Source organism: Devosia ureilytica, assembly GCF_024273195.1.
Classification (GTDB): Bacteria; Pseudomonadota; Alphaproteobacteria; order Rhizobiales; family Devosiaceae; genus Devosia; species Devosia ureilytica.
Genome location: NZ_JAMZCU010000002.1, coordinates 565,640 through 767,479, shown reverse-complemented (window position 1 = coordinate 767,479; position 201,840 = coordinate 565,640). Strand labels below are relative to the sequence as shown.

At 62.3% G+C, this 201,840-nt stretch carries 196 protein-coding genes, 2 tRNA genes, 4 pseudogenes and 1 riboswitch; of the genes and pseudogenes, 96 read left to right on the top strand and 106 right to left on the bottom strand.

The annotated features are described in order from the left end of the window. Nucleotides 1-441: 441 nt before the first annotated feature. Complete coding sequence (locus NIM87_RS07810; RefSeq protein ID WP_254674067.1) at nt 442-1,020, top strand: VUT family protein; 579 nt, start codon at nt 442-444, stop codon at nt 1,018-1,020. Next, complete coding sequence (gene queF, locus NIM87_RS07805) at nt 1,017-1,478, top strand: preQ(1) synthase (protein WP_254674066.1); 462 nt, start codon at nt 1,017-1,019, stop codon at nt 1,476-1,478. The genes NIM87_RS07810 and queF overlap by 4 nt, the downstream gene beginning before the upstream one ends. Before the next feature lie 106 nt (nt 1,479-1,584). Here queF and NIM87_RS07800 read toward each other — a convergent pair whose 3' ends face one another. Further along, nucleotides 1,585-1,863, bottom strand: a complete 279-nt coding sequence (locus tag NIM87_RS07800; protein ID WP_254674065.1) for a hypothetical protein — start codon at nt 1,861-1,863, stop codon at nt 1,585-1,587. Between the two features lie 192 nt (nt 1,864-2,055). Beyond that, a riboswitch (FMN riboswitch) is annotated at nt 2,056-2,205 on the top strand. A 41-nt stretch (nt 2,206-2,246) separates the two neighbouring features. Between NIM87_RS07800 and ribD the strand changes: the two genes are divergently transcribed. The 15 genes from ribD to NIM87_RS07725 all read left to right on the top strand — a co-directional run bounded on the left by ribD (nt 2,247) and on the right by NIM87_RS07725 (nt 18,374). Next, entirely contained in the window at nt 2,247-3,344 is a 1,098-nt protein-coding gene (ribD, locus tag NIM87_RS07795) for a bifunctional diaminohydroxyphosphoribosylaminopyrimidine deaminase/5-amino-6-(5-phosphoribosylamino)uracil reductase RibD (RefSeq protein ID WP_254674064.1), read from the top strand. Continuing rightward, nucleotides 3,325-3,933 carry a riboflavin synthase gene (locus tag NIM87_RS07790; RefSeq protein WP_254674063.1) on the top strand — a complete coding sequence of 203 codons (609 nt, stop codon included), beginning with the start codon at nt 3,325-3,327 and terminating at the stop codon, nt 3,931-3,933. The genes ribD and NIM87_RS07790 overlap by 20 nt, the downstream gene beginning before the upstream one ends. Then, complete coding sequence (ribB, locus tag NIM87_RS07785; RefSeq protein ID WP_254674062.1) at nt 3,909-5,129, top strand: 3,4-dihydroxy-2-butanone-4-phosphate synthase; 1,221 nt, start codon at nt 3,909-3,911, stop codon at nt 5,127-5,129. The genes NIM87_RS07790 and ribB overlap by 25 nt, the downstream gene beginning before the upstream one ends. After that, a complete protein-coding gene (gene ribH, locus NIM87_RS07780; RefSeq protein WP_254674061.1) occupies nt 5,122-5,571 on the top strand; it encodes a 6,7-dimethyl-8-ribityllumazine synthase in 450 nt (149 codons plus the stop codon). Before ribB ends, ribH begins: the two co-directional genes overlap by 8 nt. Before the next feature lie 166 nt (nt 5,572-5,737). Further along, nucleotides 5,738-5,947, top strand: coding sequence for a hypothetical protein (locus tag NIM87_RS07775; protein WP_254674060.1), 210 nt, complete (start codon nt 5,738-5,740; stop codon nt 5,945-5,947). Between the two features lie 520 nt (nt 5,948-6,467). Then, nucleotides 6,468-8,582, top strand: coding sequence for a putative bifunctional diguanylate cyclase/phosphodiesterase (locus NIM87_RS07770; protein WP_254674059.1), 2,115 nt, complete (start codon nt 6,468-6,470; stop codon nt 8,580-8,582). Nucleotides 8,583-9,601: 1,019 nt separating this feature from the next. After that, a complete protein-coding gene (gene rfbA / locus NIM87_RS07765) occupies nt 9,602-10,489 on the top strand; it encodes a glucose-1-phosphate thymidylyltransferase RfbA (protein WP_254674058.1) in 888 nt (295 codons plus the stop codon). After that, nucleotides 10,476-11,039 (top strand): dTDP-4-dehydrorhamnose 3,5-epimerase, encoded by a 564-nt coding sequence (rfbC, locus tag NIM87_RS07760; protein WP_254674057.1) that lies wholly within the window; start codon nt 10,476-10,478, stop codon nt 11,037-11,039. The genes rfbA and rfbC overlap by 14 nt, the downstream gene beginning before the upstream one ends. 15 nt (nt 11,040-11,054) lie before the next feature. Beyond that, the gene (rfbB, locus tag NIM87_RS07755; RefSeq protein WP_254674056.1) at nt 11,055-12,122 is read left to right on the top strand and encodes a dTDP-glucose 4,6-dehydratase; all 1,068 of its coding nucleotides are present in this window, start codon (nt 11,055-11,057) and stop codon (nt 12,120-12,122) included. Beyond that, complete coding sequence (gene rfbD / locus NIM87_RS07750) at nt 12,119-13,003, top strand: dTDP-4-dehydrorhamnose reductase (protein ID WP_254674055.1); 885 nt, start codon at nt 12,119-12,121, stop codon at nt 13,001-13,003. The genes rfbB and rfbD overlap by 4 nt, the downstream gene beginning before the upstream one ends. Nucleotides 13,004-13,016: 13 nt before the next feature. Continuing rightward, on the top strand, nt 13,017-14,000 hold the full coding sequence (locus NIM87_RS07745; protein ID WP_254674054.1) for a hypothetical protein: 984 nt from the start codon (nt 13,017-13,019) through the stop codon (nt 13,998-14,000). Next, entirely contained in the window at nt 14,001-15,368 is a 1,368-nt protein-coding gene (locus NIM87_RS07740; protein ID WP_254674053.1) for a rhamnosyltransferase WsaF family glycosyltransferase, read from the top strand. It abuts the gene before it with no gap. Then, nucleotides 15,365-16,429, top strand: coding sequence for a GSCFA domain-containing protein (locus NIM87_RS07735; RefSeq protein ID WP_254674052.1), 1,065 nt, complete (start codon nt 15,365-15,367; stop codon nt 16,427-16,429). The genes NIM87_RS07740 and NIM87_RS07735 overlap by 4 nt, the downstream gene beginning before the upstream one ends. A gap of 26 nt (nt 16,430-16,455) precedes the next feature. Continuing rightward, the gene (locus tag NIM87_RS07730) at nt 16,456-17,133 is read left to right on the top strand and encodes a sulfotransferase family 2 domain-containing protein (protein WP_254674051.1); all 678 of its coding nucleotides are present in this window, start codon (nt 16,456-16,458) and stop codon (nt 17,131-17,133) included. A 17-nt stretch (nt 17,134-17,150) separates the two neighbouring features. Beyond that, nucleotides 17,151-18,374 carry a class I SAM-dependent methyltransferase gene (locus NIM87_RS07725; RefSeq protein WP_254674050.1) on the top strand — a complete coding sequence of 408 codons (1,224 nt, stop codon included), beginning with the start codon at nt 17,151-17,153 and terminating at the stop codon, nt 18,372-18,374. 46 nt (nt 18,375-18,420) lie between these two features. Here the strand turns inward: NIM87_RS07725 and NIM87_RS07720 are convergent, their stop codons facing one another. From NIM87_RS07720 to NIM87_RS07650, 15 genes and pseudogenes are all read right to left on the bottom strand, one after another. Beyond that, complete coding sequence (locus tag NIM87_RS07720; RefSeq protein WP_254674049.1) at nt 18,421-19,287, bottom strand: TylF/MycF/NovP-related O-methyltransferase; 867 nt, start codon at nt 19,285-19,287, stop codon at nt 18,421-18,423. Then, nucleotides 19,274-19,861 carry an ABC transporter ATP-binding protein gene (locus NIM87_RS07715; RefSeq protein ID WP_254674048.1) on the bottom strand — a complete coding sequence of 196 codons (588 nt, stop codon included), beginning with the start codon at nt 19,859-19,861 and terminating at the stop codon, nt 19,274-19,276. The genes NIM87_RS07720 and NIM87_RS07715 overlap by 14 nt, the downstream gene beginning before the upstream one ends. 147 nt (nt 19,862-20,008) lie before the next feature. Beyond that, on the bottom strand, nt 20,009-20,797 hold the full coding sequence (locus NIM87_RS07710) for an ABC transporter permease (protein ID WP_254674047.1): 789 nt from the start codon (nt 20,795-20,797) through the stop codon (nt 20,009-20,011). A gap of 95 nt (nt 20,798-20,892) precedes the next feature. After that, nucleotides 20,893-21,822 (bottom strand): glycosyltransferase family 2 protein, encoded by a 930-nt coding sequence (locus tag NIM87_RS07705; RefSeq protein ID WP_254674046.1) that lies wholly within the window; start codon nt 21,820-21,822, stop codon nt 20,893-20,895. A 715-nt stretch (nt 21,823-22,537) separates the two neighbouring features. Continuing rightward, nucleotides 22,538-24,595: an AAA family ATPase gene (locus NIM87_RS07700; RefSeq protein ID WP_254674045.1), complete on the bottom strand. Its 2,058-nt coding sequence runs from the start codon at nt 24,593-24,595 to the stop codon at nt 22,538-22,540. Then, nucleotides 24,592-25,122 carry a hypothetical protein gene (locus tag NIM87_RS07695; protein ID WP_254674044.1) on the bottom strand — a complete coding sequence of 177 codons (531 nt, stop codon included), beginning with the start codon at nt 25,120-25,122 and terminating at the stop codon, nt 24,592-24,594. Before NIM87_RS07695 ends, NIM87_RS07700 begins: the two co-directional genes overlap by 4 nt. Beyond that, a complete protein-coding gene (locus NIM87_RS07690) occupies nt 25,122-26,384 on the bottom strand; it encodes an SIR2 family protein (protein WP_254674043.1) in 1,263 nt (420 codons plus the stop codon). Before NIM87_RS07690 ends, NIM87_RS07695 begins: the two co-directional genes overlap by 1 nt. Before the next feature lie 401 nt (nt 26,385-26,785). Then, the gene (locus NIM87_RS07685; protein ID WP_254674042.1) at nt 26,786-27,109 is read right to left on the bottom strand and encodes a DUF736 domain-containing protein; all 324 of its coding nucleotides are present in this window, start codon (nt 27,107-27,109) and stop codon (nt 26,786-26,788) included. A gap of 833 nt (nt 27,110-27,942) precedes the next feature. Further along, the gene (locus NIM87_RS07680; RefSeq protein ID WP_254674041.1) at nt 27,943-28,875 is read right to left on the bottom strand and encodes a DUF2493 domain-containing protein; all 933 of its coding nucleotides are present in this window, start codon (nt 28,873-28,875) and stop codon (nt 27,943-27,945) included. A 338-nt stretch (nt 28,876-29,213) separates the two neighbouring features. Further along, nucleotides 29,214-30,248, bottom strand: a complete 1,035-nt coding sequence (locus tag NIM87_RS07675; RefSeq protein WP_254674040.1) for a DUF7146 domain-containing protein — start codon at nt 30,246-30,248, stop codon at nt 29,214-29,216. Further along, nucleotides 30,245-30,424 carry a hypothetical protein gene (locus tag NIM87_RS07670; protein ID WP_254674039.1) on the bottom strand — a complete coding sequence of 60 codons (180 nt, stop codon included), beginning with the start codon at nt 30,422-30,424 and terminating at the stop codon, nt 30,245-30,247. Before NIM87_RS07670 ends, NIM87_RS07675 begins: the two co-directional genes overlap by 4 nt. After that, entirely contained in the window at nt 30,421-30,837 is a 417-nt protein-coding gene (locus tag NIM87_RS07665) for a hypothetical protein (RefSeq protein ID WP_254674038.1), read from the bottom strand. Before NIM87_RS07665 ends, NIM87_RS07670 begins: the two co-directional genes overlap by 4 nt. Nucleotides 30,838-30,924: 87 nt before the next feature. Beyond that, a complete protein-coding gene (locus NIM87_RS07660; RefSeq protein ID WP_254674037.1) occupies nt 30,925-33,003 on the bottom strand; it encodes a ParB N-terminal domain-containing protein in 2,079 nt (692 codons plus the stop codon). A 118-nt stretch (nt 33,004-33,121) separates the two neighbouring features. After that, nucleotides 33,122-34,243 (bottom strand): annotated as a pseudogene (locus tag NIM87_RS07655) (DUF932 domain-containing protein); the annotation flags it as partial. A 42-nt stretch (nt 34,244-34,285) separates the two neighbouring features. Further along, nucleotides 34,286-35,526, bottom strand: a protein-coding gene (locus NIM87_RS07650; RefSeq protein ID WP_408640047.1) for an IS3 family transposase whose coding sequence is annotated in 2 segments (ribosomal slippage) — nt 34,286-35,166 and nt 35,166-35,526 — 1,242 coding nt in all. Because the reading frame shifts where the segments join, the coding sequence is not laid out codon by codon here. 326 nt (nt 35,527-35,852) lie between these two features. Between NIM87_RS07650 and NIM87_RS07645 the strand changes: the two genes are divergently transcribed. From NIM87_RS07645 to NIM87_RS18810, 9 genes and pseudogenes are all read left to right on the top strand, one after another. After that, nucleotides 35,853-36,650, top strand: a complete 798-nt coding sequence (locus tag NIM87_RS07645) for a hypothetical protein (protein ID WP_254674035.1) — start codon at nt 35,853-35,855, stop codon at nt 36,648-36,650. A 97-nt stretch (nt 36,651-36,747) separates the two neighbouring features. Beyond that, the gene (locus NIM87_RS07640) at nt 36,748-37,287 is read left to right on the top strand and encodes a hypothetical protein (protein ID WP_254674034.1); all 540 of its coding nucleotides are present in this window, start codon (nt 36,748-36,750) and stop codon (nt 37,285-37,287) included. Nucleotides 37,288-37,490: 203 nt separating this feature from the next. Further along, nucleotides 37,491-37,994, top strand: a complete 504-nt coding sequence (locus tag NIM87_RS07635) for a hypothetical protein (protein ID WP_254674033.1) — start codon at nt 37,491-37,493, stop codon at nt 37,992-37,994. Then, nucleotides 37,984-39,531 (top strand): hypothetical protein, encoded by a 1,548-nt coding sequence (locus NIM87_RS07630; protein ID WP_254674032.1) that lies wholly within the window; start codon nt 37,984-37,986, stop codon nt 39,529-39,531. Before NIM87_RS07635 ends, NIM87_RS07630 begins: the two co-directional genes overlap by 11 nt. A 129-nt stretch (nt 39,532-39,660) precedes the next feature. Continuing rightward, nucleotides 39,661-40,512 (top strand): hypothetical protein, encoded by an 852-nt coding sequence (locus NIM87_RS07625; RefSeq protein WP_254674031.1) that lies wholly within the window; start codon nt 39,661-39,663, stop codon nt 40,510-40,512. Next, the gene (locus NIM87_RS07620) at nt 40,505-41,092 is read left to right on the top strand and encodes a hypothetical protein (protein WP_254674030.1); all 588 of its coding nucleotides are present in this window, start codon (nt 40,505-40,507) and stop codon (nt 41,090-41,092) included. The genes NIM87_RS07625 and NIM87_RS07620 overlap by 8 nt, the downstream gene beginning before the upstream one ends. Nucleotides 41,093-41,094: 2 nt before the next feature. Beyond that, complete coding sequence (locus tag NIM87_RS07615) at nt 41,095-42,771, top strand: type IV secretory system conjugative DNA transfer family protein (protein ID WP_254674029.1); 1,677 nt, start codon at nt 41,095-41,097, stop codon at nt 42,769-42,771. 105 nt (nt 42,772-42,876) lie between these two features. Continuing rightward, complete coding sequence (mobF, locus tag NIM87_RS07610) at nt 42,877-45,462, top strand: MobF family relaxase (RefSeq protein WP_254674028.1); 2,586 nt, start codon at nt 42,877-42,879, stop codon at nt 45,460-45,462. Nucleotides 45,463-45,767: 305 nt separating this feature from the next. Continuing rightward, nucleotides 45,768-46,904, top strand: a pseudogene (locus tag NIM87_RS18810) (recombinase family protein); the annotation flags it as partial. A gap of 504 nt (nt 46,905-47,408) precedes the next feature. On the opposite strand, the gene NIM87_RS07595 reads toward NIM87_RS18810, so the two are convergent. After that, nucleotides 47,409-47,485 (bottom strand) — tRNA-Arg (locus tag NIM87_RS07595). Nucleotides 47,486-47,683: 198 nt separating this feature from the next. On the opposite strand from NIM87_RS07595, the gene NIM87_RS07590 reads away from it, so the two are divergent. Genes NIM87_RS07590 through NIM87_RS07580 form a run of 3 tightly spaced genes read left to right on the top strand, consistent with a single transcriptional unit; the run spans nt 47,684 to nt 49,192 of the window. Next, nucleotides 47,684-48,271: a TetR/AcrR family transcriptional regulator gene (locus NIM87_RS07590; RefSeq protein WP_254674025.1), complete on the top strand. Its 588-nt coding sequence runs from the start codon at nt 47,684-47,686 to the stop codon at nt 48,269-48,271. A gap of 12 nt (nt 48,272-48,283) precedes the next feature. After that, on the top strand, nt 48,284-48,571 hold the full coding sequence (locus NIM87_RS07585; protein WP_254674024.1) for a YciI family protein: 288 nt from the start codon (nt 48,284-48,286) through the stop codon (nt 48,569-48,571). A gap of 18 nt (nt 48,572-48,589) precedes the next feature. Next, entirely contained in the window at nt 48,590-49,192 is a 603-nt protein-coding gene (locus tag NIM87_RS07580; RefSeq protein WP_254674023.1) for a DNA-3-methyladenine glycosylase I, read from the top strand. A 235-nt stretch (nt 49,193-49,427) separates the two neighbouring features. Here NIM87_RS07580 and NIM87_RS07575 read toward each other — a convergent pair whose 3' ends face one another. Beyond that, nucleotides 49,428-49,715 carry a GIY-YIG nuclease family protein gene (locus NIM87_RS07575; RefSeq protein WP_254674022.1) on the bottom strand — a complete coding sequence of 96 codons (288 nt, stop codon included), beginning with the start codon at nt 49,713-49,715 and terminating at the stop codon, nt 49,428-49,430. Nucleotides 49,716-50,217: 502 nt separating this feature from the next. Between NIM87_RS07575 and NIM87_RS07570 the strand changes: the two genes are divergently transcribed. Further along, nucleotides 50,218-50,886: a hypothetical protein gene (locus tag NIM87_RS07570; RefSeq protein WP_254674021.1), complete on the top strand. Its 669-nt coding sequence runs from the start codon at nt 50,218-50,220 to the stop codon at nt 50,884-50,886. Nucleotides 50,887-52,065: 1,179 nt separating this feature from the next. Here NIM87_RS07570 and NIM87_RS07565 read toward each other — a convergent pair. After that, complete coding sequence (locus NIM87_RS07565; RefSeq protein ID WP_254674020.1) at nt 52,066-52,503, bottom strand: FKBP-type peptidyl-prolyl cis-trans isomerase; 438 nt, start codon at nt 52,501-52,503, stop codon at nt 52,066-52,068. 412 nt (nt 52,504-52,915) lie between these two features. Between NIM87_RS07565 and NIM87_RS07560 the strand changes: the two are divergent. Further along, nucleotides 52,916-53,401: pseudogene (locus tag NIM87_RS07560) on the top strand (transglycosylase SLT domain-containing protein); the annotation flags it as partial. Nucleotides 53,402-53,405: 4 nt separating this feature from the next. On the opposite strand, the gene NIM87_RS07555 reads toward NIM87_RS07560, so the two are convergent. Continuing rightward, a complete protein-coding gene (locus tag NIM87_RS07555) occupies nt 53,406-53,789 on the bottom strand; it encodes a response regulator (RefSeq protein ID WP_254674019.1) in 384 nt (127 codons plus the stop codon). Between the two features lie 214 nt (nt 53,790-54,003). Between NIM87_RS07555 and polA the strand changes: the two genes are divergently transcribed. The 3 genes from polA to NIM87_RS07545 all read left to right on the top strand — a co-directional run bounded on the left by polA (nt 54,004) and on the right by NIM87_RS07545 (nt 58,219). Next, a complete protein-coding gene (polA, locus tag NIM87_RS07550) occupies nt 54,004-56,925 on the top strand; it encodes a DNA polymerase I (RefSeq protein ID WP_254674018.1) in 2,922 nt (973 codons plus the stop codon). Further along, nucleotides 56,926-57,444, top strand: a complete 519-nt coding sequence (locus tag NIM87_RS18805; protein WP_415061114.1) for a Panacea domain-containing protein — start codon at nt 56,926-56,928, stop codon at nt 57,442-57,444. A 64-nt stretch (nt 57,445-57,508) separates the two neighbouring features. Next, nucleotides 57,509-58,219, top strand: coding sequence for a hypothetical protein (locus NIM87_RS07545; RefSeq protein ID WP_254674017.1), 711 nt, complete (start codon nt 57,509-57,511; stop codon nt 58,217-58,219). A gap of 518 nt (nt 58,220-58,737) precedes the next feature. Here the strand turns inward: NIM87_RS07545 and NIM87_RS07540 are convergent. Next, nucleotides 58,738-59,094: an endonuclease domain-containing protein gene (locus NIM87_RS07540; RefSeq protein WP_254674016.1), complete on the bottom strand. Its 357-nt coding sequence runs from the start codon at nt 59,092-59,094 to the stop codon at nt 58,738-58,740. Between the two features lie 149 nt (nt 59,095-59,243). Continuing rightward, a complete protein-coding gene (locus NIM87_RS07535; protein WP_254674015.1) occupies nt 59,244-59,600 on the bottom strand; it encodes an endonuclease domain-containing protein in 357 nt (118 codons plus the stop codon). 438 nt (nt 59,601-60,038) lie between these two features. Between NIM87_RS07535 and NIM87_RS07530 the strand changes: the two genes are divergently transcribed. Beyond that, nucleotides 60,039-60,440, top strand: coding sequence for an OsmC family protein (locus NIM87_RS07530; protein WP_254674014.1), 402 nt, complete (start codon nt 60,039-60,041; stop codon nt 60,438-60,440). Between the two features lie 81 nt (nt 60,441-60,521). Then, nucleotides 60,522-60,968, top strand: coding sequence for a DUF1810 domain-containing protein (locus tag NIM87_RS07525; RefSeq protein ID WP_254674013.1), 447 nt, complete (start codon nt 60,522-60,524; stop codon nt 60,966-60,968). Nucleotides 60,969-60,975: 7 nt separating this feature from the next. Here the strand turns inward: NIM87_RS07525 and tsaE are convergent, their stop codons facing one another. The 9 genes from tsaE to NIM87_RS07480 all read right to left on the bottom strand — a co-directional run bounded on the left by tsaE (nt 60,976) and on the right by NIM87_RS07480 (nt 70,344). Next, a complete protein-coding gene (gene tsaE, locus NIM87_RS07520; RefSeq protein WP_269467925.1) occupies nt 60,976-61,401 on the bottom strand; it encodes a tRNA (adenosine(37)-N6)-threonylcarbamoyltransferase complex ATPase subunit type 1 TsaE in 426 nt (141 codons plus the stop codon). A 170-nt stretch (nt 61,402-61,571) separates the two neighbouring features. After that, nucleotides 61,572-63,956 carry a sensor histidine kinase gene (locus tag NIM87_RS07515; RefSeq protein WP_254674012.1) on the bottom strand — a complete coding sequence of 795 codons (2,385 nt, stop codon included), beginning with the start codon at nt 63,954-63,956 and terminating at the stop codon, nt 61,572-61,574. 397 nt (nt 63,957-64,353) lie between these two features. Next, a complete protein-coding gene (gene ahcY, locus NIM87_RS07510) occupies nt 64,354-65,757 on the bottom strand; it encodes an adenosylhomocysteinase (RefSeq protein ID WP_254674011.1) in 1,404 nt (467 codons plus the stop codon). Between the two features lie 129 nt (nt 65,758-65,886). Next, nucleotides 65,887-66,399 (bottom strand): DUF2937 family protein, encoded by a 513-nt coding sequence (locus NIM87_RS07505; RefSeq protein ID WP_254674010.1) that lies wholly within the window; start codon nt 66,397-66,399, stop codon nt 65,887-65,889. A gap of 110 nt (nt 66,400-66,509) precedes the next feature. Beyond that, complete coding sequence (locus tag NIM87_RS07500; RefSeq protein ID WP_254674009.1) at nt 66,510-66,809, bottom strand: HPr family phosphocarrier protein; 300 nt, start codon at nt 66,807-66,809, stop codon at nt 66,510-66,512. A gap of 3 nt (nt 66,810-66,812) precedes the next feature. Further along, on the bottom strand, nt 66,813-67,211 hold the full coding sequence (locus tag NIM87_RS07495) for a PTS sugar transporter subunit IIA (protein ID WP_254674008.1): 399 nt from the start codon (nt 67,209-67,211) through the stop codon (nt 66,813-66,815). A 142-nt stretch (nt 67,212-67,353) separates the two neighbouring features. Further along, on the bottom strand, nt 67,354-67,821 hold the full coding sequence (locus tag NIM87_RS07490) for an HPr kinase/phosphorylase (RefSeq protein WP_254674007.1): 468 nt from the start codon (nt 67,819-67,821) through the stop codon (nt 67,354-67,356). Between the two features lie 10 nt (nt 67,822-67,831). Continuing rightward, nucleotides 67,832-69,514, bottom strand: coding sequence for a stimulus-sensing domain-containing protein (locus tag NIM87_RS07485; RefSeq protein ID WP_462804859.1), 1,683 nt, complete (start codon nt 69,512-69,514; stop codon nt 67,832-67,834). A 113-nt stretch (nt 69,515-69,627) separates the two neighbouring features. After that, nucleotides 69,628-70,344: a response regulator transcription factor gene (locus NIM87_RS07480; RefSeq protein ID WP_254674005.1), complete on the bottom strand. Its 717-nt coding sequence runs from the start codon at nt 70,342-70,344 to the stop codon at nt 69,628-69,630. Between the two features lie 258 nt (nt 70,345-70,602). On the opposite strand from NIM87_RS07480, the gene pckA reads away from it, so the two are divergent. Beyond that, nucleotides 70,603-72,195, top strand: coding sequence for a phosphoenolpyruvate carboxykinase (ATP) (pckA, locus tag NIM87_RS07475; RefSeq protein WP_254674004.1), 1,593 nt, complete (start codon nt 70,603-70,605; stop codon nt 72,193-72,195). Between the two features lie 638 nt (nt 72,196-72,833). On the opposite strand, the gene NIM87_RS07470 is transcribed toward pckA, so the two are convergent. Both NIM87_RS07470 and NIM87_RS07465 read right to left on the bottom strand, forming a co-directional pair. Then, nucleotides 72,834-73,727 (bottom strand): cell wall hydrolase, encoded by an 894-nt coding sequence (locus NIM87_RS07470; protein ID WP_254674003.1) that lies wholly within the window; start codon nt 73,725-73,727, stop codon nt 72,834-72,836. Nucleotides 73,728-74,009: 282 nt separating this feature from the next. After that, nucleotides 74,010-74,702 carry an HAD family hydrolase gene (locus NIM87_RS07465; RefSeq protein WP_254674002.1) on the bottom strand — a complete coding sequence of 231 codons (693 nt, stop codon included), beginning with the start codon at nt 74,700-74,702 and terminating at the stop codon, nt 74,010-74,012. Nucleotides 74,703-74,806: 104 nt separating this feature from the next. Between NIM87_RS07465 and NIM87_RS07460 the strand changes: the two genes are divergently transcribed. Both NIM87_RS07460 and NIM87_RS07455 read left to right on the top strand, forming a co-directional pair. Next, nucleotides 74,807-76,216, top strand: a complete 1,410-nt coding sequence (locus NIM87_RS07460; RefSeq protein ID WP_254674001.1) for a protein adenylyltransferase SelO — start codon at nt 74,807-74,809, stop codon at nt 76,214-76,216. Between the two features lie 16 nt (nt 76,217-76,232). Next, nucleotides 76,233-76,787, top strand: a complete 555-nt coding sequence (locus NIM87_RS07455) for a gamma carbonic anhydrase family protein (RefSeq protein ID WP_254674000.1) — start codon at nt 76,233-76,235, stop codon at nt 76,785-76,787. Between the two features lie 156 nt (nt 76,788-76,943). Here the strand turns inward: NIM87_RS07455 and NIM87_RS07450 are convergent, their stop codons facing one another. Next, nucleotides 76,944-78,356 (bottom strand): helix-turn-helix domain-containing protein, encoded by a 1,413-nt coding sequence (locus NIM87_RS07450; RefSeq protein ID WP_254673999.1) that lies wholly within the window; start codon nt 78,354-78,356, stop codon nt 76,944-76,946. 124 nt (nt 78,357-78,480) lie between these two features. Between NIM87_RS07450 and NIM87_RS07445 the strand changes: the two genes are divergently transcribed. From NIM87_RS07445 to NIM87_RS07425, 5 genes are all read left to right on the top strand, one after another. After that, nucleotides 78,481-80,013, top strand: a complete 1,533-nt coding sequence (locus NIM87_RS07445; protein ID WP_254673998.1) for an acyl-CoA carboxylase subunit beta — start codon at nt 78,481-78,483, stop codon at nt 80,011-80,013. Nucleotides 80,014-80,023: 10 nt separating this feature from the next. Next, entirely contained in the window at nt 80,024-82,006 is a 1,983-nt protein-coding gene (locus NIM87_RS07440; RefSeq protein ID WP_254673997.1) for an acetyl-CoA carboxylase biotin carboxylase subunit, read from the top strand. Nucleotides 82,007-82,303: 297 nt separating this feature from the next. Continuing rightward, nucleotides 82,304-84,418: a methylmalonyl-CoA mutase gene (scpA, locus tag NIM87_RS07435; RefSeq protein ID WP_254673996.1), complete on the top strand. Its 2,115-nt coding sequence runs from the start codon at nt 82,304-82,306 to the stop codon at nt 84,416-84,418. 145 nt (nt 84,419-84,563) lie between these two features. Beyond that, nucleotides 84,564-84,974 (top strand): methylmalonyl-CoA epimerase, encoded by a 411-nt coding sequence (gene mce / locus NIM87_RS07430; protein ID WP_254673995.1) that lies wholly within the window; start codon nt 84,564-84,566, stop codon nt 84,972-84,974. A gap of 117 nt (nt 84,975-85,091) precedes the next feature. Further along, the gene (locus tag NIM87_RS07425; RefSeq protein WP_254673994.1) at nt 85,092-87,752 is read left to right on the top strand and encodes a bifunctional diguanylate cyclase/phosphodiesterase; all 2,661 of its coding nucleotides are present in this window, start codon (nt 85,092-85,094) and stop codon (nt 87,750-87,752) included. A gap of 134 nt (nt 87,753-87,886) precedes the next feature. Here the strand turns inward: NIM87_RS07425 and NIM87_RS07420 are convergent, their stop codons facing one another. Next, on the bottom strand, nt 87,887-88,612 hold the full coding sequence (locus NIM87_RS07420) for an SIMPL domain-containing protein (RefSeq protein WP_254673993.1): 726 nt from the start codon (nt 88,610-88,612) through the stop codon (nt 87,887-87,889). 83 nt (nt 88,613-88,695) lie between these two features. Between NIM87_RS07420 and NIM87_RS07415 the strand changes: the two genes are divergently transcribed. Further along, complete coding sequence (locus NIM87_RS07415) at nt 88,696-89,730, top strand: Gfo/Idh/MocA family protein (RefSeq protein WP_254673992.1); 1,035 nt, start codon at nt 88,696-88,698, stop codon at nt 89,728-89,730. Nucleotides 89,731-90,018: 288 nt separating this feature from the next. Here NIM87_RS07415 and NIM87_RS07410 read toward each other — a convergent pair whose 3' ends face one another. The 5 genes from NIM87_RS07410 to NIM87_RS07390 all read right to left on the bottom strand — a co-directional run bounded on the left by NIM87_RS07410 (nt 90,019) and on the right by NIM87_RS07390 (nt 95,369). After that, entirely contained in the window at nt 90,019-90,846 is an 828-nt protein-coding gene (locus tag NIM87_RS07410; RefSeq protein WP_254673991.1) for an ABC transporter ATP-binding protein, read from the bottom strand. Then, nucleotides 90,843-91,691 carry an ABC transporter ATP-binding protein gene (locus NIM87_RS07405; protein WP_254673990.1) on the bottom strand — a complete coding sequence of 283 codons (849 nt, stop codon included), beginning with the start codon at nt 91,689-91,691 and terminating at the stop codon, nt 90,843-90,845. Before NIM87_RS07405 ends, NIM87_RS07410 begins: the two co-directional genes overlap by 4 nt. Nucleotides 91,692-91,694: 3 nt before the next feature. Further along, nucleotides 91,695-92,609, bottom strand: coding sequence for an ABC transporter permease subunit (locus NIM87_RS07400; RefSeq protein WP_254673989.1), 915 nt, complete (start codon nt 92,607-92,609; stop codon nt 91,695-91,697). A gap of 8 nt (nt 92,610-92,617) precedes the next feature. Beyond that, a complete protein-coding gene (locus NIM87_RS07395; protein ID WP_254673988.1) occupies nt 92,618-93,625 on the bottom strand; it encodes an ABC transporter permease subunit in 1,008 nt (335 codons plus the stop codon). 148 nt (nt 93,626-93,773) lie between these two features. Then, nucleotides 93,774-95,369 (bottom strand): ABC transporter substrate-binding protein, encoded by a 1,596-nt coding sequence (locus NIM87_RS07390; RefSeq protein ID WP_254673987.1) that lies wholly within the window; start codon nt 95,367-95,369, stop codon nt 93,774-93,776. 225 nt (nt 95,370-95,594) lie between these two features. On the opposite strand from NIM87_RS07390, the gene NIM87_RS07385 reads away from it, so the two are divergent. Both NIM87_RS07385 and NIM87_RS07380 read left to right on the top strand, forming a co-directional pair. After that, the gene (locus NIM87_RS07385; protein ID WP_254673986.1) at nt 95,595-95,987 is read left to right on the top strand and encodes a VOC family protein; all 393 of its coding nucleotides are present in this window, start codon (nt 95,595-95,597) and stop codon (nt 95,985-95,987) included. Nucleotides 95,988-96,042: 55 nt separating this feature from the next. After that, nucleotides 96,043-96,981, top strand: coding sequence for an aldo/keto reductase (locus NIM87_RS07380; protein WP_254673985.1), 939 nt, complete (start codon nt 96,043-96,045; stop codon nt 96,979-96,981). Nucleotides 96,982-96,987: 6 nt separating this feature from the next. Here the strand turns inward: NIM87_RS07380 and NIM87_RS07375 are convergent, their stop codons facing one another. After that, complete coding sequence (locus NIM87_RS07375) at nt 96,988-98,016, bottom strand: LacI family transcriptional regulator (RefSeq protein ID WP_254673984.1); 1,029 nt, start codon at nt 98,014-98,016, stop codon at nt 96,988-96,990. A gap of 140 nt (nt 98,017-98,156) precedes the next feature. Here NIM87_RS07375 and NIM87_RS07370 point away from each other — a divergent pair. From NIM87_RS07370 to NIM87_RS07365, 3 genes and pseudogenes are all read left to right on the top strand, one after another. Next, nucleotides 98,157-100,913, top strand: a pseudogene (locus NIM87_RS07370) (alpha-mannosidase); the annotation flags it as partial. 150 nt (nt 100,914-101,063) lie between these two features. Continuing rightward, entirely contained in the window at nt 101,064-101,351 is a 288-nt protein-coding gene (locus NIM87_RS18800) for a glycosyl hydrolase-related protein (RefSeq protein ID WP_408640054.1), read from the top strand. Between the two features lie 70 nt (nt 101,352-101,421). After that, complete coding sequence (locus tag NIM87_RS07365; protein WP_254673982.1) at nt 101,422-102,609, top strand: ROK family transcriptional regulator; 1,188 nt, start codon at nt 101,422-101,424, stop codon at nt 102,607-102,609. Between the two features lie 12 nt (nt 102,610-102,621). Here NIM87_RS07365 and NIM87_RS07360 read toward each other — a convergent pair whose 3' ends face one another. Beyond that, nucleotides 102,622-102,918: an HU family DNA-binding protein gene (locus tag NIM87_RS07360; protein ID WP_254673981.1), complete on the bottom strand. Its 297-nt coding sequence runs from the start codon at nt 102,916-102,918 to the stop codon at nt 102,622-102,624. A gap of 194 nt (nt 102,919-103,112) precedes the next feature. Here NIM87_RS07360 and rirA point away from each other — a divergent pair, with 194 nt between their 5' ends. Both rirA and NIM87_RS07350 read left to right on the top strand, forming a co-directional pair. Then, the gene (gene rirA / locus NIM87_RS07355; protein ID WP_254673980.1) at nt 103,113-103,568 is read left to right on the top strand and encodes an iron-responsive transcriptional regulator RirA; all 456 of its coding nucleotides are present in this window, start codon (nt 103,113-103,115) and stop codon (nt 103,566-103,568) included. A gap of 256 nt (nt 103,569-103,824) precedes the next feature. After that, complete coding sequence (locus NIM87_RS07350) at nt 103,825-105,648, top strand: ABC-F family ATP-binding cassette domain-containing protein (RefSeq protein ID WP_254673979.1); 1,824 nt, start codon at nt 103,825-103,827, stop codon at nt 105,646-105,648. A 10-nt stretch (nt 105,649-105,658) separates the two neighbouring features. Here NIM87_RS07350 and NIM87_RS07345 read toward each other — a convergent pair whose 3' ends face one another. Both NIM87_RS07345 and NIM87_RS07340 read right to left on the bottom strand, forming a co-directional pair. Further along, the gene (locus tag NIM87_RS07345) at nt 105,659-106,705 is read right to left on the bottom strand and encodes a LacI family transcriptional regulator (protein WP_254673978.1); all 1,047 of its coding nucleotides are present in this window, start codon (nt 106,703-106,705) and stop codon (nt 105,659-105,661) included. A 117-nt stretch (nt 106,706-106,822) separates the two neighbouring features. After that, nucleotides 106,823-107,047, bottom strand: a complete 225-nt coding sequence (locus NIM87_RS07340; protein ID WP_254673977.1) for a hypothetical protein — start codon at nt 107,045-107,047, stop codon at nt 106,823-106,825. A 166-nt stretch (nt 107,048-107,213) separates the two neighbouring features. On the opposite strand from NIM87_RS07340, the gene NIM87_RS07335 reads away from it, so the two are divergent. After that, complete coding sequence (locus tag NIM87_RS07335; RefSeq protein WP_254673976.1) at nt 107,214-107,429, top strand: hypothetical protein; 216 nt, start codon at nt 107,214-107,216, stop codon at nt 107,427-107,429. 51 nt (nt 107,430-107,480) lie between these two features. On the opposite strand, the gene NIM87_RS07330 is transcribed toward NIM87_RS07335, so the two are convergent. Genes NIM87_RS07330 through NIM87_RS07310 form a run of 5 tightly spaced genes read right to left on the bottom strand, consistent with a single transcriptional unit; the run spans nt 107,481 to nt 110,277 of the window. Further along, a complete protein-coding gene (locus NIM87_RS07330) occupies nt 107,481-107,687 on the bottom strand; it encodes a hypothetical protein (protein WP_254673975.1) in 207 nt (68 codons plus the stop codon). After that, nucleotides 107,674-107,823 carry a hypothetical protein gene (locus NIM87_RS07325; RefSeq protein WP_254673974.1) on the bottom strand — a complete coding sequence of 50 codons (150 nt, stop codon included), beginning with the start codon at nt 107,821-107,823 and terminating at the stop codon, nt 107,674-107,676. The genes NIM87_RS07330 and NIM87_RS07325 overlap by 14 nt, the downstream gene beginning before the upstream one ends. Nucleotides 107,824-107,882: 59 nt before the next feature. Beyond that, on the bottom strand, nt 107,883-108,449 hold the full coding sequence (gene phnN / locus NIM87_RS07320) for a phosphonate metabolism protein/1,5-bisphosphokinase (PRPP-forming) PhnN (RefSeq protein ID WP_254673973.1): 567 nt from the start codon (nt 108,447-108,449) through the stop codon (nt 107,883-107,885). Continuing rightward, nucleotides 108,446-109,585 (bottom strand): alpha-D-ribose 1-methylphosphonate 5-triphosphate diphosphatase, encoded by a 1,140-nt coding sequence (locus NIM87_RS07315; protein WP_254674091.1) that lies wholly within the window; start codon nt 109,583-109,585, stop codon nt 108,446-108,448. Before NIM87_RS07315 ends, phnN begins: the two co-directional genes overlap by 4 nt. Further along, complete coding sequence (locus tag NIM87_RS07310) at nt 109,585-110,277, bottom strand: DUF1045 domain-containing protein (protein WP_254673972.1); 693 nt, start codon at nt 110,275-110,277, stop codon at nt 109,585-109,587. Before NIM87_RS07310 ends, NIM87_RS07315 begins: the two co-directional genes overlap by 1 nt. 123 nt (nt 110,278-110,400) lie before the next feature. On the opposite strand from NIM87_RS07310, the gene NIM87_RS07305 reads away from it, so the two are divergent. The 3 genes from NIM87_RS07305 (at nt 110,401) to NIM87_RS07295 (ending at nt 113,162) form a co-directional block, all read left to right on the top strand. Further along, on the top strand, nt 110,401-111,654 hold the full coding sequence (locus NIM87_RS07305; RefSeq protein WP_254673971.1) for a glycerate kinase type-2 family protein: 1,254 nt from the start codon (nt 110,401-110,403) through the stop codon (nt 111,652-111,654). 60 nt (nt 111,655-111,714) lie between these two features. Next, nucleotides 111,715-112,077, top strand: a complete 363-nt coding sequence (locus tag NIM87_RS07300; protein ID WP_254673970.1) for a VOC family protein — start codon at nt 111,715-111,717, stop codon at nt 112,075-112,077. Nucleotides 112,078-112,223: 146 nt separating this feature from the next. Then, the gene (locus NIM87_RS07295) at nt 112,224-113,162 is read left to right on the top strand and encodes a Gfo/Idh/MocA family protein (RefSeq protein ID WP_254673969.1); all 939 of its coding nucleotides are present in this window, start codon (nt 112,224-112,226) and stop codon (nt 113,160-113,162) included. 4 nt (nt 113,163-113,166) lie between these two features. On the opposite strand, the gene NIM87_RS07290 is transcribed toward NIM87_RS07295, so the two are convergent. Then, nucleotides 113,167-113,919 carry a DUF1365 domain-containing protein gene (locus tag NIM87_RS07290; protein ID WP_254673968.1) on the bottom strand — a complete coding sequence of 251 codons (753 nt, stop codon included), beginning with the start codon at nt 113,917-113,919 and terminating at the stop codon, nt 113,167-113,169. Further along, complete coding sequence (locus NIM87_RS07285; RefSeq protein WP_254673967.1) at nt 113,916-115,265, bottom strand: NAD(P)/FAD-dependent oxidoreductase; 1,350 nt, start codon at nt 115,263-115,265, stop codon at nt 113,916-113,918. Before NIM87_RS07285 ends, NIM87_RS07290 begins: the two co-directional genes overlap by 4 nt. Before the next feature lie 250 nt (nt 115,266-115,515). On the opposite strand from NIM87_RS07285, the gene NIM87_RS07280 reads away from it, so the two are divergent. From NIM87_RS07280 to NIM87_RS07270, 3 genes are read left to right on the top strand one after another with little or no spacing between them, the layout of a single operon-like run. Next, nucleotides 115,516-116,091 carry a sigma-70 family RNA polymerase sigma factor gene (locus NIM87_RS07280; protein ID WP_254673966.1) on the top strand — a complete coding sequence of 192 codons (576 nt, stop codon included), beginning with the start codon at nt 115,516-115,518 and terminating at the stop codon, nt 116,089-116,091. After that, entirely contained in the window at nt 116,088-116,735 is a 648-nt protein-coding gene (locus NIM87_RS07275) for a ChrR family anti-sigma-E factor (RefSeq protein WP_254673965.1), read from the top strand. The genes NIM87_RS07280 and NIM87_RS07275 overlap by 4 nt, the downstream gene beginning before the upstream one ends. Before the next feature lie 10 nt (nt 116,736-116,745). Then, entirely contained in the window at nt 116,746-117,165 is a 420-nt protein-coding gene (locus NIM87_RS07270) for a DUF2177 family protein (RefSeq protein WP_254673964.1), read from the top strand. A 1-nt stretch (nt 117,166) separates the two neighbouring features. Here NIM87_RS07270 and NIM87_RS07265 read toward each other — a convergent pair whose 3' ends face one another. Beyond that, nucleotides 117,167-117,898 (bottom strand): SDR family NAD(P)-dependent oxidoreductase, encoded by a 732-nt coding sequence (locus tag NIM87_RS07265; protein WP_254673963.1) that lies wholly within the window; start codon nt 117,896-117,898, stop codon nt 117,167-117,169. Between the two features lie 366 nt (nt 117,899-118,264). On the opposite strand from NIM87_RS07265, the gene NIM87_RS07260 reads away from it, so the two are divergent. Both NIM87_RS07260 and NIM87_RS07255 read left to right on the top strand, forming a co-directional pair. Further along, on the top strand, nt 118,265-119,176 hold the full coding sequence (locus NIM87_RS07260; protein WP_254673962.1) for an HNH endonuclease: 912 nt from the start codon (nt 118,265-118,267) through the stop codon (nt 119,174-119,176). Nucleotides 119,177-119,626: 450 nt separating this feature from the next. Continuing rightward, nucleotides 119,627-120,052, top strand: coding sequence for an OsmC family peroxiredoxin (locus NIM87_RS07255; RefSeq protein WP_254673961.1), 426 nt, complete (start codon nt 119,627-119,629; stop codon nt 120,050-120,052). Between the two features lie 80 nt (nt 120,053-120,132). Here NIM87_RS07255 and lepA read toward each other — a convergent pair whose 3' ends face one another. Beyond that, nucleotides 120,133-121,938, bottom strand: coding sequence for a translation elongation factor 4 (gene lepA / locus NIM87_RS07250; RefSeq protein ID WP_254673960.1), 1,806 nt, complete (start codon nt 121,936-121,938; stop codon nt 120,133-120,135). Nucleotides 121,939-122,041: 103 nt separating this feature from the next. Here lepA and NIM87_RS07245 point away from each other — a divergent pair, with 103 nt between their 5' ends. Further along, nucleotides 122,042-122,917: an extensin-like domain-containing protein gene (locus NIM87_RS07245; RefSeq protein ID WP_254673959.1), complete on the top strand. Its 876-nt coding sequence runs from the start codon at nt 122,042-122,044 to the stop codon at nt 122,915-122,917. Here the strand turns inward: NIM87_RS07245 and NIM87_RS07240 are convergent, their stop codons facing one another. Further along, nucleotides 122,918-123,055 carry a hypothetical protein gene (locus NIM87_RS07240; RefSeq protein ID WP_254673958.1) on the bottom strand — a complete coding sequence of 46 codons (138 nt, stop codon included), beginning with the start codon at nt 123,053-123,055 and terminating at the stop codon, nt 122,918-122,920. A 105-nt stretch (nt 123,056-123,160) separates the two neighbouring features. Between NIM87_RS07240 and NIM87_RS07235 the strand changes: the two genes are divergently transcribed. The 4 genes from NIM87_RS07235 to NIM87_RS07220 all read left to right on the top strand — a co-directional run bounded on the left by NIM87_RS07235 (nt 123,161) and on the right by NIM87_RS07220 (nt 126,701). Further along, nucleotides 123,161-124,090, top strand: coding sequence for a LysR substrate-binding domain-containing protein (locus tag NIM87_RS07235; protein WP_254673957.1), 930 nt, complete (start codon nt 123,161-123,163; stop codon nt 124,088-124,090). Between the two features lie 158 nt (nt 124,091-124,248). Continuing rightward, nucleotides 124,249-125,502 carry an NAD(P)/FAD-dependent oxidoreductase gene (locus NIM87_RS07230; RefSeq protein ID WP_254673956.1) on the top strand — a complete coding sequence of 418 codons (1,254 nt, stop codon included), beginning with the start codon at nt 124,249-124,251 and terminating at the stop codon, nt 125,500-125,502. A gap of 106 nt (nt 125,503-125,608) precedes the next feature. Next, a complete protein-coding gene (locus NIM87_RS07225; RefSeq protein WP_254673955.1) occupies nt 125,609-125,986 on the top strand; it encodes an MbcA/ParS/Xre antitoxin family protein in 378 nt (125 codons plus the stop codon). Further along, nucleotides 125,946-126,701, top strand: a complete 756-nt coding sequence (locus NIM87_RS07220) for an RES family NAD+ phosphorylase (protein WP_254673954.1) — start codon at nt 125,946-125,948, stop codon at nt 126,699-126,701. Before NIM87_RS07225 ends, NIM87_RS07220 begins: the two co-directional genes overlap by 41 nt. On the opposite strand, the gene NIM87_RS07215 is transcribed toward NIM87_RS07220, so the two are convergent. From NIM87_RS07215 to NIM87_RS07205, 3 genes are all read right to left on the bottom strand, one after another. Then, complete coding sequence (locus NIM87_RS07215; protein ID WP_254673953.1) at nt 126,691-127,281, bottom strand: SCO family protein; 591 nt, start codon at nt 127,279-127,281, stop codon at nt 126,691-126,693. The two genes, NIM87_RS07220 and NIM87_RS07215, sit on opposite strands and share 11 nt — an antisense overlap. A 4-nt stretch (nt 127,282-127,285) precedes the next feature. Then, a complete protein-coding gene (locus NIM87_RS07210; protein ID WP_254673952.1) occupies nt 127,286-127,759 on the bottom strand; it encodes a copper chaperone PCu(A)C in 474 nt (157 codons plus the stop codon). A gap of 64 nt (nt 127,760-127,823) precedes the next feature. Next, nucleotides 127,824-128,213, bottom strand: coding sequence for a hypothetical protein (locus NIM87_RS07205; protein ID WP_254673951.1), 390 nt, complete (start codon nt 128,211-128,213; stop codon nt 127,824-127,826). Between the two features lie 162 nt (nt 128,214-128,375). On the opposite strand from NIM87_RS07205, the gene mbfA reads away from it, so the two are divergent. Beyond that, nucleotides 128,376-129,356 carry an iron exporter MbfA gene (gene mbfA / locus NIM87_RS07200; protein WP_254673950.1) on the top strand — a complete coding sequence of 327 codons (981 nt, stop codon included), beginning with the start codon at nt 128,376-128,378 and terminating at the stop codon, nt 129,354-129,356. On the opposite strand, the gene NIM87_RS07195 is transcribed toward mbfA, so the two are convergent. Then, complete coding sequence (locus NIM87_RS07195) at nt 129,353-130,294, bottom strand: LysR family transcriptional regulator (protein ID WP_254673949.1); 942 nt, start codon at nt 130,292-130,294, stop codon at nt 129,353-129,355. The genes mbfA and NIM87_RS07195 overlap by 4 nt on opposite strands. A 121-nt stretch (nt 130,295-130,415) precedes the next feature. Here NIM87_RS07195 and NIM87_RS07190 point away from each other — a divergent pair, with 121 nt between their 5' ends. Further along, entirely contained in the window at nt 130,416-130,697 is a 282-nt protein-coding gene (locus tag NIM87_RS07190) for a type II toxin-antitoxin system RelE/ParE family toxin (RefSeq protein WP_254673948.1), read from the top strand. Further along, entirely contained in the window at nt 130,672-130,986 is a 315-nt protein-coding gene (locus NIM87_RS07185; RefSeq protein ID WP_254673947.1) for a HigA family addiction module antitoxin, read from the top strand. Before NIM87_RS07190 ends, NIM87_RS07185 begins: the two co-directional genes overlap by 26 nt. Here NIM87_RS07185 and trhO read toward each other — a convergent pair. Continuing rightward, nucleotides 130,983-132,020, bottom strand: a complete 1,038-nt coding sequence (gene trhO / locus NIM87_RS07180) for an oxygen-dependent tRNA uridine(34) hydroxylase TrhO (protein WP_254673946.1) — start codon at nt 132,018-132,020, stop codon at nt 130,983-130,985. The two genes, NIM87_RS07185 and trhO, sit on opposite strands and share 4 nt — an antisense overlap. Nucleotides 132,021-132,091: 71 nt before the next feature. Between trhO and NIM87_RS07175 the strand changes: the two genes are divergently transcribed. After that, nucleotides 132,092-133,129: an aldo/keto reductase gene (locus tag NIM87_RS07175; RefSeq protein ID WP_254673945.1), complete on the top strand. Its 1,038-nt coding sequence runs from the start codon at nt 132,092-132,094 to the stop codon at nt 133,127-133,129. 135 nt (nt 133,130-133,264) lie between these two features. Here NIM87_RS07175 and NIM87_RS07170 read toward each other — a convergent pair whose 3' ends face one another. Further along, a complete protein-coding gene (locus NIM87_RS07170; protein WP_254673944.1) occupies nt 133,265-134,155 on the bottom strand; it encodes an NAD(P)/FAD-dependent oxidoreductase in 891 nt (296 codons plus the stop codon). 77 nt (nt 134,156-134,232) lie between these two features. Continuing rightward, nucleotides 134,233-134,667 (bottom strand): RrF2 family transcriptional regulator, encoded by a 435-nt coding sequence (locus tag NIM87_RS07165; protein WP_254673943.1) that lies wholly within the window; start codon nt 134,665-134,667, stop codon nt 134,233-134,235. A 203-nt stretch (nt 134,668-134,870) separates the two neighbouring features. Between NIM87_RS07165 and NIM87_RS07160 the strand changes: the two genes are divergently transcribed. Further along, a complete protein-coding gene (locus tag NIM87_RS07160) occupies nt 134,871-135,476 on the top strand; it encodes a hypothetical protein (protein WP_254673942.1) in 606 nt (201 codons plus the stop codon). 171 nt (nt 135,477-135,647) lie between these two features. On the opposite strand, the gene NIM87_RS07155 is transcribed toward NIM87_RS07160, so the two are convergent. The 3 genes from NIM87_RS07155 to NIM87_RS07145 all read right to left on the bottom strand — a co-directional run bounded on the left by NIM87_RS07155 (nt 135,648) and on the right by NIM87_RS07145 (nt 139,012). Continuing rightward, entirely contained in the window at nt 135,648-136,775 is a 1,128-nt protein-coding gene (locus NIM87_RS07155; RefSeq protein ID WP_254673941.1) for a Gfo/Idh/MocA family protein, read from the bottom strand. Between the two features lie 171 nt (nt 136,776-136,946). Further along, nucleotides 136,947-138,587, bottom strand: a complete 1,641-nt coding sequence (locus tag NIM87_RS07150; protein WP_254673940.1) for a TadG family pilus assembly protein — start codon at nt 138,585-138,587, stop codon at nt 136,947-136,949. Beyond that, nucleotides 138,584-139,012, bottom strand: coding sequence for a TadE family protein (locus tag NIM87_RS07145; protein ID WP_254673939.1), 429 nt, complete (start codon nt 139,010-139,012; stop codon nt 138,584-138,586). Before NIM87_RS07145 ends, NIM87_RS07150 begins: the two co-directional genes overlap by 4 nt. Before the next feature lie 145 nt (nt 139,013-139,157). On the opposite strand from NIM87_RS07145, the gene NIM87_RS07140 reads away from it, so the two are divergent. Then, nucleotides 139,158-139,979: a siderophore ferric iron reductase gene (locus NIM87_RS07140; protein WP_254673938.1), complete on the top strand. Its 822-nt coding sequence runs from the start codon at nt 139,158-139,160 to the stop codon at nt 139,977-139,979. Here NIM87_RS07140 and NIM87_RS07135 read toward each other — a convergent pair. Then, entirely contained in the window at nt 139,976-140,521 is a 546-nt protein-coding gene (locus NIM87_RS07135) for an SH3 domain-containing protein (protein ID WP_254673937.1), read from the bottom strand. The two genes, NIM87_RS07140 and NIM87_RS07135, sit on opposite strands and share 4 nt — an antisense overlap. A 113-nt stretch (nt 140,522-140,634) precedes the next feature. On the opposite strand from NIM87_RS07135, the gene NIM87_RS07130 reads away from it, so the two are divergent. The 4 genes from NIM87_RS07130 (at nt 140,635) to truB (ending at nt 143,851) form a co-directional block, all read left to right on the top strand. After that, entirely contained in the window at nt 140,635-141,654 is a 1,020-nt protein-coding gene (locus NIM87_RS07130; protein ID WP_254673936.1) for a 2-hydroxyacid dehydrogenase, read from the top strand. A gap of 179 nt (nt 141,655-141,833) precedes the next feature. After that, nucleotides 141,834-142,499 carry a hypothetical protein gene (locus NIM87_RS07125; RefSeq protein WP_254673935.1) on the top strand — a complete coding sequence of 222 codons (666 nt, stop codon included), beginning with the start codon at nt 141,834-141,836 and terminating at the stop codon, nt 142,497-142,499. Nucleotides 142,500-142,532: 33 nt separating this feature from the next. After that, nucleotides 142,533-142,940 carry a 30S ribosome-binding factor RbfA gene (gene rbfA / locus NIM87_RS07120; protein WP_254674090.1) on the top strand — a complete coding sequence of 136 codons (408 nt, stop codon included), beginning with the start codon at nt 142,533-142,535 and terminating at the stop codon, nt 142,938-142,940. Next, nucleotides 142,937-143,851 (top strand): tRNA pseudouridine(55) synthase TruB, encoded by a 915-nt coding sequence (gene truB, locus NIM87_RS07115; protein WP_408640055.1) that lies wholly within the window; start codon nt 142,937-142,939, stop codon nt 143,849-143,851. Before rbfA ends, truB begins: the two co-directional genes overlap by 4 nt. Here truB and NIM87_RS07110 read toward each other — a convergent pair. The 7 genes from NIM87_RS07110 to NIM87_RS07080 all read right to left on the bottom strand — a co-directional run bounded on the left by NIM87_RS07110 (nt 143,841) and on the right by NIM87_RS07080 (nt 150,397). Continuing rightward, nucleotides 143,841-144,974, bottom strand: a complete 1,134-nt coding sequence (locus tag NIM87_RS07110) for an MFS transporter (protein ID WP_254673933.1) — start codon at nt 144,972-144,974, stop codon at nt 143,841-143,843. The genes truB and NIM87_RS07110 overlap by 11 nt on opposite strands. Before the next feature lie 10 nt (nt 144,975-144,984). Then, a complete protein-coding gene (locus NIM87_RS07105) occupies nt 144,985-145,926 on the bottom strand; it encodes an SMP-30/gluconolactonase/LRE family protein (RefSeq protein WP_254674089.1) in 942 nt (313 codons plus the stop codon). 2 nt (nt 145,927-145,928) lie between these two features. Then, entirely contained in the window at nt 145,929-146,411 is a 483-nt protein-coding gene (locus NIM87_RS07100) for an MmcB family DNA repair protein (RefSeq protein WP_254673932.1), read from the bottom strand. Beyond that, nucleotides 146,404-147,594 carry an MFS transporter gene (locus NIM87_RS07095; protein ID WP_254673931.1) on the bottom strand — a complete coding sequence of 397 codons (1,191 nt, stop codon included), beginning with the start codon at nt 147,592-147,594 and terminating at the stop codon, nt 146,404-146,406. Before NIM87_RS07095 ends, NIM87_RS07100 begins: the two co-directional genes overlap by 8 nt. Beyond that, the gene (locus NIM87_RS07090) at nt 147,591-148,763 is read right to left on the bottom strand and encodes an MFS transporter (RefSeq protein WP_254673930.1); all 1,173 of its coding nucleotides are present in this window, start codon (nt 148,761-148,763) and stop codon (nt 147,591-147,593) included. Before NIM87_RS07090 ends, NIM87_RS07095 begins: the two co-directional genes overlap by 4 nt. 113 nt (nt 148,764-148,876) lie before the next feature. Further along, complete coding sequence (locus tag NIM87_RS07085) at nt 148,877-149,434, bottom strand: response regulator (protein ID WP_254673929.1); 558 nt, start codon at nt 149,432-149,434, stop codon at nt 148,877-148,879. 90 nt (nt 149,435-149,524) lie between these two features. Then, nucleotides 149,525-150,397: a LysR family transcriptional regulator gene (locus NIM87_RS07080; protein ID WP_254673928.1), complete on the bottom strand. Its 873-nt coding sequence runs from the start codon at nt 150,395-150,397 to the stop codon at nt 149,525-149,527. A gap of 181 nt (nt 150,398-150,578) precedes the next feature. On the opposite strand from NIM87_RS07080, the gene NIM87_RS07075 reads away from it, so the two are divergent. After that, complete coding sequence (locus NIM87_RS07075; protein ID WP_254673927.1) at nt 150,579-150,731, top strand: DUF1127 domain-containing protein; 153 nt, start codon at nt 150,579-150,581, stop codon at nt 150,729-150,731. A 175-nt stretch (nt 150,732-150,906) separates the two neighbouring features. Here the strand turns inward: NIM87_RS07075 and NIM87_RS07070 are convergent, their stop codons facing one another. The 11 genes from NIM87_RS07070 to NIM87_RS07015 form a co-directional block, all read right to left on the bottom strand. Then, on the bottom strand, nt 150,907-151,260 hold the full coding sequence (locus NIM87_RS07070) for a septal ring lytic transglycosylase RlpA family protein (RefSeq protein WP_254673926.1): 354 nt from the start codon (nt 151,258-151,260) through the stop codon (nt 150,907-150,909). Between the two features lie 455 nt (nt 151,261-151,715). Continuing rightward, nucleotides 151,716-152,351 (bottom strand): peroxiredoxin, encoded by a 636-nt coding sequence (locus tag NIM87_RS07065; RefSeq protein ID WP_254673925.1) that lies wholly within the window; start codon nt 152,349-152,351, stop codon nt 151,716-151,718. A 179-nt stretch (nt 152,352-152,530) separates the two neighbouring features. Then, nucleotides 152,531-152,734 (bottom strand): hypothetical protein, encoded by a 204-nt coding sequence (locus NIM87_RS07060; RefSeq protein ID WP_254673924.1) that lies wholly within the window; start codon nt 152,732-152,734, stop codon nt 152,531-152,533. 124 nt (nt 152,735-152,858) lie between these two features. Next, nucleotides 152,859-153,380 carry a CreA family protein gene (locus NIM87_RS07055; RefSeq protein ID WP_254673923.1) on the bottom strand — a complete coding sequence of 174 codons (522 nt, stop codon included), beginning with the start codon at nt 153,378-153,380 and terminating at the stop codon, nt 152,859-152,861. A gap of 107 nt (nt 153,381-153,487) precedes the next feature. Continuing rightward, nucleotides 153,488-154,306, bottom strand: a complete 819-nt coding sequence (locus tag NIM87_RS07050) for an amino acid ABC transporter permease (protein ID WP_254673922.1) — start codon at nt 154,304-154,306, stop codon at nt 153,488-153,490. 170 nt (nt 154,307-154,476) lie between these two features. Next, entirely contained in the window at nt 154,477-155,265 is a 789-nt protein-coding gene (locus NIM87_RS07045; protein WP_254673921.1) for a substrate-binding periplasmic protein, read from the bottom strand. A gap of 72 nt (nt 155,266-155,337) precedes the next feature. After that, entirely contained in the window at nt 155,338-155,703 is a 366-nt protein-coding gene (locus NIM87_RS18795; protein ID WP_408640048.1) for a YegP family protein, read from the bottom strand. 65 nt (nt 155,704-155,768) lie between these two features. Beyond that, nucleotides 155,769-156,062: an Rdx family protein gene (locus NIM87_RS07030; protein WP_254673920.1), complete on the bottom strand. Its 294-nt coding sequence runs from the start codon at nt 156,060-156,062 to the stop codon at nt 155,769-155,771. Then, nucleotides 156,059-156,517, bottom strand: a complete 459-nt coding sequence (locus tag NIM87_RS07025) for a Crp/Fnr family transcriptional regulator (RefSeq protein WP_254673919.1) — start codon at nt 156,515-156,517, stop codon at nt 156,059-156,061. The genes NIM87_RS07030 and NIM87_RS07025 overlap by 4 nt, the downstream gene beginning before the upstream one ends. Before the next feature lie 130 nt (nt 156,518-156,647). Next, complete coding sequence (locus tag NIM87_RS07020) at nt 156,648-157,277, bottom strand: DUF1236 domain-containing protein (protein ID WP_254673918.1); 630 nt, start codon at nt 157,275-157,277, stop codon at nt 156,648-156,650. A 156-nt stretch (nt 157,278-157,433) separates the two neighbouring features. Next, nucleotides 157,434-157,916, bottom strand: coding sequence for a glutathione peroxidase (locus NIM87_RS07015; protein ID WP_254673917.1), 483 nt, complete (start codon nt 157,914-157,916; stop codon nt 157,434-157,436). A 174-nt stretch (nt 157,917-158,090) separates the two neighbouring features. Here NIM87_RS07015 and NIM87_RS07010 point away from each other — a divergent pair, with 174 nt between their 5' ends. Further along, complete coding sequence (locus NIM87_RS07010; RefSeq protein WP_254673916.1) at nt 158,091-158,678, top strand: TetR/AcrR family transcriptional regulator; 588 nt, start codon at nt 158,091-158,093, stop codon at nt 158,676-158,678. A 143-nt stretch (nt 158,679-158,821) separates the two neighbouring features. Here the strand turns inward: NIM87_RS07010 and NIM87_RS07005 are convergent, their stop codons facing one another. The 11 genes from NIM87_RS07005 to aptA all read right to left on the bottom strand — a co-directional run bounded on the left by NIM87_RS07005 (nt 158,822) and on the right by aptA (nt 170,943). Next, a complete protein-coding gene (locus NIM87_RS07005; RefSeq protein WP_254673915.1) occupies nt 158,822-159,721 on the bottom strand; it encodes a TerB family tellurite resistance protein in 900 nt (299 codons plus the stop codon). A 238-nt stretch (nt 159,722-159,959) separates the two neighbouring features. After that, nucleotides 159,960-160,940, bottom strand: coding sequence for an ABC transporter substrate-binding protein (locus NIM87_RS07000; RefSeq protein ID WP_254673914.1), 981 nt, complete (start codon nt 160,938-160,940; stop codon nt 159,960-159,962). A gap of 20 nt (nt 160,941-160,960) precedes the next feature. Beyond that, a complete protein-coding gene (locus NIM87_RS06995) occupies nt 160,961-162,070 on the bottom strand; it encodes an ABC transporter permease (RefSeq protein WP_408640056.1) in 1,110 nt (369 codons plus the stop codon). Continuing rightward, entirely contained in the window at nt 162,070-162,936 is an 867-nt protein-coding gene (locus tag NIM87_RS06990) for an ABC transporter permease (RefSeq protein ID WP_254673912.1), read from the bottom strand. Before NIM87_RS06990 ends, NIM87_RS06995 begins: the two co-directional genes overlap by 1 nt. A 172-nt stretch (nt 162,937-163,108) precedes the next feature. After that, nucleotides 163,109-163,897, bottom strand: coding sequence for an ABC transporter ATP-binding protein (locus tag NIM87_RS06985; protein WP_254673911.1), 789 nt, complete (start codon nt 163,895-163,897; stop codon nt 163,109-163,111). A 175-nt stretch (nt 163,898-164,072) separates the two neighbouring features. Then, the gene (gene hydA / locus NIM87_RS06980; RefSeq protein ID WP_254673910.1) at nt 164,073-165,524 is read right to left on the bottom strand and encodes a dihydropyrimidinase; all 1,452 of its coding nucleotides are present in this window, start codon (nt 165,522-165,524) and stop codon (nt 164,073-164,075) included. Continuing rightward, entirely contained in the window at nt 165,521-166,036 is a 516-nt protein-coding gene (locus tag NIM87_RS06975; RefSeq protein WP_254673909.1) for an endonuclease domain-containing protein, read from the bottom strand. The genes hydA and NIM87_RS06975 overlap by 4 nt, the downstream gene beginning before the upstream one ends. 151 nt (nt 166,037-166,187) lie before the next feature. Beyond that, complete coding sequence (locus NIM87_RS06970; protein ID WP_254673908.1) at nt 166,188-167,438, bottom strand: Zn-dependent hydrolase; 1,251 nt, start codon at nt 167,436-167,438, stop codon at nt 166,188-166,190. Nucleotides 167,439-167,442: 4 nt separating this feature from the next. Continuing rightward, entirely contained in the window at nt 167,443-168,045 is a 603-nt protein-coding gene (locus tag NIM87_RS06965) for an endonuclease domain-containing protein (RefSeq protein WP_269467948.1), read from the bottom strand. A 6-nt stretch (nt 168,046-168,051) separates the two neighbouring features. Next, nucleotides 168,052-169,548, bottom strand: a complete 1,497-nt coding sequence (locus tag NIM87_RS06960) for a CoA-acylating methylmalonate-semialdehyde dehydrogenase (RefSeq protein ID WP_254673906.1) — start codon at nt 169,546-169,548, stop codon at nt 168,052-168,054. Between the two features lie 66 nt (nt 169,549-169,614). Further along, a complete protein-coding gene (gene aptA / locus NIM87_RS06955) occupies nt 169,615-170,943 on the bottom strand; it encodes an omega-aminotransferase AptA (protein ID WP_462804857.1) in 1,329 nt (442 codons plus the stop codon). 125 nt (nt 170,944-171,068) lie between these two features. On the opposite strand from aptA, the gene NIM87_RS06950 reads away from it, so the two are divergent. Further along, on the top strand, nt 171,069-171,806 hold the full coding sequence (locus NIM87_RS06950) for a TetR family transcriptional regulator C-terminal domain-containing protein (RefSeq protein WP_254673905.1): 738 nt from the start codon (nt 171,069-171,071) through the stop codon (nt 171,804-171,806). A 42-nt stretch (nt 171,807-171,848) separates the two neighbouring features. On the opposite strand, the gene NIM87_RS18720 is transcribed toward NIM87_RS06950, so the two are convergent. Beyond that, nucleotides 171,849-172,922 (bottom strand): GGDEF domain-containing protein, encoded by a 1,074-nt coding sequence (locus NIM87_RS18720; RefSeq protein WP_254673904.1) that lies wholly within the window; start codon nt 172,920-172,922, stop codon nt 171,849-171,851. Nucleotides 172,923-172,976: 54 nt separating this feature from the next. After that, nucleotides 172,977-173,378 carry a VOC family protein gene (locus NIM87_RS06940; RefSeq protein ID WP_254673903.1) on the bottom strand — a complete coding sequence of 134 codons (402 nt, stop codon included), beginning with the start codon at nt 173,376-173,378 and terminating at the stop codon, nt 172,977-172,979. A 124-nt stretch (nt 173,379-173,502) separates the two neighbouring features. On the opposite strand from NIM87_RS06940, the gene NIM87_RS06935 reads away from it, so the two are divergent. Continuing rightward, nucleotides 173,503-175,293 carry a hypothetical protein gene (locus tag NIM87_RS06935; protein WP_254673902.1) on the top strand — a complete coding sequence of 597 codons (1,791 nt, stop codon included), beginning with the start codon at nt 173,503-173,505 and terminating at the stop codon, nt 175,291-175,293. A gap of 74 nt (nt 175,294-175,367) precedes the next feature. Here the strand turns inward: NIM87_RS06935 and msrA are convergent, their stop codons facing one another. Beyond that, nucleotides 175,368-176,024, bottom strand: a complete 657-nt coding sequence (gene msrA / locus NIM87_RS06930) for a peptide-methionine (S)-S-oxide reductase MsrA (protein WP_254673901.1) — start codon at nt 176,022-176,024, stop codon at nt 175,368-175,370. A gap of 98 nt (nt 176,025-176,122) precedes the next feature. Next, a complete protein-coding gene (locus NIM87_RS06925; protein ID WP_254673900.1) occupies nt 176,123-176,446 on the bottom strand; it encodes a hypothetical protein in 324 nt (107 codons plus the stop codon). Nucleotides 176,447-176,711: 265 nt separating this feature from the next. On the opposite strand from NIM87_RS06925, the gene NIM87_RS06920 reads away from it, so the two are divergent. After that, a tRNA-Ser gene (locus NIM87_RS06920) sits at nt 176,712-176,801 on the top strand. 109 nt (nt 176,802-176,910) lie between these two features. Here NIM87_RS06920 and NIM87_RS06915 read toward each other — a convergent pair. The 5 genes from NIM87_RS06915 to NIM87_RS06895 form a co-directional block, all read right to left on the bottom strand. Next, complete coding sequence (locus tag NIM87_RS06915) at nt 176,911-177,744, bottom strand: ABC transporter ATP-binding protein (protein WP_254673899.1); 834 nt, start codon at nt 177,742-177,744, stop codon at nt 176,911-176,913. Continuing rightward, complete coding sequence (locus NIM87_RS06910) at nt 177,741-178,757, bottom strand: ABC transporter ATP-binding protein (RefSeq protein ID WP_254673898.1); 1,017 nt, start codon at nt 178,755-178,757, stop codon at nt 177,741-177,743. The genes NIM87_RS06915 and NIM87_RS06910 overlap by 4 nt, the downstream gene beginning before the upstream one ends. A 2-nt stretch (nt 178,758-178,759) precedes the next feature. After that, nucleotides 178,760-179,617 (bottom strand): ABC transporter permease, encoded by an 858-nt coding sequence (locus NIM87_RS06905; protein ID WP_254673897.1) that lies wholly within the window; start codon nt 179,615-179,617, stop codon nt 178,760-178,762. Nucleotides 179,618-179,620: 3 nt separating this feature from the next. Beyond that, on the bottom strand, nt 179,621-180,625 hold the full coding sequence (locus NIM87_RS06900; protein ID WP_254673896.1) for an ABC transporter permease: 1,005 nt from the start codon (nt 180,623-180,625) through the stop codon (nt 179,621-179,623). Nucleotides 180,626-180,688: 63 nt separating this feature from the next. Continuing rightward, entirely contained in the window at nt 180,689-182,578 is a 1,890-nt protein-coding gene (locus NIM87_RS06895) for an ABC transporter substrate-binding protein (protein WP_254673895.1), read from the bottom strand. A gap of 324 nt (nt 182,579-182,902) precedes the next feature. Between NIM87_RS06895 and NIM87_RS06890 the strand changes: the two genes are divergently transcribed. Then, entirely contained in the window at nt 182,903-184,504 is a 1,602-nt protein-coding gene (locus NIM87_RS06890; protein WP_254673894.1) for a GH39 family glycosyl hydrolase, read from the top strand. A 111-nt stretch (nt 184,505-184,615) separates the two neighbouring features. Here NIM87_RS06890 and NIM87_RS06885 read toward each other — a convergent pair whose 3' ends face one another. Then, nucleotides 184,616-185,272 carry a GntR family transcriptional regulator gene (locus tag NIM87_RS06885; RefSeq protein ID WP_254673893.1) on the bottom strand — a complete coding sequence of 219 codons (657 nt, stop codon included), beginning with the start codon at nt 185,270-185,272 and terminating at the stop codon, nt 184,616-184,618. A 39-nt stretch (nt 185,273-185,311) separates the two neighbouring features. Then, nucleotides 185,312-186,301, bottom strand: coding sequence for a Gfo/Idh/MocA family protein (locus NIM87_RS06880; RefSeq protein ID WP_332017512.1), 990 nt, complete (start codon nt 186,299-186,301; stop codon nt 185,312-185,314). Between the two features lie 217 nt (nt 186,302-186,518). On the opposite strand from NIM87_RS06880, the gene NIM87_RS06875 reads away from it, so the two are divergent. Genes NIM87_RS06875 through NIM87_RS06860 form a run of 4 tightly spaced genes read left to right on the top strand, consistent with a single transcriptional unit; the run spans nt 186,519 to nt 190,798 of the window. After that, complete coding sequence (locus NIM87_RS06875) at nt 186,519-188,216, top strand: dihydroxy-acid dehydratase (RefSeq protein WP_254673891.1); 1,698 nt, start codon at nt 186,519-186,521, stop codon at nt 188,214-188,216. Then, entirely contained in the window at nt 188,209-189,069 is an 861-nt protein-coding gene (locus NIM87_RS06870) for an amidohydrolase family protein (RefSeq protein WP_254673890.1), read from the top strand. The genes NIM87_RS06875 and NIM87_RS06870 overlap by 8 nt, the downstream gene beginning before the upstream one ends. 20 nt (nt 189,070-189,089) lie before the next feature. Continuing rightward, nucleotides 189,090-190,016, top strand: coding sequence for a dihydrodipicolinate synthase family protein (locus tag NIM87_RS06865; RefSeq protein WP_254673889.1), 927 nt, complete (start codon nt 189,090-189,092; stop codon nt 190,014-190,016). Continuing rightward, complete coding sequence (locus tag NIM87_RS06860; protein WP_254673888.1) at nt 190,013-190,798, top strand: SDR family oxidoreductase; 786 nt, start codon at nt 190,013-190,015, stop codon at nt 190,796-190,798. The genes NIM87_RS06865 and NIM87_RS06860 overlap by 4 nt, the downstream gene beginning before the upstream one ends. Nucleotides 190,799-191,066: 268 nt before the next feature. Here the strand turns inward: NIM87_RS06860 and NIM87_RS06855 are convergent, their stop codons facing one another. Then, complete coding sequence (locus NIM87_RS06855; RefSeq protein ID WP_254673887.1) at nt 191,067-191,966, bottom strand: LysR family transcriptional regulator; 900 nt, start codon at nt 191,964-191,966, stop codon at nt 191,067-191,069. Nucleotides 191,967-192,133: 167 nt separating this feature from the next. On the opposite strand from NIM87_RS06855, the gene NIM87_RS06850 reads away from it, so the two are divergent. The 10 genes from NIM87_RS06850 to NIM87_RS06805 all read left to right on the top strand — a co-directional run bounded on the left by NIM87_RS06850 (nt 192,134) and on the right by NIM87_RS06805 (nt 201,543). Continuing rightward, nucleotides 192,134-193,324, top strand: a complete 1,191-nt coding sequence (locus tag NIM87_RS06850; RefSeq protein ID WP_254673886.1) for an NAD(P)/FAD-dependent oxidoreductase — start codon at nt 192,134-192,136, stop codon at nt 193,322-193,324. Further along, a complete protein-coding gene (locus tag NIM87_RS06845; RefSeq protein WP_254673885.1) occupies nt 193,321-193,581 on the top strand; it encodes a 2Fe-2S iron-sulfur cluster-binding protein in 261 nt (86 codons plus the stop codon). Before NIM87_RS06850 ends, NIM87_RS06845 begins: the two co-directional genes overlap by 4 nt. Next, nucleotides 193,578-194,891 (top strand): FAD-dependent oxidoreductase, encoded by a 1,314-nt coding sequence (locus NIM87_RS06840; RefSeq protein WP_254673884.1) that lies wholly within the window; start codon nt 193,578-193,580, stop codon nt 194,889-194,891. Before NIM87_RS06845 ends, NIM87_RS06840 begins: the two co-directional genes overlap by 4 nt. Nucleotides 194,892-194,896: 5 nt before the next feature. After that, nucleotides 194,897-196,294 carry an aldehyde dehydrogenase family protein gene (locus tag NIM87_RS06835; RefSeq protein ID WP_254673883.1) on the top strand — a complete coding sequence of 466 codons (1,398 nt, stop codon included), beginning with the start codon at nt 194,897-194,899 and terminating at the stop codon, nt 196,292-196,294. A gap of 9 nt (nt 196,295-196,303) precedes the next feature. Further along, nucleotides 196,304-197,038: a 4-hydroxy-tetrahydrodipicolinate reductase gene (locus NIM87_RS06830; RefSeq protein ID WP_254673882.1), complete on the top strand. Its 735-nt coding sequence runs from the start codon at nt 196,304-196,306 to the stop codon at nt 197,036-197,038. Between the two features lie 24 nt (nt 197,039-197,062). Then, nucleotides 197,063-197,962, top strand: coding sequence for a 4-hydroxy-tetrahydrodipicolinate synthase (gene dapA, locus NIM87_RS06825; protein ID WP_254673881.1), 900 nt, complete (start codon nt 197,063-197,065; stop codon nt 197,960-197,962). Nucleotides 197,963-198,109: 147 nt separating this feature from the next. Next, nucleotides 198,110-198,940, top strand: coding sequence for a transporter substrate-binding domain-containing protein (locus NIM87_RS06820; protein ID WP_254673880.1), 831 nt, complete (start codon nt 198,110-198,112; stop codon nt 198,938-198,940). Nucleotides 198,941-198,994: 54 nt separating this feature from the next. Next, nucleotides 198,995-199,660, top strand: coding sequence for an amino acid ABC transporter permease (locus NIM87_RS06815; protein ID WP_254673879.1), 666 nt, complete (start codon nt 198,995-198,997; stop codon nt 199,658-199,660). Nucleotides 199,661-199,692: 32 nt separating this feature from the next. Then, nucleotides 199,693-200,460: an amino acid ABC transporter ATP-binding protein gene (locus NIM87_RS06810; RefSeq protein WP_254673878.1), complete on the top strand. Its 768-nt coding sequence runs from the start codon at nt 199,693-199,695 to the stop codon at nt 200,458-200,460. A 12-nt stretch (nt 200,461-200,472) separates the two neighbouring features. After that, on the top strand, nt 200,473-201,543 hold the full coding sequence (locus tag NIM87_RS06805; protein ID WP_254673877.1) for a saccharopine dehydrogenase family protein: 1,071 nt from the start codon (nt 200,473-200,475) through the stop codon (nt 201,541-201,543). The last annotated feature ends 297 nt before the right edge of the window (nt 201,544-201,840 follow it).

Below are 201,840 nucleotides of genomic sequence, written 5' to 3'. Positions count from 1 at the left end.
TCATCCAGATTGTCGCCAGCGTCTCATCCAGATTGCCGCGCTATAACCGCGCTCGCCCCTGTAACTTTGCGTGTGGATACCCGTGTACCTCTCACACTCGCCACTAGGATTAGCTGAAGACTCTAAATTTTTGGCTAGTTTCACGTTCGATATGAGCGTGGATGTCTGCACAGAACGAGGGTGCTCACGAACGACGCAACGACAAGGAGGGTCGCGGCAATTCCGGCAGTGACAATGCTGGTGGAAAAGGCGGCGGGCGCCCCTAAGTCCAATCAGATGTCGGACCTGCGACTGTTCCGACGCTCCGCCACGACGTCTTCAGGGAGGTCACCGAACTCCGGCGCCAGTTGGTTTGCCGGGGCTCGCCCCTTGCGAAGCACGGACTATTCCCGCAATGAAAGCTCCGCTCAGGTCTGTGTTGCCTGAAAGCAGGAGAAAACCATGTCAAATACGCCTGACCTTCGTTGGAAGGTCGAGGGCATAGCCCTTATTGCCGCCTTCACCCTGACAGTACCACTGGCCAACTGGATGATTGGCAATGTTGGAACCGTCTGCGTTCCGGATGGCCCTTGTCTTGTGCCAGTGGCGCCCGGCCTCCTGGCGCCCAGCGGTGTGCTGGTGGCCGGCCTTGCATTTGTCCTCCGGGATTTTGTGCAACAGCGTCTTGGTGCAATCTGGGCCATTGCCGCCATCGTCGCTGGTGCAGCCATCTCAGCCACGATCGCGCCGCCCGCCCTGGTGATTGCGTCGGCTGCAGCATTTCTGGTGTCCGAACTGGCAGACATGGCGGTATTCACGCCCTTGCGGCGTCGCGGCTTGCTTCTCGCCGTGTTCGCCTCGAGTATCGTCGGGCTCTTTGTGGATACGTTGATCTTTCTGCAACTGGCATTTGGCAGCACAGACTTGATGTGGGGTCAGGTTGTAGGCAAAAGCTGGATGGTGGTACTGGCATTGCCACTGGTTCATCTGTTGCAGACACGCCGCACGTCAACGGCTCCCATTGAGGGAGCACAGGCATGAGCGAGCAGCATCTTGGCCTGAGCCAGCTTGGGCGCGATGTTCCGGCACCCACTGACCCCACGACGGCCGTTTTGGAACGCGTGCCCAATCTCCACGAGGATACCGATTACCTGACCCGCTTCACCGCGCCTGAGTTCACGTCAATTTGCCCGGTCACAGGTCAACCCGATTTTGCCCACCTGGTCATCGATTACGTTCCGAACAGGTGGCTGGTAGAGTCGAAATCCCTCAAGCTCTATTTGACGGCCTTCCGCAACCACGGGGCCTTTCATGAGGATTGCACAGTCGGGATCGGGCGTCGTTTGGTGGGTCTGCTCGAGCCTCGCTGGCTCAGAATTGCCGGCTACTGGTACCCGAGAGGCGGCATGCCGATTGACGTCTTCTGGCAGACCAACACTCCGCCAAGCCATCTCTGGCTACCAGACACTGGCGTCCCCAGCTATCGCGGCCGTGGCTAGGTTCAGTCTGTTCGTGCGCCAACCCATGCGAGCGTGCAACTGAACTCAATTTTGACTCGCAGGGCAGTCTCGCAACTTGAGGCTGCCCTGCGGGGATTTGGCAATATTACCAGACCCCACCGTCGTACACCGGCTCCTCGACCGGTTCGTCGATGGGCTCCGACACGGATCCGCCGCCGGCATTGCCCACCTTGCGATCATTTCCCTGGTTTCCGTCAAAGCCAGAAATGCCGCTGTCATTGGTGTGGCTTTGGCCCGGGCCGGCCATGTCAATCAAATCCACAGGAGCAGGCACATCGCCTGAACCGATGGCCAAAGCTGGACCAGCGACCGCAAACGCAGCGACCACCGACAGCGCTGAAGACAGAAGAAGAGACTTTTTCATGAATACCCTCATCGGATTTCGGCTCATCAGGGCCGGTCGCCCAGTGTCTGGTCAGACTCAAGTACGGTTCCTATTCGAACTGAATCGCTATTGAGATGAATTGCATGCACATGCCCGGGATAAGGCACGTTGATGTGCCTTCTTGCTCTGTTGCCGCCCTTGCTCTAAGTCAGATTGAAGCAGGTTACCTGCAAGTGTTCTCAGGGCGGGGTGGAATTCCCCACCGGCGGTAATTGTGTTTTTCGGCACATCAGCCCGCGAGCGCCCATCCTTCGGGATGGGGTCAGCAGACCCGGTGTAATTCCGGGGCCGACGGTATAGTCCGGATGGAAGAGAACCGATGATCGTCGACGCGCGCTTTCCGTTCACCGGACAGCGCGTGCTTGTCGTCATTTGCCCTGGAACGCGTCTTTGGTGACGACGGGACGGGCATGAACGAAAGCGCAGTTTACCCCAATCCAGATCTTCCGCCGCAGCCGATCCTGCGCGCCTTTGCGCGTGCGCTGGATTTGGCGCGGGCCCATGAGGGCGCCACGGCGCCCAATCCGCCGGTCGGTTGCGTTCTGCTGGATGCAAGGGGATTGGAGCTGGCCGCCGGCGCCCATCGGCGGGCGGGTCTACCCCATGCCGAAGCGGAAGCCATAGCGCTGGCACGCGCGACCGGCCTTGCGGACAAGATCGACAGCGTCGTGGTGACGCTCGAACCCTGCAACCACCACGGCCGCACACCACCCTGCGCGGAGGCCATCCTGACCACGGGCGCACGCCAGGTCTGGATTGCATGCCGTGACCCCAATCCCCGGGTCACGGGCGGCGGCGCCGAACGCCTGCGCGCAGCGGGGCTCGGTGTGCACATCTTGTCCGATCTGCACCACCCCGAGGCCGCTGTGCTGCTTGGAGAAGCCAACCGGCTGCTCGCGCCATTCGCAAAGCGCAGCCAAACAGGCTTGCCCTTCATCACCATTAAGCAGGCCATTTCCGCGTCGGGAAGCATGGTACCGGCTGCCGGGCGCAAAACCTTTACCAGCACTTCCTCGCTGGAACTGGCCCATCGTCTGCGGCGTCGGGCCGATGCCATCCTGACAGGCTCGGGGACGGTTCTTGCGGACAACCCTCTCTTTACCGTGCGGCGCGTACCAGACCACCCGGAAAAGCAACGCATGCTGGTCATCCTTGACCGGCGCCGGCGGGTCATTGAGACCTATCTGGATGCTGCCCGACAGCGCGGCTTTACCCTGCACCTGGCCGATGACGTGCACCACGCCTTGGAAGCGATCGGCGCGGCGGGCGGAATGGAAGTGCTGGTCGAAGCCGGTCCGACCCTGACCGCGCATCTGCTCACAACCGGCCTCTGGGACGAGCATGTTCTGATCGAGCAGGCCGCCAATCCCGACGGGACCGACCGGGTGACCGTTCGCCACAACCTGACTTCCCAAGCTTATTCACACGGAAAGGAAAAAGATGTTTTCGGGCATCATTGAAAAACGCGCACGCGTCTCTCTGGCCGCGCCCAATGGCGGCTCGCTGGAAATCGAACTCGAAAGCGGCTGGCCGAACCTGTCGCTGGGCGAGAGCATTGCCGTCAACGGCGTGTGCCTCACCGTCACCCAATTCGATGGCGCCGGCCGCGCCCGTTTCTTCATCAGCCCCGAAACGCTGGCGCGCACCAATCTGGGTGGCCTGGCCGTCGGCCAATACGCCAATCTGGAGCGCGCGGTAACGCTCGACACGCGGCTTTCCGGACATCTGGTGCAGGGTCATGTCGACGGACTGGCGCGGCTGGTGGAGCGCGTCGAGACCGATGGCGCCTACAAGCACGTCTTTGTGCTGCCCGACGCCCTTGGACGCTATTGCGTCGAAAAAGGCTCCATCGCCCTCAATGGCATCAGCCTCACCATCAATGGCCTCGACCAGCGGGACGGGGGCGTTGCGGTGCTGGTGACCATCATCCCCCACACCTGGGAGCACACCAATCTCAATACCCTCGCCATTGGCGACGATCTTAATGTCGAGGTCGACGTCATGGCCAAATATGTGGAGCGGCTATGTCTGCCCTATCTCAAGCCCTGACCCAATTGCGCAATGGCGGCATGGTGATCCTGGTCGATGACGAAGATCGTGAGAATGAGGGCGATCTCGTCATTGCCGCCGAATTTGCGACCCCGGAAGCGGTCAACTTCATGGCCCGCCATGGACGCGGCTTGATCTGCCTGGCGCTCACCGGCGAACAGGTGGACAGGCTTGGCCTGCCCCCGATGGTGGCCAATAACCGGGCCCGGCGTTCGACCGCCTTTACTGTGTCCATCGAGGCTGTCGAAGGGATCACCACCGGCATATCGGCGCATGATCGGGCCAGGACAATTCGGGTTGCGGCCAACCCCGATGTGAGGACAAGCGATATCGCCTCGCCGGGTCACGTCTTTCCCCTCAGGGCAGCCGAGAACGGTGTGCTGGCGCGCGATGGCCATACTGAGGGCGCTATCGACCTGATGCGGCTGGCCGGGTTGCAGCCCGCCGGCGTGATCTGCGAGGTCATGCGCGACGATGGACAGATGGCGCGGCGGACAGATCTCGATATCTTTGCCCGGGAACACAAGCTGCCCATTCTGACCATAAGGGACATCATCGCCCATCGTCTCGCTAACGAGACTCTGGTGGACGAGGTGGCGCGATCCGAGCTGCCCACCAAACACTCCCCCGTCCCGTTGGAGGTTCGAGCCTTCCGCAGCCGGTTGGACGGGACCGAGCACCTGGCGCTGATCCGCAATCCGCTGGGGCGCACGCCGCTGGTACGCCTGCACTCAGAATGCCTCACCGGCGATGCACTGGGTTCGCTCAGATGCGATTGCGGACCACAACTGCAGGAGGCTCTGTGCCAGATCGCCACTGGTGATGGCGGCGCCCTGATCTATCTGCGCGGGCAGGAGGGCCGCGGCATCGGCCTTGCCAACAAGATCCGTGCCTATGCCCTGCAGGACCAGGGCCACGACACGGTGGAAGCCAATACGGCCCTGGGCTTTGCGCCCGATGCCCGCGACTACGGTATTGCCAGCCAGATCCTGCGCGCGCTCGGCATCGAGCGCCTACGGCTGTTATCAAACAATCCGGACAAGGCCCTTTCACTCGAGCAGTTCGGCATCGATGTCGCCGAGCGCGTGCCGCTCGAAATCCCAGCCAATCCCTACAACTGGCGCTATCTCGCGACCAAGCGGGACAAGTTCGGCCACACCTTCACCCATCAGGAACATGAGAACCAGAATGTCTGAAACCACACCTCGCCTTGCCCTTGTCGTCAGCCAGTTCAATCCCGAGGTTACCCACGGCCTGCGCGATGGTGCACTGGCCTATCTGGCGGAAAACGGCGTTTCGATAGCGCCAGACCACATCTATTCGGCGCCTGGCGCCTTCGAAATTCCGCTCATCGCCAAGCGCCTGGCACAATCCGGCTTCGATGGCGTGATCTGCCTGGGCTGCGTCATCAAGGGTGATACGGCTCATTTCGAATATATCAGCGAGGCGGCCGCCCACGGATTGATGCAGGCTGGCCTGGAAACCGGCAAGCCTATTACTTTTGGCATTTTGACCACCTATACCGATGAACAGGCGATCCTGCGCAGCCGCAAGGACGAGCACAACAAGGGCCGCGAAGCTGCTGCTGCCTGTTTGGAAGCACTGCGCACTTTAAGGACCTGCCCGGCTTCAGCTTGAGACTTCAATAACAAGTTCTGCGGTACTACGCTTATGGCTCGGTTTCCTTGGGCGCGCGTTGACGGTGCGTGTTTTTAGGCCACCAGCCGGTTAGATCTGGAGATGCAGCGTGCGAGGACAAAAGGAACGGCGGCTTGCGACCAGATACCGCCAGCGGATGCCGGCCATGCTTGTCCTTGACGACGACCTTACGCGCTTCCCAGTGGTTGTGATCAACAGATCAGGTTCGGGTTTAACCATTGAGTTGGCCGAACCTGTAGATCTGCCAGCAACCTTCAGAATTCTGGTCCAGCAGGCAATTGAGCCCTGTGATCTGGCTTGGCAGAACGGGAAATTGGCGGGCGTGCGTCTTGGCAGCCCGACTGAAATTACCTGAGCCAATTGGTAACAGTGCTGGACGCGCGCGGTGCAGGGCATGGCAGATGCCCCACCGTTCGACTCTTCACCCAACGACGATACGGCACGCTACCTCAGAGCCCAATGCTTACCCCTGATGGCGACGATGGGTCGACCCGGAGCGGCGACGCTGGTCGGGGCCGCTCAGGATTGAAGAGTGGCCATCAGATGTGAAGCGCCAGTTCTCGTTACGGTGTCGACGACGTTTCAGTGTTCCGTGAACTGATCGCACGGGCGGCTGTGCGTCGAGGAGAAGTAAGCCGGAGAGGACCTTGGGCTCAGTTCACAGATAATACCAGCTCACCCGAAGTGGGCAGAGATATTCATAACTTGGGCACGTCACCTCGAAGGTGATGTTTCGGCCGCCGATCATCTCTTCAATAGAGTCGAGTGTGTAAGGCGGCGCCTCATGGAAGGACCAGCCCCTCCGACCGCCACATAGCGTTTCCTTAATCTTCGGCGGTGTTTACTGCCTCGATGAACGCTGGGAGGGTGGCAGAATGTCATCGAGGAGTTCGGCGACCTTCAACGTAAGCACCATCTGGCATGTCGTCCTGCCTGTTGTCCTTCTAATCGTCGGAACTGTCGGCGGCCTAATGCTTTACTTGCCTGGGGCACTCAGATCCGCTGCCCTTGAGTCGACCCTGCAAAGCAATGTGGAAGTAGCCGACCAGATCAAGATCATACGTGGATATTACACCACCCGCGTGGTCGCTAAGGCCCTAGTGACCGGAGCGATGCAGCCATCCATCGATCATGAAGCTGAAGCGACGGGCATACCTTTGCCGGCCACGTTCGTGAAGGATATTTCCGACCTCCTTTCTGAGCGAGACCTGCAGCTCGCCTTGATTAGCCCATATCCGTGGCCCCATCGCTCAGAGCGCCGGATGGACAATTTCCAAGAGGTGGCATGGAAGGCCTTCCAAACCGACCCTGATGCCGTTTTCGCGCGTGAGGAAATCATCAACGGACAGCGCGTAATGCGCGTCGCCGTAGCGGACCGAATGACCGCGCCAGCCTGCGTGTCGTGCCACAACAATCATCCAGATTCCGTCCGCCGAGACTGGCAATTGAACGATGTGCGCGCAGTGATGGAAGTTTCCAAGGTGGTTGAGCCATATCTCGCCGGCGCCGAACTCAGGAGTCGCTACATCATTTCAGCGGTTGCGACCGTTGCAGCGCTGCTCATCGCCGTTTTATTGGGAATTGGCCTTCTCGTCTCCCGCCGCACCAAAGAGAAAAACGACGCGGTGCGGCACCTTCAATACCTGGCCCATCACGACGCCATGACGGGCCTTCTCAGCCGAAGCAGCTTCTCGGAACTGGTTTCCCAGGAGATGGGCGGACGTACAGCGGTGGCAATTCATTTCGTCGATCTAGACCGCTTCAAGGACATTAACGACTGTATGGGTCACGATACTGGTGACGAACTGATTAAACAGACTGCGGAGCGGCTCAAAGAGCTCTGCGGAGAGCATCACCTTTTGACGCGTTTCGGTGGCGACGAATTCGTGATCGCGCAAACAAACGTAGCCGCCCCGCAAGACGCTTTGGTGTTCGGGCAGGCTATCGTAAAGGGCCTGGCGCAACCTTTCACGCTGTCGGGCCACACGATCAATATCTCCGCCAGTGTGGGAACCGGCATCGCTGATCGCCAGGTGACCGTTGACGAACTTGTGAAGCGGGCCGATATCGCTCTATACCGCGCAAAAACGGTGGGTAGAAACTGCAATGTTCTGTTCACACCGGATATGCAGCAAGTGCTCACCCGACGGCGGCGCCTCGAAACTCGCATTTGGGAGGCTCTGCACGCCCAGGAGTTCATACTGTTCTTTCAGCCGATCCTCAGTGCCAGGACCAAGCAGCTGGAGGGTTTCGAGGCCCTGATCCGGCTCCCTGATGGCTTTGGTGAGATGATCTCGCCTGGCGAGTTCATACCAATTGCTGAAGAAATCGGGGCAATCAGCCGCATCGGAGACTGGGTAATTCGATCGGCCTGTCGCTTTGCCGCGACCTGGCCGGAGCATCTTACGGTCTCCGTTAATCTGTCAGCCGCTCAATTCGGCCGAAATTTTGAGGCGGATCAAGGGCTGGTCGATGTCGTCTTGCAGGCACTGAAGGACAGTGGTTTGGATCCGCACCGCCTTGAGCTGGAAATCACGGAAAGCCTTGTTATGGAGCGGACCGACGTCGTCCTCTCAGAGTTGAAAGCATTGCGGGACCTTGGTGTAAGTATCGCAATGGACGACTTCGGAACCGGCTACTCAAACTTAAGTTCTCTCTGGCAGTTGCCCTTTACCAAGCTAAAGATCGACCAGTCATTCGCCAAAAGCTGGCGAGAGAACGCAGCGACGGTCCACCCAATACTGGATACGATCGCATCACTCAGCCGTTCACTTGGTGTGAATTTGACTGCTGAAGGCGTAGAGACACAGGAGGAAGACGATTTATTTACAGGCCTAGGCTGTGATCAGCTGCAAGGCTACTTATTTGGCCGTCCACTTCCCCCGGCGGATATGGCTGCATTTCTAATCAGTCATCGGACGCCCAGTCTCGAGGCAACGACGTTCGAAGACTGGTCTAGTGGAAGCACGGGTGCGACCAAGACAGCCTAACTGTATAGACAGCCGAATTGCAAAATCCGTCGACGTTGGATCAACGATCGAGGATGCCAGCCCCCAGCGTTGCCCGGCCCAGCCGCTAGCGACGGTCCTATCCGTGCCGTGACCTGAGCGAGCCTCAACGCCAGTAGGCGCATTGGCACAGCGCGGGCGTCGATAGTTTGGCGATGCCACCGTGACCAGCCGCTACACCCATGTCGCCGATATCGCGCTCATATGGCCCCGATTGCATCACCCCTTACACCCAGCAAGGAGGGCCTTGACCGCTGCCCTTGTGGGCAGCGGTCGAACGCCCCTTCGACCTCCGAACCTTTGCTTCGCAAGAAAATCAGTGTCTTACGCAGTAGGGCGGCGGCGGCAACGGCGCGGAAACATCGACTGAAGCAGCGGAAAGCCGAGGCGCACTGCTTACGCAGAGCTCCCTTCGACGCACCTCAAGTCGGCTCGCCCCTTCTTCAACTCATTGTAATACAAGGATAAATTTGGCGCGCCGGTCAGAACAGAACTGCGAACACCTACACCATTGAAATACAGAGATGAATCGCGGCACCTGTTGCCGATTAGAACCCTGTTCGGACCCAAGCTCGCCACCTTCATGGCTGCGTCGGAGTCCGTTCGAATCGGAACAAGAGGCAGAGCGGAGGGTCGTGGCCGGCGCGAACATTCGGCTGGTCGCCCCTGAGAACGCGCTCATCAGATGGTATGCCTCGCGGCGAGGATCACCATTGATTGCCGCGTCGAATAGTTCAGATAGCAAGCGGCCCAACGATGGCCTTGAAGCGGTCAATCGCGCATAGCGTCGGTACTGAGCTGACGGGCGTTTGCTGATTGTCGCCAGGATTTTGACCCGGATTGTCATCGAGACGTTTTCTCAGTGAAAACTCCTGCCCCTAACGGGTCAGATCTCGGTGACAATCAACAGGGCGTTGCCAAAAAATCGGCATCTATGCTTGATTGCGGTTGGCGATTGCGGCTAAGAGCGTCAGCATGGCTAGCACTCAAAATTTCATCGTATGAAGGGCATAATCCTGGCCGGAGGAAGCGGTACCCGCCTGTATCCGCTGACTTTGGCCGTCTCCAAGCAAATCCTTCCCGTATACGACAAGCCCATGGTCTACTATCCCCTTGGTGCTTTGATGCTCGCGGGCATCCGCGAAGTCCTGATCATCTCAACACCTCGCGATCTACCCCAATTTCGTGAGTTGCTGGGTGACGGCAGCAATTTTGGCATATCGCTCTCGTACGCTGAACAATGCCAGCCCAATGGATTGGCTGAAGCATTCATCATCGGACGGAACTTCGTCGGCAACGACCCGGCCGCGCTCATTCTCGGCGACAATATCTTTTACGGCACAGGGCTGGCGAGGCTTTGCCGCGAGGCAATCGAGCGCAAGACGGGTGCGACTGTCTTCGCGTACCACGTGAAGGACCCGAGCCGGTATGGTGTTGTCAGCTTCAACAGCACTACCGGACATGCGGACACGATCGAGGAAAAGCCGCCAAATCCGAAATCGAACTGGGCAATCACGGGCCTCTATTTCTACGACAACGATGTGCTCGATATTGCTGCGTCGATAAAGCCGTCGTTGAGAGGCGAGCTCGAAATCACCGACGTCAATCGTGCGTATCTTGAGCGAGGAGATCTGCATGTCTGCCGGCTGGGCCGGGGATTCGCCTGGCTGGATACCGGAACACACGACAGCTTGCATGACGCCTCATCATTCGTACGCACAATAGAATCGCGCCAGGGAATGAAGATCATGTGTCTGGAGGAGATTGCGCTTGAGCTCGGCTATCTAACGGCCGACCAGGTACTCAACAGGGCTGGTCAGCTAGGCAAGACCGAGTATGCCAGCTACCTACGCCGCCGAATAAAGGAATTAGCGGATGCTGGACCTTAAGCCCACCAGCCTGGAAGGTGTCGTAGAAATCGTTCCACGAAAGTTCGACGACGAGCGTGGCTTCTTTTCTGAGACCTATAGCGCCCAGGCGCTAGCTGAACACGGAGTGGACCTCGTCTTCCGGCAAGATAACCACTCCTATTCTGAAGTTTCCGGTGTGCTCAGGGGACTGCATTATCAGCTTCAGCCGCGAGCACAGGCCAAGCTGGTGCGCGTCGTGCGAGGCCGCATCTTTGATGTTGCCGTCGACATCCGGAGGGGCTCGCCAACATTAGGCAAATGGGTTGGGTTGGAGATTTCCGCCGAAAAGTGGAACCAGCTACTGGTGCCGGTGGGCTTCGCCCATGGTTTCGTCACACTCGAGCCAGCGACAGAAGTGGTCTATAAGGTGACCGACTACTACTCACCTGAACATGACCGCTCTATCCGCTTCGATGACCCGCAAATCGGTATCGCGTGGCCTTTCACTGCCGACATGGTGCAGCTTTCGCCAAAGGACCGGGACGCACTGCCGCTTGCGGCCGCTGACCTATTTGACTTTGACACTTAACAGATTGAAAAAAGCATGCGGATAATGGTGACCGGCGGTGCTGGATTCATAGGATCGGCTGTTTGTCGCCACCTGGTGGCAAACGGGGCAGAGCGGGTCGTCAACGTCGATAAGCTCACTTACGCTGGCAATCTTGGGTCGCTGCGGGACATCGCCGACAGCCCCAACTACGTCTTCCACCACGTTGACATCTGCGACGGTGGCCTGATCAACTTCATGCAGGCTGAGCGGATCGATGCTGTTATGCATCTCGCTGCCGAAACCCATGTTGATCGATCGATTGACGGTCCCGAAGCGTTCGTCGAGACCAATGTCGTGGGAACTTTTCGCCTGCTCAACGCGGCGCTCGAGTACTGGCGCGGACTGCCGCCAGGCCGGCGGCGGAGCTTCCGCTTCCATCATATCTCGACCGATGAGGTGTTCGGCGACCTTCCATTCGAGAGCGGCGTCTTTACCGAAGATACGCCGTATGCGCCCTCCTCGCCCTACTCCGCCTCAAAAGCTGCCTCGGATCATTTTGTACGCGCCTGGCACGAAACCTACGGCTTGCCGGTGGTCCTCTCCAACTGCTCCAACAACTACGGGCCCTATCACTTCCCGGAGAAGCTCATTCCGCTCACTATCCTCAACGCGCTCGCAGAAAAGCCCCTGCTTGTCTATGGCAACGGCGCGAACATCCGCGACTGGCTCTACGTCGAAGACCATGCCCGTGCCCTAGCTCTAGTGGTTAGCAAGGGCCGCGTAGGAGAGAGCTACAACATCGGAGGACGGGTCGAGCGCACCAACCTAGCAGTAGTCGAGGCGATCTGCGCGCAGCTCGATGTAAGGCGCCCGCGCGCAAAGGGAACAAGCTTTCGCGAGCTAATAACCTTCGTGACCGACAGGCCTGGGCACGACAGACGCTATGCCATCGATGCTTCCAAGATCGAGCGCGAACTCGGCTGGACACCCCGGGAAACTTTTGAGACCGGTCTTGCCAAGACGATCGACTGGTATCTTGAGAACGATTGGTGGTGGAAGCCAGTTCGGGAGCAGCGCTATGCCGGCGAGCGCCTCGGCAACTCAAAGGCCATCGTTGCATGAGAATCGCGGTGACCGGCCACGAAGGCCAAGTAGCCCGCAGCCTTGCCGAACGCGCATCGACGCGCGACAGAGTCGTTGTCATCACTGTTGGTCGTCCTTTGCTCGACCTGACAAGACCCGAGACGATCATGCCCGCACTCGCGTCGGTACAACCCGATATCGTCGTCTCCGCCGCGGCTTTTACAGCGGTCGACCAATCGGAGGACGAACCGGATATCGCCTATGCAATCAACGAGGGGGGCGCCAGGGCCGTGGCTGAAGCGGCCGCAAACCTTGGCATTCCGGTTATTCACCTTTCCACGGACTATGTTTTCGACGGCAGAAGCGAACGCCCCTATACGGAGGACGACTTGCCCGCGCCACAAAGCGTTTATGGCGCCTCCAAGCTGGCAGGGGAGAACGCAGTGGCAGAGGCCAACCCACGTCATCTGATCCTGCGCACCGCCTGGGTTTACAGTCCCTTCGGCCAGAATTTCGTAAAGACAATGCTGCGCCTTGCCTCTGAACGCGGAGAGATCTCTGTAGTGGCGGACCAATGCGGCAATCCGACCTCTGCACTCGACATCGCAGACGCAATCCTGCATGTGGCCAATGCTCTTGGCCGCGAAAGACCAGAACCATGGGGTATCTACAACGTAGCAGGAGCGGGCGTGACCAATTGGGCAGATCTTGCTCGCCATGTTCTTAGCGCCAGTCGTGAACATGGCGGGCCCTATGCACAAGTGCTAGATATTGCCACAAGCCAATACCCCACCAAGGCTCGCCGACCGGCCAGTTCTCGACTCGCAACAGACAAAATTACAAGCAGCTTCGGGTGGTCGGCACCCGAATGGCGGGCGAGCGTGCGTGCCGTTGTGCACCGGCTGGTCGTTCGGCCATAGTGAGATTTTTCGGATGACTCAATCCCGCACCATTCTGCACATCGGGCCGCCCAAGACGGGAACGACGACATTCCAAGAGCTCGTCTTTCCGGCCCTGAAATCGGTGTGCTTCATGGGCAAACCTTGGTGGAATCCGACCGTCCCTTATGAAAAGTGCGTGGCGCTACACCGCGCGATCGATAGTGTTACCAAGGCCGCCCATTCCTATGACCAAGGAGCGGCGAAGGTGGCCGTCGACGACTGGCTGGCCCACGCGCCTGCCGCCCAACCGCTCCCCGACGGCAGCCTACTGCCGCGTTTCCTCTCGGAGGAACGCCTGAGCTTTACCGATGTCGTCAGCATGGATGAGATTGCTAGACGACTTGCGGCCCTGTTTCCGAGGGCAGAGATCGTTTACACGCGACGAGATCGCGTTGCTGGCCTACGCAGCTTTCATCGGTGGCTTTACGCACACGCCTGGATCAATACCAGCTTTTCCGACTGGCTCGTGGAAGGGATAATGTTGAACGAGTCTGATCTGGCCGGCGTGGCATTGAGGAGCTATGATTGGAAACTCATCGAGACCAGCTTTGGTGCGCATTTCCCGTCGGTGCGGTGGGGCGAGTTCAGCGACATGTTCCGCTCACCGCAAGCTTTTTTGCGCACCACCATCGGGGTCGAATCTGAAGAGTTCAGCCGGTTCGAATTGCTGGTGAGCCGGCGGCTCAATGAGTCCCCCGGCCGCGCCGTTTCCGAATTGCATCGCGCGGTGAAGAAAGCCATCCGTCTGTGGAACCAGCTGCCATTGGCCAAGATCGATGAAAAACGCGAATATCTGGGCGACACACCGCTTTGGCGGGCGCTGGAGACTCCGCTGCGACCTTTGCGTTGGGGAGAATCCAAGCTTGCGGCCACGGATGCTGACAGGGAGCGGATCGCCGCGTATTACGCAGCGCGAGACGCATCTGGTGACCCGCGTCATAGCCCCAAACTGGGACGAGCAGCAAAAGGAAACTGAGTGAGCGGCTCCAGGATAACAATTTCCCACAAGATCGCCGCAGGCCTGCTGCTGGTGCACCGGACACCAAGCATCCGTAGCAAGTTGAGCGTACTCGGCCAACTAACAAGGGTGGCCCTGCATCCAAAATTGGGCCGCCCCGATGGGGCTCCATCTGTATCGGCCGACGCCTGGGCCGAATACCACTTGCTGTCCTTTGTAAACCGCGACATCAATGTCCGCTTGCAGCCGGACCAGCCCCCACGAATTTGGTTCGTTGTTCCGGACCTGAATGCCAGCGTCATTTTCGGCGGGTATATCGCCCTTTTTCAATTTATCAACTTCGTCCAGTCGCTCGGCTACGAGACCGCGATCCTGGTCCTGGGTCCAATTGGCGACAAGAGCGAGCTTCTCAAAAGTTTCGAGGACCGGGCGCTGATCCACAAGGTCATCACGCAGTCGCACCTGGAGCGGGTCGGCATAAGTCGGACCATTCGACTTAACCCTGACGACATGGTGGTCTCCTATAACTGGACCACTTCGCTCGTAGCAGCCAGGATGGTGCGTTTCCTCGACGATAAGGGCTATTACTACTTCGTTCAAGAAGACGAGCGTATCTTCTATGCCAACGATAGTCGACGCTTTCTTGCCGAAAGCGTCTTTCATCAGCAACCACGACCGCGGCTGATCTGCAATTCAAGCAAGCTTCTGCAACACCTCCAGTCAGAGGGGCTGGTTTATCCCGATAGTGAGGTCGCCGTCTTCGAACAGGGACTTCCAGCGGCCGTGCTGCCTGACCGAGCCACGTTGTCCAGCCGCTCGCCCCGCCGCTTTGTGTTCTACGGCCGACCGGAAGAGCACGCTAAGCGGAACCTCATGACCATTGCCCTGATGGCCCTTGCCCGCGCAAAGCGATGCGGTGCCTTCGACGCCGAGCCTTGGGAGTTTTTCATGATCGGCTCGCCCAAGATGGGCGAAAGCTTCGAACTGGATGGACTGCGTATTACCTGTTTGCCCAATAAGGACTACGAGTCCTATCGCCAAACCCTGGCAACGTTTGACCTAGGTATGAGCCTGATGTATGCACCTCACCCCTCGGTGCCGCCTTTCGAGATGGTGCGTTCGGGAGTGGTGACGGTGGTAAACATCGCCCCCGGCCGCCCGGCGGAATGGTACCGCTCCCTTACTTCGAACTTCGAACCGGGGGAGCCCACGGTGGACGGCCTGGCGGGGGCAATCGGCAGGGCCGCCAAGAGGGTGGGCGACGTCGATGCAAGGCTCTCTGCGGCCCGTACCTATCATCCAGAGAGTTGGCACGTCAGTTTCGCCCATGTACCCGGCATGCTTTCACATCGGCTTTTCCGTGCCAAAGCGGAGTTAGCGACATGAGTGTTCCAGAAGATCTTGCCCCGGTTTATGCTTTGGAAATGCCCCCTCAGGATCCCCGGCCCCATATCACGCCCTATGAGGTCATCAGCCACAACTATCGCGACAACCGATACAAGCGATGGCTAGATACCGGCGACGATGCCAATGCTGCTCAACGGCGTTACAGCAATGACTTTTTCTTCGTCAACAGCACGCCAAAATTCAGGCTCAGCCGCAGCCACAAGTTCTTCGCAATCGGCTCGTGCTTCGCCCGCAACATAGAGCGCGAACTGGCCGCGCAGGGCATAGCCTGCCTGACCGCGGGTACGAACATTCCGGCCGAATTCTATAGTGGGGATCGCGATGCACGAGCCGCGATGAACAAGTTCAATATTCCCTCCATGATCGATGAGCTAGAGCGCACCTTCAATCCGGCGCATCGGGAGCCCGGCCGCTATATCGGCGTTGGCGAGAACGAGTATTTTGACCCCGCGACTTCCGGGATAAAGCTCTTGCCACTAGAACAGCATGCCATCGTGCGAGACAGCATCCGGGAGACAACCAGCCGAATGGCCGAGGCCGATGTGGTCATTATCACCTTAGGCCTGGTAGAGGCATGGTTCGACCGGCCATCGGGACTGTTCCTGAACACATCGCCTCATCCGCGCGCCATGCAGCAGGAGGCCCGCCGCGTCAAAGCGGAGGGTCCCAATGGGCAACCAAGTCGCTTTGTACACATGCGTCCCAATTTCGCGTTCCTCCGAGACAAGATGCATCGGCTGATCCAGTTGGTCTCGACCTATGCTCCCAAGGCGAAAGTCGTACTGTCAGTGTCGCCGGTGCCGTTGCAGGCCACCATGACCGCCGACGATGTCGTGATGTCATCGTCGCTATCGAAGAGCCAGCTACGTGTTGTGGCAGAGGACGCACGGGACAGCTTCAACCACGTCGATTATTTTCCTTCCTACGAGATGGTCATGAATTCGCCGCGCGCCGAAACGTGGGAAGACGACGAGATTCATGTGAAGCCCTCGCTTGTCTCACAGGTAACAAGCGCTTTCGTCAAAGGGTGGATCGACTAATGCCACCCCCGCAAATCAGGAGTGATATGCTTTCCCTTGTTTCGATCCACGTTCCCAAGACCGCTGGAACCAACTTCATTGAGACGCTCAAGATCGTCTACGGTGACCGAATTTACATGGATTATGGCACCGAGCGCGACCTAACTGCGGCCCGGACCTGCGCCCCCTGGATTGCCGCGAATCCGGCCAGCTTTTGCGAGAAATACGACGTCATTCATGGGCACTATCATTATCCCAAATATGCCGACATCTTCGGCGATGCTCCCGTCCTGGCGACGCTGCGCCACCCGGTGTCCCGGGTCATATCTCAGTATCGTCACATTGCGCTGCACGGGGACGACAGCGTAGAGCGGCACCGCGCAATCATGGCGGGCGAAATGGACGTAGTGGCGTTTTCGCGGTTTCACTTCATAGGCAACGCACAGTCGGTCTACCTTGACGGTATCGGCATTGACGGGCTTTCCCATGCAATCATTCAGGAGCACTTTCGGACGACGGTGGAACGGTTCTGCGCGGCAATCGATTTCGATCCACAACATCCGCGCGTGCAGGAATTGGTCACCAAACCAATCAACTCGCGCGAAAATGCGGTGTGGAGCGGAAGCGCGATCCCGGTCGACCCTGCGATGCTCCCCGAGATCGAAATGAACTGCGCTGCAGACCTAGCCGTTTATGACCGTGCGCTGGAGCGCTTCGTCGCCTGACCATGAAAGAAGCGTCCATGTTTCTGCCTCCCCCCGAGGTCCTCGATTTTTTCCCGGATTACCGCACCACTCAGATTGCGTGGCAGGGACTGGCTCCTGTTGCAGCATGGGCCATCTGGTCGCTCAAACCGGGGCGTGTGGTGGAATTGGGTTCCTACCGTGGGGACAGCTTCTTTGCCTTTCTCGATGCCGCCTCCCAAGTGCCGGAACTACGTGAAATAGTGGCTGTTGACAGCTGGACTGGCGACAAACACACCGGCCCCTTTACCGGGCAAGTCTATGCGCAGTTCCATGACGAGCTAGAGCGTCGTGGCGATCATCGCGTCCGCTCCATCCGCGCATTGTTCTCCGACGCCGCCACCCAATTCGAAGAAGGCTCGATCGATATGTTGCATATCGATGGCGCCCATGAGTATGACGCTGTCAAGCTCGACTTCGAACAATGGCTCCCCAAGATGAGCCCAAACGGGGTCGTCCTTTTCCACGACACGATGGTAACCGATCCCGACTTCGGAGTCTGGCAAGTTTGGGCTGAAATCGAGGCTGCCTATCCGAATCGCACCTTCAATTTCGAGCACTCGAACGGACTGGGCGTCCTGTTCCTGGGGGATGACACCACAGGCGACTTCCGCCAGTTGGCACTGTTGCCCCCTAGAGAAGCCGCCATTCTACGCGATACCATGCGTCTCACCGGTGAAGCGATCGTGAACACGACGCGGTATGAGTACTTGCTTATCACGCGCAATGGCGGCGCGGTCGATGTGGGTCATATCTATAGCCGCGGCCATGATCGCACGAGAATAGAGAGATTACGCTCTATTGAAGCGACACGCCTGGAGACCCACGCCCTCAATGCGTGGATTGAACAGTGGTTCAACGTGCACAAGGGCGACCTCACCGCCGCACTAGTTGAACCTTCAATGTTGACGCAGACCAAGTTGTTGAGGGAAGAGTTCGAGGGTCAACTCCAACACCATGTCGCTAGGCTTGAGCAGCTTCTGGCGGAGCAGGGCAATGCCATACGACTGTCACTCGAGCCTTTGGTAATCCAGGCGCTTACCACACCGGGCGGCTCGCTGGGACCTGCCTTAGCATCATTTCTGGCCGAAATGTCGCGCGAGAAGAACGATGCCCAAGATGACTCTATTATGTCGCTTGGAAGCAAGGCGGATGCCCAGGATCAGGCGATCGACACCATCCTAAACTATATTCGCCGCAATGACCCACGCTTCACCAGCTAACGAATTTTTTGATGTAGCGCGCGGAAGCGCGTGCTCAAAAGCGTAGCTAGACGCGCCACCAAGCTCCCGCGAAATCAATCTGGTGCAGTTCCTGTGTCACGCCGTGAAGGTGGCGGTACTCTTCGACTGCCTTGGCGCACTGCTCGTAGACGAAGTAATCGTCGATTATGACAATCCCACCCGGAACCACGCGATCATAGAGGTTATCAAGCACTACCTTCGTTGAATGATAATAGTCGCCATCTAGGCGTAGGACCGCTATTTGCTTTGGGCCGTTTGTGCGCAATTGTGGCATGCTATCGGCGAACCACCCCTCTATGAAGTGAACGCTATCATCGAGCAGATCGAGCCGCGAGAAATGCGACTGCACTTGGTCCAAAGGGGCGGCAAGGATCGGGTTCTCATTGAGAGGTAGCGATGAGTCCGGTCCTTCTTTCATCTCAGGCAGGCCCTGGAAAGAATCGCAAACATAGAGATCCCGCAATTCGCCGTAGGCGGTCATTACTGCCTTCATCATCATGCAAGCGCCGCCGCGCCATACTCCCGTTTCGATCAGCGCTCCGGGGATATTTTCGGCAATCACCGTCTCAACTGCCCAGCGAACGTTGTCGAGCCGGTCAGGGCCAATCATGGAGAAGGGAAAGCCGAGAGTTTTTATCCACCAGTTTGGCCGGGCGAACGGGTCCTTGAGCGCCTCACTGATCTCGGGAGATTGGTTTCTAATGTCGACGAGCGCGCTGATAAGGGCACGTCTGTCTCGAAGAGGTGCCGAGCTGGTGAGAGCGTCAAGCAAGTACTTTATCCTGGCCCCATTTTCGGGGTTGATCTGGTTCAAAATGACCTTCGCCATCAGGTCCAGAAAAAGCTTTCGCGTATCGCCGGTCGCACGCGACCGATCCTCATGATTGTCCAATGTAAAACTCCGGGTCCCGTTGCGAGAATGCTTTGACCCTACCGCCCTCAAGCTCCAGCCTACTGGTGCATACCCTCGATAGTAACGTCTCATTGTGACTCGCCAGCACGATTATTCCCGCTCGCTCCGCCAGTTCCGACATCCGTCGGCGGGCCCTTTCCTGAAAGCCGGGGTCACCCGCGCCGATCCATTCGTCCATCAGAAGAATCTCCGGCTTCATGCTGGTGGCGATGGAGAACGCCAAACGTGCTGCCATGCCTTGGCTATAGCTTTTGAAGGGCACGTCGATAAAGTCTCCAAGCTCGCTGAAGGCAATGATCTCCTCCATGCGCGCTTCGATCTCCTCCGGGCTCCAGCCGTTTATCAGCCCACGCAATTCAATATTACGCCGTCCGGTTGCCTCGCGACGAAATCCCAAGTTAATGTTGAAAAGGGCGTCGATCCGCCCATCGGTCACTACTTTGCCACCGGTGGGCGCAAGTATCCCGTAGAGTACTTTGAGCAGTGTGGTTTTGCCTGCCCCATTAGTGCCGACCAATCCCAGCCGGTCGCCGGACTTAAGCTCGAAGCTCACGTCTTCCAAGGCTCGGACAAGGCGCCTACCCGCTCTTTCCTCGATCCGGCCGCCGGGTCCGACCAAGTGGGGGGCCCGGCGCGCCAGAGTCGGCCGTTCGCGTAAAGTGTAGGTTAGGGAGAGATTTTCCGCTCGGATGAATACCATCTAGAGTACGAACACCAATTGTCGCCGACAACGGCCGAGGGTAAAAAGGGCGATTGCCCAGATGAGGCAGCCGGAGGCGAGGCAAAAAAGGAACGGGTATGCCGCCATGTCTCCGGTGAGGATTGGTGCGCGCACAATCTCAAGGAAATAGGTAAATGGGTTCCAGTAGTAGAGAAAGTGACGCAGACCTCCGGAGCCTTCATAGGACCAGAATACCGGGGTAAGGAACATGCCAATGCGCATCAGGTTGGAAACTACGAACTGGCTGTCGGGAAAATACGCTCCCAAAAAGGCAATGACGATAATGACAGCCGGCGTCACCACAAGCAGAAGCACGATCCCTGCAAGTGACCACATCCAGCCTGCGGAAAACGCCACGCCGCTCAGCGCCAAAATGGCGATGCATCCGGCAAGTGCATAGGCGGCCCGGATGACCGACTGCATGGCAAGGCGCATCACATAGACTGTTAGTGGCAACGTCGTGCCCTTGATGAAGCTCTCTTCGCGCGCAAACAGCGTAATGCTCTGGTTAATCGTTTCCATGATGTAGAGCCACACGAGCAGCCCGGTCGCCACATAGGCCGGGTAATTTTGGGCTCCGCTATCGCCGCGCTGAAAAACGAAAATGAAGGTGCCCGCGAAAGCGAGATAGCTGATGAGAAGCCAGAGCGGGCCAAGCCTTGTGCGCCGATGCTGGTCGCCGATATCTTCTTGCGCCAGTGCCATCCAGATGCGGCGCATTCGCAAGCCGGAGCCTACGTCATCAAATGCGCCCTTCAACGATTCCAAAATTGTTTTCCTTCGCTAGATGAGCCGCCAGTAGCACATCGGTTGGATATCTAAACGCCCCCGATGGAACTCTGGCGCCACATCACCCGATCATGTCACAATTTGTTCAGGGCGCTCGCAAGGTATAGACCCAGTTGGTCAAGCGACTTCTGCCTATACACACCAGAGCGGACGAGAGACGAAATTCGTTTGGTGAGCTGCCCGGTCCTAGCTTCGGAGAAGAGCCGCGCTGCTTCGCGCGCGTCCTTCGTAAGCATGTCCTCGCACGCCGCCAACCCAACTAGATTGCGATCGTTCCAACGCGCAAACCGTCCCTCCAGGAGCGATCGCAAACGCTGTACTCGCGCGCGCCAGGTTCCATTCTCTCCAATGACATTTTCCGAGTGCTGCCGATACCCTATTTTGGGTTCGCCGGAAAAGTGTACTCTCCCCCCCACCCCAGTGATCATCATGTAACACCACCAATCATGGCTAACGAAGCCTGTCCGGGCGCACGCTTGCTGCATGACGTCGCGTGCGGCCCTGTTCATCACCATGGTATTGCCACCGCCAATGCTCTGTACAATCGCATTGCGGAAGTCCGGCTTTTTGCGGAAGAGCGGCGAAAGCCGCAAGAACGATCCTTCTGCCGTGATGATTCGCGTACGCGAACAATAGAGAGCTGGGGTGCCTTCGGGCTGGTTGGAAAGCCAATCCACAGCAACCGCTAACTTTTCTTCGTCCCACACATCATCTTGGTCGCAGAATGCAAAAAATTCCGCCGCTATCTCTGGGTTCACAATTAGTGACCGGAAATTCTCGGCAAAGCCGCGGCGTGGGCCGTCGGAGAGGTGGACCGTTCCCTTGCGCCAGTCTCTCGCAGTCCTCTCAATAATTTTTCGCGTAGAGTCGTTCGACCCATCATCCGAAAACCAAAGGTCAATCATCGGGTAACTTTGATTGTACAGGCTTGCGATCTGCTGCGATAGAAACGCCTCGCCATTATACGTTGCTATTAGTACAGCGGTTCGGCGGCAAGTTACCATGTTTTACTTCAACCTATTGCCATTGTGGCCTTCTGCGCGGTCCAGCTCCGGCTCAGGCCGGTCTGTTTTACTGCGGACGAAGTGGGCGCTGGCTCAGAACGGATAATGGCTCAACTAGCCTACGGATACCAGCGTCATATAGCGGGCACGTTGGACGACCGTCATCGTTCCTTCGAGCGGTCTTGCCCTTTCCAATCGGACGATGCCCAATTCGTTTATCAAAGTGCCCTTGACCTCGGTCCTGCGCCTCCCTGGCTGCCTGCTCAACGTGGCGTGATTGCTCCTTGGGGCGGTGATGTGGACGACATCGTGCTCGACTTCGTCCATTATTGTGGTGAGTTTGGAGCACCAGGGGCCTATCTGTCGGCGACAGAGCGAGGCACTCGTCGCTTCGGCACGCATCTGGATCAATCGCGAACATCCCATGCTGCGAACCGATACCGCCCGTTGGCCTGATCATTGAACCTAGGCAGGCCAACCCACCTTCCCTTGGCGTCACAGTGCCAATGGGACTGTGGGCGCGCTGGCCAGGCCTTGGTTGGGCACTTTGGTGCACAGGTGTGCGTTCTTCAATCTGCTTCGAAATGCGTCTGGTTGCGTCGTAGCGCGTCACGCAAAAGTGGAGGCAAAGAGGGATTCGAGGCTAAGAAATCGATGAATTATCCAGATCTATCGTGGAGAGCGTCAACTACGTTGTAGTCCGGATCGGTTGAGCTCACTCCCCGACAACGTGGGGAGCGCTGCGCAGCACGCCGACCGGCATGGGTGGGACATCCGCAGCCGTAAGGACGCTCGTCGCGCCCTGGTGCCCAAGATCGATGTCGTATCTGCGGCCGGGCTCGGCAGTCGTGCTCACCAGGCGCCGGCAAAGTAGGTCGGCAAGCGCCGGGTCTTCGACCGCGCATATAATCTGGCGGCGATCGAGACGAAGCGCCGCCAGTACTTCGACGAGATGAAGCGCGCGGAAATCGTCGATATGCTGGACCGGATCATCGAGAAGGAGTGAGCGCCAAGGCGTCCAGGCGCGGGCTAAGTGAACCGACAATAGGAACGCCAGTCCCGCCGCACGTCGCTGGCCGGAGCTGAACACGAATTGCGGGTTCAGCCCGTCGCCGACCTTCAGGCTCAGGAAGCGTTTCACATCGCCGCGGATGCTGTAATCGATGGTCCTCCAATCCGCATGCGGTCTCAGACGTTGATAGAGTTCATTGAGCAAGGGGCTGATCTGAGCCAGCCTTTCATCGATGATCTCGGCGCTGACGCGCTTCACCGCCCGGTCGATCTTGCGGGCGCTGGTTGCGGCGGCCTGTGACTGGCCGACGACATCGGCGAGCTTTTCGATGTCCTCACGCAGAACTTCGATGGTTTTCTCGATCGACGCCATGCGCGAGACCGACTGGGACGCCTCCAGAACGATCAGGGCGCGCTCGAGGTTGATCAATCGGTCGCGCTCGGCCGTTACATGGTTTTCGAGCCCGTCCGGGTCAGAAAGGAAGCGCGGATCTATCCCCCACCGGTCGAAAAACGCGGCATGGGTCTGTTCAGCCTCTCGCAAGGCGTCCTCTTCGGCTTGATGGCCAGAAACCTCACGCTCGACCATGGTGAAGGCGGATGACGCTTGTCGCGCCTGTTCACTGGCCGCAGCCATTCTGCGGCGGGCGTCCTGAACCCCGGAGGCGAGGCTCGAAATCCGCCGACGCGCTGCTTCCAGGCCTGCGGCGAACTCCGCAGAGGTTCGTTGGGCCGCGCAGAGCGGGCAACGGTCCTCATGAACGCCAAGGCGCTCGCCGTGCTCGACCAGAATGGCAAGCGAGGCTGCGACCGCATCCGCGTCCTCTTCTCGGGCGAGCAGCATCTCGGCGGCGGCAACGTCCGCCAAAGCGACGCCTTGCGCCTCCCTTGTCGTTTCAAGCCCGGCCTTCGCCGTTTCCCGCGCTGTTACCGCATTGGGCGCCTGAAAAGCCTGCTGACGGGCGAGCAGAACCCGACCGGCCTCCGCCGCTTCAGCGCTGCGGGCGGTTCGCGTCCGCCCGTCTGCAAGCGCGCCGCGAGCGGCTTCAAGGCGGAGCACCATGTCGGTGGGCGCATTCGGCACGGCGGCGCCCACGATCTCCAACGCGGCAGAGACATCGCCTGAGCGGCTAAGCGAGGCTTGGATTTCCGACTGCTGGGTCAGACGCTCGCCCAACGTGGCGCGCGCATTCTCATAGGCGGCTTCATTGCGGGCGTGAGAGGCATCGGCGGCGGTGACGACATCCCTGGCCTTCGCAGCCGCCTCTGAGCCTTCGAGGGCGCCGAGGGCCGAGCGAACGAGATCGAAGCGTTCGGTCTCGGACAGATCGAGACTGAGGGCAGCGATCCATTCGTCGCGAATGATGGAGGTTCGGGTCAGCTGTCGCAGCGCATCCTCTGGCACAGGTCCGCTGCACAAGGCCGCCTGGATTTCTTCCGGCGACACATCGGCACCGCTCTCGCGGGTCCGGGTGATCTTGAATGGCTTGCCCTCGCCGCTAACGAAGGCAGCGGTGACATAGTGAGCTTCCGGTTCGCCGGCGCCGCGCCACCACAGATAATCGGCGAGGCTTTCCTTGGCGGCCTTCTCGACGGCGTACTTTTCGATCAGTCCGGTGATGGCGAACTCGACGGCGTCGCACAGGGTGCTCTTGCCGACGCCATTGCGGCCGGTGATGACGGTGAAGCCGCCGCCGAAATCGATCCTAGCCTTGTCTCGGAAACCACGGAAGCCGCAGACCTCTACATAATCGAGCTTCATGATCTGGCTCCCAAAATGCGAGCGACCTCCACAGCCGGCGTTTCGTTGAGAAAGGCGGCTACGGCGTCGGCGGGAACGTCCTTTAAGCGGCTGCGGAGGCGGTCTTCGAAGTTGGTCGCACCGAGGAGCGGCTGCGCGCGGAGCCCTATTAAGGGCAGCAACGCCCTTTCGACGTCCTCCGCCGTTGTCACGGCCGTGCGGGCGATTTTTCGGGTGAGTGTGAAGTCTTCCTCTATCCGCTCGATGGCGCGGGCCAGCGAAGGTGCACGCTCGGCAGTGAGTAGCACCGAATAGACATTCCAGGCCTTCATGCCGGCTCCTCGCAAGGACGCGGCGTGGCGTGCAAGGCTAGTCTTTTGGCTGGCCTGCCAACCGGCCATGAGCGCCTCCGCGTTTACGAAGACGTGGACGAAGCCCATGAGGGCGGCGCTCTCGAAACAGGTCACGGGGCCACTCGGCCCTGACCAGGACCAGGTTTCATATTGTGCATTGCGAAGCACGATTTCGGCTTGGGTCGCGATATCCATCAGATGTTCAGCTCCGCGCGTGCGCCGTTGACGTCAAACCAGTCTCCGGCGGCGGCCGGACGTATGAGATCGCCGGTCCGCCCACCCCGGATGACATTGCTGGGAAGACCGAGATCAGTTGCGCCCACGGCGACCACGATTTCGGAGGTGACGGCCACGGGTGGCTCGATGAATTTCGTTCTAAGCGAACCGAGGATCGCCTCGGCGCCATTAATGACCCGGATGCTGCGACCGTTCAGTTCGTACCCTTCGGGTAGCTGGGTGGCGCCAGCCTGGCGCAACAAGAGATGAAAATATCCAAGCGCCTCCACATTGCCGGGGCGAAGGCGTGTGGCCGGCTGTACAGCAGGGATGCCTTCGGCATCCCGGCGCAGCCCGTAAAGGGTCTCGCTGTCGAAATTGGCGATCTGGAGCCAGTCCGGGTGGCATTGAACGCCCGTCGTCTGTTCGAATACGGCCCGGCCCGCGGCCAGAACCTGGCGTAGATAATTCAAGGAGAACGTCCTGCGCAGTTCATCGAGCACGTCCGCGCCGGATTCGCGAACATGCTCGAAATGAACGTTGGCGGCATGGGCGACCTGCCAGAGCTGGGGCGCCTTTTCTTCGAGGGTGTCCGTCGGCGAGAGATCGACGACTGTGACGGAGAGCGGCTGCACGTCCGCAAGGGCGCCGCCGATCACAGCGTTGAGATATTCCCAGTCTGACCAGAAGCCGACGACCAGCAGGTCCTTCTGTCGCAGGTTCGCTGCCATCCAGGTTTTGCTGCGTTCGATGCGGGCCGAGATAACGGGATCTTGGAGTTGGGAGGGGGCCCACACGGTCGACACGGGATCTCGCTGTGCGCATCCATGAAATTTCAAGAGGGGGGCTTGGCGCGCTGCATCGACATTGGCCTCATCGCCATCGAGGGAGCCTCTGAAGGCAGCGCCGTAATCCCAGGCCCGGCGTTCGATGAGGATGTCGTAGTTGCTAGATATGCCCGCGACGGCAGCGCGTGTGATCAGAAAATCGGCGATTGCGGCGTGACCGGGATTGTACGGTCGCGCAAAGGCCGGCCATGGCACCAAATGCTCGATGAAGACGGACTGGAGCGTATTGGTTGCCACGAAGTGTTCGGCCAGCGCCTCGAGATTGTCACGCAGCGCGATATCGCAGGCGGGATCGACCTCGAGCTGGTATTTGTCAAAACATCGTTCTGCTACGGTGCGAGCCGATGGTAGGCTGCTGGGCGGCGCCATCGACAGGCCCGCGCCGCAGACCACCAGAAGCCGGCCGGCATTCATCGATGCGAGAAGTCGCGTTAGGATCTCCGGACTCAACTGCATTCCCCCCGACTACATAATGCTATTACCACCGGATCCGAACCTGCCGGCGGAATTTCTCTCGGTCACCGCAAGCAATAATTACGGTCACCGAGAATGTCCGTTCTCGATTACTATTGGTCAAGAGCGGGTAGGCCCTGTTGGGCTAGACTAAGCCGAAAAGCTTGGCGATGGCGGATGGCTGCCTGTAGGAGTTCGCGATTAGATCCTAAGCGAGCCGCTTGGTTAGCACAGACCACCACACCTTTGATGCCCTTCACTTTCCATGTCGCCATGCTTGTCGCTACGCGCTTGTCCTCGAAAGAGGAGCCCGCCCAGTTGCGGGCGGGCTCTCTAATTCCTTATTCGCTGCGGCGGGCGGGGCGAGACCAGATGAGGCTGTGGGTGTCACCGTCCTCATCCTCGAAGAGGTTGGCATAGATGGGATTGGAGAAGCTGGGATCGTCGACCTTGAGGCTCAGATAGTTCCTGCCTTCGTTGGACGTCTTGGACCAGGCGGCTCCGATTTCTGCGCGACCGACGAAGACGCGGTGGCTGGGTGCATTTTCGCCAATGGCCCGAGTGTCGGGGGCGATGCGGACATTTTTAGCCTGAACCGAAAGGGTGAGGATTTCGCCGGTGAATTCGTTGTTGGCGGTGGATTTGAAGGTGCCGATGGTTGCCATGATAATCTCCTTGATTTTCCTACGAGCCCGCCCCTTGCGGCCTCGATGGCGATCGAAGGGCCGAAGACGATCGACGGCGCACCCGCAGGGGAAACGGGAGAGGAGAGCTTTCTTGTCTTTCCGCGAGGAATGCCGGCCTGCGCCGGCAGGGGAAGAAAGCTTGACGACGCCGTTGCGCCATAGGCGATCGAAGCGCAGCTGATCTTCGGCCAGATCAGCCCATCGAAGAGGCCGGATGGGAGCGGACTTGTCTTGGGGAAAGCTCAAGGAGGCTATGTCAGCCACCCTGCGCCATGGAACCGGCTTCACGGATTAGCGGCGTGGATCACCTTCGGTCAGGTTTTGAACGCCTTTGATTCGACATTGGCACCGGAGAACATCCCCATAGACTTCGCTCTATGGCGATCCAGGTCGCTGTTTGGTACCGGATTCCAAAAGACGAAAGAGGGTATTGCGCAGTCATGTTACGCTGGCCGGGGTTCCTCATCGCGCGCGCCAAGTCCGGTATGGGGCAGGTTACCTGCCGCCGTTGATGACAGTTCAGTTGGCCCATGGAAATTTCACAGAGCGTCCTGGTCTCTGGCGGGGGCCCTTTCCACCGACCACAAGATGCGCCGCGATAGTTGGCATGGAGATAGACCAAGTCGTAAGGGGGCCAGACGAATTCGGGATGATGCTGGTCAGTCCGGTCGTGGTGGGTGCCGGTACATTCAGGGACGCTTGCAGCCGTACGCCGAGCTATGAGCTCCTGGCTTGCGAGAAGCCAGGGCAGCGGTGGCATGCTCATTTGCTAGGCTATCCCCGCCCTGTGGGCGGCGCTCCTAGGGTGGCGCTTACGCGCCACCCCGCTTGCGGCAATCGAAGAGTTTGATGCCAAATTTTCTGGCCTTGTCAGCCAGGTTGTCCTGGATGCCGGTGCCCGGAAAGACGATGACGCCGATCGGCAGGATGTCGAGCATGGCGTCGTTGCGCTTGAAGGGCGCGGATTTTCCGTGCCGGGTCCAATCGGGGGCAAAGCCAATCTGCTGGACCTTTCGCGTGTCGGCCCATTTGCCGGCGATGAATTCGGCTCCCTTTGGCGATTTGCCATGAATGAGGACCATGTCGGGATGCTTGGCATGAACCTTGTCGAGCACGTCCCAGACGAACTGGTAGTCGTTGAAATCCATGCCACCGGTAAGCGCTACCTTGGGGCCAGCAGGCAACAGGAGCTCGGTTTCGGCCCGGTGGCGAGCAGCCAGAAAATCGCGGCTGTCGATCAGGCTGGCGGTCATGGTTTTGCGGTTCAGCATCGAGCCTGCGCGCGGTCGCCAGGCCGAGCCGGTCTGGTGTTCGTAGCGTTCGGCGGCCTGGTCACGCATCAGTTCGAGGGCATCGCGGCGTGCGGACAGGAATTGTCCCGTGGTGACAAGGTTTTCCAGTTCGACCGATTTGACCTCGCTGCCATCCTGCTCTTGCTGCAGCCGGCGCTGGTTCTGCTCATTGTCATCGAGTTGCCGCTCCAGCCGGGCAGCAGCCCGATGGAAGGTGCTGACACTCGACCATAGCAATTCGCCGAGATCGGCATCGAGCGCAGTGTCGGCAAGACTGGACGCGAGAGCATCGAAGATATCGGTGACAACGCCGGCGAGAACATTGTCTTCGGGGATTGCTCGAGGATCAGCCTCGTCGGCGGAAGGGCGCCAGCCATAAAGCTGCAACTGGCTGACAATATGATCGGTCGAAGAGGAATGATGGTGCGGTTCGATCGCGTCGTGTTCTCGCATGATGTTGCTCCCGTCGGTTCGACCGCGACCCTCGCGGCCTTGATGGCGACGAAGCCCATGACCGGGACGGAATGGCACCCCAAGCGCAGCGCGTGGCCGGAGCGACAGCGCAGGATGGCAGAGGCCAACTATTTTGTTCGCGCTGGAACGGCGTCGCTATCGATCGACATTGTTCGCGAAAAATCGCGCGCCGCCGGAAAATAGTTGGTCGTCGCCATTGCCGGGCCGACCCGGCCATGGGCCGATCGCCCTCTGCAAGGCCGGGTCCGCGGCTCTTGTCGACGGGCCAAGGGAATGTGGTGCCGATGAAAATGGAATCGCTCGCCTTCCTTGCCGTCTTATGCTGCCCCATGAAGGTAGCGAATGCGGTCGCGCCGGATGACCTGTTCCCCGACCAGTTCCCGAACAGCCTGAATGCCGAAGTGCCGCAGGTCATCGTTGAAGTCGGCCAGGCCGGGCGACAGGACGATGGGTTCGATCCCGGCCCGATGCGCGCGGTCAGCGAGATGGTGGCACACATTGGCGCCGGCCCGGTCATTGTCGCGAATGATATAGAGCCGCCGAAGGGATAACGGGAACAGGATGGCGGCGAGGTGAGCGGCCGACAAAGCTGCCGCCATGGGCATGTCAGGCAAGACGCATCTGAGGGATAGGACGGTTTCGATGCCCTCGCCTGCAGCCATGACGGTGCCGGCCGTGCCAAAACGGACAGCGTGACCCAGAAGATCGCCCATTGCCCGGCGCGGGGTGACGATGGGCGCCTTGTCACCGCCGTCATTGGAAAGCCAGGTTCGATGCGCTCCAGTTTGCCTTCCATGAAGATCGGTGACGGCTGCGATCATGGCCGGCAGGGTTTGCCGCGATCCGCCGTCTTCGGGACGGTAATAGCAATGTGGATGGAAACGCAGGGCACTGGCACCATGCAGCACGGTGACGGCGCGTTGACGAAGGTAGGTTTCTGCCAGTGTGCCGAAAATGGGCCGCGCCATGTTGAACAGGCGCCGAGACGCTTCGGGTGATCCAGTAGGGATTGGGTCAATCTCTATATCTGGTGATGGTACCGCCTCGCTTTCAGTCAAATTGAGAAATCGCCGTGCTTCACGACCAACATCCCTAAAGTCGGCGAGACCCGTCGATTCCCGGATAACATCTAGCAAGTCGCCGTGCTCGCCGGTGGCCGCGTCGGCCCATTTGCCAGCGGCGCCTTTCCCGATCTGCGGACCAAACAGTCGCACAAACATCGAGCGTCCCGGCGTGTTGCGGGCATCACCGACGATCCAGTATTTGCCGGAGCGGCGACCGCTGGACAGATAGTACCGACAGACCGCCTCGGCCCGCAGGCCAAGGCGAGTGGCAAGGTCAGCCGCCTTCATGGCGGACCATCACTGCCGCTGGCCGGCAAAAAGCCGTCCGGATCGCCAAGTCCGAGCGGCTGATACTGCGCGCAGGAATTGCCTTCGGTTAGATGGCCAGAAGGCGTGATGGCAATGTCGGCGGCCGCACGCAGCAGGGTCCGAAAATCGCTACGGTTATGATCGGGAATGCTCATAACGTCCGGCCTGCCTTAGCCAATTGACGGGCCAACCAGCCATGGGTGTCATTCCAGGCCAAGGTATCGCCGGTGGTGAGGTCAAGAACGAGAGCGCCGCCGCCGAAACTGTGCATCATGGGTTTCGAGCAGACATGGGCCCATTCGAAACCCCAAGGCCCGGTGAGCCCAAATTCCTGCGCACAGCGCCGGACAAAGCGGATCACCACCCCGGTATCGCCGGAGGGCGAGGCAGAAATCCGCAGGCGGCATTCGCTGGCCTGTTCGTCCACATTGAGATCAAAGCCATCCCGGAACGCGGCCCCATTGTCCGAGTGCTCCTGCGTTTCCTCATAAATTTGCCGGGCGCGAAGCAGGTTTTCTGGTGTGCGCACATCGAGTTCGGTTGCAAAGAGTGTCAAGTTGTCGGCCATCTGGCCCTCCAAAATGCGAAAACCCGGCACGACGGCCGGGCGGGAAAAGAGGAGCGGGACGGCCGAGGCCGCCCCGCGGATGGATGGTTACTCGGCAGCAACTGGATGGACCGTGCGGCCATCATTCTCGACCGGTTCATCGAGGTCGCTATCGTCCGCGGCCTCCAGCTGGCCGGCACTGTCGCCGGCACTCTGCAGCACCGGATCCGCGGCCCCGCTGTCACCCGCAGGGCGGAGCACGTCAGGCAGCCAGTCGGATCCGGCGAGCAAGGTTTCGGCTTCGATCGCCATGTCACCTTTCTTGAGATGAGCTATGCGGTCGGCGGCGCGCTGGCCCTTGGCCTCTGCAACCGCCTGCAGAATCCGGCCCTTGGTTACCCGGCCGAGATAGTTCGCCGCGGTCGGTGCCCAGAGTTTGGTCATGTCGAGCTCTACCGCCTGGGACAGGCAGTCGGCATGAGCAAACACGCCGGACCGGCGGTTCCAGGTTTCGTGCACGGCATTGACGGAGAGACTTACAACGTGGGCGAACAGTTCGGAGCGGCTGTCGGCGTCCCACTCGCCCAGGGCATCCCAAAGGTCCCCGGCATCTTCAGGCAGCGTCTTGCTCCAACCGTCATGCCGAGCGCGAATGACCTCGGCGGCGGCACTGTCCTGCAACCCGGAACCTGCGCCACCGAAGTTATTGCTGCGCAGAAGATCGAGACAGGTCTCGGGGGCGTGGTGGTAGAACGCCTTCAGCACCAAGGCGTGGAGTGTTGCGAGCAAGGCAACATCGGGGCATGCGCCGAGAGCATAGCGCAGGCCAAGCGTGCGATGGGCCGTCAGCTCCGTGAGCAGTTTGTCAGAGATCGGCGCCAGGCTATTGTCGTCCTCGGCGTCCGTGGATTCGATGGTCCCAGGCGCGGCAGCGGCAGAGGCCGCCTCGTTGCCCTGCCCAATCTCACCGCCGGTATCACCCTCACGGTCTGCTACGCGTTCGTCCTCGGGCCGAACATAGCCGCTTTCGATGCACAGGCGGCCGTCGCCGGTGATGCTGATGAAGGCGCCCGCCCGGGCAATCTCCTCGGGATCATACTGCGTCGGACGATCCTCGAAAGCGGCAAGCGTCGTTTCGAGTTCGGCGAAGCGCTCGTCCACCAGGTCAGGAAGGTCGTCGCCGCTGTCCTGATACTCTTCAACGAGACGGTCGTATTCGACCTGGAGCGCAGCCCGGGCAGCTTCTTCTTGAGCAGTCAGCGGCACCGTTTCGCCATGGATGCGACGGAGGCCATAGGTGTGGCCGTAGGGAAAGTCGGTGGCCACCTGCACCCATTTCCAGCCTTCCGTGGCAATAGGCTCAGCGCATTGCTGGAGCTTTTCGACAACCAGCCGGTCGAGAAGGGAAGCGTCCTGCAGCCAGCCCCCGTCGTCGGATTCGAAAAGGTCCCGCAGCACTGTTCCACCGGCTTCGATATAGGCACCGACACCAACGAACAGTGCCCGCTTGTCCGAGGCCCGCACGGCACCTTCGGTCAGCATGCGCCGGATCGAATATGGCGTCTTGTCGTAAGATGACTTCACACGCTCGAAGACCTCCTCCTGCCTCCCATGATCACCGGTGACCGTGAAGGCCATGAGCTGGTCGAGGGACACGGCGTCCTCGGCATAAGCGTTGAGCAGGACCGGCGAGACGGCGGCGAGCTTGAGCCGCTGCTTGACCACATTGAGTGAAACAAAGAACGCGGCGGCGATTTCTTCCGCGCTCTGGCCTTTCTCCCGCAGCGTCAGAAAGGCACGAAATTGGTCGAGCGGATGCAGCGCCTCGCGGTGCACATTTTCAGCCAGGGAATCTTCTTCGGCGATGCCACCCTCACGAACCAGGCAAGGGATCAGCGCATCCTTGGCCAGGCGCCTTTGCTTGACCAGCCGTTCGAGCGCCCGGAAGCGGCGGCCACCGGCCGGGACTTCATACATACCGGTTTCGGCACCGGTCTCGTCCATGACGGGCCGGACGCTCAGGCCCTGCAGCAGGCCGCGCCGGGCAATATCTTCGGCCAGTTCCTCAATGGAAACACCGGCCTTGTTCTTGCGGACATTGGCCTGGCTCAACACGAGCTTGTCGAGAGGAATGTCCCGCGAGGTGCTGAGAGCGATCGGGGGCTTTTTCTTGGGGGTCGTGGACATGGATCATACTCCGTAACGGGCCGCCGGGAGCCTCTCTCCCGACCTGTCGACCCGTCACGACAAAGGGCGCCGCCCTCTAGCTCTGAGGACGGCGCCGCAATCTCGGGATTCGGGATGTTCACACCCGATCGAGCAGTTTCTTGGCCTTGCCTTCGAGATCGAGCCGGACATCCTGATGCGGCTTGTCTCGGGCCATGCGGGTAATGCCCTGGACGAAATCGAAAATGGATTCGGGCTTGCGGCCTTCTCTGACGAAGACCGTCTCGATGACCTTTGCCGTCTCGGCTCTGGAAAAGCCGCGCGCGCGCAGGAACTCGCTGCGGTCCTCGTCCGTGCGGGCCACGATCTGCTGCCGCGCCGCCTTGATGCCATTGACGAAGGCCAGGGGCGAGGAATTGGCGAAGCGCGTCAGCGCCGGGGCGGCTTCGTGGGCAAAACGGGAAGCGGCATATTTGGAATGACGGATGGTGATCTCCTGAAAATCCTCCACGCCCCACAAATTGCGGTTCTGGCAGACCGCCCGCAGGTAAAAGCTGGCCATGCCCAAGGTTTTGGCGCCGACCTCAGAGTTCCAGCAATAGAAGCCGCGGAAGAACAGGTCCGGCTCACCATTGGGCAGCCGCCCGGCCTCGATGGGGTTGCGGTCATCGACCAGGAACAGGAAGACATCACGATCGGAGGCATAAAGCGTGGTCGTATCCTTGGCGATATCCACATCGGGATTGTAGATGCCGCTCGACCAATCCAGCACGCCGGGCACCTTCCATCTGGTGTCACCGGTGCCGTTACCTGCAATCTTCTGCACCGCTTCCACCAGCTCGTGGTCATAGATGCGGCCATAATCGGGCCCGGTCACGGCCCGTAGTTCGACCCGGCCATCCTTAGTTTCGAGCGTTTTGATTTGTTCGGCACGATGACTGCTGAGGCCATACTGCAGATTGATCGCGGCTAGCGGTGCTGGCAATTGCCGCAGATAGGCGGCGGGCGCGCCGACCAAGCTGGATAACTGTCCAAAACTCCAGTGCGTCGGCGCCGCAGGACTATCCGTGCCCGGCAGCATCAACGCCATGTGTTCAGGATTGCCGCTGCGGGCCTCAACCCGGATCGCCGCACTGTCAACCGTGCGCGTCCGGCTTCGCTCGGCCCGTCCCCGAACGGAGGCATAGAGTTCGGACAAGGACAGATAGCGCTGGTCGTCGGGCCGGTTGAACCATTCCGAGCTCACTCGCCCGATCCGCTCCCTGGAGTGGACCCCGTTTCACCGGACAGTCGGCGGTTGGGTTTAGGCACTGAGGCGCAGGAACTCGCGTGGTGAGCGATACTTGAGCCCGGAGTGCGGGTGGACCTCACAGTAATCGTCGATCCATTCGGGCAGCAAGGCCAGGATGGTCTCGGCGTCTGGGAGGATAACAGTTGAGGCGTAGTCTCTTTTCAGGGTTTTGACGAAGGCCTCAGACATGCCGTTGCTCTGCGGGCTTCGAACCGGGGTGAAGAGCAGGTCGATGCCCAATGCCGCTGCCACCTGTGCGGTCTGTCTGGCGATATAGGCACTGCCATTGTCCGAGAGCCATTCCAGCCGGTGTGGGACCTTGAGGGCCTGGAAGCGGCGCTCGACGGCAGCGATCATCAGATCACAGACCATCTCGCCGGAGATGCCGGCATTGGCCACGGCTGACCAAGCGATAATTTCCCGGTCACAGGCGTCGATGACGAAGACGATGCGCACCACCTCGTCATTGCGGGCGTGGATTTCGAGATGATCTGAACACCAGCGGATGTTGGAGCGCAGGGCAACGACAACACCGTCGTGGGTCCGCGCGGGCCGCAGGGCAGTATGCTTTTGAAGGGTGAGCCCGTTCTGCTGCATGACCCTGAGGACACGCTTGGTGTTGACGGTGGGCTTGCCCTCCTTGCGCCGCTGCCTGTTGAGCAATGCCGTCACGCGGCGATAGCCATAGGTGGGCCGCTGGTCGATGATCGGACGCAGTTCGGCAAGAAGAGCCACATCATCGGCCTTCCGATAAGGTCCGCGTAGCCTGGATGGCTTGCTGGCGCGCTCGATCAGGTTGGACCTGGAGACGCCCAGAGTGCGGGCAATGACGCTCATTGGGTATCGTCCTCGGGATTGCTCCACGACAGCAAGGGCGAGGTCCGTTTTTTTGGGCGCGAGAGATCCAGGGCCTCCCTCAAGATCTCGGCTTCCATGGTCTTCTTGCCCAGCATGCGCTCGAGGTCACGCACGCGCTTTTCCAGATCGCGGACCTGGGAAGCGCCAACGACATCTTCATCTGCCTGAACGGCTGCGTGGCCGCCCTCAAGCATGCGGCGCTTCCAGGCGAAGAGCTGGGAGGGGGAAATGCCGGCGCGTCGTGCCACGTAGGAAACGCTCATGCCCGGCTGCATGGCTTCCTCCACCAACCGAACCTTCTCGGCAACTGACCAGCGCCGGCGGCGCTGCACGGAGGTGATGACTTCGACCCGTCGAAACGGCTCGTCAGAACTCTTGGACATAGTCGTACTCATAGGCGCATGCCTATGCCTTATCGGCTATGCCGCCTGTCCGGTCAAAATGGGGTGCGCTCCACTCCCCCCGGCTGACATCGACACGATAGCCGACATGTTTACGAGGAACCGCATCCAGAACTTCCACACTGCTCATTGTGTTTCTCCAAGCGGGCCGGCGGAGAACTCTCTCTCGCCCTCAGCCCGTCATTCCCTGGAGGCCGCCCTCTCCCTCCACAGACCCAAAAGCGATCCAAAAGGGAGGAAGGACCTCGCCGAGGCGGGGTATCGCCGCCCATCGAGCCATGTTAGATTAATTCAGATATCTACGGTTTTCGAGATCGATCATGGAATCGGACATATCCACGCTTGCCGGACGGGTCGCCGCACGCATGGCCGAGTTGGGTCTATCCCAAGCAGACATCGCCCGGCGCGGGCGCTTCAACGCCACGTTTGTGTCAGATCTCTTGCGGGGCAAGAAACTCACGTTGCACGCGGGCAATTATGGTCGCCTGGCAAGGGCTCTACTAACGACGCAGGCCTACCTGCAGACAGGAACCCAGCCGTCCGAGGCCGAAATTGATCGGATCAAGACAGAGGTTGGATGGCAACCAGAATACGCTCCCGCCGAGCCGGAACTCAGTCCGGACGCCGCCGCTGACCTTGACGCCATTGCCAGGCATCTTGCGGACCAGGCGGCGTCGCGTGCGGAGATCAAAAAAGCCGAGGAACTGGGCAGGTTTCCTGTATATCGATCGGGCGGTCGCTTTGATGGCGGCAGCATTGTCGAGAGCTTCCCCCTCTACCACCTCACCCTGCCGATCAAGGTGCAGTCGAACGGGCTTTATGCCGTCGCCATCTCCGACACGACCATGTCCCCGCGCTACGAACCGGGTGAGCTGGCCTACGCCCACAAGAGCGCCATAGCTCGCCCCAAGGACTATGTGTCGATCCTGGTCAAAGGGCGCATGAATTATCGCGACACGATCATCGCCTATATCCGCCAATTGGTGCATGAAAGCGCCGATGAGGTTATCGTCCGGCAGATTTCTCCCAGCATCGAAACCCGCTATGCCCGCGACAGCATCGAGGGAATCCATCGCGTCGTGTTCGCCGGCGAGCCTATCGAAGGGATCGGCCTTTAGCTTCTGTTTACCGTGTTAGATCAATTCAGATGTAGAAGATTTTGTTTCGGCCTATGAACCGGTCAATGCCAATGGGTGGCATCGACAAGGAGGCGAGATGGTCAATTTCAGTTTTTGCCGCGAGAACATTCTCGCGAAGTACGCGCCGCTTCTGGACGCGCCGATCCAGGAAGACGATCCCCGCTATGGGGACTACATGATCGTCATGGGCACCGAGTTCCGCGCAGAGGCTTATGCCAGCCAGGAAGCGCGCGATGCCAGGCTCGGCCCGGCAAGCGAGCACATCGAGTACGTTGCGGTCAGTGCCGAAGAGGTCGCTGCCGTCGAGTATCCTTTGTGCCGGATGGCCATCGGCCCGGCACTGAATGACGCCGGCTTCGCACGCGTCGCTTCCGCCGTGCTTGGAGCCGTCATCGATTTCGACGGCGCCGAAGATGCCAGCAGCCTCCACATGGACGTCGTCATCGCCCGCACCGCATACCTGGTGCGCTCCGATGGCCTGTCCGGTTTGCCCACGGTGTGTTGGCGGCCTCTTTTCAAGCCCTTTGACCCTCAGGATGACCAGAAGCTGGAACGCGAAACCGCTTCCTGGCTGCGGGGCTTTGTTGCTGGTCATTTCGCTCCGATGGCGCGATAGCAACAGGCGAGCCGACCCTGGTCTAGCTGGCAATCACGGGCAGTCGGGCAATTCCTGCCCGGCTACCCGGGGGCTCCGAGACCCGGCCGGCCAACCTCCCTAACCGACCGGCCTGCAACACGCTTTTCCGGCCAATCCTGCCACGCCCAAGGGCCTCTGGCCCATCTAGGCTTCACGCTTCAGGCAGTCGACGACTTCAGATCATGGACCAAGATACCGAACTCAAGAACGGCGCCGCAGCATTTGCCCGGACCCTGATGGGGCCGGCGGGGCGAATTTCGTTCGACATCGCCGTTGGCCAGCACCTCGGCTGGTTTTCAACGGCGCTGGCGCGCGGATTGTCCTGGCTCCAGATCATCGAGCTCCTGCGGCGCGCGGGTGTCACCCGTGACGATGGGCGGCCGCTGGCACGGGGGCATCTGAGCGCCGTCTATTCGCGGCAGCGACGCAAGGTTCACCAGCACCTCACGGGCAAAGCGGTCGAGCGACCGCCGGCTATTGGCGCTCGACCGCCAAAACCTCCGTGGCAACCGCCCTCGTCGCCCGCCCGCCCCAGGCCTGCCTCTTCGACACAGAAGGTGCAGCGCGACCCTGAACAGGCGTCGGGTACCCGCCCGACGGAGCAGACCTCAACACCAACCAATTCTGCGATCCGGTCATTCATGAACCGCGCAGCAAAACAAAGGAATGGAAACAATGAACGCTGAAATGCTCTGGCACCTCATCGTCAACTGCGCGCCTGCGGCCGGGCGGCTGGTGGTCATCACCGACATCGTGGCGCGTCTCGCCACGCGCTTCGAAGCGACAGGTCATTTGCCTGACCTGCTCCCGGTCAACCTTGCCCGTGGCGGCGCCAGCGGCCCGGAACTGATGGTGCATGCTGTCGGCGAGATTGGGGGCAAGCTGATGGTGCTGGCCGATCTGCTGGCGGACCCGAAATTGGCGGGCCAGTTCCATGTTGCGGCCAGCAATGTCGTCGATGTGCAGCCCGATGATATCGCAAGTGGTCGCATCGCTCCCCCCAAGGCCGGGTTGCTCCTCAGTTATGACGGCATGCCGGTTCTGGTAATCGGGGGTGAGGCTGAACGCCTGGTGCTGAAGATGGAAAACTTTGATCGGGCACTGATCGGATTGACCGCCGAATTGCCGGGATTGTGGGAGCGGGTCCGGCGCGCCGAAGGCAAGGTAGCCGAAAAGACCCAGGCGGCGGAAGCGAAAGGGCGCGGTCGCACGAGTGAGGGTCAGCGCCGCCATGAGGGCGCTCGGCAGCGTGCAAAGTTGCAGGAACGGCAGGAGCGCAACGGCCCGATCGGCCAGCTTGGGCTTACCCTCCCGGCCGCGACCTTTCTCCCAACCCCGATGGTTGGTGGTGTGGGTCCAGTGTCTGGAGATGACCTCCTGCTCGTTCCCATTCAGGGGCGTAAAGAGACGCCAGGCGCCTACCCGCCACGCAAGATCGTCGACCGGCTTCGCGCGGGTCTCGCTGTACAGGCCATCCTGGCCGATTGCGGCCTGCGTGCATTGCTGGGAGATCGGACCCGCGCCCGGGACGAACTGCAGAAGGCTTTGCCGCGCACGGGCGCACATCTGCGCGACATCGGGACTGGGCACCTTGTCGTCTGGACCGAATTCGACAATGTCGAACAGGTCGAACACTGGGCCAAAGCCAAATATGCCGGCCACCCCAAGATCCGCAATCTCAATGCTATTCCTCTGGATGGTGAACCGGCGCCGGTAAAAATCCTCTCGCGCGCCCTCGCCCATGCCGAACGGATCGTGGTGGCGTACGATCGCGCCGAGCGCGAACCGCCGGAACTGGCCGCTATCATCATTCGTGAAGCCTATGCCGAAAGTCCGCACACCAATCTGGGCCTTGATGATCTGTTCCAGATCGCCATGCTTGGCAACATCAACCCGCTCACCTTGTGGCCACGGTCCCATGATGATCATGCCCTGGCATTCGAAGCCGCCAGGATCGCGGGCCGCGTGCAGGCCGGGGCCAGGGTGATGGTGCCGCCGCACATCCAGGATGTTTTCCGCGAAGTGCTCACGGACGGGCCAAGTCCGGACAACCCGGGCGGTGACGCCAGTATCGTGGTGGCGCTCAGGCGTTTGGCTCAGGCGATGGCCGACCTGATCGGGCCGGACAAGTTGCTGCGCGCACTCTCGGACGCTGCCGGCACCGACCAGCACCTGGTCGTTGCGCGCAAAACCCGTAAGGTCTCGGTGATTTCGAACGACTAAGGAGCGGCTGAAGGCCCACCGAGCACCTTCAACATTTTGATATGCAAGCTCTTTTCCGCCTCAATCGTTCCAGACCGATGAGGCGGAAAATCGGAAAGACTGAAGGCTCCACCAACCCCGGAGCCGACCATGACTACCCCTTCTTCCCTTCTTTCGACGAGTGCGCTGACGCCTCCGATCGGCATCGTGCTCGATGCCGATGACGGCGGTGTCGGCAAGACCCATACCGCCGTCCAGTTCATCACCGCCTTCCGCCTCGCCGGCTATCCGCTCGACTTGTTCCAGCTCGACAGCAAGCGCACCCTGGCGGAAAAGTCGGGCGAGAGCGTCACCAGCCTGCTGGTTCCCGACCGGCATGACGTCAATGCCGACGCGGTAACCGGGGCCGATGTCCTGGCACCGTGGTATCGCGCCGCAACGGCCATGCCCGAGACCGGCCGCTCGTGCCTTCTTGAAGTCGGTGGCGCCCTGTCGCCGGTCTATCATGAGGCGATTACCGATTTCGATCTTGAGGAAGATATCGACCTCCTGAGTCTGGGCATCGTGACCGTCATCGTCACCAAGGCGGGTGGCGACGCCGCCTCGCAGCTGGTGCGCGTCGTGCGCCGCACCGAGCGCAACCTGCCGGGCAGCCCCATTATCGTCGCCCGCAACGAAATGGTCGGCTCGCCGATCACTGCCGCGGCCGAGCTCGACAAGGGCTTGCGCAAGCAGGTGCTCGACGTCTTTGATCGCTATCCCTCGATCCGCCTCCCGCGCCTCAACCCCCGCACCATGGTGCTCTATGAGCGCCTGCCCGTCCTGCCTTCGACGGTCGTCGGCTGGCATGCGGACAATTACGCCGAGGCCCTGCGCCAGACCGGCAAGCCGCGCGACGAGGCCAAGCGCTTTGTGCGCGACGTGGCGGCCTGGACCGGAACGATCCAGGAGGAGCTGACCCGCGTGATGCCCTTCCTCGCCGGGGAGAGCGTCGATGCCTGATCTGGAAAAGTTCAAGACCTCGGTGGCGGCAATCGCCCGGGACGCGAAAGAGGAGACGGGCGCATTCATCGCCCGTCTCAAGTCGCTCAGTGCCGAGGAGTTTCTGCGCCTGTCACGCCACGATGTCGAACGGCTGAGCCTGGCCCAATATATCGACGTCGCGCGGGCCATCGCGCCCGACATCCTGCCGATCGCCGCAATGCAGGCGGCTGATCCTGAGCCAGACAAACCTTCGTTCAACTGGACGCCCCGCCGGCTCTACGCCATTGCCATCAGCGCCAGTATCGCACTGGGTCTTGCCGGGTTCCTGGCGGCACCGATTGTGACCGAAGCGGTGTTCGACGCGCCGCTCGTCCGCTCCCAGACCGTGCTGGACTGGCCGGCCTGCCGCCGGCTCACGGCAGAGGTCGATGGCTGTGTCTATCGCCCCACCCAGGACCTGTCCTGGGACTATGTCGCCGCCATGCTCGAAATGGATCGCAACATCCTTCACCGCAACAATGCGCATCTGCCCCAAAACATGGTGCCCCGGGCCAGCCAGCTGGTTGTCTGGCGCTATCAGGGCCACCTGGAGAATTGATGATGAACACGCTTGAACTTGCCGAATACGAAGTGGTCCCCCTGACCCCGGCCATCTTCCGCGCCACCACGATGGCGCTGTTGACCGGTTTCATCCTCGCCCTTGCGTTCATCTGCCTGCCTCTCTCCGGCTGGCAGGCCGACCAGCCGGTCACCGTGACCGCGCCCATGCTGGTCGATGCCCTGATGCGCCTCATCTCCTGGCGTGGTCAGGGCTGGCTCGACTACGACATTGCCGACCAGGTTCTGTTTCGCCTTTGCGGGATTGGTATCGGCATGGGCCTTGCCGGCTTGGCCGGGTTTGCCATCGCGCACGCAGCAACACCGGCAGTGGATACCCGCCAGCACTATAGTGGGCGGCGCCTCATCTTCGGCAAGGCGGCAGCAAGCGGCGCCAATGCCGAGATCCTGGCCAAGGCCGGCAGGCGAAAACAATGGATGCCTGAGCTCGCGCCCGGCGTCGCCTGGCCGCGGGGCTGGCAGGTCCTCAACCTGCTGATCCTGGGCGCGATCGGCTCGGGCAAAACGCGCATCCTGCTCAAGTTGCTCGAAGGACTGCTCATGCAGGCCAAGCAGAAGAGCCGCGATTTTGGCCTGCTCGTCTACGACGCCACCGGCGAAATCCTGGCCGGATTGCCCGTCGGCAATGAAGACATTGCCGTCATTTCCAGCACCGGCCGCTCGCGCTATGGCTGGGCCATGAGCCGGGACATCCGCACCATCGATGACTGCGAATCCGCTGGTGCCCAGCGTGCCCTCGCGACAAAGGAGAGTGGCATGTGGCAGGATGGCGCGGCCACGCTCGATGCCGGCGTCATGGTTGAGTGCATGCGTAGCCATGAACACTGGTCCGCGCCGGAACTTTATGCCATGTCGCTGTCCGATCCGCTCTGGCTCAAGCAGCAGTGGGAATTGCACTATCCTCCCGCGGCAGGGCTCATCGAGGTCGATGCTGCGGGCGAATTGTCCAAGACGACGGTGTCGCTGCTGATCACCTGGCGCATCAACGTCCTGCGCACCCTTCGCCCTTTGGCCGAAGCGTGGAAAGACCTGCCAGCAAAGCGCCAGTTCTCCTTTGCCGAATGGTTGCACGGCACCGGCAGCCAGCCCCGCATCGTTGTCCTGCCCCGCAACGGGAGGCATCCCCGCATCTCGGCAGGCTGGATTTCCATGGCGATCGACGCCATCGCCGGTCACGTCGGCGATCCTGACCTGCTGGTCAGCCAGACGAGGCTGCGCACAATTGCGCTTGAGGAGGCTCCAACCCTGGGCATGCTGCCGCGCTGGCCGGAAATCCTCGATACTGGCAGGAACAAAGGCCTCTCGACCATTGCAGTGGCCCAGGACCTGACCCAGTTCCGCTCCGCGTATGGCGAGGTTTCTCGCTCGATCCTGCAACGGTTCCGCCTGAAAATCATCTGTGAGCAGACCCCCGGTCCGGATGCCAGGGAAATTGCCCAGCAATGGATTGGTACTCGTCAGGTCCGGGACTGGAAATCCGCCAGGATTGTTGACGGCAAGACCCAGTCTCCGGACCCGCAGGAGGTTCCCGTTATCCCCGAAGAGCATCTCTCTGATCGTCTTGGGGTTAGCGGCGGCGCCGTCCATGCCGTTCTTGTTGGTCTGAAACAGATTTACCGGCTGGAATGGCCCATCACCGTCTGGGAGCGCCGTCGCTGATACAGACAACCATTTGAAATCACTGAGATTTCCTCGTTCAATCCTTCCTCCAAAAGGCAAGAAAATCAGGGATATCTAAAGGGCCTCCATTGGGGGCCCTTTTTCTTGGTCGCTACATTCGCCGTTATCAAATCGTCGTCCTACTACACCCGTCAAGCCGCGGCAGCCGCACTTGACTACTACGCTGCTGACGACAGCGCGGGGATATGGCTCCGCGGGCACGACGCCTTGGGCATCGCCGCCGGCCAGATCGTCCGGGCCGAAGACTTCGACCGCATCTGCTCGGGGCTCGATGCCACCGGGAAGCCGCTGACCAAAGCCGCGGGCGGCCCCCGCATGCTGGGCATAGACGTGACCCTATCCGCCCCCAAGGGGTTTTCCGTCAAATTCGCATGCTCCCGTGGGCCTCTGCGCCAGCTCTTCGCGGATATCGAGCGGGACGCGCTCGAAGACGTGCTCCGGCTGGTGGAGCAGGAAATTCCCCTGGCCCGACGTGGTCACAATGGCAGCCGTCGTGAACAGGCCAGATTCGTTGCCGCCGCTTTCACGCATTCCGAAGCGCGCCCGGAACGCCATGCGGATGGCGTCGTCTTCGCCGATCCACAACGCCATCATCATCTCTGCCTACCCAATATTGCCGAACGCGAGGACGGCACTTGGGGTGGCGTCGATTCGGTTGCACTGCGCAGCTGGAAGAAGGCACTGGGCGCGGTCTTCAGGCTGCGGCTCGCCAGTGGGCTGCAGGCGCACGGCTTCACCATTGAGCACGCCGATGACGAATGGAAGTGGTCGATTGCCGGTGTGCCAGAGACCGTCACCAAATACTTCAGCGCTCGCCGCGCGACGCTGGAAGAAGAGCTGGCCGAGGCAGGACTGACCTCCGGTCAGGCGCCGGCTCTCGCCGCTGCGATCAACGCCACGGACCGCCGCACCAAACAGGACCTGAGTCTGAACCAGCTCACCGAACAGTGGCACGCGGCGGTTCGGGGTCTCGGCTTCGATCCCGAACAGATCGCCCTTGCAGGACGGCAGGTTGAGCAAGAGCCCCAGGATTTCAATGGAGCACGGAAAGAGCGCCTCGCCACTGTCCCGGAAAAACTGACCGAATACCAAGCGACCTTCTCGCGCCGCCAATTGATCGAAGTCAGCGCTAACACCCTCGTCGGCACCGGCGCGACGCTCGATGACGTCATTGCCGGTGCCGATGACCTTGTCGCCCGGAACAGCGTTCTTGAACGCGCCGAAACACGCGACGGGCCCGTTTACTCCACACCCCAGATGCTGGCGGCTGAGCGCGCCTTGGTGAACATGGTACGGCGCAATGCACAGGCCCGCGTGGTCGGTCCCGACCGGAGCGCCAGGGACGAAATGCTCGCCATTTCCGGCCTGAATGCCGAGCAACAGGATGTGGTGCGCGCCGCCACCAGCGGCGCCAGGTTTGTCCTCCTCCAGGGCGGTGCCGGGACGGGGAAATCCACGACCCTGAAAACCGTCGCCAAGACCTGGCAGACTGCAGGTTATCAGGTGAAGGGCGCCGCCGTGGCCTGGCGCCCCGCTAACATCCTCGGCGCCGATCTCGGCGTTGAATCCCGCGCCATCGACGCCTGGTGCAAATCCATCGCCATGGGCAATCAGCCCTTCGGGGAAAAAACCTGCCTGATTGTCGAAGAGGCCGGCCTGCAGGCCACATTGCAGACGCTCCAGTTGCTCGAAGCGGTGGACCGAACGGGCGGCGTGGTGGTGATGGTTGGCGATGAGGATCAGCTCGTCCCCGTCGGCGCCGGCCATGCCATGCGGCTCATCCGGGAGACCATCGGCGCCACCCGTATCCAAACGGTCGTCCGCCAGCGCGAAGCCTGGGCTCGCCAGGCGCCGAAAGACTTTGCTCGTGGCAGGGCTCAGAAGGCGCTCGATGCTTTTTCCGAGCATGGCCAGATCGCATTTCAGGATAGCCCTCGTGCGACAGTTGAGGCCGCGGCTGATCGCTGGAATGAAACCACGAGGACCGCCCCGGCCAAGAATGTGCTGGTGACGGCCAAGACCAATGCCGAAGTGCGGGCCTTGTCGGCCGCGATCCGCAATCGACTGCGGGAGCGCAACGCGCTGACCGGGGCCGACTTCCAGATTGAGGCCGCAGATGCCTCCGGCAACCGCCACATACTGCGTCTCGCCATAGGCGATCGGGTGCGGTTTCTGCGCCGCCACGACGGGCTCGGTGTCGTCAATGGCACCGAGGCCCGGATCGTCACCATCGCACAGGACAAGGCCGGCATCATCCGGATCGAGGCCGAACGGGACGGGCAGCGGATCAGCTTTGCACCCAGCGACGTCGCCGATACCAAGGGCCGGGCCCGGCTCGCGCACGCCTATGCTGCGACGCTGTTCCAGGCGCAGGGTCTGACCGTCGACCACACCCTGGTCCTGCTATCCGCTCGTTTCGACCGGCATGATGCCTATGTCGCTTCCAGCCGGGCACGGGAAAGCACCGAATTCTTCATCGATGCGCGGACCCTTGATCGCGAACGCGAGCAGGAGGCTCCGCTCGGCGCCGGTGAAGATCGGGACGAGGCGAGGATGACCTATCTGGCCAGCCGCCTGGCCCGCCATAGCATCAAGACCAACGCCCTCGATTACAATCCCGAAAAAGAGCCGACGCGGGCTCGGTCAAAAGGGCTTGACCATGAGCTCTAGCCGCCCGTCCGCGCCCAGACGCGCAACAAGGCCACCCCGCAAGGTGCGGCCGCCGCGCCGCCCGCCGCGCGCACCGCGGGAATGGGAGCTGATCGATCAGTTGCCCTCTACCCTGCCGATCACGCAGGCCGAGATCGAAGTGCTCGACAAAATGCTGGGCGCCCAGATTGACGCTATCCTCAAGGGGTAGGCACATGGCGCTGGCGGAGATATTTTTCTTTGTTTTCCATATGCTTAGCTTGCATGAACGAGCGTATGATGCGACGCTGCCGGTAGAATTCCAGACGATCGGGAGAGGGTAAGACATGGCGTTCGGAAGCAAAGCCAATAGCGTTGCACTCAAGACTGGGACCGCCCCCTTGCGGGCAGCGCTCTACCTGCGCGTCTCGACGGGCCGGCAAGCCAAGCATGACGTGAGTTTGCCTTCACAGCGCAAGCTCAACACAGACTTCTGCGAGCGTGGCCGCTGGGCCGTCGTCGATGAATATGTCGAACCGGGGCTGACCGCCACCGACGACCGGCGCCCCGCGTTTCAGGCCATGATCGACCGTGCCTGCGACCCGGACCATCCCTATGACGTGATCGTGGTCCATGCGTTTTCTCGGTTCTATCGGGACGGCGCGGCTATGGAACTGGTCATCCGGAAATTGCGCAAGCACGGCGTCGAAGTCGCGTCAGTCACCCAACCTAGCAGCGATGACCCCTCAGGCGCCATGATCCGCCAGATCATCGGCATCTTCGATGAATATACCTCCAAGGAAAATGGGCGGCAGGTTACGCGCGCCATGACCGAGAATGCCCGCCAGGGGTTCTGGAACGGCGCCGCTCCGCCATTGGGCTACACCATCGTCGAAGCCGAACGCCGCGGCCAGAAGATCAAGAAAAAACTCGCTGTCGACCCGGTCGAAGCTGAAACCGTACGGCTGATTTTCCGGCTGTACCTGGAGGGCGACCCGGCCGCGGCCAAGCCGCCCATGGGTATCAAGGAGGTGGTAAAATGGCTCAACAGCCACGGCTATCGCACCAAGAAAGGCGGAACCTTCGGTGTCGGACCGGTCCATCACATCCTCACCAACAAAGCCTATGTCGGGCGCTGGCACTATCATTCGCGCAATTCCAAGTCCGGTGGGAAACACCCGGCAGGCGAAGTCGTCGAAGTGCCGGTGCCGGCCATCATTGAGGATTCCGTGTTCGCGGCAGTCGAGGCCAAGCTCGCTGCCAACAATCCTCGCGTCAGTCCGGTCCGCGCCGTTAGCGGCCCGATCCTGCTCACCACGATCGCCACGTGCTCCCATTGCGGCGGCGGCATGACCCAGCGCACCGGCACTTCGGCCACCGGGCGCGTCTACGCCTACTACACCTGCGCCACCCGCGCCCAGAAGGGACCCACGGCCTGCAAGGGCAATACGATCCCCATGGCCTATCTAGATAACATGGTCCTCAAGGCGCTTAATGAGAAGCTGTTCGCGCCGGAGCGGCTGGCTGGACTGCTCACCGCCATGGCGGCCAAGCGCACGGAGCGTGCTGAAGCTCATAGTGCCCGGCTTGTGGCGCTGCAGGTTGAGGCCGACGCTGCCAAAGAGCGGCTGCAACGTCTCTATACGCTGGTCGAGGACGGCCTTGCCGAAGTGGATGACCTGCTGCGCGAACGCATCACCATACTGAAGGCCGATCGTGAGAAGGCGCAGGCCGCCCGGGATCGGGCGCGCCGGGAGGTCGGCGGCGAAGCAGCCCTCGACTCCGAGAAGATCGCCGCCTTTTCCAAGCTCATGCGAGGGGTTTTGGAGAATGCCGACAACCCTACGCGCAAGGCCTATCTGCGCTCCCTGTTGACCGTGGAAGTCGGCCCAGAAAAAGTGCGCATCATGGGCAATCGCGAAACACTGTTTGCCGCGGCCAATGCCACCGACTCGTCAGGAGAATTAGTTCAGTTTTCTGGACTGAAATGGCGCACCCGACACGATTCGAACGTGTGGCCTCTGCCTTCGGAGGGCAGCGCTCTATCCAGCTGAGCTACGGGTGCGGACCAGAATCGAGCGGCGTTTGCTCGATCGAACGGGGCGCAAACTAATCGATGGGCGGCGATTGCGCAACCGGTCAAATGACCTGGACCCAGGCCGGGAGCGCCGTGATGAACGGATGCTGAATGAGAAGATTGACGAATTAGGCCGCCCGTCCTAATTATTTGGCCGATTGACCTAATTGGCGGCAGGACCAAGCCATGCGCGGCCCCGAAACACGGACGGAAATCATCGGCGCGGCGGACCGGCTGTTTTACGAGCGCGGCTTCGAGCACACTTCCTTTGCCGACATCGCCGAGGCGGTGACCATCGCGCGCGGCAATTTCTACTACCACTTCAAGAGCAAGGACGAGATCCTGTCGGCGGTGATCGCCCGGCGGGTGGCCCATACCACGGCCCTGCTCGAGCGATGGGCGCGCGACAACCCGACGCCGCGCGGGCGGCTTTCGGCCTTTGTGGGCATGCTCGAAGTCAATGGCGACGCGATCATGCGCTATGGCTGCCCGGTCGGAACGCTGACGATCGAACTGAGCAAGCTGTTGCACGGATCGCGCGACCAGGTGGTGGGGCTGTTCGATCTGTTTCGAGACTGGCTGGCTGAACAGTTTCGCGCCCTGGGGCGCGATGCGGATGCCCAGGCGCTGGCGCTGCACCTGCTGATGCGCAGCCAGGGGGTGGCCACGCTCTATACCGCCTATCGCGACCGCGATTTCGTCATCCGCGAAATGGCGATGATGGAAAGCTGGATCGACGAGGTGGCCGGGACGCAACCTGCTGCCACGATCTGACGGGGGAATGACATGTTTGTTGTATTGCTGAAACCATCTGGCCAGCCGGGGCGCGCCGGAGACTTGCTGGCCGGCCACAAGGCCTGGCTGGAAAAGGGGCTGGCCGATGGCGTGTTTGCCCTGTGGGGCAGTCTCAAGCCGGAGGGCGGCGGCGCGATCATGGCGCATGGGCTCGACCGGGCCGCGCTGGAGAAGCGCGTGGCCGCAGACCCATTTGTCAGTGGCGGGGTGGTGAGGGCAGAAATTGTCGAGATTGCTCCGGCCCGCGCCGAGTCCCGGCTGGAGTTTTTACTGGATTGAGCCTTTGGGGGAAATTGCATGAGCCTTTTTGAAGGACCGGACGGATTGGCCCGCTGCCGCTGGTGCGGCGGGGCGCCCGAATTCGTGCCCTATCATGATCACGAATGGGGCTTTCCGGTCAGCGATGACACGCGCCTGTTTGAAAAGCTGTGCCTTGAAGGGTTCCAGTCGGGCCTGAGCTGGCGCACCATTCTGAACAAGCGCGAGGCATTCCGCGCCGGCTTTGCCGGTTTTGATATTGCCAAGGTCGCCGCCTTTACCGACGCCGATGTCGAGAGGCTGCTGGCCGACGCGTCCATTGTGCGCCATCGCGGCAAGATCACTGCCGCCATCAACAATGCCGCCCGCGCCCAGGAATTGATCGCAGAGGCCGGGTCCATCGCCGCCTTTGTATGGCGCTATGAGGCCAAGACCCCTGCCCCGCCGCAAAGCCAGACGACCTCGCCCGAATCCGAGGCGCTGTCCAAGGCACTCAAAAAGCGCGGCTGGCGCTTTGTCGGCCCGACCACGGTGTTCGCCTTCATGCAGGCCATGGGGCTGGTCAACGACCATGCCGAGGGGTGTGTGAGCCGGGCCAAAGCAGCCGAGATGCGCAAGGGGTTCGTGGTGCCGGGGCGGTAGACGAGACCGGCGTGTGGCCCGCTATCGACCCCATTTCAGACACTCACGCCGTTCATCCCTGATCGTGAAACCGTCCGCTTCACCACCCACCGCACGTCACCCTCGGCCTTGAGCCGAGGGCTCTTCACTGNGCTATCGACCCCATTTCAGACACTCACGCCGTTCATCCCTGATCGTGAAACCGTCCGCTTCACCACCCACCGCACGTCACCCTCGGCCTTGAGCCGAGGGCTCTTCACTGGCTGATTTCGTCCCAGAGATCGCGCCATTCCGGGTTATGCTGCTCGATCAGGTCGTGCTTCCAGCGGCTGTACCAGCGCTTGAGCGAGGTTTCGCGCTGAATGGCCATGCCGATCTCACCAAATTGTTCAAAATAAACAAGCCGCTTGATGTCGCGCGCCCTGGTGTAGCCCGACACCAGCCCTTCTCGATGTTCATAAACGCGACGAACCAGGTCGTTGGTCACACCGATATAGGTGCGCCCCCGACGCATATTGGCGAGGATGTAAACGAAGCCGCCCATTCCGGCATCTTCAAGTATAGAGCCCTCGGGTCAAGCCCGAGGGTGACGACCGGTGGGTGGGCGGTACTGGTGGACCTGTCTGGACGGCAGATCCCGACCCCGTTGCGGTCGTTCAGGCCATTGCAGCGCATAGCTCCAACCCGCCATAATCTCGGATCGCCCATTTGCCCACCGGCCGTCACCCTCGGCCTTGAGCCGAGGGCTCTTTACTTGACGATTTCATTCCAGAGCTTGAGACGGTGAAAGTGTCGAGCGTTGGTCGTAGCCTAGACCCGGCCAAGCTTCCGGCAACCAGAAGTATAGAGCCCTCGGCTCAAGGCCGAGGGTGACGACCGGTGGGTGTTGATAGACAATGCCCTTCCGAGCGTTGAGCATGGCGGAATCCGACCCCATCGCGGTCGTTCAAGACGTTGTGCTGTCGTTCTGGAAAGCGGACGTAGAAAGCAGTAGCGAGGACTCTTGACCGCTCGCCTTAGAGGTCGGTCCACGCTAGAATCGAGACATGGCAAAAACGTCGATCAGATTCAGCGTCACCAATGGTTTTGGCCATCGCGCAGCGACATGGAACCTGCGGGCACAGAAATCCAAATGGGGCCAAGAAATTTACCTAACGTGCCGCGAACTCAAAGGCACCATACACACCAGCTTTCACGCGACCGGTGAATGGCACACGACGTATTCGCAGGCAGCTTTTGAGGACTTGCTTGGAGATCGTCCTGCAAACAAGGCGCGGCACAAGATCGAGAAATGGCAGAGACCAAATGAGGTTAAGCCAGGCATTACCCTCGCCTACAAGGTCCTGACACCTTGGTCAGCGACCACGACGCCGATAACTGAAGACATGTCCCCGATCATCCAGATTCCCAACGTGCCTCAAGGGTACGCCAATGAGACGATGGTGCTCATCGTCCGCTCTGGAATGTCACTGGAAATCGTCAACGCAACATTGCTTGGCCAGACTGAGCTACTCACCGGCGAGCGGCTACTTATCGTCAATCACGCGATCGCCATGCCTACAATCAAGAATCCAGGCCCAGCGCAGGTCCAGTTCTTTCGAGGAAAGTCGAGGTCAGATTTAGCGAGTGAGCACCTGCGCGCGCTAGTTTTCCTCGATGACCAAAATGGCAACCGGATGATACTCGACAGTCCGGTAGCTGGACTAAAGAACTAGCTGAGATGATATCTTTAATCCAATAAATGAAATCGCAGCAAAATTACTTTGTGCAAGTGAAATGCCTCAATTGCTACCGGGTGGCGAAGGGAGCTCCTTACGAGTTGTGGTTCTGTTGTGCTGAAGCTAGCCGGCAACCTTGTCCGATTTTCAGCGTTCCCGACCAAAACCCGCCAGTCCGCAAACCACCCCAAAGTTGCCAGCTATTGCTCCAAGACGAAACGCTGTCGTCTTCCGTCATCGCTTAGCCGGCCGTCTTACTGGGGGCAGGCTGAGGCAGTCGCCGGTGGGACTTGCGGGGGCGGTGGGTGGGACAGTGGCTTTGTCGGCTACAAGGAAAAGGTGGTGGACCTGATCGGGCGGGTGGCGCGGGTGAGCGTTGAAACCATGGCCAGCACCGCGGCCATGAAGGGTGCCAGGAGGGATGATGGGGATACCCCCACCTAACCTCCCCCTGATAGGGGGAGGGATGATCGAGTTTATCGCAGCGACGGTGACAGGCGACATGTCTTCTCCTCCCCCTATCAGGGGGAGGTCGGGTGGGGGTATCCAAACGGGAGGATACCTGCCGGGGCGGGGATCGGTGTTGCAACCATCACCATTTGTCACCCCGGCCCCCGGGTCGCATTGCGCCCGCGGGTCAACTCCGGCCGGGCCGAGCCTGAGATATTACTGCTTGCGGTGGACGTTCCATCGGCGCGGGATGGGCCCCGGGTCAGGCCCGGCGCCATTCGACCATAGGTCTCATGGCCTGCTCCTCTCAAATCGCTGCACTGGAGCGATTTGCCCTTTGGGATGGTTCGCAGGGTGACAGCCGGCGGGGCCTATCGGCGAGGGGTTGAACCAGGACTCCGCGCGCATCGGCCCCCGCCCAGCCAAGCCAGGGCTTGCGGCCAAGCTGCGCAGCCCTCGCAAAGGGGGAGGGCGAAGGGGCGGCCACCCGCCATTCGCGCGTAGCGCTGATGGCCTGCTCCGGCTTGAAAGGCTCCACTGGAGCCTTTTGCCATTATGTAGCTAAGCCATTCGAGCGCAGCTCTCATGGCCTTCTCACCTCAAACTGCGCCACTGGCGCAATTTGCCCTTCGGGACGAACGGCCACCCGCCATTCGCGCGTAGCGCTCATGGCCTGCTCCGGCTTGAAAGGCTCCACTGGAGCCTTTCATCTGCGATGCAGAACGCCTACGCAGCCTTGACCACTTCGACCAGTTCGACGTCGAACACCAGGTCCTTGCCGGCCAGGGGGTGATTGGCGTCGACGGTGATGCTTTGCGCGTCGACACCGACAACGGTGATGGGCAGCAGGCCGCCATCGGCGGTGCGGGCCTGGAGCTGGGTGCCGACCTTGAGGTCAATGCCTTCGGGCACCTTGTTGCGATCCAGCTGCTGGATGGCATCGTCGCGGCGCGGGCCATAGGCGGCGGCGGCGGGAATGGTGACAGTGCTCCTGGCGCCCGCTTCCATACCATCGACATGCTGTTCGAGGCCCTTGATCACCTGGCCTTCGCCCAGCTTGAACTCGAGCGGCGCACGGCCCTCGGAGCTGTCGAACTGGGTGCCATCGGTGAGGCGGCCGGAATAGTGGATGCGCACAATGTCGCCGGTTGCGGCAGTGGTCATGTGACGAGCCTTTCGGAATTGTCTTGGCCCGGAACAATGCGGGGCCTTGAGGGTCAGTCGCGCAAGGGGCCGCTCGGCCACAGGGGGGCAGAACGGCTCGGGGGCGGCAGAGCGATTGCCGCAAGATGCGCACGACGGCGAAGGCACAAGTTTAGGGCATGAGGCCCAGATGTAAACCTTTGGCGCCCAAAGGCCCGGCTGTGCTCGGTTTTGGGCGCGGCGGGGGGCGATAACACTTGCGGCGGCGTCGCATTTCCGCCATCAAGCCGCCGCGTTTGCCGCGTAGCGGGCAGGTGAGGGACATTCGCGCTTGAAAGGTTGCTGCATGACGGCCCAGCCGCTTCCCATCGCTGGCACAATTGCCCTGGCCCTGGTTCTGGCCGGGTGTTCCATGGCCGGCATCAAGCCGCTGCCGGGCAATAAATCGGCCAGCGCCGCCATTGCCAGCTTTGCCCCGGTAGCGGCCACGCCCGCGGGATATGTGCCCAAGGCGGCAGCAGTGCCGTCTGCGCCGAGTGCCATGCTGCTGGGCTATGCCGGTAGCGAACGCGGCGCGCTCGATGGGCTGATTTCGCATTATGCCACCCAATATAGCGTGCCCGAGCATCTGGTGCGGCGGGTGATCGTGCGCGAGAGCGGCTATAATCCGGCGGCGCGCAACGGTCCCTATTATGGGTTGATGCAGATCAGCCACGCCACCGCGCGCGGCATGGGTTATCGCGGGGAGGCCGGTGGGCTGCTCGATGCGGAGACCAACCTGCGCTATGCGGTGCGATACCTGGCCGGCGCCTATGTGACGGCAGGCGGCAATGATGATCGCGCCGTGCAGTTTTATGCCCGCGGCTATTATTACGACGCCAAGCGCCTGGGCCTGCTCGACAAGAGCGGCCTGCGCTAGGGCTCTAGACGGCCGGCTGGGCCAGGAGTTCGGCCAGGCGACCGCTCAGCTCGGCCTCGTGATAGGGCTTTTCCAGCATGGGATAGTGGAGCGCGGCCTCTTCGGGGAGGTCGGCATAGCCGGTGGTGAGCAGCACCGGCAGGCCGGGGCGGAGCTTGCGCGCGGCTTCGGCCAATTGCAGGCCGGTCATGCCGGGCATGGCATAATCGGTGATGATGGCCACGATTTCGGGGCGCTGCTGCACCAGGTCCAGCGCCTCGCGGCCTGAAAAGGCCTCGAGCGCGGTGTGGCCGAGGTCGGTCAGCACATCGACGGTGTTCAGCGTGATCAAGGCATCGTCATCCACCACCAATATGGTGGCGCCGCCGCCCCGTTTCGGGCTTGTCATCAGGTGGTGTCCTTTCGGATGCCGCTGGCGGCACAGGTAAATGGCGCCCGGATCCAATCCGTTCAATCTCCCCCCGTAACCTCGGAAAGTGGCAAAGCTGGGTCCATCGGCAAAATTTTGCTGAAGGCTGCTGACACAGCCAGGCAAAAGTGGGTGCCATCATGGCGTTCGAGGCGATAGACTTGCCGCCAACGGACACCAAGGGAATCGCCAAATGCATCTGCTGCTCGTCGACGGCTCGGGCTATATTTTCCGTGCCTTCCACGCCCTGCCGCCTTTGAGCCGCAAGTCCGACGGACTGCCGGTGGGCTGCGTGCAGGGGTTCTGCAACATGCTCTACAAGCTCACCCAGGACATGGACGGCGATGACGCGCCCACGCATATGGCCGTCATTTTCGACGCCAAGGGCAAGACGTTTCGCGACGACCTCTACCCGCAATACAAGGCACAGCGGCCGCCGGCGCCTGAGGAACTGGTGCCGCAGTTTCCGCTGACGCGCTCGGCGACGCGGGCCTTTTCCATCCCCTCGATCGAAATGGAGGGATGGGAGGCCGACGACATCATGGCGACCTATGCCTGCATGGCGCGCGACGCCGGCATGAAGGTCACCATCGCCTCGTCCGACAAGGATTTGATGCAACTGGTGGAGCCCGATGGATCGATCCGCCTGCTCGATACCATCCCCCGCCCCGGGCAACCGCCGCTGCGCTGGATCGGGCCGGACGAGGTGTTCACAAAATTCGGGGTGACGCCGGACAAGGTGATCGACGTGCAGGCGCTGTGCGGCGATAGCGTCGACAATGTCCCCGGCGTACCGGGGATTGGCGTCAAGACGGCGGCGGAGCTGATCAACACTTATGGCACGCTCGAAAACCTCCTCGAACACGCCAGCGAGATCAAGCAGAACGCACGGCGCGAAAAGCTGATCGCCAATGCCGAACTGGCGCGGATTTCCAAGACGCTGGTGACGCTTGAACAGAAGGTGCCGGTCGAGATTGACCTCGATGGCCTCGTGCGCCAGCCAATGAGCCCTTCGGCACTGTTTCCGTTTTTGAAGGCGATGGAATTTGCCACCATCACCAAGCGCATGGCCACATTGCTCGAGGCCAATCCCGACGACTTTGAGCCCGATGCGGAATTGGCGGCCAACAAGGACAATCCGGTGGCCGGCGCGCCGGTGAAATCCACGACGCTCTCGGTGGCCAAGGCAAAGCTTGCCGCCGGCGTTGTGCCCGGCTCGGGCCCGGCGCGCCACGCCGCCGAGGAGCATGCGCGGATCAAGGCCATTCCGGTCAATTACGAGGCCTATGAGACCATCACCACGCCCGACCGGCTGGAGGCCTGGATCGGCAAAATCCTCGACAAGGGCCATGTCGCGGTCGACACCGAAACCACCGGGCTCGACCCGCAGCAGGCGGACCTGGTCGGCGTGTGCCTTGCCACCGAAATCGGGGAGGGCTGCTATATTCCCGTGGGGCATGCCAAGCCCGGCGATCTCCTCGGCGGTGGCGGGCTGGTCGAGGGACAATTGCCCATCGGCTTCGTGCTCGAGGCGCTCAAACGCGTGTTGCAGGACAAATCGATCCTCAAGATCGGCCAGAACGTCAAATATGACATGGAGGTGCTGGAACGCTACGGCATCACCATGGGGCCGATCGACGACACCATGCTGATTTCCTATGCGCTCGATGGCCCGCGCTATAATGGCATGGACGTGCTGGCCGATCATTGGCTCGGTCACAAGACCATCACCTATGCCGAGCTGGCCGGCACCGGCAAGGCGCAGAAGAGCTTTGACCAGATCGACATCCCTGCGGCCGCCCGCTATGCCGCCGAGGACGCGGATATCACGCTCAGGCTCTGGCATGTGCTGAAACCCCGCCTTGCGGCCGAAAACATGACGGCGCTCTACGAAACCATCGAGCGGCCGCTGGCGCCGGTGCTGGCGCGCATGGAAGCGCGTGGCATTACCGTTGACCGGCAGATCCTGGCGCGGCTTTCGGGGGATTTCGCCCAGCGCGCGGCGGCCTTCGAGGCCGAAGCCCATGAACTGGCCGGGCAGAGTTTCAACCTCGGCTCGCCCAAGCAATTGGGCGAAATCCTCTTTGACAAGATGGGGCTTGAGGGCGGCACCAAGACCAAAACCGGCGCCTGGGCCACCGGCGCCGATGTGCTCGAAGACCTGGCGCTCAAGGGCGTGCCGCTGGCGCGCACCATTGTCGACTGGCGCCAGCTGACCAAATTGAAGGGCACCTATACCGATGCCCTGCCCACCTATATCAACCCACGCACCGGCCGGGTCCATACCTCCTATCAGCAGGCTTCCGTTCTCACCGGACGTCTCTCGTCCAACGAGCCGAACCTGCAAAACATCCCGGTCCGCACCGAAGACGGTCGCAAGATCCGCACCGCCTTTGTCGCCCCGCCGGGCAAGGTTCTTATCTCCGCCGACTATTCGCAGATCGAGCTGCGAGTGCTCGCCCATATCGCCAATATCCAGGCGCTCAAGGACGCTTTCGAGGAGGGGCTGGACATTCACGCCATGACGGCGTCCGAAATGTTCAATGTGCCGGTGGAAGGCATGCCGAGCGACGTACGCCGCCGCGCCAAGGCGATCAATTTCGGCATCATCTACGGCATTTCCGCCTTTGGCCTCGCCAACCAGCTGGGCATCGAGCGCTCGGTGGCGGGCGAATACATCAAGACCTATTTCGAGCGCTTCCCGGGCATCAAGGACTATATGGACGCCCAAAAAGTGCGGGTGAAAGCCGATGGGCATGTGATGACCATCTTTGGCCGCAAGATCCAGTTCCCCAATGCAAATTCAGGCAATCCGAGCGAACGCGCCTTTGTCGAACGCGCCTCGATCAATGCGCCTATCCAAGGGAGCGCCGCCGACATCATCCGCCGCGCCATGATCCGCATGGAAGGCGAATTGAAAAAAGCGGGCGTCGAAGCCGACATGCTGCTGCAGGTGCATGACGAGCTGATCTTTGAGGTGCCCGAAGGGACCGAAGATCATGCCATTCCGGTGATCAAGCGGGTGATGGAAAGCGCGGCGGAACCGGCGGTGCGGCTGACCGTGCCGATCCAGGTGGACGCGCATGCGGCCAAGAACTGGGATGAGGCGCATTAAGTGGAAAGTGGACCATACGACGCCCGAGCGGTAGCCAACTTTGTGTTGGACCAAGCCAGCTTGGCGCGACTTGATATCTATTCCACGTCCTTGCTTAAGATACTGTATTTTGCGCATGGGTGGCATCTCGCTAAGTTCTCAGTGCCTTTGATTGCGCAGCCCTTCGAGGCTTGGGAATTTGGACCGGTGGTTAGGGTCGTTTACGACCAAATCCGAGAGTATAGCGGTAGCCCCATCAAATGTCGGCTTGTGTCATTCAATGCCGTGACGATGAAGAAAGAAGTAGCGCAAGTCGACGTGCAGGAAGATAGCTCGGCCTTGATAAGGGCAGTAACCGGGGCCTACGGCGTCCTTCATCCGTATCGGCTATCAGACTTGACCCACGCTGTAGACTCACCATGGACATCAGTTTGGGACGCTGCCAATGCAGGCAAAGCACCCGGCGCAAAGCTTTCTGACTGTGCAATACGCGATTACTTCTTGCGACAAAATGAAGCAGATGTGCTAGGTATCTCATAGAGTCGCTGGGAGGGACGTCTTCGGACGTAGCGGACGTAACCTAAAGGGATACACTGGAGACCGCATGACCCCGCTGAAACCTCCCATGCTCATCGACGCATTCCGCCTTTGCGCCTCAAGTATCGACGACACCGTAAAGAACATAATAGACCACTATTCAACTGCTGGTGGTGGTTGGAACCATCAACGTTGCTTGCGCTCGATAATGCACGCCTACAACGGAGCGACGGACATTGCCGCGCTAGTGGCCGGCTGCAAGGGTAAAGGTACCGACGCGGAGAGGGATAACGCAAAAATAGTCGAAGCTGTCCTGCCCAAAGTGGTTGGGCGTAAGACTCAATGCTTTCCATACCCGCGGAAGGCATTTGCACTAACGCCAAATCTCCAGTGCGCTATGGGTCCTTCGTTCTTCATCGTCGAGAACGGCGTAATTAAGCTTGTTTACGTTCATGCACGTAACGAAAAGCGAGCTTCACTGGCAAATTTGGCCGGACTCGCTCACGTTATGAAAACCGATGTTCTTGACCAAGACTTCTTCGGCCAGAAATCTGATGTTGAGATACATTTTGTTGACAAGAAGGGCGCATCACGCACCGATGAAGTTTTTGATCTGAAACGCCTCGGCGGCTTCTTGATTGAAGAGCCAGGCACTACGCTAAAGAGGTTTGCCACGGCGTTGGTCGACGTGATGGAAAATGATCGCGTGGCACCGGCGGAGCGCAAGCGCAAAGACAAACGGCCAGCAGACGATGGGCAGGAAGCCTTGAAGTTCTGAATTCGCCCCTCCCCCTCAATATGGGGAGGGGAAGAGGTGTTTAGCCCGAGGTTTGAGCGAACGCGATGCGCCCCTCCCCCTATCAGGGGGAGGCTGGGTGGGGGTATCCGCTAAGACTCTGCCCCAGGTTCGCCCAATACCCCCGAAAGCACCATGAACACCCCTTCCGGATTGCCCATAACCTCGCCATTGGTGAAGCGCAGCACGCGGTGGCCGCGTTGGGCGAGGTAGGTGCGGTACCGTTAGTCCTCAGGACGAGCCCGGCCTTCGCCGGGGTGACAGCTGGTGGTGGGGATGGGGTTTGCATTTTGCGAAGGTGGGATACCCCCACCCGGCCTCCTCGCCTCGAATGGCTCCACCGGAGCCATTCGCCCTTTGGGACGGGTCGGAGCCCTGAAAGGGGGAGGGGAAGGGGGGACGTTGCAGCTTTTGGGGCTTTCGCGGGGGGCGAACCAAACCTCGATGGGCTCCTCCCCCTATCAGGGGGAGGTTGGGTGGGGGTATCCGGCAAAAACCCTTTAGCGCTCGGCGCCGGGTTCGCCCAGCACGCCCATCAGGACTGTGTAGACGCCCTCGCCGCCCTGCGTGACTTCGCTATTGGTGAAGCGCAGGACGCGGTGACCGCGTTCGGCGAGATAGGCCGTTCGACTTTCGTCATGCGCCAGGCCCGCCTCAGAATAGTGGGTATCGCCATCGATCTCGACGATGAGATTGCGCGCCTTGCAGACGAAGTCGACCACATAGGGCCCGATGGGCGCCTGCCGCCGCCAGTGCAGACCGGCCTCGCGCCACGGCCGCACAAGGCCCCAGAAGCGGCGCTCGGGGAGAGTCTGTTCGCGGCGGAGTTTTCGCGCGAATGTGACGGGGTCGTCCATGCGAGATTTCTCGATGCGTTTTGTCGCTGAAAGAGGATACCCCCACCCGGCCTCCCCCTGATAGGGGGAGGGGAAGAGGGATCGCACTTGTTTCGACAAACTCGATGGGTCCCTCCCCCTATCAGGGGGAGGCTGGGTGGGGGTATCCGCTAAGACTCACTTCCCGGCTCTCCCAGCAATTCCATCAGCACCGTGAAGACGCCATCGCCGCGCTGCATGACATCAGCGTTCGTGAAGCGCACCACCCGATAGCCGCGCTCCTTCAGAAATGCCGTCCGTCGTTCGTCATGGGCGATGCCAGCATCGGAATAATGCGTGTCGCCATCGATCTCGACCACGAGCTTCTGGCTCTTGCAGACAAAATCCACCACATAGGGACCGACAGGCGCCTGCCGCCGCCAGTGCAGACCGGCCTCGCGCCAGGGCCCCACAAGGCCCCAGAAGCGGCGCTCGGGGAGGGTCTGTTCGCGGCGGAGTTGGCGGGCGAAGGAGATGGGATCGTCCATGGAGCCTCCATTCTCTTAGTCTAGTGCCATGGCGTAGAAGACCACCCCCACCCGGCCTCCCCCTGAAGCAGGGGACTGCTCATGTAGGGCGCTTGAATTCGCGCGAGACCATCGGCCCGATATCACCCTCCCCCTTGAGGGGAGGGTAGTGAAGCTGGCTGCGGAGCAGCCTAGCGCAACTAGGGTGGGGGTGTCGGAAGGCGTTGCAAATGTCGGCGTTTGCTGGAGGCGCTGACACCCCCACCCGAGCGCCGCCAAGGTCCTGACGGACCTAAGCTCTGCTTGCCCTCCCCTCAAGGGGGAGGGGTAGGTTTGGGGTGTTTCGCGCATTTTCGGGCCCATACGGGTGTCCGGCATCGTGCCACCCAAGCTTTGCGCTCGATCAAGCCCAATCCTCCGGCATGGGCTAGAGTGGGCCGCGCGACAGGGAGCAGGCCAATGCTGAACTATGCCATTACCGCCCGACGGATCGATGCACATGGTAGCGTCAGCGGGGCGCGGGAGGCGGTGGTGCAGCTCGATACATCGCTCGGTGGGCGCGAGGATGCGCTTAACCCGGTGGAGCTGCTGCTTTCGGCGCTGGCTGCCTGCATGATCAAGGGGGTGGAGCGGGCTGCGCCGTTGCTCGGCTTTGATTTTTCGGGGGTGGAGGTGCGCATCCAGGCGCAGCGGCAGGATAGCCCGCCCCAGGTTATTGCCATCAGCTATGAGCTGATTGTGGACAGTCCCGAAACCGACCGGCGGCTGGAACTGCTGCACACCAATGTGCGCAAATATGGCACGATTTCCAACACGCTGGCGGCATCCATGCCCCTAAGCGGCTTGGTGCGGCGGGCCTGAGGGGACTGCGGGCCAGCGCGCCATTTTGGCTGATCGGACTTTGGGAGTAGACTGGGTCCAACTGCAGGACGGGAGGACGCGATGACCGAGACACACGGCGCCATGATCGCCAAGTTCCTTGCGGCGCAGGATCAGGTCTATCCGGCGGCGCTGCATGAATTGCGGGCGGGGCGCAAAGAGAGCCATTGGATGTGGTTCATTTTTCCGCAGCTGGCCGGGCTGGGGCAGAGCGAGATGGCCCGACATTATGCGCTTTCAGGCCTTGATGAGGCGCGGGCCTATGCGGCGCATCCGATCCTTTGGGCGCGGCTGGTCGAATGCACCGAGGCGGTGTTGCTGCATGCGCCCGACAGCGTGGCACCCCGGCCGCTGAATGCTATTTTCGGGTCCCCGGACGACAAGAAGTTCATTTCATCGATGACGCTGTTTTCGCGCGCCCTGCCCGAGGACAAGCTGTTTCGCGCCGCGTTGAGCGCGTTTCATGATGGGCATGAGGATACGCGCACGGTGGGGCTGCTGGCGGGGTGAGTGCGCTCTAGCGACGCTCCAGTCGCGCCGTGCGCCCCTCCCCGCCGGGCGGAATGTCGAGGTGCAACAGCACGGTGACGGCATCTGCCACCTGGGGCGCGCGTTCGGCCCATTCGACGAGGACAATTGCATCCGGATCATCGAGCAGACCCAGCTCGTCCGCCTCGGTGGCGTGGGCCAGGCGATAGAGATCGGCATGCAGCACCGGGCCGATGGGCGTGTCATAGGGCTGGATGATGGCAAAGGTCGGCGAAGGGACTTCGAGCGCCGGATCGCCGGCCAGCGCGCGCACAATGGCACGGGCCAGCGCGGTCTTGCCGGCGCCGAGATCGCCTTCAAGGCTGACGATGTCGCCGGGCTTGAGCGTCGCGGCCAGCGCGGCGCCGAAGCGGGCGGTGGCATCATCATCGGGGAGAAAGGTTTGGGTCAGCAAGATGATCGGCTCCTGCGCCTCCCTCCCCCTTGTGGGGAGGGATTGAGGGTGGGGGTAGGGCCAAGCGCGGCGCTCTGGGGTTCACCCCACCCAGCTACGCTATGGCCAAGTGGCCGAGCTGCGCTACCCTCCCCCTCAAGGGGAGGGAGGCAGAACAGCGGATCATCTATTTATTCCGCCACACCGGCCAGGGCGCTGTCGAGCGGCAGATTGACGATAATGCGGCTGCCCTTGGGGTCGCGCTTTTCGGCGGAAATGGTGCCGCCGTGCATGTTGACGAAGGTGCGCACGATGGAAAGGCCCAAGCCCGCGCCGCGCTGGCGGCCGCCGGCGGCGGGTGTATCGAAGCGCGTGAGGATCGCCGATTTCATTTCGTCGGTAATGCCGGGGCCCTCGTCCTCGATGACGAAGATCATGCGGTCGCCGCGATGGCTGGCCGAAAGGCGGATTTCGCCGCCGGGGGGCGAGAAGCGCGCGGCATTGGAGAGGAGATTGTAGAGCACCTGCACGATGCGGGTGCCGTCGCCGATAAAGCCGGGCAGGTCCGGCTCGATATCGACCACCAGATGGGGCGCCTCGCCCGAGACTTCGGGGAAGGTGGCGGTGATGCCGGCGCGGGCCTTGTCGACAAGGGCGGCGACATCGAGCTGCTCGGGGTTGAGCTCGGCAATGCCGGCATCGACCGAAGCAAGATCGAGAATATTGTCGATGAGCACGCCCAGGGTCACCGAGGAGGCGCGGATATAGTCGATATATTCGCGCTGGCGCTCATTGAGGCTGCCGCTTTCCATGCCCGAAAGCAGGTCGGCAAAGCCGATGATATTGGTAAGCGGGGAGCGTAGCTCGTAGGAGACGTTTTCAACGAACGCGTCCTTGAGGCGGTCGGCCGCGACCAGGGCGTCGTTGCGTTCCTTGAGGACCTTGGAATAGCCGGCGCTTTCGGTGACATCGAGGAAGGTCATCATGGTCTGCCCGTCGGGCAGGCGGGTGATGGCATAATCGATCAGGCGCCCGTCGGAGCGGTTGATGCGGCCGGTGCGATCGGTGCGGGTGGGGTTGAGATCGATGATGGTGCGCTTGAGATCGCGCCAGATGGTCACGCCATCCTCGGGGATGGCACGGCCAGAGGCTTCGGCCAGCTGATCGATATGAGGATTGGTGCCCAACTCGTTCATCGGCAGCTTCCAGAGCTTGGAGAGCTGCGGATTGGAGAGGGTCAGGCGGCCATTGGTGCCAAACACGGCCACGGCCTCGTTCAGTGCCATGATGGTTTCGCGCAGCACATTGGTGAAGGACCGGTTGGTGCTTTCGAGCTCCAGCCGCTCGGTCAGGTCCTCGAACACATAGATCACGCCGCCATTGGTGCCGGCGGGGGCGGAAATGACCTTGATGGTGCGCCCGTCAGGCAGATGCCAGGGGTCGGCCTCGTGCGGCTCCTTGCGGGAATAGCTCTCGAGATGCTTGGCGCGCCAGGTGTGGTAGTCGACCTGATTGGGCAGCATGCCATCGGTGCGCAGTTTGTCGAGAATGGCGCGCTCATCCAGGCCGGGGGTGAGGAATTTGCGATCCAGATGCCAGAGGCTGGCATAGGCGGCGTTGAACTGGGTCAGCTCGCGCTTGGCGTTGAAAATGGCAATCGGGGTGCCCAGCGCATCGATGATGCCGCCGATATGGGCCAGGCCGTTTTCGGCGGGCACGGCGGGGCGGGCCAATTCGGCCAGCGGGCGCAGATAGCCGGCGCGGCCACCGGGCACGGGAAACTCGACCAGATCGAACTGGCCCTGGGGGCCGAAATCGAGCGGCAGACTGACGGGCGCCAAATCGGCGCGACCGGACTTGAGATGGGTTGCCAAGCCAGCGGCGTCGATCAGCTCGGCCGGCTGGGTGGGCGTGCAGGGTTTGCCGCGCGCCTTGGCCAGCGCGAGGTAGGCGGGATTGGCATAAACCAGCCGGTCCTCGTCATCGCGCAGATAGGCGGGTTTTGATAGCAGGCTGAGGACAGCGCGCGCGCCTTCGCGGTCTCCGGCTGTGTGAGCCTCGGCCGAGATCATCGCCGCGTTCTCGTCGGGCTGGCTATAGGCGGGCCGCAGGCGCAGGGCCACGGCGCCCCCCATGACCCAGCCATTGGCGCGAACAAGGCGGCCATCGAGCGTGTCCAGGCTTGCGGCAAAGGCGTGGCCGTGCATGCGCAGATCTTCGACCAGCGTGGTCAGCCGGTTGGTTTCAGCGGCGCCGAGCCAGGTGTGGAAATTGAGCACGCTTTGCGGCTGGCGGCCCGGCGGCAGCACGGCGGCGGCCTGGCCCAGAATGCGCGGCCCGCCCTGGCCTTGCCAGAGCACTGTCAATTCGCGACTGCCACCGATGAGGTTTTCATATTCGTCCACAAGGGCGCGCAGATCGGCAATCTGTTCGGCGGCGCGACGACGGGCGGCGCGGCTATCGGTGAGAAGGGTGCGGACGAGGGCCATGGACAGCAGGGCGAAACCGCCCGCACCAATGGCCACGGCGAAAGGCGCGATACCGCCCAGATTTGCGGGAACAAAACCCTGAGCCAAGGCGGGAACAGCCGTGCACAGGGTCAAGGGAGCGGCGCAAAGCGCTGCGAATCCCAATTGTTTCCGGAAGTGATCCGGCGTCATACGAGCCCTCTTTCGCTTTGATTGCGATGCCAACCCGGCCAAACGACCGGTACGCCCCAAACTCAAACAGGCTGCTGACGCAGAACCGAATGCGGCTCCAGCTGCCCCCAATGTTCAGGCCGCGTGTCCCCCACAGCCCGAATCACTCCACCATACCGGGCAGGCGAATCGCGAAAAAGAGTCTTGATGGCTGTGCGTTGCGGGCAAAGGGCAAGGAAAGCACTTGACCCCAGAACGAAACAGAAACCTTTCCAAAAGGTAAAAGCCCGGGACAATGCCCGGGCTTTTTCATGCGCATAACGATGGAGCAGGCTTAGTAGCGATATTCAGCGGACTTGAACGGGCCCTCGACGGTAACGCCGATGTAGTCGGCCTGGACCTTGGTCAGCTTGGTGAGCGTGGCGCCCAGCTTGGCCAGGTGCAGTTCGGCGACCTTTTCATCGAGATGCTTGGGCAGCACGTGCACCTTCTTTTCCAGCTTCTCGCCATTGGTCCAGAGTTCGATCTGGGCCAGGGTCTGGTTGGCAAACGATGCGGACATGACAAAGCTGGGGTGGCCGGTGGCATTGCCAAGGTTGACCAGGCGCCCCTCGGACAGAAGAATCAGGCGCGTGCCATCGGGCTTTTCGACCATGTCGACCTGCGGCTTGATATTGGTCCACTTGAAGTTGCGCAGACCCAGCACGTCGATCTCATTGTCGAAATGGCCGATATTGCAGACGATGGCCATGTCCTTGAGCTTACGCATGTCATCGACCATCAGCACGTCGCGGTTGCCGGTGGCGGTGACCACGATATCGGCGCGGTGGGCGGCATCGGCGAGGGTGACCACCTCGAAGCCTTCCATGGCGGCCTGCAGCGCGCAGATCGGGTCGACTTCGGTGACCAGAACGCGGGCGCCCGCGCCGCGCAGCGATTCAGCCGAGCCCTTGCCCACATCGCCATAGCCGCAAACGATAGCGACCTTGCCGGCCAGCATCACATCGGTGCCGCGGCGAATGGCGTCGACCAGCGATTCACGGGTGCCGTATTTGTTGTCGAACTTGGATTTGGTGACCGAGTCATTGACGTTGATGGCCGGGAACGGCAGCTCGCCCTTGGCATGGAGCTGATAGAGCCGCATCACGCCCGTGGTGGTTTCTTCGGAGACGCCGCGGATGGCGTCCTTGATCCTGGAGAAGAAGCCCGGCGACGTGGCAAGGCGCTTCTTGATGGTGGCAAAGAAGATCTCTTCTTCCTCATTGCCGGGCTTATCGAGAATGGAAGCGTCCTTTTCGGCCTTGGCGCCGTTGAGGATGTACATGGTGGCATCGCCGCCATCATCGAGGATCATATTGGGGGTGAGGCCATTGCCCCAATCCATCATGCGGTCGGTGAAGGCCCAATATTCTTCAAGCGTCTCGCCCTTGTGGGCAAAGACCGGAATGCCGGCGGCGGCAATGGCGGCGGCGGCATGGTCCTGGGTCGAGAAAATGTTGCACGACACCCAACGCACTTCGGCGCCCAGCGCCACCAGCGTTTCGATGAGCACGGCAGTCTGGATGGTCATGTGTAGCGAGCCGGCGATGCGTGCGCCCTTGAGGGGCTGGCTGGCGGCATATTCCTGGCGGATGGCCATCAGGCCCGGCATTTCGATTTCGGCGATAGTGATTTCCTTGCGGCCATAGTCGGCCAGGGAAATGTCCTTGACCGCATAGTCGGTCGGGCTCGTGGTCATGATGGTGCTCCGGCAGGAATTTTGTGTTGCCCCTCCTATAAGCGAGCCGATGTTACCGATCAATGACGGATATAAAGATTTGTTTATGTCCCTGGGATGAGGCAATCGAGCATGTGGCGGCTGCAGCGCCTATGCCCGGGTGATCCTCACCCGATTTCGCCGCCGGAAGGGCATGGCGAGGAAGCGCACCAGGCCCGAAAGCACCAGATAGCCGAGGATAAAGCCGCCACCGGCGTAGAGAATGCCTTCCATGGTGACGGGCACGGCGGGCTGGTAATTCTCAAGGGTGCGACGGCCGATGTCGGTGTCGAGATAGGCCGGGAGCGATCGCAGGCGCTCAACCGGTCCGGCGCTCTCGATCTCGGCCAGGGTTTGGCTCAAGAGGTCGTAGCGCTGGAATGTGGCCGACATGGAGGTGCCGCGCCCGGCAAGGAAATCGTCATTGGAGGCATTATAGCGCGCCAGCGCCGCCTGCCGGTCGAGCCCGCCTTCAAGCGCCGCCCGGTCAAACTCCTCGGTGATGACCCGCAACTCATCCACGGCGCCACCCAGGCGCTGGGTGTATTGCTGGGCATATTCGGGGAATTGGCTGAGGATGACGGCAAGGGCAAGTCCGCCGGTTCCGGCTATCAAGCGTCGCAACGTAGCCTCCCTCAACGTTTTAGCTTCGTGGCTCAGTCGGAACGACCCATGAATGCGGCGGTTCCAAAGTCACCCCGCCCTACCTGCGCTGCCAGGGGCGAGATCGGTGCTCAGGCTCCGGCCCCGTCCACATCCTCATCAAAACCGTTGTTGACCAGTTCGACAATGGCTTCGAGGGCTTCGCGGGCCTGTTTGCCGGTGGACTGGACGAGAATGGTCGAGCCGGGACCGGCGCCAAGCATCATCAGGCCCATGATGGAATTGCCGGCAACCGAGGTGCCGTCCTTGATGACCGAAATAGTGGCGTCAAAGCATTCGGCGGTCCGCACAAAGCGCGCCGAAGCGCGGGCGTGCAGGCCCTTGGTATTTACAATGGTCAATTGCTGGGCGAGCGCCCTGCCGGCATCCATGCGTCAGCTGCCCAGGATCGAATTGGCGACGGTTATATATTTCCTGCCCGCTTCCTGGGCGATGGACACGGCTTCTTCCATGGTCATGTCGCTGCGGACGCGGCCGAGCTTGACCAGCATGGGCAGGTTGACCCCGGCGATAACCTCGACCTTACGGTTCTGCATGACCGAAATGGCAAGGTTGGACGGCGTGCCGCCAAACATGTCGGTAAGAATGATGACGCCATCGCCACTATCGGCGCGGTCAAGCGCCTTGAGGATGTCGTCGCGCCGGCTTTCGGCGTTGTCTTCGGGACCAATGGCGATGGTTTCCACATATTCCTGTGGACCGACCACATGCTCCATCGCCAGCTTGAACTCATCGGCCAGCGCGCCGTGGGTCACCAGAACCAATCCAATCATGCACTTTCCCCAAACGGCCGCCGCAGCCAATTGATCCGATCGCGACGGCTCTTGAGCCCCCCAAATGCTGCTCCGCCTGGTGCCGGGCCGCAAACGCGGTGCAGTCTTGTCTCCATCCCATATCGTTGCAAGGGATAATTTGTCACGTCTGTGGATGTTGATTGGCTTGCGCGACGGCTTCGGCCACCAGCAGCATTTGATGACCAAGGCTGATGACGCCCGATTGCGGCACCGGGGCGCGTGGCAAGACGTGGTCGAGCAGTTCGGTTTGCAGCTCTTCTTCTTCGATCATGCGGGTGAGGTCGGGGACCAGATCGATAATCAAATGCAATTGCGCCCGCTGCTGGTGCGGCCGGTTCACGATGCCCCGCCCACGCAATTCGATGAGACCCGCCAATTGCGGCGGCGCCAGCATGATCAGCGCGCCCTTTTCCTCGACGATATCGACGCGGTCGTCAGCGACAAGGAAGGCAGCCTGCCCGCGCCCTTCCCAGCGATCCAGCAAGGCCATGGACAGCACCGACTTGCCGGCGCCTGAGGGACCGCGCAACAGCACCCCCGTCTCTCCCAGGACCAGGCCCGTCCCATGCACATTCACTGGCTTGCTCATGCAGACGAGTCTATTTGCGTGCCCGCGGCAGCACAATTGTAAAAATGGCGCCGCTGCGATCAGTCCGGTTCTGGGCGCGGATCCGGCCCTTATGGGCATCCACGATCTGCTTTGAGATCGACAGGCCCAGGCCCGAATGATTGCCAAAGCTCTCGGTATCGGGGCGGTCGGTATAGAAGCGCTGGAAGATGCGGCTGACGTCGCCGGTGATTCCGGGCCCCTCATCACTGACGGTAACGGTGATGGACTCGCCTTCGGTGGACACCGCGACGGTCACGGTGCCGCCCTTAGGGGAAAACGAGACGGCATTATCGACCAGATTGGCAAAGACCTGGGCAAGCCGGCTTTCGTGGCCATTGACCAGAGTGGAGCCGCGGCCGGCGCGCTTGCCCATGGTGACATTGACCCCACTGCCGGCGGCAATGTCCTTCTGGATGGCGACCATGGCCTCGGCAAGCTTTTCGACATCGACACGCTCGGCACTTTCGCGGGCCAGTTCGGCATCGAGCCGGCTGGCGCTGGAAATATCGGTGATCAGGCGGTCGAGGCGTTTGACGTCGTGCTGGATGATGTCGTTGAGGCGCTGCCGATCCTCGGGCTTTTTGGCGAGCGGCAGGGTTTCGACAGCCGAGCGCAATGAGGTCAGCGGGTTCTTGAGCTCATGGGCAACATCGGCGGCAAAGCGCTCGATGGCCTCGATACGGTTATAAAGCGCGTCGGTCATGCGGCGCAGCGCGTCGGAGAGATGGCCGATTTCGTCCGGGCGGTCGGTGAGATCGGGGATTTCGGCGCGGGCATCGCCGGCCGTCTGGACGCGCTCGGCGGCGGCGGAAAGGCGGCGCATCGGACCGGCAATGGTGCCTGCCAAGAGCAGCGAGAGCACGATCTGTACGCCGGCCGCGATCATGGCGATGCGCAGGATGGACCAGCGCTCCTGCGCCACCACCGAATCGATGTCACCCGGCTCGGTGGAGAGCAGGATGGCTCCGACAATGGCGCGCAGGCGCTGCACCGGAACAGCGACCGAGACGACGAGCTGGTTCTGCGCATCAACGCGCACGAAATCGGCGGGGGCACCCTGCAGGGCGGAGGCGACCTCGGGGTAACGGGTGCCTTCGTCGGCCTGGTATTCCTGATAGGTCGGGTAATTGCCGCCCGGCGACCAGGAAATCAGCGCGTTCCACCAATCATAAAGGAAGAAATGGCTGATCTGGGAGGTGTCGATGGTCTTTCGCAGCACTTCGCCGCGGGCATAGATGTTTTCGCTATCGAGAATGAGCAGCCCCTGCCCATCATAGATGCGGGCGCGGGTGCGGGTGGGGGTAATGAGATTGCGCAGCAGCGGCGCCACCCGCTCGGGGCTGATGGGAAACTCCAGCGTCGGGTCGAAATAGGAAAGAGGCGAGATATTGCCGGCCTGCGCATCGAGCAGGCGGTCGGGGTCGATGGAGATGATGTCACTATCGACCGTGGCCGAGGCGGCGATGGCCGCGGAAATGATTTCGCCCTGCACGCGCAGCGATTGCACGCGCGCCTCGATCAGCCCGGCGCGCCACTGGTTGAGATAGAGAATGCCCACCACCAGCACCAGAAGGCCGATCATGTTGAGCACGACGATGCGGCGGGTGAGGCTGGAGAAAATGGTGAAATCGACAAAGCGCCGGATGGCGTCGATCACCTTGAGCACCGGCATCAGCAACAGACGCCAGCCCCGCCGGCCGGAAGGCTGTGCGCCCTCGTCAGAAGCGGAGCCCTTGCGGGGCCCCGTTTCAGCAGCGTGCGGGTCGAGCGTGGCCACTTGGGTCCTTACTGCTCCTTGAAGCGGTAGCCGACGCCATAAAGCGTCTCGATCATTTCGAAGTCATCATCAGTGACCTTGAACTTCTTGCGAAGGCGCTTGATGTGGCTGTCGATGGTGCGATCGTCGACATAGACCTGATCATCATAGGCGGCGTCCATCAGGGCATTGCGCGATTTGACGACGCCGGGGCGCAAGGCCAGCGCCTGCAGGATCAGGAACTCGGTGACCGTAAGGGTGACGCGCTGGCCCTTCCAGGTGCAGGTGTGTCGCTCCTCGTCCATCACCAGGGCACCACGCTCGATCAGGGCCTTGCTGGGCGTGGGCTCGCCGCCGCCAGCGCCGGTGGCCGAGGGATCTCGCGGAGCCGAGCGGCGCAGGATGGCCTTGACCCGTTCAACCAGCAGACGCTGGCTGAAGGGCTTGGTGATGAAATCGTCGGCGCCCATCTTGAGGCCGAACAGTTCATCGATTTCCTCGTCCTTGGAGGTGAGGAAAATCACCGGCACATCCGACTTCTGCCGCAGGCGGCGGAGCAATTCCATACCATCCATGCGCGGCATCTTGATGTCGAGAATGGCCAGGTCACACTTGTCGGTGGTCAATCCTTCAAGACCGGAAGCGCCATCGGTATAGGTGGCAACCTGATATCCTTCCGCTTCCAGGGTGAGGGAAACGGAGGTGAGAATATTGCGGTCGTCATCCACCAGGGCGATCTTTGGCATGGGCTGCCTTTCTTCTCGTGACGCTAGCTCTGTTCTGGCGCGGCGAAGATTTCGACACGCTGTTGAGGACTTTGCAGGCGACAATTACGTACTAAATAAGGCGTGCGCCTCGGTTACGCCAGTGTCGGCGCGTATTTCATGCCGATGAGACTTCCGTCGTACGACCGATTTCGGGATGGCTGATGCCAGCCCCGCGCCCGTATTTTGAACGCCATAAGGCCGCTCTTTGCAAAGGCGGCAAGTGTGGAGAGTTGAAACATGCCGGCGTTCGATCACCAGGGCCTCAGGGCAAAAATTGCGGGTGCAGCCGTCTCGCTCAGCGACAACGCCATTGCGCCCGCACTGGTTGCTGCGGCAATTGGTCAGGGTGGCGCGACGCTGACGGCCCACGGGGCCCTCTCGGTGGAAACCGGTGCCTTTACCGGCCGCTCGCCCAAGGACAAGTTCATCGTGCGCGATGGCCTGACCGCCGATCGGGTCTGGTGGGACAATTCCGGGGCGATGGCACCGGCACAGTTCGATGTGCTCCTTAACGACATCGAGCGGCATCTGGCCGGACAGGCGCTGTTCCGCCAGGACCTGCTGGCTGGCGCGGACCCGGACAACCAATATGACGTGACGGTGCTGACGCCGAGCGCCTGGCACGCCCTGTTCATTCGCAACCTGTTGATCCGCCGCGACGATGGCATTGCGATTTCCGACCGGGCCATGCCGGTGACCATTGTGCATGCGCCGTTGTTCCAGGCCGATCCGGCCCGCCATGGCTGCCGCAGCGAGACGGTTATTGCGCTCGACATGAGCCGCAACCTGGTGGTGATCGCGGGCACGCGCTACGCCGGGGAAATCAAGAAGTCAGTGTTCTCGCTGTTCAATTTCCACGCGCCCGACCAGGACGTGTTGCCGATGCACTGCTCGGCCAATCTGGGCCCCGAGGGCGAGGCGGCGCTGTTTTTCGGGCTTTCGGGCACCGGCAAGACCACGCTGAGCAATGACCCCAACCGCCCGCTGATTGGCGACGATGAACATGGCTGGAGCGCCAAGGGGGTCTTCAACCTCGAGGGCGGATGTTACGCCAAGACGGTCAACCTGAGCGCCAAGGCGGAGCCGGAAATCCATGCGGCCACAAGGCGCTTCGGCACGGTGCTGGAAAACGTTGTGCTCGACGCCGGCAATGTGCCGATGTTCGAGGATGTGTCGCTGACCGAAAACACGCGCGCCGCCTATCCCATCCATGTCCTGCCCTCGATTGCCAAGGGCAGCGTTGGCGGCACGCCAAAAACCGTGGTGTTCCTGACCGCCGATGCCTTTGGCGTCTTGCCGCCGCTGGCGCGGCTGTCGCCGGACCAGGCGGTCTATCACTTCCTTTCGGGCTATACGGCCAAGGTTGCCGGGACCGAACGCGGCGTGACCGAGCCGCAGGCGACATTCTCGGCCTGTTTCGGCGCGCCGTTCATGCCGCTGCACCCGACCGTTTATGGAGCGATGCTGGCCCAACGGCTTGAACAGAGCGGCGCTCAGGCCTGGCTGCTCAATACCGGCTGGATCGGTGGCGCCTATGGCACCGGCAAGCGCATCGATATTGCCTCGACCCGGCGCCTCTTGAGCGCGGCGCTGGATGGCGAACTCGACGGCGTCGACATGCGCTTTGATCCGCTGTTCGGCTTTGAGGTGCCGATGAGCGTGCCGGGCGTCGATGAACGGTTGCTTGATCCGCGCCAATGCTGGGCCGATGGCGACGCCTATGACGTCCAGGCGACAAAGCTTGTGGCGTTGTTCCGCAAGAACTTCGAGAAGTTCGGCCCTGAGGCCAATGCGGACGCCGGCCCGAAATTGCAGATGGCGGCGGAGTAGGCTGGCCGCCGAGACAATGGGGGTTCTGTGGGTGGCACGCCACCCCACCCTCGTTCCCTCCCCCTCAAGGGGAGGGAGGCGAAGATGGCGGCTACCGCGATGATCCCAGCCTGCTTGGGCGGGGAGACTGCAAGAAAAACCAAGGGCGCCCGTGGCGCCCTTTTTCATACCGACCAGTTCGGCGCTTCACTATTCGAGCATAGCTCTCATGGCCTGCTCGCCTAAAATCGGTCCACCGGACCGATTTCCCTCCGGGACGGCCTGCCATTCGAGCGTCGCTCTCATGGCCTGCTCGCCTAAAAGCGGTCCACCGGACCGATTTCCCTCCGGGACGGCCTGCCATTCGAGCGGAGCTCTCATGGCCTGCTCGCCGAAAATCGGTCCACCGGACCGATTTCCCTACGGGACGGCCTGCCATTCGAGCGTAGCTCTCATGGCCTGCTCGCCTAAAATCGGTCCACCGGACCGATTTCCCTCCGGGACGGCCTGCCATTCGAGCGTAGCTCTCATGGCCTGCTCGCCGAAAATCGGTCCACCGGACCGATTTCCCTCCGGGACGGCCTGCCATTCGAGCGTAGCTCTCATGGCCTGCTCGCCTAAAATCGGTCCACCGGACCGATTTCCCTACGGGACGGCTCTCAGTTAGGGGAATAGAAGATGTGGCTGTCGACGGTGGCGACGCGGCTGAAGGTGTTGGACCAGGACGGGCGCACGGACGTGGTGTGGTAGTAGAGCGCGGAGCCGGGGAGCACGCCGATTTCCTCGCCCTGCGCATACTCGGCATAGACCCGCTTGGCCAGGTTCTGCGAGGCGGCCCAGGCGCGGCGTTCACCCGGGGTGTCGTCGCGACCATCGCAGGCGAAGGTGAACTGGCAGCGATATTTGCCCTTGTCGGCATTCTGATAGATCACGCCGCAGAGTGAACCGGGGAACCTGGAGGAGCGGGCGCGGTTGACGATGATATTGGCCACGGCCATCTGGCCCATGGCGCTTTCGCCGCGCGCCTCGTGGTAAATGGCCTGGGCCAGGCACTCGCGTTCGCCATTGGCGACTTCGACGCGCCGGGCGGTCGGCTGGTAGCCGCTTTCGACATAAGCGGACAAAAGATCGCTGGTGACGGACGGTTCAAGGCGCGGGGCTGGCTGGGTGAAGCTGGCAATGGCCGAGAGCGCAGTATTGTTGGTGCCGATGCTGCCCCGACCGATATAGCCCATCAACAGGTCGCTGGTGAGCTCGGGCTGGGGGCCTGCCGGGGTGACCTCAACCGAGCGCAATTGCTGCTGGCGCTTGACGTAATTGGCAAGGAGCGCGGGGGTCAGCACCTGCTGGCCCGGAACGGGCGGCGCGGCCATTGGCCCGAGAGCCGGCTGCAGGCGCAGGGCATTGAGTTCGGCGGGTACAGGCACGGGCAGGATCAGATTGGTTTCGGCGTGAACCGGCGTCAGCGTCACAAACAGCACGAGTGCCGCAGCAGCCAACGCCAACACGGGCGAAATGGCGCGCGCTATGATCTGCTGCCAGCCAGTTTTCAACGCCTGGTCCTTACCCCTGGGCCCATCCGGTGCTTCCGGTGGGCCTTCTGAACCAGAGACTCCTTGTTGAAGGATGTCTCCGCACTTCCCGGATGGCACACTAGCCAAGGCGGCGCCGGGATGGAAGTCGAAATTTACCGCTGGTTAACCATAGCAATTAGCGACTTAAAGCAGAGTTAACGGACCCGAAGACCCAGGAAAACCCTAGAAATTTCCTTGGTTTGGATGTGCTGAACCGCGCCTTACCCCATTGGATAAAGCTTTAACGACTTGCCGGAATGGTTAATCGTGATCGAAGGCGGCGGCCTGGACATGGGCCAGGCTATCCATGATGAACACGCCCAGGGCGTGAATATCGTCACTGGGACCGACCAGATCGGGGACCATGATGGTCTGCATGCCGGCGGCATGGGCGGCACGCACGCCAGTGTGGCTATCCTCAAGCGCCAGGCACAGGACCGGGTCGACACCCAGGCGCCTGGCAGCGGTCAGATAGGGCTCGGGATGGGGCTTGGGATTGACCACGTCATCTCGGGTGACCACGGTATCGAACAGCTCCAGCAGGCCCGCTGCGCCCAGATGATGCTCGGCATGGGGATTGCGCGAAGAGGTGGCCACGCCAGTCGGGATGCCGCGGGCCCGCAATTCGGTGATGAATTCGCGCGCGCCCGATTTGACCGGCACGCCGGCATGGCTGCGCTCGCGCATGATGACCCGGCAGCGCTCATCGAACAGGCTATAGGGAAACGCCACGCCATAGGCTTCGATCAGCAATTGGCTGGTGCGCTCATGGCTGGAGCCGACCATGGAGCGATGCACGTCATGGGTCATTTCAAAGCCCAGCTCGGTGCAGACATCGAAGACGATGTCGCGGAACACCGATTCGGTGTCGAGTAGGGTGCCATCCATATCGAAGATGGCGGCTTCAAAAGGCGCCAGACGAATGGCGGCAGCACTTGCGGATTGGGAGCTCATCTGCCTCTCTATATGCCCATTTGGCCGCCATCGCCAGACAAGGCAGCGCAGAGCGGGTTTGCACCAGCGACGAACGAAAATGCTTCTGTTAGCGTTGCGCCGTGATGAGCCAGTTCCAACCCGCCAAGACCCACGAGACGCTGGGCGATGATTTTTTCGACCGCGTCGCGCCCGCTGATTTTCCCACAATCGTGTTGCGCCACCGCGACCAGCGCTGGGCCGAACGGCTGGGGCTGGGCGGATTGAGCGAGGCCGAATGGCTCGACCATTTCGGACGGTTCGTCCCCCTGCCCGGCTCGTTCAGCCAACCGCTGGCGCTGCGCTATCACGGCCATCAGTTTCGTTCGTACAATCCGCAACTGGGCGACGGGCGCGGGTTTTTGTTCGGCCAGTGCAGAGATCCGGTGGACGGGCGCCTGCTCGATTTCGGCACCAAGGGATCGGGGAAAACGCCCTGGTCGCGCGGCGGCGACGGGCGGCTGACGCTCAAGGGCGGGGTGCGCGAGGTGCTGGCGACCGAAATGCTCGAAGCGCTCGGCGTCTACACCTCCAAGAGCTTTTCACTGGTTGAAACCGGGGAGCAGCTTTATCGCGGCGATGAGCCCTCGCCCACCCGCTCGGCGGTGCTGACGCGGCTGAGCCACAGCCACATCCGCATCGGCACGTTCCAGCGCCTGGCCTATCTCGAAGACGAGGCGAACCTGGCCAGGCTCGTGGATTACAGCATTGCCCACTACTACCCCGAACTGGCGGCGGCCGAGGACAGGGCGGCGGCCCTCCTGGAAGCCGTGGTGAAGACCGTGGCACGGCTGGGGGCGCAATGGATTGCCGCAGGCTTCGTGCATGGCGTGCTCAACACCGACAATATCAACATCACCGGGGAGAGCTTCGACTATGGTCCATGGCGGTTCGTGCCGGTGTATGACCCCGATTTCACCGCCGCCTATTTTGACGAAACCGGGCTTTATGCCTTTGGCCGCCAGCCCGATACGTTGGCCTGGAACCTGACGCGGCTGGCCGAGTGCCTGCTGCCCCTGTCTTCCATCGACACGCTGGAGCCGGCGCTGAACACGGTCTGGCCGGTGTTTCGGGAAGAGCTGCCGCGGCAAATCCTGCGGCGGCTGGGCCTGAAGCCGGGCGACGTGGAGCGCGATGGCGCCTTTGTCACGGCGCTGTTCGGATTTCTCGGGGCCAGCAAGGCGCCCTATGAGCAGTTCTTTTTTGACTGGCGCGGCGGCGGCATGAGCAGCGGGCGCGCGGCAAAAAGCCCGGCGGCGGACCATTATGCCAGCGAAGTGTTCCGGCCCGTGGCGGACCTGATGGAAGGGTATGGGCCAAGCGAGGACGTCAATCTCGATCATGCCTATTTTTCACGGGAGCGACCGCGCACCATGCTGATCGAGGATATGGAGGCCATCTGGGCGCCAATTGCCGAGAATGATGACTGGGGGCTGTTCGAAAGGACCCTTTCGGAAATCGCCCAGATGCGCGATGCCTATGGAATAAAGCCGTAACGGTCAGGAGGACAGAATGCCCGTTTATACTCTCGATGGCGTTGCGCCCCGGATCGATGAGAACGTTGGCTGGATCGCGCCGACGGCGGTGCTGGTGGGCGATGTGGTGGTGGGGCCCGAAGTGGGCATCTGGTTCGGCGTGGTGGCGCGGGGCGATATCGAAACCATTTCCATCGGCGCGCGGACCAATGTGCAGGAAAACTGCGTGCTGCACACCGACAGGGGATTTCCGCTCAACATCGGGGCCAATGTGACGGTGGGGCATTCGGCAATCGTGCATGGCTGCACCATCGGCGATAATACGCTGATCGGCATGGGCGCGACGGTGCTCAACGGGGCGGTGATCGGGAAGAACTGCCTGATCGGCGCCAATGCGCTGGTGACCGAGGGCAAGGTGATCCCGGACAATAGCCTGGTGATGGGCGCCCCAGCCAAGGTGGTGCGCGAGATCGACGCCGAGGGCGTGGCGGGGCTGGCGGCGTCGGCGGATCGCTATGTGAACAATGCCAAGCGGTTTGCAGCGGGGATGAAGCCGGTGGGTGGGCATGAACCGGAGTTTGATCCGGCGTGAGGGATCACCCCACCCTAGCTGCGCCAGGACGCGCTGCGTCCGGCTTCGCTACCCTCCCCATCTAGGGGAGGGAGGGATGAACACTGGCGTCTCGGCCCTGCGCCTCCCTCCCCTCGATGGGGAGGGATTGAGGGTGGGGTGACTGGACTATCCGCTTCACCCGATCTCGTAGGGCACCACGCTCCGCCGATCCGCCGGCACGGAAATGCCGACCGCCAGCGGCGGAACGGCGCGTTGGGGGCAGTTGCGGCGTTCGCAGATGCGGCAGGAGATGCCGATGGGCTCGAAGGGTGCGCCCGCTATGTCGAGATCGTCGGCATAGACCAAGCGCCCGGCATGGCTGATTTCGCAGCCCAGCGCATAGGCATAACGCCGCGTGGTGCCGCGATAGCCGCCCATGCGCTTTTCGCCGGACCAGGCGAGGCAGAGATATTGCTTGCCGTCGGGCGTTTCGGCCAATTGCCGGATGATCTGGCCATGGGCCTCGAAGGCCCGATGCACGTTCCACAAGGGACAGGCGCCGCCGAAGCGGGCAAATTGCAGCGCGGTGGCCGAATGGCGCTTGGTGATCGTGCCGGCCGCATCGACCCGGGCAAAGAAAAACGGCACGCCCTTTTCGCGTGGGCGCTGCATGGTGGACAGCCGGTGCGCGACCTGTTCGAGGCTGGCGCCGAAGACGCGGGCCAGTTCTTCGATATCGAAGCGATAGGCGTCGGCGGCCTTGAGAAAAGCGGCATAGGGCATGTGCAGCGCCCCGGCGAAATAATTGGCCAGGCCCATGCGGGCAATGGCGCGCGCTTCGGGTGAATTAAAGCTCGCGCCATCGAGCAAGGTTTCAAGCAAGGTCGATTGCTCGAGCCCGCAAAGCACCGTGCCGATCTGGAAGAACTGGCTCGACGGATCAAGATGGGCATTGACCCAGAGGCTGCGATTGGGACGGTCGAACTCGACCAGACGGTCGCCGCTGGCGGGCGGGCTGAGGACGACGCGAACAGCGTGGGTCTCGGCGCAATAGTCGATCAGCCGCCGCAGCCGGTCGGGGCCGAATTCGCCCAGCTCGGTTGCCAGGGTTTCGGCGGCGCGGTCGAGCGGGTCGATGTAATTGTCGGCATAATGGAAGAAGTCGCGCACTTCTTCATAGGCCGTGGTCACGCCGCTCTGGGGATCGCGCGAGAGGGCCGCATCCATGCCGGCCAGCTTTTCATTGGTCTTGCGATAGGCCTCGTAGAGCGCCAGCACCGCGCGGGCCATGTCGGGCGCATTGGCGGCGACCGATTTCAACTCCTGCAGGTTGGGCACCGCCTCGCCAAAGACCGGATCGGCCAGGGCCTCGCGCAGGTCGACGACCAGCCGGTCGCTGGCATCGGTGGCAAGGCTTGCCAGATCAAGATTGAAACGATCGGCCAGCGCCAGCATGACCGAGGCGGTCAACGGTCGCTGGTTGGATTCGATCTGGTTGACATAGGACGCGGAGATGTCGAGCCGCGCCGCCAGCTCGGCCTGGGTCAAGCGGTGCTGCGCCCGCAGGGCCCGCAAGCGGGCGCCGGCAAAGACCTTTCTGGGGGCCAATCTTCACAACTCCACAAAATCACATGAGTACGTTTGTGTGATTGTAGCAGGATTGCCTTTTCCTGTCTTGGGGTGTGGTGGCCAAGGGGCTAAGGTCGGCACAGCGACATCCGGGAGGCCGCCGATGCAGGACATACTTTCCGCCCTTGAAGGCAAGCGGGCCGAAGCGCGACTGGGGGGCGGGCAAAGGCGCATCGACACCCAGCATTCCAAGGGCAAGCTGACGGCGCGCGAACGGCTCGACGTGTTGCTCGATCCCGGCTCGTTTGAAGAATACGACATGTTCGTTACCCACCGGGCGGTGGATTTCGGCATGGAAAAGCAGATCTATCCCGGCGATGGCGTGGTGACCGGCTGGGGGACCATCGAGGGGCGGCTCACCTATGTGTTTTCCCAGGACTTTACCGTCTTTGGCGGCTCGCTGAGCGAAACTCACGCGAAAAAGATCTGCAAGATCATGGACCTGGCCATGCAGAATGGCGCGCCGGTGATCGGGCTCAATGACAGTGGCGGGGCGCGTATCCAGGAGGGCGTGGCTTCGCTGGGCGGTTATGCCGATGTGTTCTGGCGCAATGTGCAGGCCTCGGGCGCCATTCCGCAGATTTCAGTGATCATGGGCCCCTGCGCCGGCGGCGCGGTCTATTCCCCTGCCATGACCGACTTCATCTACATGGTCGAGGACACGAGCTATATGTTCGTGACCGGGCCCGATGTGGTGAAAACCGTCACCAACGAGAGCGTCACCCAGGAAGAGCTGGGCGGGGCTTCGACGCATACGAAAATCTCGTCGGTGGCCGACGCGGCCTTTGCCAATGACATCGAAACGCTGCTCGAAGTGCGGCGCTTGTTTGCCTATCTGCCGCTTGCCGCCGGGCAGAAGCCACCGCGCCTTTCGACCCACGACCCGGCGGACCGGCGCGACGACAAGCTCGACACCATTATCCCGGCCAGCGCCAATACGCCCTATGACATGCGCGAGGTGATCACCACCGTCGCGGACGAGGGGGATTTTCTCGAAATCCAGAAGAATCACGCGGGCAATATTTTGTGCGGCTTCATCCGGCTCGATGGCAATACGGTGGGCGTCGTCGCCAACCAGCCGCTGGTGCTGGCGGGGTGTCTCGATATCAACGCCTCAAAGAAAGCCGCGCGCTTCATCCGCTTCTGCGACAGTTTCGAAATTCCGATCCTGACCTTTGTCGACGTGCCTGGCTTCCTGCCCGGCGTGGCGCAGGAATATGGCGGCATCATCAAGCATGGCGCCAAGCTGCTGTTCGCCTATTCGGAGGCCTCGGTGCCGCTGGTGACGGTGATCACGCGCAAAGCCTATGGCGGGGCCTATGACGTGATGGCGAGCAAGCACATCAAGGCGGATGTGAACTATGCCTGGCCCTCAGCCGAAATCGCGGTGATGGGCGCCAAGGGGGCGACGGAAATCCTCTATCGCTCGGAGCTGGGCGACAAGGACAAGATCGCCCAGCGCACGGCGGACTATGAAGCGCGCTTCGCCAATCCGTTCGTGGCGGCAGAGCGCGGGTTTATCGACGACGTGATCATGCCGCATGGAACGCGGCGCCGGGTGATCCGGGCTTTTTCGAGCCTCAAGCACAAGAGCGTGCAGGGGCCGAAGAAGAAGCACGACAATATTCCGTTGTGAGGGGGACACAATGACAATCACCAAACTCCTCATTGCCAATCGGGGCGAGATTGCCTGCCGGGTGATCAAGACGGCCAAGAAAATGGGCATTGCCACGGTGGCGGTTTATTCCGACGCCGACCGCGAAGCGCTGCATGTGCGGATGGCCGATGAGGCGGTGCATATTGGCGCTTCGCCGGCCAAGGAGAGCTATCTCCAGATCGACAAGATCATTGCGGCCTGCAAGGCGACGGGCGCTCAGGCGGTGCATCCGGGCTATGGCTTCCTCTCGGAAAACCCGAAATTTGCCGAGGCGCTGGAGGCGGCCGGGATCATCTTTGTCGGGCCGCCGGTAAAAGCCATTGAGGCGATGGGCGACAAGATCACGTCCAAGAAGATCGCGGCCGAGGCGGGTGTGTCGACCGTTCCGGGGCATATGGGGCTGATCGAGGACGCCGAGCATGCGGTGACCATCGCCAAATCCATCGGCTATCCGGTGATGATCAAGGCGAGTGCCGGCGGCGGCGGCAAGGGCATGCGGATTGCATGGACGGATGCCGAGGCACGCGAGGGCTTTGAGCGGAGCAAGTCCGAGGCGGCATCGAGCTTTGGCGATGACCGGATCTTCATCGAAAAATTCGTCACCGAGCCGCGGCATATCGAAATCCAGCTGATCGCGGACGCGCATGGCCATGCGCTCTATCTCAACGAGCGCGAATGCTCGATCCAGCGGCGCAACCAGAAGGTGATCGAGGAGGCGCCCTCGCCGTTCCTCGATGAGGCGACGCGCAAGGCCATGGGCGAGCAGTCGGTGGCACTGGCCAGGGCCGTTGGCTACCAGAGCGCCGGGACGGTGGAATTCATCGTCGACAAGGATCGCAAGTTCTACTTTCTCGAGATGAACACGCGGCTGCAGGTCGAGCATCCGGTGACCGAGCTGATCACCGGGCTGGACCTGGTCGAGCTGATGCTGCGGGTGGCAAACGGCGAAAAGCTGCCGCTGGGCCAGGATCAGGTGAAGCGGAACGGTTGGGCTATCGAAAGCCGGCTCTATGCCGAGGACCCGTATCGCAATTTCCTGCCTTCGACCGGACGGTTGACGCGCTATCGGCCACCGGCGGAAAGCGCCAGTGACACGCTGGTGGTGCGCAATGATACGGGCGTGTTCGAGGGCGGGGAGATTTCCACGTTCTACGATCCGATGATCGCCAAGCTCTGCACCTGGGCGCCGACGCGCATTGCGGCGATTGATGCGATGGCGGTGGCGCTCGACACGTTCGAGGTGGAGGGCGTGGGCAATAATTTGCCGTTCCTCTCGACCGTGATGGAGCAGAGCCGCTTCCGCGAGGGGCGGTTGACCACCGGCTATATTGCCGAGGAATTCCCCGAAGGCTTTGCCGGGGCAGAGCTGAGCGAAACGCATCATGCCGATGTGGTGGCCGCCGCAGCGCTGCTGATGGCCCGGCGCGAGCAGCGGCGGCTCGGTGCCGAGGCGGAAAGCCAGTGGCATGTGCAGGTGGGTGATAAGGCCGAAACCGTGACGCTGCATCAGCACGGCCTTGAAACCCTGGTGGACATGGGCTGGCGCAGCCAGGCGGCGCATTTGCACTGGCAGCCGGGCGAAACGCTGGCGCGGCTCGATTGGTCGGGCGGCGGCCATGTGGTGCTCAAGGTCGAGACCAGGACATCGGGCTTCCGCATCCGCTATCGCGGCGCGGACCTGAAGGTGCTCGTCCTCAGGCCGCATGTGGCGCACTATCTCAAGCATATGCCGGTCAAGGTGCCGCCGGACATGAGCCGGTTCCTGCTCTGCCCGATGCCGGGACAGGTGGTGCGAATCGATGTCAGCGAGGGCGACGTGGTCGAGGACGGGCAGACCCTGGCCATCGTCGAAGCCATGAAGATGGAAAATGTGCTGAAAGCCGAAAAGCGGGCGCGGGTGAGCAAGGTGCATGTGGTGCCCGGCGCGGTGCTGGCGGTGGATCAGGTCATGCTCGAATTCGAGGCGGTGTGATGGCTCGCAGGGAAGCCTTGGCTCTTTCGCCTCCCTCCCCCTTGAGGGGAGGGACTGAGGGCGGGGGTCTCGGCGGCTTGGGCGAACACCAACTGGCCAATCCTGGACGAAACAACGACACCCCCACCTCAGCTACGCCAGGACGCCTTGCGTCCGGCTGCGCCCGCCATTCGAGCAAAGCTCTCATGGCCTTCTCGCCTCAATTCTCTCCACTGGAGAGAATTGCCCTTCGGGACGGGTCGAAGCCCACAAGGGGGCGGGAGGCGCAAAACGCGAGGCCGGCAGAAGGAGCAGCCCATGTCTGACAACCACGAAAAATGGGCCGCTCTCGCCCAGAAGGAATTGCGCGACACGCCGCTCTCTTCGCTCGACCGAGACTATGGGGGGATTGGCGTCAAGCCGGTCTATTTCGGCGCGGGATCGGAAGTGCCCGGCATGGAGCCGTTCACCCGCGGCGTGCGGGCGACCATGTATACCAACCGGCCCTGGACCATCCGGCAATATGCCGGGTTTTCGACGGCGCGGGAGAGCAACGCCTTCTATCGGCAGGCGCTGGAAAAGGGGCAGAAGGGGCTTTCTGTCGCTTTCGACCTCGCCACCCATCGCGGCTATGACAGCGACCATCCGCGTGTCGTGGGCGATGTGGGCAAGGCCGGCGTTGCCATCGACACGGTCGAGGACATGAAGGTGCTGTTCGACGGCATTCCGCTCGACCAGATGAGCGTCTCCATGACCATGAATGGCGCGGTCATCCCGGTGCTGGCCATGTTCATTGTCGCGGCCGAGGAACAGGGGGTCCGGCAGGATCAGCTCGAAGGGACCATCCAGAACGACATCCTCAAGGAGTTCATGGTCCGCAATACCTATATCTATCCGCCCGAGCCATCGATGCGGATCGTGGGCGATATCATCGCCCACACGGCCGAGCACATGCCGCGCTTCAATTCGATTTCGATCTCCGGCTACCACATGCATGAGGCGGGAGCGACGGCAGTGCAGGAGCTGGCGTTCACGCTGGCCGATGGCATGGAATATGTGCGCGCGGCCCAGGCCAAGGGGCTCGATATCGATGCGTTTGCCGGGCGCCTGAGCTTCTTTTTCGGCATTGGCATGAACTTCTTCCTTGAGGTCGCCAAGCTGCGGGCTGCGCGGCAATTGTGGAGCGAGATCATGAGTGATCTGGGCGCCAAGGACCCGCGTTCCAAAATGCTGCGCACCCATTGCCAGACCTCGGGCGTGTCGCTGACCGAGCAGGACCCGCACAATAATATCGTGCGCACCACCATCGAGGCGCTGGCGGCGACGCTGGGCGGCACGCAGAGCCTGCATACCAATTCGTTCGATGAGGCTATCGCCCTGCCGACCGAGTTTTCGAGCCGGATCGCGCGCAATACCCAGCTGATCCTCCAGCATGAAAGCCGGATCACCGATGTGGTCGATCCGCTGGGCGGGTCCTATTACATCGAGGCGCTGACGGCCGATCTGGTGAAGGGCGCCAAGGCGCTGATTGCGGAGGCGGAAGCCCAGGGCGGGATGACCGCTGCGGTGCAATCGGGCGGGCCGAAGCTGGCCATCGAGGAGGCCGCAGCCTTGCGGCAGGCGCGGGTGGACCGGGGCGAGGATGTGATCGTCGGGGTGAACCGCTACCGGGTCGATACCGAGGAAAAGATCGAGCTGCGCACTATCGACAATGCCAAGGTACGGTCCGAGCAGATCGCCCAGCTTGAGCGCATTCGTGCGAACCGCGACGAGGCCAGATGCCAATCCATGCTGGCGGGGCTGCGCGAATATGCGGCCAAGGATGAGGGCAATCTGCTGGCGGCGGCCGTGGAAGCGGCGCGCGCCCGGGCCACCCTGGGTGAAATTTCGGCGGCGCTGGAAGATGTCTTTGGCCGGCATCGCGCCGTGACCAAGGTGATTTCGGGCGTCTATGCGGGGGGCTATGGCGAAGACCCGCAGCTCAAATCCGTCGCCGACCGGGTGCAGGGCTTCAAGGCCGCACGCGGGCGCGCGCCGTCGATCTTTATCGCCAAGATGGGCCAGGATGGGCATGACCGGGGCGCCAAGATCATTGCCTCGGCCTTTGCCGATCTCGGTTTCTCCGTCCATATGGGGGACCTTTTTGAAACCGCGCCGGAAGTTGCGGCCCATGCCGATGACCTCAAGGTGGATGCGGTGGGCGTGTCCTCGCTGGCGGCCGGACACAGAACGCTGGTGCCCGAGCTGATCGCGGCGCTCAAGGATCGGGGGCTGGGGGAAGTGACCGTCGTGGTCGGCGGGGTCATCCCCGAACCGGATTATGACTTCCTCTATGACGCGGGCGTCGCCGCGATTTTCGGACCCGGGACCAATGTGCTGGATGCCGCGTTCTCGGTGCTCAATGAGATCGAGGGGAGGCTGAGCAATCGATGATGATGGAAGCCCCCTCATCCGGCGCTGCGCGCCACCGTCTCCCCGACAGGGAGACGAATAGTCCGGTGGTCACCTCTTATTCCTCTCCCCCTGGGGGAGAGGGTGGATCGCGCGCCAGCGCGAGACGGGTGAGGGGGGGCCTCGCATGATCGGGCGCCTCAATCATATCGCCATTGCGGTGCCGGACCTGGCCGTGGCGGTGGCAACCTATCGCGATCAACTCGGCGCCCAGGTGGGGGCGCCGCAGGCGCTGCCCGAGCATGGGGTGACGGTGGTGTTTATCGACACGGGCAATACCAAGGTGGAATTGCTTGAGCCGCTGGGCGCAGGCTCGCCCATTGCAGGGTTTCTCGAAAAGAACCCGGCGGGCGGCATGCATCACATCTGTTTCGAGGTGCCCGACATTGCCGCGGCCGTGTCGCGGCTGGTGTCGGGTGGCGCAAGGGTGCTGGGCGACGGACAGCCGCGGACAGGCGCGCATGGCAACCCGGTGGTTTTCCTCCACCCCAAGGACTTTTCCGGCACGCTGATCGAGCTCGAACAGGTCCGCGGCTAGCCTCATTGTCACAACGTTTACCAAAAGCCGACATTGCCAATACGGTAAGGCACTCATCAACCCTGGGCCCCTAGTATCGCTCCGACACAGAAAGTGTCAGGGCGCTCAGGCGAGAGAATGAACCAGGGACGGGCAGCAAAACAGAGCGGAGACTGGCGGCGCATCATGGCGGTGCCGGTGCTCCTGGCACTGGTCGCTCTATTGGTGGCAGCGGTGCTGCTCGACCGGCAGAACCTGCAAATCGCCGAGAACCGCCTGCGCGCCGATACGCTCAACCAGATTTCCGTGATCCGCGCCAAGCTCGAAGGGCATGTTTCGAGCAATATCCAGCTGATCAAGGGCCTGGTCTCGGTGATTTCGACCGAACCGGACATGGACCAGACCCGCTTCGACACGCTGGCGGCCAACCTGTTTGAGGAGGAAAGCCAGTTGCGCTCGATCGCTGCGGCGCCCGATCTCATCATCTCCATGACCTATCCGCTGGCCGGCAATGAGGCCGCCATCGGCCTCAACTACCGCGAGATGCCCTCGCAATGGCCCGCGGTCAAGGCCATGCTCGAAAGCGGGCAACTCACCATTGCCGGGCCGGTCGATCTGGTGCAGGGCGGCCGCGGCTTTATCGGCCGTTTCCCCGTCCATGTCGGACAGGGCGCAGAGCGCCGGTTCTGGGGCCTGGTGTCGGCGGTGGTCGATGTCGACAAGCTCTATGCCGATAGTGGCCTGTTCGACCCCAATCTGGCGTTTGATATCTCGATAACCGGCAATGATGGGTCGGGCGGGACCGGGCAGCGGTTTTACGGGCCGGACCTGAGCCAGGCCCAACCCGTTGTCGCCGATGTGGTGCTGCCTTCGGGCCGCTGGCAGATCGCGGCCGTGCCCAAGACCGGATGGAATGCCGATCCCTTCTCCACCTGGTCCCTGCGCGGCATGATTTTCGCAGCCGGGGCGCTGATCCTTTTTCCGGCCTTTCTCACCGTTCGCATGGTGCGCGAGCGCCACGACCATATCCGTGAGCTGGGACAGCGCGAAGTCGAACTGGCGCGGCTCAGCCGCCGTTTGAACCTTGCCCTCGACGCCTCCAAGGTCGGCGTGTGGGAGCTGGACATGGCGACCAATCTTGAGACCTGGGACGACCGCAATAACGAGATTTACGGCTTGCCCACCGATGGTGGGCCGCGCAACCACAACCATTGGTACGATGCCGTGCACCCCGAGGACCGCCAGGCGGCGGAGACCACGTTCCGCACCATGATCGCCTCGGGCTATTACGAAACCGAATATCGCGTGCTGCTGCCCGACGGCCAGCTGCGCTATGTCCGCTCGGTGGGTTCGCTCTATAGCGAGCCCGGACAGTCGGACAAGGTGGTTGGCGTCAACTGGGATGTGACCGGGGACGTCGAACTCAACGAGGACCTGCGCCGGGCCAAACGGCAGGCGGAAGCCCGCAATAATGAGCTGGAAGCGGCGCGCATCAGCATCGAGCACAATGCCCTGCACGACAGCCTGACCGGTCTGCCCAATCGGCGGTATCTGGACGAGGTGCTCAAGCGCCACGCAGCCGATGGCTATCATGGCAGCGGCTCGATTGCGCTGCTGCATATCGATCTCGACCGCTTCAAGCAGATCAACGACACATTGGGCCACGCGGCCGGCGATGCCATGCTGATCCACGCCAGCAAGGTGTTGCGCGCCAATTGCCGGGAAACCGACTTTGTCGCGCGTATCGGCGGCGATGAATTCGTCATCCTGTCCAGCGCCGGCTCGAACAACACAAGGCTGACGCTGATTGCCGACCGGATCGTGCGCGAGATGGGCCGGCCGGCGGTGCATGAGGGGCATGAATGCCGCTTTGGCGTCAGCATCGGGGTTGCGGTGTCGCGATCCTCCGACATCGACGTCAAGCAACTGCTGGTCAATGCCGACATCGCGCTTTATCGGGCCAAGGCTCGCGGGCGCAATCGGCACGAGTTTTTTACCGAGGCCCTGCAGGCCGAAGTCATCCACACCAAGCACGTGGCCGACGAAATCCTCAAGGGACTCGATACCAACGCGTTCTTTGCCCATTACCAGCCGCAGTTCGATGCCCATACGCTGGAGCTGGTCGGGGTCGAGGCCCTGGCCCGCTGGCAGCATCCCAAGGACGGGCTGAAGATGCCCGACAGCTTCATGGCCGTGGCCGAGGAGCTCAATGTGGTCGCCCAGATCGACCGCCTGGTGCTCGACCAGGCGCTGACCGACCTGGCGCGCTGGGACCAGATGGGGCTCAATGTGCCGCGCGCCTCGGTCAATGTCTCGCTGCGGCGCCTGCATGACGAAGGGCTGATCGAAAGCCTCAAGAGCCTGCCATTGACGCCGGGACGCCTGTCGTTCGAGCTGGTGGAAAGCATTTATCTCGACGAGAGCGACGGCATTGTCGCCTGGAATATCGACCAGGTGAAGGAACTGGGGATCGATGTCGAAATCGACGATTTCGGCACCGGCTATGCCTCCATCGTCTCGCTGCAAAAGCTGCATCCGCGCCGGCTCAAGATCGACCGCCAGCTGGTGATGCCCATCCTTGAAGAGCCGGCGCAGCGCCAGCTCGTGGCTTCAATTGTTGATATCGGCAAGTCCATGGATATCGAAATCGTCGCCGAGGGCGTCGAATCCATGGATCATGCGATTATCCTGCGCGATCTTGGATGCGATATCCTGCAGGGCTATGCCTTTGCCCGCCCCATGGCGCGCGACGCCCTGGAGAGCTTCCTGCGCGAAAACAGCTGGGCCCAGACCGGTTAGGCCGTTCCACACTCAGGCCGACACCCCCACCCCGGCTCTGCTTTGGCCTATCGGCCTGGCGTCGCAACCCTCCCCACAAGGGGGAGGGAGGCAAAAGAGCTGCGCGCTCAGCTAAACGTGAAATGATCCAGGCGTCAGTCAACCAGGAAATAGGTGATCGTGGTCACGACGCGAACCTTCTTGTCGATCTGCTTTTCGGGCCGGTCATTGGGGATTTCGACCGCCGGCAGGATTTCAAAGACACCCTGGTTGGCGGTCTGGATATCGCCCACCTGCGCCCCGGACTCGGTGGCGAATTGTTCGGCGGTTTCCTTGGCGCGCTGGGTGGCCTCGGTCAGCATTTCGCTCTTGAGATCATTGATGCCGGTAAAGACAAAACTCGCCCCGGCGCTATAGGCATCGGATGAGAATACTACGCCCTGGCGCAGCAGGTCGGCCACAGAGCGGCTGGCTTCGGCCAGATCCTGCACCCGATCGGTCGTGACCAGCATGTCCTCGGTGAGGACAAAGCGGTATTCGTCGTTCATCGAGCCGGCGCTGTAGCCGGCGGCGCGATCTTCCACGAGCACGTTCTGCACCTGGATTTCATCCTGGGCAAAGCCGCGCTCATCGAGAAATCCGCGCACGGCGGCTTCGGAGGTTTCAAGGCTGGCGCGCGCCGCTTCGAGCGTCGGGCCGGTGGCGACAAAGCGGATGGGCCAGAAGCCCAGATTGGCTTCGACCGAGCGCTCGCTAAGGCCCTTGACCGTCACCACCCGCAGCGGCTGGCGGCTTTCCACCAATGAGGTGCCGACAAACCAGCCGGCCAAGGCTATTCCGGCGGCAACGCAAAGCGCGGCAACAATCCCGACCAGTTTCATGCTAGGTCCCTCTCCCATGTCCCCAATGGACTGATGAGCGCCGGAAACGTGGCGCGATAAAGGCATTAGAAGGAGGCGGCTGAATGGCGCATGAACAGGCACGATTTGGACTGGGTGTGGTGGGCGCGGGCATGGCGGCCAAGCCCCATGCACTGGCGCTGAACGCCCTCAAGGACCGGGTCGATGTGCGTGGTGTCTGGCGCCGCAACCGCGACGAGCTGAACCAGTTCTGCACCGAATATGGCTTCCCGGCGGCGGAGAGCTATCAAGCGCTGCTGGCCGACCCGGCGGTCGATGCCATCCTGGTGCTGACGCCGCCCAATGCGCGCGAGGAGATTGTCGCGGCGGCGGCACAGGCAGGCAAGCATGTGCTGATGGAAAAGCCGGTGGAGCGCTCGACCGCAGCCGCCGAGCGGATTGTCGCGGCCTGCGAGGGGGCGGGGGTGACGCTGGGGATCATCTTCCAGCACCGGTTCCGGGCGGCCTCGAAAGCGCTGGCCGGAAAGGTCGCCAGTGGCGAATTGGGCGCTTTGCAGGCCGTGCATCTGGTGGTGCCGTGGTGGCGCCCGCAGGCGGGCTATTATGACAAGCCGGGGCGCGGCAGCTTTGCCCAGGACGGCGGCGGGGTGCTGATCACCCAGGCCATCCACTCGCTCGATTTGATGCTGAGCCTCACCGGCCCGGTCAAGGCGGTGACGGCGCTGGCGGCGACGACGGGCCTGCACAGAATGGAGACCGAGGATTTTGTCGCGGGGGGCATGGACTTTGCCAATGGCGCGGTGGGCGGTCTGATGGCCACCACCGCCAATTTCCCCGGCGGGGCGGAAAGCCTGACGCTCAATTTTGCCAAGGCCAGCGCCACGCTGACCGGGGGTAACCTGACGCTCAATTGGTTCGACGGGCGCAGCGAGACCATTGGCGAGGCCAGCAATTCGGGTGGCGGTGCCGACCCCATGGCCTTCCCCTTCGACTGGCACATGGCCCAGATCGCCGAATTTGCAGACGCGGTCACGGCTGGTCGTCAGCCCGTATCGACCGGCAAGACGGCGCTGGCCGTGCATCGGCTGATCGACGCGCTGATCCGCTCGGGCAAGGAGGGCCGGCGCGTCGAGGTTTAGACCGTTTCACGTTTAGCTGAACGCCTGCCCTTTTTCCTCCCTCCCCCTTGTGGGGAGGGTAGCGACGCTAGGCCGACAGGCCATAGCAGAGCTGGGGTGGGGGTGACGCGACCTCCAAAGACGCCGAGCCAGAGGACATGCCGACACCCCCACCCTCGGTCCTTCTCTCCTCAAACCTCTCCACCGGAGAGGTTTGCCCTTCGGGACGGGTCGAAGCCCACAAGGGGGAGGGAGGCGATGGAACCGCGTCCGCCTGAGTGTGAAATGATCTGGAGGGCCAGAAGGGCTCTAGGCGGCGGCCTTCTTTGCTGCGATGCGCGCGCGGATGCTGTTGACATCGGCGCGCGGCGTCGCGGCGAAGAGGGTCTTGGTATAGTCGTGCTGCGGATCGGCAAAAACCGCATCGCGGGTGCCATGTTCGACCACATCCCCGAAATACATCACCATCACCTCGTCGGCGATGTAGCGCACCACCGACAGGTCGTGGCTGATGAAGACATAGGTGAGGCCGAACTCGTCCTGCAGATCCTTGAGCAGGTTGAGGATCTGGGCCTGCACCGAAAGGTCGAGCGCCGAGACCGGCTCGTCGAGGACAAGAAAGCTGGGGTTGAGCATCAGGGCGCGAGCGATGGCGATGCGCTGGCGCTGGCCGCCCGAGAACATGTGCGGATAGCGATTGAAGTGCTCGGGCCCGAGGCCGACCTTGATCAGCATCTGCATGGCCCTGTGCCGACGCTCGTCATTGGACATGTCGGTATTGAGCAGCAGTGGCTCGGCCAGCACTTCGCCAATCTTCTGGCGCGGGTTGAGCGAGCCATAGGGGTTCTGGAAAACGATCTGCACCTTCTGGCGCATCTGCTTGGTGACATGGGCGGCACTGGCCGGCAGGCCATCGATGAGGATTTCCCCCGATGTCGGCTGATCGATCAGGGTGATCATCCGGGCCAGGGTTGACTTGCCGCAACCGCTTTCGCCCACCACGGCCAGGGTCTTGCCCTTTTCGAGCGTGAAATTGACGCCCTTGACGGCATGGAGCACCTTGGCCGGACGGAACAGGCCGCCCGAGGTGACATAGTCGCGCTTGAGATTGCGCACTTCGAGAACGGGCGTGCTCATCGGCCGGCTCCCACTTCATCGGCAAAATTGAAATCGGAGACTGTGGGCAAGCGGTCGCCCACGGCATTGTCGGGCAGCGCCGAGAGCAGGGCGCGGGTATATTTGGAGCTGGGGTTTTCAAAGAGGGTGAGCACGTCGGCTTCCTCCATCTTGTGACCCTTGTATTGCACGATCACCCGGTCGGCGGTTTCGGCAACAACGCCCATATCATGGGTGATCATGATCAGGCCCATGCCGGTATCGGCCTGGAGCTTGACCAGCAGATCAAGGATCTGCTTCTGGATGGTGACATCGAGCGCAGTGGTCGGTTCGTCGGCGATCAGCAGCTTGGGACTGCACGCCAGGGCCATGGCGATCATGACGCGCTGGCACTGGCCGCCCGACATCTGGTGCGGGAAGGCGCCGAGGCGCTCGGCGCCATCCTTGATGCCAACCAGCTGCAAGAGCTCAATGGCCCGGTCGCGCGCCGCCCGCCCCCTCAGGCCCATGTGGCGGCTGAGCACTTCCTCGATCTGGAAGCCGACCGTGAAGCAGGGATTAAGGCTCGCCACCGGCTCCTGGAAGATCATGGCAATGTCCTTGCCGATGATCTTGCGTTTTTCGGCCGGGGCCATGTTGAGCAGGTCGCGCCCTTCAAACTCCATCTTGTCGGCGGTGACGGTGGCGGTCGGGGGCAGCAGGCCCATCACGGCCAGCATGGCCACCGACTTGCCCGAGCCACTTTCGCCCACAATGGCCAGCACTTCGCGCGCTTCCACCGACACATCAATGCCGTCAACGGCCTTGAACAGACCCGCCGAGGTATCGAAGGAAACGGTGAGGTTCTTGATTTCAAGCAGGGGCATGGATCAGCTCCTCTTGAGCTTGGGATCGAGCGCGTCACGCAGCCCGTCGCCAACCAGGTTGATCGCCAGAACGGTGATCAGAATGGCCAGGCCCGGGAAGGTCACGACCCACCAGGCGCGCAGGATGAACTGGCGTGCTTCGGCCAGCATGGTGCCCCATTCGGGCGTCGGCGGCTGGGCGCCAAGGCCGAGAAAGCCGAGGGCCGCGGCGTCGAGAATGGCGCTCGAAAAGCTCAGTGTCGCCTGAACGATGAGCGGAGCAAGGCAATTGGGCAGGATGGTCTTGAACATCATGCGCCAATGGCCCGAACCAGCCATGCGGGCCGAGGTGACATAGTCCTTGCCCAGTTCGCCCAGCACCGCCGAGCGGGTCAGACGCACAAAGTGCGGCTGCAGCACCAGGGCAATGGCGATCATCATGTTGAGAAGGCCCGGCCCCAGAATGGCCACCAGCACCAGCGCCAAGAGCAGCGATGGGAAGGCGAGGATAATGTCCATGATGCGCATCAGCACCGTATCGACCCACCCGCCGGCATAGCCGGCGATCAGCCCAAAGACGACGCCGGCGCCAAGCGCGATGATCACCACCACGGTGCCGATCAGCAGCGAATATTGGGCACCATGAATGAGCCGGGAGAGAATATCGCGCCCCACCGCATCGGTGCCGAGCAGGAATTCGGGGCGTCCGCCCTCGATCCAGGACGGGGGCACCAGCAGGGCGTCACGATATTGCTGGATGGGCGAATGCGGGGCCAGCCATTGGGCAAAGATCGCCGTCAGCACCAGCAGGGTGAAGACGACAAGGCCGATGACGGCGCCACGATTGACGGAGAAATAATACCAGAACTCGCGCAGCCGGATCAGCGGGCTGATCTTGGGGGCTGCGTTCGGATCGGCGACGGTAACAGGATTGGACATGTCGCCTCCTAATTATGCCGGATGCGCGGATTGATGAGCCCATAGAGCACATCGACGATGAGGTTCACGGCCATGACGATCAGGGCGATCAGCAAGAGGCCGGCCTGAACCACGGGGTAATCGCGGCGGGAGATGGCGTCGACCATCCACTTGCCGATGCCGGGCCAGGAAAAAATGGTTTCGGTGAGAATGGCACCGGCCATCATCACCCCGACCTGGAGGCCAATGGTGGTGACCACGGGGATGAGGGCATTGCGCAAGGCGTGTTGCCCAACCACCTGATGAGGCGCCAGGCCCTTGGCGCGGGCGGTGCGCACATAGTCGTCGCCCAGCACCTCGAGCATGGCCGAGCGCGTCTGGCGCGCAATCACCGCCAGGGGAATGGTGCCCAGCGTGACCGTGGGCAGGATGAGATGGCGCAGGGCCGACACGAAGGCGCCATCCTGCCCCGAGAGCAGGGCGTCGATGGTCATGAAACCGGTCGTGGTGGGGAAATAGTAGAGCAGGTCGATGCGCCCGGATACCGGGGTCCAGCCCAGCATGCCGGAAAAGAAGATGATCAGCAGCAGGCCCAGCCAGAAGATGGGCATGGAATAGCCCACGAGCGCGGTGCCCATCAGGGTCTGATCGTACCAGGAGCCACGCTTGACCGCGGCGATGACGCCGGCGGGAACGCCCAGGGTCACGGCAAAAAGGATGGCGCAGACCGAGAGTTCAACCGTGGCGGGAAAGAGGGTGAGGAAGTCGCGGATAACGGGCCGCTTGGTGGAAATGGAGGTGCCGAAATCGCCCTGGAAAATGCCGGCGAGATAGTCCCAGTATTGCACCCATATCGGTCGGTCATAGCCGAACTGGACAATCAGGTCCTGGTAGCGCTCGGGCGTGACACTGCGCTCACCGGCGATCAGCAGGATGGGATCGCCCGGCAGGATGCGGACGAAGGCGAAGGCCACGATCGTGATACCGATGAAGGTCGGTATGATCAGCAGCAGGCGATTGAGAATGAAACGGATCATCTGTTTTCCGAGGAGGTCGGGGACGGATGGTCCGCCCCCGGACCCAAAGCACTTTCAGCAAAAGTGAACGTCACTTTTGCTGAAACCGCGGCCATAGAAATGCAGAACGGCCCAGCGATATCTGATCGCCAGGCCGCTCGGTTCCCGATTACTCGGTGATGTCGACACCGTCAAAGGCGTGGGTGCCCTTGGGGTCCATGACATAGCCGGTGACCTTGTTGCTCATCGGCATGAAGACCAGCGAGTGGGCAATGGTCGCCCAGGGGGCTTCGGCCTTGAACACTTCCTGAGCCTTGACGTAGAGCGCAGTACGTTCGGCCTGGTCGGAGACGACCTTGGCATCCTGGATGTAGCCGTCGAACTCTTCGTTGCACCACTGGGCGCGGTTGGCGCTGCCAACGGCATCGCAACCAAGCAGCACGGCAAGGAAGTTGTCCGGGTCGCCATTGTCGCCGGTCCAGCCCAGCAGCACGGCGCCGTCACGGTCCACAGCAGAGGACTGGGCGAGGTATTCGGCCCATTCCATGGAGACGATTTCAACATCGACGTCCACGGCAGCAAAGTCAGCCTGGATCAGTTCGGCCATGCGACGGGCATCGGGGTTGTACGGACGCGACACCGGCATTGCCCAGACCTTCATCGAGAGGTTCTCGACGCCGGCTTCGGCAAGGAGGGCCTTGGCGGCTTCAGGATCATAGGCGTCGTCGACGGTGGCCTCGTTATAGGACCACATGGTCGGCGGGATCGGGTTCTTGGCGATTTCAGCATTGCCTTCGAACACGGCCTCGATGATGGCCGCCTTGTCGATGGCCATGTTGAGGGCCTTGCGGACGCGGGCGTCATCAAAGGGAGGCTGCTGGGTGTTGTAGGCGAGGTAGCCGACGTTGAGGCCTTCCTGCTCCATCATCACCAGGTTCGGATCGTTCTTGATGATCTCGAGGTCAGCCGGGTTCGGATAGGGCATGATGTGGCATTCACCAGCCTGCAGCTTCTGCAGACGCACAGCCGGGTCGGTGGTGATGGCGAACACCAGATCGTCGATCGGCTGCACGCCATTCCAGTAGTCGTCGAAGCTGGCGTAGCGGATGGCTGCGTCCTGCTGGTAGTTGACGAACTGGAACGGGCCGGTGCCGATGGGCTGCTGGTTCAGCATGTCCATGGTGCCGGCGGCTTCGAGCTGTGCGGCATATTCGGCCGACAGGATCGAGGCGAAATCCATGGCCAAATTGGCGATGAACGGCGCTTCGGGACGGGTCAGCACGAACTTGACGGTGTAGTCGTCAACCTTTTCGATGGAGGAGATCAGCTCACCCATCGACATCGAGTTGAAATATTCCCAGGTGATGCCGGCCGAATAGGCGTTCCACGGATGATCCGCGCTCCACTGGCGCTCGAACGAGAACAGCACGTCATCGGCGTTGAAATCGCGGGTCGGGGTGAAATATTCGGTGGTGTGGAACTTCACGCCCTGGCGCAGGTGGAAGGTGTATTCCAGGCCATCGTCGGAGACTTCATAGCTCTCGGCCAGGCCGGGCTCGGTGGTCGAGGCGCCCTTGGTGAACTGCACCAGGCGGTTGTAGATCGGACGGCTGGAAGCGTCGAACGTGGTGCCGGCGGTGTAGGGCGCCGGGTCAAAGCCTTCAGGCGAACCTTCCGAGCAGTAAACAAGAGTCTTGGCCTGCGCTGCACCGGCGGCCAAGGCCAGCATGGCGGTTGCCGCCATCAAGGTTTTCATCAATTTCATGATTGTTGTCTCCCGAGACATTTTTTTGCGCACCCGGCTGCGAACCGAGGCTTGGATGCCAACAAAGCCTAGAATTTGAGGGAGCGCAATGGGGAGAGTTGACCATTTGGTCAATCCTAAGGCAGCCCAAACCCCTATCCACAGGATTGGACGGTTATTTGAAGAACCGTTCGGCTGGCAAAATCCCGGCTTGACCCAAGGCAAACCGCGACCCCAGCATGGGGCATGACCCAATCCATTGCCACCATTGCGCTTGTCGTTGCCGACTACGACGAGGCCATCGCTTTTTATCGTGACGCTGTCGGGTTCGCCCTGGCCGAGGACACAAGCCTGGGCCCGGACAAGCGCTGGGTGGTGATGACGCCGCCCGGCGGCGCAGGCGCGCGGCTTTTGCTGGCCAAGGCAGATGGGCCCGAGCAGGAGGCAATCGTGGGCAAACAGGCCGGTGGCCGGGTGATGCTGTTTCTTGAAACCGACGATTTTGCCCGCGACCATGCCCAGATGCTGGCGCGCGGGGTGCAGTTCCTCGAAGCGCCGCGCCATGAAGCCTATGGATCGGTCGCGGTGTTCGCCGACCTTTACGGGAACAAGTGGGACCTGATCGAGCCGCGACGCTAACGAACAAAACCGGGTCCCAGGCGTTGGGACTGGAACCATACAAAGGAGATGCAGGATGAACCGTCGCCCCCTCGGACGCAGCGAACTGGTGATCGAACCCCTGGTGCTGGGCGGCAATGTGTTCGGCTGGACGGTCGATGAGGCGCGCGGCTTCGACATTCTCGATGCCTATGTGGATGCCGGATTTACGGCCATCGACACGGCCGAGGGCTATCCCAATTGGGTGTCCGGCAATCCGCCGGGGATGAGTGAAACCATCATCGGGAAATGGCTCAAGGCGCGGGGCAATCGCGACAAGGTGCATATCTTTACCAAGGTCAATTCGGGCAAGCGGCCGGGCGGGCTCAAGCACGAGAGCATCAAGGCGAGCCTTGAGGCCTCGCTCAAGCGATTGCAGACCGATTATATCGACCTCTATTTCAGCCATTGGCCCGATAGCGAGACGGGGCACGAGGAAACACTCGAGACCTATGACCTGCTGATCCGCGCGGGCAAGGTGCGCACCATTGGCGCCTCGAACTATACCGCCGCAATGATGGCGGAGGCCCAGCAAACCGCCGTGGTCAAATCGCTGCAGCGCTATGAGGTGACCCAGCCGCGCTACAATCTTTACGACCGCGCCGGATTTGATGCGCTGATGCCCTATCTGGTCGACAATGAAGTGGGCGCAATCGTCTATTACAGCCTCGCCTCGGGGTTTCTCACCGGCAAATACCGCAGTCAGGACGACCTGGGCCAGTCGGCTCGCGGCGGCGGCGCCGGGCAATATCTCAATGCCAAGGGGCTGAGCATATTGGGGGCGCTGGACCAGGTTGCGGCGGACCATGGCGCGAGCCCTGCCGAAGTGGCACTGGCGTGGCTGGTGGCACAAAAAGGCGTCAGCGCGCCGATTGCCTCGGCCACCTCGGTCGAGCAGGTCGCGAGCCTGGCGCGGGGCGTGCGGCTGTCGTTGAGCGAGGCAGCCGAAACGCTGCTAACGGGCAGTGGGCGCTAGCAGAGGCTACGCCGGGCCGGAGCTGCGCCAATGCAGCACCGGCTCGGCGAGGGTTTGCAGAGTTCCTGCCGCTTCGCCATGGATGCGTTGCAACAGCAGGCGCGTCAGTTCTTCGCCCGAGGCGGTGACGTCTTCCTCGATGGAATCGAGATGGGGGTAGAAGGTGGGGAGAATGCCCGAGGTCTGCTTGTAGACCAGCTCCACCCCCTGCCCCGGATTCAATCCCGCCGCCTGCATGCCGGCGAGCAGCGCAATGGTGCGGATTTCATTGTCGGTGATGATGCCATCGGGGCGATCAGGCCGTTGGGCGAGTTCGGCGCCCAATGCCCTCACCTCATCGGGGGTGCTGCGCGCCTCGCCCACTTCAAGCACTTCGGCAATGACGCCGCGGCGGGTGGCGGCAGCGCGGAAGGCGGTGACGATATTGGCGTAATTGGTGATGAGCCGATTGCCGATGAACAGCATGACCCGCTTGCAGCCCTTGTCGGCCAGCCGTTCGAGCGCCTGTCGGGCGAATTCTTCGGAATGAAAATCGTGGAAGGGATGGGGCGCAGCAAAGGCGGTGCGCCCATGACTGACGAAGGGGAAATCGGCGGCCGCCAGCGCCGCGACGCGCGGATCATCGGGGGTGGTGTGGGTGATGATGACGCCATCGGCAGCGCGGCTGTCGAGGATATAGCGAACCGCCGAGACATCGCCATCGGCACCGAATTCGGGCGTGACATTGAGGTGATATTGAGTGCCCGCCAGCGCCCGGCCGATACCCTGGATCATCTGCCGGGCAAAATCGATGGAATCGTCGCCGCCATGCAGGACCAGAGTGATGACATTGGTCTTGCCGGTCCTGAGGCGCACGCCGGCCCGGTCGGGCACATAGCCGATCTGGCGCGCCGCCGCGGCCACCCTGTCGCGCGTTTCCTGCTTGAGAGAGGCGCCGCCGCGCAGCGACAGCGACACGGTCGACAGGCTCAGCCCGGTCATCTCGGCAATGGTCCGAAGCGTGGGCCTGGCCTTGGGGTCGTCACGATCCTGCATACATGCGCTCCATATCGCCCCTTGTAGCGTGAAGCGCGCCCAGAGGAACAGATGAAAATACTTGTCGATTGCAACGTTGCAATTTCCTCATTAGCTTGGCGCTCGATTTCAGCCCACCAGTACCCATCAGGATCACGGCCATGGCCTATTCGAACCCCCTCAGCTCGCGCCTGGCGCTTCAGGTCGATGACATCAAGCGCGAGGGCAAGCTGTTCGCGCTCTGCGCCGACCTGGAAAGCAAAATCCGCACGCCGCTGCCCGAGATGGCCTTCAACTGGCATGTGCAGCGCCAAAGCCTGACGGCAACGGAGGCCCTGGCGGCGGACTGGCGGGCCTGGGAGCGTTTTGACAGCCATTCGGTATGGGCGAAAAAGCAGGACCACACCTGGTTTGCCGCAGAAGTGGTGGTGCCCGAGGGGGCGCGGGGCAAGACCCTGGTCATGCGGTTTTCCAGCCAATGGCAGGACCGCCCCGGCACGACCGATCCGCAATGCCTGATCTATCTTGATGGCCACATTGCCCAGGGCCTTGATGGCAATCACACCGAACTGGTGATCGAGACCGATGCGGTGCCGGGCAATCGGCATGTGGTGATGGTGGATGCCTTCACCTTTTTCGAGCGCCCGCTGGTGGGGTTCGGCGTCGACTTCTTCACCCGCGACCGGCGCCTGGAGCAGCTCTACTACGATGTGCAGACGCCCCTGGAAGTGGCCGTGCGGCTGCATCAGACCGATGCGCGGCGGCACGCCATTCTCGACCGCGTCGAACGGGCGCTGCGGGCGCTGGACCGGCGCAACCACCATGGCGAGGGGCTGGCCGCGTCGCTGCCGGAGGCCGAGGCCATTGCCGCCGAAATCTATGCGCTGGTCGACACGGAAGTGCAGCCGCAGGTCACCGCGGTGGGCTCTACCCATCTCGATGTTGGCTGGCTGTGGCGGGTGATCCATACGCGCGACAAGACGGCCCGCAGCTTTGCCACGGTGCTCCAGCTGATGGAGGAATTCCCGCAGTTCATCTTCATGTACAACCAGTCGGTGCTGTTCGACTTCCTCAAGGCGGACTATCCCGAGCTGTGGGAGCGGCTGCTGGCCCGGGTGAAATCGGGCCAGTTCGAGATTGAAGGCGCCATGTGGGTGGAGCCGGACGTCAATATCGTCTCGGGGGAGAGCCTGGTACGCCAGATCATGCGCGGGCGGCGATTCCACCAGGAACATTTCGGGGTGACGCCTCGCACCGTCTGGCTACCCGATACCTTTGGCTATTCGGCCAACCTGCCCCAGATCATGGAAAAATCGGGGCTCGACTATTTCGTCACCAGCAAGCTGAGCTGGAACGACACCGACCGGCATCCCTATGACACGTTCTTCTGGCGCGGCATCGATGGCAGCACCACCAAGGCACAGCTGATTACCGCCCAGAATTTTGAAAGCGACGCCATTTACACCACCTATAATGGCGATCTGTCGGTGAGCGAGACCATGGGTGCCTGGAAGCGCTATGAGCCCAAGCGCGCCAATTCGGAAGTCGTCATGTCCTATGGCTATGGCGATGGCGGCGGCGGGCCGACGCGGGCCATGATCGAGCGCGGCACCAGGCTTGAGCGCGGCATTCCCGGCGCACCCAGGGTAAAGCTCGAAGGCATCGTGCCGTTTCTCGACCGGCTGGGGCAGCGGATGGAGGCCGACCCCGGGCGCTTCCCGACCTGGAATGGCGAACTCTACCTGCAATATCACCGCGGCACGCTGACCACCTGGGCCAAGAACAAGGCCAAGAACCGGCTGGCCGAGCGGCGGCTGCGCGAATTGGAGTTTCTGGGCACGCTGGCGCATGTGCAGACCGGCATGGCTTACCCCAGCCAAACCTTGCTCGAATTCTGGGAGCTGGTGCTGATCAACCAGTTCCACGACATCCTGCCCGGCACCTCGATCCCCGAGGTTTATGTCGATAGCGACGCCGATTATGCGCGTATTTTTTCGGCGCATGGTTCGGCACAGGGTCCCTGGCAGGGCGCTGCACTGGCGCTGGCGCCGCTGGCCGAAGGGACTGTCCGGCTGGTCAATTTCATTGCGCAGGAGCGCAACGGCCTGGTCAGCCTTGGTGACGGCGCCGGGCTGGCGGGTGGCGCGCTGCACCTCGGCGACAGCACGCTTGCCCTGCAACGCCTCACCCGTGCCGATGGCACGAGCGAACTGGCCGCGCCTGCCCGCGCATTGCCGTCGCTGGGCTGGGCCGATGCACAGGTCGTGGCCATTGTCCCCAACCCAACCAGCACTTTGGCCGTGTCAACGCAGCATCTCGAAAACGCCCTGCTGCGGGCCACGTTCGATGCCAATGGCCACCTGGTTTCGATCATCGACAAGACGAGCGGGCGCGAGGTGCTGAAGCCGGGGCAGGTGGCGAACCGGCTAATTGCCTATGAAGACAAGCCCATGGACTATGAGGCCTGGGACATCGACGCCTATTTCGAGGAACAGTTCTGGCCAGTGGACGATGTCGTCGCCATCACAGTGGTGGAAGAGGGGCCGCACCGGGCGGCTCTCCGCATTGAGCGCCGTTATGGCGCCTCGCGGATCGTGCAGGTGATCTCGCTGGTCGAGGGCGAACGGCAGCTTGAGTTCGATACCTTTATCGACTGGCAGGAGCGGGCGCAGGTGCTCAAGGCGGCGTTCGACTTTGACCTCAATACCTCCGAAATCCGCTCGGAAATCCAGTTCGGCCATGTGACCCGTCCGACCCATCGCAATACCAGCTGGGACAAGGCGCGCTTCGAAGCCTCAATGCATCGCTGGGTCGATGTGAGCGAGGCCGATTTCGGTGTCGCGCTGATCAATGACTGCAAATATGGCTATGACGCGCTTGAACAAATGGTGCGCCTGACGCTGGTGCGCGGGCCCAGTTATCCCAGTCCCGATGCGGACCGGGGCGAACACCGGCTGCGCTATGGCCTGTTTGTCCATGATGGCCTTGCCGACCTGGCGCAGGTGCATCGCGCCGCCGAGCGCTTCAACAATCCCGTCACAGTTATCGGCGCGGCCCGGCTGTCCGAAATGCCCGCCGCCCCCTTGGCGCGCTTCAGCCTCGTGAGGGTCGACGCGCCCAATGTGAGCATCGAGACCGTCAAGAAGGCCGAGGGGTCGAGCGCCATGGTGTTGCGGGTGTTCGAGCATGCCAATCGGCGTGCCGAGGCCCGGCTGGACTTTGGCCTGCCAATCAAGTCCGTGCGCAAGTGCAACCTCATGGAGGAAAAAATCGAGGCGGAGCTTACACTTGACGACGGCTCGCTGGTGTTGTCCTTGCGTCCATTCGAAATTGTCACGCTGATGGTTGAGGTTTAGCGCGGCGATATACCTGGAACTTCCATTCTGCCTGCCGCCGCCCCGGCGCGATGGGCCGGGGCAAATGTGCATGAGCAAAACCGATGTGCCGACGCGGGATATCTTTGAATCCGGGCGGCGCGGCCTCAGCCACAATGGGGTGCGGCGGGCCAATGAAAAGGCGGTCCTGACCGTCATTGGCTTTAATTCGGGCGTTTCCAACGCCGAGATTGCACGGCTGTCCGGCCTGGCGCCGCAGACGGTCTCCGCCATCCTGACCGATCTGGAGCGCGGCGGCCTGGTCACCCGCGGGCCGGTGTTGCGCGGGCGGCGCGGGCAACCGGCAACGCCGATCCTGCTCAATGCGGATGGCGGCTTCTCCATCGGCGTCGAGATCGGCTGGCGGCACCTCGACGTGATCCTCCTCAACATGCATGCCCAAGTGCTGGCGCACCATCATGCGGATTATCCCTATCCCGATGCTGAAACCATGGTCGATACGATCGCCGCGGTGGTTGCCGATTTTGCTGCGACGCTGAGCGTGGAGCAGCGGGCGCGCCTGCTTGACCTGGGCGTGGCCATGCCGGGCCGGTTGGCCGAGAACATGGATCTTCTGGGAGCGCCGCCGGGTCAGGCAGAGCTTTGGCGGGCGTTGAACCTTGAAGAGGCCCTTGAGGCGCGCAGCGGCCTTGGCGTGACAATGTTCAACGATGGCAACGCCGCCTGCTGGGCTGAACTGATCGCCCTGGCGCCGCCGCGTCCGGCCAATATCATCTACCTTTTGGTCTCCCATTTCGTGGCTGCCGGGATCGTTGGCGATGGGGCATTGTGGGAAGGCCCGACCGGCAATGCTGCCGAACTGGGGTCCATCCTGATCAGCCGGGCCGGCGCGGCCCCTGAGGTGGCGCACAACATTGCCTCGGCCTGGGCCTTGCGCGCGCAACTGGAAGCGGCGGGGCATCGGGCGCAGTCCCTGCCGGCGCAAGCGCTCGAGCGACCCGAATTTGCCGCGGCGACCGCAAGCTGGATTGAGGCTTCCGCCAGCGCCCTGGCGCAGGTGATCCACAATGCGACCACCGTGGTGGAGCAACCGCTGGTGGTGATCGACACAGTGCTTTCAGCGGAAACAAGCGCCGTGCTGGTGGAGCGCGTTGCCCAGGAGATGACGCGCCTGCCGACGCGCTCCGGGCGTGCGCCGCGGGTGATTGCCGGGCAGCTGGGGCGGATGGCGCCAGTGATCGGCGCGGCCGAGCTGCCGCTGTTCCGGCGGCACTTTTAGGCGCCTGGCCGGCTACGCGATCAATTGATCCAGCGCCTCGCGCAGCCTGGCGCTGGGAATAAGCACCACGGTTTGGCGCGGGGCTATGCGATGCTCGTCGCCGGTGCGGGGATTGCGCCCCACGCGCTCGGCCCGCGAGCGCACTTCCAGCGTGCCAAAGCCGGTCAATTTGACGGACTCGCCTTGCTTGAGCGCCTCCCCGATCAGTTCGAACATGCGTTCGCCGATCTGGGCGGTATCGTAGCGCGACAACCCGGTCGCGTCAGCGGCTCGCTCACTCAGCGCCGCCCTGGTGACAGTCTGATCCACCTCGTAACCTCCTCCACCTATTAAATTCATAGGTGGAACGAAATTGCCTGTCCAGCCCCGCGAGTGATCACAAAAAACCTGATCTTTGGCTTCAAGATTGTTTGACATTTTTTAGAATGATTATAAGCTATAGCCCAGATCAAGACTGAATCAAGCTCGTTTCGATCCCGCCCAAGGCTGCAGAAAGGCTTCCCGTGAGACTGACCCGCCAATCCAATTATGCCATCCGCACGCTGGTCTATTGTGCCGTCAATGAGCCGGGCCTGAGCCGGGTGGCAGAGGTCGCCCGGGCCTATGGCATTTCTGAATTGTTCCTGTTCAAGCTGATCAAGCCGCTGGTCGAGGCCGGACTGCTGCAGACGGTGCGCGGGCGCCATGGCGGCATCAAACTGGGCAAGCCGGCCCAGGACATCACCCTGCTCGACACCATTCGCCTGACCGAAGAGAACTTCGCCCTGGCTGAGTGTTTCGAGGATGGCGCTGATTGCCCGCTGATCGGCGAGTGCGATCTCAATGGCGCCTTGCGCGAGGCGCTGGGGGCGTTTTTCGATGTGCTGAGCCAGCACACGATTGCCGATCTTGCCAGCAAGAAGCGCTCGATCCGCGAACGCCTCGGCCTGACTGTGGACCAGGCCGTGACTGCTGCCTGAAAATCAGATTGCCTTTCAAATATGAGTTTGACAATCATGTTTAAGCATGATTGGTTGCGGACATGGCGCTGCGACCCCTTGGGGCCTGTGGGTCCGGGCGCCAGAACACGACGGGGCTTGCTGCTGCCGTCTCCCCGGGCCGGCCAGGATCCTCAACGTCCTGACCGGCCTTTTTTGCATTATGGTTTTGCGCGCCCCGGCAATTGATCTGGCTCCGCCCCTATGATCTATCCGGGGCGAATTGACCGGACACGACATGGCCCAGCCCCCACTTCTCTCCCTGCAGGATATTCAGCTCACCTTTGGCGGCACGCAGCTGCTCGAGGCGGCCGAACTGATTGTCTCCCCCGGGCAACGCATTGCCCTGGTGGGCCGCAATGGTTCGGGCAAGTCGACCCTGCTCAAGATCGCCTCGGGCGAGGTGACCCACGACAAGGGCGTGCGCTTTGTCGAGCCCAGCGCCACGCTGCGCTACCTGCCGCAGGAGCCGGACCTTTCGGCCTATGCCACCACGCTGGCCTATGTCGAGGCGGGCCTGGGGCCGGGCGATGATGAATATCGCGCACAATACCTGTTGAGCTCGCTGGGCCTGACCGGCGCGGAAGACCCGAAAAACCTCTCGGGTGGCGAAGGCCGTCGCGCCGCGCTGGCCCGCGTGCTGGCGCCCAAGCCCGATGTGCTGCTGCTGGACGAACCGACCAACCATCTCGACCTGCCGGCCATCGAATGGCTGCAGGCCGAACTGGATTCGCTGCGCTCGGCCATGGTGCTGATCAGCCACGACCGGCGCTTCCTCAGCGATTTGACGCGCGCCACGGTCTGGCTTGATCGGGGCGTGACGCGCCGCCTTGACCGAGGCTTTTCCCATTTCGAGGGCTGGCGCGACCAGGTGCTCGAAGAAGAGGAGCGTGACCGTCACAAGCTCGACCGCCAGATTGTGCGCGAAGAGCATTGGCTGCGCTATGGCGTGACGGCGCGCCGCAAGCGCAATGTCGGGCGCCTCGAGCGCCTGGCCGGGTTGCGACAGGAGCGGCGCGAACAGCGTCGCGTCACCGGTTCGGTCAGCATGCAGGTGACCGAGGGCCGCACCTCGGGCGCCTTGGTGGTCGAGGCCGAGAACATTTCCAAGGCCTATGGCGACCGGGTGATCGTCGGCGACTTTTCAACCCGCGTGCTGCGCGGCGACCGGATCGGCATTGTCGGCCCCAATGGGGCGGGCAAGACCACGCTGATCAAGATGCTGACCGGGCTCGACAAGCCCGACAGCGGCAAGATCAAGATGGGATCGGCGCTGGAGCTGGCGATGCTCGACCAGGGCCGGGCCAAGCTGCATCCCGACACGCGCCTGAAGGAAGCGCTGACCGGTGGCGGTTCGGATACGCTCCAGATCAATGGCCAGCCCAAGCATGTCGTGGGCTATATGAAGGACTTCCTGTTCGGCCCCGAGCAGGCCAATACCCCCATCGGCAAGCTCTCGGGTGGCGAGCGCGCCCGCGTGGCGCTGGCCCGTGCCCTGGCCCTGCCCTCCAATTTCCTGGTGCTGGACGAACCCACCAATGATCTCGATCTCGAAACCCTCGACCTGCTCGAGGAAATGGTCAGCGACTATTCCGGGACGGTGATCGTGGTCAGCCATGACCGCGACTTTCTCGACCGTGTCGCGACCTCGGTGATCATTGCCGAGGGCGATGGCGTGTGGACCGAATATGCCGGGGGCTATTCGGACATGGTCATCCAGCGCGGCGAGGGCGTGACGGCCCGCGAACCGGCGGCCAAGGCGCATCGGGCGGGCAAGACCAGCCTGACCCAGACCACGCAGGCAACCTCGGCGGCCGCCCCCAAGCGCAAGCTGAGTTTTAAAGAAAAGCACGCGCTCGAAACGCTGCCCAAGGACATCGAAAAGCTCGATGGCGAGATCGAAGCGCTTAACAAGGCGCTGGCAGAGGCCAACTTCTATAACCGCGACCCCGTCGGCTTCGCGGCCAAATCCAAGGCGCTGGAAGCCACTGCCGCGCGCAAGGCGGCGGCTGAAGAGCAATGGCTGGAGCTCGAAATGCTGCGTGAGGAACTGGAAGGCTAAGGCCCGGGCCTCAGTCCTTCCACTCGAACTTCGGTTCGGCCACGAATTGCAGACCCTCGGTTTCGCCGGCGATGCGGCGCAGCAGCAGGCTGCCCAGATTGCGGCCAGCCGCGACAAAGTCCTCCTGCACGGTCTCGGCGCCGGGCTGGAACTGCGCAAACATTGACGACGACTGCTTGGTCACCACATGGGCCGTCTTGCCCACGACCAGCCCCGCATCGGTCAAGCCGCCGGTAACGGCCAGCGCCGAAACTTCCGACGCGCAGATATAGCCATCCGGTGCGTCGGGACGTTTGGCCCGGCGGATCACATAGCTTCGGATCGCATCGGTGGGACTGCCCAGATTGACGTCGGCGGCGAACTCATAGGCGATGCCGGTTTCGCGCGCCGCCCGCTCGATGCCGGCCTTGAGATGCTCGGTATAGGTCAAGGCGCTATCGGGCAGCACGATGGAAACCTTGCGGCAGCCCTTGGCCGCCAGGCGCAACGTCGCGCCATAGGCATAGGCCTCGTTGTCATAATCGACGAAGGGATGCGGCTCGGGCCAGCGGCTGCGACCGTGGCTGACAAAGGGGAAATCGTTGTCGATGAGAAAGCGGATGCGCTCGTCAAAGGTTTCGGCCTTGGAGAAGATAACACCATCGGCCATGCGATTGCGCACGATGTGGGTGATCGGCTCGATGGGCTCGACATTGCGAAACAGCGGCGTGATGACGAGGTGAAACGCGGTGTTGCGCAAGGCCTCGGTGATGCCGGTGACCAGGCTGGTGCCAAAACCGTAGATCTGCTCGTCGGGCTCAAGGATCAGCGAAATGACATTGGTGCGTCCCGTCTTGAGGCGCAGGGCCGCCCGATCCGGCAGATAGCCGATCTCGGCGGCAATTTTCTGCACTCGGTCACGGGTATCCTGGGCCAGTTCGGGCGCGTTATTGAGCGCGCGCGAAATGGTCGTGACGGCAAGACCGGTCATCTGTGCAATGGTCTTGAGCGTCGGCCTTCCCGATGGCTTTACGCCCCGCTTGCCGCGCGAGGCGGGCGGTCCTTCTTCTTGCGACACCTATGTTCCCCTCAGACCCGCCGCACGCTTGGCGGGAACGCTACCTGGCTGGACAACACCAGATTGCGCCGCATGGCGCAAGTCGCACGCGCTTGCTCTTAAACATGACGCCATGTATCATAATTTTGTCGGCTGGCAGAATCGGAATAGAGTTTTTCGAGAAAAGCGGCCAATACGCATAAAGGTGGACTGGAAAAACCAGATCGCTGTCCCTATCTTGCCATTGCCGCGCCGCAATGGCGTGTCACCACGACGTCCAACACCCGCAAGGAGAGGAATGACGATGCCGACATCGACGACCTTCACAATCCATGCCATGTGTTCGACCGTAGTAACCCGCATGAACGTCGCCAAACGCTGGCAAGGGTCCTGTCGCTCAAAACGAATGTGATCATTTTCGTCACATCCCCGTCTCACTAAGCCGATAGACCCCGCGTTGCCAGCCCCCGATCCCCTTCCACGAGGAAGGAGACCGTGATGGACCGACGCGCAAGTGGAGCTTCCACCCATGCAGGAAAACAATCTGAATCGGGCCGAAAGGCTCAGACCCATCGTTATCGAAGTTGGCGGCGAGCCTCAGGGCGTCGTTGTGCCGGCTGCGGGCGGCTACAAGTTCGTGGCCGTCAAGCTGCCCGCCTTTGCCATGGACGGGCAACATTTCCCGACCATCGAGACCGCACATCTGGCGGTCAGCCGGGCGGTGGAAGGCGGCGAACCCGCATGAAAAAGCCGGTGGTCACGCCACCGGCTTTGCTTTGCCTGCCGCGATCAACGATCAGTCGTCATTGGTCGCATTGAGCTCGGAGGGCCGCTTGCCTTCCGAGGACGGCAAAGCCGGGTCAAGCGCCAGTTCGACGGCCTGCGCCAAGGCTTCGATATCGATGCGCGACGCGCCGGCCTGAGCCTGGCGTTCCAGCTCGGCAGCCAGCGCCGTGGCGATGGCCTGATGCCGGTGCTCGTTCTGGTCCTTAGCTGTTTCCATCGATCGAAATCCCCCCTTCGTCCACGCGCACCTCGATCCCCGGGCGGGATTGCTGCTGCTGGACAGTGTAGATGCCAAAGGCAACCAGCGCGATGACCAGAATGGCGATCACGCCGTAAAGGCTGTTACGGGACACGGGGATAACTCCTGACGCTTCTATCGATATCGGACCAACGCGCCAGGGCCGCCAAGGGTTCAATCCGCAGCGATGCGGCGCAGCGCCATGACGAAGGCCGTGACCCCGATGCCCACCGAACTGGAATTGTCGATGACCATGGGTTCGATATCGGCCGGCAGCGCAGCGCCTTCGCGGGCCAACCGCGCCACGATCTGATCGCGGCTTTCCCGCCCGCGCCGGGCCAGGCGCTCGGCCCGCAGCGAGATTTCGGCCGAAATCTGGATCACCTGGCAATGGGGGTATTTGACGATGGCCTGCGGCACCACATGGCGCGATATATTGGCTATGACCACACGCCCAAGCGCCAGGTCGGTATCAACGCCAATGGGCAAGGCATAGTCGAGACCATGGGCCTGCCAAGTGAGGGCAAAGCGGCCCGCCTTGGCCGCGCGGGCAAACTCATCGCTATCGAGGCTGACATGATCTTCAAGGTCGATATCGGCGGGGCGGGTCACCAGCCGCCGCACGAAGCTGAAGCGCTTGTCGTTGTCGAGCGCCTGACGGGCACCGCCGATCAGCGTGTCCTTGCCGACTCCCGAGGGGCCGATGACGAGAACCAGAACTCCAGGTGGCCGATCGTTCAACTCACACGCTGCCCTTCACGCCAGACACCCCGCACCGCCCGCAACGGACCATCCGCCGCGACACGCACGAGATCAGCCCGCTTGCCCGGCGCAATCTCGCCCCGGTCATCGAACCCTGCGGCACGGGCCGGATTGCGGGTCACGGTAGCAAGCGCCCGAGGCAGGTCAAGGCCCGCGACGCGGCTGGGAAGCACGAAGGCGGCTTGCAAAAGAGCAAAGGGCACGTAGTCGGAACTGAGAATATCGAGCAGACCCGCCGCCACGAGATCGGTGGCCGAGATATTGCCCGAATGGGATTTGCCCCTCACCACATTGGGCGCGCCCATGAGAATGGAAAGGCCGGCTTCATGGGCCGCGGCAGCGGCTTCCAAAGTCGTCGGGAATTCGGCAATGGCGACGCCATCGGCCTCAGCCTGTTCGACATGGGCGAGGGTGGCGTCGTCATGGCTGGCCAAGGCGATGCCCATTGTGCGCGCCCTCGAGACAATGGCCTGCCGATTGGGGCCGGAATAGCGCTCGTGCTCGGCAAGCCGCGCATCGAGATAGGCCTGGGCCTCGGCGGCATTGCTACCCATCTGCGAGGCATAAAAATTCTTGTAAGCCTCGAGCGAGCGAAACTGGCGCTGACCGGGGGTGTGATCCATGACCGAGGCCAGGCGGGTCGAGGGGTGATCGGCCAGGGCGTCGAAATGATCGACAACGTCGTGGCTGGGCAATTCGCAGCGCAGGTGGATGAAGTGTTCGGCGCGCAGCCAGTGTGCCTGCTGTCCGGCCCGCACCGCGTCGACCAGCTTTTGCGCATGCGCCAGCATGTCGGGCAGGTCGACATCGGAGCCGATCCGCACGGCGTCGAACACCGTGGTAATGCCGGAGCCGGCGATTTGCGCATCATGGGCATGAAGCGCCGCCAGCGGATCCCAGAAAACGCCGGGACGCGGACGATAATGATTTTCGAGATGGTCGGTGTGCAACTCGACCAGGCCGGGGATCAGATAGTCCCCGGACATGTCCTCGCCCTCCCGGCCTGTCCCCGGGTCGATTGCGGCAATCACCCCATCACGGACCAGAAGACTGCCGGTGACAATGTCATCGGCAAGAACGATGCGCGCATTGCGAAAGACGGTTTCAGGCACGATCAGCCCTCCAGTCCAAAATCGGCAATGCGGCGGAAAGGCAGTTGATTTTCCTGCTCGTGATAGAGTGACAGCCGGTCGATGGTGACGGGTTCGTCCAGCACCGGCCCGAACCAGGTCTGGGCCGCGCGCAAGAGGTCCGCGTGGTCAGCGCCCGCCAGCCGGTCGGTGAGCGTCATATGGAAGAGGAACTGATCGAACACATAGGGATAGCCGTAGGCATCGAGCAGTTCTTCCTGGCGCGGCGTCAGATTGGCCGTCGCCCGGGCGGCGCGGTCACGCGGGTTCAAGGGCGCCCGAAACGGCTCGAAGGCCTCGACGACACTGGCTGCAAAATCAAGGATCTGCGGATTGTCGGCCTCTTCGGGCACCAGAGCCAGAAAGCCATCGAGATTGGCGATGGTCAGCTTGCCCAGCGGCACGGGCGGCAGTTCGGCGGCGACACGCTGCATGGCGGCACGCAGCGCCGCCTCGGTCTGGCCCTCTGCCAGGGCCATGGGGGCTTTGAGGGTGGCATGAAACCCATAGCGCCCGGCTGATTGGGTCAGATTGAGCAGGCGCGTGCGCTCGATGCCGGCGACGGCGCCATCATGGGATTGCCCGGTGGCCGGGTCGCGACCCAGCCAGATGGCCGCGCGGTCCCAAAGGAGGTCGGTGACGGCGGGAGCGTAATAAACAGCGAATCTTTGCGGCATGGGGCCTCCTGACCGGGGAGCTAGTGGACCTATATGGCAGTGGTTTGACAAGCCAGGGGCTGGACAAAAGCAGGAGCGGTGGCGACAAAGCGTCACCTCGGTTACGCACAAAGATACCAGCCAATGGACCGCCCCCTGCTCGAAAGCCTTTTCCATCGGGCCGTTGCCCAGGCGCAACCGGCACTGGCGGTGGAGCGGCATCTGCCGGCGCCTGCCAAGGGGCGCACCGTTGTCATTGGCGCGGGCAAGGCTTCGGCCCAGATGGCGCGGGCCTTTGAAAAAGCCTGGCCGGGCGAGATTTCGGGACTCGTGGTCACTCGATACGGCTATGCGGAGGCCTGCGAACGCATCGAAATCGTCGAAGCGGCGCATCCAGTGCCTGACGCAGCGGGCCTCAAAGCCGCAGCGCGGCTGATGGACCTGGTCAGCGGGTTGAGCGTGGACGATCTGGTCGTTGCGCTGATTTCGGGTGGCGGCTCATCGCTACTACCGGCCCCGGCCGAAGGGCTGAGCTTTGAGGACGAGCAAGAGATCAATCGGGCGCTGCTGGCCTCCGGCGCGCCCATCGGGGTGATGAACCTCATCCGAAATCAGTTCTCGACCATCAAGGGCGGGCGACTGGCGGCGGCCGCGGCGCCAGCGCGGGTGGCGACACTGGTGGTGTCGGACGTGCCGGGCGACGACCCGGCGCTGGTGGCCTCAGGCCCCACCCTGCCCCTCAGTGGCGGTCGTGAAGCGGCCCGGCGGCTAGCGGCACTCTATCGGCTGGATCTGCCCGAGGCGGCCACGCGACTGCTGGCAAGCGACGCCAATTTACCGCCCGACACGACCGATCCGGTGTTTGCCAACAATAGTGTCGTCACCATTGCTTCGGCGGCCCTGTCGCTGGAAGCGGCGGCCGATCTGGCGCGGGAAGAGGGCGTGGACGCCGCGATCCTCTCGGATTCTATTGAGGGCGAGGCGCGCGACGTGGCGCAGGTGCATGCCGCCCTGGCCCGCGAGATTGCCACGCGCAACCGACCGTTCAGCAAGCCCGTGGTGCTGCTGTCGGGTGGGGAAACCACGGTAACGCTGCGCGGCAAGGGGCGCGGCGGGCGGAACGGCGAATTTCTCCTCGCGCTCGCCATTGCCCTTGATGGCGTCGAGAACGTCTCGGCGCTGGCCGGGGACACTGATGGCGTGGATGGATCGGAGGACAATGCCGGGGGCTTTGTCGATGGGACCTCGGCCCGGCGGATGCGCGAAGCGGGGATCGACCCGCAGGCGGCGCTGGCCAACAATGACGCCTACACCGCCTTTGCAGCGATTGGCGACCTGTTCATGACCGGCCCGACGGGCACCAATGTCAACGACTTCAGGGCCATCCTCATCCGCTGAATTGACTTTGGCCGCGCTGGTCGCTGTGCCATCCTGTCAGCCCGGACGCGGGAGGCGATGATGGCAAAGGCGGTTGGCATTGGCGGGGTGTTCTTTCGATCCCGCGACACCAAGGCACTGGCGCAATGGTACGAGACGCACCTGGGCGTTGTGGAATTCTGGTCCCAGCAGGCGGGCTTTACGGTCTTTGCTCCTTTCAAGCAGGAGACCGACTACTTCCCCGCCGACAAACAGTGGATGATCAATTTCAGGGTCGATGACCTCGACGCGCTGATGGACCAGCTCAAGAGTGCCGGCATTGCCATCGAGACGCGTCCCGACGAGTGGGACAGTCTCGAAACCGGGCGCTTCGCGCGCATCCAGGACCCCGAAGGCAACCAGATCGAATTGTGGGAACCACCGCCTCCAGCACCCACGGCATAAAAATCATACTTTTATCCGCTTGAGGTCTTGGCAGAGCCGGGTAAGGTCTGCTCTATAGCCGCGCCTTTGAGGCATCGAACCGAAATGTGCGATGCGGCTCTCGGTCGATTTCGATGCACAACCAACACAGACACGGAGTTTTCGGCATGGCCAAGCGCAAGATCGCCGTTATTGGCGTGGGCAAGATCGCCCAGGACCAGCATCTGCCGGTGATCGACGCTTCGGAGGATTTCGAGCTGGCGGCGACCGTGTCGACGCGCGGCGTCGGCCATGGCGACAAGCCGGTGTTTCGCACCGCCGCCGAGCTTTATGCCGCCATGCCAGATGTCGGGCTTGTGTCCATCTGCACGCCGCCGGGCGTACGCCATAGCCTGGTGCGCGAGGCGCTGGACGCGGGCAAGGACGTGATGATGGAAAAGCCACCCACCACCACGATCTCCGAGCTTGATGACATTATTGCCCATGCGGCGCGGCTCGACCGGGTGCTGTTCCAGACCTGGCACAGCCAGTACAATGCCGCGGTCGACCGGGCCAAGGCGATCCTGGCCCAGCAGGGCGTCAAATCGGTTCGTATCGACTGGCGCGAGAGTGTGCGCAAGTGGCATCCGGGGCAGGATTGGGTATGGGAGCCGGGCGGGTTTGGCGTGTGCGATCCCGGGATCAACGCCTATTCGATCTTCACCAAGATCATGCCCTTTCCCGTGTTTGTGGAAAGCGCCAACCTGACCTTTCCGGCCAATCGGCAGACGCCGGTGGATGTCGAGGTCAAGTTCAAGTCCGGCCAGCCGCATCGCCCGGAGATGTCCTCGGGATTCAACTGGCTCGAAGAGAGCGGAGAAATCTGGACCATTCATGTGGTCACGGGCACTGGCGACGATCTGAAGCTCGAACGCGGCGGACGGACGCTGCGGATCAATGGCGATGTCGTGCTGGAGCATGGCGATTCCGAATATGCCGGCATCTATGACCGCTTTGCCGACCTGCTCGACGCGCATCAATCCGATGTCGATGCGGCGCCGCTGCGGCTGATGAGCGATGTGTTCCTGATGGGCGCCCGCGAGAACGGGCCGGACTTCGAGTGGTAACCGCTTAGTCCTGCCGCTCCAGCGCCTTGGCCTTCGCTTTGACGTGGCCAGGGTGAGGGACGTATCTGACGCCCTTGAGCCAGAGCTTGAGCGCCTCCCAGTGAATGGCGCCAGTGACCTTTACGGTCATTAGCGGATGGGTGAGGAACAGCCGGAACAGCGCCGCATCGGTGAACGGCCGCCGCTGACCGGTGAAGGCGGCATAAAGCAGCGGTTCGCCATTCTCGGTCTCGTTGATGGCAATGCGAACCCGGTCGTCGGGCTGGGTCAGGCGAAACTCATAGCGGCAATCCATGTCGATGAAGGGCGAGACATGGAAGGCCTTATCGGCGGCCTGCTCGGGGGCCGCCGCCGGCAAGACATAGGTGTGGCGTTCGCCAAAAGTGTTGTGGACTTCGTAGATGGTGGCGAGGGGGACGCCCTCGACGTCGTCGCAGAACCAGACCGTCAGCGGGTTGAACACATAACCCAGGATGCGGGGGTAACAGAGAAGGCGGATGCGGCCTGGCGCCGGCAATCCCTCGGCGGCAAGCTGCCGGGCCACCCAATAGCGCAGGGGCAGGCCATCGCCATGGTCGCTGTCGCGGAAGGAGAACAGCGCCTGGCGGTTGTGGCCAAACCACTTGAGCTGATCGAGGCGCGGCAATTCGTCGAGATCGAGCAGAAGCGAAAACACCCGGTAGCGCAGCGCGTGCTTCTTGGGCCGGTGCCGCTGATGCACCACCTGCCCCACATAGATGGCTGAGTTGAAACTCATGCCACCAGCGCCGCCGCCGGAGGCGCGAGGGTAATGCGGCCTGAGGGATTGGCGACGCTCCAGGGCCGGGGCAACGCGCCCATGGCTTCGGCGGCTGCAAGGCCTGCCTGCAAGCCATCTTCATGGAAACCGCGACCGAAATGGGCGCCAGCATACCAGGTGCGGTTCTCGCCCTGGATCTGCCAGAGATTTTCCTGGGCATGGATGGCTTTGCTGTCGAACAGGGGATGGGTGTATTCGAACCGCGCAATCTCGTTCTGCGGGTTGTGCGGCGGATTGAGGGTGACGAAGAGATCGCGGCCCGGAAGGCTCTGCAGCCGGTTCATCCAATAGCTGACGCACAGCGGATGAGCGCTTTTTTCCTGTTCGACTGCAATGTAGTTCCAGCAGCTCCAGACCCGCCGCAGGCGCGGCATGAAGCTGGCATCGGCATGCAGGACAGCGGTGTTGAGCGTATAGTTGAAGGCCCCGAGCAGGTTGCGTTCGGCGACGCTGGGCGCCGCCAGCATGCCCAGGGCCTGATCGGCGTGGCTGGCAATCAGCACCTGGTCGAAGCGGTCTTTGTGCCCTTGCATGTCGATCACCGTGACACCACTGGCATCGCGCTCAATAGAGGCGACGGGCGTCGACAGCCGCAATTGGCCGCTGAACTGGGCCAGCAGCGCCGTGACATAGGCGCGACTGCCCCCCTTGACCGTCCGCCAGTTGGGGCGCTCCCAAATCTGCAAAAGATTGTGGCTCTGGAAGAAGCGGACAAAAGCCAGCAGCGGATAGGACCGGATGTCGGTGGCCGACGATGACCAGATCGCCGCAGCCAGGGGCAGGAGATGGTCATCAACGAAGGACTGCGAATAGCGCTGGGCCTGGAGATATTCATCCAGCGTCAGCTTCTGCAGGTCGGGTCGATCGAGCACCTCGGGCGCCTCGCGATAAAAGCGCAGCAGATCGCGGAACAGGTTCCAGAAGCGGGGGCGGAAGGCATTGCGCTTCTGCGCCAGCAGGCCGCCCAAGCCTTCGCCGCAATATTCAAAACGCCCCTGGTCGAGCGAGGCCGAGAACGACATCTGCGAGCGAATACTCTCGACACCCAGATGCGCCATCATGGCGGTGAAATTGGGATAGTTGCTCTCGTTATAGACGATGAAGCCGGTATCGACCGGTCCCGTGCCGGGCACATCGATGGTGTTGGCGTGGCCGCCGGGCCGGCCATCGGCCTCGTAGAGCACCACGTCGTGGGATTTTGACAGGAGCCAGGCGGCAGAAAGCCCGGAAACGCCGCTGCCCACAACAGCCACGCGTTGCCGCGCGGGATGCGAGCCGGAAAAGCCTGAAGCGGCATGAAACATTGTCAGTGGTCCCGTTCCTGTTTGGAGAAGCTACGGACGCGGCGCGCTTTTGGATCCATTTTGCCGACTTATTTTTGCGCCCGGCCACAAAGGACGCGAATTTGCCCCGGGCACTGATCCAGTTGCGAGGGGGCCGCGTAGTCGAGACATGAACCTTGCGATTTACCCACTCGCCGAGCCGTGTAAGGATGACGCGCTATCAACGCGCCGCCGCCTTGCCGAGCCCGCGCCAGCCAGGGGCCCGCATCGCATGACGGACCGCAACGTGCCTGCCGGAATACCCAATGACACCATCAGCGCCCAAATCGTTGCCATTGCCGCCACGCGCGACATGGCATCGTTCGAGGCGCTGTTCCGCGAATTCGGGCCGCGCATCCGGGCCTATCTGCTCAAGCTGACCCGCGACGGGCAGGCCGCAGAAGACCTGATGCAGGAGACCATGCTGGCGGTCTGGCGCAAGGCCGGCCAGTTCGACCCGACCCGCGGCCAGGCCTCGGCCTGGATATTCACCATTGCCCGCAACACCTGGATCGATGCCTGGCGCAAGCAGAAGCGACCGGCGCTTGACCCCGATGATCCGGCGCTGGTGCCGGCCGCCGAGGCCGATGCGCCAACGCTGCTGGAGCTCAAGCAACGTGGCGCCGCGCTCCACGAGGCGCTCAAGGCTCTGCCCGAGGAGCAGGTCGAGTTGATCCGCCTGTCGTTCTTCGACGAAGCCTCGCACAGCACCATAGCCGCCCGGCTGGGCCTGCCCATCGGCACTGTGAAATCCCGCATCAGACTGGCCTTCGGGCGCCTTCGGGCAGCGCTGGAGGAAAAGAAATGACCATTCGACACCATCTTAACGACGACCTGCTCATCGACTACGCCGCCGGTACCCTTTCGGAAGGCTGGTCGCTGGCTGTTGCGTGCCATCTTGCCATGTGCCCGCAATGCCGGGACCAACTTGCCCTGGCAGAGGCCATGGGCGGCGCACTGCTTGAAGACCTGGCGCCTGTTGCCGGGCCTGACGACAGCTGGGAGACGCTCAAGACGCGCCTCGCCAATGCCAGTGAGGAGCCGGCAAAACCGGTGCTGCGTCCGGCCAGGGCGACGCTGCCCGAACCACTGCGCAGCTATCTGGGTGGCGATATCGAGAGCCTCAAATGGCGCAACCTGGGCAATGCCAAGCAGATCCTGATCAAGACGGGCGACGACACCACCCAGGCGCGGCTCCTGCGCATTGCCGCCGGCAAGCCGGTGCCCGAGCACAGCCATGGCGGGCGGGAGTTGACCGTGGTGCTGACCGGCAGCTTTCACGACGCCGTCGACAGCTTCGGCCCCGGCGATATCGAGGATGCCGATGGATCGCTGACGCATCAGCCAATTGCCGATGAGGACCAGGATTGCATTTGCCTGGCCATCACTGACGCCCCCCTGAAATTTTCCAGCCGCCTGCTGCGGATGGTGCAGCCGCTTCTGGGCATTTGAGGAGACCAGCATGCTGGCCGGATATTCGCTGCTGACTTTGGTTGTGGCCTATGCGGGCACTGCGGTGGTGTTCTTTGCGCTCGATTTCCTGTGGCTGACGGTGCTGGGCATCGGTTTTTACCGCGGCGAGATCGGGGCGCTGCTGCTGGACAAACCCAATCTGGCGCCGGCGGCGCTCTTTTACCTCTTCTATATTGCCGGGATCGTCGGCTTTGCGGTGTTGCCAGCGCTCAATGCCCAGTCCTGGCTCTGGGCCGTGATCGCGGCGGTGGCGCTGGGGCTTTTGGCCTATGGCACCTATGACATGACCAACCTTGCAACGCTCAAGGGCTGGACCTTGCAGATCAGCCTGATCGACCTGGCCTGGGGAGGGTTCCTCTCGGGCACGGCGGCGCTGGCCGGATATTTCGCGGCCAGGCTGACCACTTAATTCACCCCCGCATCCTTGCGGTGATGGCGAAGGCCAGCGGGTGCGGCAGCACGCCGAGCACTTTCAGCGGCCAGATGAGGCGCCGGGGGAAGGCGATTTCGAAGCGCTTAGTCGCCAGCCCGGCCATGATGCGTTTGGCGGCATCTTCGGGCTCCATCAGACCGGGCATGGAAAATTGGTTCTGGTCGGTCAGCGGCGTGCGCACAAAGCCGGGGGTGACCAGCCGCACATCGACTTGGGGCCAGAGTTCGGCCCGCAGCGATTGGGCCAGGTTCACCGTTGCGGCCTTGGTGGCCGAATAGGCCTGGCCATTGGGCAGGCCGAATATGGCCGCCGCCGAGCCGAACAGCACCAATTGCCCGCCCGGTTTCAGCGCCTTGGCCCCCACACGCGCCACATTGAACGTGCCAGTGAGATTGACCGAAAAGATCGCCTCGGCCTTGTTCTGGTCGGCCTTGAGCACGGGGCCGGGATCATAGATGGCGGCGGTGGTGATGACGCGATCAAAGGGGCCATATTGATCGGCAACCGCCTCGAGGCTGGCGACGTCGGTGGCATCGGCCTGGGCCGCGATCAGCGCCGGACCATATTTGTCGACCGTCTTCGCCAGCGCCTTGGGATCGCGCCCGGAGATGACGACCCCGGCCCCGGCCCGGGCAAAGGCCTCGGCCAGCGCCGCGCCAATGCCGCTCGAGCCGCCAATGATCCAGATGGTTTCGCCGTTGCGTATCATGGGTGTCTCCTCGGTGTCGTGGAGCACTACGCAGGCGCCGGGTGATTGGATGCCCAGGGCAATGGGCGTTCGGAAGCGGCCAACGACAGACAATGCCGATGGCGGGGCCCGGCCACGCGCGCGAAGCGCCCATGGCCTTTTCAGGCTCGGTTGGCATTTGTTCCGTTTCTCGCCGCCTGCGGGGACATAGAGCGTTTCCCACCGCAATCTCGCTAAGTGCAGCGCCCTCGGCTCAAGGCCGAGGGTGACGGGCGGCGGGTGGGCGGCATCCCAGACAGGGGCAAGAGCACTGTGGCCAAAACAATAATTCGACGCTAGCCTCGCTGCACACGCCCCTGCGGCGGTGCGACGAGCGAGGCCTGTTTAATGACCTTTGGGGTGTTCATTCATCGCGCGGATTCGATCTATGACGACAGTCCGGCGGAGCGCTATCAGTTCCCCAAACCCTATCTGGAGCGCGCCACGGCCTCGGTGGGTGATTGGATCGTCTATTACGAGCCGGTGAAGGTACGTGGGTCGAAGGGCTATTATGCCATCGCCAAGGTCGAGCGGATCGTGCCGGACCCAACGGCGGCGAATATGCATCTGGCGCTGATCGAGCCGGGCAGTTATCTGGAATTTCCCAATGCTGTGCCGTTTGATGATGGCACCGGTCCTGTGGAACGCGGGCTGCTCAACGAGCAGGGGCGGATTTCGGGCCGGGCGCAGGCGGCGGTGCGGCCGATTTCGGCGCGGGACTTTGACCGCATCCTGACGCGCGGGCTGGCGGAGGAACATCCGCTGCTGCCTCGATTGGGCATGCCCGATTTGGCTGCCGAACAGCGATTTGAGCTTGATGAGGGTCAGGCGCCGTTTGCCTTCGAGCAGGAGCGCGAGCGGGTCGAGGCGATGACGACGCGGGTTGTGCGGGACCGGGTGTTTCGGCGGGTCGTGCTGCGCGCCTATGGCGAGCGCTGCGCGGTGACGGGGCTGAAATTGATCAATGGCGGCGGACGCGCGGAGGTTGCTGCCGCCCATATCCGGCCGGTGGAGCATAATGGGCCCGATATCATCAACAATGGCGTGGCGCTTTCAGGGACCGCGCATTGGATGTTTGACCGGGGGCTGATCACCTTCAGCGATGATCTGGACATTGTCATTTCGCGGCAAGTGAATGACCGGGATGGGGTTGAAAGCCTGATCAATCGGACGGGGCGGCTGATCGGGCCATTAGTGGAGCGGAACCGGCCGCATCCGGCGTTTCTGGCATGGCATCGGGAGAACTGCTTCAAGCAGTGATTGACTGGCCGGATGTACCCCGGCGCGAGGCCGGGGCGACATCGGGGGTGGGAGGCAGCTTTGCGTGTCCCCGGAGAAGCACCCCCACCTAGCTTCGCTATGGCCCTGCGGGCGAGCGACGCTACCTCCCCCATCAAGGGGGAGGAGAGGTGCGGCGGAGTGGGGGCTTTCGCCTTGTGGTTCGAGGCAGCACTGAGGCTGCGCACTTCACCATGAGGCTTGCAGGAGAAATGCGTCAGCGGATGACTGGAGGCTTGGGGAGACCTCACTCTCAGGTGCCGCGCGGCGACATTGAAGGGCGGGTGGGCGGCGCTGTCTTGCACCCCGCCGGAAAGTGATTTCGGGTTCGGCTGCATTGGCGGGAGGGTGTGTTAGGCTGGGCGTGGCGCGCCGGGCCTGCCTGGCGACATTGCGCCTTCTTATCTTTGAGCCAAACCAAGGAATTGCACGATGAAGCGGACAGCGACGGCGAATTGGCAGGGGTCTTTGACCGAGGGCACGGGGACATTGGATAGCCAGAGTGGGGCGCTGGCGAAATTACCCTATACGTACAAGGGGCGGTTCGTGGATGAAACCGGCCAATCGGGCACCAATCCCGAGGAGCTGATCGCGGCGGCGCATGCGGGGTGCTTTGCCATGCAGCTGGCGCATTTCCTTTGGGAAAACGGCACGCCGGCGGACAATCTCAAGGTGACAGCGGCGGTCGAGTTGATCCCGGGGACCGGCATAACCGGCAGCGCACTGACGCTGGAGGGCAAGGTGCCCGGCATCGATGCGGCCAAGTTTGCCGAAATCGCCGAAAAGGCCAAGACCGCCTGCCCAGTTTCCAATGCGCTGGGCGCGATTGCCATTTCGCTGGACGCTACCCTGGCGTAACCGCACGCAAGGCCACAGCACTCTCGGTGTCATCCCGGCCTGCGCCGGGGTGACATCGCGTATCCTACACAGTCGGCGGCCTATTCGTCGCCCATCTTGAGGGCCTTGATGAAGGCCTCCTGGGGGATTTCGACGTTGCCGTATTGGCGCATGCGGGCCTTACCCTTTTTCTGCTTTTCGAGCAGCTTGCGCTTACGCGTGGCGTCGCCGCCGTAGCACTTGGCAGTCACGTCCTTGCGCATGGCGCGGACGGTTTCGCGGGCGATGATCTTGCCGCCGATGGCCGCCTGGATGGGGATGACGAAGAGGTGCGGGGGGATCAGCTCCTTGAGCTTTTCGCACATGAGGCGCCCGCGCGTTTCGGCCACCGAACGGTGGACCAGCATGGAGAGCGCATCGACCGGCTCGGCATTCACAAGGATCGAGAGCTTGACCAGGTCGCCCAGGCGATGGTCGGCCAGCTGGTAGTCAAAGCTGGCATAGCCCTTGGAAATCGACTTCAGCCGATCATAGAAATCGAACACCACTTCGTTGAGTGGCAGATCGTATTCGACCATGGCGCGGCTGCCGACATAACTCAGATTGCGCTGGATGCCGCGGCGATCCTGGCAGAGTTTCAGGATCGAGCCGAGATATTCGTCGGGCGTCAGGATGGTGGCCTTGATCCAGGGCTCGCGGATTTCATCGATCTTCATCACATCGGGCAGGTCGGCCGGATTGTGCAGATGGATGGTGGTGCCATCGGTGAGCAGGATTTCATAGACCACCGAGGGGGCGGTGGCGATCAGATCGAGATCGAACTCGCGGGAGAGGCGCTCCTGAATGATTTCGAGGTGCAGGAGCCCCAGGAAACCGCAGCGGAAGCCGAAGCCGAGAGCCGCGCTGGTTTCCATTTCATAGGAGAAGCTGGCGTCGTTGAGGCGAAGCTTGCCCATGGCGGCGCGCAGCTCGTCAAAATCCGAGGCATCGACCGGGAAGAGGCCGCAGAACACCACCGGCTGGGCCGGACGGAAATCGGGAAGCGCCTGGGCGGTGGGCTTTTTATCGTCGGTGATGGTATCGCCGACATTGGTATCGGCCACTTCCTTGATCGAGGCGGTGAAGACACCCAATTCGCCGGGGGTCAGCTCCTTGACCTCGACCAGTTTCGGCGTCGAGACGGCGACCCGATCCAGCTCATAGACGGCGCCCGAGGCCATCATGCGGATGCGCTGGCCCTTTTTCATCACGCCATCGATGATGCGGACCAGAACGACCACGCCGAGATAGGTGTCGTACCAGCTATCGACCAGCAGCGCCTTGAGCGGCGCGTTGATATCGCCCTTTGGGGCGGGCAGGCGGGTGACGATGGCTTCGAGCACGGTGTCGATGCCGAGGCCGGTTTTCGCCGAGATTTCGAGCGCCTCGCTGGCGTCGATGCCGATGACATCCTCGATCTGGGTTTTCACCCGCGCAACGTCGGCGGCGGGCAGATCGACCTTGTTGAGGACCGGCACGATCTCGTGATTGGCGTCGAGCGCGTGATAGACATTGGCCAGGGTCTGCGCCTCGACGCCCTGGGAGGCGTCAACGACCAGAAGCGAGCCTTCGACCGCAGACATGGAGCGGCTGACTTCATAGGCGAAGTCGACATGGCCGGGGGTGTCGATGAGGTTGAGGATATAATCCTCGCCATCCTTGGCGGTGTATTTGAGGCGCACGGTCTGCGCCTTGATGGTGATGCCGCGCTCACGCTCGATATCCATCGAGTCGAGCACCTGTTCCTTCATCTCGCGCAGGTCCAACCCGCCCGTCATCTGGATCAGGCGATCAGCCAGGGTGGATTTGCCATGGTCGATATGGGCGACGATGGAAAAATTGCGAATGTTCTTGAGCGGCGTGGTCATAGGCGCGCTGATAGCAGAAGCGGCGGGGCCGAGAAAGATGGTTTAGCGCAGGTTAACCGGGTGTTTTGGGCAACGCCGACGGCATTTGGCGCGTTGGGGGAGCATGCGTATCCTCCCCGCCGCCGTTTTCGCCCTGCTTCTTGCCACCGGACCGGTGGTGGCGCAGGATTTTTTGCAGTCTTTCGAGGACTTCGTCGAAGAGATGCTGCCCGAGCGGCAAGCGCCGCGCGCGGCGCCACGAGCGGCACCGGACCAGCCGACGCCGGTGGAGCAGCGGCCGGTGGTGGGGACGGACGAGGCCGAAGCGGAACCGCCCTTGCCACGACCGCGGCCGGCGCCCGTGGTGCGCGAACCGGAGCCGGACGTCTTGCCCGAGCCTGAGAAGACGCCGTCCGCGCCGGAAGAGCGCGAGCCGGAACGGGTCTATCAGACGGCGTGTCCGGCGCTGCTGGGTGGACGCGTTGCGGGGGAGATGCTGGAGCCGATTGCCCAGAGCGTGTGCGCAGAGCGTTCGCCGCTCTCGGTCACGGGCCTATGGGTCAATGGCAGCGAGATTGCGCTGACCAGCCCGGTGATCACCAATTGTCAAATGGCGGGGGCCCTGGCCGATTGGGTGGGCGCGGTGGATCTTTATGCGCGGGCGGCGATGAACAGCGCGGTGGTGTCGGTCACGACCGGCACCTCGTTCATGTGCCGCAATCGCCTTAGCGCCGCCGATGGATTTGTGTCCGAACACGGCTTTGCCAATGCGCTCGATATTGTCGGGTTCACATTGGCGAACGGCAGGGTGATCAATGTCGAGAGCGACTGGTTGCCGATGAGTGCGCCCGAGGGGCGGCTGTTGCGGCAGGCGCATGGGGCGGCGTGCGGGCGGTTTACCACCGTACTGGGGCCGGAGGCCGATGCCGATCACCAGGATCATTTTCATCTGGACCTCGGCTGCCACGGCCAAACCTGCACGGCGCAGATCTGCGAGTGATCAGCCCTGGTTGCAGCGCGGGTGATGGGCGGGCAGATCGGCCCAGTCGTTCAGGGTCATGCAATCGGGATTGATGGGACGGCGAGCGGACGGCAGAGCGCGCCCGAGCCGCGCCAAGAGGCGGGCCAGGATGGACATTTCTTGTCTCCATTTGGATGGTTTGAATTGATATGCCCCCATAATGGGCCCGACGAGCGGGGCCGCGCAATGGACAAGGCCTCGCGTCCGCTATAGAAAATCTATATGAGTAATGCCTTCCCCATTCCCCTCAATGCGCTGCGCGCCATTGAAATCGTGGCCCGACGCGGCGCCCTGGCCCCGGCGGCTGAAGAGCTGGGCGTGACGGTGGGCGCGGTCAGCCAGCATTTGCGGCGGGCCGAGGACCGGCTGGGCATGGAGCTTTTTGCGCGCACGCCCCAGGGGCTGAAACCACTGCCGGCATTGGCGCAAATCCTGCCGCAGCTCTCGGCCGGATTCACCCAATTGCAAGACGGGCTGGCGAGCCTGACCGGCGCGCATGAAGGCGTGCTCAATGTGACTGTGGGGAGCGTTTTTGCGTCGCGCTGGCTGATCTGGCGGGTGCATAAGTTCTCGGCCCTCCATCCTGGGCTGGAGGTGCGGCTGACGGTGACCGGCGCCATGCTCGACCTGGCCCGCCCCGATATCGACTGCGGCATTCGCTATGGCAATGGGACCTGGCCGGGCGTCGAGACCAGCCTGATCGGCGGACAGGACTTCCAGCCGGTGTGCTCGCCGCAATTGCGGGACCGCGTGCGGCAGGCAACAGACCTGACACAGGTGCCGGTGATTGCCGACGAGACCAGCATGCTCGACTGGCCGGCATGGCTGACAAGAGCGGGGCTCGACCCGGCCCTGAAATTGAGCGGACCGGTCTATTCGGACGCATCGCTGGCCTTTGATGCCGCCATTTCAGGACAGGGCGTGCTGCTGGCGGCGGACATGATGACCGCAGACGCGGTGAGCGACGGCCGGCTGATCCGCCCCTTCGCGCTGCCGATTACCGGCAAGCGGGGCTATTTCCTGGCCACAGCCAAGGGAAGGCGGGAACCCAAGAAACTAAGACTGTTTCGGGACTGGCTGGCCGAGGAGGTGCCGGCCAGCGTGCAGGGCTATGTGCACCAGAACATGGGCAATGCCGCAGGTGTCCGGTGATTTTGCCGATATTCGCAATAATATTGTGATTCTTAGTCATTTAATCGAACAAATGTCGCAAACCGATCCTGCACAAGCCCGAGATGGACGCTTTCTTGCATCGATGATTTGATAGTGTGGAAGGCCAGATAGACCGGAATATTCACGCAGGGGCCGACATGGACGACGTCATCATTCTTGGGGCCGGCATCGTCGGCATTGCCACAGGCATCCACCTGCTCCGCCGGGGCCGCAGCGTGACGCTGGTGGACAAGAGCGAGCCCGGCCATGAAACCAGCTTCGGCAATGCCGGGATCATCCAGCGCGAAGGGGTGCGGCCGCATCCGTTTCCGCGCGACCTGCAAACGCTGCTGCAGGTGGGCCTGCACCTGAGCACTGCGGCCCGCTACGAACCCCTGGCCCTGCCCAAACTGGCGCCGCCACTGCTGCGCTATTGGTGGGAGAGCTCGCCCGAGCATTACCGCAAGGTGGTGGAGAGCTATGCGCCGCTGATCGGCCGCTCGATCATCACCCATTCAGACTTTATCGAGGCGGCCGGGCCAGCAGCGGAAAAGCTGATATCGCGCTATGGCTGGCACCTGGCGTTCCGCAGCCCGGAAAAGCTGGAAAAGGAAGCCGGCAAGGCACAGGGCGACCATGACCAGTTCGGCATTGGCTATGAGGTGCTGGACTGGGCAGCGCTGAAGGCGGTGGAGCCGGCCCTGCTCGGCGGGCTGACCGGCGCCATTCACTGGACCGACCCATGGACGGTGAAGGACCCCGGAGCGCTGGTGGAAGCCTATTTCAGGCTGTTCGAGACACTGGGCGGCAGCTTCATTCGCGGCGCGGCGACCGGGCTTACCCAGACCGCCAACGGCTGGAGCGCAGAAATCGGCGGCAAGTCAATTGCGGCGCGGCAGGCGGTGATTGCCCTGGGGCCCTGGGCACCGGATGTGCTGGAAAAGCTGGGCTATCGGCTGCCGCTATTCGTCAAGCGCGGCTATCACATGCATTATGATACAGAGGGCGGCGCGCCTCTCAACCACCTGCTGCTCGACCCCGAGGTGGGCTATGCCATGGCGCCAATGGCGCGGGGCATTCGCATCACCACCGGCGCCGAATTTGCCGCGCGCGACGCAGCCCCGACGCCAATTCAACTGGGCAAGGCCGAGCAGGCGGCGCGGGAACTGTTCCCGCTGGGGCGCCGGCTCGACCCCCAACCCTGGAAGGGCGCCCGACCCTGCACCCCGGACATGATGCCGATCATTTCCAAGGCGCCCAGACATGAGGGGCTTTTTGTGGGGATCGGTCATGCCCATCACGGCTTTACCCTGGGGCCGGCAACCGGCGAACTTTTGGCGCAGGCCATGACCGGCGAACCCACGGCCATCGACATCAAGCCGTTCCGCATGGAGCGGTTCATGGGTGGCTAGGGCCTTTGCGGCCGGGGCTGGGCCCGGGCCCGGGACTTGCGATTTCACGCACCCGGCCCTATATTTCTCCTGAAATATTTTCACGATATATTTCAGGAGAAATCACATGTCTGTGCTGGCACCTGCTGACGATGCGGATCGTGCTGCGGTCATGACCAAGGCGGTGGTGCGCGCGGCGGACGCCCTGGGGCTGACTGCCCGGCGGCTGGCGCAGGTGATCGGGGCGAGCGAACCCACAGTGTCCCGGATGAAGGCGGGCGGCTATCGGCTCGATCCCGAGAGCAAGGCCTATGAATTATCGGTCTTGCTGATCCGGGTGTTTCGCGCGCTCGATGCCATAGCGGGCGGCGATGCCGAGGTGGTGCGGCAATGGATGGGGAACGAGAACAGCGCGCTGGGCGGCAAGCCCATGGACAGGCTGGCCAGTATTGCAGGGCTGGTGGATGTTCTGGCCTATCTCGACGCACGCCGTGCCCTTGTCTGACCGGGACTATCGCGGCCGCGCCTGGCGCGTGGTCGAGGCCCAGCACAAGGTCTCGACGCTCAAGCTTGTCGACAACGGCCGCGAACAGGCGCTGCTTGAAGACATTCTGGAAGACAGCAAGCCCCCGCTGCCACAAGATTGCGCGGGGCTGCATTATCTGCTCGCCACGCCATTTCGCTACCGGCCCTATCCGCATGGGTCGCGGTTTCGCCGTGCAGGCCTGACCGAGGGCGTGTTCTATGCCGCCGAGGGGATCGAGACGGCACTGTCGGAGATCGCCTTTTACCGGCTGCTGTTTTTCGCCGAATCTCCAGCGACACCCCTGCCCGCCAATGCCGCAGACCTGACCGGATTTGGGGTGATGGTGGCGACCAGGCACCTGGTTGACCTGACCTCGGCGCCGCTGTCGAAGGATGTCGCGTTATGGACCGATCCTGTGGACTATGCCGCCTGCCAGGCATTGGCCGACAGGGCACGAGCGGAGGGTGCCGGGATCATCCGCTATCGCTCGGTGCGCGACCCGGATGGCAAGGCCAATCTGGCGGTGTTGACCTGCGCAAGCTTTGCCGAGAGCAAGCCGTCACGCTTTGAAAGCTGGAAGCTCTATATCGGCCGCGACAGTGTCACGGCGCTGCGCGATTTTCCGGCCCGGCGGCTGGAATTTTCGCGGGTCGGATTTGCGGCCGACCCGCGCTTGGCTGGCGTTATCCGTTGATCAGCCGACGAAGCTTGGCGAGCGCCGTATCGCTATTTTCGCGGTAGGCGATGGTGCCCTCGAACTCACCCTGGGCATTGACCAGAAACACGGAGGCGGTGTGGTCCATGGTGTAGTCGCCGTCCTCGAGCGGCACCTTCTCATAGAAAACGCCCCACGAGCGGGCCGCCTTGGCGACCTCGTCCAGAGTGCCGGTAACGCCGGTGACGTGACCGGTCCAGCTCACATAGTCTTCGATGACGGCCGCGGTATCACGCTCGGGATCAACGGTGACGAAAAAGGCTTTCAGGTCCCCCGCTTCATCGCCCAGCGCCTCATACCAGCTGGCCATTTCGGCCAGCGAGGTGGGGCAAACTTCCGGGCAATGGGTGAAGCCGAAGAACAGCATGGCGGGGCTGCCCTTGAGGCTGTCGCGGGTGAAGGCGTCGCCCTGGGCGGTGACCAATTGGTAGTCGCCCTGCCCCAGCGCCACCGCCTGGGCGGGGCGGGTCATGGTGGTATAGACATAAAGCCCGGTGGCGGCGATGGCGGCACAGGCCACCAGCACCCAAAGGACCAGCCGCAAGCGCGCGAGCGTCATGGCCTCAATGCTCCGAGCAAGGCGCCGGCGCATCGGCGGCGGTGGCGCCGATGTCGAGGTCGATTGTGACCGTGCCGGCTTTTTCAAAGGTCAGCGTGACCGGGACCTTCTCGCCTTCCACCAGGGCCTGGGTGAGACCCATGAACATGATGTGATAGCCGCCGGGCGCCAGCGCCACGGTCTCGCCAGCCGGGATGACAACGCCATCGGCGAGCTGGCGCATCTTCATGACCTCACCCTCCATGGCCATTTCATGGATCTGGGTTTCGCGGGCAATATCGGCGGTGACGGAAACCAGCCGGTCATCTTCGGTGCCGGTATTGACGATGGTCACAAAACCACCGGCCACAGGGGCATTGGGCAGGGTGGCGCGCGCGAAGGGGCCCTTGAGCTCAAGCGTACCAAGGGTGATGTCATGGGCAAGGGTGGGGACGGCCAGGGCGAGAAGCGTCAAGGCGGCAATAAGGGTGCGGATCATTTGTGATCTCCAGTCGAAAATATTGGTCTGATGCCGGCAGCACTGCCGGGACGTCGTGATGAAGTCAGACCGTGACCGGAGGGGCGCGCGACTGGCCGACATGATCGGGCAGAATGGGTTGGACGCCGAGCGAAACGGACGCATAGCCAATGGCATCGGCGGCTGTCGGAACAGGAATGGTGAGGACCGGGGGCAGGACCCCGGCCAGCTGATGCTTGGCAATGCCGGTGGCCGGGCAACTGAGCGCCGCCGCTTCGCGCGGCTCGCCATTCTCATCCTGGGCCAGGGACTGACAGACCGACCAGCTGTCCAGGGTTGAAAAACCAAGGGCATTGAAATCGCGCTGCAGGCCGGCCGCCTGATGCAGGGGCAGCAGCAGGGTGAGCACATAGACGGCCAGCAGCGCCAGGGCGATGCCGGTTTCGCGGGCCATGATCGGCCAATATCTGCGCATGGATGTGCTCACGAGGTTCTCGATAACCCGGGGTGATGCGGGCCTCAAGGAATTTGGCACGCCGGGGGCCACTGCACTTTGTCGCAGATCAAGAATCCATTGCACAAAGATTAGAACGGTTCTAAAAAATAATCGGGACAATTCCAAACCGAGTGCTCTTCAATGCTTCGTCTCTGGCCTGACAATCGTCGCGATTTTTCCTCCCTGTCCGAGCGCGAAATCCTGTCGCTGGCGGTGGCCGCAGAGGAGGAGGACGGACGCATCTATTCCGAATATGCGACGCGGCTGGGCGAGACCTATCCCGGCAGCGCGGCGCTGTTCGAGGGCATGGCCGCCGAAGAGGACGAGCACCGCCAGCGGTTGCTCGACCTTTATATTTCCAGGTTCGGCAAAAGGCTGGTGCCGATCCGGCGCGAGCATGTGCGCGGCTTTCTCACCCGCAAGCCGGTGTGGCTGCAAAAGACGCTGACACTGGATCAGGCGCGCCAGCAGGTGTGGGAAATGGAGGAAGGCGCCTATCGGTTTTACCTCGAAGCGGCCAAGCAGGTGACCGACGCCAGCATCCGCAAGCTCCTGGGTGATCTCGCCGCAGCCGAAAAGGGTCATGCCAAGCGCGCCGACCAGATCGACGAGGATGTGCTGGGCGAGGCGGGGCGCGAAGCCGAGGGCCAGGAGGCCCATCGGCAGTTCCTGCTGACCTATGTGCAGCCGGGACTGGCCGGACTGATGGATGGATCGGTGTCGACGCTGGCGCCGGTGTTTGCCGCCGCCTTTGCTACGGGCGACACGCACCAGACCTTTCTCGTTGGCCTCGCCGCCGCTGTGGGCGCCGGCATTTCCATGGGCTTTACCGAGGCCGCATCGGACGATGGCAAGCTGACCGGGCGCGGATCACCCATCAAGCGCGGCTTTGCAGCCGGGATCATGACCGCCGTGGGCGGACTGGGGCATGCCCTGCCCTATCTGATCGCCGATTTCTTCACCGCCACTGCGGTTGCCGTGGCCGTGGTGCTGATCGAGCTGTGGGCGATTGCCTTCATCCAGCAGCGCTATATGCAAACCCCGTTCTGGCGGGCGGTAATGCAGGTGGTGCTGGGCGGCTCGCTGGTGTTTGCGGCGGGCATTCTGATCGGCAACGCCTAGCGGGGTTTTTGCCCACTCAGTGGATAGAGATGCAACCGGTTGTCGATGATCTCGCCGACGCGGGCGCATTCCTGGGCGATCTCGTGCAGGAAATCGGCCAGCATCGGGCGATCCAGCACGGCCGGATTGCGCACGACGATGGCAGTATCCCGATACAGTGGCTCGAACTCGGCCGGTGAGATTTCGACCAGCCGGCCGGCCTTGACGTCTTCCTCGACCGCCGAATTGACGAAAAAGCCCAGGCCCTCACCCTTCATGGCCAGCCGCCGGGCGGGACCGGTGGGCAATTCAACGCTGGTCTGGGCCAGACGCACCAGCGCCGCCGCGCGCTCGGGATCGACCTGCCACCACCTGAGGGCAATGACGCGAGGCACCAGCGCCAGGACCTCGTCAATGGTTGGCTGGCCTGAAAGCTTGGCCGCCACTTCGGGGGACACCACCAGCGGCACCCGCTCGCGCATGATGACGAGGGGTTCGAGATCGACCACTAGCGGATCGATATTGGGCCAGCACAGAATGCCCATTTCCACCTCGCGCTCATGCAGCATGGCGGCGATTTGGGCTTGCCGCCCTTCGCGCACCACCACGTCGACGGCGGGATATTTTTCCTGAAAGCGCAGAAGGCTTTCGGTGATCAGCGGCGAGACCAGCGTGCGCAGCGAGCCGATGGACACCCGGCCACGTTCGACCCGGCGCAGCGCCTCGCGTCCTTCCTGGGCCGTGCCGATGATGCGGCGGGCAAAGGGCAGGAAGGTCATGCCCTGATCGGTGAGGGTCACCGTGCGCCCGCGCAGGAACAGCTGCACGCCCAGAAGATTTTCCAGCGCCCGAATGCGCATGGAAGCGGTCGCCTGGGTGATATTGAGATGGGCCGCGGCCCGCGTGAAGGACTGCTCACGAACAATACGGTCAAACGTGCGAAGCTGGTCGAGGTCCATTGGTTTGGCTTATGCGATCACATGGGTCTGACCGACATATCGCCCGCAGCATTGGCAAAGTCTATACGTCGAGTGACGCATAACGAATTGCGTTATGTAACGCAGCGCGTTATGATTATACATGTTACAAGGCTTTGCCGACGACGAAACAAAGCTGATCTGGCAAGGCCGACGCAGCCGCAAGCTGCCGGTTGACATCCAGTCGATCGCGTTGCGCAAGCTCCGTCTGCTGCATGCGGCACGCGTATTGTCCGATATGCGGGTGCCCCCTGGCAATCGACTGGAAAGTCTAAAAGGCGACCGCGCCGGCCAATGGAGCATCCGGATCAACGACCAGTGGAGGATTTGCTTTGTCTGGGAAGAAGGAGGACCGCGCAATGTCGAAATTGTCGACTACCACTGACGCGCTGCTGCCCAACCCACATCCGGGTGAAATCCTGCTTGAGGATTTTCTCAAGCCCATGGGCCTGAGCCAGAATGCGCTGGCGCGCGGCGTTCACGTGCCCCCGCGCCGGATCAATGAAATAGTCCTGGGGCTGCGGGGGGTGACGGCGGACACCGACTTGCGCCTGGCCCGCTATTTCGGGCTTTCGGAGGGCTTCTTTCTGTCCCTTCAGGCCGAGTATGACCTGATGGAGAAGCGTCGCCAGATTGGCGAGGAGCTGGCGCGGATCGAGCCGCGCGCAGCCTAGTCTTTGTTCGCCTGCCGGGACTGATCGGCGAGTTGTTTCTTGCGCTGGCGGCGCTGTTGGGCGTCGGTGGCGGCAGCGTCGCCCATGTGGGCGAGGCCGCGCTGTCTGGCCAGATCCATCTGACGCTGGCGCTCGGCGGCAGCTTCATGCTTGGCCGCATCGTCCCTGCAATGGGGACAGGAAATGCCCTCGTGATAGTCGGCGTGCCGGCGGTCGGCTTCGGTGAGGGGATGGCGGCAGGCACGGCATAGCGTGGCGCTGCCCAGCTCCAGCCCATGGCCGACCGAGACGCGCTCATCGAACACGAAGCATTCGCCCTTGAAGCGGCTCTCTTCGGGCGGCGTGACCTCGAGATATTTTAGAATGCCGCCCTTGAGATGAAACACCTCCTCAAAGCCCTGGCTCAGGAGATAGCTGGAGGCCTTCTCGCAGCGAATGCCGCCGGTACAGAACATGGCGACCTTCTTGTCGCGCGCCGGGTCGAGGTTTTTTTCGACATAGTCCTTGAACTCGACAAAGCTCGAGGTGTGCGGATCGAGCGCCCGCTGAAAGGTGCCCAGGCCCACTTCGTAGTCGTTGCGGGTATCGACCAGCACCACATCATTGCGCTCGATCAGGCCATTCCAGTCCTCTGGCTCGACATAGGTGCCGACCTGGCGATTGGGATCGACCTGGGGGGCGCGCAGGGTGACGATTTCGGGCTTAAGGCGCACCTTCATGCGCAGGAATGGCGCGGTATCGGCAAAGGAATATTTCACCTCGGCCCCAGCCAGCCGGTTGCCGAAGGGGCCGCTGGTGAACAGGAATTCCGCAAGAGCGTCGATGGCCTCGGGCGCACCAGCCACAGTGCCATTGATCCCCTCGGGGGCCAGGATCAGGGTGCCTTTGACGCCGCGCGCGCAGCAGAATTCAGCCAGCGGGCTTTTCAGCGCTTCGACGTCCGGCAGAGACGCGAATTTATAGAGCGCCATCACCTTGTATGGATGATGAGGCTGGGGCAAAGTGGGCGTGGATTTGCTTGTCGGCGCGTTCATGGCGCCGCTCATATCAAAGGTCGGGCCCGGCGTCACGGGTTGACCGCAGCCAGGACATTGGGAGAGACAACATGACCTATCGGGCCGATCCGGCACGCTATGACAGCATGCAATACCGCCGCTCGGGCAATTCGGGCCTGAAATTGCCGGTGGTGAGCCTGGGACTGTGGCAGAATTTCGGGGGCACGCGCGACTATCCCAGTGCCATGGAAATCCTCGGTTATGCTTTCGATCAGGGGGTGACCCATTTCGACCTGGCGAACAATTACGGACCGCCGGCCGGCTCGTCGGAAGAGCTGTTCGGGCAAGTGATGGCCCGCGACTTCCGTCCCTATCGCGACGAGCTGATCATATCGACCAAGGCGGGCTACAATATGTGGCCAGGGCCCTATGGCGAATGGGGGAGCCGCAAATACCTGCTGGCGAGCCTTGACCAGAGCCTAAAGCGCATGGGGCTCGACTATGTCGACATTTTCTATTCGCACCGCTTCGACCCCGATACCCCGCTTGAGGAAACCATGGGCGCACTGGCCCATGCGGTGCGCTCGGGCAAGGCGCTTTATGTTGGCATTTCCTCCTATCCCGAAGCGCAGACGCGCGAGGCCTATCGGATACTCAAAGAGATGGGGGTGGCGACCACTATCCACCAGCCGAGCTATTCGATGATCAACCGCTGGATCGAGAACGACAAGACCATTGATGCCTGTGGCGAGCTGGGGATCGGCATGATTGCCTTTTCGCCGCTGGCGCAGGGCGTGCTGTCGGGCAAGTACAATTCTGGCGGCGTCGAGGGCACGAGGGGCGGCAATCCGCAGGGCACATTGCGCGCCAGCCATATCGAGCCGCGGGTGCTCGAAGCGGTCGACAAGGTGGGCGAGATTGCGCGGGCGCGCGGGCAGTCGATGGTGCAACTGGCATTGAGCTGGGTGCTGCGGCGCAAGGAAATGACCTCAGCGCTGATCGGCGTGCGGACGCTGGAGCAGCTTAAAGACAATCTGGGCGTGCTCAACAATCTCGACCTTTCGGACGAGGAGATTGCGGCGATCGAGGAGGCAACCAAGGGCGGCCAGATGGAACTGCACCCCCGCCCGCAGGGTTGGCTGCGATAATTTCTTCTTCCCATCGGGGAGAAGGTGGCGCGTAGCGCCGGATGAGGGGGAGGCCGAAGCGCACTCGGCGTCGCGGACAGATCCCCCTCACCGACTCGGCTTCGCCGAGCCACCTCTCCCCGAGGGGGAGAGGAACTAGCCCATCATCGATTGCAGCACGCCCATGGCGGCCATGGACCCGGAATTGCTGGCGAAGGTGACTGAATGCATGGCGGTTGTGAGATCGCCGGCGGCGTAGATGCCGGGGCGGGAGGTGGCCTGCATGTCGCCGACAGCGATCATGGTGCCGGTGGGCGTCTCGGTCATATCCAGACCGAGCTGGGCATGGAGATCGGCGGAGGGGTGATTGCGCGGGTGGGCGTAAAGGGCCTCAAGCTCGACCTGCTGCCCATCCTCGGTTGCGACGCTGTGCAGTTGGCCATTGTCGTGACGGATGGACTTGAGCTTTGCGTCGATGATCTTGACGCCGCGCTTGTCGAGCTTGCTGCGCTCCTGCTCGATGATCTCATGGCCGTCGAGGAAGAGGGTGATGTCGTCGGTCCAATTGGCGTAGAGCACCGGACCATGCAGCGACATGGGGGATGAATAGACCAGGCCCCAGCGCTGCCCCGCCACTTCATAGCCATGGCAGAAGGGGCAGTGGATGACGGTTTTGCCCCAGCACTCGGCAAAACCGGGAATGGCCGGGAAGTGATCGACAATGCCATAGGCGAGAATGACCCGCCGCCCTTCAAGGCTTGCGCCATCTTCGGTGGTGATAGCGAAATTGTCCGGTTCGCCGGCAATGGCGATAGCCTTGCCTTGGACCAGTTGGACAGTGGGATAATGCTCCACCTGGGCGCGGGCGCGGGCCAGCAGGTCGCCGGGCGGGGTACCATCATGGCCAAGGATATTATGAGCATGAGCGGCGTAGCGGTTGCGGTTGAGGCCGGTGTCGAGCACGCTGACCTTGCGCCGGGCGCGGCCCAGCTGCATGGCTGCGGTGAGGCCGGCAAAGCTGCCGCCGACGATGATGACGTCCTGCATATCTTGTCCTTTCAAAAGGCGAGCGGCATCGATCATTGCCCATCGGGCAATGTGGACGTCCGCTCAGGATTTAAGTTTCAGTCCAGCCGCGGGAACCCCGCGTGCATGGCGTTGGCAGCAATGTCGCTCAGGCGCACGCGGGCCAGTCGCGCCGCCAGCAGCGCCTCAGCGTCGTCGAGAAATTCGGTCATGACCCGATCGACCGAGCGCACGATGGCACAGGTGGCATCGCCAGGATCGCTTTCGGTGCGCAGAAGGCGTTCGCCCATGGCGACATAGACGTCGCGCAGGGTGATGTCGGTGGCCGGGCGCATGAGGCTCCAGCCGCCATTGGGGCCCTTGCTGGCCTCGACAATGCCAGCCTCGCGCAGCTCGCCCAGCACCCGGCGCACCACAACCGCATTGGTCATCAGGCACGTGGCCAGATTGGCCGAGGTGAGCGATTTGCCCGGTTGGGCATGCAGATGCACGAGCGCGTGCAGGGCGATGGAAAGTCGGCTTGAGCGTTTCATGTAACTTTTAATGTTACATATTGGGCGTGCCGTCAAGAGCCCGTTTCGTCCGCCCTGATCGTACGCAGGAGCATTTCACCGTTTTGTTGAAACGCTGAACTGCTCTAAGCCCTTGTTTTGTCCCGCTTCTGAACCGCAAAACCCGTTGGCACTCTTGCTGCAAGCGATCTAGATTGGCGACCAAGCTATCTCGGGAGGATCGCATGCGTCGTCTTGCTTTGTTACTCGTGTTGGTTATGGGCAGCGCCGTGCCCGGGCTGGGACAGGACGCCCAAAGCCAGGCGGTCATCGACAAGACCAAGGCCGGCAAGTTGATCCCGATCAGCGATGTGGCGGTGCTGATGATGGGGGCCGAACGCTGGTGCTATAACCAGCAGGAGAGCAATTGCGCCTGGTCGGACATTTACCTCGCGGTCGATGCCAATGGCGCCAGCTACGAGATTTCCAATCCCTGGAGCGAGGAGACCGACATTTCCTTTGTGGACGTGGCCGAATTCCGGGAGGATCGCTATATCTGCGAGACCGGATTTGACTGGGTGCCCTCGGTGCGGGCCTATGAACGCGACGATGGCAATGCCATCGAAGGGCGGGCGCTGGCGGCACTGAAGGCGGAGATCTATGGCCAGATCGCGCCTGCCGATAGCGACGACTGCTTCGACTATCAGTATCAGGGTCAGGACAAGGCCGCAGAGACCGTGACACTGTCGCAGCGCCATTATGTCGATGGGGCCACCGACCCCAGCAATAATTCCGTGGTGACGCTGCACTTCAACAAGGAAACGGCCGACGCCTTGGGGTGGTACTGGTAGGCCGGTTCAACCTACTCAAAGCCGCCCTCGGGCCTGACCCGAGGGCACTATCGGCATGCCGATGCCCCGGCCACTCGCACGCAGAGCAAACCTAACGACAGTATAGTGCTCGTTGGACAGGTCCTCGGGTCATGCCCGAGGACGGCCCTGCGTTTCTGGCAGGCGCGGGGACTAGCCCAGCACCCCGTCCTTGAGGCTTTCCGCCAGCGGGGCGGGGCGGGTGACCGGGGTCTTGATGTCCACGGTGCGGCCGTCGCGGGCAGCGATTTCAAAGGCCTCCATGACCTCGAGCACATGCAGGGCCAGGTCGCCATTGGCACGATGGGGGCGGTTTTCGAGAATGGCCGAGGCCATGTCAGCAACGCCGAGCGAGCGGTAATTGCCATCGGCATAGGGTGCGGTCACCGGCACCTCGGTCCATTGCTCCTCGCGACCGCGCTTGCGTATCTCAAGCGTGCCGCCGAAGAAATTGGGATCGGGGACAATCAGGCTCTGCTCGGTGCCATAGAGTTCGAGCGGCACGTGCTTGTGCGCGGCGACGTCAAAGCTCATGCCGATCTGGACGATGGCGCCATTGGCAAAGCCGAGAGCACCGGTGACATGGGTGTCGATACTGACCTTCATCGTCTGGCCCTTTTTGGGCTCGGAGGTGATGGTCCGCTCGGTGCGCAGGCGAGACGACATGGCCGACACCTGGGCCACCGGGCCCAGAAGATTGACCAGATCAGTGATGTAATAGGGGCCCATATCAAGCATGGGCCCGCCGCCCAGGTCGTAATAGAAGGCCGGGTCGGGGTGCCAGCTTTCGTGGCCCGGCGACAGCATGAAGGCGGTACCGCCCACCAACTGCCCCAGAACGCCGCTATCGACCACGGCGCGCGCCTGCTGGTGGGAGCCGCCGAGGAAGGTATCGGGCGCCGAACCGGTGCGCAGGCCGGCCGCCTTGGCGGCGTCGAGCAGTTTGCGGCCCTCGGCAAAGGTGATGCCGAGCGGCTTTTCGGAATAGACATGCTTGCCGGCAGCCAGGCACTGCAGGCCCACTTCAACATGGGCGCGTGGAATGGTGAGGTTGACCACCAGGTCAATCGCGGGATCGGCCAGCATGGCCTCGACGCTCATGGACTGAAGCCCGAATTCGGCAGCGCGGGCGCTGGCGGCGTCGGGACGCATATCGGCCAGCCCCTTGACGTCGAGCACGCCAAAGCCGGGCATGCCGTCCTTGCCCAGAATGGCCTTGAGATAAGCCGACGAAATATTGCCGGTACCGATAAAGCCGATACCAAGGCGCTTGGCGCTCATGTGCGCAATCCTCCCAGATGTACGTGCATCAGACTATCGCGCACGCCACAGAGTCGGAAGTGGGTGGGCGGTAAATTGTGGGATTTTTTGGCGGCTGCGCCGAAAGCATGGCGCCGTTCCCTTGGTTTGCGAGCCACCAAACCGGGACCACTTTTGCTCGAAACGCTCGTGTCAGCCCACGAGGACCGGATGGTCGCAGCGCACGCCATAGACCCGCACATCGGCCTCCCCGACGCCCAGGCCGAGCGTTTCGAGGACGCTGGCAATGGTCATATCAAGGGTTGGCGCCAGTGGCGCCAGGAGGTCTCGCAGCGACTGGGCAATGACGGCGGGCGTCGCCAGGCCGAGGCCCAGGACATTGATGGTGAGATCGAGATTGCCCAGGAGCGATCCGGCCAGCGAGGCCACAAGGGTCTGGGTGGTTGCGGTCTTGAGCGTGCCCGCGGCGATTTCGGCGGAAGAGAAATCAAGCTCCACCGGAGTGGTCTGTGCCACCTCGACAAGGGCCGAACCGGTGACCTTGAGCAGCAGGGCGTTGATCATGAGCGCTGGATCGAGCGGCGGGGTGGCGCCGAAATCATAGAGCGTCGCGTCGCTCAGAGACCCGAGCGCCAATTGCGCCACGCCGGGACGCGCAAGAATAGTGGCACTGCCATAGGGGCTGGCGGGCGAGGGACAGGTGGCGCTGGCGACCACGGCTTCGGCCTCGGCCAGATCCAGCCAGAGCGGCAGCTTGACCCCGGCGCCCAGCAGCACGGGCCCGCCGAGCAGTTCAGCCTGCAAGCGCAGCCGGACCTGGGCGGTGCGCAGCACTGTGCCGGCCGGGCCGATGGCGAACCAGCCGCCGCCCTGTGGCGGCTCGCCCAGCGCCAGATCGAGCCGGAGGCTTACAAGGCCGGGCACGGCAGCGCCAAGGTTGAGCGACATTTGCCGGTCGCCATCGGCGAGGGCCGCGGCGGCGGCAAGGACTTCGAGCACCGAGAGCGACAGTTCGGCGCCGCCGCCACTGCCCAGTGGCAGGCCTCCCAACCGCCCCAGCGACACCAGATTGGAAAGGGTGAGGGTGTGACTGCCGCCCGCAAGGGTCAGCAGCGCCGTGCGCACCGGGCCAGTGGTCAGTTCCGCCAGCGCCGTGGCCAGTTGCCCGGCGTCAGCCTGCATGGCCAGCAGTTCATCATAGGTGCCGACGCTCAGTCCCATCTGTTGGGAGAGCATATCGAGGAATGTCAGCGCATCGACGCGGGCCGCGGCCAGGGCGGAGTAGTCGGCGACCGAGAGCGCGACGGTGGTCCCAAGGAGATCGGACAAAAGCGCATTGGCGATACCGCCGTTGAGGCTAGCGAGGCGGGAGCCGAGCGAAAACGAGACTTCGGGGGTAACGGCAGCGACGCCGGAGGCGCTGATGGCGGGCGCCGGGGCAAAGCCGGAAGCAAAGTAGAGCGTACCGGGCCGTTCCAGCGCAACCGCCACGGCATTGGCCGGCTGCGCGCCGGGGACAAAGCGGTTGGCGATAGCGGGTGTGGACGGGCTGTAGCGGCCGGTGAGTACGGTCAGCCCATCCGTGCTGGCCGGGGCAAGGAGCCGCGCCCCCACCAGCACGGACTGGGCGATTTCGACGGCACGCGAGGGATCGGTCGCCGCCGAAATAGCTGCCAGGTCGACCCCAGCCTGCATCATGCGTCGCTCGTGATAGAGCGAGGCGGCATCGACCGCCACCGCCGACACCATGGCCGAGACGGTGAAGCCGAAGGCAAACAGAATGGCCATGTTGCCGCGCTCATCGCGGCCAAATTCCGGCCAGGACCAGCTCATATCCCGCCCCGCCGGATGGTGGCGCCATAGGCCAGGGTGGAACTGGGCAGGGGCAGCGGCGGATAAAGGTTCCAGATCGGCAGATGGGTCGCGTCATAGGTGAGGCGCACCACATATTGATTGGGGTCGGAGGGGCTGTCGCCAATGTCATGCTCGATCCGGGCCGGGTCGATGAGCATATAGGCGGCGGCATTGCGCGACAGATAGTCAGACACCAGCAAGTTGCGCTCGGCTTCGTCGAGCCCGGCAATGGCGGTGCGGGCGGCATCGGCAGCCAATTGCTGCAGGGCGTGGGCCGCCCCGAAGTAAATGCCATAGGCCAGCATGCCGGTGAGCATGAGCAGATAGACCGGCGTGAGAATGGCGAATTCTATGACGGCGGTGCCGCCCTGATGTGCCAGCAGATACAAGCGGAGCCTTCGCATTCGAGCCTCCAGGGCGAATGATCTGGTCGATCAAGACTGCGGCGGCGTGCCCAAGCGGCGAGTAAAGGCGGGCATTGGTAGAAACGCGGGCACGACGGCGCGCAACAAAGGTGACTTTCCTCCTCCGGTTGAACCGGGTAGGACTTTGAGCCTCACCAGCGAGCTGATCTTGACCACCCGAAACTATCTATTCGCCCAGAGTAATGACGATATCGCGCTGACCCGGTTCATCGCCACGGCGGCGTCGGCGACGGGATTTCTCAAGGGATCGCCAGGCGGTCACCTGCCCGGCTGGTACACGATGGGCGCGGACAATGGCGACTTCCTGGCAACGCTTTATGCGCGGCTGGAGGCGGCCTATCCGGCGGCCGGACAACCGTTTTATGCGGTGCGCCTTTGGACCAATTTGCTGTGGCAGCCGGCCTATCTGGCGGTGATCGCGGTGCATCTGCATGGCGCCCTGCCCGCGGTGACCACGCTGTCGCAATCGCGGCAGAATCTGGATGTCGATGGCTATCGGCTCAAGGCCGGACCGCAGGTTGAGGGCAGTGTCGAAACGCTGATTGCCCAGGCGGGCCGGGACTTGCGGGCCATGGCTGATGCGCTTCTGGTCGACATCAATGCCGTCACAAGGCTCAAGCGGGTGCCGGCGCTGCGGCTGCTGACCGACCGGATGCTGTCACTGATGGTGCGCCTCAAGCACTACCGCCCCGAGATCAGCATCGAGGAGCAATATCGCTTTTGCGCGCTCTGGCTGGAAGCCATGGGGCTCAAGGGGCATGGCGGGCTGGAAACACTCGACCTCCATGACGGGCGGCAGGTGGCTATCATGGCGCGCAAGGGGTGTTGCCTCGACTACCTGGCCTTTCCCGACGCCTATTGCGCCTCGTGCCCCAAATTGGAGGACGATGTGCGGCGGGGCCGGGAGCGCACCAATATTCTGGCCGAGCTTGACGCCGCGAGTTAGTCAAATTCCTCGTTGGGATAGACGCCCCAAAGCTCTTCCTGGCGCACCCAACCGGAATAGGCCTGGCGTTCGCCGGGCTGGCCGGCGGCAATGTTGCACCAGGCGCCATCGCATTCGCTGATGTTGACCCTCACACCGGCAGCCAGCCGGGCACGCGTCGCGGCGTCATCGGATTTGCCGGCATGCATGAGCACTTCGCCATTGGCCAGAAGCGGCGCGGCATAACCGGCACGACTGCCTGAGAGGAGGCTCTGGTGCACCCAGCCCTCGTCCCCGTCCATGTCACGGATTTTGCGCCAGGTATCAAATTCCTGAATGATCTCTACCGGCACGCCCGAGACGGTATAGTTCCAGGCGATTTCATAACGCGTACCAGGACCGACACGGACATTAATGGGGTGCGAGCGGGTGGTGACAAAGCGCGGCAAGGCCAGGCCACTGGGATTGTCCTGCGCCAGGACGGGTGGCAGGGCTGGAAGCGCTGCGCAAAGGGCCAGCAGGATCAGAACTAGGGCGCGAATACGGCCCGGCAAGGCTGGCAAAAATAACATCACTTTGCAGACGGGTTGGATTTGCCCTATCACTAGCGAAAGTTCCTTAATGGTCGCTGAAGGCGGCTGACGTGTCGCCTGGCGCTGGCCCTTCACTGGTACGCATGACATCAAGCAAACCCAAGATTCTGGTGACCCGGCGCCTGCCTGCGAGCATTGAAGCGCGCATGGCAACCCTGTTCGAAACCGATGTCAATGATGCCGATGCGGCGCTGGCCAGCGAGGATATTCTCGAGGGGCTGGTGGGCAAGGATGTGCTGGTTTCCACCATCACCGACCGGATCGACGCCGCGCTGATTGCCCGGCTGCCGCCCAGCGTGCGGCTGATCGCCCAATTCGGCAATGGTGTGGACAATATCGACCTCGATGCGGCTTGGGCCGCGGGACTGACCGTCACCAATACGCCCTCGGTGTTGACCGAGGACACGGCCGACATGGCCACGGCGCTGATGCTGGCGCTGCCACGGCGGCTCGTGGAAGGCACGCAGATGCTGCTGCGCGACCGGGCCTGGGCCGGCTGGTCGCCAACCTCGATGCTGGGGCACAGGCTGCGCGGCAAGGCTCTGGGCATTGTCGGCATGGGCCGGATCGGCACCGCCGTGGCGCAGCGCGCCCGCGCCTTCGGCCTCACCATCCATTATTATTCGCGCAATCGCCGGCCTCCGGCGGTCGAAACGCCGCTCGATGCCCATTATTGGCCCGATCTTGATGCCATGCTGGCGGCCGTGGATATCGTCTCGCTGCACACGCCGCTGACCCGTGACACGCATCACATCCTCTCCGCCAAGAGACTCGATGCGATGAAGCCGGGGTCCTATGTGATCAATGTCAGCCGCCCCGAGCTGCTGGACGAGGCGGCGCTGATCGAGCGGCTGGAAAGCGGGCATCTGGCCGGGGCAGCGCTCGATGTGTTCGAGAACCGCGAGGGCATCAATCCACGCCTTCTGGCGCTGGCGGAGAGCAATGATGTGGTGCTGACCGCACACATGGCCTCGGCAACGCTCGAGGCCCGGGTGGAGATGGGGGAGGCGGTGATCGTCAATATCCGCGCCTTCATGGACGGACACCAGCCGCCGCACCGGCTGCTGCCGGAAAGCCCCCTGCCCCGCACCGCTCGGGGGTAGCGCCTTGGTGAGCGCATGGTTGGAGTGTTGCAGCAACTCCGCAACCACCCGGCGTTCTGATCCTCCCGTTCGGGCCGCTCTTGCGCGTGGAAGCCTGTCCCCCTAATCGTCAGCGTGTCGATGCGGAGGGGGCTTTCGCTGTTGGCACTGATGTAATTTTCGGGTGTCAGGAGAACCCCGTGACCTTGATGAAATATGCGCTGGCCCCACTGGCTGCCCTGCTGCTGATGAGCGCACATGCTGCCGCTCAAGTGGCCGGCGCCCTGCCGTTTAGCAGTGAAAACGGCCAGCTGACCCTGGAAACGCTGGGACAGCGGTTAACACTGCCGGCACCCGACTGGGTCGAGGACGCCAGCAGCGTCGAGGCGCTTTCCGAGGTGGTTTCGACGCGGTTTCTGGAAGAAAGCGGACAGTCGCATCTGGAAATCTATCCGCGCGGCGAAGGCGAGGCTTTCTGGTCCACGCTTTACGGTGCGCGCATTTCAAATCAGGCCAGCATGAGCCTTGCCGAGTTTCGCTCGGTGGTCATCAATGTCTACGCGCGATCATGCCAGCCCGAGACCGTGGCGCTGTTCCAGCTTGAGCCCGACGAGGGCGACCAGCTGCCCCCAGTGGGCTATGTCTGTGGCGCCTATCTCGACAGCTTTGCCGATTTCGCCGGGCAGGGCGAAGTGATGGTGATGGGCTTTTACAAATCCGAGGCGGGCCTGGGCATGGTCTATCAGGAATGGCGGGGCGACGCCTTTGACCCCTCCACGCCGAGCAGCTGGCCGGTGCCGGCGGCGGTGGTGGAAGCCCAGATGGCGCGGCTCGCCACCGAGGTGACGCTTACCCTTGCGGATTGACGGCAGACCCGGGAGGGCCTAATCCGCTTGCCCATGAAAAAAGACAACAAGCCCGCTGGCCCGAGCCAGCGCATGCTGCGCGTCGGGGAACTGGTGCGCCATGCCCTGGCAACCATGTTCGCCCGGGGTGACATCGAGGATGAAGCCCTTGTCGGCGCGGTTGTGACCGTGCCCGAAGTGCGCATGACGCCTGACCTCAAGCTCGCCAATGCCTATGTGATGCCGCTGGGCGGCATGCATGCCGAAGAAATCGTGGAAGCGCTCAACCGCCACCGCAAGTTTATCCGCGGACAGGTCGCGCCGCTGATCAACCTCAAATATGCCCCGGAAGTCCGCTTTTTCGTGGATGATACGTTCGAGGAGGCCGGCCGCATCGATGCGCTGCTGCGCTCCGAGCGGGTCAAACGCGATCTGGACGACGACGACACAGGCGAAGACTGACCTTGAGCCAGCCCAAATCCAAGAAGCGCGCCATTTCCGGATGGATCGTGCTCAACAAGCCATATGACTTCACCTCGACCCAGGCCGTGGGCAAGGTGCGCTGGCTGCTGAGTGCCGCCAAGGCCGGCCATGCCGGAACGCTCGACCCGCTGGCCACCGGCATCCTGCCCATTGCCCTGGGTGAAGCGACCAAGGCCGTGCCGCAGGTGCAGGACGGCATCAAGATCTACCGCTTCGCCATCGGCTGGGGCCGCGCCACCACCACCGACGACACCGAAGGCGAAGTGATTGCGACCTCGGATGTGCGCCCGGACGGGGCAGCCCTGGAAGCCGTGCTGCCGCGGTTCACCGGCACGATCATGCAGCGCCCACCGGCCTTTTCCGCCATCAAGGTGGATGGCGAGCGCGCCTATGACCTGGCCCGGGCCGGGGAAAAGGTGGAACTGGCGGCCCGCCCCATCGACATCGATGGCATCACGCTGGTCGAACATGGGGCCGAAGAGAGCGTGTTGGAGGTCACCTGCGGCAAGGGCACCTATGTGCGCTCGCTGGCCCGTGACATTGCCGAGGCGCTGGGCACGGTGGGGCATGTGACACGGCTGCATCGCGCCGCCGTGGGCCCCTTCACCGATGCCGACGCCGTGACCATCGACCAATTGGAAGCCGCCGAAGCGGGCGAGCAGCGCGACGCCCTTATAAAGCCGGTTTCGGCCGGGCTCGCAGGCGTGCCCGAAATCAGGCTCGACGCCGGCCAGGCCAATGCGGTGGGTCATGGCAATGCGGTATTGCTGACCGGCTCGGGTGCGCCGGTATCGCTGGATGAATGCTGGGTGAGCTTCAAGGGCAAGGTGCTGGCCACCGGCGCCGTGCAGTTCGGCCAGTTCCAGCCGGGCCGGGTTTTCAATCTCTAGGGCGTAGCCTGCCCGCCATGGCGAAGGTCAGCACCAGCAGGGGAATGAGCACGGCAAAGGCCATGCGCACGCCAAAGCCCTGCGCCACGCCCCCGATGAAGCCCGGTGCGCCCAGATTGACAAACTGGAAGATCAGCGTTGTGGCCGCCACGTTCTGGCTGGCGGGACGATCCCCAAGCCGCGCTGCAGCCGAGAGCATCAGCGGATAAAGCACGCAGATGCCCACGCCCACGGCGAGGAAACCCAGGAGCGCGACCCAGGCCACGGGCGCCAGGACAATCACCAACAGGCCGGCAATGGCGAGGGCCGAGAGGCTGCGCGCCACCGGCACCGGTCCGAAGCGGTCGATGACGCGGTCGGCCACCAGCCGTCCACCGGCCATGGCGAGCAGCAGGGCCGGCAGGGCCAAGGATTCGATGAAGGGCGCAACCTCGAAGCTGTCGCGCAGATAAATGATCGACCAGGCGCGCGCGGCGCCTTCGGTGAGGCCTGCGCCAAGGCCGAAAGCCACCAGGCCCATGGTTGCCAGCGTCGGCCAGGCCAGCTTGCGGACCTTGTCGGCGGCATGGGCGCGGGGCGGCATATTGGGCATGGGCAACACGACAAGAAAGATCAGCGCGATCACGACGGGCGCCAGGCCCCACAGATGCACGGCGGGGGAGATATGCAGCCCGCGCAATGTTGCGCCCAGCAGCGCAGTGATCAGAAAGCCCACGCTCCAGGCACCATGGCAGGTGTTCATCACCCGGGCGCCGCTGGCCGCCTCAACCCGGTCCGCCTCGACATTCATGGCGATATTGGTCAGCGAAAAGCCGACACCATTGAGCGCCAGCAACACGAACAGCGCCACGGGGCTGAGGAGGACGGTCGCCAGGGCCGCCGTGATCACCACGCTGGGCAGCAGCCAGAGGATCATGCGGCGCGGGCCGAAGCGCTCGATGATGGCACTGGAAAACAGGAACATGGACAGCGCGCCGAGCGGCTGGCCCATCAGCACCAGGCCGAGTTGGGATTCGGACAGGCCGATCATCAACTGCAGGTCGGGAATGCGGGTGTGAATGGCGCCGGCGGCCAGGGCATGGGTGAAGAACAGCGCGACAATGCGCCAATGGGTGGAAATCATGCAGCAGGACCTAGGACCAATTGGCCGGCGGGGGAAGGCGGGCGGAGACCATTTCGTCCGGTGGGGGCGTTTTGCTGGAGAGGACGGCGCGTGGTTCGGGCATGCCCTTGAAGGGCACTTGGGCGCTGAACAGGTCCCCTGCCCCCGGCAAGACTGCGCCGCCCGGCTGCAGGGATGTGATGAAGATGGTTTGGAGATCCGGCCCGCCAAAGCACAGATTGGTGGGGTTGCGCACGGGAACAGTGATTTCGGCGTCGATCCGGCCCGCGGGTGTCAGCCGCAGGATTTTCCCGGCATCGGTGGCCGCGGTCCAATAGCAGCCGTCGGCATCCATGGCCGCACCATCGGGGCGACCGGGCAGATCATTGCCGAACACCTCTCGATTGGAGGGCGTGCCGCTTTCGGGATCGAAGTCGAAGGTCCAGATGGTGCGCACGGCTGGGTGCGAATCGGAAAGATACATCACCCGCCCATCGGGGCTCCAGGCGAGGCCATTCTGGGTGAGGAGACCCTTGGCTTGCGGGGTGGCCGTGCCATCGGCGCCCAGCCGATAGAGCATGCCTTCAGGTCGGGTCGGATCGGGGGACAGGCGCATGGTACCGGACCAGAACCGGCCTTGCCGGTCACAGGCACCATCGTTGAACCGCATGCCGCTGCCGGGGGCCAGGACATCGGCGACTGGGTCGAGACCGGCCGTGCCGTCGTCATGGAGCGTGACGCGGGCAAAACCCTGAGCGGTTGCGGCCAGCAATCGGCCGGTGGCGGCCAGGACGATGGAGCCGATCATCATGGGTGCGGTCCAGCGCCTGATGGTGCCATCGGCGGCAAGTTGCTGGATCAGTCCATGCGGAATGTCGAGCCAATAGAGCGCGCCGCTCGCCTCGTCCCATACCGGGCTTTCGCCCGTCGCATTGCCAACCTGGGCCAGGGGCTGCGCCTTGATCGAAAGCACGCTCAAACCATTGGCCCCGGGTCCATCAGCGCGTGGATGCGGTCGGCGCCCATGCGGGCAAGCTTGAGCATCAGCGCCTTGCGGCGGGCGGGCGCCAGCGGCGTATCGGGACTATCGCGCAGAATAGCGCCATCGTGCCCATCGGCAACGATCAACCCTTCGCTTTGAGGAAAGATTTCGGCGTCCAGCTCGGGCGGCTTGGCAAAGAAGAACTTGTCGGAAAACTCGCGGTATTCGGGCCACTTTCGGTCGACCTGAAAGTCGATGAGGCTCGACTTGATCTCGATGATCCATATCTCGCCCTTGGGGCCGACCGCCAGCACATCGGCGCGACGGCCGTTGCGCAGCGGCACTTCGGCATAGCAGGCCATGTCATGGCGCGCGCGCAGCATGCGCATGACCCCGCGTTGCACCCGCAGCGCCGTGGCCGATTGCCGAAGATCGACAATCGGGGGCAGGTTCGGCGGGTTCAGGTCTTCAGCCATTGGGTCCGAGCGGTTCAGCGGGCAGGCCAAGCGGAGTGTCCACCTTTTTGTGGCCCAGTGCAAAGCTCGACGCCCAGAGCCCGGCCAGCAGCAAGGGCAGGCAGACGAGATAGGAGGCGCGAATGTGGAAGAACTCCGCCACGAAACCAAGGAGCGGCGGGGCGAGGAAGAAGACCACGAAACTGATCTGGCCCAGCGCGGCCACATTGACCGCGGCAGGCCGATCGGTGCGCTGCGCGGCAGCGGAGACGGCCAGCGGATAAACCGCGGAACAGCCGGCCCCCATCAGCGCGAAGCCAAGCAGGGCCAGCGCCGGATGCGGCGCCACGCCGACCAGCAGCGCACCCAGGCTGGCAAAGCTGAGCATGACCATGGCAACGTTGCGCGGCCCATAGCGGGCAACGATAGGGTCGGCCGAGAGGCGCATTACCGCCATGCAGAAGGCAAAGAGCGTCAGGCCCATGCCCCCGACAATCGGCTCCACCGCAAAGACGTCGCGCATGTAGATCGCCGACCAATCGATGCCGGCGCCCTCGACCAGGAAGGCGGCAAAGCCGATGAGGCAGAGCGGCAGCAGCCCGACACTGGGGAAGGCAAAGCGGTGACCGGCACCTTCGGCAAGGCCCCGCCCCGTGCGGGGCGCATTGGTGGCGCCAAAGATCAGCCAGCCGCCGACAGTAACGACGATGAGCGCGACGATGCCGGTGTGCAGCCCTGCAGAAAGGCCGGACTGGCGGATCATGGCACCGAAGAGGGCGGTGATGAAGAAGCCGACGCTCCAAAAGCCGTGGGCCCGGTTCATGAAGCGCTTGCCGGTATGCACTTCGAGGCGGTCGATTTCGACATTGAGATTGATTTCGAGCGCGCCGGCCATCAACCCGACGAGAAACAGCACCGCAAAGACGGCTGGCGCTACGGGCAACCAGGGAATGGTGGCGAAAAGAATGGCCGGGCCGAGCGTGGTGACAAAGGCAGTGGTGCGGAAGCCAAGCCGGTCGACAATGGGGGCGCCCACGGTCAAGGAAATCAGCGAGCCGATGGCCATGCCGATCATGGTCAGGCCCAATTGCCCCTCGCTCACCCCCAGGTGGGTTTGGATATCGGGCAGGCGCGCCATGAGCGCGCCGGTGGTGACCGCGAAAAAGAAGAAGCAGGCATAGATGCGGTGTTGCGGGGCAATCATGGCGTCACCAGCTTGTTGACCGGGCGCGGCGCCAGCACCTGCACCGAGACCAGGCCCAACAGCACCAGTGGCAGGCCGATGCCAAAGGTCCACTGGATGCCGAAATGCTCGGCGACCATGCCCAGGAGCGGCGGCCCCAACAGGAAAGCGGTGAAGGAGAACTGCGCCAGTGCCGCCACATTGATGGCGGCCGGGCGGTCGGTTTGCTGCGCCGCCGCCGACATAGCCAGCGGGAACAGGGCACTCGAGCCAATGCCGATCATGGCAAAGCCAAGATAGGCCGACCAGGCAGAGAGCGAGAGGAAGGTCAGCAGCACGCCCAGCCCGAGCACGCTGAGCAGCACACGCGCCACCAGCACCGGCCCGAAACGGTCAACGAAACCATCGGCAAAAAAGCGCGCCACGGCCTGCGAACCGGCAACCACCGCCACGGCAAAACCGGCCCAGAAGGGAGCGGCGGCAAAGAGGTCGCGCATATAGATGGCCGACCAGTCGATGCCGGCGCCTTCCATCAGGAGGGCCGAGAGGCACACGGCCACGAGCGCCATGATCGCCGGGGTTGGCCTGGCAAAACGCGGGGTTTCATCGGTGCTGGAGCCGGCGCGATGGGCAGCCGGCTGGAACTGGCCGAGCACCACCAGGGTGGCAACGAGGATGACCGGGATCATGATCATCAGATGCAGCTGCGTCGACAGGCCCGCCTGCGCCAGAAAGGAACCGACCATGCCGGCCGTGAAGAAACCCAGGCTCCAGAAGGCATGGGCGCGGCTCATGATACGGCGGCCAATGGCATGCTCGACGCGGTCGGCCTCGATATTGATGATCACCTCGATGCAGCCAATGGTGAGGCCCACCGGCACGAGCAGCAGGAAGAACACCAGCGGCCCCGGCGCCCAGACTGCCAGCGCATAGAGCGCCGAGAGCAGTGGAATGGCGGCCAGCAGCACCCGGCGATAGCCCACGGCCTCGATGAAGCGCCCGGCAAAGGTCAATGAAATCAACGTGCCGACGGCCGAGCCGATCAGCGCCAGGCCAAGCTGGCCCTCGCCCACACCCATGGCCTCCTGAATATCGGGAAGGCGCGGGAACATTGAGCCCATGGCAAAGGAATAAACAAAGAAGGCCCCGAAGACCTTGATCTGGGGCGGCAGCGCAAGGCCGAATCGCATTTTGGTTTAGTGCTCAATAAAGGTTATTGCCCGTGAGGCTAAGCCATTTCGCCAGGGCTGAGAATAGGTGCCGACGGCGCGTAGAACGGTTTATTGCAACGATTGCATTCCGGTCACATGAGCGCGGAGGCAAACTGCTCGTCGCGCAGCACATTGACCCCGCTGGTGAGGCTGCGGATAATTTCGAGCCTTCGGAAAGGGCCACCGTGACGTTTGTCCTGAACCCTGGATTGCGGCGCGTCGCGGCCACGGCGATCCGGCCCGAAATAGCTGGGCGTTTCATAATAGGTGACATTCTGGCCCACCTGCCGCGCCACCCGATCCAGCACGCGCTTACGGGTAAAAGGCATGGTGATGATGTCATCAAACCCCATATTGAGGCAGGCATTGATGCCGTCCACCGACGGACTTTCGGCAAAGTAGATCAGCGGCGAGAACCGAAGTCGGCGCGTGGTGCTGAAGCGCACGGCATTGGCGACATTGCGCAGGCTGGCGAAATCCTCGGTGGCGGCACAGAGGAAAAAGCAGAGCGGGGTGACCTGCGCCTGCTGCTCGGCCTGGGTAATGCCCGAATAGGAGGACACGCCGGCAAAGCCGAGCCCTCGCGCCAAGTCCAATAGCGCCGATCCCGGCCCGATGCCGGAACCCACGACATAAGCGTATGCACGCATAGTATCGCCCGCCAATATTTTCTGCGTCCGTGCCGAATACTGGAGGCAAGCTGCTAACATACCTCTAATGCGAAATATTACTGAAAATCTTTACTGACGCTCGCCCAGATCGCCGCGAAACAGGGGCGCGTGCTCCCGCAGCAGATCGGCGATGCGCTCGGTGACGGTGCGCACGGCCGGCACATGCCGCTCCTCATGATGACAGACCAGCCATTGCTCGGTTTCCAACTCCGGGATGATCCCCGCCATGCGCGCCACCCGCGCCTCGCTGTCGCCCACGAAGCAGGGAAACACCGACATGCCGGCCCCGGCGGCCACCAGTTCCAGGACGCTCATGGCGTCATTGCCGCGCGTGGCGATGCGGTCGCCATGGCGGGCCTGCAGCCAGCGAGCCGAATGGGTCTGGCTGGCCTCGCCGGCAACGCCGACAAAATAGCCCGCGGCCACGCCACTGATCATTTCGGGCCGGGCATAGAGGCCATAGGCCACCTTGCCGACCAGGCGTCCTGCCAGCCACTGCTCGGTGGGGCGCTGGTTCCGAATGCCGATATCGGCATGGCGGCGGCCGATATCGACCTTATGGCTGGCCGTCACCAGTTCGAGCGTGAAACGGTCCGCGGCGGTCCAGATGCCGGCAATGTGGCGCGCCAGAAAAGCCGAAGTCCAGGGCCCCGCTGAGACGCGCACGACCCGCTCGCCCATGGCGCCGTCCTTCCAGCGTTTGAGCGAGAGCATGGCCGCCTCGACCTCTTCGGCGCGCAACAGTAGCTCCTCGCCCGCCGGCGTCAGCCGGTAGCCGGTCTGGCTGCGCAGGAAGAGCGGCTCGCCCACATGATGTTCAAGCGCCGTGACCCGCCGCCCGAGAGTGGCGGCCGAAAGGCCGGTGGTCTGGGTCGCGGCAGTGAGGCCGCCCAGCCGTGCGACATCAAGAAACAGCCGAAGGTCGTCCCAGGCGAAATCCATTTTTCATCCCTGCAAAGCGTGTTTCGATCCTGACTATAGCGCCAGGCAGCGAAAATTCGCAATTGTAGCAGTAGCGGGCAGCAGGATCTGTCCGAAGACACAGCCGATCATATCAATTTTGAAACGCAGGATGGAGGTCCTGCGATGCCGGTCGGCTGCGTTCCATTCAAGGAGACCAAAGATGTTTGAACCCATTGTACGCAGGCTGCACAATTGGCGGTTGCGCAATATTGCCCGGCGTAAACTGGCCACGCTCGACGACCGGCTGCTGGCCGATATCGGCACAGAGCGGGATAATATCGGCGACTTTGTCGCCCGGCAGCCGGACCTGTGAGCGCCCAGGTCGCGACCAAACAAAAAGGCCGCCCGAATGTCGGGCGGCCCTTGATGATCTTGAGAGGCGAGAGCTTGGATCAATTCACCATTTCTATGAAACGCTGAATTGCCCCAAATGTTTGTCTTGTTGCGTTTCCGACCGCAAAACCGGAGCCAGTTTTGCTGGAAGCGCTCTAGCGCTGCGCAATGCAGACCGACGTCACGCCCTTGTTCTGAAATCCGAGGGCCGCTGCGGCGCCCTTGGAAAGATCGATGATGCGCTTGCCCACGAAGGGGCCACGATCATTGATGGTGACTTCCACCGACTTGCCGGTGGACTGGTCGGTCACTTCGACCTTGGTACCGAAAGGAAGGGTCCGGTGCGCCGCGGTCATGGCGTTCTGGTCGAAAGTCTGACCGGACGCGGCAGTCTTGCCGTGAAATCCGGGACCGTACCAGGAGGCGCCACCACACTGGGCATAGGCTGCAGGGGTGAGGAGGAGAAGGGCTGCGGCCGATGCGGCGGCGATTACGGCTGTCTTAGTCAATGGTCCAGAGGCTCGCTGAAATTGTCGATGCCGCTTCAATAGAGGCAGGCCGGGCCGGAATCTGGGCCAAATGGGCCGCCTGCGACCTGACGCCCCAGTTTGATGCCGCCAAAGCACAGGATTTGGCACAGTGAGCGCTTGGCCGGACCGTTCAGAATCGGGAAACCTTAGAACGAGAATCCGCATTTTTCCGGCAGCGTGCCGCATCAAAGCCCGATTGTCGGAGTGAGCGGAACCGATTTGCGCGGTGTGTCCGATGGGCAACGGTTCCGGCAAAGCGTCGCCAAAGGCCAGAAAACGGGTCTTTGGAGCCACCAAGCACGACCGAAAAAGCCGGAGCAGGCCCGAAATGGGGCGCGAATGTGGCAGCTTGGGCCGCCAAAGGGCAGAGAAAAGGGGGTGATGGCCGCGCCACCGCCCCCCAAGTTGGTCAGGGAGAAACTGAATGAAGGGCCTCAGCCCTTGGGCTGGGGCACGATGCGCAGGTAGGGCTTTAGTTCCTTCCAGCCATCGGGGTACTTGGCCTTGGCCGCTTCATTGGTAACGGCAGGCACGATGATGACGTCCTCGCCCTGGTTCCAGTTCACCGGGGTGGCCACCTGGTGCTTGGCCGTCAGCTGCAGGCTGTCGATCACGCGCAGGATCTCATTGAAGTTCCGGCCAGTGGAGGCGGGGTATTCAATCTTGAGCTTGACCTTCTTGTCCGGCCCGATGACGAAGAGCGACCGCACGGTCAGGGTATTGTCGGCATTGGGGTGGATCATGTCGTATTTGCGGGCGACCTCGCCCTCGGTATCGGCCAGGAGCGGGAAATTGAGCGCGGTGCCTTGGGTTTCCTCGATATCCTTGGCCCAGCCGGCGTGATCCTCGAGTTTGTCGACCGAAAGGCCCAGCACCTTTACGCCACGCTTTGCGAATTCGTCCTTGAGCTTGGCGGTGTAGCCCAACTCGGTGGTGCAGACCGGGGTGAAATTCTTGGGGTGGCTGAACAACACCGCCCAGGCGCCATCGACATAGTCGTGGAAGGCAATGGTGCCCTCGGTGGAGGGCAGGGTGAAATCGGGAGCGGTATCGCCAATCAGGATTGCCATGGTCGTCTTCCTTTGCCCGCTTCCAGGCGGGTCCTCTGTTTGTTTGCTGAGAATATCGTGCTGAAGCCTGACGCTTGAAGCGGTGTCAGGCGGAACGCTTTTGCGCAGTTCAGGCCGCGTTCGGCAAGCTGTTCTCACCGCTTGCCGACTGCGAAAATGGACAGGACCGACTGGTCAGATCAGGTTAGCGCCGCCATCAGCCGGGCAGGCGCATTGGGGTTCTGCAGCCAATAGAGCACCACCATGGGCAGTACGGCAAAGGCCAGGGCCACGGGTGGCGGGACCTTGAGCAGGCGCGCGATGAGATAGCAGACCATGAAGAAAGCCAGCCCATAGGCCAGATCGGCGGCATTGGCCGCCACATAGTCAAGCGCTGACCTCACGGGTCCCTCCCGGCGCACCAGTTGACCGGGAGAAGGTGAGCGCGCCACCTTGCTGGCGCCTGTCAAAGCAAGTGACGATTTTTCTCAAGTAAGAGACAAATGCCTTCGAGGCAGACAGCCCTGGCTATTGCACCATGACCGAGCCCTGCATGGGCTGGGGCGCCGGGGCGCCATTTTCCCAGGTGACGTCGAGCCCATTGAGCGGCACCACCGACAGGCTCATCTTGCCCGAGCCCTGCTGGATCTCGCGCGCATGGGCCAGGTAAATCAGCGCATTATTGGCCGCGTCATAGATGCGGGTGACGCGCAGCGACTTCCAGATGAGGGAGCGCCCCTCGCGGAAGATTTCCTCGCCGCCGTTCGTATTGATGTCGCCCACCGTGACCGGACCCACCACCGAGCAATCGAGCGCCGAATAGGAAGGGTCCTCGAACCAATTGCCCTGGCTCATGCGGTCAATGAAGGAGCGATTGAAAAAGGACAGGTGGCACACGACACCATCCACCTCAGGGTCGGCCAGCGCCTCGATGGAGATGTCATTGCCGGTCCAGTCGACCCCGACATTGCCAACCTCGTTGCGATTGCCACAGGCAGCAAGGCTCAGGGCGGCGACGGCGACGATGGCGATGCGGGCGATGGCGTGCATGGAGCTCTCCAATGGTGACGCTTGCAAGATGGGGACCACCGGCCCGCCGTGCAAGCGCTGTCGCGTTCAAGAACCGCAGAACCCTTGGCACGTCTGCCAGGAACACTCTATCGCGATACCCTTTTGTCCATGACCTGCTCCAGCCAGCGCACCAAGAGGGAGAGCGAGATGGTCATGGTGAGGTAAAGGAAGGCGACAACGTTATAGGTCTCAAAGAATAGAAAGCTCGATGAGGCGGAGAGCTTGCCCAATTGGGTGATGTCCTGCACCCCGAGCGCCGAAACCAGCGCCGAGTCCTTGACCATGGAGACGAAGTCATTGCCCAGCGGCGGCAGGATGGTGCGCAGGGCCTGGGGGAAGATGATGTGGCGGAAGCAATGCCAGCGGGAGAGCCCGAGCGAGCGCGCCGCCTCGATCTGGCCGCGCCCCACCGCCTCGATACCGGCGCGAAAAATTTCGGCGATGAAGGCGGAATAGCAGACCGTCAGGGCAAAAATGGCGCGCCAGACGAAATCGAAGCCGCGCACGCTGGCCGGGGTGATCCAGCCCCAATCGATGAGGGGCGAGACGACAAAATTGAAACCCGCCACCATGGCCGGGGCCGCGACAAAGGCGATGTAGAAGAGAAACACCAGAATGGGGATGCCGCGGATGATCTCGACATAAAATGTCGCCAATTCGCGCAGCAGGCGATGGCTCGACGTGCGAGCCAGGGCGATAAGCAGACCCAGGACTGTCGCCGCGGCAAAGGCGAGGATGGTGACCCAAAGCGTGGTCAGGACGCCGCCCGACAGGGTGCGGAAGATCTCGCCATAGGTCTGGTTGCTGGTGATCGCCCAGAGGCCGAGCACGAACAGCAGGCCAATGGCGAGGAGCCAATAGGGCAAGCGGGCAAACAGGGTTGGGCGGCGGGGACGGTGGGTCATTGGGAATGCATACGAGGGTGTGGAGGGCATGGCCACCCCCACCCTTTATCCCTCCCAACAAGGGAGAGGGAGACGATGAACACGGGCCATCTGGCTTGCGCCTCCCTCCCCTTGATGGGGAGGGAGTGAGGGTGGGGCAAGGATCACAAACTCATGCAGACAATCAGGCCTCAATTCGCCGCGTATTCGAAGAACCAGTAGTTGATGCGCTCGTCGAGCCAGCCGTCGGCCTGCATTTGGGCGAGGGCAGCGTTGACGGGTTCGACGAGGTCAGAGCCGGGGGTGAGGATGAAACCAAAGGGGTCGGACTTGATGGCGGCGCCGGCCTGTTTGAAAGCGCCTGGGTCGGCGCCGATGTAACCTGCCGAGGCGGCCTGATCGGCGATGACCGCGTCAACGTCGCCGGCCTTGACGGCCTGAACGGCAGCGCCAAAGCTGTCGAAGGTCTTCACCCGCGGATTGGCTTCGTCACCGTCGAGAACATCGTAGATGGCGGTGTAGAAGGACGAGGTACCGGCCTGGGCGCCGAACAGCAGATCGGTGTTTTCGGCAAAGCTCTCAGGCCCGGTGATGCGCTCTTCATCGGCGCGTACGAGGAAATATTGCTCGACGGTGATGAACGGGACAGTGAAATCAATCTGCTCTTCGCGCTCGGCGGTGATGGTGATGCCATCGGCGCCGATATCGAACTGGCCGGTGCGTACGCTTTCGATCATCACGTCCCAGGCGGTGAGGTCCCACTCCACGCTCGCGTTGAGGCGCTTGGCGACCTCGTTGATCACGTCATATTCGAGCCCGATGCCCTGCCCGTCCGGGCCGGCGAAATTGAGCGGGTAATAGGCGTTTTCGGTGACAGCGTGGATGGTGCGGCCGCCCAGGTCGGGCAGGTCCTGGGCCGCCAGGGGCAGGGCCGAGAACGCCAGGGCGGCGCCAGCGAGAAGCACGGACGTGATACGCATGATGAGATGTCTCCCGGAAGTGGTTCGCCGGGAGACTAATGCAAGGAGGTCGGCCTTGGGAATGGTGAAGCGTTACGCGTCAACCACTTCGGCGCCGGGGCCATTCTTCTTGAGCGATTCAATGGCGTTCTTGGCGGAAGCCTTGGAGGCATAGGTTTCGGTGCGGGCCATGGTTTCGCCATTGGAGGCGACAAAGCGCACGAAATGCTGACCATCCTTGGACGCGACGATTTCGAAGCGGTAGCCCGACCCGGTCTCGTCCTTGGAGAGGTCGACGACAATAGCGTCCGGCGCGTTCTTTTTCAGAGAATCAATGCCGTTCTGAGCGCTGGCCTTCTGCTTGTAATTTTCCGACCAGAAAATCTTCTCGGCATTATAGGAGAAATCGAACTTGAACTGGTCGTTGGCTGCGGCCGTGATATTGAATTTATGTGCCATGACGCTGGCCTCCCTGAGTGATTCACAGCAAGGAGACTAGCGCACCCGCCACAATTGGAAAGCCATTACTGTTCAAGGCCAATCCGATCGACATGACCGAGATCTCGATCCGGGTCGATGCGGTCGCGCACCATCTGCTTGAGCAGGCGGATATCGGGGAAGCCGCCGTCGCGCTTGCGCTCCCAGAGCAGTTCATCGCCCAGATGGATTTCAAAGATGCCGCCGGTGCCGGGCACCAGGGTCACCTGCCCTAGTTCGGTGGAAAAGGTGGACAGCAGTTCCTGAGCCATCCAGCCCGAGCGCAGCAGCCAGTTGCACTGGGTGCAATAGGCTATGGTGACAGACGGCTTGCCGGTCATTTCCGCTTCTTGCCGGTCTCGGCCGGATCCACCAGGGTCGATAGAATCTGGTCCACCAGATCGAGGTCCTGCCGCTTGCCGGCGGCCTGCTGCTGCAGATCGACCAGGTAGGAGGTGGTGTAATAGAGCCGCCGCGCCAGCATGGTGGCAATGTGAAGGCTCATTTCCGGGTGGCCATCAAGGAAGGTCAGCGCATCGGGTATTTCATAGGCGGTAACCGGGGAGAGCGCCTTGACCGTGGCCGAATGGGCCATGTCGAGCAGCACCGCCATTTCCCCAAAGATCGAACCGGGTTCATCCACATGGGTGACCTGGGTGCGTTCGCGGATAACCTCCACCTGCCCCTCGACCAGCACCAGGAGCTTTCCCAGCCGCTCGCCCTCGGGCAGCATGACCTGGCCAGACTTGAACCGGACCTGTTTGAGATCCTTGCAATAGTCAAGAATATCGGCCATCGGCCCCCGCCTCCAAACGCCTTCGGACCCCGCCGCCCGAATTCATACAGGGCGGAAATCTAAAGCATTGGCGGCGCAAAGCAAAGCCGCCCGAACAGATGTCCGGGCGGCCAAAGATTGCAATGGCTGGTTACTGGACCCAGACCACGGTGCGCGAGCTGCTTTCCACCAAGGCCGGACGGCCATCGATATAGACATAGCCGTAGTAGGGGTCCTCGGGGACCGGGGTAATGGTCGTGCCATCGGGCAGCACGTAACCCACCACGACATCGCCTTCGGCATTGACCGGCTCAACCGGATTGGCAATGGCGAAATCGGCAGCCGACTGGCTCACCACATAGCCGGGCGAATAGACCAGCGTATTGGTGGCAAGATCCACGATCCAGACGCGGCCATTGGCATAGAGATAACCATAAGCCGGGTCGCCCTCGACCGGGTAAATGGTGACGCCAGCCGGGACGGTGGCGCCAGCACTGACCGAGCCTTCGATATAGATGGGCTCGACCGGATGGGTGCCGGCATATTCGATGGTGGAGGTGGCAATGCCCGCTTCGGCACCGATCACGGCACCAGCGAAGCCGCCGATGATGGCGCCAATCGGGCCGCCAGCCAGAAAGCCAATGGTTGCACCACCAGCAGCGCCGCCGGTCAGACCAATGGCCGCGCCGGCATCAGCGTCAACAACACCGTCCTGCGCCATGGCGGGCAGGCTGAAGGCAAGCGAAATCACGGCCACGGAGGCCAGAAGGGTCTTTTTCATTGTTTCATTCCTTCTATTGGCGGCTTGGTGCCGCCCTCTTTACAAGGGGAGCGCGCCGGGGCCGGCGGGCTCATATCTGCCCCTTGCCAAACGAACGGAAATGCGGCCGATCCGTTCCGCTGCGGAAGGAATGTGATCAAAGCTGTGGCCGATGGGCTACAGCAATTTTTCGATATCGGGGGCGATGTCCGCCGGTTCGGTGGTGGAGGCATAGCGCTCGATGACCCGGCCATCCCGTCCAATGAGGAATTTGGTGAAATTCCATTTGATGGCCTGGCTTCCCAGCAGGCCGGGCGCCGAAGCCTTCAACCAGCCAAAGAACGGGTGTTCAGCGTCGCCATTGACGTCCACCCGCTCGAACAGCGGAAAGCTGACACCGAAATTTATGGCGCAGAACCGGGCAATCTCGGAGTTGCTGCCGGGCTCCTGTTCGCCAAACTGGTTGCAGGGAAAGCCGAGCACGACGAGGCCGGCGTCCTTATGGGCCCGGTAGAGCGCTTCGACCCCTTCATACTGCGGGGTGAAGCCGCATTGGCTGGCGACATTGACCACCAGCACTACCTGTCCGGCATAATCGGACAGGGATTGCGGCGTTCCATCGAGGCGATTGGCGGAAAAATCGGAAAGGGTCTTGGTCATGAAAATGCTCTGAGCCGGAATGCGCCAGAGCTAGGCCGAACGCGAACAGGGCGCAAGCGCATCATCCCTGGTGGGCGGCCAGATTGAATAATATTGGCCGACGGCTTGCAAAGGCGTTCAATTAAAAACATTCTGCCTGTCTGAAATTTAATGTTTGGGCAAAGAGGCGCGCCGATGGAAGTCAGGAGACGTCAGGAGGATCGCCGCATGGCGACGCGGCGGGCGCTGATCTCGGCGGCGCGGGCGCTGTTCGCCGCAAAAGGCTATTGGGAAACCAGCACGCCCGAGATCGTGGCGGCGGCAGGGGTGACGCGCGGCGCGCTTTATCACCACTATGCCGACAAGCTGGCGCTGTTCACCGCTGTGGTCGAGGAGGAACATGCCCTGGTGGCGCTCGCCATCAACGCCGCGACAGATGGTGATGACGAGGAGACCGGACCGGTGAAGGCGCTGGTCAAGGGCGGAGACGGACTTGTCGAGGCCATGCGGGATGAGGGCCGGCGGCGTATCTTGCTGGTCGATGCTCCGGCTGTGCTGGGGCGGGAGGCTTTGGACGCCATCCAGACGCGCCAAGGGCGCCATATGCTGGTGGAGGCGGTGGATCACGCCATTGCCGCCGGAGCCATCAAGGCCTTGCCGGAGCGGCCCCTGGCAATGCTTCTCAATGCTCTTTTCGACCGGGCGGCACAGGCGCCAACCGAAGAGATCGACGACTATCGCAAGGTGCTGAAGGCGCTGATCCGCGGCCTCAAGAGCAAATAAAAAGGCGGGGATCGCTCCCCGCCTTGCAGTCCACATCGTGCTGGTCACGTGACCAGGAAGATGATGATGATGAGCCAGATCGGCACGCCGAGCAGCCAAAGTGCGAGACCCTTAAACATCGCTATTCTCCTTTCGCTGCCCGATCAGAACCGACGGAAGACGTCGGCAAAGACGGTGTTGTTGTCGCGGTGGTTGCCGCCCTTCTGGGCCGCCCAATAGGCGCCGATGGCCGAGACCAGCGACGAGGCAGCAAGCAGGAACGCGGCGATAATGGCCGTGTTGCGGGCAATGCGGGCCGCCTCGACAGCTTCCTGGCGAGCCTGCTCGATATTGGCCGCGACCTGATCAACACGGGCCTGTGCCTCCTCCGGCGTCAGGCCGGTATTGGCAGCCACGACATTGGCCAGATAGGTGCGGTCTTCATCGGCCAGGGTGCCATCACCGAGCGCGGCCTGGGCAAAGATCCGACCCGCTTCAGCGCGCGCGGTTTCCGGGTCCGGAGCGGTATTGCCTCGGAACAGGGTGTCGATGAAGTAGGCATTGGGATCCATGGCTTCGGTCGCAGCGCCTTCGGCAGCATTGGATGCAGCCAAAGTTGCCGTGGCCGCGACATTGCCTGCGGTCGAAGCCGCAGCGCCGATGCCGGAAATGGCCAGCACGGCGCCGATGATCATTGCGCCGCCCCAAACCAGTAGGCCATGGGCGCCATCGCGCATATCACTTTCGTCTTCCGACGCATCGAAATGACGGCGACGCAGCCGGCCGGTGAGATAGCCGCCCGCCATGAAGCTTGAAATCTGGACCCAGAGGAACCAGCTTGCCGCCCCAATGCCAATCAGGAACGCCGGAGCGCCTTCGCGAGCATTGAAGTCGACAAAGTTGAGACCGACCGCTGATCCGAAGGTGATTAGAACCAGAGAAATTGCCGAAGCGAAGACGATGCCCGCGATAATGGAACCCCAATCGACATAGCCGGCGCTTTCGCGCTCTGCTTGGGAAGTGGTTTCGACGATCGCGACGCCGCCGGGTGCATCAATAGTCATTTGGTTGTCCTCCCTGGGCCTGGATCAAGCAAGACCGATGAAGGACAGGATGGCCATGACGATAACGATGAGGCCGACGATGTAGATAATGGAGTTCATGGGATGACCCTCTTGTTGGTTGACGCAAGTGGTCAATCAACTGTGAGGGAGGGGAATTTGTTCCGCAGCATAAATCGCGGAGCAAAAAAACAGGCGGGGATCACGCCCCGCCTGCTCAAAACGTCCGCTTGAACGCTGATTACTTCAAGGCGTCGGTGACGACACTGGTATAGGCGCCTTCCGGTGTGGCCTTGATGATGCCCTGATCAAGCAAGGCCTGAACCGTGCGGTCATAGGTCTCCATGTTGAGGGCCGGATCGGTCGCATCGACCAGCTTGGAAACCTCGCCCACCATATAGAGCTGGTGCTCAAGGGTGGCGGCGCCGGTGTCGTCCATGTCGACGACGATCTGGGCGGCTTCCTCGGGGTTTTCGAGGGCATAGGCCCAACCCTTCATCGAGGCCTTCACAAAGCGCGTATAGGCATCGACCTTGGCGGGATCGTCGAGGCTATCTTCCAGGACATAGAGACCGTCTTCGAGCAGGTCGTTGCCCATATCGGTGTAGTTGAAGATGGTCAGGTTGTCGGGGCCATAGCCGGCATCGAGCGCCTGGCCATATTCATTGTAGGTCATGACCGAGATGCAGTCGGCCTGGCCCTGGATCATGGGCTGGATATCAAAGCTCTGCTGCAGCACGGTGACGCCGCCTTCGGACCCGTCGGTGGCAATGCCTTCCTTGTTCATCCAGGCAAAGAAGGGATATTCATTGCCGAAGAACCAGACGCCCAGCGTGTGGCCGGGGAAATCCGAGACCTGGGTGATGCCGGTTTCCTCGGGGCAGATCATCATCAGGCCAGAGCGCTTGAACGGCTGGGCAATGTTGACCAGTGGCACGCCCGATTCACGAGCGGCCATGCCGGCAGCCATCCAGGTGACGATGATGTCGGCGCCACCGCCGGCGATGACCTGTTCGGGGGCGATATTGGGGCCGCCCGGCAGGATGGTGATGTCGAGGTCTTCCTCGTCATAAAAGCCCTTGGATTCGGCGACCAGATAGCCGGCGAACTGCGCCTGGGTCACCCACTTGAGCTGCAAAGTCAGCGCATCGTCCGCCAGTGCAGCCGGGGCTGCGGATAGCGCCAGGGCGCCAGCCAGCATTCCGGTGATGATCTTGTTCATTCTCGTTCCCTTGTTGCCTGTTACGCCCGTCCACCGCGGACAGACGGATGCCAGAAGGTGACGCCCCTCTCGATGAGAGCGATCACCCCATAGAAGGCGGACCCCGCGACCGCCGCAACAGCGATCTCCGCCCAGACCAGGTCGATGGCAAGACGCCCCACCCCGGTCGAAATCCGAAAGCCCATTCCCACAATGGGCGTTCCGAAGAATTCCGCTACGATTGCGCCGATCAAGGCCAGAGTCGAGTTGATCTTGAGGGCGTTGAATATGAAGGGGCCCGCAGCGGGAAGCCGCAACTTCATAAGGGTTTGCCAGGAGGAGGCGGCATAGGTGTGCATGAGGTCGCGTTCGATGGCCGAGGCGGCATTGAGCCCGGCAACCGTGTTGACCAGCATGGGAAAGAAGGTCATGGCGACGACGACGGCGGCCTTACTCTGCCAGTCGAAGCCGAACCACATGACCATGATCGGGGCGATGCCGATGATGGGCAGCGCCGACATGAAATTGCCAATGGGCATGACCCCGGCTTTGAGAAAGGGCGAACGGTCGACAAGGATCGCGACGCCGAGGCCCGCAAGGCAGCCCATGGCATAGCCGGGCAGCACGGACTTGATGAAGGTCTGGACGAAATCGGCCCAGAGAATGGATGTCTCCGCCAGAAACCGGGCGCCGATGGCAGAGGGTGGCGGCAGCAGCACCGGCGGGACATTGGCGCCGCGGGTGATGACCTCCCAGGCGACCAGCAGGGCGAGGCCGAAGACAATCGGGATGACGAGGCCCGTTCCCGTTTCGGGCAGTTTGCCCAGGCGGATCGTTGCCGACAGGCGTTCGACAAAGAGCCAGGCAAAGGCCCATGCGGCGACCAGCGCCAGCCAGTGATGGCCCGGCATCGAGCCTTCCGCAGGCAGGGATGCGACCAGGGCCAGGGCGCCCAGCAGCGCCAGCGCGCCATCGAGCCAGAGGCTGAAGGGCCAGATCAATCGGACCAGCGAGAGAGCGCCGAGCGAGCACACCAGCGCCAGCAGTGGCGCGGTGGTGAACGTGGAAAGGCTGAATGCCAGCCCGGCCAGTGCCGCCAGCGCGGCGAGGAGGGCGAGGCCGGATTGCAGGGGGGTGAGGTCGGAGCGCATCATGCCCGCGCCCCCATGCGGGCATTGACCCAGCGCTCGGCGCTGCCGACCAGCGCCACCAGGATGGCAGCCAGGCCCGCCGCGATGAACAGCGCTGCCCAGATCTGCACGGTCTGGCCATTATAGGAGCCGGTGAGGAGACGAACACCAAGACCGCCGCCCGAGGCATTGGAAAGTTCGGCCACCACTGCCCCGATCAGCGAAATGGCGATGCCCACTTTCATGGAGGCAAAGAGGAAGGGCATGGCCGCCGGCCAGCGCAACTTCCAGAAGGTCTGCCAGCCATTGGCATCATAGGTGCGCATGAGATCGAGCTGGATGGCTTCGGGCGAGCGCAAGCCCTTGACCATGCCGACGACGACCGGGAAGAACGAGAGATACATCGAGATCAGGGATTTGGGCACGAGGCCGGTGAGGCCCACCGCGCCCAGGCCGACCACCACCATGGGCGCCACGGCGAGAATGGGAATGGTCTGGCTGGCGATGATCCAGGGCATCAGCGAGCGGTCGGACGCATCATTGTGGATGATGGCGACGGCCAGGAGCACGCCGAGCGCAGTGCCAAAGGCAAAGCCCAAAAGGGTTGCAGAGAGGGTAATCCAGCCGTGATAGGCGAGCGAGCGCTTGGACGAGATATCGAGCGCCACCGTGGCGTTCCAGATTTCGGAAATCACCTGATGCGGCGCCGGCAAGACCGGCTTGTCCTGGCTCCAGGTCTGCTGGGCAAAGGTGGTGAGGGGCACATCCACGAGATCAGCGCGGTTATTGAGCGTTACCTGCCAGTTGGCATTCATCGGCACGGCCGCTCCATACCAGATGACGAGGATGGCAAGGAGAATGGTGAGGACGGGGAGGAGGCGGGTCATGACGTTCTCCAGCCCGCCGATCCAAAGCTCCTCCCCCTTGAGGGGAGGGGTTGGGGTGGGGGTGTCGTCATCGAAACAAGCGCAGACCGCGTGGAGGTGCCGACACCCCCACCCTCGGCCCCTCCCCTCAAGGGGGAGGGATGCAAAAGAGCCGACACATCCCGCACCGCCATCACACCGCTCCCCCATCATAGCTGTGCCCGGCCCGCAGCCCTTCGCGCACGCGGGCGGCGATGGCCAGGAATTCCGGGGTTTCGCGGATGTCGAGCGGGCGATCCCTGGGCAAGGTGCTTTCTATGATGTCCGTCACCCGGCCAGGGCGCGGAGACATGACCACGATGCGGGTCGAGAGATAGACCGCCTCGGGGATGGAGTGCGTTACAAAGCAGATGGTTTTTTGCGTGCGCTCCCAGAGTTTGAGCAGCTCGGAGTTGAGGTGGTCGCGGACGATTTCGTCGAGCGCGCCGAAGGGCTCGTCCATCAGCAGCAGGTCGGCGTCGAAGGCGAGGGCCCGGGCGATGGAGGCGCGTTGCTGCATGCCGCCCGAGAGCTGCCAGGGGTATTTCTTCTCGAAGCCCGAAAGGTTCACCAGCTCCATGGTGCGCGCGATGCGCTCGGACTGCTCGGCGGGCGAGTGGCCCATGATTTCGAGCGGCAGGGCGATGTTCTTCTCGATGGTGCGCCAGGGATAGAGCGCCGCCGCCTGGAACACATAGCCATAGGCGCGGGCCTGGCGCGCCTGTTCCGGGGTCATGCCATTGACGCTGAGCGTGCCGGACGTGGGTTTTTCGAGATCGGCAATGGCGCGCAGGAACGTGGTCTTGCCGCAGCCCGAGGGGCCAATGAAGGAAACGAAGTCGCCCTTGTTGATGGTGAGATTGACGTCGGAGAGCGCGACGATGTCGCCATCGCCGGTGGGGAAAGTCAGGCCGAGATTTTGGGCGGAAACGACGGTGGTCATGCCTGCGCCCCCCTCATCCGGCGCTGCGCCCCACCTTCTCCCCGAGGGGGAGAAGAATTGGGCCGGCGTTCGTTTCGGCACGAAACTCTAATTCCTCTCCCCCTCGGGGAGAGGGTGGATCGGCCGAAGGCCGAGACGGGTGAGGGGGATATTTCCACGACAACCAAATTCTGCATCAAACCCCCGTCGCCGGAATACCCGTGCGCTCAACCTTGCGCGGTGCGACGATTTCCTTCCACTGGCTGAGCGCCCGGTTCACAGGGTTTTTCGCTTCGCGGGCGACGAACTTGCCATGGCCCGGCTCGGCCTTGACCTCGCTTTCAACGATGGAGACCTTGCCGCGGCTGAGCACATAGCGCGGCAGGCCGGTGACCTCGAAGCCTTCGAACACATTGTAATCGATGACCGACTGCTGGGCCTTGGCCGAAATGGTCTTTTTGCGCTTGGGGTCCCAGACGACCAGATCGGCATCGGCGCCGACCATGACGGCACCCTTTTTGGGATACATGTTGAGGATCTTCGCAATATTGGTCGAGGTGACGGCGACGAATTCATTGGGCGTCAGACGGCCGGTGTTGACGCCGGCAGTCCAGAGCACCGGCAGACGGTCTTCGAGCCCGCCCGTGCCGTTCGGAATTTTCGAGAAATTGCCCACGCCATTGCGCTTCTGGTCGGTGGTGAAGGCACAGTGATCGGTGGCCACGCAGGAGAGCGAGCCAGACTGCAGGCCCGCCCACAGCGAATCCTGATGCTGCTTGTTGCGGAAGGGCGGGGACATGACGCGGCGGGCGGCATGGTCCCAGTCGGGATTGAAATACTCGCTTTCGTCCAGCGTCAGGTGCTGGATCAGCGGTTCGCCATAGACGCGCATGCCCTTCTGCCGCGCCCGGCGGATGGCTTCATGCGCCTGCTCGCAGGAGGTGTGCACGACGTAGAGCGGCACGCCCGCCATATCGGCAATCATGATGGCGCGGTTGGTGGCTTCGCCCTCCACTTCGGGAGGACGGGAATAGGCGTGACCCTCAGGGCCATTATTGCCTTCGGCCAGGAGCTTTGCCGTCATCGCCGCAACGACATCGCCGTTTTCGGCATGGACCAGCGGCAGCGCACCCAACTCGGCGCAACGGCTGAACGAGGAATACATCTCGTCGTCATTGACCATCAAGGCGCCCTTATAGGCCATGAAGTGCTTGAACGAGGTGATGCCGCGATCCACCACATCGGCCATTTCGCGCCACACCTGTTCGTCCCACCAGGTGATGGCCATATGGAAGGAATAGTCCGTGGACGCCTTGCCGGTCTTGTTGTCCCACATCTGGAGGGCCTCGAGCAGGCTCTGGCCCGGATTGGGCAGGCAGAAATCCACTACCATGGTGGTGCCACCGGCCAGCGCCGCGCGCGTACCGCTCTCAAAGTCGTCTGCCGAATAGGTGCCCATGAAGGGCATTTCGAGATGGGTATGCGGATCGATGCCGCCGGGCATGATCAGACACCCCGTGGCGTCGAGGGTCTGGTCCCCCGACAGGTTCGGGCCGATCTCAACGATCACGTCGCCAACGATTTTCACATCGGCCTGATAGGAAAGATCTGCAGTGACGACCGTGCCGCCTTTGATGACTGTGCTCATGGTGTGTTTCCTCTGGTAAAGGCCCCCTCATCCGTCTCGCCCTGCGGGCGAGCCACCTTCTCCCCGAGAGGGAGAAGAACGGATCGTGCCTGATTTAGAATTTTGGCGCCTACGGCGGCGCGAGCGCCTCTTATTCCTCTCCCACGCGGGGAGAGGGTGGCCGGAGCGAAGCGGAGGTCGGGTGAGGGGGATCCCTCAATCACCCCCAGGATGAGTTCGCAGACCGTATCCCGGTATTTGAGTACCTCGTCGTTCCAGAAGCGCAACACCGCGTAGCCCTCGGCATTGAGGAACGCTGTCCGCGTCTCGTCCGTCATGTTTTCCGCATGCTGTCCGCCGTCCAATTCGACAATTAGCGCCGCCTCGCGGCAGGCAAAGTCAGCGAAATATGGCCCGACAGGAAACTGCCGCACGAATTTAAGACCATTCAACCCCCGATTGCGCAGCACATACCAAAGCCGGTTTTCAGCAATGGACGCATTCCGACGCAATTGGCGGGGGCGGCTGGTCACTTGAACGCCCCCTCACCGACTCGGCTTCGCCGAGCCACCTCTCCCCGAGAGGGAGAGGAATAAGTGGCGCATGCCGGACCATTCTTCTCCCTCTCGGGGAGAAGGTGGCGCGCAGCGCCGGATGAGGGGGATGCCGAAACGAGCGATGACCTCACTCCACCACCTCCGCCGTCTCCACCACCGCATGGAACAGCACGTCGGCGCCGGCTGTGGCCCACTCCTTGGAGATGTCCTCGGCCTCGTTGTGGCTGAGCCCATCGACGCAGGGGCACATGATCATGGTGGAGGGCGCTATCCTGTTGGTCCAGCAGGCGTCGTGGCCAGCGCCGGAAATGAGGTTCATGTGGCTATAGCCAAGCCGTTCGGCAGCGGCGCGGACGCGGGACACCAGCGTCGGATCGAACGTGACGGGGTCGAAGTGACCCACGGCCTCCATGGCATAGCCGACGCCCAGGCCGGCGCAGATGGCCTGCGCCTTTTCCTCGATCTGGCTGCGCATGCCGTCGAGCTTGGCCTGATCGGGGGAGCGGATATCGACGGTAAAGACAATAGTGCCCGGCAGGACATTGCGCGAATTGGGCGAGAATTTCACCTGGCCCACGCCGCCCACGGCGCCGGGCTGGGCCGCCATGGCCACATCCTGCACCATTTCAAAAATGCGGGCCATGGCGAGGCCGGCATTGACGCGCATATTCATGGGTGTCGAGCCGGTATGGGCTTCCTTGCCGGTCAGGGTGAATTCGAGCCACCACAGGCCCTGGCCATGGGTGACGACGCCGATCTGCTTGTCTTCGGCCTCGAGGATCGGGCCCTGCTCGATGTGATATTCGAAATAGGCGTGCATCTTGCGCGCGCCGACCACTTCGTCGCCAACCCAGCCGATGCGCTTGAGTTCATCGCCAAAGCTGAGACCCTCCGGGTCCTTGCGCTCATAGGCATAGTCGAGCGTGTGGACACCGGCAAAGACGCCCGAGGCCAGCATGGCCGGGGCGAAGCGTGCGCCTTCCTCATTGGTCCAGTTGGTGACGACGATGGGGTGTTTGGTGCGGATGCCGAGATCGTTGAGCGTGCGGATGACTTCGAGCCCGGACAGCACGCCCAGCACGCCGTCATATTTACCGCCGGTGGGCTGGGTATCGAGATGGCTGCCGACATAGACCGGCAGCGCATCGGGATCGGTGCCGGGGCGGGTCATGAACATGGTGCCCATCTGGTCGACACCCATGGTGAGGCCCGCTTCGTCACACCAGCGCGCGAACAGCTCTCGTCCCTGCTTGTCGCTATCGGTCAGGGTCTGGCGATTATTGCCACCGGCAATGCCCGGCCCGATCTTGGCCATGTCCATCAGGCTCTCCCAGAGCCGGTCGCCATTGATACGAAGGTTTTCGCCGGGAGAGGTCATGGGCTTACTCGTTGGTTTGGTCTTGGCGGAAGGGCCGGAAGCTGCGTTTCTTGGTGGAAGCGGCGCGAGCGCCGCTGACCCCTCGCCCCTGAGGGGAGAGGGTGGCCGGAGCGAAGCGGAGGTCGGGTGAGGGGTTCAGCGCCAGGACGCTGGCAATGGCCTCCCATACAGCCTCCGGATACAGCAGGATTTCCTGGTTCCAGAACCGAAGTACGGAATAGCCTTCAGCATTGAGATAGGCCGTGCGTGTTTGATCTTTTGCGCTTTCGGCGTGCTGTCCCCCGTCTGCCTCGATGATCAGAGCAGCCTCGCGGCAGACAAAGTCAGCAATGTAAGGCCCAATGCCGAGCTGGCGGACAAATTTGTTCCCCTGCATCCGTCGTCCGCGCAGCAGGCTCCAGAGTTTTCTTTCGGCGTCGCTGCTGTTCTGGCGCAATGTGCGCGCCCGCGAGACTGAACCCCTCACCCGCCGCTTCGCGGCGACCTCTCCCCTCAGGGGAGAGGTGGGGGCCGGCAGATCACTCGCAATGGCGGAGCTTTCGCCCCCTCTCCCCTGAAGGGAGAGGGTGAGGGTGAGGGGTTCAGACTGTCCGTACCCTCCCACCATCATCGCCTACTTCACGCTCGGGAAGCTGAATTCGGCGCCGCCTTTGATGCCGGCGGGCCAGCGGGTGGTGACCGTCTTGAGGCGGGTGTAGAAATGCACGCCTTCGGGTCCGTAGATGGAGTGATCGCCGAACAGGCTTCGCTTCCAGCCGCCGAAGGAGTGGTAGGCGACCGGCACCGGAATGGGCACATTGATGCCCACCATGCCCACTTCGATCTTGTCGGCAAATTCGCGGGCGGCGTCGCCGTCGCGGGTGAAGATGGCGGTGCCATTGGCATATTCATGGCCGTGGATCAGGTCGACCGCGTCCTTGAAGCTGTCGCGGCGGACGACCGAGAGCACGGGGCCGAAGATTTCTTCGCGGTAGATCGACATATGCGGCTCGACATTGTCGAACAGCGTGCCGCCGACAAAATAGCCGTTTTCATAGCCCTGCAGCGAGAAGTTGCGACCATCGACCACGAGGTCAGCGCCCTGCTCCACGCCAGCGTCGATATAGCCCAGGATCTTGTCGCGGTGCATCTTGGTGACCACCGGACCCATTTCGGCGTCCTTGTCGGTGGCCGGGCCAATCTTGAGGCTTTCGACGCGCGGCTTGAGCTTGGCGATCAGCGCATCGGCGGTGTCCTTGCCCACAGGGACGGCCACGGAAATGGCCATGCAGCGCTCGCCGGCCGAGCCATAGCCGGCGCCCATCAACGCATCGGCGGCCTGGTCGAGGTCGGCATCGGGCATGATGACCATGTGGTTCTTGGCCCCGCCCAGCGCCTGCATGCGCTTACCGGCCTTGGTGCCGCGCTGGTAGACGTATTCGGCAATCGGGGTGGAGCCGACAAAGCTCACCGCCTTGATGTCGGGATGATCGAGGATGCCATCGACCATTTCCTTGTCGCCGTGGATGATGTTGAGAATGCCTTCGGGGAGCCCGGCTTCCATGAACAGGTTCCAGGCCAGCATCGAGGCCGACGGATCACGCTCGGAGGGCTTCAAAATGAAGGCATTGCCGCAGGCGATGGCCGCCGGATACATCCACATGGGCACCATGGCCGGGAAGTTGAACGGGGTAATCCCCGCAACGACACCGAGCGGCTGGCGATCCGAATAGCTGTCGATGCTCGGCCCGACATTGCGGGAAAATTCGCCCTTGAGCAGTTGCGGAATGCCGCAGGCAAAATCGACGCAGTCAATGCCGCGGGCCACCTCGCCCAGCGCGTCGTCATGAACCTTGCCGTGCTCGCGCGAAATTTCGCGGGCCAGGTCGTCGGCATATTGATCGAGCAGCGCCTTGAACTTGAACATGACGCGGGCCCGCTTCATCGGCGGGGTATTGCCCCAGGCGACCTGCGCCTTGACCGCATTTTCGACGGCAGCATTGAGCTCGGCCATGGTCGAGAGCGGCAGTTCGGCGCTCGGCTCGCCGGTGGCGGGATTGAACACCGGGACGCGGCGGGTGGACGAGGAGACATAGCGCTTGCCGGCAACGGCATTTTCGATGACGTGCATCAGGGTTTCCCCTCCGTTTTGGGAACGAAAATTCTATCTTCTTTCGTATAGAATAGACGTTCCATTCTACTCAAGCGTCTTGAGAATGCCCGACAGGATTGAGACGATTTCGCCGATCTGGCTTTCCGAGATGATCAGCGGCGGCGAGAGCGCGATGATGTCGCCGGTAGTGCGCACCAGAAGGCCCGCTTCATAAGCCTTGAGGAAAGCGGAGAAGGCGCGCTTGGTGGGGCTCCCGGGGATGGGTTCAAGCTCGATGGCGCCCACCAGGCCAATATTGCGCACGTCGATGACATGGGGCAGGCCCTTCATGGAATGCAGCGCATCTTCCCAGGTCTTTGCCAATTCGGCGCCGCGGGTGAGAAGCCCTTCTTCGCGGTAGGTGTCGAGCGTGGCCAGCGCCGCTGCCGAAGCCACCGGGTTCCCCGAATAGGTATAACCGTGGAAGAACTCGATCATATGTTCGGGGCCCTGCATGAAGGCGTCGTGGATCTCGGCCGAAACCATGACCGCGCCCATGGGGATGACGCCATTGGTCAGACCCTTGGCGGTGACGATCATGTCGGGGGTGACGCCGAAATAGTCGGCGCCGAACGGGGTGCCCAGGCGCCCGTAGCCGGTGATGACCTCATCGAAAATCAGCAGGATGCCGTGCTTTTTGGTGATCTCGCGCAGGCGCTTGAGATAGCCCATGGGCGGGATCAGCACGCCAGTTGAACCGGCAACCGGCTCAACGATGACGGCGGCAATGGTCGAGGCGTCGTGCAGGGTGACGATGCGCTCGAGCTCATCGGCCAGCTCGGTGCCATATTCGGGTGGCCCCTTGGAGAAGGCGTTTTTCGCCAGATTATGGGTATGGGGCATGTGGTCGACGCCGGCCAGCAAGGTGCCGAACATCTTGCGGTTGGTGACAATGCCACCCACTGAAATGCCGCCGAAATTGACCCCGTGATAAGCGCGCTCGCGGCCAATGAGTCGGGTGCGCGAGCCCTCGCCCTTCACCTTTTGATAGGCCAGAGCCAGCTTGAGCGCGGTTTCGACCGATTCTGAGCCCGAATTGGTGAACAGCACATGGTCGAGCCCGGCGGGCGTAATATCGACCAGCCGATTGGCCAGCTCGAAGGCCTTGGGATGACCCATCTGAAAGGCGGGCGCATAGTCAAGCTCGGCGGCCTGATTGGCGATGGCCTCGACGATCTTCGGACGCGCATGACCGGCGTTGCAGCACCACAGGCCCGCCGTGCCATCAAGCACCTGGCGGCCATCGGAGGTGGTATAATGCATGTCCTTGGCCGCCACGAACATGCGCGGGGTCTTCTTGAACTGCCGGTTTGCCGTAAAGGGCATCCAGAACGCGCTGAGATCGTTCGGCGCAACGTTGGATGAAGTGGACACGAACTCTGGCTCCCAATGAAATCTGATCTGGTCTGCATTTGGGTCTTGACGCGACGGCCCGAACCCCGGAAATTTTGACCAGTTGGAAAAATGTTAGCATCCCTACACATTCCCGCAAGGCGAAAATGGCCCCCAGAAAACTGAAAGCCGCCGAGCACCCGCCCATCGCCGCCCCGCGCCAGCACAAGGCCGACGCCAAGGCGGCTGCAAGCCATCCGCCGGCCCGGCACCGACCCCAGACCCGCATCCAGAAGGAAAAGCAGGACATTATCCTTGAGGCGGCGCTGGAAGTGTTTGCCGTGCATGGGTTTCGCGGTTCGACCATCGACCAGATCGCCGAAGTTGCAGGGATGAGCAAACCCAACCTGCTCTATTATTTCCCCAAGAAGGAAGAGATCCACCGCCGGCTGATCGCGGCGCTGCTCGATACCTGGCTGGCGCCGCTGCGCGAGATGAACGCGGACGGCGATCCGTTCACCGAAATCCGCTCCTATATCCGGCGCAAGCTGGAAATGGCTCGCGATTTCCCCCGCGAGAGCCGCCTGTTCGCCAATGAAATGCTGCAGGGCGCGCCCCGCATCAGCGAGATGATCGAAGTCGACCTCAAAGGGCTGGTGGATGAGAAGGCCAAGATCCTGGTCGATTGGATGGACCGCGGGCTTTTGGCCCGGGCGGACCCCTATCACCTGATCTTTTCAATCTGGGCCACCACCCAGCACTATGCCGATTTCGACGTGCAGGTGCGGGCGGTGCTGGGCAAGGGGCGCAATGGCGAGGGGCGTTTCGAGGATGCGGCGCGCTACCTGGAACAGCTCTTCATGCATGGGCTGACCCCAAGGCCACGGCCGGGCCAGAAGACCTGACGACGGCCTGACGCGCTCCCCCGAGGCGAAAAATGCCTGTGCTCAGCCGATGGCCAGCAGCGGCTCGGGCGGGATGCCGGATATCTGTTCGCGCGCCAACGAGGCTTTGCCAGCGCCCGCAAAGCAGAAGGCGGCGCCGTCGAGGCGCTTGGCTTCGTAAAGAGCACGATCGGCCTGTTTGAGCAGCGCGCTGGCCGGATGGTTGAGCCCATCCTCGACCAAGCCAATGCTGATGCCCACCGACACATTGTGCCCCACCACATGGAGCGGCCGGCTGACGGTGGCAATGCAATCGCGCGCCAGCTGGGCGAGCATGCTGCGCTGGCCGCCACGCCGGACAATGGCCACGAATTCATCGCCACCGATACGCGCCAGAAATTCGCCCTGCTGCAATTGATCAGCGAGGCGTCGTGCCACCTCGATCAGGGCCAGATCGCCCGCATGGTGGCCGAACAGGTCATTGATCGGCTTGAACCGGTCAAGATCGAATGCCAGCATGGAAAAGCGCTGCCGTTCGTCGGCCAGCCGCGCCAATTCACCTTCCAGCGCCAGGCGGTTGGGCAGGCCGGTGAGATGATCGCGCAGGGCATGGCGCTGGGCGAGGATGCGCTGGCTTTCGATGCGCCGCACCCGGCCTTGCATGACCACCAGACAGGCCAGGACGCCACCGATCAGCGCCAGCATCACGGGTACGCGCGACGGCGCGAAACTATTGAACAGAGCCTGGCCGGGACGATCAGCAGTCCAGTTGAGGAAATGGCCGCCCGAAGTCCCCTTGAGGATCGGGATGGATTGTTGCTTGGGGTCGGTTGCGGCAGCATCGGCCAGGGTCAGGTTCCGCAGGCCGGCTACCTCGCCCAGGGCGGCAACGGATCCAGCGATATCACTGGCAGGCAGGCCGGCCAGGATTTCTGCGATTTCGGCGGCGCGGGCGCGTTCTTCCTGCATGGAAAGCGCATCGGTCGTCCACATCACATGCAGGGCCGAATAGACCAGCAGAGCGCCAGCCAGAAGCGCGCCCGCAAAGGCGCCCCACACCAGGCGCCGAATGGGCACCAATGCCTTGACCGGATCAGCATCCGGCAAAGTCCAGAAGCTGTGTATCTGTTTTTCCACTGCTGTGGGCCCCGCATCCTTTGCCATATTCATCCAGCAAAGGTTGGCAACAGGTTAGCGTCGTTCAGTTTGTGGCATTGACGCGTCGCGCAGCTGCGCGATCAGGGCCAGGGTCCGCCCTTCGGGATCGGTAAAGAACGCCAACCACTCCTGGGTGCCATCGGCATGCTTGTGGATGGCCTGGGGCGCGCGGGTGAAGTCCACGCCCCTGCCCGCAAGGTCGGCATGGGTCGCATGGATGTCCGTCACCTGGAAGTAAAGGATGGATTCGGGGGCAACCTCCGGGCTCTGCTGCAAATAGAGCCGGGTGCCGCCAAGATCGAAAAACGCCATGCCTTCAAATCGATAGAGCAGCGGCAGGCCCAGCACGTCACGGTACCAGGCCGTCGCCTCGTCAATGTCGCGCACTGTGCGAACAATCTGCCCAATGCGGCCAAGTGCCAGGTTCTGAGACAATCCACCCTCCCTTGTTGCCGGCGCCTATCATAGCCGCATCTTGCGCCTTGCCGCGCGTTTTCTGCACGCGCCGTTAACCGGCATATAGTCAAGGTCCATCCTGTCGCCATCCCGGGATCATGCCTTGTCAGACGCATCCTCGCCTGCCCTTACCCGCAATGACTGGCTGTGGCTGCTCGCCATTTGGGGCGTCGCGGTCGGGACCATGGTCGGGCGCGGTATTTTCGCCAATAGCGGCGGCCCGTTCTTTCTCGATACGGACGATGCCATGCGCATGGTCGTGGTGCGCGATTTCCTCAACGGCCAGGGCTGGTATAACCTGGTGCAACACCGGCTCAACACACCTTTTGGCGCTGAAATCCACTGGTCGCGGCTGATCGACCTGCCCTTGGCGGGGCTGCTATGGCTGACGGGCCTGTTCACCAGTCAGCACAATGCGGAAATCGTCACCGGCATGATCTGGCCGGTGCTTCTGTTGGGGGTATTGCTCTGGCTCAGTGTCCGGGTGACCCTGGAACTCGTCGGCCGCGCCGGCCTGCTGCCAGCGCTGGTCCTGCCCATTTTGAGCCCGGCCATAGTGGCCGAATTCACGCCGGGGCGAGTGGACCACCACAATGTCATTATTCTTCTGACGCTGGCGTGCCTGCTGATGAGCCTTTTGGCGCTGCGCCGCGCGGGTGCGGCCTGGTTCGCGGGTCTATTTGCCGCCACCGCGCTGGCCGTGGCGCTCGAGGCCGCGCCGCTGGTGGTGGCCGCCGTCCTCGCCTTTGGCCTTGCCTATGTGTTCGACCCGGCCCGCGCCGGCAATCTCAGGCGCTTCGGCCTGGGGCTGGCCGGTGGGCTCGTGGTGCATCTGGCCCTGGCGCGCCCGCCCGCACGCTGGCTGGAAGCGGCTTGCGACATGATTTCGCCGGTCTATGTGCTGGCCGGGCTGGCCGTGGGCCTTGTCTATCTGCTTATCTCGCTCGTGCCGGCGCCGCGCCTGGCCTGGATGCGCCTGATGCTGCTTGGCATCCTGGGGGCAATGGCGGCCGCCAGCGTGGCGCTTGCCTATCCCCAATGCCTTGGCGGCCCCTATGGCAGTCTTGACCCATGGCTGCAGGACAATTGGATTGCCGCCATTGTCGAGGCCAAGCCCTGGCATGTTTCGGTGATCGAACTGCCCGTCTATTCCATTGTTGTCGGCGCCCCGGTGTTTCTGGGGCTGGTGGCCGCGGCACTGGCCCTGTGGCGTACGCCCGAAAAGCGGCTGGGCTGGCTGACGCTTTTGGTCTTTCTCGCCTGCGCGACGCTGGTCATGCTGACCCAGGTGCGCGGCGCGCGCCTTGCCATCCTACCCACCATCCCGGCCGCGGCCTGGCTGATCGTCATGGCGCGGCAGGCCTATCTCAAGCGCCAGCGGCTCCTGCCGGCACTGGGCCTTATCGGCGCCTGGCTGATGTTTTCGGGTGTCATCCTGAGCGTGATGGTGGCCTATGTGCTAACCCTCCTGCCCGATGGGCGGGCGCAGGCGATCAGCGACGCGCGGATCAGCAAATTGCCCTGTATTCTCTCGGAGAGTTTTGCTGACCTTAGAGGCATGCCGCCCGAGCGGATCATGGCGCCGATTGACCTGGGCTCACACCTGCTGCTCGAAACCCCCCATGCGGTGGTGGCGGCGCCCTATCATCGCAATGAGGCCGGGGTGCTCGACGCCTTCCGCTTCTTCAACCGGCCGGTGGCCGAAGCGCGGGCCATGGCCGAGCAACGCGGCCTGGGCCTGGTGGTGACCTGCGAGGCCATGCCGGAAATGCGCGGTCCAGGGCTTGATGAGCCCGACACGATCCTCAGCCTCCTCGCAGCCGGCTCACCACCTGATTGGCTCGAGGATGTGTCGCTGGGTGGACCGCTCAAAATCTACGCAGTTATTCCCTGAGGGTCGGCCCCGGCGCATGGCAAAGGCGTCCCGAAATCAATCGGAACGCCTCGCGCATTGCCGGATATGCAACCCTATTGGGCGGCGACGCCCAGCCCGATGGGGCAGCTGACGCCGGTGCCGGCCAGCCCGCAATAGCCATTGGGGTTCTTGGCCAGATATTGCTGGTGGTAGGTTTCGGCAAAGTAGAACGGTCCGGCGGGCGCGATCTCGGTGGTGATCGGCCCGAGGCCGCGCTGGTCGAGCGCCCGCTGATAGGCGGCGCGGCTCATGGCGACGGTTTCGGCCTGCTCGGGTGTCGTCGTATAGATGGCCGAGCGATATTGCGTCCCCACATCATTGCCCTGGCGCATGCCCTGGGTGGGGTCATGCTCTTCCCAGAAGCTCTTGAGCAGGGTTTCCAGACTGATCACCTTGGGATCATAGACAACCTTGACGGCCTCGGTATGCCCGGTGCGGCCTGAGCAGGTCTCTTCATAGGTCGGGTTGGGCGTGTGGCCGCCCTGATAGCCCACGGCCGTGACGAGCACGCCTGGCAGCTCCCAGAACAGGCGCTCGGCGCCCCAGAAACAGCCGAGGGCAACGTAAATCGTCTCGGCGCCTTCAGGATAAGGTCCCTTGAGCGCGGCACCATTGACGAAATGGGTTGCGGCCACCGGCATTTCGGTGGACCGGCCGGGCAGGGCCTCATGGGCGGCGGGAATCGTGGTCGGCTTTTGGCGGAAGAACATCGTGTCTCTCCTTTGAGCCCTCTATTCGGTGGCAACCCGGCAGAGGTTACGCCGGGTCATGTCGTCTGGATCACATCTGCCGGTTCAGATCTGCCGGTTTAAATCTGTTCCTGGCGCAGGAAGCGGTCGCGGCGTGGCCGACGGCCCATCAGCGCCAGTATGATACCGGGCACGCCCAGCACAGCAAAGACCGGATAGGTCAGCAGTGCCTGCATGGCGACATGCAGCAGATCGGCAAAAAACCGGCTTTCAAAAAAGCCCGACACAGCCTCAAGGCTGGCCGGATGCAATTGTGACCAGGCCTGCCCAAGGCTGGCAAAGACCAGAGCATTGGCGGCCAATGACTTGGTGCCGTCGACAACAAGAAAAATCAGCGCCAGGCCGATCAGCCAGGTGCCCAATATTCGCAAAACAAGCCGCATCCACATTCCCTGTGCTTGGCTTGGTAAGTCGAACCGGCCCTGGTTCGTTCCTTTCGCAAGCACAATTCCGTTGTGCCACGGCGCGCCCCGGTCTCACAAGATGGCGGGCGAGGATAAATATGTAGGTACAACAAGGCGAAAAACAATCGGTATGGAGCCCAAGTGATCCCTTGCGCCCGCGCCTTTCATGGGTATATTGCGCCTCGCTCGCAGCGGCCTCCCGAGGACCGCGATCCCGGCCTTCCAATCCGGGCATGCGCGATGCGGAGAGGTGGCCGAGTGGTCGAAGGCGCACGCCTGGAAAGTGTGTAGGCGGGGAACCGTCTCAAGGGTTCGAATCCCTTTCTCTCCGCCATTTTCCCAGAATAGACCTGCTTATTCCAATCCCACGTCAAAACGCGCCCACACGCGCGGCGTGAGCGAAGGGGCGCGTCAAGTCCGATGGAAACGGACGATCTGCACCCCTATTGAATTTTCGCCATGATGATCTTGCGCGCGGCTTCCGGATCGGGCGGCAATACGGCTTGGCTCAAAGCCCGTGAATAGGGGTGTTGCGGGTTACCAAGCACCTCCTGCGCGACCCCCGCCTCCACAACATCACCTCTGTGCATGATGATGACGCGGTCTGAGATGTAATAGGCGGTCGAGAGGTCATGGGTGATGTAGATGATCGACACGCCCAGGCGATCTCGCAGGTCACGGAACAAGTTGACGATGGACATGCGCAAAGATGCGTCGACCATCGACACCGGTTCGTCCGCGACGATCAATTTGGGCTCGGGGATCAAGGCCCGGGCAACCGCAATACGCTGCAACTGCCCGCCCGAGAGCTCGTGTGAATAACGCCCGCGCACTTCGGCCAGCGACAGACCCACATGGTTGAGTGCCTTATCGGTTGCCGCATCGACCGCCGCCTTGTCGCGCAGGCCCAAAAAGCGCTTTGCCGTCGAGAACAGGAAATAGTCGATCGTGGTCAGCGGATTGAACGCCTCGAACGGGTTCTGAAAGATCGGCTGCGCCCTGGCCATGAATTTGAGCCTGTCCGCGCGGCTGTGGATCGCGGCAATGTCCTGCCCCATGAACCGCAACGTGCCGCTGGTCGGTGCTTCATTGCCCAGGATCATGCGCGCCGTTGTCGTCTTGCCGCTGCCCGACTCGCCAACAATGGTGAATATCTCCGGCTTGCTGCTATCCAGGGTGAAACTGACATTCTTGACGGCACGCAGCGTGGCGCTGTCGAAGAACCCGCCGATCCGGTAGTCCTTGTTGACGTTTTGGAGTTCGAGAAGCGCGCTCATGCCGCCTGCACCTCCCCAGCACGCCAACATGCAACGCGGCCTGTCTGCCGCACCACTAATGGCGGGTTTTCGCTTCTGCATTTGTCCACGGCCAACGGGCAACGCGGATGGAAACGGCAGCCGCTCGGCGGATCGGCCAGATTGGGCGGTTTGCCCGGCAAGGCGCTGCGTTTCTTGTTGTCGCCAATACGGGGCAGGCTCGAAATCAGATGCGCCGTATAGGGGTGCTGGGGCCGCCGGAACACATCGAGCGTCGGCCCCTCCTCAACCAGCCGGCCGGCATAGACAATGCCGATCCGGTCAGCGATGGCGGCGTGCACGGTCATGTCATGGGTCACGAAAATGATCGACGCGCCCATACGTTGCTGAATATCCTTGATCAGCGCCAGCACATCCTGCTGCACCAGCACGTCGAGCGCGGTCGTCGGCTCGTCAGCAATAATGAAATCAGGCTCGCAAACCGTGGCCAACGCGATGGTCAGACGCTGGCGCATACCGCCCGACAACTGATGCGGAAAGGATTCCAGAACCCGCGGATCCAGGCCGATGCGATGCAGGTGCTGTTCCACTCGCGACCGGAATGCGGATTGCGAGATCCCCATATGTTTGAAGGCAAAATCGTGAAAGGCGTGCTTCACCCGGCGCACCGGATTGAGCACATTCATCGAGCCTTGCATGATGTAGCTCAAATTTTGCCAGCGCGCCGCCTTCATGGCCTGCGGATCGGCATAGACATCGAGCGCGCGTCCGCCAAAGTCGAACTTGACCGAGCCCTCCACCACCCGCAAGGGCGGCGTGATCGCCCCGGCAATGGTCTTGATCAACGAGGATTTCCCAGACGAGGATTCACCGGCAATCCCATAGATTTCATTGCGATTGATCGTCAGGCTGACATCGTCGACGGCCCGTACCTCGCGGCGCACGCCAAAATAGTTCATCTGATAATAGGCCTTGAGGCCCTCGACGCGCAGCACGGAATCGGTGGTGGTCGGTGCCTGGAGAGTATTAAGCATGGTCAAGCTCCCATCCGGCTCAGGCGGCTGCGCGGATCGATATATTCGTTGACCGATATGGCGAGCAGGAACAGGCCGAGGAACAAAAGGACGATGGCGATAATGGGAAAGGCGATCCACCACCAGATGCCGGCAATAATGGCCTGGTGCTGATTGGCCCAATAGATCATGCCGCCAATGGTGGGACGGTTGATGTCGGAGAAGCCCAGGACTGACAGGGTGACCTCCAGTCCAATGGCCCAGATCAGATTGTTCATGGCCGTGAAGAAGATGACCGGCATCACATAGGGCAGGTGCTGACGCACCAGGATCTGCGGCACGCTCATTCCGGCAAAAACGGCATGACGGGTGAATTCGCGGTTCCGCAGGCTCAGTGTGACGGAGCGGATGAGGCGCGCATCATAGTTCCAGCCCAACAGAGCCGCCGTCGCGGCCAGGACCGGCCAGCTCATGCTGTCGCGCATGACGAAATAGACCAGCAGCAGAATGGGAATATTGGGCAGCGCGATCATGGTGTCGTTGAGCGTCATCAGCGCCTGATCCCAACGACCACCGAGATAGCCCGAAAGCATACCGACGGCGACCGCCAGCAGTCGGCTGAGAACAGTGACGGTGAGCCCGAACAGCATGGTGTTCCAGATCGCCGAACTCATCTGCCAGAGGACATCCTGGCCACGCGATGTCGTGCCAAACCAGTACTGGGCCGATGGCGGCATATCCGGCGGCAAGAGGTAAATGGCGGTGTCTGGAAGCGGCGCCCAGAAGTGAGCCAGCGCGAACAGAAAGATGGATAGGGTCAGCACGAAGCCGATAGCGAACTCGACATTGTAGCGCAGCATGTCGCGCAGGATCTTGAACATGGCTCAGCTCAGCCTCACGCGCGGATCAATCAGCGGATAGATCAGGTCGATAATGAAAACGGCGACCGCGACCGCGATGATCGAAATGGTGGTCACTCCGAGCACCAGGGCATAGTCGCCCCGATAAATGCCCTGGATCATCAATCGCCCGACGCCTGGATAGTTGAACAGAAATTCGGTGATGACCGCCCCGCCAAAGACATTGCCCAGGCTCAGTGCCAGGCCCGTCAACTGCGGCAGCAGCGCATTGCGCGCCACATATTGCGAAAAAATCGTGTTGGAGGACACACCACCAAGTTCGGCATAGACCACGTGATCATCGGTGACGATGTTGGAGACCAGCGAGCGCATGGAAATGAACCAGCTGCCCAGTCCCACCAAGACCAGGGTTAATGCCGGCAAAGTGCCATGCACGATCAAAGAGCGCAGATAGTCCAATGTCAGGCCGGGCTGCAGATTCATCTGCGCCCCGCCCGATATGGGCAGGATTGGCCAGATGAACCCAAAGGCGAGCAGCAGACAGAGCCCGATAATATAGGCGGGCACCGGATGCAGGGCCATGACGGCAGCACCAGAGAACTTCAAAAGCAAATTTGAGCGGTAGTAACCGGCGAGCGCACCGAGCAGATTGCCAAGGGTCCAGGTGATCACCAGCGACAGGGTGAGCAGGCCAATGGTCCAGGGCAGCGCGCTCATGATCAGCGACATGACCGGGGTAGGAAAGGCAGACAGGGACGGTCCGAAATCACCTCGGATGACGCGACCCCAGAATGCCAGATACTGATCCAGCATCGAGCCCTGCAGGCCGTAGAGTTCCTGCAATGCCTGGCGCATCAGTTCGACCGAACGTGGATCGGTCGCGCCGAAATTGGTCATCAGGGCCACCGACTGCTCCACCGGATCGACCGGAGACAGATTGGTGATCAGAAAGGCCAGCGACACACCCAGGAAGATCACTAGGAAAAACTGGAATAAGCGCCGTCCGAGATATTTGGCAAAGCCGTCCATCTGTGGTCCGCCCTCGTGGATATGATGAGAAACGGGCGGGGCCTGACGCCCCGCCCGCAGGCACTATTGGGCGGCCTTGAGCGCAACAACCATGTAGCGCAGGTTCGACCAGAACGGTCCCGAAGCCGAATAGGGATCAGCGGCGCTCGGGTAGCCGGTCCAGTAGGTCGTGTCGAACGGCGCGAACTTGTTGTAGGCCATCAGCGGGATGAAGGGCATCTCTTCCACGGCAAGCTTGAGATACTCCATGCCCAGTTCGACAACTTCGGGTGAATCGAAGTTCACCGTGCGGTTGTCTTCGATGATCGCGTCCAGGCGCTCGTCTTCCCAACGCGTCAGGTTCCGCGGCGGCTGGGTTTCACCAGGCTGCTTGATGAAGTCGGAGTGGTAGCTTTCGAGGAAGAAGGAGAGATCGGGGTGACCACCCCAGGTCTCGACTGTCCAGTAGATGGCGACGTCGTAGTCACCGCCACCCAGGCGCTGGCCGTTCGTGGGGCCGGCCACGTCAACCGTGGTCTGGATGCCTTCCATCGACCACTGCTGGGCAATGATGGTGCCGGCGCGAGCCAGGGTCGGAATGTTGTCACCCTCGACCATCAGTTTGATGGTGAACGGCGTGCCATCGGGCTTGAGCCACTGATTGCCATTCTTGGTGAAGCCGGCCTTCTGCAGCAAGGCAGCGGCGGCGGCAGGGTCCTGCTTCCACCAGCCAAAACCGAACATGCGCTGAAGCTGCTCGGTATCTTCGGGAATGCTGTCACCCCATTGCGGCCTCACCAATGCCGCGATCTGCTCCGAAACGGTGGAGTCATAAGGCTTGATCGTGCCATTGCCCGTGTCGAGTTCGAAATTGGCGAGCCAATCCTGCATCGGCACATAGTAGTCGGTAATCGCCGTACCGGTTGGCGGGGTCGAGAGCGCCGCCAGATTTGCCGCGCCGCGATAAGATCCCATCGACACCGAGCGAATATCGATCATCAGCGCCAGAGCCCAGCGCACATCCTTGTCGGCAAACGGTTCGCGCTGGTGATTGAACAGTACGGACGGCAAAGTCGGGTCGGGATGGGCAAAGGGGAAGCCCGGGAACCAGTACTTGGTGGTTTCCCCGGCATCGCGGGCGATGGTGAACATGCCTTCGGGAGCGATATCGTTGATCACGTCGAGATTGTGATTCATCTGTTCGATGACGCGGGCATCCGGGTTACCCGCATTGCGGTAAACCACATATTTGACCTCCGGCGCTTCGCTCAGCTCCATGCCGATGGAGGTACGCTGCCAGTCGTCGCGCAACTTCCAGATCACCCAATTGCCGGCCGTATCATAGCTGTGGAGCTGATAGGCCGAGAGCGAGACCGGCGGATTGTTATTGTAGGTCAGCGGATCGTCGACCTTTTCGAACACGTGCTTGGGCATGATCCAGGCCGCATTCCAGCGCACCGTAAAGAGCGTGTGGAAACGCGAATTGGGTGCCTTGAGGTGGAAAACGACAGTGTCGCGATCCTGGGCCTCGACACTTTCCACGTTCACGGTGAACGGCGCGCTCCAGCCCATGCCGGGATGGGCAATCTGGGTTTCGACGGTATAGACAACGTCGTCGGCGGTGAACTCGACGCCGTCGCTCCAGTAGATGCCCTGCTTGAGCTTCACCGTCATTTCGGTGAAATCGTCGTTGTAGAGGGGCTTGTCTGCCGCCAGGGCATTGGTCCAGGCAGCATCGCCGGTGCCATCAGGATTGATGAACCAGAATGTGTCGGCGGTTAGCTGCTGCAGACCATTATTGCTGGCGCCACCACCAGGGGCCCACAGGTTGAACCATTCGGCATTCTGGGCCGCCGGCCCCTGAATGATCAGCGCTTCTTCGCGGGGGATACCCGCAATAAAATCCTGGGCAGCAACCGGCATCACCGACGCGGCGATGGCAAGTGCGGCTGCGGCCAGCTTCTTCAACAGCATGGTCGTTCCTCCTCAAGCCCGCATAGCGGACAGCAACCCATCTGGCTCAGGGCCCGACTTGTCGCTTCCCTCGTTTCGGCACGGGGCGCGCAGACTCCTCCTGCACCCCCGCCCGAAGCCTTTATCGACAATTTCAACCGTCAGAGCAACAGGATTATCGACAAAAATACATTCAGTTTCGACCTTTTTGGCTGTTTTTGGCGCCGTGGCTCCGATTTTTGCCCTGTATTATTGACAAACTTGAGTGTGGCGATAGGCTATATATCGACGATCGATCCGCTTATGCGGCGGTCCTGTTCCAACGACGAGGGTGGAGAAATTCAGATGACAGCGACTTATGACGTCCGCATCGCGGTCGATGCAGGCGTGAGCCGCGGCGCCTACCGGCCATTGTGGAACTGGTTCGGCTACGACGAGCCGAACTACACCAATACCGACAATGGCAAGAAGCTCCTCAAGGAGCTAACCGAGCTGAGCCCTGAGCCGCCGCGCATCCGCACGCATAATTTGCTGACGTCGGGCGACGGCAAATATGCGCTGAAATGGGGCTCGACCAATGCCTATACCGAGGACGCTGACGGCAACCCGGTCTATGACTGGACCATTATGGACCAGATCTTCGATGCCTATGTCGAAGCGGGCAATATCCCCCTGATCCAGGTCGGCTTCATGCCCGAAGCCCTGTCGGACGATCCCGGCCCCTACAAGCATCACTGGGCACCCGAGGACAAATACGCCACCATAATGACGGGCTGGGCTAACCCACCGAACGATCTCAAGAAGTGGGGGGATCTGGTCCACGCCTGGGCTCGCCACCTTGCCCATCGCTATGGCGAGAAGACGGTCCTCGCCTGGCCCTGGGAAGTCTGGAACGAACCGGACGGGCTTTACTGGAAGGGCACGGTCCGCGAATTTTGCGAGATGTATGATGTGACCGCCAAGGCGATCAAAGCCGCCCTGCCCGGCGCACGGGTCGGCGGCCCCCATACCTGCGGCGCCTTCAACAATCCCAAAGCGCAGGCCTTCTTGCGAGAATTCCTGCAATATGTCGTCGACAACAATTCACCCATCGACTTCATCGCTTTCCACGCCAAGGGCAACCCGGTGATCTGGAAGGATCACGTCCGCATGGGCCTGCACAAGCATCTGCGCGACATCGAGGCGAACCTCGCCATTGTCAACGAATTCCCGACCCTCAAGCACCTGCCTACGGTCATTGGCGAATCCGATCCCGAGGGTTGCGCGGCCTGTTCGGCCCGCGTCCATCCGCAGAACGGCTACCGCAACGGGCCACTTTATGGCGCCTATGTCGTAGAGAGCATGATCCGCACTTATGAGCTGTCGCAACGCGCAGGCGTTGAGATCGAAGGCGCCGTCACCTGGGCGTTCCTCTTTGAAGACCAGCCCTGGTACGATGGGTTCCGCGACCTGGCGACCAATGGTGTGGACAAGGCGGTGCTGAACGGCTTCCGCATGCTCGGCAAGCTCAAGGGCGAATGGATCGAGGCCAAGTCCGACCACGCCATCGATGTCCAGACCATCATGGAGCACGGCGTGCGTGAGCAGCCTGACGTCAACGCCGTCGCCACCCGTGACGACTCCGGCGTTTCCATACTCGTGTGGAACTACCATGACGACGACGTCGAAGACGGTGCCGCCAATGTCACGCTGGCCCTCAACAATTTGCGCTCCGGTCAACACAAACTGACCCACTACCGCATGGACAAGGACCACTCCAATTCCTTCGGGGTGTGGCAGGCCATGGGTTCGCCCCAGAACGTCACTGGCGAGGACTTCAAGAAACTTGAAGCCTCCGGTCAACTGGCGGTTCTCGAAACCGGCTCGGTCGATGCTTCCTCCGGGGAGGCGACCCTTGTCACCAACCTGCCCCGACAAGGCGTGTCGCTGCTCCGCATCGACTATTGATGCCGGGTCCGGCCGCGCCTCCCCTCCCGGAGGCGCGGCCCCTCAGGACTGTCCCAGTCGCATCGCCGACGCCTTGCCATTTCAAGGCATTCGAGGTGTGCCGATCAAAATTTAGTGGCCGACCAGATCGATGTAGCGCCGCTTGGACGGCTGCAAGTGGTCCACACAGAGCTGGGCCAGCACCCAATTGTCACGTCCCTGCAGCATTTCGATCATCAGCCGGTGCTGGCTGTGAGAAATGTCGAGCGCTGCTCGGTCGGCCATGGAATTGGCGCGCACCGGCAGGCTGTAGCGCATGTAGAGCTCGATCGTCTGCACCAGGTACTTGTTCCCGCAGGCTCCAAACAATGTCAGGTGAAACCGGTCATTGGTCTCATGGACGCCACGCAGGTAGCCGCTTTCTATATGCTCGCCATGCTCTTTGTGGATGGCCAGCAACTGATCGACAAGCGCCTGCGGCGCCGGCAAGGGGATAAGCAAGGCCGCCTGGCGCTGCACCAGCTCGCGCACGGCATAAATCTGCTGCACTTCTTCTGGGTCCAGGGAACGCACGGTCGCACCCTTGTTGCGCTCGCGCACAACGATTCCCATCTGCTCGAGCTGCACCAGCGCCTGTCGCACGAAATGCCGGGTCACCGGAAAGCGCGAAAGCAGGGAATCTTCGGTCAGGCGCGCGCCCGGCGCCAGTCGCCCGAAGATAATGTCCTCTTCCAGCGCCCGTACGATCCGCTCGTCGTCCAACGCGATGTCAGTGCTCAGGTCAGCCATGGCGCCCCCATTCAACGCAACTCATGGACATGTTCTCTATCAGATCGCGCCGGCAGGTTTAAATCCACTGATGCGATAGGCCGCCTCGACAAGGACGAGTGTATTGAGATTGTCCAAAGCGTCCGTTTCAAACTTACCTCCGCTGCGCAAGGCGGCGACGAAATGGGAAATGGCACCATCATAGGCCGCCTGGTAGCTTTCGACCGGGTCGAACCTCACCTCGCGCGGCTGCGGCCCCGACAGGCGCAATACCGTGCCGTCGAGATGAATGGTGCCCTTGGACCCCCATAAATACAATTGATCGCTGGGTGCCTGAGGGGCGCCATGCACCGCCAGATTGCCCGACACCGTCAGCGGCAGCCCGTCTTCGCGCCTGGTCAACGAGAGTGTGGCACTGTCCTCACCGATAATGTCGTTGTTGCTGCGCGCGAGCCGCGCCAGGTGCATGTCGAACTCGCCCAGGAGAAACCGCAGACTGTCCAGATGGTGGATCAGCACTTCCATAACCAGAAGCCGGGGCTCGCGCCGAAAGAAGGGCTGCCGCACCAGCGCCGGGCGCTGACCATCGGGATCGATGATCATGCCGCTCGAGTGGAAATCAAGCCGCGCAGCCACCAGATCGCCCAACACCCCCTCATCAAGCCAGCTGCGCAAGGTGCGATAATAGGGTCGGAACCGCCAATTCTCATGCACCATCAACGGAACGGCACCGTTCAGCTTGCGCACGACGTCACGAGCCTGGTCCAGGTCGACACCCAGTGGCTTCTGGCACAACATCGGCAGGCCGTGACTGCATCCGGTCAGAACATTTTCGGCATGAAACCGGCGGGGCGTGGCAATGTCGAGCGCGTCGAGCCTCTCATTGGCGAGCATCGCCTCCAGGCTCGCATAGCGACCCTCAATACCGAAGGTGTCAGCCCGCAGCGCCAGCGATGCCGGATCGGGATCACAGATCGCAGCCACCTTTGCGCCCTCTACGCGCTGCCAGGCTGGCAGATGATACTGTGTGACCCAGCCCGCCCCAACCACTCCGATGCGCAACAAACCCACCTCTTGTCAATAATATCAGATCGCCGCGCGATCAGCATAGGAACCACATTTCGGCAGTTTGGCTGAATTTAAGCGCATTCCAAGCGGGAGCACAATGACCGCGTAGAATTTCCACTCAACATATTATTGACAATAAATCGTTTGGCTGTAGGAATGGCGAAAATGGCCGCATGGTTTGACGGCGGGGAGGACTATCGTGACGCGCGGGCTTCGCAGACGCTTGACGAGCTATGGCGACCAGGACTTTTCCCTGTTTCTCCGCAAGGCTTTCATAAAGGCCATGGGCTATTCAGACGACGCCCTGGATCGCCCCATTGTCGGTATTGCCAATACCTACTCTGACTATAACCCATGCCACGGAAATGTTCCGCAGCTGATCGAAGCGGCCAAACGCGGCGTGATGCTTGCGGGCGCCATGCCAATGGTTTTTCCGACCATATCCATTCACGAGAGCTTTGCCTCGCCCACCTCGATGTTCCTGCGCAATTTGATGGCTATGGAAACCGAGGAAATGGTGCGGGCCCAGCCCATGGATTCGGTGATCCTGATCGGCGGCTGCGACAAAACCATCCCGGCCCAGGTCATGGCCGCTGCATCGAGCGAAGTGCCAGCCATTGTGCTGCCGACCGGCCCCATGGATACGGGCAACCATCGCGGCGAACGCCTCGGCGCCTGCACCGACTGCCGCCGCATCTGGGGGCAATATCGCGCCGACCAGATCGATGGCGACGAGGTAAGCGAAATCAATGGCAAGCTGGCCAGTTCGGTAGGCACGTGCACCGTCATGGGCACGGCCTCGACCATGGCCGCGCTGGTCGAGGCCATGGGCCTGGCGCTGCCCATGTCCGGATCGGCTGCCGCCACCTCGGCCGAGCGCATGCGCCTGGCCGAAGAGACGGGGCGCGCTGCCGTCGCCATGACCCAAACCGGGCTCACCACGGCCGAAGTGCTCACGCCTGCCGCCCTGCGCAATGGACTGGTCACCCTGCAGGCCCTCGGCGGCTCGACCAATGCCGTCATCCACCTGGCTGCCATCTATGGGCGGTTAGGCAAAAAGCTCGACATGGGGGAACTCGACACGATCGGCCAGCAAGTGCCCGTGCTCGTCGATCTGAAGCCATCCGGCAATGGCTATATGGGCGAGTTCCATGCCGCCGGCGGCGTGCCGCGCCTTCTCTCCGAACTCTCGGATCTTCTCGACCTTTCTGCACCACGCGCCTTTGGGGGCACGATTGCCGACACAATCGGGACGCAGCCGCCCCGCTACGAGGAGCAGATCATCCGCCCGCGCAGCCATCCGATTTCCACCTCGGGGGCCATTGCAGTGCTCACAGGGAATCTTGCGCCACGCGGCGCCGTCATCAAGCATTCGGCCGCCGATCCGAAATTGCTGTCGCATGAGGGACGCGCCGTCGTGTTTGACTCGGTCAAGGACATGACCGAACGGCTGGACGACCCCGCGCTCGAGATCACTGCCGACGACGTGCTGGTATTGCGCAATGCAGGCCCCAAGGGCGCCCCTGGCATGCCCGAGGCCGGTTACATCCCGATCCCCCGCCATCTGGCGCGGCAGGGCGTCAAGGATATGGTGCGCCTCTCTGACGCGCGCATGAGCGGCACGGCGTTTGGCACCATCGTGCTTCACATTACGCCAGAATCAGCTGATGGCGGGCCGCTGGCGGCCGTAAAGACTGGCGACAGGATTCGCCTCGACGTGCCCAATCGCCGATTGGAGCTGCTGGTGAGCGCCGAGACGCTTGCCGAGCGCATGTCCCAATTGCCGCCGCCCGCCCCTGCCCCCGAGCGCGGCTATGCTCGCCTGTATGACCAGCATGTCACCCAGGCCGATGATGGGCTCGATTTCGACTTCCTCATGGCCACGACCGATGACTGAGCTGCTCGAGGCGCCGCTCTGCCTGCCACCGCGGCCGCTGCGCAATCCAAAGCAACTGCGCTTGCCGGCGGGGAGCTGCGACACACATTTTCATGTCTTCGCCCCGGATGCGCCGCTCACAACACCGCGCAGCTACACGCCGCGGATCGAAACCGTCTCCGGCTGGCTAGCCCTTGCCGAAAGTTTCGGCATAGCGCGCGGGGTGCTGGTGCAGCCCAGCGTCTATGGCCTCGACAATCGCGTTCTGCTCGACGCGCTGGCCGAAGCGCCTGATCGTTTGCGCGGTATTGTCGTGATTGCGCCCGACACGTCGGACGCAGAACTTGACCGGCTTGATCGGGCGGGAGTACGCGGCGTTCGGTTCAACCTGCGAAACAAATCCGGCATCGGTTTTGATGCCCTCGAAGCGCTGGCGCCGCGCCTGCGCCAACGCGGATGGCATGCCCAATTCCAGGTTGGCCCCGAGGCCATTGCAGTTGTGGGCGCGTTGGCCGAGCGGCATGGTCTGACCGGGGTCATCGACCACCTTGGCTTCATGCCGCTCGATCCTCCGGGCGCGGCCCTGGACGATCTGGTCCGAGTGCTGCAGGGCGGTCGCGTCTATGCCAAGATTTCCGCCCCCTATAGGCTCCGTGACACCCACGAACATTCCGGTTATCGGAAAGCGCTTTCAATATTGGCGGCATCGGCCGCAAATCGGCTTTTATGGGCCACCGATTGGCCGCATACCGAGTTGTTCGCGCAAGTGCCCGAGGACGACGATCTTATCGCCCTCAGTCTTGACGCGCTGCCGCCCGAAACCCATGCCGCCATTTTCGCGGATAACGCCCGAACCCTCTACTTTTCGCACTAAATATCTCCCGGAGCTGTAAGATGCCATTGCTGACCGAAGACGCAAAAGGCGTCTATGTCATCGCCGTTACCCCTTTCCTGGACAATGGCGAGATTGATTGGACCAGCGTCGACCGCATGGTCGATTTCTATGAAGAAAAGGGCGTCACCGGTCTGACCATTCTGGGCCTTTTGGGAGAGGCCCCCAAAATGACCTCGGAAGAGTCACGCGCCATTGCCAAGCGCGTCATGGCTCGGGCCAAGGTGCCCGTCATTGTCGGCGTCACCGCCCCCGGACTGGCGGCAATGCGTGAACTGGCCGACTCCGTCATGGACATGGGAGCGGCCGGGGTCATGGTCGCCCCGCCCTGGACCACCAAGACCGATGACCAGGCCCACGCTTTCTATGTTTCGGTTGGCGAAGCCCTGGCGCAGACCCCGTTTGTGCTTCAGGACTACCCGCTCACCACCAATGTCACCATCGCGCCTAAAGTCATCGACCGTATTGTACGTGACGTGCCCAATTGCGTCATGCTCAAGCACGAGGACTGGCCGGGCCTCGGCAAGATTTCGGCACTGCGCGCGTCCTCCGACAAGGGCGAAACCCGCAGAATTTCAATTCTTTGCGGCAATGGCGGCCTGTTCCTGCCGGAAGAAATGGGCCGTGGCGCCGACGGGGCCATGACGGGCTTCTGCTATCCCGAGATGATGGTCGGCGTGGTCGAGAACTATGGCAAGGGCGATGTCGAACGTGCCCATGACCTCTTCGACGCCTACCTTCCGCTTGCGCGATATGAGCAGCAGCAGGGAATTGGCCTTGCGGCGCGCAAATATGTGCTGGCCAAGCGTGGTGTCATCGCCTCACCCGCCTTGCGCAAGCCTGGTGCGGCCCTCTCGCCCAAGGACATAGCCGACGTCGAGCGCCTTCTCGCCCGGCAGGCAAAACGCCTTGCGGAGATTGAAGCATGAAGCTCGGACTCGAAGGCAAACAGGCGTTGGTGCTCGGCGCCAGCAAGGGACTCGGCGCGGCTATCGCTCTGGCCCTCGCCAATGAGGGCGCACAGGTCATCGGCGCCGCCCGCTCGGTCCAAGCCATTGCGGCGCTTGACGGGGCGGTTGATCGCACACTGGGCGGCAGCATTACGGCCATGCCGCTCGATCTGTCGGACGCCGCATCTGTTGACGCGCTGATCGAGGCTATCGCGGCAATGGGCGGTACTGATATTCTGGTCAACAATTCCGGCGGGCCGGCACCGGGAGACGCCGCGACGCTGCCGGCGAGCGATTACACCAAGGCTTTCAACACGATGATCGCCCCGCTAATCGCTATTTCGCAGGCCGTGCTGCCGGGAATGCGGAGCCGGAAGTGGGGGCGCATTGTTACGCTCACCTCATCGGGCGTGGAAGCGCCCATTCCGCGCCTCGCCATCTCCAACGCCCTGCGTCAATCTTTGGTGGGCTGGAGCAAAACGTTGGCAAGCGAAGTCGCTTCCGACAATGTGACCGTCAATATTGTCGTACAGGGCCGTATCCACACCGATCGCGTGGATGAACTGGACTCCGCCGCCGCCAGGCGTCAGGGCAAGAGCATTGATGAGATTCGCGCCCAATCCATCGCGACGATACCGGCAGGACGCTACGGCAGGCCCGAAGAACTCGCCGACTTTGTCACCTTCCTGGTCAGCGACCGAGCCTCCTATACCACCGGAAGCATGGTCCGCATCGATGGCGGCATGATTAGGTCAATCTAGATCATCCTGGGCACGGATCGCCAGATTCAGACGAATATCGGCCGCGTTCGGATGGCAGGTTCCAGGACTTCACGCGACCAGACTGAACGACCGAAATGGGGCGCGCCGATGAGGGGCGGGATAAGCGCCTTGGAAGAGACGTGATCGGGGGATTGCCGACCGCTCGCCTGCGGCGGTCACGTCCGGGACAGTAATCCTGAGTCTTCGCCTCGTGCGGCCTCACCGACGGCGGGGCCGCGGATCATCAGACTTCCGTCGCCCCCGCCAGTTACGCAGGCTCGAGCGCCGACCCGACAAGGCGAGCCTTGCACTGCTCATGCAGCGCCTGAACATACATGTTCTTGGCCATAAACAGGGCTTGACCGAAATAGACCTTTACCGGGGGCAACACGTCGATCTTGACCTGGGCCAGGCCGACATCTGCCGGCTCCACACACCAGGCCGGGATGATCGCGAAGCCCAGCCCGTTCTCCACGCATTTCTTGACGCTAGAACTGCCCGAGGCCGATGTGGATGCTTCGGTTTGCCCGCCGCCCTTGGCCAGGAAGTCCATCGCCATATTGCGCAGTGTCTGGCCCGGTTCATAGGTCACGAGCGGCCGTCCTCGCGACCATTCGGGGATGTCCTTGGGCAAAGGGGGCGGCCCCCAGTTGCGCGGATAGACCAGGTTCAGGTGGTAGGTTCCGAGCAGGCTCTGCGGCACCACCGGGTCGCCAAAGAAGCGCTCGTTGATACAGACATCGAGACTGCCGTTCTTGACCAGCTCAGCCAGCGAGGTATCGCGTTCATAGGCGATGACCTCCACATCGGGGAACTGCGCATGGAAGGCGGCCAGGACGCTTGGCAAGAGATAGTAGAAGATGGCTTGCGGCAGGCCGATGCGCAGTACGGGACGCTGGCTGGCCACCACCAGCGACAGGCGCTCCAGCATGATTTCCAGCTCCGGGTGGAGCAGGTTGTAAAGAGCGACGCCGCGCGGTGTGAGCCGGATCTTCTTGGCGCCCTGGTCGGACTCTACCAACCGCTCCCGCATCAGTTGCTCGAGGCGGCGCACATGGTTGGCGGCTGACTGGTAACTCAGATTGAGCTCCCGCGCCGCAGCCGAATAGGACCCGTGCCTGGCTACAAGGTAAAAGGTCTGGATCAGGGTAAGATTGATTTCTGCCATGGGCGCGGGGCTCCTGCCTTGATCATAGAGACCGCAAGCGGGCGGGCAAGCGAAGGCCACGCGAAACGTCTACAAAATTGCTGCGCTTCCCCCCCGTTTCATTTGTATCGAGCTTTCGGTGACCATGTCCCAAAGTGCCCGGACCAGTCTTACCCCGTGGCCACAACATGCCCCACCCCGCCAGCAGTCCACCCCAGTCGCCCCGTTCCGTCGCCATAGTCGGCGCCGGCATCGTCGGCATGTCGGCGGCCCACTTCCTCTCCCGCGCCGGCTGGCAGGTTACGGTTTATGACGCCGGCGCACCCGCCTCAGGGGCGACCGGTTCGGCCGACGGCGCAGTGTCGATCGCCAGCAAGAAGCCCGGCCCCCTTATGACCCTGGCGGTCGCTGCGGTCAGGTTCTACGAGCACCTGACCGAAACCGGGATACTCGGCGACGAATACCTCCCCCGCTCGACCTTCGTGGTCGCTTCCGACCAGGAGGAATTGGGTGTGCTCGAACGCCATGCCAGTCACCTCGAAGCATCCGGCGTCTCCATTCGCCTGCTTAAGGGTGCAGCCTTGACGGGGGCAATCGGCGCCGCGGCGCCCTCTGCCATCGCTGCGGTGGAAGTGCAGGGAGAAGGTCATGCCGTCGGCTATCGCGTCGTTGAGCGCCTCCGCCGGCTCGGCGGCTTTCCGATCAGGCGCAATTGCCGCGTGTCCGGCTTCAACTTCAGCAAGGGTCGCATCGTCGGGGTGGTCACCGAAGATGGCGTGGAACCCACCGATGCGGTCCTGCTCGCGACAGGGCTAGGCTCTGCAAGCTTCCTCTCCGGTCTTGGTCCGATCCGCCCGCGCAAGGGGCAATTGATCGTGACCGACCGGGCCGGTGCCGATGCCCCTTCTTTCCCCGGTCCGCTGATGTCGTGCCGCTATCTCGTGAGCAAGGGGAGCCAGGCCGCCCCGGGCGTGACCGAGTCCCGCTCGCTTGGGCTGGTCATTGACCCGCTTCGGACAGGTCAATTCCTGATCGGCGGTTCCCGTGAGGATCGCGACGACCGGGAGACGACCGATGCCGATGTCGTCGCCACCCTGCTGCGCGACGCGGTGGAATTGGCACCCTCGCTGGCACAATTGCGCGTTATCCGGGTCTTTGCCGGCTTGCGCGCCGCCACCAGCGACGGCCTGCCCATCGTTGGCCGCGTTGGCGGGGCCGAGAACCTGTGGATCGCTACCGGTTTTGAAGGCGACGGTATCTGCCTCGGCCCGCTGATGGGGCGTCTTTGCCAGCAGATGATCTGCGGTGAGCCCGTGGCCCACGATATTTCATCCCTCGATGCCGCCCGTTTCGGGCTCAGCCTGGCGACCGCCGCATGACCCGTTTTCACCAGACTTTCTCGTTCGACGGCACGCCTGTTGCCTGTACCGACAATGAAACCATTGCCTCAGCGCTTGACCGCGCCGGCATTCGCGTCCTTGGCCCCGGCCAGAACGATTGCGCCGGACGCTATTTCTGCGGCATCGGCGCCTGCCAGGCTTGCGTCGTGTCGGTGGACGGCACCCGCATGGAAGCATGTCTTACCCCGGCCCGCGCGGGCCTGTTTGTGCAGCGCATCGGATCGGGGGCATCATGAGCGCCGAAGTCCTCGTGATCGGCGGTGGCCCGGCTGGCGCGTCTGCGGCGCTGCACCTGGCACGCGCCGGCCTCCACGTCACGCTCTGCGAGCAGGGCCCCAGGCTCGGCGGCGCCCTTCACCGCCAACCTGACGATCCGGCGCAGCGCATTCGCGTGCCCCGGGCGCAAAGTCAGCGCTGGCGCGCGCTGTCGACAGCACTCGAAGCCAGTTCCGTCCAAATTCTTTGCCGGCATATGTTTGCCGGCATCGAGGGCGGGGGCACGGTGTTGCTCGAGGATCGCGCCAGCGGCCGCCTGGTGACTCGCCGGCCGGCAGCGCTGGTGCTGGCGCTGGGCGCTGTGGAACGTGTAACGCCGTTGCCTGGCTGGCAATTGCCCGGGGTGACGACAGTTGGCGGCCTCCAGGTCATGATGAAATCCACGGGTCAAGCGCCGGACGGCGACGTTCTCGTGGCCGGCTCGGGACCGCTCCTCCTCGCCCTCGCCGCGCAGATGGCTGCGCTCGGCAAGGCGCCGGTGGCGGTGCTGGAGCGCAGCCCGAAACTGGTATCACCCTCCGTTATCGCAAGCCTGATCACGGCGCCGGCCTATCTGCGCGAAGCGAGCCACTATCTGCTCGCCCTGGCGCGCGCCGGGGCGCTGCCCCAACACGGTACCTGGGTTCGTGCAATTAGCCCGCGAGATGGTCGACTGGCCGTCACCATTGTGGATCGTCACGGGCGAGATCGAGAGCTTGTCGTGGACCGCGTGGCTCTGCATGACGGCTTGCTGCCCAATCAAAACGGCACCGCCGCCCCGTCAAATGGCCCGTTCGTGGTGCGCGCGGGCGATTGCCGGGAAGTGCTGGGGGGCGTGGCCGCCATGGCTGATGGACGGCACGCTGCTAAGGCCGTGCTGGCGCATCTGGGACGGTCAACCGAGGCGGAACCCAGTGCCACGCGCGTACTGTCACGCGAGCGCCGAGCGCAGGCGGCCATCAACGCCCTATATGATTATAGCGGCGCCGACCCCGCTTGGCTGCCGGACGAAACCGTCATTTGCCGCTGCGAGGGCCGGACACTGGGCCAGCTTCGCGACCTGTTGGCATCGAGCGACCCGGTCTCGGCGCGCGAAATCAAGCTCAATGGCCGCTTCGGCATGGGCGCCTGCCAGGGCCGCTTCTGTGCCGAATGGGTGGCCGCCTTCATCGCGGCTCAACGCGATGGCGAGCCTCCAGCGGTGTCCGAGATCATCGGTAGCCGCTGGCCGGTCAAACCCGTGCCCATCTCCGCATTCGTCACACTTCCCCCTTCCCGTCCGTCAGAGTGAGTGCCGTGTCACCATTGTCCCAACTCGTCCGATCAGACCTCGAATACATCGACATTTTGTCCCCCTATGATGGGCGCCTTGTCGGACAGGTTTCGCCGACCAGCACCAGGGCCATTGTCGAGGCCGTGACCAGGGCCCAGCGCGCCCAGGCCGAATTTGCCTTCTCCACTCCGGCAGAACGGCGCAGGCTGCTCGATGCCCTTGCCTCCGCGATTGCCCAAGAGGCGGAGCCTTTGGCCCAGCTCATCTGCGCGGAAGTCGGCAAGACCATTGCCGAGGCCCGCAACGAGGTTCGACGCGCACAGAACACGCTGCGCCTGTCGGGGGACGCGGCCACTTTTCTTGATGGGGAAGTGCTGCATTGCGGCATTGTGGCAGGAGGCGCCAATCGGCAAGCCGTCATCACCTATGAGCCGGTCGGCGTCGTGGGTGCCATCACGCCCTTCAACTACCCGCTGAACCTGCTCTGCCACAAGCTCGGGCCTGCCATTGCGGCGGGCAATGCGGTGGTGGCCAAACCATCGCCCAAGGCGCCACTCGCAGCCCAGCGCCTTGCCGAGCTCGCCATTGAGACCGGTTTTCCGGCCGATCTGTTCCAGGTGGTGCATGGTGGTGCCAGCCAAGCAATTGCGCTGGCGCGCGCGCCAATCGACCTTCTCAGCTTTACCGGAGGGCCGGCAGCAGGACTGGCTCTGAAGAATGCGGCAGGGCTCATCCGTTGCCTGATGGAACTGGGCGGCAACGATCCGCTCTTCGTCATGCCCGACGCCGACATCGAGGCGGCAACGCGCACCGTCATCGCCCAGCGATACGAGATTGCCGGACAAAGCTGTGCTGCCATCAAGAAGCTCTATCTTCATGCCGATATTCACGAGTGGATGCTGGAGGCTGTTGTCGAGGCCGCCAAGGCAGTGCGCCATGGCGACCCGCTCGACCCTGCGACGCAGATGGGCCCGGTAATCGATGCCTTGGCCGCCGAACAGGTTGGCGCACGCATCAGCGCCGCCCTGGATCAGGGCGCGCGCCTGCTGCTCGGCGGCCCGGGCAATGGCACGATGGTGGCACCGACCGTGTTGGCCGACGTGTCACCCGATTGCGAACTCTTTGCCAGGGAGACCTTTGGTCCGGTGATTTCCGTGCGCCGGTTCGACGATGCCGAAACTGCCATTGCCGAAGTCAACGCTGGCGAGCACGGCCTGCAGGCGGGCGTCTTCAGCAATGATCACGCCGTGCTCAAGCGCTTTGCTCGCGACCTGCATGTGGGCGGCGTGATGATCAATGAAGGCCCCGACTTCCGGGCGGAGCACGTCCCCTTCGGCGGGATCAAGGGCAGTGGTCTCGGGCGTGAAGGCGTGCGCATCGCGCTGCGGGAAATGAGCGAAACCAAAGTCGTCATCGACTAGGAGGTCCACATGCGCATCGCTGTCTATGGGGCCGCCGGTCGAGTTGGCACCCGACTTATCGACGCCATTATCACCGACCCCGGCCTTGAACTGGCTGCCGCCCACGTGTCCCCAGGCTCGGCCTGGATAGGCCGACAGGTCGGCAATACGATCATCGAATACCGGCCGGCCGAACCCTCCATCAATGCCCATTGCGACGCCATCATCGATTTCTCGTCTCCGGCGGCCAGCATTGCCCTGCAACGCATCATTGGCGTGCGCCGCGTCCCGACGATCATCGGCACAACAGGATTTTCAGCAGCAGAGCTCGTCGAGATCGACCGCGCTGCACGCCACCGGCCGATCCTGACAGGCGCCAATTTCGCCCTGGGTTTCACGGCCTTCGGTCAGGCAGTCAGTCAGTTCGCCCGCGCTCACCCCGGCGCACGGGTCGTGATCGAGGAAGTTTATCATCGCCGCAAGAAGCGGGCACCTTCAGGCACGTCGCTGCTATTGGCTGCCACGGTGCGCGACGCGCAAAAAGCTGCCGGGGGGGCAATCGCCCTCGAACCGGAGATCGTCGTTCGCCGGCTTGGCGACACGGTCGGCATCAACGACGTGCGCTTTGATCTGACGGACTCCGACACGCGCTTCACCTTCACGGTGCAAACCATCTCGTCCTACGCCCGGGGCGCCCTGGCAGCAGCCGCAAAGCTGGTGGCATCGGGTGTCGATGTCGGGCGTCACGATGCCTTCAACTTCTGATCTTTCAAGACAAAGGCCGCAAAAATGACCGAACTGAGCCAGGCGTTTGCCGGCGTCTTCACCGCCCTGGTGACCCCATTTGACGACAATGGGATCGACTACGCGGCCTTTGACCGACTTGTGGAGCTGCAGATCGCCGCTGGGGTCAAAGGACTTGTGCCGGTCGGGACCACCGGCGAGGCCGCCACGCTGTCGCGAGATGAAGCGACGGCACTTGTGGCGCGAACCGTTCGGTTGGCGAAGGGTCGCGCTTTCGTGCTGGCGGGCGCCGGCTCCAACAATACCGCGCAGGCCGTGGAGGCCGCGCAAGCCTGCCAAGACGCAGGGGCCGACGGCTGCCTGGTGGTCACCCCCTATTACAACCGGCCCAGCCAGGCCGGACTTGAGCGCCATTTCGATGCGGTAGCGGAGGCCACAGCGCTACCGATCATGCTCTACTCCGTGCCCGCCCGCTGCGGTGTCGAGATCGCGCCTGAAACGGCGCGCGCACTGGCCCGACGACACCAAAACATTATTGGCATCAAGGAGGCTGGGGGTCGTACCGAGCGCGTCAGCGACCTGCGTGCCGCCTGCGGTCCCGATTTCATCATCCATTCGGGCGATGACGCCCTGACCCTGCCCTTCCTTTCGGTAGGAGCGCTTGGGGTCACAAGCGTTGTTTCCAATTATGCGCCCGAAGCGATGGTCGCCCTGGTGGCGGCCTGGCATCGCGGCGACACCACTGCCGCGCTCGCCATCCACGATCATGTCTTCGCGCTTGCCAAGGCACTTTTCATCGAGGGCAATCCGGTGCCGGTCAAAGAGGCGCTGGCGCTGCGCCAGCAAATGGCGGGCACGGTTCGCGCCCCCCTGGCGCCGCTGACCGAGGCAAGCCGCCAGACGCTCGCAGCAGCGCTGAAGCAGTTCGCCGGAGCCATGCAATGACCACCGACTCTTCCAAGAAATGCTACAAGTGCGGCCTGTCCGTTTGCATTGATGCGACCCGGGCGCACCTGCACTCTGAATGCCGGAAGGTTGGTCAGGCATGACCGTTCCCAGCCAACGACGTTCAGTTTTCAGAGGGAGACCATGATGAGAGTACTGACTACAATACTCGCCGCAGCGTGCGTGGCGATGGGCATGGCGGCCGCCCCAGCCGTGGCGCAGCAAAGCACGATCGATCAGATCAAGGAGCGAGGGGTCCTGCGCGTTCCAGCCATCCTCAACGAGGATCCCTATTTCAACAAGGACCCGCGCACCGGGGAATGGCGCGGCTTCGTCATCGATATGGCCGGCGATATCGCGGCCACGCTGGGCGTGGAACTCGAAGTGGTCGAGAGCACCTGGGCCAATTCCATCCTCGACGTGCAATCGGGCAAGGCCGATATCGCCCTCGCCCTGACGGCACTTCCGACCCGGGCCCTGGCGATTTCGTTTTCCGCTCCGACCTATTACAACAGCTTCGTCATCGTCTCGCCCAAGCCCGAACTCGCTTCGGCGACCTGGGCGTCGCTCAACGACCCGGCCATTACCGTCGCGGTGGATCTGGGATCGTCCCAGGACCTGATCACCCAGCAATACCTGCCCAAGGCCAATGTGTTGCGTTTCAAGACGCGTGACGAGGCGATCCTGGCTGTGGCCAGCGGCAAGGCCGATGCCATCGTCAACACGGTCCTGAACTCGCTGGTGATGGTCAAGCGTAACGCGGCCCTGGGCCAGGTCTATGTGCCCGAGCCGGTCCTGTCCTCACCCTCGGTCATCGGCATCAACTACAATGCCGACGAACAGTTCAAGTCCTTCATTTCGGCCTGGGCGGACTACAACCGCCGCGTCGGCAACAACCAGACCTGGATCGTCAACGGCCTGGCGCCGTTCGAGATCACGCTCGACGACCTGCCCGACAATTTCGACCTCGGCGGCTAGTTCGCCCCTGCCGGGGCGGCACCCGCCCCGGCCAATTTGTTCAGAGGATATGCCATGCCGTACAAGTGGGATTTCAGTACTGTCCTGCAATATTGGGACCTGTTCGCCTGGGGGCTCTGGCTGACCTTTGCCTACACCCTCGGCTCCATCCTCATCGGTGTGGTGATCGGGCTCGTCATCTGCTTTGGCCGACTGTCACCGTTTCGGGTGATCAATGGTCTGGCGCGTGCCTACCAGGAAGTGTTTCGGTGTACGCCACTGCTGGTGCAGCTCATGTGGTTCTACTACGCCCTGCCGCTGCTTATCGGCGTCACCATAGAAAACTATGTCGCTGCCATGTTGACCCTGTCGCTGTATGCCGGGTCCTTTTATTCCGAGATATTCCGGGGCGGCATCCTGTCGATCGAGAAGGGGCAGACCGAGGCTGCCAAGGCCATCGCAATGTCCGACCGCCAGGTCATGTGGCGCATCATCATTCCACAAGCTTTCAAGCGGGTGCTGCCGTCTTTCATCAATCAGTCGGTGATCCAGTTCAAGAACACCTCCCTGATTTCGGTCATCTCGGTGGGCGAGCTGGCCTACATGGCCGCCGTCGTCAACGGGCAGACCTATCGTCCGCTCGAGGCCTTCTCCGTCGTCGCCCTCCTCTATTTCGTGGTGCTGTTCCCCATGACCCAGGCCGCCGACTATGTCGAACATCGCATGCGGGTGAGTGACTGATGGACGCGCTCGCAAATCCAGGGAAAGCGACCATGCACCCAACCGCCGCCGGGCCCATACTCACCGTCAGGGGTCTCGAAAAGAGCTACAACAAACTGCGCGTAATCAAGGGCGTGGACCTCGATCTGCATCGCGGTGAAGTCCTGGCCATCATCGGCCCGTCCGGCTCGGGCAAGTCCACCCTGATCCGCTGCCTAAATTTGCTCGAAATCCCGACCGCAGGCGAAATCGCTTATGAGGGGCGCCGCGTCGAGAACCGCTTCAAGTCACGCGGCGGCAATATCGGCTGCGGCGAGTTGCGGCGCCATGTCGGCATGGTGTTCCAGCACTTCAACCTGTTTCCCCACAAGACCGTGCTGCAGAACATCTGCGAAGGCCCGGTGGCGGTGCTCAAGGAGCCACGTGAAGCGGTCGAGGAGCGGGCCATGGAACTGCTCGGCAAGGTCGGCCTGCTGGACAAGCGCGATGCCTATCCCAACCACCTTTCCGGCGGCCAGAAGCAGCGTGTCGCCATTGCCAGAGCACTGGCCATGCGGCCCGACGTGTTGCTGCTCGACGAGGTTACCAGCGCACTCGATCCCGAACTCGTGGGCGAGGTACTGCAGGTGATCCGGTTGCTCGCGAACGATGGCATGACCATGGCCATCGTCACACATGAAATGTCTTTTGCTGCCGATGTCGCCGACCGCGTGGCCTTCATCGATGGCGGCCAGATTGCGGAACTGGGAACCGCAGACAGCGTCATCCGCAACCCGGCAAGCGAAAGGCTCAAGTCATTCCTGAGTCGCTTCAATGCGTAGTCGGAGCGTGCAATGAAAGTCCTGATTATCGGCGGCGGCCGTATCGGCCTGGCCGTGGCAGGCCTTCTGGCCAGCTTTGGCGACCACGACGCCGAAGTTGCGGACGCGACCCAGGAAGCATTGGACCAGACGACGCGGCGTGGGTTTCGCACCCGTCACCTGGATGCCTCGAACCATAGAGACTGCGTGGGGGCGCTTGCAGGCTTCGACCTTGTCGTCAATGCGGCCCCCTCCCGCCTGTCCGTCGGCATTGCCGCTGCTGCCATCGAGTGCGGCGTGCACTATATTGATGCCGCCGAAGACACGTTCGCAGTCGGCGAGCTCGCCGCAAAAAAGGGCCACGACAGGGTCGTACTCCCCGGCTGCGGGCTGTCGCCAGGCCTGGTCGCCAACCTGGCCGCCGAACTGGTGGACGCTCTCGATGGCCCGATCGACATGGTCGTGCGTGTCGGTGGCCTGCCGGTGCACCCCTCCAACGGTTTTGGCTATGGCCTCACCTGGGACGTAGATGGCCTGATCGCCGAATATACCGGCATGTGTCAGGGCATCGTCGATGGCGAACTGGTCGCCACCCCACCGCTGCAGGACTATGAGACCTTTGTTCTCAACGGTCGCCCCTATGAAGCTTTCAGTACGGCCGGCGGGCTTGGTGGGCTTTGTACTGCCCTCCAACAGAAGGTGCGCAATCTCAGCTTCCGCACCATCCGCTATCCTGGCCACCTTACCCTGGCACGCTTCCTGTTTGAGGATCTCGGCCTCAAACGCCGCCGTGACATGATGCGTACCGTCCTGCGCTTCGGGGTGCCTGATATTGTGCAGGATGTCGTGATTATCTTCATAAGCGTGCGCGGCGTTCACCAGGGAGTCCCGGCGGAACGTTCATTCGTCCGAAAAATCTACCACGAGCCGATGCGCAGCCCGTTTCCCGTTTCGGCCCTCAGTTACACCTCGGCCGCACACCTCTGCGCCATGATCGACCTCATCGACCAAGGCAAGATCGAAGCCGGTGGCGTGTCTCGCCATGAGGCGATTGGACTGGCGCTCATCAGCCAGAACCGCTTCATGGCGCCCCTCCTGAACTGAAGGCAGCCCGTTGCGGGCCGTCTCAACCCAGGTTGGCATCGGGGTACGATTGCGGCACCGGGCGATTGGCTTGCGTTTTTGGCGAATTGGGTCCGGCAGCGCCAATTTGCCCTGTTTCAATGTCCGCCTCTCCACTGCCCCGAGATTTGCTCTCCCGGGCGCACTGATGCACGCTTGGACAAGGCGGGTTTTAAGATTTTGCCTGTGGAACTCTGTGGCTCACCCCTCAGCCCATGGCCGCCGCCCTCAGAGACAGCAATGCCATGCGCAGTAGGCAAGTCCGTTGGTCGTGGAAGA

Coding starts and splice junctions, on each gene's coding strand:
- NIM87_RS06985 (WP_254673911.1), bottom strand. CDS start 163,897: ATGACCACCGTCGTTTCCGCCCAAAATCTCGGCCTGACTTTCCCCACC.
- NIM87_RS07615 (WP_254674029.1), top strand. CDS start 41,095: ATGAACACGCTTGAACTTGCCGAATACGAAGTGGTCCCCCTGACCCCG.
- msrA (WP_254673901.1), bottom strand. CDS start 176,024: ATGTTCTTCCGCCAAAAGCCGACCACGATTCCCGCCGCCCATGAGGCC.
- NIM87_RS07025 (WP_254673919.1), bottom strand. CDS start 156,517: ATGGCCGATATTCTTGACTATTGCAAGGATCTCAAACAGGTCCGGTTC.
- NIM87_RS07590 (WP_254674025.1), top strand. CDS start 47,684: ATGCGCGGCCCCGAAACACGGACGGAAATCATCGGCGCGGCGGACCGG.
- NIM87_RS07625 (WP_254674031.1), top strand. CDS start 39,661: ATGACTACCCCTTCTTCCCTTCTTTCGACGAGTGCGCTGACGCCTCCG.
- NIM87_RS18800 (WP_408640054.1), top strand. CDS start 101,064: ATGCCCGCCGCCCCCTTGGCGCGCTTCAGCCTCGTGAGGGTCGACGCG.
- NIM87_RS07390 (WP_254673987.1), bottom strand. CDS start 95,369: ATGAAATTGATGAAAACCTTGATGGCGGCAACCGCCATGCTGGCCTTG.
- NIM87_RS07285 (WP_254673967.1), bottom strand. CDS start 115,265: ATGTTTCATGCCGCTTCAGGCTTTTCCGGCTCGCATCCCGCGCGGCAA.
- NIM87_RS07290 (WP_254673968.1), bottom strand. CDS start 113,919: ATGAGTTTCAACTCAGCCATCTATGTGGGGCAGGTGGTGCATCAGCGG.
- NIM87_RS07700 (WP_254674045.1), bottom strand. CDS start 24,595: ATGAAGCTCGATTATGTAGAGGTCTGCGGCTTCCGTGGTTTCCGAGAC.
- NIM87_RS07310 (WP_254673972.1), bottom strand. CDS start 110,277: ATGCCGCAAAGATTCGCTGTTTATTACGCTCCCGCCGTCACCGACCTC.
- NIM87_RS07485 (WP_462804859.1), bottom strand. CDS start 69,514: ATGCCGGTGCTCAAGGTGATCGACGCCATCCGGCGCTTTGTCGATTTC.
- NIM87_RS07255 (WP_254673961.1), top strand. CDS start 119,627: ATGAAGCGGACAGCGACGGCGAATTGGCAGGGGTCTTTGACCGAGGGC.
- NIM87_RS07205 (WP_254673951.1), bottom strand. CDS start 128,213: ATGCGCAGATATTGGCCGATCATGGCCCGCGAAACCGGCATCGCCCTG.
- NIM87_RS07330 (WP_254673975.1), bottom strand. CDS start 107,687: ATGGAAACAGCTAAGGACCAGAACGAGCACCGGCATCAGGCCATCGCC.
- NIM87_RS07130 (WP_254673936.1), top strand. CDS start 140,635: ATGACATCAAGCAAACCCAAGATTCTGGTGACCCGGCGCCTGCCTGCG.
- NIM87_RS07145 (WP_254673939.1), bottom strand. CDS start 139,012: ATGCGAAGGCTCCGCTTGTATCTGCTGGCACATCAGGGCGGCACCGCC.
- NIM87_RS07265 (WP_254673963.1), bottom strand. CDS start 117,898: ATGATACGCAACGGCGAAACCATCTGGATCATTGGCGGCTCGAGCGGC.
- NIM87_RS06860 (WP_254673888.1), top strand. CDS start 190,013: ATGAAGCTCGGACTCGAAGGCAAACAGGCGTTGGTGCTCGGCGCCAGC.
- NIM87_RS07425 (WP_254673994.1), top strand. CDS start 85,092: ATGAACCAGGGACGGGCAGCAAAACAGAGCGGAGACTGGCGGCGCATC.
- NIM87_RS07380 (WP_254673985.1), top strand. CDS start 96,043: ATGAACCGTCGCCCCCTCGGACGCAGCGAACTGGTGATCGAACCCCTG.
- NIM87_RS07365 (WP_254673982.1), top strand. CDS start 101,422: ATGAGCAAAACCGATGTGCCGACGCGGGATATCTTTGAATCCGGGCGG.
- NIM87_RS07410 (WP_254673991.1), bottom strand. CDS start 90,846: ATGAGCACGCCCGTTCTCGAAGTGCGCAATCTCAAGCGCGACTATGTC.
- NIM87_RS07535 (WP_254674015.1), bottom strand. CDS start 59,600: ATGGACGATCCCATCTCCTTCGCCCGCCAACTCCGCCGCGAACAGACC.
- NIM87_RS07445 (WP_254673998.1), top strand. CDS start 78,481: ATGCAGGACATACTTTCCGCCCTTGAAGGCAAGCGGGCCGAAGCGCGA.
- rfbC (WP_254674057.1), top strand. CDS start 10,476: ATGCTGGACCTTAAGCCCACCAGCCTGGAAGGTGTCGTAGAAATCGTT.
- NIM87_RS07770 (WP_254674059.1), top strand. CDS start 6,468: ATGTCATCGAGGAGTTCGGCGACCTTCAACGTAAGCACCATCTGGCAT.
- NIM87_RS07065 (WP_254673925.1), bottom strand. CDS start 152,351: ATGGCAATCCTGATTGGCGATACCGCTCCCGATTTCACCCTGCCCTCC.
- NIM87_RS07275 (WP_254673965.1), top strand. CDS start 116,088: ATGACCATTCGACACCATCTTAACGACGACCTGCTCATCGACTACGCC.
- NIM87_RS07745 (WP_254674054.1), top strand. CDS start 13,017: ATGACTCAATCCCGCACCATTCTGCACATCGGGCCGCCCAAGACGGGA.
- NIM87_RS07245 (WP_254673959.1), top strand. CDS start 122,042: ATGCGTATCCTCCCCGCCGCCGTTTTCGCCCTGCTTCTTGCCACCGGA.
- NIM87_RS07165 (WP_254673943.1), bottom strand. CDS start 134,667: ATGAAACGCTCAAGCCGACTTTCCATCGCCCTGCACGCGCTCGTGCAT.
- rbfA (WP_254674090.1), top strand. CDS start 142,533: ATGAAAAAAGACAACAAGCCCGCTGGCCCGAGCCAGCGCATGCTGCGC.
- NIM87_RS07460 (WP_254674001.1), top strand. CDS start 74,807: ATGAGCCAGTTCCAACCCGCCAAGACCCACGAGACGCTGGGCGATGAT.
- NIM87_RS07300 (WP_254673970.1), top strand. CDS start 111,715: ATGGCAAAGGCGGTTGGCATTGGCGGGGTGTTCTTTCGATCCCGCGAC.
- NIM87_RS07175 (WP_254673945.1), top strand. CDS start 132,092: ATGACCTATCGGGCCGATCCGGCACGCTATGACAGCATGCAATACCGC.
- NIM87_RS06905 (WP_254673897.1), bottom strand. CDS start 179,617: ATGTTCAAGATCCTGCGCGACATGCTGCGCTACAATGTCGAGTTCGCT.
- NIM87_RS07005 (WP_254673915.1), bottom strand. CDS start 159,721: ATGACTATTGATGCACCCGGCGGCGTCGCGATCGTCGAAACCACTTCC.
- NIM87_RS06830 (WP_254673882.1), top strand. CDS start 196,304: ATGCGCATCGCTGTCTATGGGGCCGCCGGTCGAGTTGGCACCCGACTT.
- NIM87_RS07670 (WP_254674039.1), bottom strand. CDS start 30,424: ATGAGCATTCCCGATCATAACCGTAGCGATTTTCGGACCCTGCTGCGT.
- NIM87_RS07500 (WP_254674009.1), bottom strand. CDS start 66,809: ATGGATGCCGGCAGGGCGCTCGCCCAGCAATTGACCATTGTAAATACC.
- rfbA (WP_254674058.1), top strand. CDS start 9,602: ATGAAGGGCATAATCCTGGCCGGAGGAAGCGGTACCCGCCTGTATCCG.
- NIM87_RS07195 (WP_254673949.1), bottom strand. CDS start 130,294: ATGGACCTCGACCAGCTTCGCACGTTTGACCGTATTGTTCGTGAGCAG.
- NIM87_RS07660 (WP_254674037.1), bottom strand. CDS start 33,003: ATGTCCACGACCCCCAAGAAAAAGCCCCCGATCGCTCTCAGCACCTCG.
- NIM87_RS07415 (WP_254673992.1), top strand. CDS start 88,696: ATGGCGCATGAACAGGCACGATTTGGACTGGGTGTGGTGGGCGCGGGC.
- NIM87_RS07045 (WP_254673921.1), bottom strand. CDS start 155,265: ATGCGTATCACGTCCGTGCTTCTCGCTGGCGCCGCCCTGGCGTTCTCG.
- NIM87_RS07565 (WP_254674020.1), bottom strand. CDS start 52,503: ATGACCACTGCCGCAACCGGCGACATTGTGCGCATCCACTATTCCGGC.
- NIM87_RS07800 (WP_254674065.1), bottom strand. CDS start 1,863: ATGAAAAAGTCTCTTCTTCTGTCTTCAGCGCTGTCGGTGGTCGCTGCG.
- NIM87_RS07280 (WP_254673966.1), top strand. CDS start 115,516: ATGACGGACCGCAACGTGCCTGCCGGAATACCCAATGACACCATCAGC.
- NIM87_RS06820 (WP_254673880.1), top strand. CDS start 198,110: ATGAGAGTACTGACTACAATACTCGCCGCAGCGTGCGTGGCGATGGGC.
- NIM87_RS06870 (WP_254673890.1), top strand. CDS start 188,209: ATGACTGAGCTGCTCGAGGCGCCGCTCTGCCTGCCACCGCGGCCGCTG.
- NIM87_RS06960 (WP_254673906.1), bottom strand. CDS start 169,548: ATGCACGTCATCGAAAATGCCGTTGCCGGCAAGCGCTATGTCTCCTCG.
- NIM87_RS07400 (WP_254673989.1), bottom strand. CDS start 92,609: ATGTCCAATCCTGTTACCGTCGCCGATCCGAACGCAGCCCCCAAGATC.
- NIM87_RS06910 (WP_254673898.1), bottom strand. CDS start 178,757: ATGCTTAATACTCTCCAGGCACCGACCACCACCGATTCCGTGCTGCGC.
- NIM87_RS07015 (WP_254673917.1), bottom strand. CDS start 157,916: ATGACCAAGACCCTTTCCGATTTTTCCGCCAATCGCCTCGATGGAACG.
- NIM87_RS07055 (WP_254673923.1), bottom strand. CDS start 153,380: ATGCACGCCATCGCCCGCATCGCCATCGTCGCCGTCGCCGCCCTGAGC.
- NIM87_RS07050 (WP_254673922.1), bottom strand. CDS start 154,306: ATGACCCACCGTCCCCGCCGCCCAACCCTGTTTGCCCGCTTGCCCTAT.
- NIM87_RS07725 (WP_254674050.1), top strand. CDS start 17,151: ATGTTTCTGCCTCCCCCCGAGGTCCTCGATTTTTTCCCGGATTACCGC.
- NIM87_RS06995 (WP_408640056.1), bottom strand. CDS start 162,070: ATGCGCTCCGACCTCACCCCCCTGCAATCCGGCCTCGCCCTCCTCGCC.
- scpA (WP_254673996.1), top strand. CDS start 82,304: ATGTCTGACAACCACGAAAAATGGGCCGCTCTCGCCCAGAAGGAATTG.
- NIM87_RS06840 (WP_254673884.1), top strand. CDS start 193,578: ATGAGCGCCGAAGTCCTCGTGATCGGCGGTGGCCCGGCTGGCGCGTCT.
- NIM87_RS07085 (WP_254673929.1), bottom strand. CDS start 149,434: ATGCGTGCATACGCTTATGTCGTGGGTTCCGGCATCGGGCCGGGATCG.
- rfbD (WP_254674055.1), top strand. CDS start 12,119: ATGAGAATCGCGGTGACCGGCCACGAAGGCCAAGTAGCCCGCAGCCTT.
- NIM87_RS06805 (WP_254673877.1), top strand. CDS start 200,473: ATGAAAGTCCTGATTATCGGCGGCGGCCGTATCGGCCTGGCCGTGGCA.
- NIM87_RS07230 (WP_254673956.1), top strand. CDS start 124,249: ATGGACGACGTCATCATTCTTGGGGCCGGCATCGTCGGCATTGCCACA.
- NIM87_RS07170 (WP_254673944.1), bottom strand. CDS start 134,155: ATGCAGGACGTCATCATCGTCGGCGGCAGCTTTGCCGGCCTCACCGCA.
- lepA (WP_254673960.1), bottom strand. CDS start 121,938: ATGACCACGCCGCTCAAGAACATTCGCAATTTTTCCATCGTCGCCCAT.
- NIM87_RS07735 (WP_254674052.1), top strand. CDS start 15,365: ATGAGTGTTCCAGAAGATCTTGCCCCGGTTTATGCTTTGGAAATGCCC.
- NIM87_RS06970 (WP_254673908.1), bottom strand. CDS start 167,438: ATGACCTCTCCCGGCGAAAACCTTCGTATCAATGGCGACCGGCTCTGG.
- NIM87_RS07525 (WP_254674013.1), top strand. CDS start 60,522: ATGACCGAGACACACGGCGCCATGATCGCCAAGTTCCTTGCGGCGCAG.
- NIM87_RS06815 (WP_254673879.1), top strand. CDS start 198,995: ATGCCGTACAAGTGGGATTTCAGTACTGTCCTGCAATATTGGGACCTG.
- ahcY (WP_254674011.1), bottom strand. CDS start 65,757: ATGACCACGAGCCCGACCGACTATGCGGTCAAGGACATTTCCCTGGCC.
- mbfA (WP_254673950.1), top strand. CDS start 128,376: ATGCTTCGTCTCTGGCCTGACAATCGTCGCGATTTTTCCTCCCTGTCC.
- NIM87_RS07440 (WP_254673997.1), top strand. CDS start 80,024: ATGACAATCACCAAACTCCTCATTGCCAATCGGGGCGAGATTGCCTGC.
- NIM87_RS07545 (WP_254674017.1), top strand. CDS start 57,509: ATGACCCCGCTGAAACCTCCCATGCTCATCGACGCATTCCGCCTTTGC.
- NIM87_RS07555 (WP_254674019.1), bottom strand. CDS start 53,789: ATGACAAGCCCGAAACGGGGCGGCGGCGCCACCATATTGGTGGTGGAT.
- NIM87_RS07705 (WP_254674046.1), bottom strand. CDS start 21,822: ATGGTAACTTGCCGCCGAACCGCTGTACTAATAGCAACGTATAATGGC.
- NIM87_RS06950 (WP_254673905.1), top strand. CDS start 171,069: ATGGCCCCCAGAAAACTGAAAGCCGCCGAGCACCCGCCCATCGCCGCC.
- NIM87_RS07775 (WP_254674060.1), top strand. CDS start 5,738: ATGCTTGTCCTTGACGACGACCTTACGCGCTTCCCAGTGGTTGTGATC.
- NIM87_RS07465 (WP_254674002.1), bottom strand. CDS start 74,702: ATGAGCTCCCAATCCGCAAGTGCTGCCGCCATTCGTCTGGCGCCTTTT.
- NIM87_RS07640 (WP_254674034.1), top strand. CDS start 36,748: ATGGTCAATTTCAGTTTTTGCCGCGAGAACATTCTCGCGAAGTACGCG.
- NIM87_RS07080 (WP_254673928.1), bottom strand. CDS start 150,397: ATGGATTTCGCCTGGGACGACCTTCGGCTGTTTCTTGATGTCGCACGG.
- NIM87_RS07420 (WP_254673993.1), bottom strand. CDS start 88,612: ATGAAACTGGTCGGGATTGTTGCCGCGCTTTGCGTTGCCGCCGGAATA.
- NIM87_RS07585 (WP_254674024.1), top strand. CDS start 48,284: ATGTTTGTTGTATTGCTGAAACCATCTGGCCAGCCGGGGCGCGCCGGA.
- NIM87_RS06845 (WP_254673885.1), top strand. CDS start 193,321: ATGACCCGTTTTCACCAGACTTTCTCGTTCGACGGCACGCCTGTTGCC.
- NIM87_RS07790 (WP_254674063.1), top strand. CDS start 3,325: ATGTTTTCGGGCATCATTGAAAAACGCGCACGCGTCTCTCTGGCCGCG.
- NIM87_RS07000 (WP_254673914.1), bottom strand. CDS start 160,940: ATGAACAAGATCATCACCGGAATGCTGGCTGGCGCCCTGGCGCTATCC.
- NIM87_RS07020 (WP_254673918.1), bottom strand. CDS start 157,277: ATGAAAAAGACCCTTCTGGCCTCCGTGGCCGTGATTTCGCTTGCCTTC.
- NIM87_RS07695 (WP_254674044.1), bottom strand. CDS start 25,122: ATGGATATCGCGACCCAAGCCGAAATCGTGCTTCGCAATGCACAATAT.
- NIM87_RS06810 (WP_254673878.1), top strand. CDS start 199,693: ATGCACCCAACCGCCGCCGGGCCCATACTCACCGTCAGGGGTCTCGAA.
- dapA (WP_254673881.1), top strand. CDS start 197,063: ATGACCGAACTGAGCCAGGCGTTTGCCGGCGTCTTCACCGCCCTGGTG.
- NIM87_RS06925 (WP_254673900.1), bottom strand. CDS start 176,446: ATGCGGCTTGTTTTGCGAATATTGGGCACCTGGCTGATCGGCCTGGCG.
- NIM87_RS07375 (WP_254673984.1), bottom strand. CDS start 98,016: ATGCAGGATCGTGACGACCCCAAGGCCAGGCCCACGCTTCGGACCATT.
- NIM87_RS07190 (WP_254673948.1), top strand. CDS start 130,416: ATGTTACAAGGCTTTGCCGACGACGAAACAAAGCTGATCTGGCAAGGC.
- NIM87_RS07480 (WP_254674005.1), bottom strand. CDS start 70,344: ATGCCAAAGATCGCCCTGGTGGATGACGACCGCAATATTCTCACCTCC.
- NIM87_RS07010 (WP_254673916.1), top strand. CDS start 158,091: ATGGAAGTCAGGAGACGTCAGGAGGATCGCCGCATGGCGACGCGGCGG.
- NIM87_RS07260 (WP_254673962.1), top strand. CDS start 118,265: ATGACCTTTGGGGTGTTCATTCATCGCGCGGATTCGATCTATGACGAC.
- NIM87_RS07335 (WP_254673976.1), top strand. CDS start 107,214: ATGCAGGAAAACAATCTGAATCGGGCCGAAAGGCTCAGACCCATCGTT.
- NIM87_RS07405 (WP_254673990.1), bottom strand. CDS start 91,691: ATGCCCCTGCTTGAAATCAAGAACCTCACCGTTTCCTTCGATACCTCG.
- NIM87_RS07350 (WP_254673979.1), top strand. CDS start 103,825: ATGGCCCAGCCCCCACTTCTCTCCCTGCAGGATATTCAGCTCACCTTT.
- NIM87_RS07225 (WP_254673955.1), top strand. CDS start 125,609: ATGTCTGTGCTGGCACCTGCTGACGATGCGGATCGTGCTGCGGTCATG.
- NIM87_RS07295 (WP_254673969.1), top strand. CDS start 112,224: ATGGCCAAGCGCAAGATCGCCGTTATTGGCGTGGGCAAGATCGCCCAG.
- mce (WP_254673995.1), top strand. CDS start 84,564: ATGATCGGGCGCCTCAATCATATCGCCATTGCGGTGCCGGACCTGGCC.
- NIM87_RS07340 (WP_254673977.1), bottom strand. CDS start 107,047: ATGCGGGTTACTACGGTCGAACACATGGCATGGATTGTGAAGGTCGTC.
- NIM87_RS07185 (WP_254673947.1), top strand. CDS start 130,672: ATGTCGAAATTGTCGACTACCACTGACGCGCTGCTGCCCAACCCACAT.
- NIM87_RS07685 (WP_254674042.1), bottom strand. CDS start 27,109: ATGGCAACCATCGGCACCTTCAAATCCACCGCCAACAACGAATTCACC.
- NIM87_RS07160 (WP_254673942.1), top strand. CDS start 134,871: ATGCGTCGTCTTGCTTTGTTACTCGTGTTGGTTATGGGCAGCGCCGTG.
- NIM87_RS06855 (WP_254673887.1), bottom strand. CDS start 191,966: ATGGCAGAAATCAATCTTACCCTGATCCAGACCTTTTACCTTGTAGCC.
- NIM87_RS07540 (WP_254674016.1), bottom strand. CDS start 59,094: ATGGACGACCCCGTCACATTCGCGCGAAAACTCCGCCGCGAACAGACT.
- NIM87_RS07100 (WP_254673932.1), bottom strand. CDS start 146,411: ATGGCTGAAGACCTGAACCCGCCGAACCTGCCCCCGATTGTCGATCTT.
- NIM87_RS07305 (WP_254673971.1), top strand. CDS start 110,401: ATGGACCGCCCCCTGCTCGAAAGCCTTTTCCATCGGGCCGTTGCCCAG.
- NIM87_RS07075 (WP_254673927.1), top strand. CDS start 150,579: ATGTTTGAACCCATTGTACGCAGGCTGCACAATTGGCGGTTGCGCAAT.
- NIM87_RS07220 (WP_254673954.1), top strand. CDS start 125,946: ATGTTCTGGCCTATCTCGACGCACGCCGTGCCCTTGTCTGACCGGGAC.
- NIM87_RS07240 (WP_254673958.1), bottom strand. CDS start 123,055: ATGTCCATCCTGGCCCGCCTCTTGGCGCGGCTCGGGCGCGCTCTGCCG.
- hydA (WP_254673910.1), bottom strand. CDS start 165,524: ATGAGCACAGTCATCAAAGGCGGCACGGTCGTCACTGCAGATCTTTCC.
- NIM87_RS18795 (WP_408640048.1), bottom strand. CDS start 155,703: ATGGCACATAAATTCAATATCACGGCCGCAGCCAACGACCAGTTCAAG.
- NIM87_RS07030 (WP_254673920.1), bottom strand. CDS start 156,062: ATGACCGGCAAGCCGTCTGTCACCATAGCCTATTGCACCCAGTGCAAC.
- NIM87_RS07570 (WP_254674021.1), top strand. CDS start 50,218: ATGGCAAAAACGTCGATCAGATTCAGCGTCACCAATGGTTTTGGCCAT.
- NIM87_RS06895 (WP_254673895.1), bottom strand. CDS start 182,578: ATGCTGTTGAAGAAGCTGGCCGCAGCCGCACTTGCCATCGCCGCGTCG.
- NIM87_RS07530 (WP_254674014.1), top strand. CDS start 60,039: ATGCTGAACTATGCCATTACCGCCCGACGGATCGATGCACATGGTAGC.
- NIM87_RS07620 (WP_254674030.1), top strand. CDS start 40,505: ATGCCTGATCTGGAAAAGTTCAAGACCTCGGTGGCGGCAATCGCCCGG.
- NIM87_RS07645 (WP_254674035.1), top strand. CDS start 35,853: ATGGAATCGGACATATCCACGCTTGCCGGACGGGTCGCCGCACGCATG.
- NIM87_RS07235 (WP_254673957.1), top strand. CDS start 123,161: ATGAGTAATGCCTTCCCCATTCCCCTCAATGCGCTGCGCGCCATTGAA.
- NIM87_RS06850 (WP_254673886.1), top strand. CDS start 192,134: ATGCCCCACCCCGCCAGCAGTCCACCCCAGTCGCCCCGTTCCGTCGCC.
- NIM87_RS07395 (WP_254673988.1), bottom strand. CDS start 93,625: ATGATCCGTTTCATTCTCAATCGCCTGCTGCTGATCATACCGACCTTC.
- NIM87_RS06965 (WP_269467948.1), bottom strand. CDS start 168,045: ATGGTGGGAGGGTACGGACAGTCTGAACCCCTCACCCTCACCCTCTCC.
- NIM87_RS07575 (WP_254674022.1), bottom strand. CDS start 49,715: ATGGGCGGCTTCGTTTACATCCTCGCCAATATGCGTCGGGGGCGCACC.
- ribB (WP_254674062.1), top strand. CDS start 3,909: ATGTCTGCCCTATCTCAAGCCCTGACCCAATTGCGCAATGGCGGCATG.
- NIM87_RS07150 (WP_254673940.1), bottom strand. CDS start 138,587: ATGAGCTGGTCCTGGCCGGAATTTGGCCGCGATGAGCGCGGCAACATG.
- NIM87_RS07385 (WP_254673986.1), top strand. CDS start 95,595: ATGACCCAATCCATTGCCACCATTGCGCTTGTCGTTGCCGACTACGAC.
- queF (WP_254674066.1), top strand. CDS start 1,017: ATGAGCGAGCAGCATCTTGGCCTGAGCCAGCTTGGGCGCGATGTTCCG.
- NIM87_RS07810 (WP_254674067.1), top strand. CDS start 442: ATGTCAAATACGCCTGACCTTCGTTGGAAGGTCGAGGGCATAGCCCTT.
- NIM87_RS07215 (WP_254673953.1), bottom strand. CDS start 127,281: ATGACGCTCGCGCGCTTGCGGCTGGTCCTTTGGGTGCTGGTGGCCTGT.
- NIM87_RS07730 (WP_254674051.1), top strand. CDS start 16,456: ATGCTTTCCCTTGTTTCGATCCACGTTCCCAAGACCGCTGGAACCAAC.
- NIM87_RS06885 (WP_254673893.1), bottom strand. CDS start 185,272: ATGGCTGACCTGAGCACTGACATCGCGTTGGACGACGAGCGGATCGTA.
- NIM87_RS07490 (WP_254674007.1), bottom strand. CDS start 67,821: ATGAGCAAGCCAGTGAATGTGCATGGGACGGGCCTGGTCCTGGGAGAG.
- pckA (WP_254674004.1), top strand. CDS start 70,603: ATGCCGGCGTTCGATCACCAGGGCCTCAGGGCAAAAATTGCGGGTGCA.
- ribH (WP_254674061.1), top strand. CDS start 5,122: ATGTCTGAAACCACACCTCGCCTTGCCCTTGTCGTCAGCCAGTTCAAT.
- NIM87_RS07675 (WP_254674040.1), bottom strand. CDS start 30,248: ATGAAGGCGGCTGACCTTGCCACTCGCCTTGGCCTGCGGGCCGAGGCG.
- NIM87_RS07455 (WP_254674000.1), top strand. CDS start 76,233: ATGCCCGTTTATACTCTCGATGGCGTTGCGCCCCGGATCGATGAGAAC.
- NIM87_RS07270 (WP_254673964.1), top strand. CDS start 116,746: ATGCTGGCCGGATATTCGCTGCTGACTTTGGTTGTGGCCTATGCGGGC.
- NIM87_RS06990 (WP_254673912.1), bottom strand. CDS start 162,936: ATGACCCGCCTCCTCCCCGTCCTCACCATTCTCCTTGCCATCCTCGTC.
- polA (WP_254674018.1), top strand. CDS start 54,004: ATGCATCTGCTGCTCGTCGACGGCTCGGGCTATATTTTCCGTGCCTTC.
- NIM87_RS06915 (WP_254673899.1), bottom strand. CDS start 177,744: ATGAGCGCGCTTCTCGAACTCCAAAACGTCAACAAGGACTACCGGATC.
- NIM87_RS07665 (WP_254674038.1), bottom strand. CDS start 30,837: ATGGCCGACAACTTGACACTCTTTGCAACCGAACTCGATGTGCGCACA.
- NIM87_RS07095 (WP_254673931.1), bottom strand. CDS start 147,594: ATGATTGCCCCGCAACACCGCATCTATGCCTGCTTCTTCTTTTTCGCG.
- NIM87_RS06890 (WP_254673894.1), top strand. CDS start 182,903: ATGACAGCGACTTATGACGTCCGCATCGCGGTCGATGCAGGCGTGAGC.
- NIM87_RS07210 (WP_254673952.1), bottom strand. CDS start 127,759: ATGATCCGCACCCTTATTGCCGCCTTGACGCTTCTCGCCCTGGCCGTC.
- trhO (WP_254673946.1), bottom strand. CDS start 132,020: ATGAACGCGCCGACAAGCAAATCCACGCCCACTTTGCCCCAGCCTCAT.
- rfbB (WP_254674056.1), top strand. CDS start 11,055: ATGCGGATAATGGTGACCGGCGGTGCTGGATTCATAGGATCGGCTGTT.
- NIM87_RS07680 (WP_254674041.1), bottom strand. CDS start 28,875: ATGCGAGAACACGACGCGATCGAACCGCACCATCATTCCTCTTCGACC.
- NIM87_RS07580 (WP_254674023.1), top strand. CDS start 48,590: ATGAGCCTTTTTGAAGGACCGGACGGATTGGCCCGCTGCCGCTGGTGC.
- NIM87_RS07495 (WP_254674008.1), bottom strand. CDS start 67,211: ATGATTGGATTGGTTCTGGTGACCCACGGCGCGCTGGCCGATGAGTTC.
- NIM87_RS06865 (WP_254673889.1), top strand. CDS start 189,090: ATGCCATTGCTGACCGAAGACGCAAAAGGCGTCTATGTCATCGCCGTT.
- NIM87_RS06900 (WP_254673896.1), bottom strand. CDS start 180,625: ATGGACGGCTTTGCCAAATATCTCGGACGGCGCTTATTCCAGTTTTTC.
- NIM87_RS07630 (WP_254674032.1), top strand. CDS start 37,984: ATGAACGCTGAAATGCTCTGGCACCTCATCGTCAACTGCGCGCCTGCG.
- NIM87_RS07090 (WP_254673930.1), bottom strand. CDS start 148,763: ATGCGATTCGGCCTTGCGCTGCCGCCCCAGATCAAGGTCTTCGGGGCC.
- NIM87_RS07155 (WP_254673941.1), bottom strand. CDS start 136,775: ATGAGCGCCAAGCGCCTTGGTATCGGCTTTATCGGTACCGGCAATATT.
- NIM87_RS07635 (WP_254674033.1), top strand. CDS start 37,491: ATGGACCAAGATACCGAACTCAAGAACGGCGCCGCAGCATTTGCCCGG.
- NIM87_RS07110 (WP_254673933.1), bottom strand. CDS start 144,974: ATGATTTCCACCCATTGGCGCATTGTCGCGCTGTTCTTCACCCATGCC.